This is a genomic window from Uniformispora flossi (assembly GCF_049534875.1).
GTDB lineage: Bacteria > Actinomycetota > Actinomycetes > Streptomycetales > Streptomycetaceae > Yinghuangia > Yinghuangia aomiensis.
The window spans coordinates 336,799-518,327 of record NZ_JBMULZ010000002.1; the positions used below are offsets into that span (position 1 = coordinate 336,799).

Here is a 181,529-nt window from a genome sequence, read left to right on the forward strand (position 1 = left end):
GGGCTCGTCGAGGTGGCCATCCACCTATTGAACCCCAGCCCCGCCGCACGTGAGGAGACCGCTGCCACCGACGGCTACCCGGTCGGCCCCAGGCGCGCCGCCGCGAGCGTGCGCAGCGTGTGCGCTGCGGTGAACGCGTGTCCGCGCCGGTTCCCGTGCAGCCCGTCGCTGCCGTACAGCGACGGGTCGGCGGACGCCGCGTGGTTGGTGAAGTCGACGTGCACGGCGCCGTACCGGCCGGCGATGGCGGCGGTCAGGTCGTTGAGCCGGTGCAGCCGGTCGCGCAGCGGGCCGCGGAGTTCGTCGGGGATGTACGGGCTCCCGGAGCAGTCGTACAGCCCGAACGTCACCACGTCCGCTCCGCCCGCGCGGAGTGCCGCCACCATCGCCTCGATGTCGGCCGCGACCGGTTCCGGTTCGAAGCGGCTGCGCAGCAGGTCGTTGCCGCCCGCGAGCACCGCGGCCAGGTCCGGCCGGAACTCCAGCGCACCGTCGAGCTGCGTTTCGCGGATCGCCGCCGCCCGCAGATCGCGCCTCCCCAGGTTGAGGTATGCGAACGCCTCTTCCCCGGAAGCGCGTTCGAGTGCCTGGGCGACCGAGTCCGCCCACCCCTGATCCGGGAACCCTTCGGTGGCTTCCCCGATGCCCTCGGCGATGCTGTCCCCGATCACCGCGAACCGCCGCCAGGGCGCCCCGGCGAGCAGCGCGGCTTCCTCACCCGCGGCCAAGCGGTACGCGAGCGGCTCGGTTCCCCGGCTCATGTGCGTCGTGGTCATACCGTCATCTCCTTGCGTTCGCCTACCAGCGCTTCCGACCCGGCGTCGCGGCGCGCATCCGCCGGTGCCCCCGCTGCCGCGGCGGACTTCGCCAGCCCGATCCCCGCCGCCGCGGTCAGCACCGCCAGCCCGGCGAAGATGAAGAACAAGTCCCGGAACGCGTCCGTCCCGTGCCCGGCCTCGCGCTGCATCACGGTGGCCAGCGCCGCGATGCCGAGCGCCCCGCCGACCTGACGCGCGGTCAGGTTCAGCCCGGTCGCCCCCGCGAATTTCACCGGCGGCACGGACAACGCCGCCGCGCTGGACACCCCGGTGCTCACCGCGCCGATGCCCAGGCCGAGCAGCACGCCCGTCGGCAGCCACAGCGTGAGGAACGCAGGCTGTTCCGGAACGGCCAGGCCCAGCCACAGCGCGGTGACGGCGAGCACGACCGCCCCGCCGACGACCGCCGTCCGCGGCGTCACCGCCCGCGCGAGTTTCCCGACCGCGAGTCCCGCCGCGGCCGACACGACCGCACCGTGCGTCATCGCGAACCCGGCCCGGAGTTCGGAGTAGTGCCACACCTGGGTCAGGTACAGCACGCCCAGGAGCATCCACGGGTAGAGCAGCATGCCGAACAGGAACGAGACGACGTTGGCGTAGGCGTACGGCCGACTCCGCCACAGCCCCACTTCCAGGCCCGGACGCGGATGGCGTGCCGCGCGGGCCACCGCGGCGACGATCAGCAGCAGGCCGCCCGCGATGCAGGCGAGCGTCCGCGCGTCGTCCCACTGCCAGGTCGATCCTTGCGAGACGCCGACGACCAAGGCGCCGATCCCGCCCGCCAGGAGCGCGGACCCGGCGAGGTCGGGGAGGCGTTCGCCGCTCCGCGAGTCCGCGGCGACGCGGGTGAGCAGCGCCAGGCCGATGCCGATCGGCACGGTGATCAGGAACACCGAGCGCCACCCGAACACGTCGACGAGGATCCCGCCGAGGCTCGGCCCGAGCGCCGCGGCCAGCGACGCGGACGCGGACCACGCGCCGATCGCCGCCGCCCGCCGGGCGGCCGGTATCTGGGCCAGCACGATGGCGAGCGAGGCGGGCACCAGTGCCGCCGCGCCCAGCCCCTGCACCGCGCGGGCGACGAGCAGCGTTGCGAGGTTCGGTGCCGCGGCGCAGGCCGCCGAGGCGAGCGTGAACACCGCGATGCCGGCCCGGTAGAGGCCGCGGCGGCCGACGGTGTCGGCGAGCCGCCCCGCGGGGGCGAGGAGTGCCGCGAAGGCGATGGCGTACAGCGACATGACCCAGGTCAGGTCGGCGACCGAGGCGCTGCCGAAGTCCCGCTGCAGGTCCGGGACGGCGAGGTTGGCGATCGTCACGTCGAGCAAGGAGACGAACGATCCGCCGCAGGCGAGGAGGAGAACGAGCACGGAGCCGGCTTTGCCGTCGGCTTCTCCGCGTTCGGAATCGGGTGCGAAATCGGGTTCTGCATCGGGTTCGGAATCGGGTCCGAGGTTGTGTTCGGGGTCGTGCAGGGGTGGGCGCATCTCCGGCGTCCTTCCTTTTACATACCGACGGTCGGAATGTTAGGAGGCAGCCGGATCCCCCGTCAACGCGGTTTCGGGGCTGCGAGGGAGCACCTTGCCAAGCTGGCAAATCTCGACGAGGAAATTCCCTGCCCTCAGGCAGAACCTTTCAACGCGCGGGTCGTTAGGCCGTCCGTGGAAGGGTTGGACGTAGTGGTGTTCGGACCGGTCGACGCGCTCGCGCGGCTTCGCATCCTCCTGCGCGAGACGGGCGACTTGGTCGAGGCCGACCCGGTAGTACCGGATGACGACGACCCCACGCACGGGTCCTGCTTCATGCGCATGACCCGACCCGGCGGCGGGCCGGATGCGTACCGCGCGAACGGCCGCCGAGGATCGCCGGCAGGCTTCCTCGCACCCCTGGCGGCCTTCCTGCGGCGCCCAGCGGATCAGGCCCGCCGCCGACCGCCCCAGGGACCGGGACGCCACCGGGCGAACAACTCGGTCGGTTAGCCGGTCCCGCGGGACCCTGCGGCCTTGCGGCCGGAGGTGACGCAAGCGGGCCGCCCACTGCCCGGGGCGGCCCGCTTGTCATCTGCCATCTGCCATCTGCCATCTGTCATCTGCCGGCGCTTTTGACTCTTACTGCGCACCAACACGCTTGGCGCGCAACGCTCTTACCGCTCACTTACGCATCCGGGTCGCGGCACCGCAGGACGAGCGCCGACAGCTGATGGACTCCGGTCTCGGGGGCGACGAGGCAGGTCGCGGTGGTGTCGGCTTCTCCCGTGCCGGTGTTGCGGGTGTAGCGCGGGTGTGCGCGGCGACCGGCGGCCGGATCCGGCGGCCGGGCGCGAACCGGTAGGCGGTGACGCTCAGTTCGACGGAGACCGGCACGGGCCCTGCTTCTCCCGGGATGCGCCGGAACAGGCCGTCGCAGACGTTCGCGGAACGGCCGCGCCGGTCGACGTCGCACAGCCGGGCGACGGTTCGGACGCTCGTTGGCGCGGTTGCCGGGGACGTTGGGCCGAGAAGCCTTTACGGAAAGCGACTTGGCGGGCCCGGCCGCACGGCCGGTTGCCTATCGACGGCCTTGCCCGAAAGGCGGCGCCGTCCGCCCTTTAGGCTGGTGCGGTGGCTGATGACCAGGAGCAGATGCGGCCGTCGGGAGTGTGGGCCACGGCGGTGGGAGTGGCCAAGGTGCGCGCCATGGAGACCGAGCGGGAGAACGCGCTGTTCCGCGACCCGCTGGCGCGGGCTTTCGCGGCCGCCGGTGGGCTGTGGCCTGCTGCGCCGCCGCCGCAGGACGACGAGGCCGCGCGACGCCGCCGGTTGGCCGTGTCGTTCTCGATCGTCGTCCGCACGAAATTCCTCGACGACCTGTTGCGGGAGGCGTCCGCGTCCGGAGTCCGGCAGGTCGTCCTGCTCGGCGCCGGCATGGACAGCCGGGCGTTCCGGATGGAATGGCCCGAGGGGACCCGGTTGTTCGAGGTCGACACCGCCGCCCCGCTGGACTTCAAAGCTGAGGTACTCCGCGGGGAACGTGCCGTCGCGCGCTGCGAGCGGATCCCCGTGGCCGTGGATCTGCGGGAGGACTGGCCGCGCGCGCTGTCCGCCGCGGGGCACGACCCGACCGCGCCGACCGTATGGATCGCCGAGGGACTGCTGATCTATCTGCCCGAGGATGCGGTGGAGTTGCTGCTGGCCCGGATCGGCACGCAGTCGGCGGCCGGCAGTCGGCTGGGGCTGACGCTGGGCTCGCGCGGCGTGATCGAGCGGTTCGGTGCGGACGCCGCGCCGGGATCGGCGGCATCCTTGTGGATTTCGGAGATGCCCGACGACCCGGTGCGTTGGCTGGCCGCGCACGGTTGGGAAGGCGAGAGCCACACTCTGCGCGAGCGGGCTGCCGCGTATGGCCGCCCGATGAGCACTCCGGAGCGCCGCGAGGAGCGGCCTGGCGGGCTGATCTCGGCGGTTCGCCGCTGACGCGGAACCCGCCCTACCTCCCGACCTGCTCCCTCAGCTCTTCCCGCGACAAATACGCGTGCGTGTGCTCGTAGTCCGACAGCGACCCCGTCCGGCCCGCCAAGAAACCCAGCCGGATGAAGTCGTCCCCGGCGAACGCGTGCATGCCCCACGCCGCCGCCACCCGGGCCCGCGACCGGAAGCCCGGCAGCGCCATCAGGTGGTACCCCCGCGTCAACGCCTGCGCCGGGAGCCCGCGCAGTTCGCGCCCGAGCGGCCGCGCGACAGCCTCCGTCCCGCCCAGGTCCACCACGAGCCCCAGGTCCTTGTGCCGGAACTCCCGGAATCGGCCGCCCTTGATCCGCGCGATCACGTTGTGCGCCGCGACCCGCGCCTGCCGCATCGCGTACTGCGCCGTCGGCGGGCAGATCGCGCCGTCGCCCTTGTCCACGTCGGGTACCGCCGCCGCGTCCCCCAGCCCGAACACGTCACGCCGCCCCGGCACCGCCAGGTCCGTCCCGACCGCCAGCCGCCCCCGGACCGTCTCCGATCCGAGCGTCCCGATCAGCGGACTCGCCGCCACCCCCGCCGTCCACACCAACGTCCGGCACGGCAGGACCTCACCGCTGGTCAGCGTCACCGAGTCCGCCCCCACCGCCGTCACGCTCGTCTCCAGCCGCACGTCGACTCCGCGCCGCGCCAGAATCTCCAGCGCCGCCCGCCCCAGGTTCTCGCCGAGTTCCGGCATGAGCCGCGGCGCCATGTCCAGGACGGTCCACCGCACCTGCGACGGGTCGAGCCGCGGGAAGTGGTCGAGCGCCGACGACGTGACCATCTCCAGGCATGCCGCCGTCTCCACGCCCGCATAGCCGCCGCCGACCACCACGAACTGGCAGCGCGCCCGCCGCTCGTCCTGGTCCAGACTGCTGTTGGCGAGTTCGAGCTGCGCGATCACGTGGTCGCGCAGGGAGACCGCTTCCGCGAGGTTCTTCATGCCGCGCCCGTACTTGTCGAGCCCGGGGATGTCGAACGAGCGCGTCACACTTCCGGGACACAGCACGATCTGGTCGTACGCGATGTTCACCAGCTCGCCGGTGATCTTCCGGACCACGCACACCTTCGCGTCCAGGTCCACGCCGATCGCCCCGCCCGGCACGATGTGCGTGCGCTTGAGCATGCGGTACAGCGGCACCGCGATCGACCGGCTGGATATCACCCCGGCCGCGACGTGCGGCAGCAACGGCAGGTACAGCATGTAGCCGCCCGGGCTGATCAGCGTGATCTCGGCGTCCTGTGGCCCGAGGTGCTTCTCCAGGTGCCGGACGGTTTCGAAGCCGGCGAAGCCCGCGCCGACCACGAGGACTCGGGATCGCTCCATGGGATGCCCTCCGTCGACAAGCGGCTCGACACAACGGCTAGACCATCCGGGTGAATGCCCGGATTCGTCCAACATAGGGCGATATCCCAGGGGTCACATCTCGACGAGTCGGCACATCACACGGCCACGACCCGTCCGCAATTCACGCGGCCGGCCGCCGCGCCCGCCCCGCCGCATACCCGGCCACCACCGCGAACACCGGCAGCACGATCAACCCCGCCGCCGCGTTGAGACCTCCGTAGCCGGCCACGTCCAGCACCGACCCGGCGACCGCGCCGCCCGCCGCGCCGAACAGGTTCATCAGCAAGTCGGACGCGCCCTGCACCCGCGGCCGCTCGGCCGCCGGCACGGACTCGGCCAGCAGCGACGAGCCGGCCACCATCGAGCACGACCAGCCCAGCCCGAGCAGCAGCAGACCCGTCATCGTGACCGGCACGGTGCTCCCGGACAGGCCCGCCACGAGCACGGCCGCCAACAGCACCACCTGCCCCACGGCGATGACCGGGATCCGCCCGACCGTGTCGGCAGCCCACCCCACCAGCGGCGAGAACGCATACATCCCGACGATGTGCAGGCTGATGGTCAGGCCCACTAGCGTGAGGTTCGCCCCGTGATGCTTCATGTGCACTGGTGTCATGGCCATCACGGACACCATCACGGCGTGCCCGAGCACCACCGATGCCAGCGCCAACATCGCCGGCCGCGACGCGCGCACGACCCGCCACGACGACCGCAGCGAACCCACCTGCTTGGGCCGGGCGTCCGACGCACCGGCCTCCGGACCCGGCCCACCCGCCGACGCCGCGGACGCCGCAGACGCCACCGCTCCCTCCGACTCCACCGACTCCACCGACTCCACCGACTCCACCGACTCCACCGACTCCACCGACTCCACCGACGACGCCATCCGCCGCGCCGTCAGCAGCGGATCCGGCCTCAGCAGAACCCACATGATCGCCCCGCCGCCCGCAAACGCGACGGCGGAGAAGACATACGGCCCCGCCAGCTCCGGCAGCGCCAGCGCCCGCCCGACGGCGGCTCCCGGCGTGTTGAGGTTGGGTCCGACGACGGCCCCGAGAGTCGTGGACCACACCACAACGGCGAGCGATCGGGCCCGGGTCCGGTCGTCGGCGAGATCGGCGGCGGCGTAGCGCGACTGCAGGTTGGCGGCGCTCCCCGCGCCGAAGACCACCAGCGCGGCAAGCAAGAGTGGGAACCACCCCAGCACCGCCGCGAGAATGACCCCCAGCGCGCCGACGGTGGCGGCGCTCCAGCCGAGGGTCAGGGCGATGCGGCGGCCGCGCACGTCGGCAACGCGCGCAAGCGGCAGCGCGAACAACCCCGCCCCGAGCGTGATCGCGGTCACGGCGAAGCCTGACCACGCCTGCGACCCCGACAGGTCTTCGGCGAGCAGTCCGCTGACCGCAAGCGACGAACCGACGCCGACGCCGCCGACCACCTGGGCGAGCACCAGGATCCGCACGGTGCGCCGCTGGATCCGGGCGACCTCGGCATCGGAAAGCACGTCCTCCGGGCCGCCCCCGCCGCGGCGGGATATCTCGGCATCGGTGCGCTCGGGCGCGGTCATCGTGGGTCACCACCGGGCGGACGTGTCGGGACGGACGCAAGGACCCGGCAAGGCACCGGTCACGCCGAACCCGAAGGGGAGCAGACGAAAGACACCAGACAAAACAACCGACAGAACAACGGACAAGAGCAGCAGGCAAAGAGCAGCAGGCAACAGCTTGCAAAGCAACGCAACCCGGCGACTCAGCCGTCAACCAAAGAGCGCAAGTCTAGGCATCGCCCCCCGCGTCACCGCAGCGCAGGCTCGCCCACCACCGCCATCACCCGGTCCACGTACGCCGCCTTCTCCCCCACCGGCGCCGCGTAGTCGATCGCCGCCCGAGCGGCCGCTTCGCCGACCGTGCGCGTCAGCGTCCACGCGGCGAGGTACTGCGAGGCCAGGCACCCGCCCGCGGTGGCGATGCCGCCCTCGGCGTGGAACGGCGCGTCCAGCACGGTCACCCCGCACGCCTCCACCCACGGCCGCGTCGTCGTGTCCGTGCACGCCGGCATCGACCCGAGCAGTCCCAGCTTGGCCAGTACCAGCGCCCCCGAACACTGCGACCCGACGAGCTGACGCGCCGGATCGAGCGGCAGCGCGGCAACCAGTCCCTCGTCGGCGACGACGTCGCGCGTCTTGATCCCGCTCCCGACCAGCACGACATCCGCCTCCGCAGCGAACTCCAGAGGCCGCTGCCCCCGCACTTCCACCCCGTTCATCGACGTGACGACCGGCGCCGGCGTGGCGAGATACGCCGTGATCCCCGGCGCGCGGTTGATCAGCCCCGCCGCGATGAAGCTGTCGAGTTCGTTGAACCCGTCGAACGTGACCACCGCGACCTGAATGTCCGTCACTCCAGAGCCCCCACCCGCATCGTCGCCGAAAGTTCCCGGCTCAGTCTGACGTGCCCAACCATCCGGGGTCAGCAGCCAATCACTCCAAGGTGGCCTGCCGCCGAAGCCGAACGCGAACGCGAAGCCCGACGCAAAGCCGACGGGAAGCCGAACCCGAAACCGAACCGGGACCCGAAACCGAGGCGGTCTCAGCCGTCCCCGTCCCCGACTCCGTTCCGCCACACCATCCCCGCCGCGAACCCCAAGTCGGTGAACCGCGCCCCCGGAAACACCGCCCCGTACCGCTGCTCGAACTGCCTCCGGCTCAGGTACCGGTCGCTGAGCAAATGAGCGAGCCACGACCGGCTCGTGCGGAACCGGTAGAGCCACCAGGCGTCCCGGCGTCCGAGGCGCGCGATGTCCCGCGGGAGTTCGTAGGCGGCCCCGGTGACGTAGGCCCAGCGGGGTGCCGCGGGCGAGTCGGCCACATTGTCGGCGAGGATCACCGTCCCGCCGGGCCGGACCAGGCCGCGCAGGTGCCGCAGGGCCGCGTCGAGGTCCGGCACGTGGTGCAGGGTCGCAAGGCTGAGCACCAGGTCGAAGCCGCGGTCGTCGGCGATGTCGTGCAGGTCGAGGGCTTCGTAGCGGATGCGCGCGTGCGGGCGGCGCAGGCGGGCGGTTTCGACGAGGGCGGGGCTGAGGTCGGCGGCGAAGATGTCGTCGTAGGTGGCGGCGAGGGCGTGGGCGTGGCGGCCGGAGCCGCAGCCGGCGTCGAGGGCGCGGCCGCCCGCGGGGGCGAGTTCGGCGAGGGCTTCGGTGAGCCATTCGCCGAGGGGGTCGTGGAGGTCGGAGTAGCGGGCGTAGTCGCCGGCGAAGGAGTCGAAGGACTGCGGATCGACGTGCCCGCCCCGCATGCCGTGCTGCCTTTCCGCCGGTACGTCCCGAACGTCCGCCCGTCCGGCCATTCGTGCCTCCCCGACGTGCGCACGGGTCGCTCTTGACATCGCAGCTCCGTACCGGTGCGCTGATCATTGACACGATCAAGAACACCGCGACGACCCACAACGCCCGACCCGCTGGGATTCTTCCCCGACCGATCGAGGATGCCGCCCCATGTCGTTCGTGCTCATCGACAAGCCGCGCCCGCACGTCACGCTGATCACCCTGAACCGACCGGAACGGATGAACGCCATGGCGTTCGACGTGATGGTCCCGTTCCGCGAGGCCCTCGAGGAGGTCAGCGCGGACAACGATACGCGGGTGGTCGTGATCACCGGCGCGGGGCGGGGCTTCTGCTCCGGCGCGGACCTGGAGAGCTCCGGGCGGATCCCGGGGGTGAAGGGGCTGACGCGGACGTCGATCGCGCGCCGGTCGATGGAGATCCTCGACGACGTGATCCTCGGGCTGCGCAAGATGCACCAGCCGGTCATCGGCGCGATCAACGGCCCGGCGATCGGCGGCGGGTTCTGCCTGTCGGTGGCGACGGACATCCGGTTGGCGTCGGAGAGCGCCTACTTCCGGGCCGCCGGCATCAACAACGGCCTCACGGCGAGCGAGCTGGGCATCAGTTATCTGCTGCCGCGGGCGATCGGTTCGTCGCGCGCGTTCGAGATCATGCTGTCCGGCCGGGACGTGGACGCCGCCGAGGCCGAACGGATCGGGCTGGTGTCCCGGGTGGTGCCGGAGGAGAAGCTCCTCGACGAGTGCCTCGACCTGGCCGACCGCATCATCGGGTTCAGCCGGGTCGGCGTCGAGGTCACCAAGCGCATGCTGTGGTCGGGCCTGGAGGCGGGCAGCATGCACGCCCACATGGACGCCGAAGGCCACGCGCAGCTGTATGTCCGGTTGACCACGCAGAACTTCGAAGAGGCGATCATCGCCCGGAAGGAGAAGCGGGTTCCGGAGTACAAGGACTGACGTGTGCGGGGGCGACCGGGTCGGCGGAGTCGGCGGCGGCCGGCTTCGCGGGCCGGGTCGCGAGCCACGATCCGGCGAGGATCAGCGCGGTGCCCGCCGCGGTGGCCGGGGTCAGCGCCTCGCCGAGGACCAGCACGCCGAGCAGGACGGCGACGATCGGGTTGAGGTAGGTGATGAGCGCGGCCCGTCCGGCACCGGCTTCCGCGATGAGCGCGTAGAACGCGAGGAACGCGACGGCCGTGCACACCAGTCCCAGGGCCAGCAGCGATCCGATCGCCTTGCCGCTCGGCACCTCCGTGGGCGCGGTGGCGACGGCGAGCGGCAGCAGCGCCGCGGTGCTGATGCTCATCGTCGACGCGACCAGGCCGAGCGGGGCGACGTCGCCGAGGCGGCGCTTGACGATGAGGGTCGCGCACGCGTACCCGAACGTGGCCAGCAGCACCATGCCCGCGCCGAGCAGGCCGAGCCGGTCGCCGGTGAGGTCGAAGCCGACGAGCGTCGCCACGCCGCCGAGGCCGACCGCAAGGCCGACGGCGCGCGGCCCGGACACGCGCTCGGTGGCGTCGAGCTTGAGGGCGAGCAGCGCGATGATGATCGGCTGCGCGGCGATGAGCAGCGCCGTCAGCGACGACGAGATGTGCACTTCGCCGTACGAGATGAGCAGGAACGGCCCGGCGACGTGCGTGAACGCCAGCAGGACGACGGTGGGGACCCGGCCGCGGAGCGCGTCGAAGGCGCGGCGGCGCAGGGCCAGCGGCACGAGGACGAGGGCGGCGATGCCGGTCCGGGACGCCGCCACCATGGGGGCGGAGAGTTCGTCGACGGCGACCTTGATGAACAGGTACGACGTCCCCCACAGGACGGACATGGCGGCGAAGAGGATCCAGGCTTTGCGGGTCATGGGTTCATCGTGCTGTGCTGGGATCGACAGCAGAAGTGGTGATCTGCTTCACGGGCATTAAGGGGATCTGATGATCGATGTGCATCGGCTGCGCATCCTGCGGGAGGTCTCCGAGCGGGGCAGTTTCGCGAAGGCGGCCGCGGTGCTGATGATGACGCCGTCCGCGGTGTCGCAACAGATCGCGGCGTTGGAGCGGTCGTTGGGCCGGCCGGTGGTGGAACGCAGTACGCGCGGTGTGCGGCTGACCGAGCCGGGGCGGGTGCTGGTGGAGGCGGCGGAGTCGGTCGCGGCGGAGCTGGCGGCGGCGCAGGCCCGGATCGACCGGTTGGCGGAGGGCAGTCTGGGGCGGTTGGACGTGGCGACGTTCACGAGCGCCGGGCAGGCGCTGCTGCCGCCCGCGCTCATCGCGTTGACGGCGCGGCAGCCCGAGGTCGAGCCGACGGTGACCGAGGCCGAGCCCGCGGACGCGGCCGCGCTGGTCCGCGACGGCCGTGCGGATGTGGCGCTGGCCTACCACTTCGGCACGGTGCCGGCGTTCCCCGGGCTGGCGTGGACGCCGCTGATGGACGAGCAGATGTGGCTGGTCCTCCCCCGCGGCCACCGTCTGGCGCACCGCCGGTCGCTGCCGATCACCGCGCTGACCGAGGAGCGGTGGATCGAGGGCTGCGGCGCGGCGGGCGAGCCGCTGGCCCGGTCGTCGGCGATGGCCGGGTTCACGCCGCGGGTGGTGTGCACGAGTACGGACTACTTGTTCTCGCAGTCCCTGGTCGACGCCGGCATCGGTGTCGCCCTCATCCCGCGGATCGCGCTCGCGACGCACAAGCCGGGGCTGGCGTTCCTCGCGCTCGACCAGCCGCGCCCGGTCCGGCACATCGGGGTGCTGACGGCGGAGCGTCGTTGGCCGCAGCCGCTGGTGACGGCGCTGCTGACGGCGCTGCGGGAGGCGGTGGCGGCGATCCCGGCGGATCCGCGGGACGAGTCGGCGGGGTAGCGCCGCCGCGGGTTCGCCCGGGAGCGAGCCCGGACGATCGGGCCGGTCAGGCCTGGAGGTACTGCAGCACGGCCATGACGCGCCGGTGGTCGTCGTCCGACGGCGGCAGGTCGAGCTTGGTGAAGATGCTGCCGATGTGTTTCTCCACCGCCCGGTCGGTGACCTTGAGGCTCTTGGCGATGGCCGCGTTCGACCGGCCTTCGGCCATCAGTCCCAGGACTTGGCGTTCCCGCGGGCTGAGGGTCTCCACGGGGGCGACGCGGCTTGCGGCGCCGAGGAGTTGGCCGACGACCTCGGGGTCGAGCGCGGTCCCGCCGGCCGCGACGCGGGTGAGGGCGTCGACGAAGTCGCGGACGTCGACGACGCGTTCCTTCAGCAGATAGCCGACTCCGGCGGCGTTCTCGGCGAGCAGGCGGGACGCGTAGCGGGTCTCCACGTATTGCGAGAACACCAGGACACCGGTGCCGGGATGGGTGCGGCGCAGCTCGATCGCGGCGCGCAGGCCTTCGTCGGTGTGGGTGGGCGGCATCCGGATGTCGACCACGGCGACGTCCGGGCGGTGTTCGGCGACGGCGGCGAGCAGCCCGTCCGCGTCGGCGACCGCCGCCGGGACGTCGTGGCCGCGGTCGGTGAGGAGTTGGACGAGCCCGTCGCGCAGCACGGCGGCGTCCTCGGCGATCACGATGCGCATGGCGGGATCGTCTCAGCTTTCGGGGTCGTCGTGCCGCGCCGGGTGCGGACGTGGTGCCGGGTCATGCCGGGCCGCGGAGCGGCAGGACGACGCGCACTTCGGTCGGGCCGCCTTCGGGACTGCCCACGGTGAGCGTGCCGTCGACGGTGCGGACGCGTTCGACGAGCCCGGCGAGGCCGCCGCCGGTGCGCAGGAACGCGCCGCCGCGCCCGTCGTCGAACACCGTCACGATCAGCCGGTCGTCGCGGCGCACCACGTCGATGGCGATCCGCCGGGCGCCGGAGTAGCGCTGGGCGTTGGTGAGGAGTTCGGCGGTGCAGAAGTAGGCGATGGACTCCAATGCGGCGGGGGGCCGCGGCTCGACGTCCACGTACAGGTCGATCGGGACGCGGCTGCCCGCGGTCAGCGTGGCGAGTGCCGCGTCGAGTCCGTCGTCGAGGACGGGCGGGTGGATGCCGCGGGCGAGGTCGCGCAGTTCCGCAATGGCGAGTTTGGCGCTGCCGAGGGCGGAGTCGACGTGGGTGCGGGCCTTGTCGACGTCGACGGGCTCATCGTCGTCGTCGAGGTTCTCCTGCGCTTGGCTGAGGTGCATGGCGAGGGCGACGATGCGGGCCTGGGCGCCGTCGTGCAGGTCCCGTTCGATGCGGCGCAGCCGGGCGGCGGAGTCGTCCACGGCGATGGCGCGGGACTCCTCGAGGTCCTGCATGCGGGCGGACGTCTTGGTCGGGCCGAGCAGCACGCGCATGAGCCACACGTCGACGAACAGGATGCCGCGCAGCACCCATGGTGAGGCGACGACCATCGCCAGGCCGGCGAACGAGACGAGCACCGACTCGCCCCAGCCGTCGAAGTAGTGGTCGCCGAACGCGAAGGGCGTCTCGTGCGTGACGCCGTGCGAGTCGACCTGGGTGGGCTGGACGATCGGCGCCCAGATCAGGTTGGTCATGAGCATGCCGCCGAGCCCGGTCAGCGTCCACGCGGACGCCAGAGCGGCGAACGACACGGGCAGATGCGCGACGACGAACGCGATGCCGCGCCACGCTTCGGCGTTCCCGAACGCCGACCCGATCCAGCCGAGGAAGCCGGGCTTCGGCCGGAACGGGGCGGGCTTGGGGAGGTCCTTGCCGAGCAGCCCGCGCGCCAAGCCGCGGTGCAGCGCGCTGATCGGCCGCCCGAGCAGGATCACGCCGCACAGGATCGGCACGCCGATGACCGTGATGGAGAGCAGCGTGCTGCCGAACAGCAGGGCCGCGAGGAGGAGCCCGCAGACGAGCGCGATCGGGAAGCCGATGAACCCGAAGAGGAGTTCGCCGAGCGACCGGCCCCGGAACGGCTCGCGCAGGATGCGGAGCGCGGTGCGCAGAGCGGGCCAGGGCGCGGCCGACGAGGTGGTGAGCGGCAGATCGGCCCAGCGCCGGGGCCGGGCGGGCTCACCGGACTCACCGGGCTCACCGGGCTCACCGGGCAGAGCGGGCAGAGCGGGCGGAGCCGGCGGCAGGGTGCTCGGCGAGCCGGGTCGGGCACCGGAACCGGCTTCGGGGCCGGCCGCCGTCGTCTCGGCCGATCCGTCCCCGGGCGGAACCGGCTGCGGCGGGCCCGCGCTGTCGAAGTCTGGTGCGTTGGACATGCGCCTATCGTTCCGGTCTCGGCGCCGGGGCCGACAGTGCGCGGGTACCCGGCGGAGAGGTGGTGCTGGCACTACCCGTGAGGACGGCCCGCCGTCAGCTCAGCCGGCTGGGGGCGAGCAGCGCCGCCGTGCCCATGTCGACCAGGTTCACCACGAGTTCGTCGGCGGTGAAGACCGCGTCCGTGCCTTCGGTGCCCGCGGTCGCCGCCCAGTCCGCGAGTGTCGCGGCGACCATGTCGTTCCACACGGCGAGCCGTTCGATGCGCAGGCGCTCCGGCAGGTGGTCGAGGCGTTCGGCGAGCCGGTCGTAGATCCACGGGAGTTCTTCGGGGACGTCGTGGAAGAACGCGCCGTGGCGGCGGAAGCCGCCGCCGATCGTGCGCATGTGTCCGGCGATGCGCACGCAGTAGCGGCCGGACTCGGTGTGCATCTGGTCGGCGAGCGGCTGGACGAGTGCGGTGAGGAGTTCCGGGACCGTCGGTTCGGTGCCGTCGGCCTGCCGGGCGGTTATGGCGTCGACGTAGCCGCGGCGCACCGGGCTCACCCGGGCGACGTGCCGGGCGAGCACCGCGCGCAGCAGGTCTTCGCGGGAGCCGAAGTGGTAGTGCAGGGCGGATTTGTTGGCCTGCCCGGCGAGCTTGTGGATGTCCACCAGGCTGGCCTGTTCGACGCCTTGTTCGGCGAAGACCCGCTCCGCCGCGGCGATCAGTCGCTCCCTGGTGGTCGATCCGTCCCGTGGCATACCGGAACTCTAGTCGGCGCTATTCCGCAGCCGTGCCGGGCGGCGGCCCGGCCTGCGGGGCGGCCGCCGTTTCGAGGCGCAGCATCGCGGCCTCGTCCGGGGTGCCGGGCGGGGCGTTGTAGACGACGAGGCGGGTCCCGCTCGTGCCCGCGAGTTGCATGACCTCGAAGGACAGCGTCATCGCGCCGACCTTGGGGTGCCGGAACGACTTGGTGCCGCCGCGCCGTTCGTGAACTTCGTAGCGCTCCCAGATGCGGGCGAAGTCGGGTGATTTGAGGAGGAGTTCGCCGACGAGTGCGGTGAGTTCCGGGGAGTCCTGGTCGGCGCCGCCGATGGCGCGCAGGTGGGCGACGGACGCGGCGACGGTCTCTTCCCACGGGTGGTAGAGCACGCGGCCGACCGGGTGCAGGAACAGGTAGCGGGTCATGTTGCGCTGCTCGGGCGGCATGTCCCACAGGCCGGGCAGCAGGCGGCGGCCGGGCGGGTTGGCGGCGAGCATGTAGCTGTACCGGTTGACGACGTACGCCGGAAGCGGCCGCAGCGCCTCGAGGATCCGCAGGATCGAGTCACCGGGCCCGGCACCGCCCGCGGCGGTTCCGGCGGGCTTCTCGGAAGTGCGTCCGGACGCCAGGTCGGCGAGCTCGTTGAGCCGCGACCGGGCGTCGCCGCACAGGCCCAGGGCCCGGGATATCGCGTCGATGACCGCGGGCGACGGGTTCGTCTCGCGGCCGCGTTCGAGGCGCGTGTAGTAGTCGACGCTGACGCCCGCGAGGGTGGCGAGTTCCTCGCGGCGGAGTCCGGGTGTGCGGCGGATGCCCGCACCCGCGGGCAGGCCGACGTCTTCGGGTCGGACGAGGGCCCTCCGGGCCCGCAGGTATTTGCCGAGTTCGGTGCCTGGTGCCATCGGATCAGTGTCGCAGTCCCCGCGCGCCGCCGGGCGGGCCGTGAGGGGCTGTGGCACACCCAGGAACGCGGCACCGGGGCACAACACGGCCTCCCGCGCCCGCGCGTACCGCGGAAAAGTAGGGGCCATCGCGGGCGGCCCGGCCGCCGGATCCCAGGGGGTGCACGGCACCGGGCCGCGGATCCGTCGGACGGAGCCGCCCGCGTACCGGCGGCCACCGCCGGGCCGCCGTCGCTGTCTTCTGTCGCACGCTCGGGAGTCCTGCCATGCCTTCGATGTCCTCTTCGATGTCCTCGTCCATGTCCTCTGTGTCGGCTTCTGCGTCCGCCGTTCCCACCACCGCGGAGTCCCGGACCGGGTCCGGCGGCGCCGTGGCCGGGAACGACGGCCGCGATCGGGTCGCCTATGCCCCGAGCCGGGCGCCAGGATCTCCGCCCGGCTCGGGTTTCGCACTGATCGCCGCGCTGCTCGGGTTCACGGTGATCTCCGTGGACGTATCGGCCGTGAACATCGCCCTGCCGTCGATCCGTTCGTCGCTGCACAGCGGGATGACGGGACTCCAGTGGGTGGTCGACGCGTACACGCTCATGCTGGCCGCGCTGATGCTGTCGGCGGGCGCGCTGGCGGACCGGGCGGGGGCGCGGCGGGCGTACGGCTGGGGTGTCGCCCTGTTCACCGCGGCGTCGCTGGCATGCGCGGCCGCACCGGGCATCGGCACGCTGATCGGGGCCCGGGTGGCGCAGGGCGCCGCGGCGGCGATCGTCGTCCCGGCGTCGCTGGCGCTGATCCGGCAGACGTACGAGGAGCCGCGGCAGCGGGCCCGCGCGATCGCGCTGTGGACGGTCGGCGGTTCGCTGGCGATGGGCGCGGGCCCGGTGCTGGGCGGGCTGCTGTCCGAGGGCCCGGGGTGGCGTGCCGTGTTCCTGATCAATCTACCGATCGGTGCGGTGACCCTGGCGCTGCTGACCCGGGTGCCGCGGTCGCCGCGCCGTCCGGCGCCGCTGGACATGTGGGGTCAGGCGACGGCCGTGGTGGCACTCGCGGGGCTGGCGTTCGCGGTGATCGAGGGCGGGCACGCCGGGTGGACGACGCTGCCGGTGCTGGGTTCGGCTCTCGTGGCGGTGGCCGGCGCGGTGGGGTTCGCGGTGGCGGAGCGGCGGCAGCGGGCGCCGATGGTGCCGCTCGGGATGCTGCGCGACCGGTTCGTCGCGGTGCCGCTGATGCTCGGCTTCGCGATCAACGCGGCGTTCTACGGCGGGATCTTCCTGCTCGGCCTGTACTACCAGGAGCTGCGCGGCATGTCGGGAGTGCAGGCGGGGCTGATGTTCGCGCCGATGGCGGCGGTGATCAGCGGGACGAACCTGCTGTCGCCGCGGCTCGCGGAGCGGTTCGGGCGGCGGCCGGTCATCGTCGTGGGCCAGCTGATCATGGCGGTGGCGATGCTCGCGATGCTGCCGTTGGCCGCGGACACGCCGGTGTGGCTGGTGCTGGTGCTGCTGATCCCGCTCGGGATCGGGGGTGCGCTTTCGGTGCCGGCGTTCACCGCGCAACTGATGGACGCGGTACCCGGCGAGCGGGTCGGAACGGCATCGGGCCTGCTGAACGCCCTGCGGCAGACCGGCGGGGCGCTGGCCGTGGCCGCGTTCGGCGCGCTGGCCACCGGGGACGGCGGGACCGGGTTCTCGTTGTCGGGCATGCACGTGAGCGTCGCGGCGGAGGCCGTGGTGCTGGTGGTGACGGCGGCCGCGGCGTGGGTGCTGCTGCCGAGCGGTCGCCGGGACTAGACAGTCGGACCCGGTCGGCCGGCACTGTCGGTACCGCGGGCTACGGTGCGAGACGACGGGCCGGACGGAGCTCGTGCGGGACTCGCGGCCATGGGGGGTGGGTGTGGAAGGTCCCCGGCGTCCAGCCCGGGACTGGATTGGTATCCGTGTCCCCACCCCCCACCTCGCACACGGGATTCCAGACCGCGTCTCGAACGGCAACGGGCCCGCCGTGGGCGCACGGGACAAGCTTCAGCGCGTGCGGCGGCGGCCCTGGCCGAGGCGGAGCAGCAGGAGCGTGGTGTCGTCCGTGCCGGACGCGTCGCCGATGAGGGTTTCGGCGAGTTCGTCGAGCGGCGGATCGGCCGTGCCGGCCCGGGAGAGGCGGTCGGCGAGGGCGGCGAGGCTGCGGTCGGGGTCGACGCCGGGCCGGTCGGTCAGGCCGTCGGTGTAGAGGCAGATGATGGCGCCGGGCGGGACGGCGAGGGCGGCGCGCGGATAGTCGGCGGCGGCGTCCACGCCCAGCAGGATGCCGCCGGGCACGTCCAGCGCCTCGACGGTGCCGTCGCGGTGCCGGAGCAGCGGGGCGGGGTGTCCGGCCCGGGACACCAGGACGCGCCGCTTGTCGAGGGCGACGTGCAGGTAGGCGGCGCTGGCGAGCAGGTCGGTGTCCAGGTCGGTCAGCAGCCGGTTGGTGCGGGCGAGGACGCGGCGCGGGTCGGCGCCCGCGGTGGCGTGGGCGCGGATGGCGGTGCGGACCTGGCCCATGAGGGCGGCCGCGGTGGCGTCGTGGCCTTGGATGTCGCCGATGACGGCGGCGGCGCGGTGCCGGTCGAGGCGGATGAGGTCGTAGAAGTCGCCGCCGACGGACAGGTGGGCCGCGGCCGGCCGGTAGCGGGCGGCGACTTCGAGGCCGCGCAGGCGGGGCAGGCTGTGCGGGAGCAGGGCGCGCTGCAGGTCGCGGGCGATGCCGTGGGTGGCGTCGTGGTGGCGGGCGCGGAACAGGGCCTGGCTGATGAGGGCGCCGAGGGCGAGGAGCGAGGCGCGTTCCTCGGCGGTGAACCGGTGCGGGCGGTCGAACGACAGCAGGCAGGCGCCGATGCGCTGGCTCGGGACCGCCATCGGCAGGATCGCCCACGCTTCGCCTTGGCTCAGGTGGCGGTAGTCGGGGTAGAGCCGGTCCATTTCCTCGCGGGTGCCGGCGAACAGCGGGATCCCGCTCATGATCGCTTTCGCCCCGGGATGCCCTTGGTCTATGCGGATCCCGTCGAGCAGCCGGAGTGTCCCCGGCGGGTGTCCGTGGGTGCCGACGATCTCCAGCCGCCCCGCTTCGTCGACGGCGAACAGCGCCACCCGCGAGGCGCCGATCATCGGCAGGAGTTCGTGCGCGACGAGCCGGACGACGTCGTGGACGCTGGTCGCGGAGGTGAGCGCCGCGGCGAGGTGCAGCTCGTGGTAAATCCCTTCGAGGCGGGACTGCGAGTCCTCGGCGGGCTCCGGCACGGCGGTCGGCGCGGCGCCGGACTCGGGCTCGGGCGGCGGCGCGGTCTCGGTGATGCGGACGGTGATGCCGGACGCGTCGGGATACAGGTCGAACACCAGCCGGGTGGCGGGCGGGCGCATGGCCTCGAAGGTGCCGGTCTCCTGGCTCATCGCCGCGGCCCGGTAGCGCTCCTGGTAGATCGGGCGGTCGAGCCAGGGGATCACGTCCCACAGGCGCGCGCCGAGGAGCGTGTCGGCGGGGGTCTCCAGGAGCCGGGCGGCGGCCGGGGTGACCAGGGCGATCGAACCGTCGACGGCCAGGGCGCAGAGCCCTTCGGGGAGGCGGGCGGCGGCGGTGTCGCCGCCCGGGGGCGCGCCGGGCCAGGACAGCGCTTCGGGGCCGGGGCGGACCGGGCGTCCCGCGGCGGCGGCGTCGGCGAGCAGGCGGCCGAGCGCGTCGGCGGCCGCCCAGAGCCGGGCGCGCTCGGCACGGGTGAGCTGCGGCGGGTGGAAGCCGGACCAGTTGACGAACATCGCGCCGAGAACCTCGGGCCCGTCGAGCAGCGGCACGGACGCCGAGGCGAAGTGGTACGGCAGGGTGAGCGCGGCGAGCGGGTAGCGGCGGGCCATTTCCTCGGCGCCGTCGATCCATACGAGGTCCTGTTCGCGGACGGCGTCGGTGACCGCGGTCGGCGCATCCACCGGAAGGCTGCGCCACGGCCCGGCGAACTGCGGGGGCAGTCCGGAGAACGCGGTGAGCAGCAGCGACGTGCCGGGCTCGTCGAGCAGGTAGACGCCGCCGCCGTAGGCTCCCAGGCGGCTCAGCACCCCGCCGAGACAGAGGCCGACCCGGCCCAGGTCCGGGTCGAACGCGGCATCGACGGCATCGGCCGGGTCGGCGATGCCGACAGCGTCGGCGCTGTCGACCGGATCGCCGGAGCCTCGCTTCCCGGGGGACACGGGTCGCATGGACACCACCAAATGGGAGATTTGTGGGTAATTCTTCCACTCGTGGGGGTGCCCGGCACAGTGCGCGCGCCCGGCGCGGCAGATTCCCCCCGATAGGACCTGCCCGGCCGCCGTCCGCACGCCGCCTTCACTCACCCGCGCGCCGGGCCGCCCGTGCAGTCGGCCGTGTGCCGAGCGTCACCTGACAGACCGTCAGATTCTGTGTCCTCGATCATTGCCCGCCGCCGCCGTGATCAATACGGTCGCCCTCCGGGAGCCACGCCGGCCCCAGCACCACCTCTTTGCACGACTCCCGGAGCACGCGTGGAAGACCAGCGGACGACCCGACTCGACGCCGCACCCGACCGGAGCGGCGCCGCACCCGGCCCCGCGGGTCCGGCTGCCGACGCCGGCGGGCTGCGCACCCGGCTGATCGTCCCGGTCCTCGCCTTCGGCGGCATCCTCATGGCGGTCATGCAGACCGTGGTCGTGCCGATGCTGCCCGAGCTGCCCGCGCAGACCGGCAGCTCCCGGTCCACGGTCAGCTGGATGCTCACCGCGACGCTGCTGACCGGCGCCGTGCTCAACCCGGTGCTCGGCCGGGCGGGCGACATGTACGGCAAACGCCCCGTGCTGATCGGGTCGCTGGCCGCGATGACCGTCGGGTCGGCGCTGTGCGCGGTCACGTCCGACATCCGCATCCTGATCGCGGCCCGCGCGTTGCAGGGCAGCGCGGCGGCGGTCGTGCCGCTCGCCACCAGCATCCTGCGGGACGTCCTGCCGTCCCGCCGGATCGGTTCCGCGGTCGCGCTGATGAGCAGCACCGTCGGCATCGGCGCCGCGCTGGGCCTGCCGCTGGCCTCCGTGGTCCTGGAGCGCGCCGACTGGCATGTGCTGTTCTGGGTGACCACCGGGCTCGGGCTGCTGGGGGTCGCGGCGTCGTGGTGGGTGGTTCCGGCATCGCCGGTGCGGTCGCCGGGCCGCTTCGACGTCCTCGGCGCGGTGCTGCTCGCGACCGGCCTGGTGGGGATCCTCCTGGCGCTGTCCAAGGGCGCGGACTGGGGCTGGACGTCGCCGCCGGTGCTCGGGCTGTCCGTCGGCGGCCTGCTGGTGCTCGCGGTGTGGGGGTGGCAGCAGCTGCGCTGCCGCGTGCCGCTGGTGGACGTAAGGCTCGCGGCCCGGCGCACCGTCCTGCTGCCGCACATCGCGGCGCTGCTGACCGGGTTCGCGTTCTACGCCAACTGGCTGTCCACGGCGCAGCTCGTGCAGGCTCCCGAGGGCACCGGGTACGGCCTCGGCGCATCCGCCGTCGTGGCAAGTCTCTGCCTGGTGCCGGGCGGCCTGACGATGGTCGTCCTGTCGCCCGTGTCGGCCCGCATCTCGGCGGCCCGCGGGGCGCGCTGGACGCTGCTCCTCGGCACGCTGGTCATCTCCGGCGCCTACGTCGTGCGGATCTTCACCAGCGGCCACCTGCTGACCATCACCCTGGGCGCCACGATGTGCTCGGTCGGCACCGGCCTGGTCTATTCGGCGCTGCCGACGCTCATCCTCGACGCCGTCCCGCTGGAGCAGACCGCGGCGGCGACCGGCCTCAACGTCCTCATGCGGACGATCGGCCAGTCGCTGTGCAGCACCGCCGTCGCCGCGGTGCTCACCCAGGTCACGATGGACTACGACGGCACCGAGATGCCGACCCTGCACGCCTACCAGATCGCGTTCGCCTTGGCCTCCGCCGCGGCACTCGGCGCGGCGCTGGTCACGCTGGGTCTCCCCCGCCCACCGCGCCGGACGCTCGCAGCGCGGTGATCTCGGGCGCGGTGTAGCCGAGTTCCGCGAGTACCGCGTCGGTGTGCGCGCCGAGCGCGGGAATCGGACCCATCGGCGGCTCCCAGCCGTCGACGACGGGCGGCGGGAGCAGCGCGGGGATCGGCCCGCCGGGCGAGTCGACGGTGCGCCACCGATCGCGGGCGGCCAGGTGCGGGTGGGCGACGACGTCGCCGGGGGTGTTGTAGCGGGAGTTGCCGATCCCGACCGCATCGGCGCCGCGCTGCACGTCGGCCATCGCCTGCCCGGCGCACCACGCGGCGATCGCCTCGTCGAGGACGGCGCGGTGCGCGACGCGGCCGGGGTTGTCCCGGTACCGCGGGTCGTCGGCGAGGTCCGGGCGGTCGATCAGCTCGCGGGCGAGGCGCTGCCACTCGCGGTCGTTGGTGGTGCCGAGGACGACGGTGTGTCCGTCGGCGGTGCGGTAGGCGCCGTACGGAGCCACGGCGGGCGAGCCCATGCCGACGGGCTCTTGGTCGATGCCGGAATGCCGGGTGTAGTTGAGCGCGTAGCCCATCATCTCGGTCATGGTGTCGAACATGCTGACCGAGACCGCGGCCCCGGGCCGCCGTCCCCGGCCGGCGCCGACGAGCGACGCCATGATCGACAGCGCCGCGTACAGCCCCGTGCAGGCGTCCGCCATCGGCGGCCCCGGCTTCGCCGGCGCGCCCGCCACTCCGGTGATGGCGCAGGCCCCGGACTCGGCCTGCACGAGCAGGTCGTAGGCCCGCTTGCCGGACAGCGGGCCGCCGCTGCCGTAGCCGTCGATCTCGACGGCGATCAGGCCGGGGTGGCGGGCGGCGAGGTCGTCCCGCGCGATGCCCAGCTTGGCGGTGGCTCCGGGGGCGAGGTTGGACACCAGCACGTCGGCCCGCTCCAGCAGCCGGTGCAGGACGGCCGACCCGCCGGGGTCTTTCACGTCCAGGGCCACGGATTCCTTGCCCCGGTTGAGCCAGACGAAATGCGCGGCTTGGCCGTGCACGACGTCGTCGTAGTACCGGGCGAAGTCGCCGCCGCGAGGGTGCTCGATCTTGACGACGCGGGCGCCGAAATCCCCCAGCGTGCGCGTGCACAAGGGGGCAGAAACGGCTTGCTCCAGGGCAACGACGGTGATGCCCGCGAGGGGGCCGCTGCCGTCGGGGGGTATGTCCACGGGTCACTCCTTGGATGGGAAGAGCCGTTGTCCGCCTACGAACGTTTCCCGGACGACGTCCGCGCAGAGCACGTCGAGTGCGTCACGCAGCGGCACCCGCAGCAGCACGAGATCCGCCGCCGCGCCGACCCGGACTCGGCGCACCCGGCCGGGGAACGCGGGGTCGCCCAAAAACAGGGCGAGCGCGGCCCGCGGGTCGACGCGTTCCCCGTCGGGGCGGTGGACCGCGGCGTGCGCGACCCGCCACGGATCGGAAGTGCCGTACGGGGCGTCCGTGCCCGCGGCCACCGGGATTCCGGCGTCGGCCAGCGACCGGAGCCGGTACAGGTGCGGCCGGTCGTCGGGGTCGACGTCGGTGGCGTACTCGCGGCCGCGTTCCACGGGGAAGTGCGGCTGCGTCACGACGGTCACGCCGAGCCGCGCGAGCCACGGCAGCGTTTCCTCGGGCAGGACGGAGCCGTGCTCGATGCGGTCCCCGGGCACCGGCCCGGCGGCCTCCAAGGCGAGCAGCGTCACGAGGACTTGGGTACGGGTGACGCAGTGCACGGCCACCGGAGCCGGCCGCACGGCCGCGAACCGCGCGGCGAGGTCGTCGGGCCCGGGCAGCGTCGCGTCGTCGAGCAGGAACTTGACCGGCCCGTCGACGCCCATCACGACGACCCGCTGCGGCAACGGCGCGAGCAGCGCGGAGAGGCCCGGCGCGGGCTGCGGGTCGGCGTTGGTGAACCCGGTGACCCCGCGGGCCGCGGCGGCGCGGCCGACGGCGGGGAGGTCGAGCGACGTAGGCGGGGCGAGGTCGCGGAGGCGCGCGTCCTGGCGCCAGAATCGGCCGTCGGCGGGGGCGGGCGGGTGCCACGTGCGGGCGGTCGCCATGGCGAGGCCGGGCACCGGAGGGTCCACACCCCCGGCGGGGCTTGCCGGGTTCGGGGCTTCCGCCGCGTCGAGCGCGTCCGCAACGGCACCTGCCGCGCCCCCGGCGCCCGGACCCGTCGCGGCCGAGTCGCCCTCACCCGGCCCGAGCAGACCCGCTGCCCGCATCGCCGCCGAGTTCCACACCCACAGCGCCCCCGTGCGGTGCTGGACGCGCACCGGCCGGTCCGGCACCAGCGCGTCGAGCCGCCATCGGTCGAGCTCGCCCGCGACGCTCTCGTGGTAGCCCGTGGCCCGCACCCACTCCCCCGGCGCGCCGCGCCGCAGCGCCGCGGCGAACGCGTCGGCGTCGCGCACGTCGCCGCGCCCGACCGGGACCGAGGCCGCTTCGGCGGCCGTCGCCGCGAGGTGGATGTGGTGGTCGTGCAGCCCGGGGATCAAGGCACCGCCGCGGCCGTCGACGTCGACGGGGCCGCCGAGCCGGGTGCCGATCTCGACGATGCGGCCTCCGGCCAGGCGCACGTCGACGATGCGGCCGTCGATTTCCACGTGGGCGATCAGCATGGCGGGAGTAGTACGCCGGAGTTGTGCGGAGCCTCGGCGGTTCTCTCGTCGTCGGCGTCGCGCCGGTCGGCCCGATCGCCGCGGGAGCCGACCCCCGTCGCCCTCCCGGCAACCGCCGCCCCCGCCGAGCACCTCGCCGCCTCGGCCGCGCACCCCGCCATCGCCACCTCGACGAGTTCCCCGCCTCCCGCCGCCACGGAACGCGCCGCGCCGAGGGCCGCATAAATGCCCGTCACCGGATCGGCGATCGCGTCGCCGACGAACACCGGGCCGCCGTCGGCGTCATGTCCCAGCAGCCCGCCCGCGACCGCCGCGTCGTCGCCGAAGGCGATCCGGTCGTCGTCGCGGCCGTAGCCGGTGATGCTCACCCAGACCCGCCCCGGGCGCGCGGCCAGGAACTCCTCGGCGTGGACGCCCAGGCGGCGCAGCGCCCGCGGGCGGGACGCCTCGATGACGAGGTCGGCGCCCGCGACGATGTCCGCGAGTGCGCCGGATCCGAAGTCGACCACGCGGTGGTCGTGGCCGTCGTGCAGCCAGGCGTGGAACTCGGGAGAACCGAGGCGCGCCCCGTCCGGCCGTGTCGTGCTCTCGACCGTGGTCACCCGCGCGCCCGCGAGTCGGAGCAGCCGCGCGCACAGGGGCCCTGCCCACAGCGCGGACAGGTCGACGACGCGCAGGCCTTGCAGCGACGTGGGGCCGGTCGGACCGTGCCGGTCGGCGCGCAGCGGATCCCGGTCGCGTTCGGCGCCGGGGACCGCGGCCGCCATGCCGAGCAGATGGGCGGCGTCGACGACTTCCCGGGCCGGTGCCCGCCGCGCGGCCTCGCGCAGCAGCGGCAGCGGGTCGACGGCGGTCTCCGGCTGCGCGCCGAGCAGGGCCAGCAGCGCCGGGACCGCGGTGACGTCGTCGGTGCGTGCGAGGTTGACCGCGGCCCAGCCGTCGGCGCAGGCCAGCAAGTGGCAGGAACCGTTGGCGGACGTGCGCTCGGGGAGCCGGTAGCCGGCCAGGGCGGCACGCCGGAACAGCGCGTCCTCGACGTCGACGGGTACTCCCGTCAGACCGGTGAACGCCTGCCCGGCCCGGCCGAGCGGCCCGAGAGCGGGCCCGACCGACGCCGCCCAACGCCCGAGTGCGGGACGGTCCATGCGCGGCATGCTATGCCAGGCCGCGCGAGCGTGGGGTCAGAGATCCGCAGGCCAGTCGTACGTGCTCGGCACGTCGACGTGCTGGTCGGTGGGGCCGTACACGATGGTGATGACGTCGTGTGCCTTCAGCTCGTGCGCCGCGGGGTCGCCGGTCTGCTCCTGGCCGTTGACGTACCAGTGCAGGGCGTTGCCGTTGGTCGCGGTGAGGTTGCCGATGTGCTGGGCGTCGAGCGACACATCCCACTCGGTCATGAACTGGCCGAGGGTGAAGGTGGCCGGGACCGGCGATTCGACGTGGATGACGCCGGTGGTGTCGTGCGTGTGCAGCGGGCTCAGGCGCTGCGAGGCCTGGTCGATGCCGATCTCCGCGGGGACCGCGACGGGGTTGCCGTTCACGATCACGTTGAGCTTGGCGTGGATGTGCTCGACGGTGCCCTCCGCGCCGAGCATGGGCAGCCCGGCGGCCGCGACGTGCGCGACGGGGTGGTCGGGCGCGTCCCACGGCGGCGCGGTCTCGCGGCCTACGGCGGTTCGCGCGGGCTGGCTCGGTATCTGCTTGGCCCCCGTGTTCTCGGCCTGCCCGTAGTCCGCGGTCACCACGGCGACCGTCAATCCGACGATGAGCGCGGCGATGCCCAGCACGATCGCGCCGATGCGGATCGTCCGGCGGCGCCGGTCCGCATGCTTGGCCTGCTTCCGCGCGGCGGCGCTCTTCGCCCGCCTGCGTTCGGCCTTGTGGTCGTGCTCGGCCACGACGCCGCCCTTCTGGAGAGTCCGGTGGATACGCTGAACGAGAAGTTCAAAGTTGTACAACCACCGAACTTGCGGCCTTTACTCCGGAATGCCGCCTTTGTAGCGTGGATCACGCCCGCCGGGAAACTCAGTCGACACCGGTCACCGTGGTCAGCAGCACCGCCGCGTCCTCGAGCGCCGCCAGCCCGTGCCGCTCCTGCGGAATCGCGCGCAGTTCCCCGGCGGACAGCTCGTAGCCGCCGTCCGCCGCAACCAGCCGCACCCGCCCGGACAGCACCTGCAGCGTCGCCGCCGCGGGCGGATTGTGCTCGTCCAGCTCTTGCCCCGCGGTCAACGCGATCAGGGTCTGCCGCAGCGGACCTTCGTGCACCAGCAGATGCGCGCTGCGCCCGTGCTCCGACGCCGCGGCCTTGTCCAAGTGCTCCTGCGCCAACGCGCCAAGCCCGACCATCCCGACCTCCCGAACCCGACAGCCTTCACCTGACCTGCCCGGGTACCCCGGATGCAGGGCGTCATGCCGGGCACTCCCGATGTCACAGATCCCGGCGCTGCCTCGTCCCGTTTCCACGACGCGGCGCTTCGCCGCGGATTCCCGGCCGTGGCCTATCGTGTGCCGGCCGGGCGGGCGATGGGCGGGCGAGAGGAACGGGTGTGGATCGGACCGAGGAATTCGAGGAACTGCGGCCGCTGCTGTTCTCGATCGCGTACCGGATTCTCGGGAGCGTGACCGAGGCCGAGGACGCGGTGCAGGAGACGTGGCTGCGGTATGCGACCTCGGAGACGGTGCCCGCGTCGACGAAGGCGTTCCTGTCGGCGGTCGTCACCCGGATCTCGATCGACGTGCTGCGGTCCGCACGCGTGCGGCGGGAGGCCTACGTCGGGCCCTGGTTCCCCGAGCCGCTGCTGGACGACCCGTACGAGAACCCCGAGCGCGCCGCCGAACTCGCCGACTCGCTCTCCACCGCCGCCCTGCTGCTCCTGGAACGCCTGTCGCCCTTGGAACGCGCCGTCTTCGTGCTGCGCGAGGTATTCGCCTTCGGCTTCCCGGACATCGCCAATGCCGTCGGGCGTTCGGAGGCCGCGTGCCGCCAGCTCGCGGTCCGCGCCCGCCGGCACATGGACGAGGGCCGGCCCCGCTTCGAGGCCGATCGGAAGGAGCGCGACGAGCTGGCCGAGCGGTTCTTCGACGCGTTCCGCGAGGGCGACGTCGACGCGCTGCGCAAGCTGCTGGCCGGCGACGTCATGATCCTCGGCGACAGCGGCGGCAAGGCGCCGCAGTGGGGCGGCGGCATCCACGGCCAGGACAACGTCAGCCGGACCCTGGTCGCGCTCGGCGACGCGCTGCGCCGGATCGGCGGAACCCTGGAGCCGCATGCGGTCAACGGCGGCTCCGGCGCGATCTTCCGCGACCGCGACGGCAAGGTGGTCACCACCTGGACGCTGGACATCGCGGACGGCCGGATCCAGGGCATCCGCGCCGTGCTCAACCCCGACAAGCTCCGCCACGTCGGCCCGGTCGCGGACACGTGGGCCCTGGTGCGCGAGGCGAACGAGGCGCGCCGCCGGGCCGAGTGACGCCGAGGAGGCCTGCGGGGGGGGAGCCGTGATCCCCCCGCAGGTCACGCGTCGCGGGCCGGCTCGCCCACGGCCTCCCGAGCACTGTCCGGGTCGGCGTCCTTGTCCGGGTCGGCGTTCTTGTTCTTGTCCGCGTTCTCGTCCGCTCCGCAGTAAGGGCACGGCCTCTCCCCCTGGGCACCCTCGCGGATCTTGCCGCACTCCGGGCACACCAGGGGGAGCCAGCAGACCGGGTCCCCGCCCATGTCCTCCACGTCGCGCATCCGCCGATTGTCCCGCAGCCGGCCGCGGAATCCGGCGCGCGGGAGGGCCTAGACCGCGACTCGCTCCGGCTCGGCGGCCCGCGGCTCCGGAATCGCGATCGGCTCCGCGGTCCGCGCCCCGGCCCGCGTCGCTCCCACACCCGCGAACACCACGCACAGCACCCCGAACACCGCCGCCGGTCCCGGCACCTGGTGCAGCACCAGGAACCCGATGACGACGGCCAGCGCGGGTTCCAGGCTCATCAGCACGCCGAACGACGTCGCGGTCAGCCGGCGCAGCGCCCGGAGTTCCAGGCTGAACGGCAGCACCGGGTGCAGCACGGCCAAGGCCAGGCCGATGCCGAGCAACTGCCACGTCAGGTTGCCGCCTTCGGCCGGCAGCGCAATCGGGGTGGTCACGAGCGCGGCGACCGGCAGCGAGATGGTGAGGCCCTTGAGCCCCGTCACTTTGTCCCCGACGTGCTGGGTCAGCAGGATGTAGCCGGCCCAGCCGAGCGCCGCGCCGAGGGCGTAGGCGATGCCGACCGGGTCGACGCCGCCGTGCCACGGCTCGGTGAGCAGCAGGACGCCGATCGCCGCGGGCAGCGCCCACAGCCGGGCCCGTCCGCGCGCCGCCACCAGGGCGATGCCGAGCGGGCCGAGGAACTCCAGCGCGCTCGCTGTGCCGATGGGCAGCCGGGCGGCGGAGCTGAGGAAGAACATCATCATCGCGGCGGTGACCACGCCGAGCAGCGCGCACGCCAGCAGGTCGCGGCGGGTGAAGTCGGACGGTCGCGGACGCACCACGACGAGCAGGATCGCGCCTGCGCATACGAGGCGCAGCCACGCCATCCCGAGCGGCCCGATCTGGTCGAACATCCGTACGGCGATCGCCAGGCCCAGCTGGACGCCGAGCATCGCCACAACCGCCATCATCGCGCCGCTCTCCGCGGGTCCCCACGGGAGATGGCGGGTGGGCGCCACGTGATCGTTCGAGGTCATGCCTGCCAGTAGAACGCCGGTCCACCGTTCGCGTCCACGTGCCATTTGTTGATGATCCGTTCGATGATCGTGAACAATCGAGGGCATGGAGACACGGCGCCTGGAGATGCTGTCGGAGCTGGCCCGACTGGGGTCGATGCGGGCGGTGGCGGACGTCCTTCACACGACGACGTCGACGGTGTCCCAGCAGCTCGCGGTGCTGTCGCGGGAGATGGGCGCGACGCTGTTCGAACCGGACGGGCGCCGGGTGCGGCTGACGCCGTACGGCCGCCGGCTCGCGGAGCACGCGGTCGTCATCCTCGCCGCGGTGGAGGCCGCCCGCCGCGACCTGGGCCCGGGGGCCGAGCCGAACGGGACCGTGCGGGTGGCGGGCTTCCAGTCCGCGATCAGCACGTACCTGCTCCCGGTGGTCCGCGAACTGGCCGTCGAGCATCCGCGCGTACACGTCCTGATCCGCGAGCACGAGCCGGTGGAGGCGCTCGATCTGCTGGCCACCGACGCCGTGGACCTGGCGTTGACGTACGACTACAACCTCGCCCCCGCCGCCCCCGACCCCGCGGTCGCCACCACCCGCCTGTGGGAGGCCGAATGGAGCCTGGGCGTCCCGGCGTCCGCGGACCCGGGACCCGCGGCGGCGCCGGCCGCGAGCCCCGAGGTGTTCGCCCGCTTCGCAGGCGAGGACTGGATCGTCAATTCCCGCAACACCGCGGACGAGGAAGTCCTCGGCACCATCGCCGCGTTGGCCGACTTCACCCCCCGCATCACGCATCGCGCGGACAGCCTCGACCTGGTCGAGGAGATGATCACCGCGGGTCTCGGCGTGGGCTTGCTCCGCACTCGCCGCCCGACCGGCCCCGGAGTCCGGCTCCTCCCCCTGACCGCGCCGCGCGTCACGATGCGCGCCTACGCGACCACCCTCCTCGGCCGCCGCGACTGGCCGCCGCTGGCGCTGGTCATCAGTCGACTCACCGACGCGATCGCCAGGTTCGGCTGACGTCGAAGACGGCGACGGCCCGCGGCCGCCCGTCGTCGCCGCGCGTCCCTACAGCGCCCCCTCCGGGATCTCCCCCAGCAGATCCACCGCCCCCAACGGAAACTCCACCGGCTCCCCGTCCAACCGCTGCTCCGTCCAGATCGTCTTCCCCGTCCGCCGGTACCGGCTCCCCCACCGCGACGTCAGCTGCGCCACCAGGAAGAGCCCGCGGCCGCCTTCGTCGGTCGCCTGGGCGCGGCGTTGGCGGGGCTGGCTGTTGCTGGGGTCGGAGACCTCGCAGATGAGGACTTCGTCGCGGATGAGGCGGAGGCCGATGGGGGCGCCGCCGTAACGGATGGCGTTGGTGACGAGTTCGCTGACCACGAGTTCGGTGGTGAAGGCGAGGTCGTCCAGGCCCCACGCGTCGAGTTGGTGCAGGGTGAGTTCGCGGGCGCGGGCGACGACGGACGGATCGGCGGGCAGGTCCCATTCGGCGACCGCCGACCTCGGCACCGGGTGCGTCCGGACGAGAAGCAGCGCGACGTCGTCGCCGTGCGGCGGTTCGAGGCGGGCGAGGACCGCGGGGCCGATGGCGTCGAGCGGGGCGTCGCGGTGCTCGTCGAGGACGGCGGCGAGCGCGTCCATGCCGTCGTTCACGTCGGCGCCGTGCCGGGCGACCACGCCGTCGGTGTAGAACGCGAGCAAGGTGCCTGGCGGCACGTCGATTTCGGCTTCCTCGAAGGGCAGGGCGCCGACGCCGAGCGGCGGGCTGGGCGCGAGCACGGCGAACTCGGGCGCGCGTCCGGGGCGCAGGACGACCGGCGGGGGGTGTCCGGCGCTGGCCATGACACAGGTGTGCCGAATGGGGTCGTGGACGGCGTACAGCACCGTGGTGCCGTAGGCGTCGACGTCGATGTCCGGGTCGGCGGGTTCGCCCGCGGTCCACCGGGCCTGCATCAAGTCGTTGAGGTGGGCGAGGAGTTCGCCGGGTTCGGGGTCGAGGTCGGCCATGGTCTGGACGGCGGTGCGCAGGCGTCCCATGGCGACGGTGGCGCCGAGGCCGTGGCCGACGACGTCGCCGACGGCGAAGGCGGTGCGGAGCGAGGACAGCGGGAGGACGTCGTACCAGTCGCCGCCGACGCCCGCTTCGCCTTCCGCGGGGACGTAGGTGCCCGCGGTTTCCAGTACCGACGTGTGGGTGGCGCCGGACGGCAGCAGGCTGCGTTGCAGGGCGACGGCGGTGCGGTGTTCGCGGGCGAAACGGCGGGCGTTGTCGAGGGCGAGGGCGCCGCGCGAGGCGATCTGGGCGAACAGTTCGGCGTCGTCGTCGTCGAATCCACCGGGCGTGCTGAGGCGCCACGCGGCGAGGATGCCGAGGGAGCGACCGCGGCCGAGCATCGGCGCGGACAGGAGCGCGTGGGCGCCCGCGGGTACCAGGCGGGCGATGGCGTCGTCGGGGGCGTCGGTGCTCAGGGCCATCCGCAGTGCGCCGCGGAGTTCCGCCATGTCGGACATCGCGACGACGGGGCGGCCCGCCATCGGGGTGAGCCGCGGGGGTCCCGACAAGTCGGGCAGGGGTTCGCCCGGGCGGGTGAATCCGGGCGGCATGCGGCCGTCGCGGGTGGCGACGGCAATGCGGCGGAGGTTGCGTGCAGCCTGTTCTTGCGGCGGCGGTTCGTCGGCGTTGAGGACGACTTCGGGCACGTCGACGGTGATCAGGTCGGCGAACGCGGGCACCAGGCTGTCGGCCAGGCGTTCGGCGATCTCCTTGAGGTCGAGGGAGGCGCCGATGCTCAGGGCGGCGGCGCGGGCCAGCCGGGAGCGGCGTTCGCTGCGGGCTTCCACGTCCTCCGGGCGGGCCGGCGCGGCGGGCATTTCGTCGGCAACGGGGCCGCCGGACCCGGCGAGCTGCACGAGCCAGAACGTGCCGCCGCCTTCGTGGTCGAGCGGGCGGGCGTGGTACCGGAAACTCCCGGATTCCCCGGACGCGAGCGAGAACACCGCGGTCCCGGAGCGGGGCTCCTTCGGCATCGCGGAGTACTGGGCGAACTCCGCGATGCCGAGGCTCCGCCCGAGCAGCCAGGCGGCGTCGTGGGTGGCGCACAGCACGGTGCCGTACTGGTCGAGCACCACCGCCGTGCCGGCGCGCAGACCGAGGGACCCGTCGCGGGCACGGAAGGGTTCCGCGGCGCCGTCGGGCGCACCGTGCGCCGCCGCGCCGTCCTCGGACGCGGCCGATTCGGCAGTGGGGCCCATTCCACGACCTGCCATCTCCCCGAGATGGTGACGATTGCTGGCAATTATCCCGTGTTGCCGCACGTGAAGCCTGCGAAAGGGGCCGATCGGGGAGGCCGTCGGCGGCAGGCGGTCCGGGTCGCGGACCCGGCTAGGGTCGTCGCGTGGACAACGTACGAGACCCCCGCGAGCCCGACTCCGCCCGGCCCGGTGCGGACGCGGCCCCCGACGGCGCCGCCGCGGGGGCGGGGGCGCCGCCGACCAAGGGCGAGCAGACGCGGGCGCTGATCCTGGAGACGGCGATGCGGCTGTTCCAGGAGCGCGGCTACGACAAGACCACGATGCGCGCGATCGCCGCCGAGGCCGGGATCTCGGTGGGCAACGCCTACTACTACTTCGCGGGCAAGGAACACCTGATCCAGGGCCTGTACGACCAGGTCACGAACGACCACCTGCGGCGCGCCCGCGCGGCGCTGCCGCGGCACCGGGAGTTCGCGGGGCGGCTGCGGGTGGCGTGGGACGCCTGGCTGGACGCGGCGGAGCCGTACCACGGCTTCGCGGTGCAGTTCTTCCGCAATGCCGCCGATCCGGACAGTCCGCTGTCGCCGTTCTCCGCCGAGTCGTATCCGGCGCGGCAGCAGGTGGTGGCGCTGTACCGGGAGGTGGTGACCGGGTCGTCGATGAAGTTCGACGCGGAGATGACGGAGCTGCTGCCGGAATTGCTGTGGCTGCATCAGATGGGGATCGTGCTGTTCTGGGTGTACGACCGCTCGCCGGGCAGCGCCAAGACGCGGGAGCTGGTGCGGCGGACGACGCCGCTGGTGGCGCGGACGATGGCGCTGTCCCGCTACAAGCTGATCCGGCCGTTGGTGCGGGACGCCGAGAAGCTGGTGCGCGATTTCATCGTCCCGGAGGGCCTGGCACCGCAGCCCGGGCCGGCGCCGGCCGGGGACTGACGGCGTCCGAGGGTTGAATCGTCGACCCGGTCCGGATACGGATAGCTGCGGCAGACAGCCCCGTATCCCCTGGGAGGCCCCCGATGCTCTCCGGCGAGAAGATCCTGGTCACCGGCCCGGCCGGACAGATCGCGTTCCCGCTCACCGAGTACCTCGCGCGCGACAACGAGGTGTGGGGCATAGCCCGCTTCGGCAATCCCGAGGAACGGAAGCGGGTGGACGCGCTCGGGGTCACGACGCGGCGGGTGGATCTCGCGGCCGGCGAGTTCGGCGACCTGCCGGACGATTTCACGTACGTGCTCCACTTGGCCGCGTACATCGCCGTCGGCGACGACTACGACGAGGCGTTGCGCGTCAACGCGGAAGGCACCGGCCTGCTGCTGCGGCACTGCCGCAAGGCGAAGGCCGCGCTGGTCATGTCGACCGCGTCGGTGCTCAAGCCGCACGAGGACCCGCACCACGTGTACGGCGAGGACGCCGCGCTCGGCGACGCGCACAACTTCGCCGCCACCTACTCGTTCTCGAAGATCGCCGGGGAGGCCGTCGCGCGGTACTGCGCGCGGGCGTTCGACCTGCCGGTGACGATCGCGCGGATGAACGCCTCGTACGGCAGCTACGGCAACGGCGGCCTGCCCGGCCTGCACCTCGCGGCGCTGCGCGCGGGCGGCCCGGTCGTGACCCGCTGGGACCCGTGCATGTACAGCCCGATCCACCAGGACGACATCAACATGCAGACCGAGGCGCTGCTCGCCGCCGCGTCCACGCCGGCCACGATCGTCAACTGGGGCGGCGACGAGCCGGTCAGCGTGCAGGAGTGGGCCGCCTACATGGGCGAACTGACCGGTCTCGACGCCGTGGTCGACGTCAAACCGCAGCCGGGCACGCTGCGTGGCCAGGTGCTGGACACCACGCGCCGCCGCTCGTTCACCGGCCCGTGCGCGGTGGACTGGCGCACCGGGATCCGGCGCGTGGTGGAGGACACCGCGTGACCGTCGCCGCCGCGGCGGATGCCGTGCCGGTGCGTGCGCGTCCGGCAGATCCGGTACGGGTCGCGTGCGGGTTCAGTGCGGCAGGTGCGGAAGCACGCGTTCCTCGACGGTGCGCAGCATGCGCCAGGCTTCGTCGGGGGCGATGCCGGAGAGCATCGGGTTGAGGTGCAGTTCGCCGTCGGCCCCGAGTCCGGTCGCGAGGGCGATCGCTTCGTCGGGGTCGACGACGGCGTACGCGCCGCCTTGGCTCAGTTGGGCGATGTCGCGGGTGGGGACGAACGGTCCGAAGGGGTCGGTGTAGGCCGATGCGGTCCATTCCCCGTAGGAGTTGATCTGGTGCCGGATGTGCGGCGCCAGGCGTTCCCACACCGCTTCCTTCTTCTCCGTGGTCACCCACAGGAAGATCGGTCCGCGCGGGGCGAGTTCGCCGGGGTCGGGCCTGCCGTGCCGGGCGCATGCGCGGCGGTAGTACTTCCAGAACTGCGGCATCGGCGGGAAGTAGCCGTCGGCGAGGCGCGCCGCGCGGTCGATGCTCGCGCGGACCGAGCCGCCGAGGTAGATCGGCATCGGGTCCTGGGCCGGGCGCGGCGTCACCCGCACGGTCTTGCCCTGCCACACGACCGGTTCGCCGGTCCAGGCCTGGCGGAGGAACGGGACGAGTTCCTCGAGGAACCGGCCGCGGCTGCGGTAGTCGGCGCCGAAGGCGTCGAAGTCGTCTTCGACGTAGCCGACGGCCATGCCGAGGTCGAGGCGGCCGCCGAGGCACAGGTCGGCGACGGCGGCTTCCTCGGCGAGGCGCAGCGGGTGGTACAGGGGTGCGAGCAGCGCGGAGATCCGCACCCGGATGGTGCGGGTGCGTCCGCCGACCGCGGCGGCGACGAGCAGCGGGTTGGAGATGTAGCCGTCGGGCGACTGGTGGTGCTCGCCGAAGGTGACGCGGGCGAAGCCGTGTTCGTCGGCCCAGGCGATCATGTCGAGCGCGGCGGCGTACACCTCTTGGCCGGTACGTCCGAAGGCCGCGGGGTGCCGCAGCTCGAAGTTGATGCACTTGACGGGCACGGGTTCACCTCGGGGGAGACGCGGCTGGGTATCAGTCGACGAGTCGGGCCGGGAATCCGCCGGTCGCGACCGGACCCCAGCGGCGCGGCGTCACCCGGATGAGGGACTTGCCTTGCGTCGCCATCGCGGCGCGGTACTCGTCCCAGTCCGGGTGTTCGCCGGAAATGTTGCGGAAGTACTCGACGAGCGGTTCCACCGATTCGGGCACGTCGAGGACTTCCGCGTCCCCGTCGATCTGCACCCACGGGCCGTTCCATTCGTCGGACAGCACGACCACGCTGACCGCGGAATCCCGGCGCGCGTTGCGGGTCTTGGCGCGTTCCGGATAGGTGGACATGACGAGCCGCCCGGCGTCGTCCACCCCGCACGTGAGCGGCGATGCCTGCGGCGTGCCGTCGGCACGCCGGGTGAGCAGCAGGGCGCGGTGCCGGGGTCGGACGAAGTCCAGGAGTCCGGCCAGGTCGACGGTGGTGTTGGTGGCGATGGGGCGGCTCATGCTCGGTATCGGCCTTCCGTTCCGGATCTGCCGCCGCACGCGGGCGCGTGCGGCTCTTCTCCGGCACCCTAAGTTGCCTCGGTCCCGGGACCCGGCCGCGGCGCGGCCGGGTGCCGGGCCGTCAGCCGCCGTTGCCGGCCTGCTGCCGCTCGACGAACGGCGTGATCATCTTGTGGAGCGTGCCGCCGCCGTCGTGGCCGACGACCGCCATCGCGTCGGTCTCCATGACCTGGTTCCAGTCGCGCAGCAGCGTGGCGGGGGTCATGTCGCGGTCGAACAGGCCTTGGGTGGTGGTCATGACGACGCGGCTGACGTAGCCGGCGCCCGCGGCGAAGCACTCGCCGGTGACGGGGCAGTCCTCGTGCGCGAGCAGGCCGATGAGCGGGGTGAGGAACTCGGGCCGCATCCACGCGTTCAGCTCGTCGGAGGGCGGGATCGGGCCGAAGCCGCTGCCCGGGCGGGTCTTGGCGTACGGCGCGACCACGTTGACCTTGATGCCGAGCGGGGCGCCTTCGGTGGCCATCTGGCGGGTCATGCCGATGACGCCGGCCTTGGCGCCGCCGTACGCCGCGAACTCCGGGACTCCGGACCACGCCGAGCCGGAGCTGATGTTGACGACCCGGCCGTAGCCCTGCGCGGCCATGAGCCGCCACGCCGGGCCGGTGACGTGGAAGATGCTCGCCAGCTGGGTGTCGAGCACCGGCCGGATCAGGTCCGGGGTGAGGTCGGCGAACGGGGCGCTGCGCACCACGCCGGCGTTGTTGACGACGATGTCGACGCGGCCGAACGCCTTGACGGCGGTCTCGACGATCGCGGCGCCGCCCTCGGCGGTGGCGATGCTGTCGGTGTTGGCGACCGCTTCGCCGCCGAGCGCCTCGATCTCCCGGACGACCTCCAGCGCGGGGTTCTCCGCGGGCCGGTCGCCGGAGCCGTCGGTGTCGCTGATCGGCACGCCGAGGTCGTTGACCACGATCTTCGCTCCGGCGGCGGCGAGCGCGAGGGCGTAGGCACGCCCGAGATTGCGTCCGGCTCCGGTGACGACGGCGACCCGGCCGTCGAAGCGCAATGCGTCCACGCGACACCTCACAATTAATAGACTCAATCAAATATATAGCGGTCGGCAGGCGAGACTGCCACCACCCCGCGCACGCCCGCTAGGCCTCGCGACCGCTCCGGCACCGACCGCCGATTCCCGCCGGTCGGCGAATAGGCCCTGGCAGCGGACCCCGCGGCCCGCTATGGTCGTCCGCGATGACGACTTTCTCCTACACCGGATCGGAGGTCTCGACCGCGCGAAGTGAGTGCTGATGCTCACCCGGACCGCGATCGGGAACCCCCGACTTGACCGCTGGCGGCAAGTGCGCGCTTTCGCCGTGCCGCCCACCATGATCGAAACCGCCACCGTGCGACGCCTGGCCGGCGACTGGGCCGGAGCCTGCGCAGGCGCGGGATTCGACGTCGATTTCCGCCTCGCCGCCGTGCGGCGTTCCCGGGGCCGCCCGTTCGAGGACCGCCTGCGCGACGATCTCCGGCACCTGGCACCGGACTTGCTCCGCTGGCACATGCCGAGGACCGCCGACGACGGCTTGCTCCGGCCCGGGCTGACCATCGTCCTGGCCCGGTACGCCGACGACGACGCGCCGGTGTCCCTGGTGGCCCGCACTCCCCCGGCCTGGGCCGGCGCCGGACAGCGCATCAGCCTGGCGCTGTGGGACGGAACCCCCTCCGGGCCACCGCACCCGCACCCGCATCCCCATCCGCGCTTCCGCCTCGACCTGCACCGGCACCTGTGGGATGTCCGGCAGGCCGGGGAACTCCGGTTCCGTTCCGGGGCGGACGCGCTGCTCGGGGACGATCCCCCGGGAATGCCGGACGAGTTGCCCGATGCCCATGCCGCCCGGCGCTGGCCGGACGAAGCACGCATCCTGCGTGCCGCCGCCGGCCTGGACCCCGGCCCGGTCGCGGTGCGCCTCGGCAGCCGCTGCCGGATGATCGTGCACCCCATGGGCGACGGCACTCCGGAGCCGCGGATCGTCGCGGCCCCGCTCGACGGAGCCGCCCTGGCCCTGCCGGTGCTGCCGGACGCCGCCACTTGGGTACCGCCCGATGTCGAACTGCTGCGCGCCGGGCTCGTCGACGCCGACGACCTGCATCCGCTGGTCGCCGCGGCGCTCGTCCCCGACCACGACCCCGCGGACCGCACCGCGTCCGTACCGCAGCCCGGCGCCCCGGTGGTGCTCGACTGCAACGGCGCCCGGCACCGCATCGGGCTGGTCGACGGCATGCTGACCGCACTGGACCACGACCCGGACACCATCCGCCGCGAGGAACTCCTGGCCGCGCTCGGCGGCCCGCCCCTGCCATGCCTGCGGGCGATCGACACGGCGCACCGCCGCCCGGACCGGCTGGCCGAAGTCCGCGCCCGGCTCGACCACGGCGACGTCGCCGGGGCTCTGGTCGTCGTGGAAACCCTGCTCGGGCCCGAAGCGGTGCTGCGCGACGGGCCGTTGCGGGACGCACTGCAGGCGGCGGTGGACGGGCGGGTCGCCTACGGCCTGTACCGGTCGGGGCTCCTGCCGCGCGGCCGACGGAACCCGCACCACATCGCGGGGCACGGCGGCCTACGGCGCATCCGCCGCAACCGGGCCCTGTTGGGCCGCACCTAGTTCCACACCCGGTTCCGCACCCCGTTCCGCACCTAGTTCCGCACCCCGTTCCGCACCTGAGCCGATCCCGCCGACGGCCGACGGCCTCGAAAGCGCCGGGTCCTCCGTCCGGCGCGCCCGCACCGCTCCTGCGACCTCCCAAGGTGATGACTCATGACAACATTCCCCCTGCTCCACGACCCCGCAACCACCGCCGCATCCCCGCTCGACACCGCCGGCGACCTCCTCTCCCTCCTCCGCGCCACGGACACCGAACCCCGCCCCGACCTGCAACTCGAAGCCCTCATGCTCGCGGTCGCCGCCGACCTGCCGGTGCTGCTGTGGGGCGAACCGGGCATCGGCAAGACCGCGGCGCTCACCCAGCTCGCCGAAACCCTGGACCTGCCGCTGACCACGGTGATCGCGAGCGTGCACGAACCGTCGGACTTCTCCGGGCTGCCGATCGTCGGCGACGATCCCGCCCGGAACGGCGTGCCGATGGCACCGCCGGACTGGGCGGTACGCCTCGTCGAGGCCGGCCACGGGCTGCTCTTCCTCGACGAACTGTCCACCGCACCCCCCGCCGTGCAGGCGGCGCTGCTCCGGCTCGTCCTCGAACGCCGCGTCGGATCCGTGCAACTCCCGCCCGGCATCCGGATCGTCGCCGCCGCCAACCCCCAGTCGTCGGCGGCCGACGGCTGGGAGCTGAGCCCGCCGCTCGCGAACCGGTTCGTGCACCTCCCGTGGGTCCACGACCACGACGTCGTCATCCGCGGCCTCGGCGGCACCTGGCCGCGGGCCACGCTGCCCCGGCTCGACCCGGAACGCCTGGTCTCCGCCGTCGACTTCGCCCGCCGGGCGGTGTGCGGTCTGCTCGAAGTGCGCCCGACGCTCGTCCACCGGCTGCCCAACGGCGAAGTCCGCCGCGGCGGCGCCTGGCCGTCGCCGCGCACCTGGGAGATGACCCTGAGCCTGATCGCCTTCGCGACCGCCACCGGCTCCTCACGCGACGTGCTGTCGCTGCTGGTCCGCGGCACCGTCGGCGACGGGCCGGGCCTCGAACTGCTGGCGAGCATGGACCGCATGGACCTGCCCGACCCCGAAGCGCTGCTCGCCGACCCGACCGCGATCCCGCTGCCGGAGCGCGGCGACCGCCGCCAGGCCTGCCTGGACGGGGTCGTGCAGGCCGTCCGCAACAAGCCCGACAAAGCGCGCTGGGAAGCCGCGTGGGCCGTACTCGCCCACGCCGTCGAAACCGGGCCGCCGGATGTAGTGGTCGTGCCCGCGACCACCCTCGCCGCGCTGCGCCGCGACGACTGGGAGGTCCCGGTGACGATCGACAAGCTCGCCGGAGCCGTCGCGCTCTCCCGCGGCGCCGACCGTGCCGCCGCCCGGACCGCGGCAGGTGCGCGATGAGCGAGCGCATTGCCGTCGCGGCGGACACGTCCGCCGCGCTGGACACCGAGAAGCTGTACACGGCGCGGCTGCACGCCGTCCGAGCCCGGCCGTACCTGGCGACCGCGCTGTTCGCGCTGCACGTCGTCGAGTCGCGGACGGTGCCGACCATGGCCGTGGACGCGCACTGGCGCTGCTACGCCTCGCCGGCGTTCGTCGCGCAGACCCCGGTCGAGGACCTGGCCGCGATCTGGGTGCACGAGGTGTCGCATCTGCTGCGCGACCACCACGCCCGAAGCGACCGGGTCGCCCGGGAACGCGGCCTGACCGGCGCCGGGGAACGGCTCCGGATGAACATCGCCGCGGACTTCGAGATCAACGACGACGTGTTCGGCGACGGGCTGGTCACTCCGCACGGCGCCGTCCAGCCGAGCATGCTGGGTCTGGACGACGGGCTGCTGATGGAGGACTACCTGCGGCAGTTCCGCCTCGGGCGCGGGACCGAAGGCATGGTGTGGCTCGACTGCGGCAGCGGCTCCGACGGGTGCGAACGGGAGTGGGACCTCGGCCCGAGCGGCGCACACGGGCTCACCGCACAGGAACGCGACGGAGTGCGGTTCCGGGTCGCCGAGGCCATCCGGGGCCACCCGGGCAGCGGGGCCGGGAAATGGCGGCGGTGGGCCGAGCACGTGTTCCATCCGCCGCAGCCCTGGCGGCGGCTGCTCGGCGCCGCGGTGCGCTCCGCGACGGCGGGGGCCGGAGGCGGCGGGGACTACACGTTCGCGCGCCCGGCCCGGCGGTCCGCGGCGGTGCCCGGCGCGGTGCTGCCGAGCCTGCGGCGCCAACCGCCGCGCGTGTGCGTGATCGTGGACACGTCGGCCTCCGTCACCGACCTCGAACTGGGCAGCGCGCTCCTCGAAGTCGCGGCCATCGCCCAAGCGGTCGGCGGCCGCCGGGACTTGGTGTCCGTGCTGTCGTGCGACGGGGCCGCGAGCCGGGTGACGCCGATCTGCCGCTCCGAGGGGATCGCGCTGATCGGCGGCGGCGGCACCGATTTGCGGGCCGGCTTCGCCCGCGCGCTGCGGTCCCGGCCGAAGCCCGACGTCGTGGTGGTGCTGACCGACGGGCAGACGCCGTGGCCCTCCGCCAAACCGGCTTGCCGCACGGTGATCGGCCTGTTCGGGCGGCTGCGCACGCCATCGTGGAACGAGGACGATGCCGAGTACGTGCCGGACAAACCGCCGGAGTGGGCCCGGGTCGTCGAAATCGGCTGACGCGCACCGGCATATGCCGCGTTTCCTGCGCCGAACGCGTGAAGCCGGTCCCCCGGAAGGGGCAACCGGTCTGGTGGCGCGCCCCGATGCTTGGCCAGGGTGGAGGGCGCGCGGCCGGGAACCCCCGCTCCGCGGCCTGCACCCTGGCCGCGCGGCAGACGACGGTGCGCGCGATACCCCCCACGTCGGGCGCACGGAAAGGGGTGCCCTGCGTTGAGCGACGAGATCTCCTACGTGCGAATCCACCCGGCCATCGGCATCGCCCGGGTCGGCAACAGCACGCTGGCCGACGGCTGGTTCTACGGTCCCGAGACACCCGACCCCGAGCCGACGAAACCCGGCTCGCACAAGGACAAGACCGGGGCGGTCAAACGCCAGGCCGCCCGCTTCCGCCTGTACGGCTACCGCGCCGACGGCACCGTGGTGCGCGAACTCACCACCGCCGACACGTCGGTGCGCATCGAATGGGGTGTGCACGTCGCCAACCGCAAAGCGGCCTGGTACGAGTTCAACCTCGCGTTCGACATCCCCGACATGGCCGGTCACTCCTCGGTACGGCGCAACAAGGGCGTGGACCGCGCCAAGCTGACCATCGACCCGGGCCGCAAGGTCCTGGACGCGGCGTCGCGGTCGAGCGTCGAGTTCTCCGGCGGCAGCTTCATGGGCGTCCCGGTGCCGCTCGGTTCGATGCACACCGACGAGGCGGGACGGCTCGTGGTGCTCGGCGGGCACGGCACGTCGGCGTCGCCCTCGGGTGTGCCGCCGACGTCGTACGGCAACAACGACGGCTGGTACGACGACACGTCGGACGGCCCGGTGACCGCGGCCGTCTCGATCGGCGGCAAAGCCGTCCGCGTCGAGCCCGCGTGGGTGGTCGTCGCCCCGCCGAACTACGCGCCGGACATCAAGACCGTGCGCACGCTGCACGACCTGCTGTACGACGTCTTCCTCGGCACCGGGCAGCTCTCCGCCCCGCCGAAGGTGTCGTTCGCCCGCGACATCGAGCCGATCCTGCGGCGCTTCGTCGACCTCCAGTGGGTGAACGCGGGCTTCGCGGCCCACTTCGGCTTCGGCGGACCGGAGGAGTTCACCGCACCGGAGATGATGCGGCGGCTCGGCAGCACCTCCGTCACGTACCTCGAACTGCGCCGCCAGGTCTACCTGATGATGCGCAACCACGACCGGGACGGCCTGTCGCCGCTGCCGTGGCCGTGGTTCTACGGCGACGCCATGGCGAGCAAGCCCAAGTCGCCGCTGCAGTACATGACGCTGTCCGACACGCAGATCGCCATGCTGCGCAAGTGGGCCGAGGGCGACTTCGACACCGCGCCGTGGCCGGGCTTCCCGCGGCGTCTGGAGGACGCGCCGGTGCCCGACCAACCCGGCCTGCTCGACCGCGCGGCCCTGGACTTCTGCCTCGCGGACGCGTTCCATCCGGGCTGCGAGGTGACCTGGCCGATCCGGCACGCGACCATGTACGCCGCCCCGTTCCGCATCCTGCCGCGCCCGGAAGGGCAGGCGGAGCCGGACTACGGCGAGGAGCTGACGCCGGAGAAGGTCCTGGCCGCCGACGGGCCGCTGCATGCGCAGGGTCCCGGTGACCTGACCCGGTGGATGGCCATCCCGTGGCAGACGGACACCGCGAGCTGCCGGTCCGGATACGAGTCGCAGGCGGGGCTGGCCGCGCCCTACGACCCGTACATGCCGACGTTCTGGCCCGCGCGCGTGCCCAACCATGTGCTGACCGCCGACGACTTCGCGATCGTGAACAAGGGCGGTCCGGTGACCGACGCCGTCCCGGACTCGCGCGAGGCGGCGTTCGCCCGGCGGGCGACGTGGCTGCGCGGCCTGCACGGCACGTACCCCGAGCAGCTCGCGCAGGCCGTGAAGTCGTGGCACAAGTTCGGCATCGTCGAGATCCACGACTACACCGTCGGCGACGGCCGCTTCCCGAAGCACATCCAGGTCGAATCGAAGCCGGGCTTCGACCTGACCGGGGTGTCGCCGCACCGCAACATGCTGACCCTGCACGTGCCGCAGTCCGCGGCCGCGGACGCCGGGGTGATGCAGTCGGTGCTGTCCGCGGCGGCCGACGCCACCGAGTTCGAGGGCGACGAGATCACGGTGGGCTACATCGACAAGCTCGACCCGCTCGGCGAGGAACGTGCCAACGGCAAGCCCCCGGCGGGGGCGGGAGGCGGCGGGTCGGCCTCGTGACGGAACGCGACGCATACGACGTCGTGGTGGCGGGCGGCGGCCCGGCGGGAGCGGCCGCCGCCCTCGCCCTGGCCGCCGCCGGGCGCAGCGTGCTGCTCGCGCACTCCGGCGGCGGCCCGGCAGCCGTGGGCGAGGCGCTGCCCGCGGCCGCCCGGCCGCTGCTGCGCGACCTGGGCGCGGAGAGCGTCCTCCGCGACGAAGGACATGTGCCATGCCAGGCGAACCAATCGGTGTGGGGCTCTCCGGAGCTCGCGTCGGCGGACGCGATCTTCGACCCGCACGGGCACGGCTGGCACATCGACCGCCCCGCGTTCGACCACGCGTTGCGCGCGGTTGCCGCGGAGCGCGGGGGCGACGTGGTCCAGCGGCGGGTGATGCCGTCCGCGGCGCGCCGCACCGGGGACGGCTGGACGGTCCCGGTGTGCGGGATGGACGGCGGCCGGGACGTCCGCTGCCGGTGGATCGTCGACGCGACGGGCCGCCCGGCGGCGTTCGCCGTCGCGGCGGGCGCCCGGCGCCGCGGCTTCGACCGGCTGATCGCCGTCCATCTCACCCTCGACGCGGGCGATCCGGCGGCCGAGGACGCGTCGACGCTCGTCGAGGCGACCCCGGACGGGTGGTGGTACACGGCGCTTCTGCCGCGCGGCCGGCGCCTCCTGGTCCGCTACACGGACACCGACCTGGCCACCGCCTGCGAACTCGCCGCCCCCGACGCGTTCCGCGCCCGCCTCGCCTCGGCACCGCACACGGCGGCTCGGGTGGCCGAACATCCGTTCCCGCCGGACCTGCGCCCGCGGCGTGCCCCGGCGCACACGGCGTTCCTCGACCGGCCGTGCGGCGAGGGGTGGGTCGCGGTGGGAGACGCGGCCGCGGCCTACGACCCGCTGTCGTCGCAGGGGATCCTGACCGCGCTGTACACCGGCCTGCGCGCAGGCCGCGCGGTCGACGCGGCGCTGTCCGGCGACGCGGCGGCGGGCGACCGGTATGCGGAGGACGTGCGGACGGTGACGATGGCGTACTTGCGCAACCGCCTGGCGTACTACCGGGCGGAGACCCGGTGGGCGGACCGGCCGTTCTGGCAGCGGAGGCAGGGTGGCGGGGCGGATGTGGGGCCGGGGCTCGGGTCCGAGGCAGGAGCCGCAGCCGGGTCCGCGGCCGGTGCCGAGGCCAGGTCCGCAGCCACGTCCGAAGCCGGGTCCGACAGCGGCGCCGGCCTCGGTGCCGATGCCGGGGCGGAGGTCCGTCCGGTTACGTCCGCGGAAGCGTGAGCGTCGCGGTGCCGGTGACGTGCGGGCCGAGGTTGTTGTCGGCGCGGAGTTCGACGGCGACGACGTGCTCGTCGCCGGCTTCCTCGACACCGGTGACCGATCCGGTGAACACGAGCGTCGATCCGGGGAACGACGGCACGCCCAGCCGGATCGCGAGGCTCTTGACCGCGGCCTCGGGGCCGGCCCAGTCGGTGAGGTAGCGGCTGCAGTAGGCGGTGTCCGACAGGATGTTCATGAAGATGTCGGGTGAACCGTGCGCCTGGGCGTAGTCGCGGTCGTGGTGCACCGGCATGAAGTCGCGGGTGGCGATGGCCCCGGCGACGACCAGGGTGGCGGTGACGTCGATGCGGAGTTCGGGGAGCGGGGCGCCGACGGCGATCTTGTCACCGGGCGCGGGCGCCGCGGTCGTCGGCTCGGCTTCCGCCTCGGCCGCTACCGGGGCGTCCGCCTCGGCGGCATCCGCCTTGGCGTCCGCGCGGGTTCCCGCCTTCGCCGCGGCCGGGGCGGCGGCCAGGGGGCGGAACTTGAAGATGCGGAACCGCTGGACGGCCACCGGCTCGCCGGTGTCGTCGACGTACGTGGCGATCCACGTGATGAAGCGGCCGACGCCCATCCGGGTGGTCTTCTCCGCCGAGATGGACTCGAAGACCGTGGTGACGGACAGCGTTTCGCCGAGTTCGAGGTAGCGGTGGATCTCGTACTCGGAATTGGAGGCCAGCGTGCCGACGAACCCGGCGCGGTCGAGGACGGCGAGCGGCGATTCCCCGGTGGACTCGGTGGGGGCGCCGCCGCGTTCGGCGATACCGACGAGCTGCGGCGTCGGGAACGTCCAGGTCTGGAGCATCAGCGGGGGCGCGACGATCGCGCCGAAACGGGACTTCGCGGCGTACTCGGGGTCGGTGTAGACCGGGTTCCCGTCCCCGAACGCGGCGGCCCAGTGGCGGATCATCGGCTGGTTCACCGGATCGGGTGCCACCGTCGGGCTGCCCGAGCCGACCGGCTTGCCGACGAACGACGCCAGCACTGCATCGAGTTCCGCGGTGTCCATGCCACTCCCCCATGACGCTTCCAAAACGTGTTTTCGACACGTATGGAAACGGTGCGGCGAAGGGATGTCAATCATCGAGCGCTCACGAGGCGGCCTTCCGCGGTCGACTCACGGGTCGATCGGCCGGTCGATTCGCCGGTCGATTCCACCCGTTTGCCCCTCAGGACCGATCGCGCGAAACAGCCCCTCCCTCGTTCCGGCGCGCCACGGCCGCCGTCGCCAGCACACCGCCCACCACCAAGGGCGAGGCACTCCAACGCAGGACCAGCGGGGCTTCCATGGCCACCAGCAGGCGATCGGCGACGACCATGACGACCAGCGCGGCGATCAACGCCCACCACGGCATCGCCCTACGCGACTGCCGCACCCGCCGCACCACCGTTCGATGCCGCCCTGCCACGCCGCCGCCTTCCCCACCGCACCCGAGCCGGAATCCACATGATCGCATGATCCGCCCGCCACACCAGACCACCCGGCCGCCGAATCGCCAAAGCACTCAATCACCGCCCACGCGGCCGCCGCCAGGCGTCCCGCACACGCTCCCCACGGATACTTGCTCCATGCCCGACATCACCGCCGACCTGGTCCGGACGCTGGTTCGCGGCCAATTCCCCCAGTGGGCCGACCTTCCGGTGCGCCCGGTCGACCGCCAGGGCTGGGACAACCGGACCTTCCGCCTGGGCGACGACCTGTCCGTCCGGCTCCCCAGCGCCGAGGGCTACGTGTCCGGCGTGGCGACGGAAGACCGCTCTTCGGCGTGATCGCGGTGGACCGCACCCCACAGCGCCGCGAGGCCGAGGCGAGCGCCCGCTACCTGGGCGCGGCGGCAAGGCGCAACGCGCTCTCCTGACCAACGCGTTCGCGCCCCCGCCGCACGCCGGTTCCCGGCCGCGCTCCGCTGCTCGGAGTGCGGCCTACCATCGTGGCCATGGAGATCACCGAGCCCACCACGCCCGACGACCACGACGCGCACCAGTGGCGTGTCCAATTCGACGCGGACGTCGCATTCGCCAACGGCGGCGGATTGCAGGCTCAGGAGTTCCGCCTTGACGCGCCCGGTCCGGACCTCGGCACCGACGACATCGCCGCGTTGTTCGTGCGCCATCTCGGCCTGCTCATGGTCGGCAGCGTGCGGATCACCAACGTGCGGATGCTGCGCGAGCCGCACAAGGGCGGCCGCGGTGTCGCCGCACCGAACCGGGCCCCAGGCCGGATCGTCGAGCTGAGCCACCCGATCCGGCACGGCATGGTCACCTATCCGGGCCTGCCCGGCCCCGACATCACCGACCACCTGTCGCGCGAAGCTTCCCGCGACCACTACGGACCCGGCACCGAGTTCCACATCGGGCGGATCTCCATGGTCGCGAACACCGGCACCTACCTCGACAGCCCGTTCCACCGCTTCGACGACGGCGCGGACCTGGCCGCTCTCCCCCTCGACGGACTGGTCGACCTCGACGGCCTGGTGATCCGCACGCTCGGCGCGGACACTCCCGCCGTCGACCGCAACACCCTGCTGCCGTACGACGTCACCGGCCGCGCCGTCCTGATCCACACCGACTGGGCCCGCCACTGGGGCACCGACGCCTACGGCGCGGGCGGCCACCCCTACCTCACCGCCGAAGCCGCCGCCTGGCTCGCCGACCAACGCCCCGCCCTCGTCGGCATCGACTCCGTGAACATCGACGACACCGCGGCCCCGACCCGCCCGGCCCACACCACCCTCCTGGCCGCGGGCATCCCCATCGTCGAACACCTGCGCGGCCTCGAACAGCTGCCGCCGACCGACTTCCGCTTCCACGCCGCCCCACCCGCAGTGGAAGGCATGGGCACCTTCACCGTCCGCACCTACGCGGTACTGCCCGAGCCCGGCACAGCCGACTGACCAACCCGACAGACCGTCGGCCCCTTCCCCTAGGCTCCCCCTCCCGCACGCCCAGCCCGACGGGAGCCCCATGAGCACCTGGTACCATCTCGCCGAATGGGGCGGCCTGCCCGTCCAGGAGTTCCTGACCTACGACGACCTTGACGAACTGGGCGCCGCGGAAGGCCCCGACGGCTTCACCGGTGTCGACCCCGAAGAGGCCGAGTTCGGGCCCTACGCGGATGCCTTGGACACCCCCGCCGAAGCCGTCGCGTGGCGGCTGTCCACGCATGTCGACGCCCCGATCGGTCTCGCCGGGCTGTTCGAGCGCTTCGTCCACACCGTCGACACGGCCAAGGTGCAGGCCCTGGTCATCGGCTACTGGCACACCGACGTGCTGTCCCAAGCACCCGACCCCGTGCGGGAACTGTGCGCGCACGCCACCGCCTTCCCGGCGCTCCGTCACCTGTTCATCGGCGACATCGTGGGCGAAGAGTCCGAGGTCTCGTGGCTGAGCGCGTACGACGTGACGCCCGTCCTGGAAGCCTTCCCACGCCTGGAAAGCCTCGGCTACCGCTTCGGTCTCGAACGCGACCACACCGGACCGCAACTCGGGCTCGGTGCCGCCCTCGATGCGCCGGTTGTGCTGCGTCCGCTCGTCCATGCCGCGCTGCGACGCCTGGAGTTCCAGACCGGGGGCATGCCCGCGGCACTCCCTCGCGCCGTCGCCGCATGCGAGTTCCCCGCGCTGGAGCATCTCGATCTGTGGCTGGGCGTGTCCGCCTACGGCGGCGATGCGGAAGTCGCCGACCTGGCGGGCCTGCTCGACGGCACGCGCTTCCCACACCTGCGCAGGCTGGGCCTGATGAACGCCGAGATCCAGGACGCCATCGCCACCGCGGTCGCCGGCGCCCCCGTCGTCGCGCGTCTCGACGCACTCGACCTGTCCATGGGCGTGCTGTCCGACGCCGGCGCCGAAGCGCTGCTGGCCGGGCAGCCGCTCACCCATCTCCGATACCTGAACCTGCGGCACCACTTGGTGAGCGAAAGCGTGGTGCAGCGCCTCCGCGACGCCCTCGAACCGGCGGGCGTACGCGTCGCTGCCGACGAGGCCCGCACGCCCTTGGCGGGTGCCCGCACCCCTGCCGAAGGCCGCTACACCCAAGTCGCGGAATAGCGGCGGCCCGGGGCTGCCGGGGCGGCGATGCCGAGGACGGGCTCCGGGCAGCGACACGGCTTTGGGCCGGACGGGCGAGGTATCACCGGGCAACCGAGGCACCCGCGACCGGCCGCCGCGGGACTCACAGCAGATTCGCCGGATTCCCCTCCGGTCCCGGGATTCCCGTCGGTGCGCCGGTCGGTGCCGACGCCAGTTGCTGTTCCGCCCAGATCGTCTTGCCGTCTTGGGTGTACCGCGTCCCCCACCGCTGGGTGAACTGCGCGACGAGGAAGAGTCCGCGGCCGCCTTCGTCGGTCGTCCGCGCGTGGCGGAGCCGCGGTGCCGTGCTGGTCGTGTCGGAGACCTCGCAGATCAGCGTGTCGTCGCGGATCAGCCGGATCCGGATCGGGCCGCGGGCGTAGCGGATGGCGTTGGTGACCAGTTCGCTGATGACCAGCTCGGTGGTGAACGCCGCGTCGTCGAGCCCCCACACGGTCAGCTGCCGGTTGGTGTGGTTCCGGGCCTCGGCGACGACGGCCGGGTCGGCGGGCAGTTCCCAGGTCACCACCCGTGACGTGTCCAGCACCCGCGTCCGGGCCACCAGGAGCGCCACGTCGTCTTCCGGCGGATGCACCGGGACCGTGTCGAGGACCGATTTGGTGACGTCGTCCAACGGCCGCCCCGGGTCGGCCAGCGCTACCCGCAGCCGCTCCAGCCCGGACTCGATGTCCCGGTCCCGGTCCGCCACCAGGCCGTCGGTGTACAGCACGATGAGGCTTCCGGCCGGCAGATCGAACTCGGCGGACTCGAAGGGCAGTCCGCCCAATCCCAGCGGCGGCCCGGCGGGCAGGTCCGGGAAGGTCACTTCGCCGTCGGGCAGCACCACCGCGGGCGGCGGATGCCCCGCACGGGCCATGCTGCACTGTCGGCTGACCGGGTCGTAGACGGCGTACAGGCAGCTCGCGCCGAGCGCCGTGGTGTCGACGCCGTCGTACCCGGTGTCCTCCTCGTCCACGAAGCGGATGACCAGGTCGTCCAAGTGCGCGAGGAGTTCGTCGGGTGCCATGTCGAGGTCGGCGAGCGTGTGCACGGACGCCCGCAGGCGGCCCATGGTGGCCGCGGCGTGCGCGCCGTGCCCGGCGACGTCGCCGATGACCAGGGCGACGCGTGCGCCGGACAGCGGGATGACGTCGAACCAGTCGCCGCCCACGCCCGCCCGCGGGTCGGCCGGCATGTAGTGGCTGGTGACGTCGACCGCGGGCTGCTTCGGCAGCGCGTGCGGCAGCAGGCTCCGCTGCAACGCCAGCGCCGCGGCGTGTTCCCGGGTGAAGCGGCGCGCGTTGTCGATCGCCACCGCGGCCCGGGACACGAACTCCTCCGCCAGGATCAGGTCGTCGCCCTCGAACGGGTCGGGGGTGGCGCGCCGAAAGAAGTGCGCCACGCCGAGGGTGATGCCGCGGGCCCGGATCGGGATGACCATGAGCGAGTGCATGCCGAGTTCCCGGGCGCGGGCCGCGGCGGGCGGATCGGCGGCGAGCCAGGAGACGGTCTCCGGGTCGAGGACGGGTTCGAGGACCGCGCGGCCGTCGACGAGGCTGCGTTCGGCGGGCGATCCCGGCGCGATCGGTGCGATCTCGCCGGTGGCGGAGGTGGATTCGGCGAGTCCGCCGTCGGTGGAGCGCTGCCCGGTGCGGCGCAGATCGACGCTGCCGCGGAGCGGGCCGGGAGCCGGTTCGGCACCGCGGAGGATGGTGTCGAGGAGGTCGACGGCGGCGAAGTCGGCGAGGGCGGGGACGGCGGCGTCGGCGAGTTCCTGCGCGGTGGCGGCGACGTCGAGGGTGGTGCCGATGCGGGCGCCGGCGTCGGAGAGCAGGGCGAGGCGGTGGCGGGCGTTCCAGCGATCGGTGACGTCGATGACGAGGTAGCAGACGCCGAGGACCGCGCCGGTTTGGTCTTCGAGGCGGAAGAACGAGGTGGAGTAAGCGTGTTCGTGTTCCGGGTCGGCGGCGGTGCGGCCCCGGTACTCGTGGTCGATGAGGGGCGTTCCGGTGTCGAGCACGTTGCGCATGTACGTCTCGAGCTGGCGGGCGGGCAGGCCGGGCAGCACGTCGCTGAGGCGCTTGCCGAGGCGTTGTTCGCGGGGGATGCCGCCGTTGCGTTCGAGGGTGTCGTTGAGCCAGGCGCAGCGCAGTTCGGTGTCGACGATCGCGATGCCGATGGGGGCTTGGCGGAGCATGTGGCGCAGCCACGCCGGCTCGGACCCGGTGTCGCCGGCGTCGGGGTCCCACGGATACGGGCCGGTCATGGCGTGCCCTCTTTCCGTCCGGGAGGCCGGTCTGCGGGGAGCCCGCCGGGGTGCTTTCCGGGGTTCCAGCGGGCCACGAGCAGCGCGACGTCGTCGGCGCGGCTGGTGAGCCGGCCGGCGTCGTGCAGCAGGCGGTCGGCGATTTCCGTGGGCATGCCGGCGGGTGCGGTGTGCAGGGAACGGCGCAGCATGCCGATGCCGTCGTCGATGTCGGCGCCGGGTTCTTCGACGAGGCCGTCGGTGTAGAGGAGCAGGAGGTCGTGCGGGTCGAGGCGGAAGGGCGTGACGGGGTAGACGGTGTCGCGGTCGACGCCGAGGAGGACGCCGCCGGGGGTTTCGATGACGGTGCTGCTGCCGTCGGGGCCGGCCCGGATCGGCGGGGGGTGTCCGGCGCGGACGATGTCGCCGCGGCCGGTGTGCGGGTCGAGGCGGATGTAGCAGCAGCTGGCGGTGAGGCCGGGGTCGAGGTCGTTGAGGAGCCGGTTGGTGTGCCAGACGACGCCGCCGGGGGTCTGCCCGCCGGTGGTGAAGGCGCGGACGGCGCTGCGGAGTTGGCCCATGGTGGCGGCGGCCGCGACGCTGTGGCCTTCGACGTCGCCGATGACGAGGGCGACGGTGGAGCCGGTTTCGATGACGTCGTACCAGTCGCCGCCGATCTCCATGCCTTGGGTGCCGGGCAGGTAGCGGGCGGCGATGTCGAGGTTGGGCAGGGTGGGCAGGCGGTGCGGCAGCAGGGCGTGCTGGAGGCCGCGGGCGAGGGTGAATTCGGCGTCGTAGAGGCGGGCGCGTTCGAGGGCTTGGGCGATGAGGCCGCTCAGGGCGGTGAGGACGGAGCGTTCCTCGGGGGTGAAGACGTGGGGGTCGCGGAAGCCGAGGATGCAGGTGCCGACGGGCCGGTCGGAGGCGATGAGCGGGAGGAACGCCCAGGAACTCATCTCGTCGACGAGGACGTCGGGGTAGGCGGCGACGAGTTCGGCGAGGGATTCCATGAAGATCGGGGTGCCGCGGGTGAGGGCGTCGACGCCGGGGAGGCGGCTGTCGAGGGAGACGCCTTCGAAGGGGTCGAGGAAGCCGTCCGGATAGCCGGCCTGGCGGGCCAGGTGGAAGCGCTGGTCGCGGACGATGTAGATGGCGAGTTCGTGGCCGCCGAAGGCGGGGAGCATCTGGTCGGTGACGACGTCGCAGACTTCGCTGACGCTGACGGCTTCGGTGAGCGCGGCCGCCATCGCGAGGACGTGGTAGATGGCGCCGAGCCGGGGCGGTGCCGCGGTGGACGGCGGCCGGGGCACGACGGCGGCGTGCGGGCCGGGGGCGTCGGGGTCCGCGGGCGCGACGGTGCCGGTGAGGCCGTACGGGTCGGGGTAGAGCGTGAATTCCAGCCGGTCGCCCTGCGGCGTGGTGGTGAGGAACGAACCGGGTTGCTGGGACAGCATGGCGGCGCGGTAGCGGTCCTCGTAGACGGGGTCGGCGAGCCACGGCAGGGCTTCCCAGGGAGTACGGCCGAGGACGTCGTCGAGGCGGACGCGCAGCATGCCCTGCAGGCGGCGGTTGGCGTAGGTGATGCGGCCGTCGGGGGCGAGGGAGAAGACGCCTTCGCGCAGGCGTTCGACGGCTTCCGCGGCGGCGGCGCTGGTGCCGAGGTCGAGGATGGCGCCGACCAGGTGCCGTCCGGTGGCGCGGGGGTGGTCGTCCGGTACTCGGCCCCACCATTCGAGGATGCGGCGGGCGCCGCCGACGGCGTGGACCTGCATGCGCCAGGCGAGGACGTGGCCGGTGTCGACGGCGCGGCGGGCGGCGTTGCGGAATTCCCGGCCGCCGCCGGTGATGACGCGGTCGGCGAGGGTTTCCGCGCGGTTGTCGAAGTCGCGCGGGTCGATGCCGAAGAGCGCGCAGACTTCGTCGTCGGCGCGGAAGTCGCCGGTGTCGACGTTCCAGTCGAAGAGGCCGACCCGGTTCGGGGCGAGCGCGGCGGGGCCGAGCGGGGTGGGGCTGGGCGGGCCGTCGTAGGCGACGTCGTGGTCGGCGGCGTAGGCCGCGAGGGCGTCGGTGAGGCGGACGGTGGCGGCGCGGAGCCGGCGGCTGCGCGGCACGGACAGGCCCTCGGCGGGGGTCGCGGGCCACAGGACGCACAGGACGCCGAGGATGTCGGGCCCGGAGCGGAGCGGGATGTTGGCGGAGCCGAAGGCGTACGGCATGCCGATGGCGAGCTGCGGGAAGCGCCGCATCGTTTCTCCGCCGTCGGCGAGGAACACGGTGCGGCCGTTGCGGTAGGCCGCGGCGGTGGGCAGCGGACTGGTGACCGAGATGCGCCGCCACGGGTCGAGCAGCGAGACGGCGAGCCCGGCGATTTTGGCGAGGACGAGGGAGCGGCCGTCATGCGACCGCAGGTAGACCACGCCGCCGTAGGCGTCGGACGCGTACACGGCCTCGCTGAGGCCCTCGGACAGGATCGTGTCGAGCTCGTCGACGAGCCCCTCGGGTTCGGCGGCCTCGGGCGTTTCGGGAAGACGCGCGCCCGTGGCGTCCGGCCGGGGCTTGGTCCCGGTCATCGGAGCCTCCCGCACGTCGGCCCGTGCCGCTGCGGAACACGGCACGGGGACGCGGATGCTGCTCGCGCGCACATACTTCGGGAGTACGCCCCGCAGGGGGTGATGTCAACTTGACGAACCCGCCGAAGACGCCGCGGCACGGCCGGTGACCTGCGGAGATCCCTCGGACGGGGTGGGGCGGCGGATCGGCCGGAGCGTGCGGTGCAAGTTGGTGCGCATCGTCGTCGCGGCGTCGAGGACGTAGTTCTGCCGGACCTTCCACGGGCTGCGGTGCCCCTGCCGGGGGAAGGCGTCGATCGAGCGCCGGACGTAGCCGGACATCAGGTCGAGCAGCGGGCGTTCGTCGAGCGGGCCGGTGGGGCGGGGTTCGACGGCGGCGTAGCCGTGCCGGTCCAGGTGGTTGAGGACCTTGCAGACCAAGCGCGACGTCAGGTCGGCGCGGAGCGTCCAGGACGCGTTGGTGTAGCCGATGCACACCGCGAAGTTGGGCAGGCCGGTGAGCATGGCGCCCCGCCACACGAACTGCTTCGCCAGGTCGACCGCGGCTCCGTCGACGGTGGGGGTGATGCCGCCGAACGCGAGGAGGCGCAGCCCGGTCGCGGTCACGACGATGTCCGCGGGCAGGACGCGGCCGTCGGCCAGCTTGATCCCGTCGGGTACGAACGTGTCGATGCCGCCGGTGACGACGTCGGCGTTGCCGTCCCGCACCGCCCGGAAGAAGTCCGCGTCGGGCGCCGCGCACAGGCGCTGCTCCCACGGGTTGTAGGGCGGTGTGAAGTGCTCTTTGACGGCCTGCTCGTCGCGCAGGATGCGGGTGTTGAACTTGGTGAACATCCGGCGCGCGGCCTGCGGGCTGCGGCGGCAGAACTGGTAGACGCCGATCATGAACAGGATGTTCTTGGTCCGCACGACCCGGTGCGCGGCCTGCGGCGGCAGGACGGCGCGGATCCGGTCGGCGATCGCGTCGCGCCCGGGGACGGCGCTGATCCACGTCGGGGTCCGCTGCAGCATCGTCACGCTCGCCGCCTCGCCGGCGAGGGACGGGACGAGAGTCACCGCGGTCGCGCCGCTGCCGATGACGACGACGCGCTTGCCCGCCCAGTCGAGGTCGTCGGGCCAGAACTGCGGGTGGACGACGGTGCCCTGGTAGGCGTCGAGGCCGGGAAACTCGGGGGTGTGGCCGCTCGCATAGTCGTAATAGCCCGCGCACGAGTACAGGAAGTCGCAGGTGAGCGTCTGCCGCTCGACCGTGCCGTCGTCGCCGGCGCAGTCCAGGTCGAGCGTCCAGCACGCGTCGCGGGACGACCAGTCGGCGCCGACGACTTTGGTGCGGTAACGGATGTTCTCGTCGATGCCGTACTCGGCGGCGGTTTCCCGGATGTAGCGCAGGATCGACGGCCCGTCGGCGATCGCCTTGGCATCGGTCCACGGCCGGAACGGATAGCCGAGGGTGAACATGTCCGAGTCGGACCGGACGCCCGGGTAGCGGAACAGGTCCCAGGTGCCGCCCGACGCCTCGCGCGCTTCGAGAATCGCGTAGCTGCGGCCCGGGCACTCGGTCTGCAGCCGGTAGGCGGCCCCGATGCCGGACAGGCCGGCGCCCACGATCACCACGTCCCGGTGCGTCGTCTCGCGCCCGGTCGTCGTGCGCCCCGTCGTCGTACGGCCAGTCGTCATGCGCCCCAGTGTGGAGCCAAACCGGGCCCGATCTCACCCCCCTGTGGCACGGGTCATCCACATTCCGTGGCGCGGGTCATCCACATCACGCCTGTGATATGTACATCAGCACATATTCCACCGTCGCGAGGAGCATCCCGTGGACATTCCCCCTCCCCCGGCGTGCTGCGCGCCCGCGCGCACCGCGGCGGCCCCGCTCGTCATACCCGACCCTCCCGGCACCGCCGCCGTCCCGCTCGCCCTCTCCCCCGCCGCCCGATCGCCGGACACGAAAGCGGACACGAAGCCCGACACGGAGCCCGACACGGAGCCCGACACGATGGTCGACCTGCCCGGCGGCGCGTTCCTCATGGGCTCGGACGACCCCGACGGGTTCCCGGACGACGGCGAAGGGCCGGTGCGCACGGTCACCGTCGACCCGTTCCGGATCGACGCGTACGCCGTCTCCAACGAGCGCTTCGCCGCCTTCGTCGACGCCACCGGCTACCGCACCGAAGCCGAGCGACTCGGCTGGTCCTACGTCTTCGCCGGGTTCCTGCCCGCCGCCCTGCGCCGCGGCGCACCCCGTCCGGAACGCACCCCGTGGTGGTGCGGAGTCGCCGGCGCCGCCTGGCACGCCCCCGAAGGCCCGGGCAGCGGCCTGGACGGACGCGCCGACCACCCGGTCGTCCACATCTCCTGGCACGACGCCGACGCCTTCTGCCGCTGGGCCGGCAAGCGCCTGCCGACCGAGGCCGAGTGGGAGTACGCGGCCCGCGGCGGCCTGGCGCACGCCCGCTACCCGTGGGGTGACGACCTGGACCCGGACGGCACGTACCGCTGCAACATCTGGCGCGGCAGCTTCCCGACCAAGAACACCGCCGCCGACGGCTACCGCGGCACCGCCCCCGTCGACGCTTTCGCCCCGAACGGCTTCGGCCTCCACAACACGTCCGGCAACGTGTGGGAGTGGTGCTCCGACTGGTGGTCGACGGCGCACGAACCCGACGCGGTGAACCCGACGGGCCCGGCCGCCGGCCGCGACAAGGTCATCCGCGGCGGCTCGCACATGTGCCACGACTCGTACTGCACGCGCTACCGCGTCGGCGCGCGCACGGCGAACAGCCCGGACAGTTCGAGCGGGCATGCGGGGTTCCGCTGCGCGGCGGATGCGGTGTGAGTACCTGAGAACATAGTGAGTCGGCCGGTGCCGCGGGCCTGACGGTTGCCTGCCTCGCGCCGCAGTCCCTAGCCTGTCCGGCTGACGGGGGCACGGGGACGAGAGGGGCGGCAATGCGGCGGATCCGGGGCGGCGCTGCGGCGGTGGCGATGACGGCGGCCGCGGTCGTCGTGCTGGCGGGATGCTCGGACGGCGATTCGGGCGGCGGATCGACGGCGTCCGGCGGCAGTGACTTCGCGACGGCGTGCGCCCTGGTGCGGCAGTTGCCCCCGCGCATGCCCGACCTCCCGCCGTCCGGCGGACAGTTCGGCGACTACGACCGCGCGACCAACCGGCTCGGCGCGGCCTCCCTCCTGGCCGCCAACGCCGCGGCGGACAACCCGAAGCACCAGCCGCTCGCGGACACGCTGAAGCATGCGCAGGACGTCATCGCCCGGACGTTCGACATCCACCAGAGCGAACCGGACATCGCGAAGGCCCGCGGAATGTGCTGAGCCCGTGCCGATCGGCTGCCGCGCCCCGGTCGGCGAGGCGCCGCGCTGCGCCGACCGGGTGCCGCCGTCCGGCGGGTTCGCGGGCCCGGAGTCGTAGCCTGGGAAGGCGACGGACTTGGCATCTTCCCCCGCGGTGCGGGGTGGACGGGCAAGGAGGCGTCGCGTGTACAGCAAGGCCAAGATCGCCGGGCATCCCCTTCACCCGATGCTCGTCGCCTATCCCGTCGCCGGCTACACCGGCACTCTCGTGGGACTCGCCGTCTACGCCTCGAACGGGCAGCAGTTCTGGCTGAACTTCGCCATCGCGATGAACATCGCCGGTGTCGGCGGCGCCCTGCTCGCGGCACTGCCGGGAGCCACCGACCTGTGGTTCGGCATCCCGCGCGGCTCGCGCGCCCAGCGCGTCGGCCGTGCGCACGCCGCGATGAACGTCGTCGCGCTCGGCCTGTTCGGCGCAGTACTCGGCACCTATGTGCAGCACTGGGACGGCCCGCCGCCGTCCCGCGGCACCACCCTCGGCTTGGCGCTGTCGTCGGGCGGCCTGCTGGCCACCATGATGGCCGGGTTCCTGGGCTGGATGCTGGTGCAGACCTACCACGTGGGCGTCACGCTGAACACCGCCCAGGAGGCGCAGGAGTGGCAGGCGGACACGTCCGGGGCACGGCACCGTACCGGGCCGGTGATGTGAGGGCTCGGAGGGCAGCCGGCCCTTCGACCCTGTCCTGAGCCCGGGATTTTTCCCGGTTGATACGCAATTGCCCGCGGGTCGGCTCCGGTTGCGGGGCTTTGCGCGCCGGGTTGTGCTGGTCGGAACGACTTCGATCGGCACGATCCCGCGCGGAGGGTGACATGGCCACGGACGGCCCCGACGACGCATCCCCGCGGATCCCTCCGGAACCGCCCGAGAAGCCTTCGCAGGTTCCACCGAAACCGTCGGAACCGCCCCCCTCGCTGGGCAAGACCCCGCAGACTCCTGCGGAAGGGGCGGGACAGCCGCCGCAGACTCCGCCGGAAGGGGCAGGCCCGCAGGTCCCGCCGGACGGGGCGGGCCGACCCCCGCAGGTTCCGCCGACGACTCCGCAGATCCCGTCCGACCAGGACGAGTTGCGCGCCTTGCGGGCGCGCGTCGCCGATTTGGAAGCCCAGCCGCAGAAGCGTCCGAAGCACCGCGTGCGGGCGTTCTTCTCGGCGCTGCTGATCGTGATCGCCGCCGTGCTGGCGCCGTTGTCCGCGGCGGCCGTGTGGGTGGACAGCCAAGTCAGCGACACCGGCCGGTTCGTCGCCACGATGAAGCCGCTGGGGACGAACCCGGACGTGCAGAACGCCGTCACCAACCGGGTCACCGACGCGGTGATGCAGAACATCGACGTCAACGCGATCATCAACGACATCGCCCCCAGCGACCGCCCGCGGCTGGACACCATCCTCGGCGGCGCGAGCGGCGCGATCACCAGCGGCATCAACGGCCTGGTGCACACCGTCGTCCAGAACTTCGTGCAGAGCGACGCGTTCCAGACCCTGTGGGTCAGGCTCATCACCGATGCGCATCAGGCGATGGTGAAGGCGCTCACCGGAAGCGGCGACGCCAGCATCAAGATCAACAACGATACGGTGTCCCTCGACCTCGCGCCGGTGATCGCCCAGGTGAAGACGCAGTTGGTCGACCAGGGCCTGGGCGTCGCGGCGAAGATCCCCGACGTGCACACGAGCTTCACGCTCGTGGAGTCGAAGGACATCGGGAAGCTCAAGACGTACTTCCGGTTGCTCGACATCGCGGGCGTGTGGCTGCCGATCATCACCGTGGTCGTCGCGGGCGCGGGCGTGCTGCTGGCGCGGCGGCGGCGGCGCGCGCTGGTCGCGGCGTCGCTGGCGATCGCGGCGGGCGTGGCGGTGCTCGGGATCGGCCTGGCGGTGTTCCGGCTCATCTACACGGACCGGCTGCCCGCGGACGTGAACCGTCCGGCGGCCGAGGCGGTGTACGACACGCTCGTGCGGTACCTGCGCGCGTCGGTGCGGATGATCATCACGCTCGGCATCATCGTGGCGCTGGGCGCGTGGCTGAGCGGTCCGGGGAAGTGGGCCACCAAGGTGCGGACCGGCTGGCAGTCCGGCATCGGCACGGCACGGTCGGCGGTGGGCCTCAACACCGGCTCGTTCGGCGTGTGGGTGCACCGGTACAAGACGTGGATCGTGTGGGCCTTCCTCGCCTGCGCGGCGATCGCGCTGATCCTGTGGAGCTACCCGACGGGCCTGGTCATCCTGGGGATCACGCTGACCTTCCTGTTCGCGCTGGCCGTGTTGGAATTCCTGGACGGCGGGGAGCCCGGGGGCGGGGCGACCACGTGGCGGGCGTCGGGCAAGGGGGCGGAGGCTCGGACGCCGAACTCGTCGTAGGCGGGGGGCCGGGGGTCTCGGGGCCTCCGGCTGCTTCGGCTGCTTCGGCGGCTCCTGCTGCTTCGGGGTTTTCGGGTTCTTCTCGGGTGGCGGTCACATTCGGCGGGCGGGATCCGTCTGCCGGGTATGAGTGTGGAAATCGATCTCTCGAAGCCCGGCTCCGGCCCGGGCGGCCCGCTGTCCGAATCCGGCGGCGGCGCGTTCCTCGCGTCGCGGCGCGGGAAGCTGACGTTGTTCCTGCTGTGTGCGGTGGCGTTCCTCGATTTCGTGGACGCGTCCATCGTCAACACGGCGTTGCCGTCGATCCAGCGTGATCTGAGCTTGTCGACGCAGAGTCTCCAGTGGGTGCCGTCGGGCTACCTGCTGACGTACGGCGGTCTGATGCTGCTGGGCGGTCGCGCGGCCGACCTGCTCGGGCGGCGGCGGGTGCTGATCGCCGGGACGGTGGTGTTCGGCATCGCGTCGCTGGTGGGCGGCTTGGCGCAGACGTCGGGCGTACTGATCGGCGCGCGGCTGGCGCAAGGGACGGGCGCGGCGATGATGCTGCCGGCGGCGCTGTCCATTCTGACCACGTCGTTCGCGGAGGGTCCGGAGCGGACCAAGGCGCTGGGGGCGTGGGCCGGGACGGGGGCGCTCGCATCCGCGGTCGGGGTGTTCCTGGGCGGGGCACTGACCGAGGGTCCCGGGTGGCGCTGGGTGATGTTCGTGAACCTGCCGGTGTGCGTCCTGGTGCTGCCCGCGATCCCGCGGCTGATCGGCGACGACCGGCGGCGGATGCCGCGCGGCGGATTCGACGCGCTCGGGACGGTGCTGGCGACGTCCGGCCTTTTGCTGCTGGTGTACGGGCTGGTGAAAGCCCCGGATCAGGGCTGGTCGGCGACCTCGACGGTGGTGGAGCTGACGTTGGCGGGGGCATTGCTGACGGCGTTCGTGTGGTGCGAGGCGGTGGCGCGGAATCCCCTGATGCCACTGTCGGTGTTCCGCATCCGGGGGTTGGCGGCGGCGAATGTGACCCAGCTGATCGCGATGTGCGGATTCATTTCGATGTTCTTCTTCCTGACGTTGTACATGCAGGACGTGCTGGGCTACTCGCCGCTGAAGGCCGGGGCGGCGTGGCTGCCCCTGTGCGTGGGCGTCGCGGTAAGCGCGGGCATCGCGTCGCAGCTCCTGCCGAGGATCGGGACCCGTCCGGTGATCGCGGCGGGAGCCGTGGTGGCGGCGGCCGGGATGTACCTGCTGTCCCGGATCCCGGTGGACGGCTCCTACGCGGCGGACCTGCTGCCGGGGATGCTGATCGTGTCGCTGGGACTCGGCGGGGTGTTCGTGGGGATCACGACGGCCGCCAACGCGGGCGTACCGGCGGACAAGGCGGGATTGGCCGCGGCGCTCCTCAACACCTCGCAACAGCTGGGCGGCGCACTGGGGTTGGCAGTGCTGTCGGCGGTCGCGACCGCGCGAACGCATGCGGTGGCCGGGACGGAGTCCGCCGCGGGGGCGGCGACTTCGGGCTTCGGCCGGGCTTTGCTGGTGGGGAGTGTGTTCTTGGCCGTGGCGGGGGCGGTGGCTTTGCGGGCGCCTAATACGAAGGGGGTGGAGGTGGACGGCGAGGGGTGAATTCGGCCTTGGAGACAGCGGGGTTCGGGATACTCGCGAGACTCCAAGGCGGCAGCTGTGGCGGCCTGCGCCCACTACGCCCCGGCAAAAAGCACTACACACCCCGACTCACAACCCCTCGACCCTCCGCAACAACCCCATCCCCGTGCGATCCACCGAGCGGGCCGTGTTGCTCAGGACCACGACGCCCGCCCGTCGCTTCGGGACGAAGCCGACCCAGGACGCGAAGCCGCCGGTCCGGCCGTTGTGCCAGTACAGGCGCTTCGTGTCGGAGCCCTTCGGCTGCATGCTCATCCAGCCGAGGTGGACGTGGTGGTGGGCGGCCAGCTCGAACTGTCGTGAGCGGGCGAGGCGCAGGGCGTCCGCGAAGGCGTGGTCGGTGACGGCCTTGAGGTCGAGGTGGACGCGGACGAAGGCCAGCAGGTCCTCGGCGGTCGCATGCAAGCCTCCCGCACCCGCCAGCGACGCCATGTCCCACGCCGCCGTCGGCTTGCGGCGCTTCGTGTGGCCCGCGGCCAGGCGTGCGGCGTGTGCGGGCGGCACGGCGACCGACGTGTCCGACAACCCCAGCGGCACGGTGATTTCCCGGGCCACGAGTTCGTCGTACGAAAGCCCGGCCCGCCGGGCGAGCGCGATGCCCAGCAGGCCCGCGCCGAGGTTCGAGTAGGCGAAGCGCGTCCCCGGTCGAGCCGCGAGCTTGGTCCGGCCGAGCGTCGCCAGGACGTATTCCTCCGTGCAGTCCGCGTAGGGGTCCTCGCGGTTTCCCCCCGCCAGAACCGCCTTCAACAGCCCTTTCGGCAGGCGCGGCAGCCCCGACGTGTGGGTGGCGAGGTGCCACAGTCGGATCGGTTCGCCGTCGCGCGACCGTATCGACGTTCCGGTCGGCAGCAGGTCGGCGACGGGTTCCTCGACGTCGACGACGCCGGCGATGGCAAGTCGGGCCAGGGTCAGTGCCGTGAACACCTTGGTCACCGAGCCGACTTCGAACAGTGTGTCACCCGAAGGCGGTTGGCCCGCCGAAGCTCCGGTGGTCGCCATGGCGCCGACGCCACGTATCTCCACCCGGTCGCCGGACACCGCCGCGACCACCGCTCCGACGTGTTTGGCCGCCAGCGCGTCGGCGGCCTTCTGCACAACCCTGCCTAGGTCTGTCATGCCGGTCAATCATGGCCGACGCTTCGGCGGCCCGTGGCACCGGCGCCAAATCCGGTGCGGCCCCCGGTCGGGAGCGGTCATCATGACCGTGATACCGAGGGTCGCGCCGTGCCGCCGGACACCATCTGGGTGCGCCGACCCCGCCGATACCACCGACGGCGCCGACACCACCGACCGGAGGGCCCCGGATGCTCACGTCGATTCTCACCTTCGCGGGGGCCGCCTGCCTGATCGCCATGGTGCCCGGCCCGAGTACGGCGGTGATCCTCCGCCGTTCGGTGCTGCACGGCCGGACGTCGGGCATGGTCACCGTGCTCGGCAACGAGGCCGGTGTACTGCTGTGGGGGTTGGCGGCGGCGTTCGGGCTGTCCGCGGTGCTGGTCGCGTCGGAGATCGCGTACCACGTGATGCGGATCGCCGGTGCGGCGTTCCTCATCTGGATGGGCGCTCAGGCGCTGTGGCGTGCGCGCCGCGGGAACACGGCCGACGAGGAAGCCGACGACGGCCGGGTGTCGCATTGGCGGGCGTTCCGCCTCGGGCTGCTGACCAACGCGGCCAACCCCAAGGCCGGCGTGTTCGCGGTGTCGCTGCTCCCCCAGTTCGCGCCGTCGGGCGCGCCCGTGCTGCCGATGCTGCTGGTGTTCTCGGTGATGTGGGCGCTGATCGACCTGATCTGGTACTTCGGGCTGGTCTGGCTGGCCGGGCGGGTCCGGGCGACGTTCCAGCGTCCGGCGGTCCGTCGCCGGATGGAGCAGGTCTCCGGAACGGTGCTGGTGACCCTGGGAGTTCGCCTGGCGGCGCAGCCCTAGCCGCACACCGCAACCGCACCCTGCAACCGCAACCTGCAGCCGCACCCCCTCCCGGAATCAGCTGCCCGCCACCCGCTCGGCCAGGTCCCGGTCCAGTGCCGCCCGCACCAGCGCCGCCGCGAACGGGGCCAGGTCGCCGTCGGCCAGTTCGGCGAGGCGCTCGGGTGCGGTCGGCAGGCCGATTCGGGCCGCGCCTTCCTGGGCCTTTTTGTCGAATACCGGTCGCAGGAATGGCCACACGTCCTGGGCTTCGCGGCAGAAGATCCGGGCGCCCGTCGGGCCGATGCCGGGGAATTCGGTGAGGAGGTCCTCGACTCGGTCGCGTTGTTCGTCGGCTTCGCGAGCGAGGTTGCGCAGGTCGCCGTGGTAGCGGTCGCGGGCGAGGTCGGCGCATTCGCCGAGCCGGGTGGCGGTGCCTTCGTCGTAGCGGACGTAGTGGCCGCGGCCGAGGGCGTCGACGCGTTGCTGCCAGGTGAGTTCGGCCATGCCGTGGGGCGTCCGACCGCCTGCGGCAAAGAGTTTGCGGGCGCCGGCGACGGCGACGGCCGCCTTGATCCGGGTGGAGACGAGGTTGCTCAGCACGAGCAGCTGCCACAGCGGGGCGGGCTTGTCGGCCGGTTTGATACCCGCGTCGGCGGCGTAGGTGTCCCCGGCTTCGGACAGCAGCCGCTGCGCGCGCCGGTGTTGCTCGGTCCGGGCGATGGTGGCGGTCATGGTTTTCCCTTCGGCCGCTCGCGGACGACGTCCGCGGGGCTTTTGTCGTCGCGCAACCCCAGGAACTTCGGGTGCCGCAGCCGCCCGGCCCGGGTCCATTCGCCGAAGCCGACCTGGGCGACGAGGACCGGCCGCACCCACAAGGCGCGCTTCTCGTCGACCGCATCCGCGAACGGTGTTGTCCCGGTGCGGAGTTCGTCGAGGCTGGTACGCAGGGACGTAAGCGTCCGGGCGTCGAAGCCGGTGCCGACTTTGCCCGCGTAGTGCAGGTCGTCGCCCTCGTAATAGCCGACAAGCAAGGCGCCCAGCCCGGTGCGGCTTCCGGCCGGTTCCGTGAATCCTCCGATGACGAACTCCTGGCCGCCGACGCATTTGAGTTTGAGCCACGCGTCGGAGCGGCCGTGGGTGTAGCGGCTGTCGGCGCGCTTGGCGATGAGGCCTTCCCAGCCGCGGGAGCAGGCATCGGCGAGGAGTTCCGGGCCGCCGTGGTTGCGGTGGGTGGTGTAGCGGAGCGGGCCGTGGAAGTCGATGGCTTTGCGGAGCAGGGTTTTGCGGTCGCGCAGCGGGAGGCCGGTGGTGTCGCGGCCGTCGAGGGCGAGCAGGTCGAACAGGTAGTAAGTGACGGCGACGCCGGTGGCCAGGGCGGCGACCGGGTTGGTGAGCCCCATGCGCTGCTGGAGGAGACCGAAGTCGGTGCGGCCGCGGTGCAGGGCGACGACTTCGCCGTCGACGGTGAAGGCGAGTCCGGTCTGCTGTTCGAGCGCGGCGACAAGTTCCGGGTAGGTGCCGTTGAGGGGGCGTCCGCTGCGGGATTCGAGCCGGACACCGCGGTCGGGGTGGTAGTCGGCGAGGACGCGGACGCCGTCGAGCTTGCGTTCGAAGACCCAGGCGTCGCCGAAGTCGCGGCGGCTGCTGAGTACGGCCAGCATCGGCTGCGCGATCATCCTCGACCGCCTCCGGAGCCGCGCCCGCCCCCGTCGCCCCCGCCCGGGCGGCCTCGCCGCCATCCGTGCCGGCCGACGCGGTCCGCGGCGCCGCCGTCCTCGGCGGCGACCTGGCGCAGTGTGCGGCCGGTCCGGACGGAGCGGGCGCGCAGCGGGTCGGGGGTGCCGCGGTCGGAGGCGCGTTCGTCGGCGCGTTTGACGAGCAGCCAGGCTTCGCGGCGGCCGGCGTCGCCGCGCGTGCGGGTGAGCGCGTAGCCGCCGCGGAGTTTGCGGCCGTCCAGCCAGAACGAGGCGTGGCCGTCGGCGAGGGCGTCGGCGAACGGTACTTCGCGGCCGTGGCGGTCGGTGGCAAGGCTGCGGTAAGTGCCTTCGTCCCAGACGATGACGACGCCGGCGCCGTACTCGCCGTCGTCGACGACGCCCTCGAATTCCCGGTACTCGAGCGGGTGGTCTTCGGTGGGCACGGCCAGGCGCTTGTCGCGCGGGTCGCGGGAGGGTCCGCGGGGCACGGCCCAGGATTTGAGGACGCCGCCGACTTCGAGGCGGAAGTCGAAGTGCATGGCGGTGGCGTCGTGGATCTGGACGACGAAGACGGGTTCCCCGTCGGTGGCTGCGCCGGGTTCGCCGCGGGGCTCGGTGGTTCTGCCGAAATCGCGCTTGCGCCGGTATTCCCCGAGGGCGTCGGTCGCGGCCACGGGCCCTCCTCGGATTCGGCGTGCGTCCACGCGCCTGCCGGGCGCGCCGGACAGCCCTGCCGGACGGCCGCTACCCGCCTCGTGCGCGGTCATGCACCGAGGCGGCCGTCCGGGTCAGGCGCGCCCGGGTCGGGTGTCCGGGTCAGGGATCCCGGTCAGGGATCCGAGTCAGGCGTCCGGGCGCAGCTCGTCCAGCTTCCGGCGTGCGGCGGTGAGCCGGTACCCGCGTTTCGGCGCGTCCGCCCACGGGTCGTCGGCGAGCCGGTCGCGGATCGACGCGACCGTCCAGGTCCGGGCGTGGATGCCGGGGTCGGCGGCTTCGTCCCAGGTCAGCGGCGTGGCGACGGGGGCGCCGGGCCGGGCGCGGACGGTGTACGGGGCGACCGCGGTCTGCGCGTAGGCGTTGCGCTGCACGTCCAGGTAGAGGCGGCCGCCGCGGCCGTCCTTGCGGGCCGCGGTGGTGAGGGTGTCGGGGTGCCGGGCGGCGAGGACGTCGGCGGCGTCGCGGGCGAACGCGCGGACGGTGTCGAAGTCGGCGTGCCGGTCGAGCGGCACGATGACGTGCAGGCCGCGGGAGCCGGTGGTCATGACGGAGGAGGCCAGTCCGAGGTCGTCGAGGAGTTCGCGGGTGGCGGCCGCGGCGGCGCGGACCGGGGCGAAGTCGTCGTCGGGCGGATCCAGGTCGAAGATCAGCCGGTCGGGGTGGTGGGGCCGGTCGGCGCGCGCGGGCCAGCGGTGCACGGTCACGCAGGCCTGGTTGGCGAGGTAAGCGAGGGTTTCGGCGTTGTCGCAGACCGCGTAGTCGACGGAGCCTCCGGCTTTGCCGAGTTCGACGCGGTGCACCCAGTCCGGGAAGTAGTCGGGGGTGCTCTTCTGCATGAGGGGCCGTTTCCCGATCCCGTCGGGGTAGCGCTCCATCATGAGCGGACGGCCGCGCAGCTGGGGCAGCATGCGGTCGGCGACGGCCAGGTAGTGGTCGACCAGGTCGGCCTTGGTGAGGCCGTCGTCAGGGAAGAGGACCTTGTCCGGCCGGGAGATCTCGACGGTGTGCCGTCCGGCGCGGACGGTTGCGGGTTTCTCGGCCATGGACGCCGCCCGCCTCCCCGGCCTGCCGGCCACAACGCCACCGACGACAACCACGAACACCGACAGAACACCAACAAAACACCGGCGATGGGACAGACCCGGCCCTGCTCGGGGGTTCAGGACCGGGCCTGCCGACAGCACAGTTGCCCGTTTGTGGAGGCTATTAACTGCTCCGAGCGGGTTTACTTACCAGATCTCGTCCACGTACGTGTCCGTTCCGACCACCGTGCGGAAGAACGGTGCGGCCAAACGGGTGTCCGCCAGCCCGGCCGCGGCGACCGCGTCGGAGTAGGCGCGCAGCGCGGGCAGGGCGTCGCGGACGTCGCCGTGCAGGAAGAACAGCTGCACCAGTCGGCCCGCACCGCCGGGAAGGCTGCCGAGCGGCATCGGCTGCTTGAGCCGCACCTCCTCCTCGCCCGGGGACGGCGCCCAGGCCGAGGCGATCTCGATGGACGAGCCCTTGAGCAGCGCCGGAAGGTGGTCGCGGTTCAGATCCGCCAGCAGGTCGGCCGCGGTCCGGTCGCCGCGGGCGTCGAGCCACAGCGCGACGATGCCGTCGTAGCCGTGGTCGAGGGCCAGGTCGACCGGCACCGGGTCGTCGTCCCGGTACGAGGCGCCGAGGTGGTCGAACAGCACGGTGTGGACGTGGGTGCGCTCGGCGAACCCGCGGCCGTCCCCGTACAGCGCGGCCACCTGCGGGCGCGCCCAGTCGTCGAAGTGCTCCTTGTGCTTGCCCTTCTCGACCCAGTAGATGCCGACGTAGCTGCCCGCGTCGCCCGGCTCGGCGACCGCGGGGCCCGCCCCGTCCTCGGCGGCCCAGCGCAGGTCCTTCAGCTCGCGCGTGGCGACCCAGCGGCTGCCCGCGAACAGGTGCGGGCCGACCATGCAGCCGCCGTAGTAGTGGTCGCGCTCGTACCAGCGGTTGTACGCGCGCTCGAACCCGCGGTGCGGGTCGACGAGGGTCAGCAGCATACTGCCGACCTTCACCGGGTAGTCGTCGACCCCGCCGACCTCGAGCGGCTGGTATGCCATGGCGCGCCTCCTGCTTGCGTGCGTCTTGCCTGCGTCCTGCATGCGTGCGTCCCCGTCTCGGGGACGCCTGGCATGCCAAACGCCGTGCTGACGCGCCCCGGCTTTGGCGAACCTAAACTGATGGGCCGTCAGTTTCAAGACGCACGGGAGGCTCCTCCGGCAACTCCTCGTCCGAAAGCTCCTCGTCGCGCGGCGGTGGCACGGCTCCTCCGGCGGTCGCGGGCGCCAGCGCCCGGCGGCGGTGGCGCTGCTCCAGCCAGACCGCGAGGCCGGCGAGGACGACGGCGAGCGCCCAGGCTCCGTAGGGCCCGGCGTCCTTGATGATCCAGAAGACGAGCGCGCCGGTCGCCGCGGTGTCCGCGAGGTCCTTCTCGGACGCCTTGGTGGTGGACAGTGCGGCGTTCGCCACCGGGAACACGTCGGCGCCCTGGACGGTCGCCACGACGCCCTTCTTGGAGTCGAGGGCGATGGTCACCCCGGTCTCGGAGTCGACGTAGCCGGTCATGTCGGTGGACGAGGTGTAGGCGAGCGGCACCGGGTCCGGCTGCGCGGTGAGGTCGGCACCGGGCGCGAGCGCCTGCAGAGCGGCCTTGGGCAGCGCCGGGGGCAGGGCGGACTTCATCGCCGGGTCGGCGAGCGGGCCGGACGTGCGGATGCGGTAGACGTACACCGTGCGGCCTTGGCGATGCTCGGTGCCGGAGTAGACCGCCGGGACGGTGGTCTGCGTCTCGGCGTCCCAGAAGGGATAGTCGCGCTTCGCCGGATCGAGCGGGAAGCCCGCGCTCAGGCCGACGTGCGGTTCGGCTTGGGCGCCGCCGGGCGTGGGGCGTTCGAGCAGGTTGACGCGGTCGACCGCGTACTGGTGCTCGCTCGTCGACACGACCTGTCTCGTCGGGCCGAACACGTCGGTGTGGTCGTTGAGCACGATCGTGCCGCCGGACGTCTTGACGGCTTTGACCTTGCGGTCGGCGGTGACGGGCAGGTCGCGGATGATCGCGTGTGCGAGGTCGCCTTTCTGCATGGCAGCGGGGTCGAGGGCGGTCACGGTGCCCTGGAAGTGCATGGTGCCTTCGGCATCGTCGGGCATTTTGTGCAGTTCGTCGTAAACCGCGAACTTGCTCACCGCTCCGGTGGCGACGAGAAGTAAGGAAACGGATCCGAGGATCCAGGACGCGCGGCGCATGAGGGGCCTCCCATCGTGCTCGTGGGGAAGACCCAATCAGCCGCGCATCGGATCCCGGCCGGAATCGCGCATTCCGGCCCGCACAGTGATCGCATGTGCTAATCGGCCGTGCGGCGGGGCGGAGCGGTGTACGGTGCGCGGCGGGTATGCCGAGCGTCCTGCCGTTTCAGGCCTGGCCGGTCTCGAAGCGGGCGACCTTGCCGCCGTCAATGGTGAACTCCCAGCGCGTCCGCATGCTCCCCCACGTGTCGTTGCGGTAGTCGACGACGAGGGAGCGCCCGGAGTCGGCTTCTTGGACGACGTCCATGTGCCCGCGGGTCGTGAAGATCTCGCGGTCGGTCCACTCGGCGAGGTCGCGGTCCGAGCCGTCGTCGGACATCGTGGCGCCGGGGGCGAGGAGCGCGTCGAACGCGTTCCTGTCGTGCTTGTTGACCGCGGCGACGAAGGCGCGGACGGTGGGGTCGGTCAGCTCGGCAGTGGCGATCATGGCGGTGCGCTCCCGGGATTCGACGAAAACCCCGGCCTGGGTCGTGGTGCGGCCGGGGCCTTCCAGTCGAGCACGGGAGAGGTGACGCGTCATCAGGGCGTGGGCCCAATGGGTGAGGCGGGGGCGCGAACGGCGGAACTGTCGCCGCAGGGCGAACGCGGGCCGCTAGGAGAGGCCGAGTTCGTCGGCGGCCTTCTGCAAGACCGTTTCGATCTGGTCGGTCGGCACGACGTCGCCGGGGTCCGGGGCGGTCACCGAGCAGGGCGTGTCGGCGTGCGACAGCCTGAAGACGGTGTTCTCCGTGGTGCTGTCCACGCGCTCGGTCACCCGGAAGGGGAACGGTTCGCCGTCGACGGGGACGTAGAACGTCGTGGTCGTGTCCGTGTCCGGGTGAACGACGAGCGGGACGACCGCACGGCCGTCGACGGTGGTGGTCTCGCCCTTCGTGGCGTCCGTCGCGTTGTCGCGCAGGAGTTCGGCAAGGTTCGTCAGGTCCGTGACGCTCGTCGTGCCGTCGGAGTCGTCGTCGTCTTCCAGGTCCATGTACTTGCCGCCCATGGCCCGTTCGATGACGGCGCGCTGGCCGTCGTTCAGCGGGCCCGAGTCGGACATCGCCTCGTACACCGCAAGGTCGGCCTTCACGTAGCCGTGGCCGTCGACCATCACCAACTCGACGTGCCCGCCGGACATCGTCCCGACGAGGCGCGCGTCGGTGCCGCCGCGCATGCAGCCCGTGACGTCCAAACTGCTGCCGTCCTCGATCACGCCGCCGATCACGACGTTCAGCGAATCGTCGCCGACTGCCTCGGCGGCGCGGCGCGCGAGTTCCGACGCGCTGTAGGCGGCGTTGCCCGAGGCGGCGGCCGAGGCGGAAGGCGACCCGGACGCCGAGGGCGCGGCGGCGTCGCGGGCCTTCGCGGCGCTGCCGGCACCGCCGGAGCCGCAGGCGGACAGAGCGGTGACGGCGGCGAAGGCCAGGCCGGCGACGGCGGCGGCACGGGTGCGTCGGGTGATGTGGTGCATGGAGTTCTCGCCGGGAGACGTGCGCCGGGTGGTGCGCGAGCGGTACGGGGGCTGCGCGACGCTAGCGGGTCCCGAGAGGCTTTGGCAACATTTTGGTTTGTGGTGGGCGTGGCGGACGCCGGGGATCGCCGTGGGGGCTGGTAGTAGCGATCCGGGCGGGTCAGAGCATCCGGTACATCACCAGCAGTCCGACGTAGCCCAGTTCCGGATGCCGGAAGCCCTCGCGGAGGTTCGCGGCGATCGCGAAGCCGAGGGATTCGTAGAGCTTCACCGCGCGGGTGTTCGTCTCGACGACGGCGTTGAACTGGATCGCACGGTAGCCCTCGGCGCGTGCCCAGTCGATCACGTATTCGGACAACGCCCGGCCCACGCCGCGGCCTTGCGCAGCCGGGTCGACCATGAAGCTGGCACTGGCGACGTGTGCGCCGCCGCCCATGTGGTTGCGGTTCATCTTGGCGGTGCCGAGGACCCGGCCGTCGTCGTCCAGTGCGACGACGGTGCGGCTTGGCGGCGCGAGCATCCACATGTCGCGTGCGGTGGCTTCGTCGGTGTCCGGCCAGTAGGTGTAGGTGTCGCCGGCTCGGACGATGTCCCGCCAGAACGGCCAGATGAGGGGCCAGTGGGCGGGCTCGGCGGTGGTGATGCGCATGTGAGGGGTCAGTCGCCCGTCGCGCCGTCGATGCGTTCGCGGAGGAAGTCGGCGTGGCCGTTGTGGCGGGCGTATTCCTCGATCATGTGGACGTAGATCCAGCGCAGGCTCATGTCGGTCTTTCGGTAGGGGTCGTGGTAGACCTCGTCGAGGGAGCGGCCGCGGGCGGTGTCGCGGGCACGCTCGACCTCGCGGAGGAAGGTGGCGTAGTCGGCTTCCGCGTCGGCGGTGTCGACGTCGTCGAAGTCGCCGTCGAGGTTGTCGTCGTCGTAGTAGAGCCCTTCGGGTTTCTCGCTGCCGTCGAAGCGGATGCGGAACCAACTGCGTTCCACCTCGGTCAGGTGCCGGAGGAGGCCGAGGAGCGACATGCCGGAGGGTTCGACGCTGCGGATCTTGAGTTGTTCGGCGGTCAAGCCCGCGCACTTGGCGAGCAGGGTCGCGCGGTGGAAGTCGAGCCAGCCGTCGAGCATCGCGCGCTCGTCGGAGATCAGGGGGGCATCGTGGCGGGTGGCTTCAGGCGCGGTCCAGGTCATGAGGTCATCATGCCCGGGTGCCCCCCGTTTCCTCCCCTGCTTTCCCGCCGAGGTCGATTCCGCGCAGTTTCTCCGGGTCGGCGATGACGTCGATGCGGACGATCAGGCCGTCCACGATGGTGAAGCCCGCGACGCCGCCCGGCCGGTCGAGGCGGCCCGCGAGGGTGCCGGCGCTGCCGTTGACGATGACCGGGGTGATCTGCGCGAGGAACTGCGGGCCCACCTCGATCATCTGCTTGGCGACCACGTCCGCGCCGACCAGCGTGGTCTCCGGCGCCGTGCGGTGCGCCGCCGCGGCGTGCGCGCCGAGGCGGTGGGCGCCGATGTCGAGTTGGAAGCGGACGTCGGGGGCGAGCGCGCCGACGAGGGCGTCGAAGTCGCCGTCCCGGGCGGCGGCCAGGAACGCGTCGACGATGCGGCGCTGCCGGACGAGGTCGGTGTCCGGCCGCGGCGCGGACCGCACCCGGCGGCGGGCCCGGCTGGCCAACTGCCGCGCGGCGGCGGGGGTGCGGGACACGATCGGGGCGATCTCGTCGAACGCCATGCCGAACACGTCGTGCAGCACGAAGGCCAGGCGCTCCGCGGGGTTGAGCGTGTCGAGGACGATCAGCAGCGCGAGCCCGATCGAGTCGGCCGCCACCGCGGCTTCCTCGGGCCCCGGCTCGTCGTGCATGCGGACGATCGGTTCGGGCAGCGACGTCCCGGGATAGTCCTCGCGGCGGCTGCGGCGGGTGCGCAGCATGTCGAGGCTGATGCGGCCGACGACGGTGGTGAGCCAGGCCCGCAGGTTGACCACGTCGGCCCGGTCCGCGCGGGTGACGCGCAGCCACGCCTCCTGCACGGCGTCGTCGGCGTCGCTGCGCGAGCCGAGCATGCTGTAGGCGACCGTTCTCAGGTGGACGCGGTGCGTCTCGAACTGCTCGGCAAGCCAGATGTCGCCGGGGTGCGGGCGGTCGGCGTCGGGGGCGGGGGCGGCGATGGCGTCCATACACGGTTGACGGAGCTGGTGGTGTGGATGTGACACACGCCAGGTCAGCCGGGTTGTCCACAGGGTTGCGGGGGGTGGGATGACAGGCGGGGGGGTGGAGGGGAGACTCGGATGGTCGACGTTCGCTGAGGAGTAGATCCGGCGAGGTCGATGGCGGAGGAGGCGGGGGAGGGCCCTTCGACGCGAGCCGAGTCCCAGAGAAAGTGGGAGGAGGTCGGCCGACGGGGTAACGACGAAGTCGAGGTCGCCGGGCACGCGGGCCCGGTCGCCGACCCACGCGGGCATCGCCGCGCTGCCGCGCAGCACCAGGACATCGCGCCACGGCGAGGCCGCGATGCCGGCCAGGACGTGGTCGAAGGCCACGCGGCCGAGGTCTGCGGTCATCGGCCCCGCACCGCCGGGAGGATCGTCGCGACCAGGACTTCCGGGGCCTGCTCTGCCGTCAGCCGGCCGACGTTGACGTCCTCGGCGGCCGCGTGCATGAGGCTGTAGATGGCGCTGAGCAGCCACGTGGTGGCCAGGTCGGTGCGGAAGTCGCCTTCGTCGCGGCCGCGTTCGATGAGCTGCTCGACGTGGGCGAGGGCGCGTTCGTGGTGGCGGCGCATGTCGGCGGCCGGGAGTTCGGCGTGCGCGACGGCGAACAGGCGGCGGTGCCGGTCGAGTACGCGCCAGCTGGTGCGGACGAGCCGGTCGAGCGCCTCCGTCGCGGTGCCCTCTCGGGGCGCGGCGGCTTCGATGGCCGCGGAGGCTTCGTCGACCGCGCGTTCGAGCACCGCCCCGAGCACGGCTTCGCGGGACGCGAAGTGCGTGTAGAGGGTGACGCGCCCGACGCCCGCGGCGCGGGCGAGTTCGGCCATGGTCAATTGCGGGTGGTCGGCAAGGCCGGCTTGCGCGGCGTCGAGGATCGCTTCGATGCTGCGCTCGGCGTCGGCCCGGCGCCGGGGTCCGCCCCCGGCACCGCCCGCGCGGGATTCGGTTCGTGCCACAGCCGGTCAGCCTAGGGCGTCGCGCCGACGCCGACCGGGAGGGGGCGCGGACGGTTTGCGGACTTGAACTTCACACCAATGTGAGGTCCTAGGTTGCGAAGACGCCGCGCAAGCGGACGCTCCGCACCCGAAAGGTGATCCCCCATGCGTGCCCTCGCCCCCTCCCCCGTCGTCCATCTCGACGGCCGTCCGGCGACTGCGGACGAGCTGGCTCCGCTGGCCTTCGCCGGTCACGCGCACTTCACGGCGATGCAGGTGCGCGGCGGCCGGGTGCGCGGTCTGGATCTGCATCTCGCCCGCCTTCGCAACGCTTCGCTCGAACTGTACGGCCGAGCCTTGCCGGACGACCTGATGCGCGCCCACCTGCGCACCGCCCTCGCCGAAGCCCCACCGGACGTCTCGCTGACCGCCACCGTCCACGAGCCCGTCGGCGAGTTCACCGCCGCGGACGACGGCGGCGCGCTGCGTGTCCTGGTCCGGACGGGACCGCCGTCCGACGGCCCGGCGGGCCCGCTCGCGCTCGCGGTGGTCGGGTACGAGCGGGTCCTGCCGCATCTCAAGCACGTCGGCGAGGTCGCCAAGACGTACTACCTGCGCCGCGCCGTCGCGGACGGGTTCGACGACGCGGCGTTCGTCGACCGGCACGGCCGGTTCGGCGAGGCGTCCATCTGGAACCTGGCGTTCTGGGACGGCACGTCGGTGGTGTGGCCGCAGGCACCGGTGCTCGGCGGGACGACGATGGGGATCGTGCGCCGCCGCCTCGCCGAGCGGGGGGTACCGCAGGAGGACCGGGTACTGACGGCGGCCGAGTTGCCCGGGCTGTCGGGCGCGGCGGTGCTGAACTCCTGGACGCCGGGTGTGCCGGTGCGCCGCATCGGAGACACGGCCTTCCGCGACGCACCGGAGTTCCTCGAGACCCTGCACCGCGCGTTCGCCTCCGAGCCGGCCGAATCTCCGTAGTTCCCGTCCGCGTGGCGTGACCGACCGTCGACGCGTCGTCCGTTCTAGTGCGCGAACATCGGCCGGTCCGTCTCCGGCGGTGGTCCGCCCGGCAGCAGCAGTCCGGCGAGTACCGCCATCGTGCCCGCGGCGGCGGCCGCCGCGACGAAGGCGGTGCCGATTCCGCCGGTCGGCATCGGTATCGCCCGGGCGTCGAGGCTGGACGCCGCCGCGGTCGACATGAGGGCGATGCCGAGGGTCGCGCCGAGTTCGTGGCCGGTGTTGACCAGGCCGGACGCGACCCCGGCATCGTCCGGGGCGACATAGGCGAGCGCCGTGGTCGTCGCCGCCACGAACGTCGCACCCAGGCCGAGGCTTGCGACGAGGAAGCCGGGCAGGACGTGCGCCCACGCACTGCCGTCGTCGGGGACGCGGGCGAGGAGCAGCGCGCCGAGGCCCGCGAGGATGAAGCCGGCGATCGCGGCGGGGCGGCCGCCGTGCCTGGTGACGACGTGCATGGCGAGGTGGGAGCCGAGGCCGATGGCCACCGCGACGGGCAGGAAGACGAGGCCGGTGTCGAAGGCGCCGAGGCCGAGCGTGCGTTGCATGTACTGCGAGGACAGGAAGAAGAAGGACAGCAGGAGGCCGGTGGCGGCGAGCATCACGACGTTGCCGGACAGCACCGCGCGGCGGCCGTGTGCGGGGAGCCGCACGAGCGGTTCCGCGACGCTCCGTTCGATCGCCACGAACGCGGCGGCCAAGGCGATGCCCGCCGCGAACGCCGCCCATGTGCCCGGGTCTCCCCAGCCTTGGTCGCCCGCGCGGACGAGTCCGTAGATGAGTGCGGCGACCGCGGCGGTCGCCGCGAGCGCGCCCGGCACGTCGATGCGGCCGCCGCTGCGCCCGATGCCGGCGTCGACGAGGAGTGGGACGGCGACGGCGAGCGCAATTCCGACCGGCACGTTGACGTAGAACGCCCACTCCCAGCCCGGTCCGTCGGTGAACGCTCCGCCGACGAGCACGCCGACGGCGGCGCCCGCGCCGCCGAGCCCGGCCCACACGCCGAGCGCCTTGTTGCGTTCCGGGCCGTGGAAGGTGGTGGTGAGGATCGACAGCGCGGCGGGCGACAGCATCGCCGCGCCGACTCCTTGTGCTGCGCGGGCGGTGATCAGGGCGGTCTCGCTGCCGGCGAGGCCGGAGCCGAGGGATCCGGCGGTGAAGACGGCCAGGCCGGTGAGGAAGACCGCGCGGCGGCCACGGGTGTCGGCGAGGCGGCCGCCGAGCAGCATCAGGCCGCCGAAGCAGAGCGTGTAGGCGGTCACCACCCACGTGGACGCGGCGCGGCCGAGGCCGAGTTCGTCGCCCATGACGGGCAGGGCGACGTTCACGACGGTGACGTCGAGGATGACCATGAACTGCGCGAGGCAGAGCACGGCGAGTACCCACCAGCGGCGGGGCGACGGAGCGGGGTGGTGCGGGTCGTCCGCCGGGTGCGGATGCCCCGCGTGGTGCCGGTGTGCGGTGTGTGCGGCAGGCGTGTCCATGCCGGAACCCCCAATAAGTCGAACAGTAGTGTTCGATTTGAGGGTATGCCGTCGACGGGCTCGATGTCGAACACTAATGTTCGGGTTATCGAGCCGCCGGCTCACCTACCCGCGACTTGCTCCCGGCTTACCGGCCCTCCGTGGCCTGCGCCGCACGCAGCATCCGTTCGCCCAACGTCCGCATGTGCTCCGCAAGTTCGGGGGCGTTCTCGATGGTGAAGTCGGCGCCGAGGAGTCCGAGCCAGGCCACCAGCGACGCCGGGTCGCTCGAACCCGTCGTGAACACGCACGTCTCGGCGTCCAGCGGCTCCACCGATCCGGCGAACCACGGCACCCGGGCGGCGATGTCCTCCGCGGAGGCCTGGACGACGACGCGCACTTTGGTCTGCCACGGCGCCGCCGACACGCGCTTGGACACATAGTCGGCGACGTCTTCCGACGGCAGGTCGCGCGGCGTGAACCGGGCGCCGGTCGGGGTCCGCGGGACGACCCGGTCGACACGGAAGATCCGCCAGTCGTCGCGTTCCACGTCCCACGCGAGGAGGTACCAGCGGCGCCCCCAGTTGACCATCCGGTACGGCTCGACATTGCGGACCGTCTCGTTGCCCGCATAGTCCTGGTAACCGAACCGCAAGCGCTCGTGGTCGCGGCACGCGGCGGCGATCGTGGTGAGCACTTCGGTGTCGACGCGAGGCCCCTCCTGTCCGGGCACCGGCACGGTGTACGCGTGCAGCGCGTTGACCCGGCGGCGCAGCCGGGTCGGCAGCACCTGTTCGAGCTTGGCAAGGGCGCGCAGCGACGTTTCCTCGATGCCGGAGACGGTGCCGCCGGCCGCGGTGCGGAGGCCGACCGCGACCGCGACGGCCTCCTCGTCGTCCAGCAGCAGCGGGGGCAGGGAAGCGCCGGCGCCGAGGCGGTAGCCGCCGGCGGCGCCCCGGGTGGCGTGCACCGGATAGCCGAGGGTGCGGAGGCGTTCGACATCGTTGCGGACGGTGCGCGGGGTGACGTCGAGGCGGTCGGCGAGTTCGGTGCCGGTCCAGTCGCGGTGGGTCTGCAGCAGGGAGAGCAGACGCAGCAGTCGTGCGGAGGTTTCCAACATGGATGCGAGCCTGCCTTTCCTTTAGGAACGAAGCTTGCCTATTGGACTCCTAGAGTTCAAGCAGTGGAGATGAGCGGTTGCCACCGACCCCCTCCGTCTCCCTCGTCACCTCCCTGATTCCCTTGCTTGAAGGAGCACGCCTGTGAGCGCAGTCCTGGACTCCGCGGCCGTTCGGCCGGAGACGGAAACCGGTGCGCCGGCGCCCGGATCCGGTGCCGCCGAGGGCCGCCGCAAGTGGCTCGGCCTGTTCGCGATCCTGGCGGCCACGCTGATGAACCTGCTGGACGCGACGGTGGTCAACGTCGCGGCGCCGGCGATCCGGGACGACTTGGGCGCCTCGTACACCGGGCTGCAGTGGGTGGCCGCGTCGTACACGCTCACCATGGCGGTGGGGCTGCTGACCGGCGGCCGGCTGGGCGACATGTTCGGCCGCAAGCGGATGCTGCAGATCGGCGCGACGGGCTTCGTGCTGGCGTCGCTGGCGTGTGCGCTGGCGTGGAACCCGGAGGCGCTGATCGCGGCGCGCGTGGTGCAGGGGCTGTGCGGGGCGGTGATGATCCCGCAGACGTTCGGCCTGATCCGGGACCTGTTCTCGCCGCAGGAGATGGGCAAGGCATTCGCCGCGTTCGGTCCGTGCATCGGGATCGCGACGATCCTCGGCCCGATCGTGGCGGGCACGCTGGTGGACGCGGACGTGTTCGGCACCGGATGGCGCATGATCTTCCTGATCAACCTGCCGCTCGGCCTGTTCGCGCTGCTTGTCGGTCAGCGGGTGCTTCCGTCGGCGCGGCCGATCGCGGCGGGTTCGCGGTCGCTGGACTGGACGGGTGCGCTGATCGGCGGCGTCGGGATGTTCCTGCTGGTCTACCCGCTGGTGCAGGGCCGCGAAAAGGGCTGGCCGCTGTGGATGTTCGGCATGCTGGCGGCGTCGGTGGCGGTGCTCGGCGGGTTCGCCTACCAGCAGCTGCGGCGGGCGGCTTCGGGGCGCGCGCCGCTGGTGCGGCTGAGCGTGTTCCGCAAGCGGTCGTACGCGTCGGGCGTCCTCTTCGTCATCGCGTTCTTCGGTGCGATCACCGGCTTCTCCCTGGCGGTGGGCCTGTTCCTGCAGCTCGGCATGGGCTTCAGCGCGATGCGGGCGAGCCTGACGATGGGCTCGTGGGCGATCGGCGCGTTCATCGGCTCGGCGGCGAGCGGCATGCTGATGGGCAAGCTGGGCCGGAAGATCCTGCACATCGGTCTGGCGATCATGGCCGGCGGGACCGCGCTGCTCTACCTCGTCTTCGCGAACGCGTCGACGACGATGGGGAGTTGGCCGCTGGTGGCGCCGTTCCTCGTGTACGGCCTGGGCATGGGCCTGATCTTCGTCCCGCTGTTCGACATCATCATGGGCGAGGTCGCGGACGAGGAGGTCGGCTCGGCGTCGGGGGCGCTGGAGTCGATGCAGCAGCTCGCGTCGGCGCTGGGGGTCGCGATCTTCGGCACCGTGTTCTTCGGCCAGGGCGGCGCGCGGATGCACAGCCAGGCGGCGCTGGACGCGGTGTCGCTGACGGCGCTGATCGCGCTGGGACTTACCGCGCTTGCCTTCGCCGTCGGCTTCCTGCTGCCGAAGCACGCGCGGCAGGGCGGCGGGCACTGACGGGGACGTGAGAAGCGCCGGGCGGTCGACCTTTGCGGGTCGTCCGTCCGGCGCTTCGGCGTCTGTGGGTCTATGCGTCTTTTTTTGGGGGGCGAGTAAGTCGTCGTCACTTGGGGGGTGGCGGCGTTGTACGGTCTTGGGAACTGCGGGGAAGGTACGGATCTCGCGTGTGTCGAGGGCGTACGGAACACGCGGAACCTACGGAACCTGCGGGTCCGGCACAGGCTGTGGCTCAGCCGCCCTGGCCGGCGCTGCCGATCGGGCCGACCTTGACCAGGTCGCCGCCGCTCTTGACGGGGAACCGGCCGGCGCCGGGCCAGTCGATGGTCACGGACTTGGTCTCGTCGGGCGGGGTCACGACCAGGCCGGTGATGCGGAGGCCGGAGGCTTCGCCCATCGTCTCGACCGGGTAGCTGATGGTGAAGGACACCGACTTGCCGGCCTTGAGGACGATCGAGACGGGCTCCTGGCTGGTGCGCTGGGCGGATATGTCGCCCGCGTCGGTCTTGAGGTTGACGCCTGCGAAGCCGGCCATCGAGCAGTCCGGGCCGTTGTTCTTGAACGTGACCGCGACGCTGCCGTCCCGGTCGCCGTCAATGGTGTTGTCGAGCGCGGTGACCTTCAGTTCGTCGGTGCGGCACTTGGACGCCTTGCCGCTGCCGCCGCCCGAGGTGGTGCCGTTGCCGGCGCTCGTGCCCTGACCGCCGCCGCTGCTCTTGCCGGTGGAGTTGGTCCCTCCGCCCTGGGTCCCGCCTTGGCTGCCCTGGCTGTTGCCGCCCTGGCTGCCGCCCGAGTTCGACGTGTTCGGCGAGGCGGGCGGCTGACCGTTCGACGCGTTGGACGAAGCCCCTTGCGCGGCGCCGGAGTCCGAGTCCTGGCAGGCGGTCATCAGCAGGGCGCCGGCGACGAGGGCTGCGGAGGCGAGGACGGTCTGGCGGCGGTTGGCGGACATCAAAAACCCCTTGGTATCGCGTAGTTGAAGCCCTTGTGGAGCCGGGCTTCTCGGTGCGTGCATGATCACTATGTCCGGGCCCGGAACCCCTGGGGAACCGACGTCGACGATCCACGACAGCGCTGTCACCAACCAGTGACACGGTCACAGAACGCAACAGCCCGCGCGCCGAGGCGTTCGCCCTCACCCACGACAAGCCCCTGACCAGCAACAATGCCTTCGTGGCAAACCCATCGAACTGGCCTGCGAACACGCTCTCGGTGCTACGCGTACGTAACCGCGCCGTCACGGAGGTCCGCCCGTGATCGGTGGTTAGGGTCGAACACATGACGACACCCATGACCGGCAGCGCCTTCGACTCGCTTCTCCTCGACGCTGTGACCGACGCCGAGGCACTGCGGGAGACCTACGCCCTCCCCAGTGACGCGGCCGTGCGCAAGCAGATGACCGAACTCACCGATCAGACACGGGCATTGATTGGCTGCGCGTCGCTGGTCCTGGTCGCCAGCGCCGACGCCGAAGGCAATTGCGACGTCTCCCCGCGCGGCGGTCCGGCCGGGTTCGTCGCCGTGCTGGACTCGCGGACGCTGGCGATACCGGACGCGACCGGCAACAAGCGTCTGGACACGTTGCAGAACGTCGTCACCACCGGGCGGGCTGGACTCCTGTTCGTCATCCCGGGCCGCACCACGACGCTCCGGGTCAACGGCCGCGCCTGCGTCTCCACCCGCCCGGAGCTGCTGTCGCAGCTGACCGCCGTCGGCAAGCCGCCGGCCGGCGCGCTGGTGGTGGGGATCGAGGAGGTCTACCCCCACTGCCCCAAGTCGCTCATGCGCAGCGGCGCCTGGAAGCCGGAGGAGTGGCTCCCGACGGACGCCCAGCCGACCTCGGCCGAGGTGACGCTGGCACAGCTGCGCATGCCGGAGCTGACGATCGCCGACGTCCAGCAGGCGGAAGCGGATTCGCTGAAGTACCGGTACGAGTAGCATCTGGCGCCTCGTCAGTCGGCGTGGAGCTGCACGTGGGGGGGCGCATGCTCAGGAGGGCAGCCGCGGCTGTGGCCGCGATGATTGCCGTGGTGGCGTCGGCGGGGCCGTCGGCTGCCACCGGGGCGACGGACAATCCACCCGACAGGCCGGGGCCGTACGGCATCGCGTTGAAGTTCGACGGCCTGCCGTCGATCATTCCCCGCGAGGGACTCTCGGTCGAGTTCTCCTTGACCGCGACCAACCCCGACGGCCGGCCGCACCTCCTGCGTGCGGCCATGCACCCGGATCGCGCGGTGCCGAGTGTCGCCACGGAAACCGCCCTGGAGGTCAAGCGGAACGGCGCCTGGGAAGCCCTGGAACGGAAAGGCGCCGGCTCCGAAGCCCCCACCGCCGCGGGCGACCTCGGAGAACCGGTGCAGGTACCGCCCTACGAGACGGTCGCGGTTGCCGAACTGCGACTGACCGTGGCGAGTACTCCCGACGACTGGTCGCATGACGTCGCGGTGAATCTCGTGGCCAGGGCCATGGTGGTGGACGCCGACCCCGGTGACACGTCCTTCAGCGGAAAGCCATGGGCCGTGACGTACGGGAACGCCCATTCCGAGGTGGCCGCCTCCCTGGAGGGATTCCCCGTCGACTGGGTCCTCGGCGGGCCCGCTCGGGAATTCACCGTGCATATCGCCGCCGGAGTGCCTCTGAACCGGCAGTACCTGAACTGGCGGCTCGCCTGGCCGGGCCAGACACCCACCTGGGACTACTTCTGCGCCGCCCGGCTGGAGGCACTGAACCCGACCACGCTGCGGTGGGAGCACCAGAAGACGTCCGGCATCTCGCTGCCCACGTTCGCCGCAGGGCCACCCACCGACCGGACGGTGCGCCTGCGCCTTGCGCTCGCAGGGTCTTTCCCGCCGTCGGACGCCACGCTGCTGTACGGCGTCGGCGAGTCGTACCGGGTGCGGATCGACACGTCACCGGCCGTCACCGCGGACACGGCCCGCGCCGAGGATCCCTCGTGGTGCCTCTTCCCGAAGGACGCGAAAACCGCCCCCGCTCCCCACCCCGGCGCGAGCCCGGACACGCCGAAGCCGAACGGGGAAGCGGCGGCCGGTCCCGGGAGTTCCCTCGGCAGGAAGCTCCGCTACGGCGCCGCGGGCACCGTCCTCGCGCTGCTCGCCGGTGCGGCGTTCGTGCGGGCCCGGCGGAAGCGGACGCGGCCCTGACCAGCGCGTCGGATGCCCCGTTCGCCGCGTCCGCCGGTTTGTGTCGACACCTTGACGCGGTGTCGTTGGTAGGCTCCCCGGGCCTGGACGACCGTCTGCGGGAGTGTTGTGAGTAATCAGCCGAAATGGGCCTGGTGGGTCGTGGGGATCGTGATCCCGGTCATCGGGATCATCGTGTCCATCCAGTTGGCTTCCAAGTCGGACTCCGACGGCAAGTCGGATGCCGGGAGCCAGTCGCAGTCGGCGAGTTCCGGTGCGTCCGCGTCCGGCGGGTCCGGAACCGGGTCCGCGTCCGGCGGCTCCGGGTCCAAGGCGGCGACGCCGCCCGCGGCGAACCAGCCCGCGAAGGTCATGGCCGGGCCGGTGAAGATCACCCTCAAGCCCAGTGCGTACTACCTCGATCTGGACACCACCTCCCCGACCCCCGGGCCGTCCGACAAGGGCGCCGACCTGTTCGTCGGCTTCAACCTGCCGGACCTGGGCATCTCCCCGCCGCGTTCCGGCGACGTGCTCGCCATCGCCCCGTCCGACGGCCCGGAACCCACCGCGGCCGACTGCCGAGGCCTCGTCGCCAAGAACGGCGGCTACTCCAGCGGCGAACTCTCCGCCGGCACCCGCCTGTGCCTCCAAACGGACGAGGGGCACATCGCCTACCTCCGCATCACTGCGGCCCCGACCCGCCAAGCCGTCATGTTCGACGTGACGGTGTGGGAGTAGACCGGACCGGGCCCGGCAACTCCTGGCCGGCGAACGGGGCAGCGGCTCAGGCACGCAGCGACGCCTGGGCCGCCACCGTCGCGGCACTCCCACCCGGCACCCTCGTGACCGGCGCGGTCGTCGCCCGGCAGCCCTTCGGCGTGTTCATCCGCATCGACTCCGTTTCGGACGGCGTCCGAGGACCCCGGCCCGGGCTACCGCGACGTGTAGTAGACGTATGCGGCCAAACCCGCCAGCGGGATCAGCTGGAACAGCAGCACCTTGACCTTCCCGCCCAGCGTCAGCGGGCGGCGCGGACCCGTATAGCCCGGCTGCGGCGGCGTGTAGTAGCCGTCCGAGCCGCCCGTGCCGTGGCACCCCGGGCACGGCTGCATCGACTGGCCCTGGCCTGAGCCGCCGCAGCCCGAGCAGGCATAGCTGTTGTCGGAGCCCATGCCGAATTGGCCCGCTCCGCCGCAGGCTTGGCATGCGCCGTAGATCGGCACAAGGCGCGCGCCGCCGCATACACCGCAGTTCCCCACCGTGACTCCCCACCCCGCGCAACGAGCCGAACGAGTGTGCCCCACCGGTCTCTTTGTACCCGGTGCGCGGGGCTGCCGCGTGCGGCAGGGGGGTGCCCGGTGCCTCCATGGCAAAATCGGCGGGTGTTCATCGGGATGCTGGGGCCCTTCGAGGTGCGGATCGACGGCGGCGGTTCGGCCGACGTGCCGGGGGCGCGGTTGCGCGGGTTGTTGGTCGCGCTCGCGCTGCGGCCCGGGCGGACGGTGTCGAAAGCCGCGCTCGTGGACTGGGTCTGGGGGGACGAGCCTCCGGCCGAGGCGACGAACGCGTTGCAGCGGCTGGTGTCCCGGCTGCGGAAGGTGCTGCCGGAAGGCGCCATCGAGGGCGGGACGGACGGCTACCGGCTGACCGTCGCACCGGACGACGTCGACGCGGTGCGGTTCGAGCGGCTGGTACAGGCGAGCCGGACCCACGCCGACGGCAATCCCCGGCCCCGGACGGAATCCCGCCTGCGCATGCTGCGCGAGGCGTTGGAACTGTGGCGCGGCCCCGCCCTGCAAGACGTCGGCCCGCAGCACAGTGCCGCCTTCGATGCCGCGGTGGTGCGGCTGGAGAACTTGCGGCTGGTCGCGACCGAGGAACGGGTCGACGCCGAGGTCGAGCTCGGGCGCGGCGCGGACGTCGTCACCGAGCTGACCGACCTGGTGGCCGCGCATCCGATGCGGGAGCGGCTGGTGGCGGCCTTGATGCGGGCACTGGTCGCGGCGGGGCGCGGCAGCGAGGCGTTGCTGGTGTACCAGCGTGCCCGCGAGGCGCTTGCCGACGCGCTCGGGGTGGACCCCTCCCCCGAACTGGCGGCATTGCATGTGGCTTTGCTGCGGGGCGAGTTGGGGGCGAGGCCGGAGAGCCGGAAGACGAACTTGCGGGCCGAGCTGACGTCGTTCGTCGGCCGGGAGGCCGATGTCGACGCGCTGCGCGGGCTGGTCTCCGGGCATCGGCTCACGACGGTGATCGGGCCCGGCGGCGCCGGGAAGACCCGCCTGGCGACAGAGGCCGCACGCACGATGCTCGGCGATCTGCCGGACGGGGTGTGGCTGGTCGAGCTGGCCGCGATCGGTGCGGACGGGGACGCGACGCACACGCCCCGGGCGGAAGCCGCTCCGCCGACCGCGCACGTCGCGCAAGCGACGCTGTCCGCGCTCGGCCTGCGCGACGCCCTCCTCGGCGGCAGCGCCAACACCGAGCTGACGGACCGTCTGATCGCGGCGATCCGTGACCGTGAGGCGCTGCTGATCCTGGACAACTGCGAGCACGTCATCGAGTCGGCGGCCGTGTTCGCGCACCGCCTGCTCGGCGAATGCCGCCGTCTGCGCGTGCTGGCGACGAGCCGGGAGCCGTTGGGCATCACCGGAGAGGCGCTGTGGCGCGTCGAGCCCCTTCCCCTGCCGACGGCGCGAGCGGCTGCGGGAGCGAATGCCGGCGCGGCCGGCTCGGGTACGGGGACGGCGGCGGACATCGCCGACTCCCCCGCGGTCCGGCTGCTCCTCGACCGGGCCAGGGCGGTCCGCGGAGACCTCGCCTTCGGTGCGGGCACCCCCGCGGGTTCGGCCGGGTCCGACAGGTCGGGCATCTCGGGTGCTTCGGTTGCTTCGGGTGCTTCGGGCACCTCGGGCGACCCGCTCGCCGTCTCTCCCTCCCCCACGACGCTCGCCACCCTGGCCCAGATCTGCCGTGCCCTCGACGGCATGCCCCTAGCCATCGAACTCGCCGCCGCCCGGCTCCGCACCATGTCGCCCGAGCAGCTCGCGGGACGGCTCGACGACCGGTTCGCCCTCCTCACCGCGGGCAGCCGTACCGCGCTCCCCCGGCACAAGACCCTGCGCGCGGTGGTCGACTGGAGTTGGGAACTCCTCACCGACGCCGAGCGCAGCGTGCTGCGCAGGCTGTCGGTGTTCTCCGGCGGCGCGACGCTCGAGGCGGCCGAGTCCGTATGCGCGGGCAACGGCGTCGAGGAGTGGCAGGTCCTGGAGCTGCTCACCGCGCTCACCGAGAAGTCGCTGGTAAGGACCGACAACGACGCGGCTCCGCGCTACCGCATGCTCGGCACCATCAAGGAGTACGCCGCCGGGCAGCTCGGCCGTGCGGGTGAAGCGGAAGCCGCCCGGCACGCCCACCGCGACTTCTTCATCGCGCTCACCGAGACCGCCGAGCCCGAGCTGCGCCGGGCCGCGCAAGTGACGTGGTTGCGGGCGTTGGAAGCCGAGTACGACAACATCGGCGCGGCCATGCGCGGCGCGCTCGCGGCCAGCGAGGCGCAGGCGGCGATGCGGCTGGCGGGCGGCGCGGGCTGGTACTGGTGGCTGGCCGGGCACAAGACCGAGGCCACGGAGCTGATTTCCGCGGCGACGCGGCTGCCGGGCGACGTGACCGACGACGTCCGGGCGACCGTGTACGCGCTGATGGTCATGTTCCTGACCTCGGGCCGCGGCGACGAGCACCAGGCCGCGGAGTGGATCCGCAAAGCGCACGAGGCCAGGTCGCGGATCGCCGACGGCGGGCATCCGCTGCTGGGTTTCATCATCCCGCTGGAGCGTCTGCTGAACGCGCCGGAGACGGTGGTGGAGGCGTTCGAGGCGCTCCTGGACGATCCGGATCCGTGGGCGCGCGCGCTGGCCCGGCTGCAAGCGGGCAAGACCCGGGTCATTCTCGGCCGCGGCGGCCGGGAGGCGGACGCGTGTCTGGAGACGGCGCTGGCCGAGTTCCGCATGCTCGGGGAGCGGTACGGGACGTCGTTCGCCCTCACCGAGCTCGCCGAGCGGATCGCGGTGCGCGGCGAAGTCACCGCCGCCTGTGCATACTTCGAGGAAGCCATCGCCCTGGTGACGGAACTCGGGGTGGCCGACGACGTGATCCGGATGCGCGCCCGGCAGGCACAGCTCTACTGGCAGGCCGGCGACGACGAGGCCGCCACGAAGGCCATCGCGGACGCGGAACGCTACGCGGAAGGCGTCACCTGGCCCGACGCGTTGTCCGAACTCGCTTTCGCCAAGTCCGGGCTCGCCCGCTGGCGCGGCGACACCGCGGAAGCGTCCGCGCAACTCCGCGCCGCCATGGCGCTGGTCGACGACCAGGACGAGCCGAACGTCCGCGCACTGACCCACCACCTGCTCGGCTACCTCGCCCCCGACGCCGCGACGGCCCGCGCCGAGCACACCGTCGCTTACCGGGCAGCCACCGCGGCCGGCCACCCCACCTTCATCGCGCAGATCCTCGTCGGCATCGCCGACGTGGCCCTGCGGGACGACGACCCCGCGCAGGCCGCCCGGCTGCTCGCCGCCGCCACGGGCCTCCGCGGGCTGCCGGACAGTTCGCACCCGGATGTGCGGCGTATCGAGCGGGAAGCCCGAAGCCGCCTCGGCGACGCGGAGTTCGCCGAGGCGGCCCGGGAGGGAGCGGACGCCGACTGGTCGCAATTGGCCGAGGTCACCCTCGCGCGGTGACGGCCGGGGTCACGCCCGCTTCTTGAACGTGGAGACCGCCCACGCATAGCCGACGACCGCGAAGCCGACGGACCAGGCGAAGGCCGCGACCGTGTCCCCGGTCGACGCGTGCTGCCCATTGAGCAGTCCGCGCAGGGTTTCGATGATCGGGGTGAACGGCTGGTACTCGACGAACTGGCGGACGCCCGTCCCCATCGTGTCGGCCGGAACGAACGCGCTGCTCACGAACGGCAGCATGATCAGCGGCACCGTCGCCAGCCCCGCGGACTCCGGCGTCTTCGCGGCCAGCCCCAGCGCCACGGTCAGCCACGCCGCGCCGAAGCTCACCAGCAGCACGAGCCCGAACACGCCGAGCCAGTCCGGCGCGCTCGCGTGCGGGTCGAACCCGAGCGTGAAGGCGACCGCGATGATCGCCGCGCACGCCACCATGCAGCGCACCGCCGTGACGACGACGTGCCCGTTCAGGACGGCGGCGCGGGACACGTCCATCGTTCGGAAGCGGTTGATGATGCCCTTGCGCATGTCGTCGTTGACGGCGGCGGAGGTCGCGCCGAGGCCGTAGCTGATGGCCATCACGAGGAGGCCGGGCGTCGCGTAGTCGATGTACGCGGCCTCGCCGGTGTCGAAGGCGCCGCCGAAGACCTTGACGAACATCAGCATCATGACGATCGGGAACAGGACCGACTGGAACACCGTGATGGGGTTCCGCATGCTGTGCTTGAGGTTGCGGCGCAGCATGATCATCGAGTCGCCCCACGACGACGACAGACGGTTCGGCGGGAGAGTGCTGCTCATTTTGCGACCGCCTCCAGGTGGGTCGTGCGCTCGGTCAGGGCGAGGAAGACGTCGTCGAGGTCCGGCGTGTGCACGGAGAGTTCCTCGGCGTTGAGGGCGTACTCGTCGAGCCGGTCCAGCAGGGACCGGAGGGACGCGGTACCGGCGTCGCCGGGCACGCGCAGCGCGAGTTCCTGGTCGTCGCGGGTGGATCCGGGCAGGATCCGGGCCGCCGCGTCGAGCGTCTCGGGGTCCGCGAAGCGCAGCCGGACGTGGGTGCCGGGCACCTGCCGCTTCAGCTCGTCCGCGGTGCCTTCCGCGATGAGCCGGCCCTGGTCGAGGACGGCGATCCGGTCGGAGAGGTGGTCGGCCTCGTCGAGGTACTGGGTGGTGAGGAAGATCGTGGTGCCGGCGGCGACCAGCTCACGGACGATCCCCCACATGGTGCGGCGGCTGCGCGGGTCGAGCCCGGTGGTCGGCTCGTCGAGGAAGATGATGCGCGGGCTGCCGACCAGCGTCATCGCCAGGTCGAGCTTGCGGCGCATGCCGCCCGAGTACGTCGACACGAGCTTCTGCGCGGACTCGACCAGGTCGAACCGTTCGAGCAGGTCGCCGACGAGCCGGTCGCCGGAGCGCACCCGCCGCAGGTCGGCCATCATCTGGAGGTTCTCGCGGCCGGTGAGCAGGTCGTCGACGGCGGCGAACTGGCCGGTGACGCCGATGGCCGAGCGGACGGCCTTGGTCGCGGTGGCGACGTCGTGGCCGTCGACGTACACGGTCCCGGCGTCCGCCGTGATCAACGTGGTGAGGATGTTGACGGTCGTCGTCTTGCCCGCGCCGTTGGGGCCGAGCATCGAGAAGACCGTTCCCGCGGCGACCTCGAAGTCGATGCCGTCGAGCACCGCTTTGCCGCCGTACGCCTTGCGCAGCCCGGTCACTGCGATCGCGGATCGTGTTGTCATGACGACGACGTTCCTCGCCGGCCCTGACGCTGTTCTGACACCGCCCTGACACGGTGGCGGCGGCCCGTGTCCGCGGCCTGTCCGGCGCGCCGGCCTGCGACGAAGCAGACGACGCAGGCGATGCAGACGATGCAGACGACGCACCGGACAGGGGCATTCCCTACGGCTGGTTCGGGTCCAGCAGGCAGAGGGTGTAGAGCGGGTCACTGCCCCGCTTCATCGTGTACGCAATGTTGGCCATCGTCGGGCACCCGGCGTCGTCGGCGGTGTCTTCGAGGCGGCCCATGACCTTCATCGGCTGCGGGTCGGTCGACGTGCACGGGACGACCTTCAGCTTCGGCTTGTCCCGGGTCCCGGTGTCGGAGACGCACTGGCCGACCTGCGGGCCGCTACCGGTGGCGGAAGCACCGTCGTCGTCATCGGGCAGGAACGCGAGCGTGAAGAAGCCGGCGATCAGGATCGGCATCAACAGCCAAAGGATCACCGGCCTGCGGGTCAGCGGCTTGCCCTCGTGCATGGGCAGGACGGGGCTGCCCGGGACCGGGGGCGCGAGCCGCCGGATGCGGGCGTACGGGATGAGGTTCCAGAGCAGCGTCAGAGGCGCGAGGAGCAGAGAACCGATGCTCCACCAGCCCAATTTCAGCGTGCTTGCGGTCATGTTGCGAAACGTCGCGAGTCCGCAGGAACGGCAGAACGGGCCGTTCAGGTGCTCCATGGACATGACGATGATGAAGCCGCGGTGCCCGCGCACGGTGGTTTCGGCTGCGGGAAAGGAACCGCAGAAGCGGCAGAAGACGACTTCGCCGACACCGTAGGGCGGTGTCGGCGGAGCGTTCGGGTCGGAGGGGGCCGGAGTGGCGTCGGGTCTTGCCGCAAAGGGATTCGCACCGTGCGCGGGCATGCTCAAGGAAGCCTCATCGGGGAAGGTCAGGCCGTGTGGTGGGAGCCCCCGCACGTTAATGCATGTCGCGCGCCTTGCAACAGGGAAGTCGGAACGATTCATCAGCCGGTAACGCACGGCATCGGGCGGTCGCGTGGCGAAGACGTGAAGAAGTCGGGCAGACCTGACGGTTCGTCAAATCTGCCTGGGTGGTTGTCGGCGGTTCCTTGTGCCGTCACGCCACCAACCAGTTCGAGCGAGGACGCGTTGGACCCGTGGGTGGCCGAACGGACCGGCCAGGTCATCGGGTTGGACTATGGACGGCGGTCTACGGACGCGAGTCATGCGGTTCGTATGGGGTGTGCTGGGGGCCCGCGGTGCCGAAAAGCCGGGTTTGGGTCTCGGTCCAGGGTGCGGCGGAGGTGGCGCGGGGTTGGGCGTGGGCGATGGACATGCGTCCCGTGGCGGCAAGTCCTTCGCGACCGTGGACGTCGAAGGTGTAGTGGAGAGAAGTAGTGCCGACTTTGGCGACGCGGAGTTCGACGGTCACGTTCTCGCCGAACCAGAGGCGGCCGCGGTAGTCGGCTTCGTAGTGGACACGCGGAATGGCCCCGTAGAGGTCTTCGAGGCCGAGCTGCCGCAGGAGTTCGGTTTCGGCGGCTTCGGCCCAGCGGAGGATCGCGGCGTGGTGGTGGTGTCCGGCCGCGTCGGTGTCGGACCATTCGACGCGGCGGACGATGGTGACGCTTGCGGGCGATCCGGGGGCGGTGGCAGCCGGCTGGTCGTCCGGGGTGCGGTGCACGAAGTTGTCTCCAAGGGTGCGGGCTGGGCGGGCATGGGCGGGCTTGTCAGGCTCGCCGGCTGGTCGTGTCCCGGGTGCCCGCATGGGCGGCGGCCCACGCACGGAGTTCGGTGCGGCGGAGTTTGCCGGTCCCGGTGCGCGGGAGAGCGTCGACGAATTCGACGGCGCGGGGGTACTTGTAGGGGGCGATGGCGGCTTTGGCGAAGGCCTGGAGCGCTTTGGCGGTGTCGTCGCCGGACGGGACGCCGGGGCGGAGGACGACGTAGGCCTTGACGATGGTGCCGCGCGCTTCGTCGGGGGCGCCGACGACGCCGCATTCGAGGACGTCGGGGTGGGCGAGGAGGGCGTCTTCGACTTCGGGACCGGCGATGTTGTAGCCGGAGGAGACGATCATGTCGTCGCTGCGGGCCTGGTACCAGAAGTAGCCGTCGGCATCGCGGATATAGGTGTCCCCGGTGTGGTTCCAGCCGTCGCGGACGTACGCGGCCTGGCGTTCGTCGTCGAGGTAGCGGCATCCGGTGGGGCCTTTGACGACGAGCGGGCCCGGCTCACCGTCGGGGGCGGGGGTGCCGTCGGCGCCGAGGACTTCGGCCCGGTAGCCGGGTACCGGCAGGCCGGTGGCGCCGGGGCGGATCGCGTCGTCGGCGGCCGAGATGAACACGTGCAGCATTTCGGTGGCGCCGATGCCGTCGATGATCCGCAGACCGGTGGCGTCGCGGAACCGGTGCCACACGTCGGCGGGCAGCGCCTCCCCCGCCGACACGCAGCGCCGCAGTCCGGCGAGGCGTTCGGCGGCGCCGGTGGCGATCACCGCGCGGTAGAACGTGGGCGCGGTGAACAGCACCTGGACGCCGAACCGGTCGATCAGGTCGACGAGTTCCTCGGGAGTGGCGCGTTCGACGAGCAGCGTGGACGCGCCGGCGCGGAGCGGGAAGACGACGAGTCCACCCAGGCCGAACGTGAAGCCGAGGGGCGGTGTGCCGGTGAAGACGTCGTCGGGGCGGGGGGCGAGCACGTGCCGGGAGAACGTGTCGGCGTTGGCGAGGACGTCGCGGTGGAAGTGCAGGGTGGCTTTGGGCCGCCCGGTGGTGCCGGAGGTGAACGCGACGAGGGCGACGTCGTCGGCGGCGGTGTCCACCGGCGGGAAGTCGGCGTTGCCGACGGCGGCGCAGCGGGCGGTCAGGTCGGCGTCGCCGGGGCCGCCGTAGGCGATCGTGGCGAGGCCGGGGACTGCGGCGGTGTCGAGTTCGCCGAGGAACCGGTGGTCGCAGATGGCGACGACGGGCGTACTGATCGCGCACAGGGTGGTGAGTTCGTGGGCGCGCAACAGCGGCATGGTGGTGACGACGACGCCGCCCGCCCGCAGGACGCCGAACCAACTGGCGACCAGCCAGGGGTTGTTCGGGCCGCGGAGCAGCACGCGGTTGCCGGGGACCAGGCCGTGGTCGTCGACGAGGACGCGGGCGACCTGCCGGGCGGCGCGTTGCAGGTCGGCGTAGGTCCAGGTCTCGTCGGGGGTGTGCAGGCACGCGCGGTCGGCGCCGTGCCGGGCCGCGGTGTCGTCGAGCAGGGCGACCGCGCAGTTCAGCCGGTCGGGGTACACCAGCTCGGGCAGCTCGAACAGGAGTTCCGGCCACTGCTCGAAGGGGGGCAGGCGGTCGCGGCAGAACGTATCGACATGAGCGGACGGGGACAGCTCCATGAGCGGGCACCTCGCCGGGACGTCATCGGGGTCCGGAAGCCAAGTATCTCGTGTTGATGACGACAGTCAATGCGGCGCGATGAAATGATGAAGGGGCGGCCGCACAGCGGTCGGGGCCGCCGGAGTGGTCCCGGCGGCCCCGACGCGGTGTGGGTGGGGTGTGCGTGGCCGGGGTCAGCCTCCGACCTTCGCGGGCAGGTCGGAGTCCCGGATGGCATCCGCCCACGGGTAGTGCAGGGGGTCGATGAGGCGGAACGGCGCGTCGGCGAGGATCTCCGTGTCGGGATGGTGCGGTTCGGCGGCGCGGAGGGCGCGGGCGGCTTCGGCGGGGTCGCCTTCGACGTACGCGATGTCGAGTTCGAGGTCGGGGCGGGTTCCCGAGGTCAGCGTCCATATCGCGTGGACGCCTTCCACGCCGGTCAGGCGGGCGGCGCGGGCGCGGGCCGCGTCGGAGGCGCCGCGGCGCTGGAGGACGACGATGCCGGTGTGGCCGACGAATGGGACTTCCTCGGCGGGGAGTTTGATGGCGGGGTCGCCGCTCGCGGCGGCGCCGGTGAACACGTCGCCGTCGCGGACGGTCTTCTTGTCGGCGGGGAACTCCATGCGGCCGGCGGCGACGAGGCGGTCGCGCAGGCCGGTCATGCCCGCGAAGGCGGCGCCGGGGTCGCCGGCGAGGGTGTAGATCGTGAGGAAGGTCGAGCGGCCGCCGGCGAACGGGGAGTCGGCCGCGGTCACGCGGGCGGCGTGCAGGTCGGGGGTGGCGACGTAGCGGCGGCTCTGCAGGACGCCGTCGAGGAGCAGGTTCGGCGGAGTGTGCTCCAGGTCGTACCAGCGGTTCCAGGCTTCGATGACGTCCGCGTCGCAGTCGAGCGCGGCGAAGATGATGCCGGTGGGGCGCATGCGGGTGGCTCCTTTCGCGTCGTACGCGGTGCGCACGGCCGCCCCGAGGGTGCGGCCGTGCGGCGTGCGGATCACACGGTGGACCAGGGACGCGGCGAAAGCCAGGGTGACGCGGGTCAGTCCACGGCCCGCCAGCGGCTGCCGCGCCCGGGGCGCCGCTCCCCCGCGACGAGGCCGCGGGCTTCCAGGGCGGCCAGGTAGGCCAGCATGTCGACGAGGGCGGCGTGCAAGGCGAAGCCGCGCAGCCGGGCCGGGGGGCGGCGCGGGGTCACCGCGGCGGCGACGTCCCAGGCGGTGGCCGGGCCCAGTTCGCGCAGTGCGGCGCGTACGGCGGTCAGCCTGTCGGTGTGGTGGCCGCGGAGGGCGTCGAGCCGGTGGTGGAGGCCGTGGAAGCGGTGCTCGTGGGCGGGGAGGACTTCGTCCGGCTGGTAACGGGCGAGGCGGTCGAGGGCGTCGAGGTAGTCGGCGAGCGGATCGGGGCCGGCGTCGCCGACTTCGCCCATGACGACGACGGTGGCGGGCAGGACGTGGTCGCCGGTCAGCAGGAGCCGTTCGCGGTCTTCCCAGAAGCACAGGTGGCCGGGCGAGTGTCCGGGTGTCCAGACGGCGGTCAGGTCCCAGCCGGGGACGTGCGGTTTGTCGCCGTCCTCCATCAGCACGTCCGGGCGCGGCATCCGGACCGCCGCGCGGACGATGTCGCGGGCGGCGGCCTCGACCACGTCGTCGGGCGCCCCGGCGGCCTGGAGGACGACCACGCGCCGCTCGTGCGGGGCGCGTTCGTAGTGGTCGAGGGCGGCGGCGTCGAGCGGGTGCAGCGACACCCAGGCGCCGGAGCGTTCCCGGATCCGGCCGGCGAGGCCGTAGTGGTCGAAGTGCGCGTGGGTGACCAGGACGCCCCGCACGTCGTCGACGGACGTGCCGATGCCGGCGAGTCCCGCGGTCAGCGCGTCGAACGCCTCGTCGGTGTCCCAGCCGGTGTCGACCAGGTAGGGCCCGGCGTCGGTCTCGAACACGTACACGAGGACGTAGCGCGGGATGGCCGGCAGCGGCACGGGGACGCTCCACAGTCCCGGCCGGACTTGCTCGACGGGCGGCAGCGGGCGCCGGGGCCCGTCGGGGCGCGGGGTGGGTGCGGTGGCCGACATGAAAGCCACTGTAGGCCGAGGGCGGGGTAGGGCCGGAGCGGGCCTTGGGGGTGTGCGACCCCGGGGGGTGCGGCGCACGGCCGGCGTATGGCGTCGGGGCGGAAACGGCGGGCGGCCCGGGAAAGTCCCCCGGGCCGCCCGCTCCCCTGCTGCCGGCGCGTCAGGACGCCGTGTAGACGGCTTCACCTTCCACGTACGTCGCCAGGACGCGGGTGTCCGCGATCTCCTCGGCGGGATGCGTGTACGGGTCGCGGTCCAGGAGCACCAGGTCGGCGAGCTTGCCGGCCTCGATCGTGCCCGTCGTGTCCTCGGCGTGGTTCACGTACGCCGTGCCGACCGTGTACGCCGCCAGCGCGGCGGTCAGGTCGATCCGCTGCTCGGGCAGGAACACCGGCTCGTTCTCGCCCGGCAGCACGCGGTTGACCGCGACGTGAATACCGGCCAGCGGGTCGGCGCTGCTGACCGGCCAGTCGCTGCCCGCGGCGAGGACCGCGCCGGCGCGCAGCAGGTCCCCGAACGGGTACTGCCAGGCGGCGCGTTCGGTGCCGAGGAACGGGATGGTCAGCTCGTCCATCTGCGGCTCGTGCGCGGCCCACAGCGGCTGGGTGTTCGCGGTCACGCCGAGCGCGGCGAAACGCGGCACGTCGTCCGGGTGGACGACCTGCAGGTGCGCGATGTGGTGGCGGTGGTCGTTCATGCCGTTGGCGGCCCGGGCCTGCGCGATCGCGTCGAGCGCTTCGCGGGCGGCGCGGTCGCCGACGGCGTGGAAATGGACCTGGAAGCCGTGCGCGTCGAGGACCTCGACGTAACCGCGGAGCGCCTCGGGGTCGACGAAGCTCAGACCACTGTTGCCGGTGCGGCAGCCACAGCCGTCGAAGTAGGCGTCGCCCATCGCGGCGGTGAAGTTCTCCGCGACACCGTCCTGCATGATCTTGACGGTGCGGGTGCGGAACCGGCCGACAGTGTTCCGCTCGCGCCGCGCCAGCAGCTGCGGCACCTGCTCGGCACCGGAGTTGCGGTCCCACCACAGGGCCCCGTTCACGCGACCGGTGAGGGTCCCGTCGGCGGCCGCGGTCAGGTAGGCGGGAAGCGGGTCGAACGCGCCGTGGTCGGAGCCGACCATGGCGTCCTGCCACGCGGTGACGCCGAGTGAGTGCAGGTGCGCCTGGCCGGCGAGGAGAGCGCGCAGGCCATCGGCGGCGGACGCCTTCGGCAGGTGACGGCCGACCAGCGAGGCGGCGCCCTCGTGCAGGGTGCCCTGCGGAAAGCCGTCGGCTTCGCGTTCGATGCGGCCGTCGGACGGGTCGGGCGTCCCGGCGTCGACGCCGCCGATTTCGAGGGCGCGGGAGTTGACCCACACGCCATGGCCGTCCGCGTTGACGAGATAGACCGGGCGGTCGGGCACAGCCGCGTCGAGGAGGGTCCGCGACGGCGTGCCGCCGGGGAACCAGTCCATCAGCCAGCCGCCGCCCTGGATCCACTCCTCATCGGGGTGGCCGTCCGCGTAGGCGCGGACCTTCGCGACCGCGTCCTCGGCACCGGACGCCTCGGACAAGTCGCAGCGGATCAGGGTCATGCCCGCGAACGCGGGGTGCACGTGCGCGTCCTGGAAACCGGGGAGGAGGGCCCGGCCGGCCAAGTCGACGACCTCGGTACCGGAGCCGACGAGGTCACGCACGTCGGCGTCATGGCCGACCGCCACGATGCGGCCGCCGCGGACCGCGACCGCCGTGGCCCGGCGGCGCGCCGCGTCCAGAGTGTGCACGGATCCGCCGCGGAAGACGAGATCGGCGGGGGTTGGCATGGTGGTGCTCCAGAGAAAGAAGCCGGGCTGTGGACGAACACGGGGGAATTCACCCCGAGGGGTGGTTGTCCACAGGCCGGACGGTTATGGATGTGACAGCACGCAAACGCGCCAGGCAGAGTCGACACGTCGGAACGGCAGGCCGCACACGGCACCAACCGGACCGACGGCGGAGGAGGCGGGGGAGGGCCCTTCGACGTCAACCGAAACCAAACGGTGGGGGGAGAGGGAGGGCCCGGTGAAGGCGGGCAGGGTTCGAGTCGGAGTCCGCAACCGAACCCGGCTCAGTCCCCCACCTCCAAAGCCGCCAACGCCCTCCGGCTCTCCGCAATCCGGTCCGGATCCCAGCCCGGCCCCGGTACCGAATCGATCAGCAGCCGCGTGTACGGGTGCTGCGGCCGGCTCAGCACGTCCGTCGTGCGGCCTTCCTCCACGACCCGCCCGTTGCGCAGCACGACCACGTCGTCCGTGATGTGCCGCACGACGGCGAGGTCGTGGCTGACGAACAGGTAGCCGATGCCCTGTTCCCGCCGGATCCGGCCGAGCAGGTCGAGGATCTGCGCCTGGATCGACACGTCCAGTGCCGCGACGGCCTCGTCGAGGATCAGCACCCGCGGCCCCGCCGCGAGCGCCCGCGCGATCGCCACACGCTGCCGCTGTCCACCGGACAGCCGCTTGGGCAGCGCCCCGGCTTCCCGCTCGCCGAGCCCGACCTGGTCGAGGAGTTCCTCGACCCGCGCGTCCCGGCCGGCCTTGTCCGCGTGGTCGCCGTGCAGCCGCAGCACCTCGTCGATGCAGTCCCGCACGGTGATCCGCGGGTCGAGCGACAGGTACGGGTCCTGGAAGACCATCTGGATCTCCCGGGCCCGCGCCAGCCGTTCGGCGCGCCCACGGGGCTTCTTCCCGCGTTCCCGGCCGCCCAGCGCGATGCTGCCCGCGTCCGGGGTGTCCAGCCCCACGACCATGCGGATCGTGGTCGTCTTACCCGACCCCGATTCGCCGACGATCCCCAGCGACCCACCCGGCGGCAGCGTGAAGCTCACGTCGTCCACCGCTTTGTGGTCGCCGAACGACCGGCACAGGCCGCGGACTTCCAGCGTCTCCCCGGCAACCGCGGCGGGTTCGGTCCCGATCGCCGCGGCTTCCGTCTTCGATTCGGCCTTCACGCCAAAATCCCTTCGTCGGCCCGCAGGCACGCCACTGCCCCGCCGTCGTCGGCCTTCAGCACCGGCGTCTCGACAAGGCACCGGTCCTCGGCGAACGCGCACCGGGCCGCGAACGCGCACCCGGGCGGGTTCTCCGCCAGCGACACCGGCCGGCCCGGGATCGGACGCGGCGGTTCCGCGTCCTCCTCCAGGCTGGGCGTGGACGCCAGCAGGCCGGCCGTGTAGGGGTGCCGCGGCGCCGCGAACAGCTGCTCCGCCGTGCGGGTTTCCACGATCCGCCCGGCATACATGACATAGACCCGGTGGCAGATGGCCGCGGCCAGTTCCAGGTCGTGCGTGACGAACAGCATGCCCGTCCCGTGTTCGGCCTGGAGACGCCGCAGGATGCCGATGACCTCGGCCTGCGTGGTCACGTCGAGCGCGGTGGTCGGCTCGTCGGCGAGCAGCAGCGACGGGTCGCCCGTCAGCGCCGCCGCGATGACCACGCGCTGCAGCATGCCGCCGGAGAACTGGTGCGGGAAGCGCTTCAGCGCGCCCTTGGGGTCGCGGATGCCGACCTCGGTGAGGAGTTCCTCGGCGCGCGCGTAGGCCTTCTCCTTGGAGACGCCGGCGGCGCGCATGCCTTCGGTGAGGAAGTCCCCGACCCGGCGCATCGGGTTCACCGATGCGCGCGGGTCCTGGAACACCATGGCGACCTGCTTGGCCCGGAGCTGCTTGAGGGCGGCCCGGTCCATGCCCAGGACGTCGTTGTCGCCGACGCGGACCTCGCCGCCGGTTTTGGCGTTCTCGGGCGTGAGCCCGAGGACGGTCCGGCAGGCGACGGACTTGCCGGAGCCGGACTCCCCCACGAGGCCCACGACTTCGCCGGCTTCGACGGTCAGGCTGATCTCGTCGAGGATCGGCCGGGCCGCGCCTTTGGCCAGCGCGATGGAGAGGTTGTCGATTTCGAGGAGGGCCATGGTCTACTTCTCCCGCTTCGCGACCCGGTCGGAGATGCCTTCGCCGACGATTCCGAACGCGACGACCGCGATGATGATGCAGAAACACGGGGCCAGTGCCGGCATGTACGCGTCCTTGAGGAGGGCGCCTTGCCCCTCGTTGACCATGGTTCCCCAGTCGGCCGTCGGCGGTCGGACGCCGAAGCCGAGGAAGGAGAGGCCCGCGAGTTCCATGAGCGCGTACCCGAAGTTGATCGTGGACTGCGCCAGGACGCTCGGCACGATGTTCGGCAGGAGGTGCTTGGTGCAGATCACCCAGCCGGACCAGCCTTGGACCCGGTACGACTCGATGTACGGCCGGGCCTTCTCCTGCACCGCGACGCTGCGCACGTAGCGGCCGACGTACGGCGAGTACGCCACCGTCATCGCGATGACCGGCGCGGTCAGGCCCGCGTCGAACACCGCGACGCACAGGATCGCGAGGAGCATCGCCGGGAAGGCGAACATCGCGTCCATGGTGCGCGACAGGAAGCTGTCGACCCATCCGCCGCGCCACGCGGCCACGATGCCGAGGACGATGCCGATGATCGTGGACACGGCGACGACGAGCAGCGGCCCGAGAAGGCCGGTGCGCGCGCCGTAGATGAGGCGGGTGAGGACGTCGCGGCCGGATTGGTCGGTGCCGAGCAGGTGGTCGGCGGACGAACCGGCGAGCGAGTTCCCGAGGTTGATCGCTTCCGGGTCGTACGGGGCGATCAGCGGCGCGAAGATCGCCATCAGCGTCAGCAGGACGAGGATGACGACGCCGATGGTGAACAGCGGTCCCTGCGCGGCGATGACGCGCAGTCGGGCGGTGGCGCCGCGCCGGGTGGGCGCGGCGGCCGCGGCGGTGGCAGCGGTCATGACGCACCTCGCCGTTTCGTGGACTGGGTCAGGCTCAGTCGCGGGTCGATCAGGGGCTGCAGAAGGTCGACGATGAGGTTCACGATCACGAACACCGCGACGATGAGCAGGGTGAGTGCCTGCACGACGGGGAAGTCCTTGTTCGTGACCGACCGGATGAGCAGAGAGCCCACGCCGTCGGTGCTGAACACGGTTTCCACGATCGAGGTGGACACCATGAGGCTGGCGACCATCGTGCCGACGACGGTGACGATCGGGCCGAGGGCGTTGCGGAGGACGTGCTTGCGCACGACCTCGCCGCCGGGGACGCCACGGGAGCGGGCGACCTCGACGTGTTCGCGGCCGAGTTCGTCGAGCATGGCGGCGCGGGTGACGCGGGCGAGGAGACCGGTGAAGGTCAGGGCCAGCGCGATCGCGGGCAGCGTCAGGTGCTGCACGCGGCCGGTGAAGCCGGCGTCGTCGCCCGAGCCGAAGGTCGGGAACCAGCCGAGCATCCGGCCGAACACCGCGATGAGGACGGTGCCGGAGGCGAACGCCGGGGTCGCGGTGGAGATGCCGGTGCCGACGAGGACCGTCCGGTCGACGATGCCGGGCTTGAGCGCGCTGAGGATGCCCAGGCCGATCCCGAAGATGCAGATGAGGATCATCGAGTAGGCGATGAGGAACAGGGTGGTCGGCAGCTTGTCGTTGATCAGCGTGCCGACGTCCTGACGGAACTGCACCGAGCGGCCGAAGTCACCGGTGACGACGTCGCCGAGCCACTTGAAGTACTGCGTGAAGAACGGGTCGTCCAGGTGGTACTGCTCGGTGATGGCGGCGCGGGCCTGCGGCGTGATCGGCCGGCCGCGCATGAGGAAGGTGACGGGGTCGCCCGGGGCCAGGTGCACGGCGCTGAAGACCACGAAGGAGGTCACCAGCAGCACGAGCACCAGGCCCAGGACGCGTCCGGAGATGTAGCGGACCATTAGCTCGCGGACCCCAGCTGTGCCGCCCACGGGTAGGACATCATCGCCATCGTCGGCGTGGCGCCGGTGATCTTCTTGCTCATGTAGATCGAGTACGGGGACTCGAACAGCGGAATGCCGGGCATTTCGCGGAGCAGGATGTCCTGGAGCTTGAGCGCGATGTCGGCGCGGGCGTTGTCGTCGGTGGTGGCGAGGGCCTGGTCGACGAGGGCGTCGTACTCCGGGTTCGACCACTTGCCGTAGTTGCCGAAGTCGCCGGTGCGCAGCGTCTGCAGCATTTCCATCGGGTCCGGCGTCATGTCGTACGAGTTGGTGACGATGATGTCGATGCCGTCACGCGTGGACGGGTCGGTGAACAACGCGGTGTACGCGTCCGGGGCGATCGTCTTGAGTTCGACGTTCAGGCCGATGTCCTTGCCCGCCTGCTGGATGGCGTTGGCGGAGACGCTCAGCTCGGGGCCGAGGTTGGTCGTCGCGATGACGATCTTCTTGCCGGCCGCACCGGTGTCCGCCATGAGCTTCTTGGCGCCGGCGACGTCCTGGGTCAGCTCCGGGAGCGCGGCCGCGGCGGTCTTGCCCTTCTCCGGGGCGATGCCGAACGCGTCGGGGATGAGCATCGACTTGGCGGGCTTGCCGTAGCCGTTGAGCGCGGCGTTGACGATGCCCTTGCGGTCGATCGCCATGGACAGCGCCTTGCGGACGCGGACGTCGCCGAGCGGGCCCTGCAGATTGGTGACCGCGGCGTTGTAGCCGCCGGAGTTGGCACCGAAGTAGAGCTTGCCGTTGCCGGAGCTGCCCATCTTCTCGTACGAGTTGGTCGGCAGCATGTAGCCGCCGTCGACCTCGCCGGACATCAAGGCGTTGACACGTGCCGACGGGTCCTGGATGAAGACCAGCTTGACGTTGTCGATCTTCGGGGTGAGCGACTTGTCCCAGTAGTCCGGGAACTTCTTGAGATTCATCGAGTCGCCGGTGTTCCAGCTGTCCAGCGAGTACGGGCCGGTGCAGTTGACCTTGCCGCTGGGGTTGCCGTAGTTCTTGCCGGCCTTCTCGAGGTACGCGGCGCTCTCGACGGTGCCCGGGGAAGCGGCGAGCTGCTCGTTGATGAGGACGTCCGGCTTGCTGGTCTTGATGGTGACCTGCATCGGGCCGGTCTTCTCGACCGAGGTGACGTCGCGGAAGACGGTGCTCCACGCGGAACCGTTGGCCGGGTCCATGTGGCGCTTGATGCTCGCGACGGCGTCGTCGGCGGTCATCGTGGTGCCGTCGTGGAACTTGACGCCCTGGCGCATGGTGTAGACCCAGGTCAGCGGGTCCGGGTGGTCGTACTTCTCGGCGAGACCCGGGGCGACCTTGAAGTCCGGGGTGATGCGGAGAAGCTGCTCGCAGACGTTCGCGAGGACCGTGTTCGGCGGGTAGTCGTAGGCGTAGAGGTAGTCGAGGGACTGCGGCTCGGCGTACAGCGACCAGGTGGCCGAAGCGAGGTTGCCCTTGCCGGGCGGGGTGAGCGCCACGGTCTGGTACGGGGTGGGGCTGTTGCCGGAGCCCCCGGACGGCCCGGAATTGCCGTTGTTGTCGGAAGCGCCGCCGCATGCGGCGGCGGACAAGGCGATGGCACCGACGAGTGCGGCTGTTCTGAGCATGCGCATGGGAACCACCCGTTTCGTGAGGTATTTCGTGGAAGGCCGAAAACGGTCGAGCGGAATGCCGAGGAATGCCTGGCGAAATGCGGAAAACAGACAGGTCGAACAAGGGATGACACGGCGGGTGGCCGCCGCGAGGCACCGGAAAGCCGGGTTACGGAGAACCGGACAGGTGGCGAGTATTGATGCGGGAACGGTCCCGCACAAGACTTTGCGGGAACGATTCTCAGCAGGTCATCCCAGGTGGCCGAGTGTTGGGCTCCGCACCTGTCAGCATGTAAGGATCCGGCTCATGAACGAACGTGACCGTCGGGTACGCCGCGCCGCGCCGCCCCGGGTTCGCCTGGTGGACGTGGCCCGCGAGGCGGGCCTGTCCAAAACCACCGTGTCGGCCGCCCTCAACGGCACCGGCCGGCTGTCCGCCGAGGTCCGCGCCCATGCGCGGGAAACCGCACGGCGCATGGGCTACCGGCCGAACGCCACCGCACGCCTCCTGCGCGCGGGACACGCGCGCCTGATCGGCTTCACGGCGCGCGAGTACGTGGAAGCACCGTGGTCGTACCTGGAATCCCCGTACCTGTCCGAACTCACCCACACCACCGCACAACTGGCCCTGGAACACGGCTACGCGATGGTGCTCCTGCCGAACTGCTCGCCCCGCGACGAGTGGACGGACCTGCCCGTGGACGCGGTGATCCTCGCCGATCCGGAGGCCGACGACCCGCTGGTCGACGACTTCCTTGCCGCGGGCATCCCGGTGTTCACCGACCAGCGGGTGGAAGGCCGTCAAGGCGGCTACTGGGTCGACATCGACTACGACGCCGCGATGCGGTCCGTCCTCGACCACCTGGCCGCCCAGGGCGCCCGCGACATCGTGCTGCTCACCCCGCAGAACGACTCCCAGTGGGCGCAGCGTTCGCTCGACTCCTACCTGACCTGGTGCGGCGAACGCGACCTCACCCCGCGCGCCGTCGCGACCGAACGCCCCGGCAACGCCGCGGTGTTGAAGGCCGCCGACCAGATCCTCAGCGAAGGCCCGGCGCCGGACGCGCTGTTCGCCCTTGCCGAGGTCAGCCCGCCTTTGATGATCGACGTGGCCCGCAAGCACGGGCTGTCGGTCCCCGACGACATCCTTCTTGTCTGCTGCAGCGAAGACCCCGTTGCCGCCCACTGCGCCCCGCCCGTCACCACCTTGAGCATGCAGCCGTCCGTCATCGCCGCGGCGGGCATGGAACTTCTCCTCGACGCGCTGGAATCCGGCAACGTCGAACCGGCCGGCCGCATCGTCCCCACCAGACTCGACGTCCGGCCGTCGTCGCTCCGGAAACCACGCGAGTAACCCGGTCGGCTCACCCCCTGCCCGCGCCACGCCGACGGCGGCGGCGCGGGCCGAGCAACGACAGCACGGGCCGACACCGACACCACACCGACACCGACACCGACACCGACACCGACACCGACACCGACACCGACACCGACACCGACACCGACACCGACAAATCGGCTATATCACCCAAACCCGCGCCTCGACTGCCGGAATCAGCCCCCTCCAATCATGTGATCTACCTCACACCATGGGCCGGCAGGGTGCATGTCCGGGGGGTGCCACGTGGCGCAAAACACACGCGGCCCCATCGGTCCGCACAGCCGAACGTGACCAAACCGCAACGTTCATGACGGTCAGTCAGCGGGGCGCGACGCCGTCCGGGGGCACTCCGCCCGCCACCGCCGCAAGACGCCCTCGCCGACCTCGACCTAGGGTGGAATCCGGGGGTCCGAGTCTCCGGGGGCCGGTGGGCCGGAGGTGGTGCGTGTGGACCTGACCGGGTGGCCGTTCCTGGTGCTGGTTGTCGGGCTCTCGTGTGCCGTGCTCGTGGGCACGATGGTGCTGTGGAACCGGTGGCCGCACCGGGCCGCGTGGCCGCTGCGGTTCCTGTCCCTGGTTCTGGTCATGGTGTGTGGTGCGGCGGTGATGGCCGACGTCGTCAACCGGGACTACGGCTTCTACACCTCTTTCGGCGATCTCCTGGGCAGCAGTCCGCTTCCGCACGATCGCCCGGTTCCCGCGCAGGACCGCGGCACCGTCGAGCGGGTCCGGCTGGACGGTGGGAATTCCGGAATCCACCGCGATGGACTCGTATATCTGCCCGCCGCCTATTCCCGCCCGGATGCCGCCGACCGGCATTTCCCGGTCGTCGAACTGTTCCACGGCTTTCCCGGTCAACCGGACAATTGGACGCGGCACCTGGGCATCGCGCACGTCCTCGACCTGGAGATCTCGTCCGGCCGGATGCCGCCGGTGATCGCGGTGATGCCGACGATCGGCGACCACGGCCGGGACAGCGAATGCGTCGACGCGGTCCACGGACGGGCGAACGAGACGTATCTCGCGGTCGACGTCCCGACCGCCGTCGCCGCCCGCTTCCGGGTGGCCGACGGGCCGCGCGACTGGGCGACGATGGGCTACTCCACCGGCGGCTTCTGCGCCGTCGACCTCGCCTTGCACCACCCCGACCGCTACGCCGCCGCGGTCTCCCTCGACGGCTACTTCACCCCGCAGGTCGACAGCAACACCGGCGACCTCTACCGCGGCCGCCAGGACATCCGCGACAACAACTCACCGCAATGGCTCCTCGCGCACGGCGCGCCCCGCGTTCCCCTCTATCTGATGGCGAGCCGCGGCGACCCCGAAGGCCTGCGGGCCATCGGCCACCTGCGCCGCGCCGCCCCGCCGGACTACCCGTTCACGCTCCGCACCGACCTCAACGGCGGCCACAACTTCAACCCCTGGCATCGCGCCGGTCCGGCGGCCTTGGACTGGATCGGCAGCCACCTCGGCACGGCCCCACCAACGCCGCGGCCCACGGGCTGAGCGCAGGGCATCGCCCCGGAGTTGCGGCAGGCGGTGCCGACCGAGCCGGGCAAGCCGCACACGAACCTCGAACCGGCGTGGCGCTACTTGCCGTCGGGGACGGCGTCGGCGGTCGGCGGCGACTGGTACGAGACGAACTCGTCCCCGACGACACGGCCGAGGACGACATCGCCTTGCCCGCCGCCTGGGCGAGAACCCGCTGACGCCCCCGGCCCGCGCACAGACCGGCCACGACACCTGTTCTCACTCCTGGGCCGCGCTTTCTCAGCTTTGCTGCTTCGCCTCGGCCAAGGTGTGGGCGACGAGGGCGTTGGCGTGGCCGTGGCCGAGGTGGTGCTCGGTCTTGAGCCAGGTGACGAGTTCCCCGTGCTTGGTCAGCGGGGACGAGCGGACGAGGTCGAACCACTCGGAGACGGGGCGGCCGTACTTCTTCTCGATGGACGGGAAGTAGCTCGCGGGGCCCTTCACCTGGTCGGCCATGGGGTTCTCCTCTGCAGGGTCGTCGTGCGGCGTGTTCTGCAGGGATAGACGGCGGGTGGCACGCTTACTCATCGCCACGCCGAAGTGACCTGGGCCACACATCGAAGGGCAGCCGACAGCGAAGCCAACCATCCGGATTGGCGTGGTAGTCGGCGGCGGGAAACCGGGTTTCGCTACTAGGATCGGGGTCGGTTGGTTACCGAAGGTAAGCGGACGGGGGTCGGCGATGGACGCGGGCGACGAGTCGGGATGGCAGCCCGAACTGCGGGCGAGCGACGAAGAGTGGGAACGGGTGACCCTGGACACGTCAAAGCCGACGCCGGCGCGGATGTACGACTACTTCCTCGGCGGCAAGGACCATTTCGCGGTGGACCGCGTCGCAGCCGCGAAGGTGGAGGAGGCAACTCCCGACACGTTCGACATCGTGTGGGAGAACCGGCACTTCCTGCAGCGGGCGGTGCGCTACCTCGCCGGGCAGGGCGTCGACCAGTTCCTCGATCTCGGCACCGGGCTGCCGACGCAGGGCAACGTGCACGAGATCGCGCAGGAAGTGAACCCGGACGCGCGGGTCGTCTATGTCGACATCGATCCGATCGTGCTCGCGCACGGCCGGGCGCTGCTGGCGACGAACCCGCACACGACGGTCGTCACCGCGGACATGCGGGACCCGAAGGGGGTTCTCGGGCACCCGGACGTGGCGGGGCTGCTGGACTTCGACCGGCCGGTGGCGGTGCTGTTCGTGGCGGTGTTCCACTTCATCCGGGACACCGAGGATCCCGCGGGCATCGTGCGGGCGTTCCGCGACGCGCTGGCGCCGGGCAGCTATCTGGCGCTGTCGCACCTGACGACGGAGGGGCCGCCCGCGGAGGCGGTGGCGCGGACCGAGGACGCGTACGCGAACGCGACCTCGCCGATGATCTTCCGGCCGCGGACCGCGGTGGAGCGGTTGTTCGACGGCTTCGACCTCGTCGAGCCGGGGCTCGTGCGGCCGTGGCAGTGGCGGCCGGACGATGCCGCGAAGGAGCGGACGGAGTGGCTGTACGCGGGCGTCGGCAAGCTGCGGAGCTGACCGGCCCGTCGGGGCCGGCTGCTCGCCGCGCAGGCCGCGCTACCGCAGTCTCCCCGCCCCTGCCAGTTCCACTCTCCCCCACATCCCGCGCACCGCGACCGACGACCGGTGGGGTCTGAGGCGTGCCCGCATGGTGCGGGCGGCGGCGTCGAGGCGGCCGGATTGCAGGTGCGGGTAGTCGTCCAGGAAGTCCCGCCACGCGGCGCAGGCTTGGTCGAGGCTGCCTTGGCCGAGGAGCAGTTCGGCGAGGCGTGCGGTGGTGACGGCGCGGGCGCGGCGTTCGGATGCGGGGCGGACGCGGAGTGCGGTGCGCAGGGCACTGACGGCGCCGCGGTGGTCGCCGAGGGCGGTGCGGACTTCGGCTTCCTGGTGGGCTTCCGCGGCGGCGTGGTAGGTGGCGACGACGTCGGTGTCGCGGCCCGCGCGTTCGAGGTGGGTGCCGGCAGTGCGCAGCGCGGCGAAGGCGGCGGTGCGGTCGCCGCGGCCCGCGTGGGCGACGGCGAGTTGGCCGTGCACGAACGCGGCTTGGGCGGGGGCGAGTGCGGGGCTGTGGCGGGCGGCGGCTTCGGCGAGGTCGTGCGCGAGGGCGCGATGGCCGAGGTGGTAGGCCTGGACGCTGAGTCCGCGGAGGGCGGCGGCGTAGCCGGCGGGGTCGGCGGCTTCGCGCGCGAGGGCCGCGGCGGTGCGGTAGTAGTCCTGGGCGAGTCCGTGGTGGCAGCCGTCGAAGCACATGAATCCGGCGAGGTAGGCGAGCCGTGATGCGCTCACGAGAAGGTCGTGGCGTATCTGGGGGGCGGCGGGGGCGCGGAGCCAGTCGGCGACGACGGTGCCGAGGAATCCGGCGAGGGCGTGGCGGCCGTGGCCGCCGCCGAAGGCGTCGTCGGCGAGGGAGAGGCTGCGCAGGAGGGCCTCGGCGGCGGCGATGTGGTCGCGGCCGACGTGCCGGGTGCCGGACGCGGCAAGGGCCGCCGAAGCAGGGGTGGGGCCTGCGCCGGTGGCGGGGAGGCGGCGGCTTTCGGTGACGACGTACACCGAGGTGCGGGCGGGGTCGGCGAGGGCGGCGAGGGCGGCGGCGGGGTCCGGCGGAGGTTCCGCGGTGGGGTCGGCGCAGGAACGGGTGAGGCCGGTTTCGTCGGGGGATATACGGCGGCCGAGGCGGCGGGACAGGGCTTCGGCGGCGAGGGCGGTGACGGTGCGGGACGGGCGTGAGCCGGCGAGCCAGTGGGCGACGGCGGTGCGGTCGTAGCGGAGGGCTACGCCGGTTTCCGCGCCGGTGGTGTTGACGGCGCGGGCGAAGTCCTGGCCGGTCCACGCGGCTTCCTTGAGGAGCGTGCGGAGGCGTGCGTTGGGGATGCGTTCCCCCATGGGGCGGTTTCTCCCTTGGTCGAGGTGCCGGGTCCCGGGGCCGGGTGATGGTCGACGGCCGGTGGTTCGGCCGGTTTCCGACAGGTTCATAGAGGTTCAGGAAGGTTCAGGAAGGTTCAGGAAGGTCCAGGCAGGGCCAGGCAGGGCCAGGCAGGTTCAGCCGGGTTCGGAATGGTCGGCGGGGTACGGCCCGGCGGTGGGTTTTCAACGCGGCCGGGCGTTCAACAGGCCGGTTAGTCGGAGGCTCTGTCGCCGCGGGGGTGCGGCGTTCTTTTCTAGGCATGCACGCGGTTGGCGGCGTCGATGCGCCGGCCGAAGGGGCGCAGAGACGCATACGCCGGTGGTGTTTCGCCATGCGCCGGTGTGCGCGTGCGTGCGCGCCGGAGCGCGCGGTGGCGAACCGTCGCGTGGTGTGCGATTCCGACCAGTCCTGGCGCAATGCGAGGGGATTTCGACCATGACGATCGACGAGACCGGCACTGCCGCGCCGTCCGCGAGTCCGAACGGGCAGGTGGCGGAGGACCGGCTCAGCCTGAGCACGCAGGCGGCCCGCAATCTGACGACGACGACCAAGACGCAGCCGCAGATGCAGGGCATCACGTCGCGGTGGCTGCTGAAGATGCTGCCGTGGGTGAACGTGTCCGGCGGCACGTACCGGGTGAACCGCCGGTTGTCGCTGGCGGTGGGCCGGGGCCGGGTGCGGTTCGTGCAGAACGGTGCGGACGACGTCCGGATCGTGCCGCGGACGCTCTCCGAGATCCCGCCGCTGCGCGGGTACGACGACGAGGACGTGCTGGCCGAGTTGGCGGCGCGGTGTACGCCGCGCGAGTTCCGTCCGGGCGAGGTGGTCGTCGAGGCGGGGACGCCGGTGACGGAGACGTACCTCATCGCGCACGGCAAGCTGAACCGGCTGGGGATCGGCAAGTACGGCACGACGGAAGTCCTGGGCGTGCTGGCGGACGGCGACCCGCTGGGCGAGGAGGCGCTCGGGCAGGCGGACCCCCATTGGGGGTTCACCGTGAAGGCGGCGACGACGAGCACGATCATGGTGCTGCCGTGGTCGGGCTTTCGGGAGGTGTTCGAGCGGTCGGCGTCGCTGCAGAACCACATCCACGCGTATTTGGCGCACCGGCGGCGGCCGACGAACAGCCGCGGCGAGGCGGACGTGGCCGTGACGGCGGGCCACGAGGGCGAGCCGACCATCGGCGGCACGTTCGTGGACTACGAACTGGAGCCGCGCGAGTACGAGTTGTCCGTCGCCCAGACGGTGCTGCGCGTGCACACCCGCGTGGCGGACCTGTTCAACGACCCGATGAACCAGGTCGAGGAGCAGTTGCGGCTGACCATCGAGGAGTTGCGTGAGCGGCAGGAGTGGGAGCTGCTGAACAACCGCGACTTCGGGCTGCTGCACAACGCGGACTATGCGCAGCGGATCAACACGTGGTCGGGGCCGCCGACGCCGGACGACATGGACGACTTGCTGAGCATGCGCCGTAAGACGCGCATGTTCCTGGCGCACCCGAAGGCGATCGCGGCGTTCTTCCGCGAGTGCAACAAGCGGGGCCTGGTGCCGGGGAGTGTGGACGTGAACGGGAACGCGGTGCCGGCGTGGCGCGGGGTGCCGATCTTCCCGTGCGGCAAGATCCCCGTGGTCGACGGGCACACGAGTTCGATTCTGGCGCTGCGTGTGGGCGAGGAGGACCAGGGCGTGGTGGGGCTGCGGCAGATCGGCATCCCGGACGAGGTGGAGCCGGGGCTGAACGCCCGGTTCATGGGGATCGACCAGCAGGCGGTGATCTCGTACCTGGTGAGCGGCTACCACTCGGTGGCGATCCTGGTGCCGGATGCGATCGGGGTGCTGGAGAACGTCGAGATCGCGGCGCCGCGGTCGTGACCGCGGCCGGCACCCTGGCGGGCCCGACGGGGCTGGGCACGTCGGCCGCCCGGCTGCGCTTGCGCAACGGCCACGACGGCAGCGGCAGCGGCAGCGGCGATGGCAAGGACGGCTCCGGTGCGTCGGGCGGCGGCCTGCGGGTTCCCCCGCTGTACTGCCCGGACGCGGTGCGGGACGATCCCGCGCTGGGCGAGGCGGTGAACGAGCGCCTGGTCGACTGGGCGGCCGGGATCGGCATCTTCGAAGGCCGTCTCGATCGTCTGCGGTCGCACGACTTCGGGCGGCTGTTCATGCTCGCCCACCCGGACTGCGACGACCCCGATCGGTTGCTGGTGGCGGCGCAGTGCGGGTTGTCGGAGTGGGCGGTCGACGACCACTGGGTCGACGAAGGCGAGGACACGACTCCGGAACTGCTCGGGCCGCGGTTGGCGATGGCGCACGCGGTGGTCGACCCGGTGCGGCTGCCGGCCGGGTACGGGCACGAGTTCGAGCGTCTGGTGCAGCGCGAGCCGGTGCTGCGGGCGTTCCGTTCGGCGCTGGACAACCTGTCGGCGATCGCGACGCCGACGCAGGTCGCGCGGTTGCGGCACGAGCTGGCGGTGATGTTCGTCGGCTACAACCAGGAAGCCGAGTGGCGGAGTTCCGGGCGCCGTCCGGCGGTGTGGGAGTACATGCTGCACCGCTGGGAGAACGCGTTCTATCCGTGCATGGTGCTGATCGACCCGATCGGTGGCTACGAGCTGCCCGCCTACGAGGCGGCGGACGCGCGGGTGCGGCGCACCTATCTGTGCGCGGGGACCGCGAACGTCCTCCTCAACGACCTGTACTCGATGGCGAAGGAGGACCCCACCGACACGAACCTGCCGAACCTGCTGGCCGCCGAGGAGGGTTTGACGCTTCAGGAGGCGGTGGACAAGGCGGCGGGGATCCACGACGACCTGATGCACCAGATCGAGGCCGAGTCGGTGGCGCTGAGCGCGCTGGGCTCGCCGATGTTGAAGCGGTACCTGGCCGGGCTGTGGGCATGGATGGGCGGCAGCAAGCAGTGGCACGCCACCAGCCCGCGGTACCAGGCCGTGCACGGAAGCTGATCACGCAGGCGCCCGGACCGGGCGGCCACCCCCGAAAGGAACGACGGTGACCATCCAAGACGCTCCACGCGCGGTCTTCACCAGCCCGTACCAGAACTCCGTCGCGGACTACTGGAACCGGGAGAAGAACCCGGTGAACCTGCGGCTGGGCGAGGTCGACGGCATCTACCACCACCATTACGGCGTCGGCGACGCCGACTGGTCGGTGCTCGAAGGGCCGGAGGACAGCCGCGAGGAACGCCTCATCCGCGAACTGCACCGCCTCGAGTGCGCGCAGGCCGACGTGCTGCTCGACCACCTCGGCCCGATCCGCCCCGACCAGCGGCTCCTCGACTCCGGCAGCGGGCGCGGCGGCGGCAGCCTCGTCGCGAACGCGCGCTTCGGCTGCAGCGTCGACGGCATCTCGATCTCGCAGAAACAGGTCGACTTCGCCACCGAGCAGGCCGCCAAGCGCGGCCTCTCCGACAAGGTGCAGTTCCACCTCAAGAACATGCTGGACACCGGGTTCGAGACCGGCTCCTTCGACGGGATCTGGAACAACGAGAGCACGATGTACGTGGAACTCGGCGTGCTGTTCGCCGAGTACGCGCGGCTGCTGCGCCGCGGCGGCCGGTACGTGTGCATCACCGGCTGCTACAACGACACGTACGGGCTGCCCTCGAAGGCGGTCAGCGAGATCAACGCGCACTACATCTGCGACATCCACCCGCGCAGCACGTACTTCCGCGAGCTGGCCGCGAACCGGCTGGTGCCCACGGCGGTGGTCGACCTGACCGAGGCGACGCTGCCGTACTGGGAGCTGCGGGCGAAGTCGCCGCTGGTGACGGGGATCGAGGACGCGTTCCTGACGGCGTACAAGAACGGCAGCTTCCAGTACCTGCTGATCGCGGCCGACCGGGTGTAACCCGGCCGACAGCGCCCGGGGCGGGGGCCACGTGGAGGCCCCCGCCCCGGGTCAGGCCGGCCGGAGGCGCGGCGACCGCAGCGACACCGCCACCATGACCGCGCCCGCCGCGGCGGCCAGGGCGCAGGCGAGGACGAAGCCGCCGCTGGTGGGATTGTCGCCGGAGGCCCCGGCGAGAACGGTGGCGGCTTGCTGGGCGCCGATCGTCATGCCGACGTTGCGGGCCACCATGTTGGCGCCCGCGGCGGCCGCGGTGTGGGCCGCGGGCACGGCGCGCACGACCTGGTCGGCCAGGCCGGTCTGGAGCAGGCCGGTGCCGAGGCCTATGACGGCGCTGACCACGTAGGCCTGCCACAGTTCGCCGTGCAGCAGCGCGAGGGCGACCAGCCCGACGGTGCTGACCAGCGCGCCGGCCACCAGCACGCTGCGGGATCCGCGCGTGGCGCAGGCGCGTCCGGCGACGACGCCGGCCAGCAGGATGGTGAACGACTGCGGCAGGATCAGCAGTCCGGCGGCGCTCACGTCCTGCCCGAAGCCGAAGCCGGTGTCCGTGGGTTGGGCGGCGAGCTGGGGCAGCAGGAACATCGACGTGGACGCGGTGATGCCGGCGAGGACCGCGGCGGCGTTGGCCGTCCACACGGGGCGCAGCCGCAGCATGGTGAGGTCGATCAGCGGGTCGCGGATGCGGGCGGCGAGCCACACCCAGGCGGCGCCGAGCAGCACCGACGCGGCGAGGAGCGCCGCGACGACGGCCGGGGGCCAGGTCTGGACTTTGGTCAGGGCGAGCAGCAGGCTCACGAGCGTGCCGGCCAGCAGCAGGGCGCCCCACCAGTCGACACGTGCCGACCTGCCGGGTGGATCTGACCGCGGCACGCACCCAACCACCGCGGCGAGCGTGGCCCCGACGAGGATCAGCGGCAGCCAGAACAGCCAGTGGTACGACAGGTGTTCGACGATGGGCCCGGTGGCGACGATGCCGATGCCGCCGCCGACCCCGACGACCGCGGACAGCAGGCCGATGGCCGGGCCGACGCGGTCGGCGGGCAGGCATTCGCGGACGATCGCGAACGACAGCGGGAAGACGGCGCCGCCGAGTCCGGCGACGACGCGCCCGGCGACCATGACCCACAGCGAGGTGGCGAGCGCGCACACCGCGGTGCCCGCGGCGAGCAGCACGAGCACGACGACGAGGACCCGTTTCCGGCCGAAGACGTCGCCCAGCCGTCCGGCGATGGGGGTGGCGACGGCGGACGACAGGATGAAACCGTTCATGATCCACGCGAGTTCGCCGGTGGGCGCGCCGAACTCGCGCTGGAAGGTCGGCACCGCCGGTCCGACGGTGGCTTGCAGCAGCGAGTAGGCCGACGCGGCGAGCACGAGCGCGCCGAGGAGTGCGCGCGGACGCACGGCGGGCGGCGTGCCCGGGGCGGCCGGGCGCGTCGGATCGCCGCCGTCGGTGCGGCCGAAAAGCGTGGCACGGGAGATCACACGCGCACGCTCCCACAGGGACGCGGAGGATGACAGGGGCAGAAGACATCGCGTGATGACAAACCGTTCGGTGCGGCCCCGGGGCGGCGTTGCGTGGCTCCTTTTGTTCCGCCAACGATCGAGCGGCGGAAACGTCACGCACCGGTTCTCGACCGAGGGACGCGGCGTTCGAAGCAGCAGCCCTGCCCTCCGAACAGCTCGCGGAGCGGCGCGCCGGCAAGCATCCACGCTACCCGGGGATACCAGCCCCAGGAGCCGACACGCCAACACGCCGCCCCGATAGTCCGAATAGCGGCGATTCATCCCTTATGACATGAATAATGGGAGAGCCGTGCGGCCGGACCGCCCGCCTTCGGGCGGGCGGTCTCGCACTGTTCCGGAGCCGGGCCGTGCACCGCACCGCCCGCGGACCCGACGAGGAGCCCATGAGCCGACCCGCGGACTCTGCCCCGGCCCCGGGAGCGCCGGATCCGACGGACCCGGCGGACCGGACCGGCCCGGCGCCCGATCCCCCGCCGGCGCCCGGGACCGACGGCGACACCGGGGATCCGGTATCCCGACTCCTGCGCGACCGCGGCTACCAGGGGCTCATGGCACTGTGCGTGCTGCTCGGCGTGCCGATCGCGCTCGCGTCGTTCTTCTTCGTCAGCCTGCAGCACTGGCTCCAGCGCCAGGTCTGGGAGGACCTGCCGAACGCGGTCGGCTACGACCGGGCGCCTTGGTGGTGGCCGCTCCCCGCCCTTTTCCTCGCCGGACTGATCCTGGTGCCAATCGTGACCCGGATGCCGGGGCGCGGCGGGCACGTTCCCGTCCACGGGCTCGGCGGCAAGCCGATCGGCCCGGTCGAGCTGCCGAGCGTCGTCATCGCCGCGGTCGCGACGCTGCCGCTCGGTGTGGTGCTCGGCCCGGAGGCGCCGCTGATGGCGCTCGGCAGCGGCCTCGCGCTGTTGGCGATGCGGCCGCTGAAGAAGGCGGCGAGCCCCAAGGGCGTGGCGCTGCTCGCCACCGCCGGGTCCACCGCGGCGATTTCCACGATCCTCGGCGGTCCGGTCGTCTCCGCGGTGCTGATCCTCGAAGCCGCCGCTCTCGCCGGGCCGCAGATGGTGGCGCTGCTGCTGCCGTGCCTGATCGCGAGCGCGACCGGCGCATTGGTGTTCACCGGGTTCGGGAACTGGACCGGCCTCTCGACCGGCGGCCTGAAACTCCCCCAGGTGCCGCCGGACGTGAATCCGGACGCGGGCGACTTCCTGTGGGGGATCCCGATCGTCCTGCTGATCGTGGTCGTGGTCGGCGGGGCGCATCGGCTGGCGCAGCCGACCGAGCGCTGGGTGCAGCGCAACCTCGGGTGGCGGACGCTGGTGTGTGCGAGCGCGGTCGGCGTACCGCTGGCCGCATATTCGCTGATCACGGACCGCTCCCCCGACGAAGCCGCGTTGTCCGGGCAGGCGATGCTCGGGCAGCTCGCGGCCGGTCCGCACGAGCTGTCGGTCGGTGCTCTCATCGCGCTGGTGGTGTGCAAGGCGTTGGCGTGGACGGTCTGTCTCGGGGCGCTGCGCGGCGGTCCGATCTTCCCGGCGGTGCTGCTGGGTGCGGCGACCGCGATGGCGTGCTCCGGTCTGCCGGGGCTGCATCCGACGCCCGCGTTGGCGCTCGGGATGGCAGCGGGCGTGGCGGTGGTGACGGGGCTGCCGCTGACCAGTTCGGTGCTGGCGGTGCTGCTGATGGGGCCGGACGCGTTCGACCAGATGCCGCTCATCGTGGTGGCGTCCGTCGTGGGCTTCGGGGCGAACCGGCTGATGCCGGCGCCGAAGCAGACCCCGGCGGCGCCCGCGGCGGATGTCGGGACCGCGGGCGCCGGGGCGGCGGCCCGCCCTTGACGGTTTAATACACGCGTTTTAAGGTCGCTCGGGTGAGCACCCGTGACGACATGGTCCTGGCCGCGGAGCGGCTGTTCGCGCGGTTCGGAGTCGACGGCGTCTCGCTGCGCCAGATCGGTGCCGCCGCCGGACAGCGCAACGTGGCCGCCGCGCAGTACCACTTCGGCGACAAGCAGACGCTGCTGCAGGCCATCTACGACTTCCGGCTGGCCGCGATCGACGCGCGGCGCCGCGAACTCCTCGACGCGGTGCGCGCGTCCGGTACCGCGGGGGACGTGCGCGCGCTCGTCGAGGTGCTCGTCGTCCCGCTCGCCGAGCAGGCCGCGACGCCCGGGAGCCACTACGTGCGGTTCCTCAACCGCATGTGCGACCACCAGGGCCGGGCGCTGCTGCCGCTGTCCGAGGTCGGTCCGGTGAACAGCGCCCTGGAGGTCGGGCATCTGATCCTGGACGCGCTCGGCGGCACGGCCGCCGGGAGTCTCAGCGGTCACGGTCCCCGGGCCCGGCAGCGCGGCGAGCTGGCGGGACGGCTCATCATCGCCGGGCTCGCCGACCTCGAACACCGGCTCGGGCCCGACCCGGACGCCACCGTGGACGTCACAGCCGACACCGTCTCCGGGCCGGATGCCGAGCCCGATCTCGACCCGGCGGAGTACGCCGACGGCGTCGTCGACGCCGTGGTCGCGGTCCTCACCGCCCCGGTGTCGGCCCGCCGCCGAACCCGCTGACCCCCGCCCCCGCGCCGGATTCTGCCCGCCGCCGCCCCTTGCTCCTCGTTCTCCCGTCCTGTCGAAACCGGCGAATCCGCCGGACGTGTCGAAAGGTGCCGCCATGCCCGCCACCCCCGCCGACCGGCCGCCCCGTACGCTGACCGCGTCCGCGGCCGACCGGTGCTACCCGGAGGACCCGAAGCCCCGCGACGGCGCCCCGGACGTCGTGGTGATCGTGCTGGACGACCTCGGGTTCGCGCAGATAGGCGCGTTCGGGTCGGACATCGCCACCCCCCACATGGATCGGCTCGCCGCGGGCGGCCTGCGCTACAACCGCTTCCACGTGACCGCGCTGTGCTCCCCCACCCGGGCGAGCCTGCTGACCGGGCGGAACCACCACGCCGTCGGCATGGGCTTCCTCGTGGACATGCCGATCGCCTACCAGGGCTACAACGCGCGCGTCCCGAAGTCGGCAGCGACGCTGCCGCGGATTCTCCGGGATGCGGGCTATTCGACGCTGGCCGTCGGCAAGTGGCATCTGACGCCGCGCTGGGAGCGTTCCGCGGCCGGCCCGTTCGACCGGTGGCCGCTGGGCTACGGCTTCGAACGCTTCTACGGATTCCTGCAGGGCGACGCCAACCACTGGGCGCCTGAACTGGTGTGCGACAACCACTACGTCGAGCCGCCGGCCGGGCCGGAAGACGGCTACCACTTGTCCGAGGACATCGTCGACACCGCGACGCGGATGATCCTCGACCAGAAGCAGGCCGCGCCGGGCAAGCCGTACTTCATGTACCTGCCGTTCGGGGCGATGCACTCGCCGCACCACGTCGCGCCGGAATGGGTCGAGCCGTACCGCGGCAAGTTCGACGGCGGGTGGGAGCGCTGGCGCGAGGACACCTTCGCGCGGCAGAAGGCCGCCGGGATCGTCCCGGAGGACACCGAGCTCCCGGTGCGGCCGCCGTGGATCCAGGAGTGGGACGCCCTCGACGAGGACGACCGCAAGATGTTCGCGCGCATGCAGGAGGTCTACGCGGGCTTCCTCACCCACACCGACGCGCAGATCGGCCGCCTGCTGGACTTCCTGGAGAGCACCGGCCGCCTCGACAACACGCTCGTGATGCTGATGTCGGACAACGGCGCCAGCGCCGAGGGAGGCCAGCTCGGCACGGTCAACGAGCACCGGTTCTCGTCCAAGATGGGCGACTCCACCGAGCGCAACATCGCCGACCTCGACAACTGGGGCGGCCCCGACACCTACCCGCACTACGCGTGGGGCTGGGCCTGGGCGGGCAACACACCGCTGCGCCTGTGGAAGCGGTACACGTGGCTGGGCGGCACGCGCGCCCCGCTGATCGTGCACTGGCCGGACGGCATCGCGGCGCGCGGCGAGATCCGCAGCCAGATCACCCACGCGGTGGACCTGATGCCGACGATCCTGGACGTGTGCGGCGTCGCGCAGCCCGACGTCGTCGACGGTGTGGCCCAGCAGGACGTCGACGGGCGTTCCCTGGTCGGCACGTTCACCGACCCGGACGCCGAATCTCCGCGCACCACGCAGTACTTCGAGATGCTCGGGTCACGGTCGATCATCCACGGCCGCTGGAAGGCCACGACCGACCACGTGTCGCGCGGGGTGCTGGACGAGGAGCGGCTGCTGCTCGGCAGCCGGGACTTCGCCACCGACCGGTGGTCGCTGTTCGACCTGTCCGACGACTTCGCCGAAGCCCGCGACGTCGCCGAGCAGCACCCGGAGGTGGTGGCCGAGTTGGAGGACCGCTGGTTCGACGAGGCGGAGCGCAACCACGTGCTGCCGCTCGACGACACGATGCAGGAGCGCCTCGCCGCGCTCATCTTCCCGCAGTACGGGCTCCAGCCGCGCGGCACGTACCTGCCGGCCGGCAGCCCGGTGCACGAGGAGTCGCTGCCGCCGCTGTTCGGCGGGTTCACGCTCACCGCGGACGTCGAGGTCCCGGCGGACGGCGCCGAAGGCGTGGTGTGCTCGTTCGGCGACCTGACCGGCGGGTTCGTGCTGTACGCGCGGGACGGCAGGCTGACGTTCACCTGCTCGCGGGCCGGCGAGGTCGACCGGGTCGCGGCGGACGCGGCGCTGGCGCCCGGCCGGCGCAGCGTCGGCGTGCGGTTCCGCCCCGAGGGCGGTGAGCACGGGACGCTGAGCCTGGTCGAGGACGGCAAGGAGACCGCGACCGTGCCGCTGGGCGGGGCGTGGCCCGTCGCGTTCCAGCACGGCGGTGCGGGGTTGACACTGGGGCGCGACCGCGGGCTTCCGGTGGACCGCAACTACCAGGTGCCGTTCACCTGGAACGGGGTGCTGCACGAGGTCGTCATCGACACGGCCGCGGTGCCGGAGCTGGATCTGGACACCGAGCTGCGGCAGGCGCTGCACAGCGACTGACCCGGCGGCCCGGCGGGCCAAGGCCCGCCGGGCGGCTCCGTGGCACGGCGGCGGACCTCCCGCGGGGCGTCAGCGGGCCGCGGCCGGGGCGGGTGCCCCGTTCGCGGCCCGTTCGTGCACCACGACGTCGCCGTGTTCGCCGGCGAAGGCGACGAGGCGGCCGCCGGGGGCGAGGAGGGACAGCCATTCCGCGGGCGGCTTGGGGACCGGGAAGGTGGCGATGATGCGGTCGAACTCGGGCCGCGCGTCGCCGTGTTCGTCGGCGCGCGGCATTCCCGAGCAGTGGTCGGGGACGGCGCCGAGGCGGGTGGCGAGGTCGGGGGCGAGCGCGTCGGCGACGTGGATCTCGACGCGGTAGCGGTGCCGGTCGAGGCGGGTCGTGGTGGACGCGGCGAGGTGCGGGTCGATCTCCACGGCGACGACGGCGGGCGCGGACGGGACCGGTCCGTTGAGGTAGGCGGCGATCATCCCGGCGCCGATGCCCGCGCCCAGGCCGAGTTCCAGCACCCGCTGCCCGGGGGCGAGTTCGAGGGCGTGGAGGGCGGCGAGGTAGCGGGTGACGGAGACGGTGGCGATCTCGACGTCGCCGGTGACGGTCTCGGCGCCGTGCGGCGCGGCGGCGGCCAGGCGGACGACGAGCGGGGTCCCGGAGTAGACCTCGTGGAGCCACGCGGCGCGGTGCGCCGGGTCCGTGCCGTCGAGGTACGTCCACACGCGCGGCCCATCCGCGGCAGTGTCCGCGGCGATATCTGCGGCGATGTCCGCGGTGCTGCCCCCGGTTGTCAGGTCCGCGGCCTGCGGCGGTGCGGCGCCCGGCGGCGGGGACGCGTACGGGACCCACACGCCCGGCACGAACTCCTCGCGCGGGAACACCTCGGCCACGCGCTGCCAGCGCGGGTCCGGGAGGTGTCCGGCGGCGGCCAGACGGGCGGCCGCGCCCCTACGCAGGGGTTCGGGATCGGGTTGCGTCTGTTCCATGGCGATCATCATGGCGTGCGCCGGTGCCCGGGTGAAAGCCGCGCGTCCGGGACCGGCCGTCTGTCGCGAATGTGCCTTCCGGGTACGGCTGTCCGGGGTGGCCCGCCCGGACGGTCCGGGGCCGTCCGGGCGGGGTCCGGCGGCCCCGGCGGTCCGGTCGCGGCCGGTCCGCCGGGGGTCGTCGGGTGAGCACCGGCGCCGAGCCGGCGGTCAGGTGGTCAGGTGGTCAGGTGGTCAGGTGGTCACCGGGTGGCGGACCGCTGGTCAGCGGTGCAGGTTGCCCGGGTCGCTCGTGCTCGGGCGGCCGGTCTCGACGTGGCCGGCGAAGCGGCGCAGGTAGGCCGGGTCGCCGGGGGCGGTGACGGCCAGGTCGTACCAGCCGTTGCTGTCGCCGAGGTGCGCGTTGTGCACGGCCTGCTGACCGGGGCGGAGCCGGAAGGACGCGCTCTGCCGGGCGTTGTAGGCGTCCTTGACCTCGAGCTGCAGGGTCTCGGTGCCTTCGTTGGTGAGGACGAGCTGGATCTTCTCGCTCTTGCCGTTGCGGCGGGCCCGGATTTCCGCGCCCGCCGTGCCGGTGCGGCCGTGGAAGGCGCGGAAGAAGCCGTTGGGGCCGTGCACGGTGAAGTCGTAGACGCCGTTGGTGTCGGCGGTGACGTCCCAGCTTCCGGCGAGGCTGCGGCCGGCTTCGACCGTGTAGGACCACGGCGCGCCGGGGTGGCTGGTGGAGGTGACGTGGAAGCTCGCACCGGCGGTGCCGTCGTTGGCGAAGGTGATGCCGAGCTGCTTGCCGGCGCCGGCGCGGGCGTCGACGGACAGGTCGTAGGGCAGTGCGCGGGCGGGGCGGACGCCGGCTTCCTGCACGGGAACAGCGGGGTCGGCAGGCGGGACGGGCACGAAGTCGGGGTGCCGCTTGCGGTCGGCGGGGACGTAGCGGGCGGTGCTGGGCAGGCCGGGGACCCGGGTCTCGGTCTTGCCGAAGTCGAACGCGCTGGTGAGGTCGCCGCAGACGGCGCGCCGCCACGGCGAGATGTTGGGCTCGTGGATGCCGAAGCGCTGTTCGATGAAGCGGATGATCGAGGTGTGGTCGAACGTCTCGGAGTTGACCCAGCCGCCGGTGCTCCACGGGGAGACGGCGATCATCGGGACGCGCTGGCCGAGGCCGTACTGGCCGGGGGTGCTGCGGTCGCCGCCGACCGGGGTGAAGTACTCGCCGGCGGTGGCGACGGTGGACTTGCCCTGGGCGGCGCCGTTGGCCGCGAACGGCGGGACGACGTGGTCGAAGAAGCCGTCGTTCTCGTCGTAAGTGACCAGGAAGACGGTCTTGCTCCACACGTCGGGGTTGGAGGTGAGCGCGTCGAGGACCTGGGAGACGTACCAGGCACCGAAGTTGACCGGCCAGTTCGGGTGCTCGCTGAACGCTTCGGGGGCGGCGATCCAGGAGACCTGGGGCAGCTTGCCGGCCTGCACGTCGGCGCGCAGGAGGTCGAAGTAGCCGCCGCCCGACTTGGCGCGGGTGCCGGTGCGGGCCTTGTCGAAGAGCGGGTCGCCGGGGCGGGCGTTGCGGTACTGGTTGAAGTACAGCAGCGAGTTGTCGCCGTAGTTGCCGATGAACGCGTCGTCGGTCCAGCCCCACGAGCCGGCCGCGTCGAGGCCGTCGCCTTCGTCCTGGTAGATCTTCCAGGAGACGCCGGCCCTCTCCAGTCGCTCGGGGTAGGTGGTCCAGCCGTAGCCGAGTTCGGCGTTGCTGATGACGGGGCCGCCGCCGGCGCCGTCGTTGCCCGTGTAGCCGCTCCACATGTAGTAGCGGTTGGGGTCCGTGGGGCCCATCAGCGAGCAGTGGTAGGCGTCGCAGATGGTGAAGGCTTCGGCGAGGGCGAAGTGGAACGGGATGTCCTCGCGGGTGAGGTGCGCCATCGTGGTGGTGCCCTTGGCCGGGATCCAGCCGTCGTAGCGGCCGTTGTTCCAGGCTTGGTGGCCGTCGTTCCAGCCGTGCGGGGTGCCCTGGAGGAACGCCATGCCCAGGTCGTTGTTCGCCGGGCGGAACGGCAGGGTCTCCTTGCCGTTCTTGGCCTGGTGCCAAACGGGCTTACCGGTGCCGGGCAGGGTGACCGGGCGCGGGTCGCCGAAGCCGCGGACGCCGCGCAGGGTGCCGAAGTAGTGGTCGAACGAGCGGTTTTCCTGCATGAGGACGACGATGTGCTCGACGTCCTGCAGGGTGCCGGTGCGGCGGTTCGCGGGGATGGCGGCGGCGCGGGCGATGGGCGCGGACAGCGCCGACAGGGCGGCGGTGCCGCCCGCGAGCTGGAGGAATCTCCGGCGGTTGACAGCATTCACGGCAGGGGGTCTCCGGTTTTCGTCCGTCGGGGGTGCGGGTGCGCCGGTCGGCGGTGCGCCGCTCAATGTCCGGCAGGGCGCCGAATCGCGCGCGGCCGGCGGGAGAACCCCCGGCGAACCCTGCGGCAAATTTCGCGGGGCGCCGCGGCGCCGGGGGACAGACTCCGGCGCCGCGGCGGTTCGGGGTGTTTCAGGGGTTTCAGGATGCTTCAGGGTTTTTCGCGGAGTTTCCGGGCGTTGCAGCTGGTCCAGGGGTGGTGCGGGGTGCTACAGCTTGCGGCAGAGCAGGGCGTCGGGGGTCTTGCCCTTGGCGTACGCGCCGGTGAAGGCGATGCCGGCGGCGTACTCGTCGGTGCCGCACTGGCCCTTGTAGTTGCCGGAGGCGAACTCGCCGCCGGGGTTCCCGGCCGGGCGGTTGTCGCCGCGGTCGAACCACACGGTGCGTCCGGACGTCGGGAGCGCGCGGGACGCGGGTCCGCACAGCGCGCCCGAGACCGCTTGGCCGCGGACGCTGTAGCCGACGAGGTACTGGTTCGGCGGGCACTGGAACTTGGTGTAGCCGCCCGCCCAGTCGCCCTGCTGGACGAAGCGCTCGTCCTTGACGACGGTGAACGGCCCGACCGGCGCGGTCAGGTCGCGTGCGCCCGCGTCGGTGCACAGCCCGCGGCCGTCCTTGTGGGACAGACCGACGAGGCGCTGGCCGTCAGGGCACACGCCCTTGCGGGCGCCGGAGTCCCAGTCGCCGGTGGAGCGCACGCGGAGCGACTGCACGGCGTCCGCGTGGTCGAGGTTGAGCATGTCCCAGGTGTCCGTAGCCGGGATCGGTCCGGTCGTGGACGGCGCGTTCACCAGGCGGTTCCAGGCGGCCGCGCGCCAGTCGCCGCCGTCGAGGATGCCGGAGCGCTTCCCGGCGGTGTCGTAGTCGAGCAGGTTCCAGGCGTTGTGCCCGGCGAAGCCGACGAGCGGCCAGTAGGCGAAGTCGGTGTCGTTGGCGATCAGGTAGTCGACGAAGTTGCCGAACCAGGCGGTGGCCTGCGGGTTGGTCTCGTCGGCGCTGATCCCGAATTCGCTGATCCACACGGGCGCCGTGTAGTGCTGTCCGGTGTCCGCGGAGACGAAGAACGCCTGCTTCTGCAAGGTGGCGTACAGGTCGGTCTTGGAGAGTTCCTGGTAGCGCCAGTCGTGGGTTTCGCCGGTCCCGGTCGCGCCGGTGTGGTTGGGGCCGGTGTAGCCGTAGAAGTGCGCCGAGTAGACGAGCTTGTTCGACGCGACGAGGGTGTGCGACAGGGTTCGGGTCGGTTCCAGCGTGGGCCGCCAGTGGGAGAACCCGTCGGCGGGAATGCCCTGCCAGTTGATGCCTTCGACGACGATCAGCAGGTCGGGGTTGGCCTCGGTGAGGAGCCGGTCGCCGAGGCGCTGGGAAGCGGCCCACCAGTCGTGGTCGTCGCCCCAGCCCCAGTTGGCGTCGTCGGTGATCGTGCGGCGGACCTCGTTGTACAGGTCGGCGCCGACGACGCGCTTGTTGTCCTTGTAGCGCTTGGCCAGCATGAGCCAGTCGGCTTCCCACTGGGCGGTGGACTGGCTGGTGTTCCAGCGTTCGTTGCCGTCCAGGCCGCAGCAGAACCGGGACGTGTTGGTGTGGTTGTTGAGGACGACGGCGAAGCCTTCGGCGGTGGTCGCGGCGATGACCGCGTCGAACACCTGGAGCGGGGTCTTGCCGCGCAGCTGCGGGTTGGCCGCGACGGACGCGTCGCTGACGGGCCGCTGGTCGTGCAGCATCTCGTTGGAGAACGGCAGCCGGACGCTGTTGATGCCGAGGGTGTGGAAGTCGGACAGGATCGTCGCGACGGGTGCGCGGTCGAGGCCGAGCGGCATTTCGTCGGACTTCTCGCCGGCGTTGTGGTTCGCGGGGTCGTTGATGTCCCCGGACCCGGTCCACGAGCCTTGCGCGCCGTGCCAGTTCGCCGACTTGAGTTTGAACCGGTCGCCGTCGGCGTCGACGATGTAGCGGCCGCGGGTGCTGAGCGGCGCCTTCCAGGTGTCCGCGAGCGGCGCGCTCGCCGCGGCGGGTGCGGCGGGTGCCGGGGCGGCCGCTCCGGAGCCGGGGACGGCGAGTGCCGCGGCCGTCAGGCCCCCGGCCAGCACGGCCCCGATGAGGGTTCTCTTCACGGTGTCCTTCGCAGGTCCGGGGCCGCCGCGCCGGAGGACGACAACGACGTGGGCGACCCGGTGGCTGTGTTCGCTGGAGCGATGTGCGTGAAGCGGTAGTGCGTGGTGGAGCGGTGGATCTGCCTCGGCAGCAGCACCGCCGAGGGGTAGTCGGGCCGGTTCGGCGTGTCCGGGAAACGCTGGGTTTCCAGGCACACGGCGGCGTGCCGGCCGAAGGGGGCGCCGAGGCCGTTGGCGGTGTAGATCTGGAGCCCGGGTTCGGTGGTCCAGGTCTCCAGGCGGCGGCCGGAGGCGGGGTCGTCGAGGACGGCGGCGCGGCGCGGCCGGGCGGTGGTGCCGCCGGGGAGCGCGTAGCAGTGGTCGAGGCCGCCGGCGGCGGCGAGCTGCGGGTCGGTGGCGGCGGCGCGGAACACGTCGGCGAGGGGCTGTCCGGTAAGCGCGAACGGGGTTCCGGCGACGGGTGCGGGGGCGCCGCCGTGGGGGATGCCGGTCGGCCCGACGGGCAGGTAGGCGTCGGCGTCGACGGTGAGCCGGTGTCCGGCGACGTCTCCCCCGCCGGCCAGGTTCCAGTACGCGTGCTGGGTGAGGTTGACCACGGTGGGGCGGTCGCCGACGGCCCGGTAGTCGACCTCGAGGGTCCCGGCCCGGTCGACGGTGTAGGCGACTTCGACGTCCAGGCGGCCGGGGAAGCCCATGTCGCCGTCGGGGCTGCGCAGCCGCAGGCGAACGCCGACCCGGTCGTCGGCGGTGACCGGCTCGGCGGTCCAGATCCGCCGGTGGAAGCCGTCGGGGCCGCCGTGGAGGGTGTTGCCGCGGTCGTTGTCGGGGAGGCGGTGGGTGGTGCCGTCGAGGGTGAAGGCCGCGCCGGCGACGCGGTTGGCGTAGCGGCCGACGAGTGCGCCGAGGTAGGCGTCGTCGGCCGCATAGGCGGCGGTGGTGGGGAGTGCGAGGACGACGTCGGCAGTGTGGCCGTCGCGGTCGGGGACGCGGCAGGACTGGAGGATGCCGCCGTAGGTCAGGACGGCGGCGGTGACGCCGCCCGCCGCGCCGAAGGTCCAGCGTTCGACCGGTCCGCCGTCCAGGGCGGTGCCGAACGGCTCTCGGTGCAGACGGAGTTCGGGGTGCGGGCGGGCGGCGGGGGTCATCGGGCGGCCGCCATGCCGGTGGTGCCGAGGACGGCGACGCCGCGCGGTTCCAGCGTGAGGCCGGCGACGAGGGGGCGGTCGGCGGCGAGGAGGTCGCGGCGTTCCGCCGGGAGGGTGACGGTGACCGGTTCCTCGGTGTGGTTGAGCACGATGAGCACGTCGTAGCCGTCGCCGCGGCGGACGACCGCCTGGACGCCGCGCGGCAGTCCGGGGAGGACGGGGTCGACGCCGGCGTCGGCGAGGGCCCGGCGGGTGAGGTCGCGCATGGCCGCCGGGTCGGGGCGGGTGGCGACGTAGCGGGCGGTGCCGCTGCCGTGGGTGTGCACGGTGGCGGCGGGGCGGCCGTCCCAGTCGGGGCCGGTGAACAGGAGTTCGGGGACGGCGCCGGCCAGGCCGACGTCCTCGCGCCACAGCGACGCGGGCTCGGCGGGCTCGGGTCCGCCGAGGGCGGCGCGCAGCGGGACGGGTTCGCCGTCCGCGGCGGGCCAGAACTCCTCGACGCGGATGCCGAGGACGTCGCGCAGCGGCCCGGGGTAGCCGCCGAGGTGGACGCGGTCGTGCTCGTCGACGATGCCGGTGAAGAAGGAGGCGAGGAGGGTGCCGCCCGCGGCGACGAAGTCGGCGATCCGGGCGGCGTGGTCTTCGGACAGCAGGTACAGGCTCGGCAGCACGACGAGCCGGTAGCCGGTCAGGTCGGCCGACGGGTGCACGACGTCGACGCCGGCGCCGAGGTCGAACAGCGGGGCGTAGTGGTCGAAGAGTCGTTCGAGAGCGCGGACCGCGTCGGACGGGTGGGAGTCGAGTTCGAGGGCCCACCACGCGTTCCAGTCGAACAGCACGGCGACCTCGTTGCTCGACTCGGTGCCGGCGAGTTCCGGGACCAGGGCGAGTTCGCGGCCGAGGGCGCGCACTTCGCGGTACACGCGGCTGTCGGCGCCGGCGTGCGGCACCATGCCGGAGTGGAACTTCTCGGCGCCGCCGCGGGATTGGCGCCACTGGAAGTACATGACGGCGTCGGCGCCCTGCGCGACGGCCTGCCAGCTCCACAGCCGCATGCGCCCGGGGGCTTTCCCAGCGTTGCGGGCGCGCCAGTTGACGGCGGAGGGGGCTTGTTCGGTGAGGAGCCAGGGGGCGCCGCCGGTGGCGCCGCGGAGGGCGTCGTAGGCGATGGCGGCGGCGATGTGCTCGTGGGGGCCGTGCGGGTCGGGGTAGCTGTCGAGGGCGGCGACGTCCATTTCCGGGGCCCACGCGTACCAGTCGACGGTTTTGTGGCCGGCCAGGAAGTTCGTGGTGACCGGCACGTCGGGGGTGATGCGGCGCAGCGCGTCGCGTTCCAGGCGGAAGCAGGTCAGCAGGGCGTCGTTGCTGAAGCGTTTGAAGTCGAGCTGCTGGGCGGGATTGGGGTAGGTCGGGGCGACGCGCGGCGGCAGGATCTGTGCGAAGCCGGTGTAGCGCTGGGACCAGAAGTCGGTGGACCAGGCGTCGTTGAGCTTGTCGACGGAGCCGTAGCGGTCGGCGAGCCAACGGCGGAAGTCGGCGGCGGAGACGTCGCAGAAGCACTCGGCGACGTGGATGCCGTATTCGTTGCCGACGTGCCACATCGCGAGTGCCGGGTGGTCGGCGTAATGCGCGGCGAGGGCTTCGGCGAGTTTGACGGCGCGGTCGCGGTAGACCGGGCTGGACGGGCAGAAGTGCTGTCGGCCGCCGGGCGAGAGGACGGTGCCGTCGGCGGTGACGGGCAGGATCTCGGGGTGTTCGGTGGCGAGCCAGGCGGGCGGTGACGCGGTCATGGTGGCCAGGTCGGCGGCGATGCCGTGTGCGGCGAGGTCGTCCATGACGGTGTCGAAGTAGCGGAAGTCGTAGGCGTCGCGGGCGGGTTCGACGCGGCCCCAGCCGAAGACGGCGAGGTTGACGAGGGTGACGCCGGCGTCGCGCATGAGGCGGAGGTCTTCCGCGCGTGTGGCGTCGTCCCATTGTTCGGGGTTGTAGTCGCCGCCGAAGCCGAGTCCGCCGAGGCGGTCGCGGAGCCGGTGGACGCGCTGCGCCGGGGACACTTCCGATGTGCTCAAGGGTCTTCCCTCGGGAGAGAGTTCCGAACGTGACAAGAGGCGTGGCAGAGGCGTGGCAGGGGCTGTGTCAGGAGGCGCGGCACGGGATGTTAGCGCTCACACGGTGGGCGCGGAAGAGTCCGCGGAAGGGGGCCGCGCCGCCGGACGGAGCCGGATGTGTCGTCCGGCGGCGCGGGGTCTGCGGGGTCAGGCGGCGAGGGCGGGCGGTGCGGTGCTGTCGCGCACGACGAGCCGCGGCGCGACCGAGGTGACCGCGGCCTCGGGCGGCCGCCCGGTGTGGATCTGGTCGAGGAGCAGGGCGACGGCTTGCCGGCCGATCTCCTCGAAGTCCTGGTGGACGGTGGTGAGCGGGGGCAGGAAGTAGCCCGATTCGGCGACGTTGTCGAAGCCGACGACGCTGACGTCGCCGGGGACTTCGCGGCCGGCGTCGTGGAGGGCGCGGATCAGGCCGAGGGCCATCTGGTCGTTGCCCGCGAAGACCGCGCCGACGTCGGGGCGGGCGGCCAATTCGCGGCCGGCCCGGTAGCCGCTCTCCGCCGTCCAGTCGCCGTACACGACGGGCGGGACCGGGCAGCCGGCGTCCTTGAGGGTGCGGTGCCAGGCCTCGGCGCGGCCGCGCGCGGGGTGCGAGTCCTGGGGTCCGGCCAGATGGTGCACGGTGCGGTGGCCGAGGTCGAGGAGGTGGCGGACCGCGAGGCGGGCTCCTTCGGCCTGGTCGGTGTGCACGGCGGCGTGCCGGTGGGTGCCGTCGCCGTCGTTGACCACCACGGGAAGTCCGCTGGGCAGGCGCAGCGCGGGGGTGTCGAGGATCTGCGCCTCGTTGAGGATGATGCCGTCGACCGCCTGGGTGGTGAGGCGTTCGAAGGCTTCGCGGACGGCCTGTTCGGTCTGGTCTTTGATGGTGACGATGTTGACCGAGTAGTCGGTGTCCTGCACGGCGGACACGATCGATTCCAGGGTGCGGGCGTTGCCGTAGGCCTGGAGGTCGAAGCTGATGACGCCGATGGTGCGGAAACGTCCGGTGGCGAGGGCGCGGGCGGCCGTGTTGGGGCGGTAGCCGAGCATCCGCATGGCGTTGACCACGCGTTCGCGGGTGGCTTCGTCGACGTTGGTGCGGTGGTTGGCGACACGTGACACGGTCTGCGCGGAAACGCCGGCGAGGGCGGCGACGTCGGCCATGGACGGGGCGCGCGTGCGCCCCGCCGCGGCGGGCTTCCGCCGTCCGTTCTGTGCCATGGAGCGCATCCTCTCACCTGCGGCACCCGTGCCGGGCACCGAACGGCAACATGTTTGCGCAAACATGCCGACCGGGTCAACAGGTCCACCTGCCGCCGGAAAGCCGCCGCGCTGCGGGACCTTTCCTTCATGAACTTCCGCCCTTATAGGGCGTTTTCCCGCATCACAACGGCGGGAGTTCCGGGTCTTGACACTCCGGTAGCCGGTAGACACACTTCCGAATCGCGCCACCGATGTTGGCGCTAACATGACAACCGGAGGACTTCCCGTGAGAGTCGACCCGGTTTCGGGGCCCCGCCGGGCTCCGGGACTTCACCGGGGGCCGCGGTGAGGCGCGGCGCCGTCCGGCGCAACGCCACCGCCCACGCGTTCTTTCTGCCGTTCCTCGCCGTCTTCGTGATCGGGATCGTCGCGCCGCTGGCCTACGCGATCAATCTGAGCCTGTACCAGGAGAAGATGATCGGCGGCACGACGTTCACCGGCCTGGACAACTACCGCAAGGCCATCCAGGACAGCCTGTTCCACGCCGGCCTGGAACGCGTCGCGGTGTTCTTCGCGATCCAGGTGCCGCTGATGCTCGGGCTCGCGCTGCTGGCCGCGCTCGCCATCGACAGCGGGCGGCTGCGCGCACCCGGGGTGTTCCGCATCGGCATCTTCGTGCCGTACGCGGTGCCCGGCGTCGTCGCCGCCCTCATGTGGGGCTACATCTACGGCGACCGGTTCGGCCTGGCCGGCGAGATCGAGGACCTCCTCGGCGTCGACCTGCCCGACTTCCTGTCGTCCGGCTGGATGCTCGCGTCCATCGGCAACGTCGTCACCTGGTCGTACGTCGGCTACAACATGCTCATCTTCTACGCAGCCCTGCGGGCCATCCCCGACGAGCTGTACGAGGCCGCGGAGATGGACGGCGCGGGCCGCATCCGGCAGGCCTGGAGCATCAAACTCCCCGCACTGCGCCCGGCCCTGCTGCTGGCCACGATCTTCTCGGTGATCGGCACCTTCCAGCTCTTCAACGAGCCGAGCGTGCTGCAGTTCATGGCGCCCGGCGTGGTGACGACGAACTACACGCCGAACATGTACGCCTTCAACCTGGCGTTCGACGGACGGCAGTTCAACTACTCGGCGGCGATCGCGGTGCTGCTCGGTCTGACGACGGTCGTCGTCGCGTACACGGTCCAGCTGGTGACCAGCCGAAGGGAGCGCCTGCTGTGAGCGCCGAAATCGCCGAGGCCCCGCCGACCGCCCCCGCGGTCCGGGACCGGCCGGCCCGTCCGGTCCGGCCCCGCCGCCGCAAGCGGCGGACCGGCAAGAGCCCGGCGCTGACGATCGTGATGGGCCTGATGCTGGCCTACGCGCTGCTTCCGCTCGTGTGGCTGTTCGTCAGCGCGACGAAATCGAACCGGACCCTGTACGACTCCCCCGGCATGTGGTTCGGCGACGGGTTCCACCTGTTCACGAACATCCACGACGTGCTCACCTACGACGACGGCATCTACCTGCGCTGGTTCGGCAACACCCTGCTGTACTCCGTCTTGGGCGCCGGCGGCGCAGCGCTGATCGCCACCATGGGCGGCTACGCCCTCGCCAAATTCGACTTCGTCGGCCGCCGTTTCCTGTCCGCGCTCGTTCTCGGTGCGATCTCCATCCCCGCGACGGCGATTGCGGTGCCGACCTACCTTCTGTTCAGCGACATGGGCATCGTGAACACGCCGTGGGCGGTCCTGCTGCCGAGCCTGGCCAGCCCGTTCGGCCTGTACCTCATGCAGGTCTACGCACGCGATGCCGTCCCCGACGCCATGCTCGAAGCCGCCCGCATCGACGGCGCCGGAGAACTGCGGATCTTCTTCACGATCGCGCTGCGGCTCCTCGCGCCGGGGTTCGTCACGGTGCTGCTGTTCACGCTGGTGGCGACCTGGAACAACTACTTCCTGCCGCTCATCGTGCTCAACGATCCGGACTTGTTCCCGCTCACGGTCGGCCTGCACCAGTGGAACGACCTGGCGCAGGGCGGCAACAGCGTCGGCAACGTGCCGCTGATGCCGCTGGTGCTGACCGGCAGCCTGCTGGCGATCCTGCCGCTGATCGCCGCGTTCCTCGTCCTTCAGCGGTTCTGGCAGTCGGGCCTGAGCGCGGGCGGCGTCAAGCAGTAGCCCCGCCCGCCGCTCCGTCCCGACCGGCGCACCCTCGACGCCTCCCCGACGCACGTCCCTGCACGTCCCTGTCCCCACCCCGGCTCGACCCTGCCTTGGGAGCATCCGAAATGCGTAGTTCGCTCAAGCCTGCCCTGACGGCCACGACGGCCGCCGTGCTCGCGCTGGCCCTGGCCGCGTGCGGCGGCGGTTCCGGCGGCAAGTCCGACAACGCGGGCGGCAAGGCCGACCCGGCCGCCGTGCAGGCGGCCCTCGACAAGCCCGCCGAGATCACGTTCTGGACGTGGGTCCCGAACATCGAGAAGACCGTCGCGCTGTTCGAGAAGAAGTACCCGAAGGTCAAGGTCCACGTGGTCAACGTCGGCCAGTCGAAGGACCAGTACACGAAGCTCACGGCCGCGTTGAAGTCCGGCAAGGGCGGCCCCGACGTCGCGCAGATCGAGTACTTCGCGCTGCCGCAGTACGCGCTCACCAAGGGCCTGGTCAACCTGGCCGACTACGGGGCCGGCAGCCTCCAGGACAAGTTCGCCCCGTCCGCGTGGTCGCAGGTCAACGTCGCGGGCGGCGTCTACGGCGTGCCGCAGGACACCGGGCCGATGGCGATGTTCTACCGCAAGGACGTCCTCGACAAGGTCGGTGCGACGCCGCCCAAGACCTGGGAGGAGTTCGCCGCGGTCGCGAAGAAGCTGCACGATGCCGACCCGAGCACGTATGCCACGTTCGTGGACCCGGGCGACGCGGGCGCGTCGACCAGCTTCATGTGGCAGCTCGGCGGCAAGCCGTTCGCCGTCGAAGGCACCTTCAACGTGAAGGCCGATTTCGCGAACGACCCCGGCGCCAAGACCTACGCGTCCACCGTCACCGGCCTGGTCAAGGACAAGCTCCTCGACGTGACGCCGAGCTGGAACGACGAGTGGTGGAAGTCGATGGCGGCCGGGAAATACGCGTTCTGGCTCGCGGGCGCCTGGGCGCCGGCGGTGCTGGAGAAGAACATCCCGCAGGCCAAGGGCACGTGGTCGGCGGCGCCGATGCCGGGCGGCGCGAGCGCGGAGAACGGCGGCTCGTCCGTCGCGGTCACCACGCAGGCCAAGAACAAGGAGGCGTCGGTCGCGTTCGCCGAGTGGCTCAACTCCGACCCGGAGGCCGTCAAGTCGCTCAACGGCGAGGTCGGGCTGTTCCCCGCCACCAAGGCGCTGCTCGACGACCCGGCGTTCCGCGGCGCGGACGTGCCGTACTTCCCCGGCCAGAAGCCCAACGAGGTCTTCGCCGACATGTCGAAGGCGGTCCGGCCGGAGTGGCAGTACCTGCCGTTCCAGGTGTACGCGAACAGCGTCTTCAAGGACACCGTCGGCCAGTCGCTGCAGAACGACGGCGACGTGGCCCGCGGCCTCGCGGAGTGGCAGAACCGCGTCACGACGTACGGCAAGGAGCAGGGCTTCACGATGAAGTAGGCCGCCGCTGCCCCCTCCTCCCGCAGTTCCGTAATCCGGTAGTTCCCTTGGTTCCCTTGGTTCCGTTCCCGTAGGAGTCCCCCGATGACCGCCGTCCTCGCCGCCGATCCCGGTATGCCGCTGGTCCTTCCGCTGCTGCCCGGTGAACGGTGGTGGGGCGGCGCGTCCGCGGAAGGCCGGTCCATGCCGTATGCCGCCGGCTACTCCTTCGACCTGCGGGACCTGCTCGGCAACCAGGGCATGCCGCTGCTGCTGTCGAACCGGGGCCGCTGGGTGCACAGCACGGGCACGTTCACGTTCGCCGTGGGCGAGGACACGCTGACGGTCACCCCGCACCGGCCGGGTGCGGTGGTGGAGTACGGCAGCGGCTTCGGCGACCTGCGGGGCGCGTACCGCGACGTGCTGGCGCGGTACTACCCGGCGTCGGGCACCCTGCCGGCCCCGCTGCTGTTCACCGCGCCGCAGTACAACCTGTGGATCGAGACGGTCTTCGAGCCCACCCAGCAGAAGGTCCTGGACTACGCCGAACGCCTGCTCGCCGAGGGCTTCCCACCCGGCGTGCTGATGATCGACGACCAGTGGAGCAACGACTACGGCAACTGGACCTTCCATCCCGGCAGGTTCCCGGACCCGGCCGGGATGGTCGCCGAGCTGCACCGGCTCGGGTTCGCGGTGATGCTGTGGCTGGTCCCCTACGTCACCCCGGACTCCCCCACCGCGCGGACGCTGCACGACGCCGGGCTGCTGCTGTGCGACCCGGCGGACCGCGACCGTGCGGCGGTGGGGCATTGGTGGAACGGCTGGAGTTCGGCGCTCGACCTGGGCAACCCGAAGACGGTCGCCTGGCTGCAGGGCGTGCTGGGCACGCTGCGCACCGAGTTCGGCATCGACGGCTTCAAGTTCGACGGCGGCGACGCGGAGTGGTGGCGGCGTCTCGGGGTGGCCGACCCGGAGGCGTACACGCTCGCCTGGAACCGCATCGGGCTCGCGTGGCCGCTCAACGAGTACCGCGAGGCCTGGCGCACCGCGGGCCTGCCGCTCGCGCAGCGGCAGCAGGACAAGTACCACCTGTGGGAAGGCCGGTTCGGTATCGAGAGCCTGATCCCGAACGCGCTCGCGCAGGCCGTCACCGGGCACGCGTTCACCTGCCCGGACATGATCGGCGGCGGCGAGTTCCGCTTCGTCCCGGCCGAGGACGGCGAGGGCTTCGACCCGGAACTGTTCGTCCGCTACGCGCAGATCGCCGCGCTGTTCCCGATGATGCAGTTCTCCGCCGCCCCGTGGCGCGTCCTGGACGCCGAGCACCTGGCGATCGTGCGCGACGCGGCCCGGCTGCACGCCGCCTTCGGCGCCGAGATCCTCGCCGCCGCGAACGCGTCGGCAAAGACCGGCGACCCCGTCCAGCGCCCCCTCGCCTGGGCCTACCCGGAGCACGGCTACGAGGACGTCACCGACCAGTTCCTCATCGGCGACGACCTGCTGGTCGCCCCCGTCACGCTCCGCGGCGCGAGGACGCGCGAGGTCCACCTCCCCCCGGGCACCTGGCGCGCCGACGACGGCACCGAGCACACCGGCCCCGCACTCGTCACGGTCGCGGCACCGCTGGCCCGGCTCCCGCACTTCCGCCGGATCACGTCGGACTGACGTCGTTCGGACGCCGCCGGGCGCGTCAGCGCACTTTCTCCAGGCCCTTCGCCACCGATGGATGCACCGTCGTGGCGGTGGGTCTGCCCGTCGGCGCGGCGATCCGGGTGTTGGGGGAAATGCCGAGGACCGCATCGCTCTTCACCGCGTCGAGCCCGTGGGCGGCGGCGGCCAGAGGCGCCACCAGACCGGGCACGGCGGTTCCGCGGACCACCCCGGGTCGGCTCGCCGGGGCGATCCCGGCCGCCACGGCGGCGGGCACGCCGCGGCCCGTGGCGTACTCCCGGATCGAGGTGTTGAGTGCCTCGGTCGCCCAGGGCAACTGCGCGTAGTAAGCGTCTTCGCCGAGCGTGGTCGGGTGGAAGTGGACGTTGACGATCGGGAGCGGTGTGCCGTGGCCGTCCTCGACGACGCCCCGAGTGACCTGCATGTCCACGGCGGGTGCGTTCCCGGTGAGGCGGGTGTTCCCGGCGATCTCGGTCATGGCCCGGGTCACCTTGTCGGCGTCCCATTCGGTGCCGGCGACGAGCCGGAAGAACCGCACTTTGCTGGGTTTGGCGCGGTCGTCGTTTTCGTGCCCCGCGCAGCTGGCGACAGTCGCCCCGACATGCCGGTTCAGCAGGTCGACGGTGGTCCGGATCGGCGCATCCACGGCGGCGAGATAACTCGTGGGCTTGCCGCCGTCGATGCGGATCGTGTCGCCTGGCACCAGGTCGGCCGACACCCACGGGTTGGTGCCGCTTTCGGTGACGCCGCCTGTTCCGGCATGCCTGGCCCCCCTGTGCACCACCGGTTTCGGCGTGCCGTTCGCCCAGGCGAGCCAACGGGTGTAGAACGCGTCGAAGCCCGGCATGGTGAAGTTCCGGGTCATCGGCCGCTCCAGGTCCGACCAGCGTTCGGTCCGGGGGGAGTTCGCCACTCGGGTCACCTTCCGTAGCCGGGCAAGCGACGCCCAGGCTACGTCAGTTCGGTGCCGGCGTGATCACGAGTTCGTGGAGATGACCGTCCGGGTCGCGGAAATAGGCCCGGCCCGGGCCGCCGAGGGGGTCGTCGGTGCGGCCGTTGGCGGGGTCCTCGGGGTCGTTGCCGAAGGCGATGCCGCGGTCGGCCAGCCGCGCGACGGCCGCGTCGAAGACCGCGGGCGTGACCCGGAACGCCAGGTGCACCGGAGCGGGGTCCGCCTCGCGCACGAAGGCGAGCGACCAGCCGTCGAGCACGAGCGAGAACATGTCGCCGGGCTCTTCGTCGGGCGGGCCGTCCGGGACGACGGCTCCCTCGCCCAGCACCCAGGCCAGGAAGGTTCCGGCGGCTTCGGGGTCCCGGGCGGGAATGCCCACATGATCAATGGTGACAGCCATGCCGGGATCCTAAGCGCACCGATTAGTCCCCGGCCTCCGCTTCGCGCTCGGCGCGCCACTCCGCCACGAAAGCGTCGACGTCGACGGGCTTGCGGTCGAGCATCGGGCCCGGCGGCGGGCGCCGCAGCATCGCCTCGATGCGCTCGTTGATGCCGTCGAGGAGTTCCCGGACGGCGCGCTCGGTGGGCGCGGTGCGGGCCTCGATCAGCGCGTTCTCGGTGTCCTTCCGCAACTGCAGGGCCGGCGGCAGGATCGATACGCCTTCGCGGTGCAGCTTGTCCTTGACCCACCACAGGTCGTCGTAGGGGGCGTCGAGCGCGGCGAGCGGCTTGCCGAAGCCGGGCAGCGACGAGAAGGCGCCGTTCTCCTCCGCCTCGCGGATCTTCCGGTCGACCCACGATTCGAAGGGCACGCCGGGCGGCTTGCGTTCGGTCACGGGGAAGGCCTCCCTACCGCTGGGGTTCCCTTCCATGATGCCGCGTTCGCGCGGCGGACCGGCCGCGGGGACGCCCGGCGGCCGGCTCAGGCGCCGCCGCGCAGCTCCGCCAGCTTCACCACGCGGGCGGTCGGCGCCTCCGGCTCGTGCTTGGGCAGCAGCCAGCGGCAGAAGACGACGCCGGTGTGCAGTCCGGTGGTCGGCAGCCAGTCGGGCTCGCCCGGTCCGGGGTCCTCGTGGGCGACGACGACGCGGAACCGGTTGTCGGGCGTCAGCCGGGCGGTGCGGGTGTTGCGGGAGACCGGGCCGGTGGGTGCGTCCATGGACTGCATGAACGAGTTCCACAGCTGGATGCCCCAGTAGGTGCACTCCCCCGCGTCGCCTTCGATGACCAGGGCTTCGTCCGGTGCGAGTTCGTAGCGGGCCCGGCAGTAGACGTTGTCCGGTGTGCCCCAGCCGGGCATGGTGCGGCCGAAGCGGAAGGGTTCCGCCATCGCGTTGGGGGCGACGGGGCGCTGCGGCTGGGTGAGGACCGTCTCGGCGAGGAAGGCCGTCGTGGCGCGGAGCCCGGCGGCCACGCGTTCGGCGTCGAAGACGAGCGGTCCGGCGGCGGGTTCAGCGGGTTCGGCGGGTGCGATGGTGTATTCGGGCCGGCGTGCGGTGTCTTTGGCGAAGTAGTACTCGCGGGAGATGACGATCACCGCGTCGTCGGGCAGTTCGATCCAGTCGCCTTCGGCGGGGCGGTTCCGGGAGAGGGTGATGCGGAAGGTGCCGTCGTCGGCGATCCGCATGGCTTCGTGGTTGAGGTCGCCGACGGTGTGCTGCCGCAGGTGGGCGGCCGCGTCGGGGCCGCCGTGCACGGTGAAGGAGAGGTAGCACTCGTCGCCGCGGCGTCCGGTGATGACGTAGTCGCGGCGGCCGTCGACGAGGGCGATCGTGTAGTGGGTGTCGGTGTTGTCGCCGAGGATCCGGGCGGTGGGTCCGGCGAGCGGGAGGAACCGGGGGGCGGCGGGGTCGCCTTCGAGGTAGATCTCGAGGCCGTAGCGCAGGACGTGGGTGAGGCTGCGGTAGCCCTCGGCGACGGTCCGCTGGTCGAACACGCCGCGGGCGGGGTCGAGGAAGCTGTTCTCGGCGTCGCGGAGCCCGTCGAGCAGGGCGTGCCAGACGTCGGCGAGCGGGCCGGGGTCGTTGCGGGGCGTGCTCATGCGTGTCCTCCGGTCGAAGGTGTCTCGGCGGCGATTCCGAAGCGTTTGCGGTAGCCCTCGAACCGCTCCGCGACGGCGCCGCCTTCCAGGCCGAATTCCTCGAGGGCGTACGTGTGGCGGCCGTACTTGTGCTGCCGGTTTCGGCCGGTGTGGGCGCGCATCGCGTCTTCGGTGGCGGGGTCGAGGTCGCGTCCGAGCCACGTGTAGACGGCGCGGACGGTGCCGACCGGGTCGGCGACCAGGTCCGGGTAGGCGATGTCGAGGAACCGTTCGTCGCCGTTGCGGTCCCGGAAGTCGACGACGCGGTCCGCCATCGCGGCGAGGTTCGCGGACCAGGTGCGGCCGGTCGTGTAGCGGTGGTCGGTTTCGGTGAACGTGCCGGACAGCGATGCGACCAGGCTGCACGTGGAGGCGACGGTGACCGTGGGGTCCCGGTGGGTGACCACGAACCGGGCGTCGGGGTAGCGCGCGGCGACCGCGTCGATCGCGTGGCAGTGCACGGGCGCTTTGAGGAACCAACGGCCGGGACATCGGGATTGCAGCAGCCGGAGCATGCGGTGGTGGTGGTCGTACGCGGCGGTCATGTCACTGTCGAGCAGCCAGGCGTCGTAGTCCGGCACGTTGTACATCGTCGAAAGCATCAGGCTGGCGAAGTGCTGGGCGAGCAGCACCGTGCACTCGACGGGTGCCTCGGGCGGGTCGTGGTGGATGGCTTTGAAGCCCGGGTTGAGCCGGTCGACGACGCTCGGCGCGGTGCGGGCGGCGTGGAGCCGCGGGTCGTCACGGTAGGTCGCGGTCTCCGGCGGCGGGGTGGAGTCCTGGGCTTCCCAGCCGAGGAGCGACCGGTTGGCCGGGTCGGCGGCGAGCAGGTGGCTGAGCGCGGTGGTGCCGCTGCGCGGCAGGCCGATGACGAACACCGGGGCGGTGACCCGCTCGTCGGCGAGTCCGGGATGGGCGCGCTCCCAGGCGGCGGTTTTGGCGCGGTTGGCGAGCGCGGCTTTGGTCTGGCCTTCGAAGACCGCGCGGCCGATCGGGGTGAGGTCGGCCGTGGCCGCGACGGCGTCGTGGACGCGTTCGAGGCCGTCGCGGAACGACGGGTCGCCGAAGTCGTCGAGGCCGGTTTCCGCGGCCACCAGGTCGAGCAGGTCGTCGATGCGCTGCGCCACGTGCGCCTCCGCGGGATCCGGCCGGACTGACGCGATTACTTGTACGCTATACGGAAATTGAAGGGAAGAGCCGCCGGGGATTTCCGCGGCGGAAGGGGAGGCACCGTGACCGCGAGCGACCGCATTCCGGAAGCCCCCGAAGGCCCGGCCGTGGGAAAGCGGGGCCGCGGCCGGCCGCGGCGCCGCACCGAGGCCGAAGTCCTCGACGCCGCCGCGGCGGTGCTGGCCGAGTCGGGGGCCGCCGCGGTGTCGATCCGCAAAGTCGCCGACCGGCTCGGTACCGCGCCGATGACGATCTACACCTCGTTCCCCGGCCGCGACGCCCTGGTCGACGCCCTCGCCACGCACCTGATGAGCCGTCACGACACGGCTCCGGACGCCGCGTTGCCGCTCGACGAACGGGTGCGGGACTGGATGGCCCGCTACCGGGACGCGCTGGTCACGACCCGGCTGCACGAGTTGCTCGCCGCCGGGGCGTCGGTGGCGCCGCTCCTCGACGTCGCCGCCCGGTGGACCGCGCAGCTCGCGACGCTCGGCCTGTCCCCCGCCGACGCGGCTGCCACGACCCGGCAGTTGGTGTGGGCGGTGCACGGATTCTGCGCCGCCGAGGCGGGCAACCTCGCGGCGCAGACCGGCCGGACGGCCGACGCGCTGCTGCGGGTTCCGGAGGAGCACCGCGCGGCGGCCGCGGCGTATCTCGCGGACTTGCGCGCCGCACCGGACTTCGCGGCCGAGTTCGCGCGCACCGCGGATGCGCATGCCCGAGCGATCGCGGCCTTCGCGGCGCGGCATAGGATCGGCGGGTGACCCACCGCACCGCCGAACACGCGTTCCAGATCCGCCCGTACCGCCCGGAGGACGCGGACGGCGCGGTCGAAGTCTGGGCGCGGGCCTCGGAGACCGCCCACGCGTTCCTGGGCGACCCGGCCGGGCCGGAGCGCGAGCGCAAGATACGCGAGATCTACCTCGTGCACGCGGACAACTGGGTCGCGGAGACCGCCGACGGCCGCGTGGTCGGGCTGCTCGGCATGCTCGGGTCGGAGATCGGCGGCCTGTTCGTGCACCCCGACGCGCAGGGCATGGGCATCGGCCGCGCCCTGGTGGCGTTCGCCGCGGCCCGGCACCGGAGCGTGACGCTCGACGTGTACGAGGAGAACGCCAAAGCCCGCGCGTTCTATGCGCACCTCGGCTTCACCGAGAAGAGCCGCGGCCACGAAGACGACGAGGACAGCGGCCACTTGGTCATCACGCTGCGGCTGACCGGCGCGCCCCGCGCGGCCGGCTCGGCGCCGGTCGACGCCGAGGTCTGAGCACCCCCTCCCCCGCTCCCCCCGCTCTCCCCTCTCTTCATCCCCGGACGACCGGCACGGATCGACGCCGGCCGGGACTCGGGCATGCCCGCACACCGCGCCCCGCGGCCGCCCGGCCGGTGGAGCGGTGCCTTTCGCGCGCCCGTCACGTTCCCTTCGCGGGCCGGCACGAGGCTCCCACAAGACGCGCGTCATAGCTACCCATGCATATACACGTTGTTCGCTTTGCCGTCGCTATTGACAGCAAGATCCCGCCAATCCAACCTAAGGCGTAGATTCACGCGTACTTACCAACGCTGATGCCTGCCGTACTCGGAGGCGACGCGGATCGTTCGCCTCGGACACCCCGGTGGGGGCGTGGCGTCCGGCGGCAGGCGTCGCCCCCATCGCCGAATATCACCTCTTTTCCTTGGGAGACCCATGCCTTCCGCCTGCCAGGGTTCGCACCGTTCTTGCGAGGCCCCCCGGTGACCGCCCCGGAAAGCACGGCCTCCGGCACCGCACCGCCGGGCGCGTCCGGCCCCGCACCCGCCGCGTTGACCGCGACGCTCATCGACGCCGAGGCGGAACGCGCCGAGCGGGCCGCCGCCGAGCGGGACGTGCTCTTCGCGGACGAGCTGCTCCCCGGTGTCGGCGGGCAGCAGATGACGCTGCGCGAGGGCTTGGCGGCGGGCGGGTCGGCCACGTTCTTCACGCTGATGCTGCTGTCCTCGTTCGACGAGCTGGAGCAGGCCACGCTCGGCGTGCTCGCGCCGGACATCCGCGACTCGTTCGGGATGAGCGACGGCGCGATCGTGTTCCTGTCCGCGGCGTCGGGCGCGTTCCTGGTGCTCGGTGCGCTGCCGTTGGGCTGGCTGGCGGACCGTCACCGGCGCGGCCGGGTGGCCGGGTGGGCGGGACTGGCGTTCTCGGCGTTCATGGTCGCGTCGGGTGCCGCCGCGAACGTGTTCCTGATGTTCCTGGCCCGGCTCGGGGTCGGTGTGGCCAAGTCGAGCACCCTGCCGGTGCACGGGTCGTTGAACGCCGACACGTACCCGATCGGGGTGCGCGGCCGGGTCGCGGCGACCAACGGCATCGCGGGCCGGCTGGCCGCGGTGCTGAGTCCGCTGGCGGTGGGCGGGATCGCCGCGCTGGCGGGCGGCGGCGACGGGTGGCGGTGGGCGTTCTTCGTGCTCGCCGTCCCGACCGCGGTTGCCGCGCTGTTCGCGTTCCGGCTGCCGGAGCCGCCGCGCGGGCAGCACGAGATGAAGGCGGTGCTCGGCGAAGTCCTGGTGCAGGAAAAGCCGATGCCGATCTCGATCGAGGCGGCGTTCGCGCGGCTGCTGCGGATCCGCACCACGAAGACCGTCGTCATGGCGTTCGCCGCGATGGGCTTCGGGCTGTTCACGGGGCCGGTGCTGACCAACCTGTGGATGGAGGACCACTTCGGGTTGGGCACGTTCGAACGCGGCGTGTACGGCACGCTCGGCGGTCTCGGGGTGCTGGCCGTACTGCCGTTCGTCGGCCCGCGGTACGACCGGCTGTACCGCACCGACCCGGCGCGGGCGTTGAAGCTGGTCGGGCTGCTGATCCTGCCGGTGACGGTGCTGACGCCGCTGCAGTGGGCGATGCCGACGGCGCCGTTGTTCGTGGTGGCGCAGATGCTGCCGGTGATCCTGCTGTCGTCGGCGTTCGCGATGGTCGGCCCGGTGATGCAGTCGGTGGCACCGTACCGGCTGCGCGGCCTGGGTTCGGCGCTGGCCGCGATCTACATCTTCTTCATCGGCGCGACGGGCGGGTCGCTGCTGTCGGCGCTGATCCTGGACTCGTACGACCCGCGCACCGCCGCGCTTGTCCTCGGCGTCCCGTCCACGCTGGTCGGCAGTCTGATGCTGATCCGCAGTTCGTCGTTCATCAAGAACGACCTGTCGCGGGTCGTCGCCGAGCTGCGCGAGGAGCTGGCCGAACGCGACCGGCAGGCGGCGGACCCGGAGCACGTCCCCGTGCTCCAGGTGCACGGCATCGACTTTGAATACGGCAACGTGCAGGTGTTGTTCGGGGTCGGGTTCGAGGTGCGGCGCGGTGAGACGCTGGCACTGCTGGGTACCAACGGGGCGGGTAAGTCGACGATCCTGAAGGCGATCTGCGGACTGGGCACGCCGTCGCGCGGCGTGGTGCGGCTCAACGGCAAGACCATCACCTATGTGGCCCCCGAGCAGCGCGGCCGCCACGGTATCCGCCTCCTGCCGGGCGGCAAGGGCGTGTTCCCGGGCATGACCGTGCGCGAGAACCTCGAAATGGCCGCGTTCCAGCTGCGCGATACGACCCGCGGGCACCGCGACGGCCGACTGGCCTACGTCCTGGACGTATTCCCCGACTTGGCGGCCCGTCTCGGGCAGCGCGCCGGGTCGATGTCCGGCGGCCAGCAGCAGCAGCTCGCGCTGGCCATGGTCCTCATGCACGACCCGGAAGTGCTGCTCATCGACGAACTGTCCCTCGGCCTCGCGCCGGTGGTCGTGCAGGACCTCCTGGCGATCGTCGAGCGCCTCAAGGCGGACGGCTTGACGATGGTCGTCGTCGAGCAGTCCCTGAACGTCGCGCTGTCGATCGCCGACCGCGCGGTGTTCCTGGAGAAGGGCCAGGTCCGGTTCACCGGCGACGCCCGCGAACTCGCCGAACGCGACGACCTCGCCCGCGCGGTGTTTCTCGGAAATCGCAGTCTCGGCAAGGAAGGCGGCTGACATGCCCGAACTGACCCGCCAACTCGCCTTCGACGGCGTCGTCAACGGCCTGGTCGTCGGCCTGCTCGCGATGGGCATCGTGCTGGTGCACCGCTCGACGCGGATCGTCAACTTCGCGGTGGCGAACATGGGCCTGGTCGGGTCCGCGCTGTTCGCGCTGCTCGCGGTCCGCTACGGCGTGCCGTACTGGATCGCCCTGGCCATCGCGCTGGTCGCCGGGACCGCGTTCGGCGCGGCGGTCGACCTGGTCGTGGTGCGGCGGCTCTTCGGCGCGCCGCGCGTCATCCTGCTGGTCGCCTCCATCGGCGTGGCGCAGCTCGCGCTCGTCATCGTGTCGTCGTACCCGGAGCTGGACGGTGCGGAGAGCTATCCGGTGTGGTCGAGTGCCCAGTGGCATCCGGCCGGGCTGGAGATCACCGCGACGCAGGCCGGCGTGCTGGTCGTGGTGCCGCTGGCGGCCGTCGGCCTCGGCTGGTTCCTGGGCCGGACCACGCTCGGCAAGGCCGTCACGGCGTCCGCGGACAACCCGGAGCTGGCCCGGCTGAACGGCATCAGCCCGAAGGCGGTGTCGACCGCGGTGTGGGCGATCGCCGGGCTCGTGGCGACGGTGTGCCTGATCCTCGTCTCGGCGCGGACCGGCACGGTCACCTCCCCGGCCGTGCTCGGCATGACCACGCTGATGCGGGCGCTCGCCGCCGCGGTGATCGCCCGCATGCACTCCTTCCGGATCGCGCTGCTCGCCGGGGTCGGCCTCGGGCTGCTCGAATCGGTCATCCAGTTCACCTGGCTGGACCAGCCGGGCCTCACCGACATCGTGGTGTTCGGGCTCGTGCTGGCCGCGGTGTTCGTCGCCGGGCGCGGCGGCGCGGCCGAGTCGGGCACATTCTCGTTCGCGCCGAAGGTGCGGCCGGTCCCCGAGCGACTGCGGAACCTGTGGTGGGTGCGGAACCTGGAGCGGTTCGGGCTCGTCGCCCTCGGCCTGGTCGCGGTGGTGGTGCCGCTGCTGGTCACGCAGCCGTCGCGGCATCTGCTGTACACGGTGATCGTCGCCTACGCGATCTGTGCCGCGTCGGTCACCATGCTGACCGGCTGGGCGGGCCAACTGTCGCTCGGGCAGATGGCGTTCGCAGGCATCGGCGCGCTGACCGCGGCGGCGTTGAGCCGCGGCCTGCGCCTCGACATCGGCAACGGCAAGGTCCTGGTGGTGGACCGGCTCACCTTCCCGACCGCGGTGGCCGCCGCGTCGCTGGTGACCGCGGCGCTCGCGGCGCTGATCGGCGTGGGGGCGCTGCGGGTGCGCGGGCTGCTGCTGGCCGTCAGCACGGCGGCGTTCGCGGTGGCGTGCTCGCAGTGGGCGTATACGCAGGACGTGTTCCACGACAGTCCGACGCGGCCGACGGCGACGTTCACGCGCACCGACGTGTTCGGCATCGACGTGTCCTCGCAGCGCTCCTATTACTACGTGGTCCTCGTCGTCCTGGTGGCCGTGCTGGTCGTCACCGGACGGCTGCGCCGCACCGGCGTGGGGCGGACGACCATCGGGGTGCGGGACAACCCGGCGACGGCGGCCGCGTACACGGTCGGGGCGACGCGCGTGAAGCTGCGGGCGTTCGCGCTCGGCGGCGGGGTCGCGGGCCTGGGCGGGGCGTTGCTGGCGGGTGCGCTGCAGACCGTGCCGTACGGCGACTCCTACTTCCGGCCGGAGGACTCGCTGATGCTGGTCTCGGTCGTGGTGATCGGCGGTCTCGGGTCGACGTCGGGCCCGGTACTGGGCTCGCTGTGGGTGATCGGCCTGCCCGCGCTGTTCCCGGGCAACTCCATCGTGCCGCTGCTGGCGTCGAGTCTGGGGCTGCTGCTCCTGCTGCTGTACTTCCCCGGCGGGCTCGTGCAGATCGGCTACAGCGCCCGCGACGCGCTGCTGGCGTGGGCGGAGACCCGGGTCGGCGCGGAGCCCGCGAAGGCCGCGGACGCCCGGCCGGCGATTCCCGCCCGCCCGGCCCGGGCGCCGCTCCCGGACGACGCGCCGGTCCTCGCGGTGTCCGGCGTACGGGTGCGGTTCCGCGGCATCACCGCGGTCGACGGGGTGTCGCTGGACGTCCGGCCGAACGAGATCGTCGGCCTGATCGGCACCAACGGCGCGGGCAAGTCGACGCTGATGAACGCGGTCGGCGGGTTCGCGCCCGCGACCGGCCGGGTCGAGCTGCTCGGCCGCGACGTGTCGGGCTTCGCCCCGGCCCGCCGGGCCGCGCTCGGACTGGGCCGGACGTTCCAGGCGGCGACGCTGTTCCCGGAGCTGACGGTACGGGAGACCGTGCAGATCGCCTTGGAAGCCCGCGGCCGCACCGGACTGCTGTCGTCGGCATTGTGGCTGCCCAAGTCCGTGAAGACCGAACGGGCCAAGCGGGCGGAGGCCGACGACCTGATCGACTTCCTCGGCCTCGGCCGCTACGCGGACGCGTTCATCGGCGACCTGTCGACCGGCACCCGCCGCATCGTCGAGCTTGCCGGGCTGCTCGCGCTCGACGCGCGCGTGCTGTGCCTGGACGAGCCGACGGCGGGCGTCGCCCAGCGGGAAACCGAGGCGTTCGGTCCGCTGCTGCACGAGATCCGCCGCGAACTCGGCGCGTCGCTGCTGGTCATCGAGCACGACATGCCGCTGATCATGGGCATCAGCGACCGCGTGTACTGCCTGGAGACCGGCCGGGTCATCGCCGAAGGCCTGCCGGGCGACGTCCGCAACGACCCCAAGGTCGTCGCGAGTTACCTCGGCACCGACGAACGGGCGATCGCCCGCAGCGGCGCCGCGGGCGACGGGGCCGCTCCCCCGGGTTCCCCCGCCGACGGCCGCCTGGCCGCCCCCTCGGGGGCCTGAGCACGGGGGTTTGCCGCAGCCCGTCCCGGACCATCCGCCACACTGGTCCGGGACGGGCCGTTCCCACGAAGAGCACAAGGACGGGCATGCAACTCGACTTCGTCATCCTCGGGATGCTGGCGCTGCGCCGGTTCTCGGGCTACGACCTGCGCAAGTGGATGGACGGGCCGCTCCGATTCCTCGGCTACAGCGTGCAGCTCCCGCAGATCTACCGGCGGCTCGCCAAACTGGTCGAACGGGGTTGGGTGGAGTTCGATGTGGACGCTCGCCAAGGCGGCCCGGACGCCAAGGTGTACCGGATGACCGAGGCCGGGCGGGAAGCGCTGTGGGAGTGGGCGCAGTCCGAGTTCGTGCCGTCGGTGCGTCCGGCCGACCCGGAGTTTTCGATCCGCTACGTCTTCGCCGGACAGCTCGACCCGGAGATCGCGATCCGCGTCGTGCGCACCGAGCTGGAATACCGCGAGAAGCAGATCGATCCGACCGCGAATCCGCCGTGGATCGCGGAGGCCCAGTACGAGGACACCATGGCCGGTCTGGACAAGGCATGGGCGCGCGAAGTGCACATCTCCGGGCACGAGTACGGGTACAGCAGCCACGCGATGTACATCACGTGGCTCAAGCTGACCTTGAACCGGCTGGAACGTGTCGCGGCCGCGCGGTCGGAGTCCCCGGGTCCGGAGCAGCGCTAGGGCGCAGGAACGATCGGGCACGCTGAACCGGCCGCGGCCGGTCGGGAGGGGTTCCTCCGGCCGGCCGCGGCTGTTTCGGTTGCGCCGGCGGCTAGCGCGCCGGGCCGATCGGGTAGCCGGCCTTCGCGGCGAGCGACAGCATGCGTTCGAAATCGAAGACCTTGCTGTCCGGCGCGTAGGTGCCGTCGATGCGGAACAGCAGGTACCGCGCCGCGTTGCCGCAGTACTCGCTCGGTTCGTCGGCGGCCGCCGCGACCACGTCGCGGTAGGGAGCGACCGCGTCGGGGCCGAGCGCGGTCAGCGCGCCGAAGGCTTCGAGTCGGACGCTCGACGGGTGCGCGGGTCCGGCGAAGTCGGCGAGGACCGCAAGAGCGTCCTCGTCGGCTGCGAACCTCGCGAGAGCCTCGGCGCAGGGGATGCGCACGAAGGGATCCGGGTCGGCGTCGACGGTGTCCTTGAGGAGCTTCGCCGCGCCGCCGGTGAGCCCGTCGCGGCCGAGGACGAGGAACCCGACCGCGCCCCACCGCCGCACCGTCGGGTCGGGATCGGCCAAGGCCCCGGTGAACCGCGGGATTTCCGCGGGGTCGCGGCGCCCGACCGCGTCGGCGACGTCGAGGATCCGGCCGAGCGGGTAGGCGCCGTCGGCGCGGGACGCGTCGTAGCCCTCGGCCGCGGCGCCCTCGGGCAGGAAGCCGTTGTCGTTGACGGCGAGGATGTGGTCGCGCAGGGCCTCGCCGAGGCGCTGTTCGACGTCCGCGTAGGCGGGGTCGCCGGCGAGGTTGCGGATCTGGTCGGGGTCGGCGTCGCAGTCGTACAGCTCCACGCCGGGTTTCTCGTGCCAGAACGCGTCCTGGACGGGGTCGAGGCGCCCGGCCAGGTGCTCGGCTTCCCACGACTGGTAGCCGGCCGCGAGCCACGCGAACGCCTGGTGGGCGCCGTAAGGGCGGTGCGGGTCGTAATTGCGGATGTAGCGGTAGCGGGCGTCGCGGACGGTCCGGATCATGTCGAGGCGCGCGTCCATGCGGTTGCGCATCCCGAAGGCGAGTGCGGTGTCCTCGTCGAACGCGGTGCGGGCGAGGCTTTCGCCCTGCATCTGCGCGGGCACGTCGCCGCCGGCGAGTTCCACCAGCGTCGGCGGGATGCGGAGGGTGCAGACGGCCGCGGGCACGCGGGTGCCGGGAGCGGGGAACAGGTGCGCCCAACGTTCCGGCGCGGCGATGACGAGGGGCACGTGCAAGCCCTCGTCGTAGCACCAGCGTTTGGTGCGCGGCTGCACGCCGCCGTGGTCGGAGGTGTGGATGACGATCGTGTTGTCCAGCTCGCCGTCTTCCGCCAGCTGCGCCAGCAGATTCCCCACGAACGCGTCCATGTTCGCGATGTGCCGGTAGTAGTGCGCGAAGTCGCCGCGGATCCCGGGGGTGTCCGGCAGGTAGGCGGGCAGCCGGATCGCGTCGGGGTTGACGGTGAACTCCTCGCGGGAGAACACCGCGCTCTCGTGCGTCGGGTCGTAGTTGAACACGGCGAGGAACGGCGTGCCGTCGGGGCGGGTGCGCCAGTGTGCGGTGTTCGAGCAGTCGTCCCAGATCGCCTGCGGGTCGACGGCGCAGTTGTAGTCGGTCTTGGCGTTGTTGGTGCAGTAGTAGCCCAGGCCGCGCAGGATTTCCGGGTAGGTGGTCAGCCAGTCCGGCACGGGCGCGTTGGCGCGCATCTGGTGCGCGGGGCCGTGGCTTTCCGGGGCGATGCCGGTGAGCAGCGCGAACCGGGACGGGGCGCAGACGGGGGCGGCGCTGTAGGCGTGTTCGAACAGGGTGCCGCGGGCGGCGAGGGCGTCGAGGTGCGGGGTGACCGCACGGGGGTCGCCGTAGCAGCCGAAGCGGGGCGGGCAGTCTTCGCTGACAGTCCAGAGGATGTTGGGGCGGTCCGCGGTCATCGGGCGGCCTCCACGGCGGCGGGGGCGGGGTCGGCGGGGCCGAGCGCTTGGAGTGCGTCGGAGACGGCACGGACGATGTCGGGGCCGAGGAGCCCGGCGGCCAAGCCGGAGAGCTGGATGAGCGAGGCGTCGCCGATCATGCGGGTGAGGCCCCCGTCGATCAGGCGGCCGAGGCCGAGGCCGCGCAGGACGGCGACGGCGGCTTCGTCGGCGAACAGGTCGCGCAGCGGGGCGTTGACGCTGCGCGGCCCGGTCGGGAAGTCGGCCGGGTCGAGCGGCTTGGCGTCGGCGGCGGCTTCGGCTTGCGCCCGGTGGACGCGGGCGAGGAGGTGTTCGGTGCCGGCGGGCCCGTGCTGGGGCAGGCCGAGGCGGGTGTACTGCTCGGCGGGCGCATCGGCGGCGCGCATGGCGTCGAGGAGCAGGCCGATCAGGCGCAGTTCCAGGGCGTCGTCGACCAGCGGCGTCTCCTGGCCGGGGTCGGTGTCCAGGTCGAACATCAAGGTGCCGTGCGGGGCCGGGGAGATGGCGAAGCCGGGCACCTTGAGGACGGGTGCGCCCTTGGTGAACGCGTGCGTGCCGCCGGGGACGAGTTCGGCGCCGGCGAGTTCGGCCGGGGTGAAGCGGGCGGCCATGCGCGTGGGCATCAGGGTGAGTTCGGTCAGCGGCGTGTTGGACGGGTCTAGGCACGCGCGCATGTAGACGTAGCGGCCGTCGGTGACGGACACGTGGCCGCCGAACGCGCCGAAGATGCCGGCCTCGCGGACGGGGGTGTCGTCGGCGACGGTCTGCCGCAGCGGCACGCCCATCATGTCGGGGGTTCGGTCGACGCCGAAGTACTCCAGCAGGGTGGGCGCGAAGTCGATGGTCTGCACCAGTGCCGCGCGGCGTTCGCCGGCCTTGCGGCTGCGCGGGTCCCAGACGAACAGCGGGGTGTGAATCGTCTCGTCGTACCAGGGCTGGACGTTCTTGCCCCACCAGCCGTGTTCGCCGAGCAGGAAGCCGTGGTCGGTGCACACGATCAGGAGCGTGTCGTCCCATAGGCCGTGCGTGTCGAAGGCGTCGAGGACCCGGCCGAGGTTGCGGTCGCACATGGACAGCAGTGCCGCGTATTCGAAGCGGACGTGTTCGACCTGTTCGGGGGTTTCGCGGACCATGCGGTAGTCGGGCCAGTCGTAATGGGGGCCGTCGTAGCCGTGCTCGTAGAGGTCCTTGTAGTGCTGCTGCGAGAAGAACGGTTCGTGCGGGTCGAACGTCTCGATCTGCAGGAACCAGTTGTCCTCGGCGTGGTTCGTGTCGATGAACTCCAGTCCTGCGTCGAAGGTCTTGCTCTGCGGCTGGTCTTCTTCGCGGGTCATGTAGGAGCGGTTCACCCAGTCTTGGCGCACCTTGTGGCCGCCCATGGTCTTGAGTGTCTCGGCGGGCATGTCGGGGTCGGCGACGTGCCCCTTCCAGGCGTCGCCTTCCTGGCCGCGGAAGAACTCGTAGCTGCGGAACCGGTTGTGGTACGTCGCGCCGCCGTCCTCCCAGTAGTGCTGGTGGTCGGTCACCAGGTGCGTGTAGACGCCGGCGTCGCCGAGCATCTCCGGGCACGAGTCGTCGAACGGCTCCAGCGGACCCCACGAGCGGTGCAGGAAGTTGTGCCGCCCGGTGTGCAGTTCACGGCGCGCGGGCATGCACGGCATGCTCCCCGCGTAGCAGTTGTCGAACGTGACGGTGCGCTCCGCCAGCCGCGCGAAGTTCGGCGCATGCACCCACTCCGGCGCGCCGTAGGGCGGCAGGTACTTCCGGATGAGGGTGTCGAACATGACGACGACGGCTTTCATCGGTACTCCCGGCATTGGACGAGTCGGCGGTCGCGCCGGGCCGCCACGGGAGCGGCGCAGCCGCCAGGGCCTATGTACGTTAGAACATGACACAAACATGAGAACAGCCCATTGACACGTGATTAACACGCCAGGATGCTGAGCCGACCTAGATTCCTGGGTTAGTAGCTTCCCCATCCGGAAGGCTCCGTTCCATGACGCCCACGATCAGACGCCCGCTCCGCCGCGCGGGCGCCGCCGCCGCGGCCCTCGCCCTGTCGCTGGCCGCGGCCGCGTGCACCATCGAGGACAAGGACAAAGCCGCCGCCCCCGGAGCCGCTCCCGGCGCGGCACGCACCGACACCCCCGGGGTCACCGCGGACAGCATCAAACTGGGGATCTCCTACCCCGACTTCGCCGCGGTGAAGGCGTTCGTGAACATCGACCAGGGCGACTTCGAGGCCACCTACAAGGCCCTCATCGACAAGGTCAACGCGGCGGGCGGCATCCACGGCCGCAAGATCGTGCCGGTCTTCGCCAAGACCAGCCTGGTCTCCCCCGCGGCCGCGCAGGAGGCCTGCGTCAAGCTGACCCAGGACGAGAAGGTCTTCGCCGTCGTCAACCTCATGCCGGGCAACGCGCAGGTGCCCTGCTACACGCAGACCAACCGCACCGCGGTGATCGGGAGTCCGCTGGAGCCCGAGATGAACGCCGCGGCGCAGGCCCCCTGGTTCTCCTTCGACACCGGCCTGATCCCCCGCAAGTCCGTCGAGGCGTTCGCGGCACGCGGCGACCTGGCCGGGCGCAAGGTCGCGATCGCCACGGTCTCCGGCGACGAGGCGCAGACCAGTGCCCAGGTGCTGCCCGCGCTCCAGGCCGCCGGGATCACCCCGGTCGCCAACGGCACCATCACGATGGGCGGCGCGGACCCGGCCGTGCTCGGCCAGCAGGCGGGCGTGCTGTTCCAGAAGGCGCAGGCCTCGGGCGCGGACACGCTGCTCCTGGTCGGCGGGGCCGCGCAGATCATCCCGCAGGTCCTGGAGAAGACGACCTGGCGCCCGCGGCTGCTGTTCACCGTCATCCCGTCCGGCTACACGACCGGCAAGGGCCAGCACGACTTCGGCACGCTCAAGGACTCCGTGGCCGGCAGCCAGATCGTCGACTGGTCCGATCCGGCCCTCACCGCCTGCGCGGACACCGTGGCCCAGGCCGACCCGAGCCTGGCCGGCAAGCTCGTCGACCCGGCGACCGTCGGCGGCGGCCAGCCCACGCCCGGCGCGTCGATGGCCTCGGCGTGCCGGAACCTCGCCCTGTTCAAGGCAATCGCCGACAAGGCCGGCCCGACGCTCGACTACACGACGTTCCGCCAAGCCGGAAACAGCCTCGGCCGGTTCCACATCCCCGGGTTCCGCGAGGACGCCGACTACGGCCCGGACACGCCCGACGGCGCGATCCCGGTCCGCGCGACCGTCTACGACCCGGCCGGGAACCGGTTCGTCCCGGCCCCCAACTGACCCGCCTCCCCGCCCGCGCGGGCCGCACCCGGCCCGCGTCCGCACGACTCTGGAGCACATACCGATGCCCGACTCCGCCGCGCCGCCGACCGACACCGAACTCCGTGCCCTGGCCGCCCGATTGTCCACCGACGACAAGCTGCGCCTGATCACCGGCGAAGACGTGTGGTCGCTGCCCGCGCTGCCGCACATCGGACTCCGCAAGATCACCATGTCCGACGGCCCGGTCGGCGTGCGCGGCGTCACCTTCGACGAAGGCGACCCGTCGGTGCTGGTGCCGAACCCGTCCGCACAGGCCGCGGCCTGGGACCCCGAGGTCCCCCGCCGGGCCGGCGAACTCCTCGGCGCGCAGGCCCGCGCGAAGAACGTCGACGTGCTGCTCGCGCCCACCGTCAACCTGCACCGCACCCCGCTCGGCGGCCGGCACTTCGAGTGCTACTCGGAAGACCCGCTGCTGACCGCCCGCTCCGGCGCCGCGTTCGTCGCGGGCGTGCAGGCGCAGGGCGTCGCCGCCACGGTCAAGCACTTCGTCGCCAACGACAGCGAAGACGGCCGCATGGAGTACGACGTCCGCGCCGACGAGCGGACGCTGCGCGAGGCCTACCTCGTGCCGTTCCTCGCCGCGGTCCGCGACGCGCGGGCGTGGTTGGTGATGTCCGCGTACAACGGCGTCAACGGCCACACCATGACGGAGAACGCCCCGCTGCAGACCACCGTCCTCAAGGACGAGTGGGGCTTCGACGGCGTCGTCGTGTCCGACTGGATGGCGGTCCGCTCCACCGAAGCCGCCTACCTCGGCGGCACGGACATCGCCATGCCAGGCCCTGCCGAACTGTGGGGCGAGCCGCTGCGCGCGGCGCTGCGCGACGGCCGCGTCGACGAAGCCGTGCTCGACGACAAGGTCGTCCGCATCCTGCGGCTCGCCGCCCGCGTCGGCGCGCTCGGCGACACCGCCCCGGCCACCCCGTCCGACGTCCTCGCGGACGCGGGCGAGCGGATCCGCGACATCGCCCGGCGCGGCCTGGTACTCCTCGCCAACCGCGGCGCGCTCCCCCTCGACACCGGCAAACTGCGCCGCGTCGCCCTCATCGGCCCGAACGCGGTGCGGCTGTCCGCACAGGGCGGCGGCAGCGCGCACGCCAGCCCGCAGTATGTCGTCGACGTCGCCCAAGGACTGCGCGACGCCCTCGGCCCGGACATCGAACTCACCGTGCGGGACGGCATTTACACCCACCGCCGGCTCCCCGGGCTCACCCGCGGCAACTCGGTCAACCCGGTCACCGACGGCCCAGGCCTCCGCCTGGAATTCTTCGACGCGGACGGCACCGTGCTCGGCACCGAGGACCGGGTCGGCTCGCACGTCATCCTGTGGCCGGGCATGTTCCCGCCCGGCACCGCCAAGGCCGTGCTGCACACCCGCATCCTCCCCGCGGTCGACGGCGACAGCCTCCTGGAGATCCTCGGCTCGGGCGACCTCCGCTTGACCGTCGACGGCACCGGACTTCCGCTGGAAGCCGTCCCCGGCAACGACAACCCCATGGAAGCGCTGCTGCGCCCGCCGCTCCAGCGCCTTCCGCTGGCCGCCCGCGCGGGCGTGCCGGTGGACGTCGAACTCGCCTTCGTCGCCGACGGCGAGCTGGTCCTGGCGAGTTTCGGCATCGGCTTGGGCGACCCGCGCCCCGACGACGAGACCGAACTGGGCGAGGCCATCGCCGACGCGGCGGCCGCGGACGTCGCCATCGTCGTCGTCGGTACCACCGACGACATCGAATCCGAGGGCTACGACCGCAAGGACTTGGCGCTGCCCGGGCGTTCCGACGAACTCGTGGCGCGTGTCCTGGCGGCGAACCCGAACACCGTGGTCGTGGTCAACGCCGGATCGCCGGTCCGCATGCCGTGGCGCGACGCCGCCGCCGCGGTGCTGTGGGCGTGGCTGCCCGGGCAGGAAGGCGGCAACGCCATCGCCGACGTCCTCACCGGCGCGGCCGAGCCGGGCGGCCGGCTGCCCACCACGTTCCCGGCGGACGAAGCCGACGTGCCGATCCTGGCGACGACCCCGGTCGACGGACGCCACACCTACGACGAAGGCCCCACGATCGGCTACCGCCTGTGGGCCGCCCGCGGCGCCAAACCCGCCTACCCGTTCGGCCACGGCCTCGGCTACACCACCTGGGAGTACCGCGACCTGCGCATCGAAGGCGACGCGACGGCCGGGCTGACGGTGACCGCCGACGTCGCCAACACCGGATCCCGGCCGGGCCGCGAGATCGTGCAGGTCTACCTCGAACCGGCCTCCGGCGAACTCCTCGGCCGCACCGAACCGCTGCGCCTGGTCGGCTACGCACCGGCGACCGCGGCACCGGGCGAGGCCGCCACGGTGCGCATCCCCGTCGACGCGGACACCCTCGCGCGCTGGGACGCCGACGCGTCCGGGTGGCGCGTGGTGCCCGGCACCTACCGGATCGCCGTGGCGCACAGCGCGGGCGACGTGCGGCTGACGGGAACCGTCGAGCTGTAGCCGGCCCGAGCCGAGGGGCCGGTCTTGTGCGTGTGCCGGGGACGCGTACAAGACCGGCGTCCCGTTTGCCGCAGCCACCGTCGGTCCCTCTTCCGGTCGTCTCCACCACCCTCAAACGGTTGCTATATTGCGCAACTCGATGACTATTCGGTCGGGGAGGCGCGTGCCCAGGACATCCGGGGCCGGCCGGGCATGCGGGCCCGGGCGGCAGGCCGCACGGGAAGCCGCCCAGCGCGACCGCCGCCGGTCGCGGCGCCGCCGGCGGCTGCGGATCGTGCTGTTCACCGCACTGGCGTTCGTGGTCCTGCTGGCGTCCGGCGCCGCCTGGCTGTACTTCCGGCTGAACGGCGACATCCGGACGTTCTCCGGGGACGGCGTGCAGCAGGACCGCCCGCCGGACACGTCGCCCGGCCGGAACGTGCTGATCATGGGCTCGGATTCGCGGTCCGGCGACAACGCGAAGTTCGGCGGCGGCAAAGGCGACGTCGGCCGCTCGGACACCACACTCCTCCTCCACGTCTACGCCGACGGCAAGCACGCCGTCGGCGTGTCCATCCCACGCGACACCATCGTCGACATGCCGTCCTGCCGGAAACCGGACGGCACCTGGACGCGGCCGCAGTCCAACGTCATGTTCAACGACGCGTTCTCGGTCGGGAACACGGCTTCGGGCAATCCGGCTTGCACGCAGAACACCGTGGAGAAGCTCACCGGGCTCCGCATCGACCACACGATCGTGGTGGACTTCGCCGGTTTCGCCGCGATGACCTCGGCCGTCGGCGGCGTCGAAGTGTGCCTGCCGAAGGAGGTCTTCGAGGGCGACCTCAACCCCAACAAGGGCAGCCGCGGGCAGCTCGTCTTCCCCAAGGGCAAGCAGTCCGTGTCCGGACAGAGGGCGCTCGACTACGTCCGGCTGCGGCACGGCATCGGCGACGGCTCCGATATCGGCCGCATCAAACGGCAGCAGGCCTTCGTCTCGTCGCTCGTCAAGAAGATCAAGGGGCAGGGCCTCGACCCGACCACCCTGCTGCCGCTCGCCGAAGCCGCGGCCAAGTCGATGACCGTCGACCCCGGGCTCGGCTCGGTGCAGAAACTGCTGTCGTTCACGCTGGCCCTCAAAGGCATCGACCTGCACAACACCAAGTTCGTCACCCTGCCGTGGCGTTACCAGGGCGAACACGTGGCCGTCGTGCATCCCGCGGCCGACGCCCTGTGGACGGCCCTGCACGACGACCGCACGCTCGACAACCAGGACGCCGGGAACGGATCCGCGAAACCGGCTGCCCTGACACCTCCGCCTCCGGCCACGCCGACACCGGGCCCGTCACCCGTCGACGGCACGGGCATTCACGTGTCCGTCTACAACGGCACCGCCACACCCGGCCTCGCCGGCCGCGCCGCCGACCTGCTGCGCGCCGACGGCTTCACCGTGGCGACGATCGGAACGGCGCCCGCGCCCGACCAGATCGCGACGGTCGTCGAGTACCCGCCGACGCATGCCGATCAGGCACGGATCGTGGCCGCTGCCTTCCCGGGAGCCGAACTGCGGCCCTCCGCCCGCGCCCCCGGGATCCGGGTGACCGTCGGCAGCGTCTTCGCCGACACACCGGCCGCACCCGCGCCCGGGGCGTCCGGCTCGGACGCCGCCTCGCCGGAGCCCGCCCCGACGGCCGTGCCGCCGTCGGTGGCGCAGGACGCCCGGTCGGCCGACGACGACGCGTGCAGCAACCTGTCGTACGGCTGACCGTCAGCCGCCGGCAGCCCTCGCTTGAGAGGTTGCGCAACCTCTAAAGTGCTGGGGCAAGGCCGAGCCCGGGACCGCCGGAGCGGGGCGGAGGAACCGAGCATCGGCATGGGGGCGGCAGTGCGGCTTTGCTTTCTCGTGGAAGACCAGTACCGCGACGACGTCATGCCCCTCCACGTCGCCCGGCATCTCCTGGCCACCGGCCACGAGGTCGACATCGTCGAACCCGGCCGCGGCGTCGTGCGGATCGACGAGCTGCTCGCCCGCGGCCACGACGCGTGGGTGCTGAAAACCGTGTCCGGCGGCCCCGGCCTGTCCCTGTTCGACGCCGCCGCGGCAGCCGGGATACCCACGGTCAACGACGCCCGCGCCGTGCACACCGTCCGCGACAAGACGGTCGCCGCGGCCATCGCCCGACGGCACGGACTACCGTTCCCGCCCACGCGGTTCGTCGCCGCCGCCGACCTGCTGCACCGCTTCGACGGCGGGCCGCTGGTGGTCAAGCCGGTCGCGGGCGACTCCGGGCGCGGCGTGCACATCGTGCGGTCCGCCCGCGACCTGCGCGAAGCCCGCGGCGCACTGCACCGCGAAGGGTTCCTGCTCGTGCAGCCGTACGTCCCCAACCCGGGCGTCGACGTCAAGGTCTACAGCGTCGCGGGCGACCTCCACGCCACCGTGCGCACCTCGCCCCTGCACCCCGACCGGCCGGTCGAGACCCGGGAGATCCCGCTCCCGGACGACCTCGCCGCGCTCGTCACCCGGATCGGCGAGGTGTACGACCTCGACCTGTTCGGCATCGACGCCGTCGAAGGCCCGGACGGCTGGACGATCGTCGACGTCAACGACTTCCCGAGCTTCCGCGGCGTCCCCGACGCCGTCCCGCGCGTCGCCGCCGCGGTGCTGCGGCTCGCCGACGCCCGGCACGGGAGGCTCGGCACGCGCGCCGTGACGGCGCGCCGGTAACCCGGGCCGCGGAAACGGCGAAGGCGGCTCCCCCGCCCGGGAGAGCCGCCTTCGGGTGCCGGATGCGGCTAGCCGCGTCCGCCGTACTGCCGTTCGAACGCGGTGAACGCGCCTTCCTGCTGCCACTGGAGCGCGGCCTTCGGGTTCGCCTCCAGGAACTGCGCGCAGCGCTGGTGCGGCGCCGGGTCACCCGGCCGGTCGGAGCGGCACGCGGTCACGACGGCGGACTTGCCCGGGCCGGAGAACAGGCTCACGCCCGGGACGAAGGCGTACGCGAGGGAGGCCCGTGCCAGGTCCTTGAGTTCGGGGTAGCTCAGACCGTAGGTCTGTGCGGCGTACTGGTATTCGTGGGTGATGTCGACGCGGGAGATGCCCGGGTCGTCGGTGGCCAGCACGATCGGCACACCGTACTGCCGGTACGACGAGAACGGGTGGTCGGCGCCCTTCACGCCGAGGATCTGCGCGTTGCTGGTGAACGGCACCTCCACGGCGACCTTCTCGGCGGCCATCGTGCGGGCGAGGTCCTGCCAGTTCGTCTCGTTGCGGAGGTCGACGCCGTGCCCGATGCGTTCCGCCTCACCGGTGCGGACGGCCTGGTCGACGTGGAAGGTCAGGTCTTCCGGCTTGACCAGTCCGGGCACCAGCTCGCCGGCGTGCAGGGTGATGTGCGCCTTCGGGTAGACGGTGTGCAGGTAGTTCAGCATGCGCATCTGCAGCCGGTAGTTCTGCAGCGAGCTGTCCCAGTCCTCGGGCTGGACCAGGTTGATCGCGACGAACCGCGCGTCCTGCTCGGCAAGGCGCATGCCCACGACCATCTGGGTGAACACCCGTGCGGGGGTGCTGCCGCGCGACACCTGGGAGATCCACCGCACGGACACCTTGCAGCCCGGGTCGGGCGCGGCGGTGCCGCAGTGCGCGGTCTTGGCGTAGACCGCGTCGGCGTCGTCGGATTCCTTGCGGGCCGCGGCGACGACCGCGTCCATCTGCCCGTCGGCGAGCAGCTTCGCGTGCATCTTCGCGAAGTCGTCGTCCCAGCCGACCTTGTTCGCCAGCGCCTTGGCCTCTTCGGAGGCCGGGCTGACCATCGTCTCCAGGTACGACTGGTTCTGCGCGGCGAGCGTGTTCGTGACGTCGGCCAGGAGTTCGCCGCGGTGCCGCCAGGTGACGTCGCCGAACTTGTTGAACGCGTCGAAGAAGTGGTCGTGGCCGGACTCGCCGGGCGGGAAGTCCTGCATGGACCACGCGGCGATCACCGTCCGCCGGTAGTCCGCGTCGGTCGTGGTGTCCGCCGCCGGGCGGTCGCCGGGCTTGCAGGGCGGCATGTAGGCCGTCGTCGTGGGGTCGAGGCACATGCCGTCCTGGGCGGCCAGGCCGAGGATGTACTCGGTGGACGCCGCACCGGACAGGTGGTTGTGCAGGTCGCCGCCCTTGGGCAGCGCGGCGAAGAAGGCGCGCTGCGCGGCCGGGTCGTCCTTGATGCTGTCGAGATAGGCCGACACCCGGCGTTCGGCGGCGGTGCCGGGCCGCGCCGGACCGGTTTGCGCCGGACCGGTCTGCGCCGGACCGGTCTGCGCGGTGGCGGTCTGCGCGGTGGCGGGGAGTAAGGACAGCAGGCTGAGGGCGCACGCACCGAGCGGAAGCAGAATCCGGCGGCGCGCGGCCGTTCGCATGGTCGTTTTCACCGGGGAATCATGGCCGACCGCCCCGTTGGTCGTCCCGCGAAGTCGCCGCCCGGAACGCCGGATTCATTCCTTCGAGTGAAACCGCTATACGGCGCCTTGGCCCAACGCCTGCGCCAAGGACAGCTTCCCCGTGGCGATGTGCATGCCGCGCGCGGCGATCTGCGCCTGGGTCGTGTCGAGTTCGCCGAGCCGGGTGAGCGGCGCGGGCCCGTCGTCGTGCAGCGCGCAGCACAGCAGCAGCAGGGTGCGCAGCGGCCCCTCCGGATAGGCCGAGTCCTCCGCGGTCACGATGTCGCGGAGCACGTCCCACCGCACGGCGGCGTAACGGCCGTCGTCGGACCAGTCGAGGCAGACCGCGTACAAGTCGGGGCGACGGACGAACGAGCCCTCCTCGGTGAGGATGTACGCCGTGGCTTGCGCCGCCGGTTCGCCCTCGGCGGCACGGTAGAGCGCCGCTTCGATCACCTCGGACGACAGTGCGGGCACCGCCGCGCCAAGCCGCTGGTTTTCCACGTTCCCCACGACCATCGGTATCGGCCCTTCCCGTCCCCGTGTCACACGCCGAAGGCGCAGCACCCCTCATCGAAGATGATTTCGACCTCGGACAAGAGTAAGACCACGAGCGGTGTGCAATGCGCCGGAAACGCCGGATCGGGTCAGGGTTTCCTGTCGGGATCCGCGGCGGTGCGGTTGCGTTCCTGGGTGAGGTCGCCGATCGCGATCGCGAGGGCGAGCACCACGAACGAGATCGACACGACGAGGCCGAGGCGCAGCGCGCCGGACCAGTCGGGGTGCGTCCGGGACGCGAGCCGGGAGAAGAAGGTGGAGCCGACGACGGCGATGCCGAGGGCGGAGCCGATGCGCTGCCCGGTCTGCAGGACGCCGCCGGCGCTGCCCGCTTCGCGGGGCGGGACGGAGGCGAGGGTGAGGGCCTGGTTGGGGGCGATGACGAGTCCGCTGCCGAGTCCGGCGACGAGGAGCGGGCCGAGGATGGCCCATTCGGTGACGGCGGGGTCGACGGTGCCGACGAGCACGACGACGACGCCGAGTCCGCAGATGACGGTGAGGAGTCCGGCGGCGACGAGGGCGTGCCCGTAGCGCGCGACGAGGTGTCCGCCGACGGCGGCGGACGCGGCCGAGCCGAGCGCGAACGGGGTGACGGCGAGTCCGGCGACGAGGGCGGAGTCGCCGAGCCCGGACTGCAGGTAGAGGGTGAGGACGAAGAAGATCGAGGTGAAGCCGGCGAAGTAGCAGAGCATGACGAGGGAGCCGCACGCGTAGGAGCGTTCGCGGAACAGGTCGAGGTCGACGAGCGGCGTGTGGCGCTTGCGGTAGCGGTACTCCCAGGCGACGAACAGCGCCAGCAGGACCGCGGACGCGGGCACGAACAGCCACTTGGCGGCGGTATGCCACTGCCGTTCCTCGACGAGCGGCAGCATCAGCAGGACGACGGCGGCGCCGAGCAGCAGGACGCCGACCGGGTCGAGGTCGCGCAGGCAGGGCCGGTGTTCGTGTGCGGGGCCGGGCAGCAGCCGCGCGGCGAGGACGAACGCCGCGATGCCGATGGGCAGGTTGACGAAGAAGATCCAGCGCCAGCCGTGTTCGGCGCCGAACACGTTGATGATGAGCCCGCCGAGGACCGGCCCGACGGCCGTGGAGATGCCGATCACGGAGCCGAAGACGCCGAACGCGCGGGCGCGTTCGCGCCCGCGGAACAGCTGCTGGATGAGCGCGGAGACCTGCGGCGTGAGCAGCCCTCCCGCGACGCCCTGGATCAGCCGGGCGAGGACGAGCCACACCGCGCTCTGCGCGGCCCCGCACAGGGCGCTGGCCGCGGTGAAGAGCGCGACGCCGAGCATGAACATCATGCGGCGGCCGCGGGCGTCGCCGACCCGTCCCGCCGGGACGAGCACGAGGCCGAACGTGAGCGCGTAGCCGGAGAGCACCCACTGGATGTCGCCGTCGGACGCGTCGAGCGCGGTGCGGATCGACGGCAGCGCGACGTTGACGATGGACACGTCGAGGAGGGTGATGAAGCCGGCGAGCATGCAGACCGCGAGCGCGCGCCAGCGGCGCGGGTCGGGCGCATAATCGCCGTCGCCCTCGCCGCCGAGCTGGACCACGGTCCGCGGGGTGTTCACCCGGTCATGCTGGTCGCGGCGGACGACCGGCCGGGTCCGCGACACGCGGGCCGCCCGACCGCGTACCCGGACGGCGCAGCGTCGGGGGATGCCGGGCGGGGTGTGCCGGGGGCGTGGGTCCGTGGAGGGTGTCGGGGGTGTCGGGGGTGCCGGGTGTGCCGGGCCGCGGGGTCAGCTTCCGGCGCCGGAGCCGCTGCGCCGGACGAGCCGGGACAGCACGACGGCGCTTTTGGTGCGCACGACGAACGGTTCGGCGCCGATGCGTTCGAGGACTTTCTCGAACTGCTGGACGTCGGCGGCGAGCAGGTGGATGACGGCGTCGGCGTCGCCGGTGACCGTGCTGGCGGAGACGACCTCGGGGTATTTGGCGAGGGCGCGGGCGATGTCCTCGGGCGAGGTGCGGCCGCGGCAGTACAGCTCGACGAACGCCTCGGTGCGCCAGCCGAGCGCGGACGGTTCGACGGACGCGGAGAAGCCGGTGATCACGCCGGTTTCCAACAGTCGGTCGACGCGGCGTTTCACGGCCGGTGCGGACAGGCCGACGCGTGCGCCGATTTCGGCGTAGGTCGCCCGCGCGTCCTCGATGAGCGCGGCGATGATGCCGCTGTCCAGCGCGTCGATGGCCATCGGTTGGTTCCTTGCTCCGGATCGTGCTCGGGGGCGGGTCTTGGTCGGGGTCTGCCGGTGGAGGTGTGCAGGTATGCAGGTATGCAGGTGTGCAGGTGGAGCGTGCGTCGAGGGGATGCGCGGAGGAACGTATCGCAGTGATCGCCGCCGATCCCAGGATGCGCGCAACGGATCGGGCGGGCATGCGGGAAGGACGCAATGGATCGGTGGTCGCCCGCAAGATCGGCTGGTTGGCCGCAGGTCGGGCGGTCTTTAGTGTTCTGGGGAGCCGGTGTCGATGCCCGGCAGCTTGCCTGCTCGCCCCTGCTCGTCCTTGCCCGATCCTGCTCGCCCCTGCTCGCCCCTGCTCGCCCCTGCTCGACCTTTTGTTTCCCTGTGTTTCCTTTCGTTTCCCTTCGCGAGAACGCCGAGAGCCGCCCCATGCCCGAGACGCGCCCCACCCGCCTGCCGATGCACACGTACGACGAGAACCTGGCCGACATGGTGTTCGCGTACATGCGCGAGCGCCTGCAGCTGGATCCGGTGCCGTTGGACCACCCGGGCGTGAAGGACAAGCTGGACCGCACGCTCGACGGGCTGCTGGGCGCCGACGGGAACGACCCGGCGGACGTGCTGGCGCTGTACGCGGACCACTTGGCGCCCGCGGTGATCTCGTGCGACAGCCCGCGGTTCCTCTCGTTCATTCCGGCGGCGCCGACGAAGGCCGCGCTGCTGTTCGACATGGTCGTCTCGTCCGCGTCGCTGCAAGGCATATCGTGGCTGGAGGCCGCGGGCGCGGTGGCCGCGGAGAACCAGGTGCTGCGGCTGATCGCGGACCTGGCTGGGCTGCCGGAGGGCGCCGGGGGCTGCTTCGTGAGCGGCGGTTCGGCGGGCAACCTGTCGGCGCTGGTGGTGGCCCGCGACACGGGCGCTCGGCGCCGGCTGGCCGAGGGCTACGTGCCGTCGGGCCCGTGGCGTGTCGCGGTGAGCGACCAGGCGCATTCGTCGATCGGCAACACGCTGCGGATCATGGGCGTGGACGCGCTGGTGGTGCCGACGGCGGACCACCGGCTGACCGGTGCGGCGGTGCGTGCCGCGCTGGCCGCGGACCCGGATCCGCGGTCGGTGGTGGGCGTGGTCGCGACGGCGGGGACGACCAACGCGGGCATCGTGGACGACCTGGCGGGCGTGGGCGCGGTGGCGGACGCATACGACCTGTGGTTCCACGTGGACGGGGCGTACGGCGGCGCGGGCCTGTTCGCGCCGAGCGTGCGGGCCAAGTACGACGGGATCGAACGGGCCGACTCGTTCGTGGTCGACCCGCACAAGTGGCTGTTCGCCCCGTTCGACTGCGCGGCGCTGGTGTACCGGCAGCCGGCGCTGGCGCGCGGCGTGCACACCCAGGACGCGTCGTACCTGGACGTGCTGCACACCGACGCGGCGGAGGAGTGGAACCCGACCGACTACGCGTACCACCTGACCCGCCGGGCGCGCGGCCTGCCGCTGTGGTTCTCGCTGGCGGTGCACGGCACGGACGCCTATCGGGACGCGATCGAGGCGGCACTGACGCTGGCCCGGGACACGGCGCGGCTGATCCGCGAGACGCCGCACCTGGAGCTGATCCGGGAGCCGGAGCTGTCCGCGGTGCTGTTCCGGCGCCGGGGCTGGTCGGCGGAGGACTACCACGCGTGGTCGCAGCGGCTGCTGGCCGGGCAGATCGGCTTCGTGACGCCGACGGGCTGGGAGGGCGAGACGGTGGCGCGGTTCGCGTTCCTGCACCCGGGGACGACGCCGGAGATGGTGCGGGAGATGCTCGACACGATGGCGTGAGGGCGGGCGGGTCCGCCGGCTTTTGACGACGTCGACGGCGCCGGGGTGCTGCGTGCTTTGTCCACGCGGCGCCCCGGCGCCGTCGTGTTTCGTCGCCCGCGGGCGTCTCGTCGTCTCGTCGTGCCGTCGTGTCGTCGTGTTCTTGTCGTTGTTTCAGTCGGTGGCGGGGACCACGATCAGTTCGCCGACGTGGTCCGCGAGGACGTCGCGGGCGGCGGTGGGGATGCCGTCGTCGGTGACGAAGACGTCGACGGTGTCGAGGGCGGCGAAGCCGGCGAGTCCGGCGACGCCCCACTTGGTGTGGTCGGCGACCACGGCGACGCGGCGGGCGGCGGCGATGAGGGCGCGGTTGGTCTGGCCTTCGGCGAGGTTGGGGGTGCTGAGCCCGGCGCGTTCGGAGACGCCGTGGGTGCCGAGGATCAGCAGGTCGACGTGCAGGTTCGCGAGGACCTGGTCGGCGATCGGGCCGACGAGTGCCGCGGAGCGGGTGGGGGTGCCGCCGGTGAGCAGCAGCGTCGGGGCGTCGCCGGCCCGGTCCCGGTCGGCGGCGCGTAGCAGGTCGGCGATGGGCAGCGAGTTGGTCACCACGGTCAGGCGCGGCACGCCGAGGAGCTGCGTGGCGACCGCGTACGTGGTGCTGCCGGCGGACAGCGCAACGACGCTGCCGGGTTCGACGAGGGCCGCGGCGGCGGCCGCGATGGCGGTTTTCGCGGCGGCGGCGAGGGTGGCTTTGGCTTCGAACCACGGCTCGTCGGTGGTGGCGGCGCCGGTGCGGGCGACCGCGCCGCCGTGCACCTTGTCGAGCACGCCGTCGGCGGCGAGCGCGTCGAGGTCGCGGCGGATCGTCATGTCGGAGACGCCGAGCCGGTCGACGAGGTCGGCGACCCGGACCTCGCCGTGCGTGCGGACGGTGTCCATGATCAGCGCGCGGCGGCGGCCCGCGAGCATGCCGCGTTCGACCACGCGTGCCTCCGTGTGTTCAAGCGCTCGTGCGTTCTTGCGTTCTTGCGTTGTTGCGTTCTGGCGGTTGTGAGGTCGTGCGCCCCAGGGGTCGTGCGTTCAAGCGTCCGTGCGGTGTTCCCGTCGCCCGGGGGCGGTCCGCCGGTCCGCCGGTCCGGGGACTGTATCCCGGATCCCCTTCCCCCAACAACCACACACCAACAACAACCACCATCGATTGTGGTTGACCTCGTGTGGTTGTGTTTGATTGTGTGTGGTTCCCGTCGATCCCGGGTGAGGATCGACCGACGGAGTGGGAGCCGTGAAGAAGACCACGACCAAGCTGGCCGACGGCCGTGAACTGCTCTATTTCGACGCGGACGAGACCGCGGTGCGCGACGCACCCGACCTGCGGCCGCTGGAGCCGGTGACCGCGCTGTCCGAGATCCGCCGCGATCCGGTGACCGGCGACCACGTCACGGTGGCCGCGCACCGGCAGGGCCGCACGTACCGGCCGCCGGCGGACGAGTGCCCGTTGTGCCCGTCGCGGGACGGGCGGCTCAGTGAGATTCCCGCCGCGGACTACGAAGTGGCGGTGTTCGAGAACCGCTTCCCGTCGTTGGCGCGCGACGCGGCGGCACACGTCCCGGGCCGATCGGGGCCGCTGTTCGACCTGGCGCCGGGCGCGGGGCGGTGCGAGGTCGTGTGCTTCACCGCCGACCACGACGCGTCGTTCGCGGACCTGAGCGAGGAGCGTGCCCGGGTGGTGCTGGACGCCTGGACCGATCGGACGGCCGCGTTGTCGGCCTTGCCGGGGATCGAGCAGGTGTACTGCTTCGAGAACCGCGGTGCGGAAATCGGGGTGACACTCCCCCACCCGCACGGGCAGATCTACGCGTTCCCGTTCGTGCCCCCGCGTACTTCCCGGGTCGCGGCCCGGGCCGCGGAACACCGCGAGGCGTTCGGACGGAACCTGTTCGACGACGTGGTCGCGGCGGAACTCGCCGATCCGGTGCGGGTCGTGACCGCGGGACGGTACTGGACGGCATTTGTGCCGTTCGCCGCACGGTGGCCGTACGAAGTGCACCTGTACCCGAACCGGCGGGCTCCCGACCTGACCGGGCTGAGCGAGGACGAGCGCGCGGAGTTCCCCGGGCTGTACCTGGACCTGCTGCGCCGCTTCGACCGGCTGTTCGACGGCGCGGGGCCTACGCCGTACATTGCCGCATGGCACCAAGCCCCCGCCGCACACCGCGAGGAGTTGGCGCTGCACCTGGAGCTGTTCACCATCCGCCGTGCCGCGGGCAAGCTCAAGTACCTCGCGGGAGTGGAATCGGGGATGGACGCCTTCGTGAACGACGTATCGCCGGAGGGCGCGGCGGAGCGGCTGCGGGCGGTGGGCCGGTGAGCGGCGTGTCTGCCGTCCGGGCCGGCTTTGCCGAGGTCTTCGGCGGCGACCCCGCGGGCGTGTGGGCGGCGCCGGGCCGGGTCAACCTCATCGGCGAGCACACGGACTACAACGACGGCTTCGTCCTGCCGATCGCCCTGTCGCAGCGCATCCTGGCCGCGGCACGGCCGCGCTCCGACGGACGGCTGCGGCTGCACAGCGCGCAGGGCGACGGCCAGACGACGGACCTCGCGGTCGCGAACCTGCGCGCGGGCGCGGTGGCCACGTGGGCGGCGTACCCGGCCGGCGTGGTGTGGGCGCTGCGCGAGGCGGGGCACGAGGTCGGCGGCGCGGATGTGTATCTGGCCGGCGATGTGCCGACGGGGGCCGGTCTGTCGTCGTCGGCGGCGCTGGAGTGCGCGGTCGCCTTCGCCTACGACGGGATGTACGGGTTGGGCCTGACCGCTCCCCACCTGGCATTGCTCGCCCAGCGCGCCGAAAACGACTTCGTGGGCGTGCCGTGCGGAGTGATGGACCAGATGGCGTCGGCGTGCTGCGAGGCGGGGTCGGCACTGTTCCTGGACACACGCGACCTCTCGGTGCGACACGTCCCCTTCGACGCCGCAGCACACGGACTCCGATTGCTGGTGGTCGACACCCGGGTGAAACACGACTTGGGGGACGGCGCCTACGCGGCACTCCGCGCGGGCTGCGAGCACGCAGCGGAGCTGGCCGGACGCCCGGCGCTGCGGGATGTGGAGCTGTCCGAACTCGACACGGTTTTGGGTGGGTTGCCGCCGGAGCTGCACGGCCTGGTGCGCCACGTGGTGACCGAGCAGGCACGGGTGACGGAGACGTTGGCGCTGCTCGACGCCGGCCGGGTCGCGGAGATGGGCCCAGTGCTGACCGCAGGACACGCCTCGCTGCGCGATGACTTCGGAGTCTCCTGCCCCGAAACCGACCTGGTGGTGGAGACCGCGGTAGCGGCGGGGGCGTTGGGGGCGCGGATGACCGGGGGCGGGTTCGGGGGTTCGGTGATCGTGCTGACGAGGACCGAGACCGCGCACGGCGTCACGGCAGCCGTGGAAACCGCGTTCGCGGAGGCGGGATACACCCGGCCGCGGATCTTCGCGGCGGAGGCGGGGGGAGGGGCGGGGCGGGCGGAATAGCGGCCTTCCTCTCTCGTCCGAGCACGCGGGTCTGGAATGTGCGGTCGGGAGTGAAACCTGCCGGCCGCCTCCAGACGCCGGCCATGGCCGGCGGCATCCCGCCTGTGCGTCGCAGGCGTCCCCACCTGGGTCGTCCACGGCGAATCCGGCGACGGTGCCGTCAGCGCCTCCGAACGCCGCGTCCTCGCATCCTGCGGCGGCATCACCATGGTGACCATCCCCGGCGCAAGTTTCCTCACCCCCAACGAAGACCCCGCCCTGGTCACGCACCTGATCGGCGATGCCCGGACGTCCCAACGCAATTCGCGCGCCGACTGACCCGACTTTCCAGCGTCGGCCAGCGCAACTACCGCCCCCGGCGCACCCGGTCCGCGCAACCCAACTCCAACATTCCCTCGACAGGCCCTACGCTGGTGCGCCGTGACTCAGCCTGCAGAACTCGACACCGCACCGCCCTTCGACCCGGAGGCGGCTCGCACGGCACGCTCCGTCATGGCTTTCACGCCGGAGCGGGTGGCGGCCACGCTCGCCTCCTACGGCGTCAACGCGTTCCCCCGGGACGTCCGCGCGTGGGAAGACGGTTCCGTCGCCCCCACCGAGGACCAGCTCATCGGTCTCGCCAAGGCCCTTGCCGTGCCGGTCGGCCGGCTCATGGGCGAGTCCGGCAATGCGTCGCTGCATGCGCTGCGGCTGCGGGCCGGGCTCACCGCGGCCGCGGCCGGCAAGCAGGTCGGCATGTCGGAAGCGACCTGGTTGCGGATGGAACGCGGCAATGCCTGGCGCGCCGACGAACGCCGTACGCAAGCCCTCATACGGATGTTCAGCGGTCTGACGCACCGCCAACTCGTCGAGGTGTCCGGAGCCCGCGAAGAACTGTCCGAATGCCTCGCCAAGTGCCTCGGCCAAGGACGCGCGCCCGCCTACGTCAGCCCGGTCACCGAAGTCCTCGGCCTCCGCCGCCGCAAGGTCGCCGAGGCGATGGAGGCGCTGATCGCGGACTTCCCGCCGCCCGGTGGCGTCGACGCCAAGCCCAAGCGGACGTCCGGCGAGCAAGCCGTCGAGGAGCCGCCCGCGCCGCCGCTGCCCGCGGGGGCGATGGACCGGTTCTGGGACCTCATGGGCAACCCGCCCGCGGACCCGTACGCGCCCGGCGCCTGGCGCCGCCCGCCGCGCCGCTGACCGCCCGTCGGCCGGGGAAGGAGCACCGACCTCCCCCGGCCGACACGTTCCACCCGCGTCCGCTCCGACTACCCGAAGACCGAAAGAACGTCTCTCGGGCGCACGGAACGACGTGGCGGTCACCCGCCGCAGCGGCAAGCCCCTCCGACCGCCCCTGGCCCCGTCGCCGACCGGATCCTCGCCTGCCGGCCCCCTGCGGTTCGGCACGGACTCCCTCGGTGCGACGACCGCACGGCTGCTGGTCGTTCCCGACGGCATCACCTCTGCGCGGATCGTCGGCGTGCCCTTCGGAACGCGTGATACGCCGCGCCCGACGCAGCGGAATTTCCCCTCACCACGCCCGACCGTGCCCTGCCTCAGCTGCAGGTCGTATCCGTCGCCGCACCGGTCAGCAAGTAGCTTGAAGTCGCGCGATCCACGCACGGGTTGTGGCGGTAGAACGCCACGTGGCCGTCGCCGTTGTACGTCACCAGCGCGGCGTTGGGCAGCTGCCGCTTGAGCCGGGCCGCCGCGACGTTCGGGGTGGCGGGGTCGCGCGTGGTGCTGACGAGCAGCAGGTTCGGGAGTTTCACCGCGTCGAGCGGGTACGCGCGGTCCGGCCCGGGCGCGGCGCAGTCCGCCGCCCAACTCCACACCACGGACGGTCCGAGGACGGGCGCGTCGGCCGCGACCTCGTGGGCGAGGCGGTCCGCTTCGGCGGCGGTGAGGGAGCGCCCGTCGGCGCAGTTGATCTCGTAGTAGCCGGCCAACGTCGCACCCTGGTAGGTGCCGTCGTCCGCACGACGGGCGTAGGAGTCGAAGGCGCGGAGCATGGGCCGCGCGTCGCCCCCGTACAGCGTGCCGAGGAGGTCGCGCAGCGCGGACCACGACGCCGGGCTGTAGAGGTACGCGGAGACGACGGTGCTCGCCATGCCCTCGTCCAGGGCCCGCTTGCCGACCGGGCGCGGCCGGTCGCCGAGTTGGCCGAGCATCGTGCGCATGCTCGCCGCGGCCGCGTCGGCGCCGCCGGAGAACGGGCAGCCGCGCCGCTGCACGCAGTCCGCGGCGAAGGCCCGGAACGCCGTGTCGAAGCCCACGGCTTGCTCGCGCGCCACGGTGAACCGGTCCGAGGCCGGGTCGACGAGCCCGTCGAGGACGAAGCGGCCGACGCGGTCGGGGTGGGCGGCGGCATAGCGGGCGCCGAGGTACGTGCCGTAGGACGTGCCCACGAAGTTGACCTTGTCGTCGCCGAGGACGCTCCGCAGGACGTCCATGTCCTCGACTGCCTCGGCCGTCCCCAGATGCGGCAGCAGGTCGCCCGTCCGCGCCGCGCAGCCCTGTCCGAACTCCTTGAGCACGGCCGCGTTCGCGTCGACCTGGGCGGCGTCCGCGGTCGTCGGGTCGAGGGACTGGATCCGGTCCATCAGCGGCCCGTCCCCGCAGACGACCGGCCGGCTGGCGCCGGTGCCGCGCGGGTCGAAGCCGACGATGTCGTACCGCTTGGCCACGTCGGGTTTCGCGGCCGCCAACCCGACGACCGTCGACCGCACGCCGCTGCCGGGTCCGCCCGGGTTCGTCGCCAGACTGCCGAGCCGCTGCCCGGCGGGTCCTGCCGCGGGGAGCCGGTAGACGGCTATCTGCACCGACTTCCCGCCGGGCGCGGCGTAGTCGAGCGGCACCCGCAGCTTCGCGCACTCGAGCCGCCGCGCGGCGGACCGGTACGCCGGATCGCTGCTCTGCGCCGTCCCGTCGTCGGTGCAGGTGCGCCAGGCCGGCTTCTGCGCCCGGAAGTCGCCCGCCGGCGAGGGCGAAGCCCCGGACGGGCTGCCTGCCTTGGCGGGGCCGCTGCCGGGCGGGCCGGCCGTCCTGCCGGCCGAGGAGGTGCAACCGGTCGCGACCACGGCGACGGCCGCGGCGGCGGCGAGCGCGGAGGAGCGGAGTCGGGCGGCGCGGAAAGGGTGACGGGTCACCGCAAAGACGTATCACCTGCGGCAATCCGCCGCCGGGATCCGCTCCTGCCGGACCCGCCGCCCGAACCGCGCGGGGCGGCAGCCGTGCTCAGCGCACCATCGCGTGCACCGGGTAGACCTTCGGCTCCGCGTTCGGGACGCCGAGCCGGGTCAGAATCGGCACGATGATCTCGCCGAACTGCCGGAACGCCTCCTCGGACTCCCACACGTCCACGACGAACCAGCCGTTCGGGGTGGGACCGGAGGTGTGCGAGATCAGCCCGGGGACGGGCCAGTCGGAGGTGCTGGTGACGGCCCCGCGGCCACCGGTCACCGCGTCGGCGCTCTGGTCGTACTGGGCCTGAGTCATGCCCGGGATGTCGAAAACGACGGCAACTGCCACGGCGAAGTCCATTCCGAGTAGCGACAAATCGGACTTCCAGTCTCGGCACGCCCCCAGGGTCGGCGCGCGCGGACGTGGGCTGAACGGGAGAGGCGGACGGCCGGGTGGGTGAAGGAAGTCGACCGGCGCACGGAGACCGAGGCCCCGGGCATCGGGACAGCACGAAACCCGGCTACCCCCGGGCCGCGTCCTGGTCCTCGCCGAACGCGATCCGGCGCACCCGGTCGGCCGCCGGACGGTCCAGGACGACGACCGACGTCCAACCCCGCGGCGGCTTCCCCGACGCCGCGAGGCGCCGCAGCACCCGCGCCGCGAGGGTGCGGTGCCGGGCGAACCGGCGGGGTGGCACGCAACGGCCGCGCGCCACCTGGCTCTGCCACGCGGTGGCGGCGTCCACGTCGAGGAACAGCACGTGCGCGTTCCGCCCTTGGCGCCGTGCCTCCCACCCCACCCAGGCACGGACCAGCGGCACCGCGCCGAAGTCCTGCACGGCCAGCGGCCCGTCACCGCGCAACCCGGCCCGCATCCGGCGCAGGTGCGCCACCCGCACCACGGGCCGGAACAGCCGGTACGGAATCCACCGCGGCAGCCGCGCCTGGTAGTGCAGCCGGGTATGCCGCGAGTCGACCAGCGGCGCCACCGCACACCGCGCCATCAGCGTCGACTTGCCCGCCCCGGGCAGCCCGGCGACGACGAGCACGTCGCGCGCACCGTAACGGAGCACGCCGACGGGATGCGGATGCCCGGCCGCGGCTTCGGGTTCGGGTTCGGGTTCGGCTTGGGCTTCGGGTTCGGCTCCGGCTCCGGCTCCGGCTCCGGCTCCGGGCGCAGCTTCGGCCTCGGCGTCGGTTTTGGCATCGGCCTCGGCTCCGGCGGCGGCTCCGGCTTCGGCTTCGGCCTCGCCGAGGAACGCCGAGTCGGCCTCCGCATCCGCCCCCGCCGTCCCTACCCGCAGGTCGTACAGCCCCCGCGGCCGCAGTTCACGCCATGGGCCCGAAGACCCGCCGTCACCGGCAAACGCGGTACCCGCCCGCCCGTCCTCCCCCGGCAAGTCCCCGACATCCGCCGCCCCACCCCGGCCACCCCGGCCACCCCGGCCGCCAAGACGGCCATCGCCGCCATCACGACCACCCGGGTCCTCCCCCCGCCCCTCACCACCACCACGGCGCTCCCCGCGCTGCTCCCCCACCCGCATCCGCTCGCCCGCCCCGTGTTCCATGCCGTACCGATCCGTAGCTCTGTCCGCGTAGCGCAGCAGCCTGTCGCGCCCACCCGTCGGCGGACAACCCGGGCGCGTCACGTCACCTGCCGCACCCCCTTGCCCACCTGCGGCAACGGCCCCGCCACGGTTGTCGCCGTTCCCGGATCGGTTTGGATGTCGGCTTCGGTGAGTACTGTGCAACGACCAAGGCGCGCGGCCGCGCCTGAGCCGGCCCGCCCTCCGCTCCGCTCCGCAGGAGGCCCGGCATGTCCCTCGTCCGCGTTCACAACTTCTCGGTGTCGCTCGACGGCTTCGGCACCGGTGACGGCCAGACTCTCGAGGAGCCGTTCGGCCACGCCGGCACGCGGCTGCACGAGTGGTTCTTCCGGACGCGGGCGTTCCGTGCCATGACCGGCCAGGAGGGCGGTCCGTTCAGTGTCGACGGCGCGCTCGCCGACACGTGGGACGGCGGCATCGGTGCGGAGATCATGGGCCGCAACAAGTTCAGCCCGCACCGCGGCCCGTGGGAGGACGAGGCGTGGCAGGGCTGGTGGGGTGAGAACCCGCCGTTCCACACGCCGGTGTTCGTGCTGACCCACCACCCGCGGCCGACGCTGGAGATGGAGGGCGGGACGACGTTCCACTTCATCGACGCGACGCCCGAGGAAGCCCTCAAGCAGGCCCGCGAGGCGGCCGGCGGCAAGGACGTCCGGATCGGCGGCGGCGTGACGGTGGTGCGCGACTTCCTGGCCGCCGACCTCGTCGACTTCATGCACATCGCGGTGGTCCCGATCTTCCTCGGTCGCGGCGAGCGCCTGTGGGACGGCTTGGAAGGCCTCGACGAGCGGTTCGCCATCGAGTCGACGACCACGCCGAGCGGGGTCACCCACCTGATGTTCAACAAGCGCTGAAGCCTCGGCGGGCGGCCACCCGGCGAGCGGGTCAGTCCTTCCGTCCGGTGGCCGCCACCGTCACCCCCAGCCCGATCATCGCCATTCCGCCGACTCCGCCGACCATCGCCAGCCGCCGCGGCGACCGTGCGAACCACGTGCGCGCACCCGACGCGGCGAGCCCCCACACGCTGTCCGACAGCACCGCGATGATGTTGAAGACGAGCCCGAGCAGCAGCATTTGCGCGGCCACGTGGCCTTGGTCGCGGTCGACGAACTGCGGGAGCACGGCGCCGAAGAACACGATGGTCTTCGGGTTCGCGACCCCGACGGCGTAGCCCTCGCCGAGGGTGCGCAGCGCACCGTGCGTGCCGCCGTCGTTGCCGGTGAAGGCGGCCTGGAGCGCGGTGCGCTGCCGTATCGCCTTGATGCCGAGGTAGACGAGGTAGGCGGCGCCGGCGAGTTTGAGCACGGTGAAGGCCAGGACCGAGCGTTCCACGACGGACCCGATGCCGAGCGCGACGGCCACGACGAGGGTGTACGCGCCGAGGGTGTTTCCGACGACGGAGGTGAGCGCGGCGCGGCGCCCGTGCGAGAGGGCCCGGCCGACCACGAAGAGCACGCTCGGGCCGGGCACCACGATGAGGAGGAACGACACCGCCGCGAAGGCGAGAAGACGATCAGCGGACATCATGCGCTCATCGAAGCACGCCGATCCCGCGCTCCGGCAGCGGTTTTCGCGGCCTGGGGAAAGACCGCGGGGCGCGGGCGGCGCGATGCACCGCCCGCGGATCCGTCAGGGTGCCGGGTGCCCGGCGTCGGCCGTCCGCGGCGGGCGTACGACGTCCGCCACGTCCCGGCGCGGTGTTGCCGGGACGTCGACGCCCATGCCCATCCGCAGCACCATCTGCGCGGTGCCGTAGTGCTTGGCTTCGGACGCCGTTTCGATGCGCAGGTCGGGGTCTTCGAGCGGCTGGTTGGCGAACGAGGCGGCCATGCCGTAGCGGGCGCCGGTGACCAGGACGCGCATGAGCGCCTGCCCGGCGGTCAGCCAGTCGAGCGCGGTGTCCGCGGGCGTTTCGAGGACGGCCAGGGTGGGCCGGCGTTCGAACGTCGCGGTGCCGCGGGACGGGATGTCGCGTCCGGCGGCCAGGTCCCGCACGGCCCCGGTGGGGGCGGCTGCGGACGGGCCGAGGCTCGCCGCGGGGACGCCGTCGCGCCGGTGGATTTCGTCCGCGGCGGCGACCCAGCGGGCACGTTCGTCGCGCAAGTGTTCCTCTTCGAGGCCGGTGGCTTCGCGGATGAGGGTCAAGAGGTGTTCGTAGGCCGGTTCCCGGTCCACCATCCGCAGCCAGGTGCCTTCGTCGCGGGCGGCGTCGCGGAGCTGTTCGAGGAGCATGCCGGGTACCGGTGTGTCGCGGAACGGGGCGCGGTTGGTCCGGCGGCTGGGCAACGTCCAGTACAGCGTTTCGAAGCGCGCGTCGGGTGCGCCGTCGACGGCGTGGACACGGGCGACGAAGCCGGGTTCGGCGCCGTCCGGCATGAGGACCGGCTCGGCGGCGATGCCGGCTGCGGCGTAGCCGAGCCGGGCGGCGAACACCGCGGCGCCGCACGCGATGTGTGCTTCACGGCCGGTCGGGTCGGCGAGCGGCAGGACCCGCTCGGGGTCGACGTGCACGTCGAGATCCGCGCCGTCCCACCGGAACCACCAAGGCTGGGTGTTGTGTTTGGACGGCGCGGACGTCGCCGCCCGCAGGATCTTGTCGCGCTGCTCGGGAGTCAGAGTCGAGGCCACCATGGCGCACCTCCGGGTCCGTGGGGGATTCCATATGCCGGGGGACGGCCCCGAATCCCAGGGTCGTCCCGCGGGACCGTTCCGCAGCAGTGACGAAGGTCCCTACGCACGGGCCGAACGGCCCGTCCGCACCGTGTGGAAAGGCCGGCGCCGCGACCGCCCGGAAGCCGGTCAGTGCGGGCCGTGCGGCGGGGCCTGCTGCACTTCGGTGGCGAACACGGCGGCCTGCACGCGGCGTTCCAGGCCGAGCTTGCCGAGCAGGGCCGAGACGTAGTTCTTGACGGTCTTCTCGGCGAGCTGCATCTTCTGCGCGATCTGCCGGTTGGTGAGGCCCTGGGTGACGAACCCGAGGACTTCGCGTTCGCGCGGCGACAGGTCGGCGAGCCGCGGGTCGACGGTGGTGCCGGTGCGGACCCGGTCGAGGACCTTCGCGGTGATGCCCGGGTCGAGGAGTGACTGCCCGGCGGCGACGCGACGGATGCCGTCGACGAGGTCGGTGCCGCGGATCTGCTTGAGGACGTAGCCGGCCGCGCCCGCCATGATCGCCGCGAAGAGCGCGTCCTCGTCGTCGTACGAGGTCAGGATCAGCGCCTGGATGTGCGGGAACCGGGACCGTACTTCCCGGCACACGTCGATGCCGCTGCCGTCCGGGAGCCGCCCGTCGAGGACCGCGACGTCGGGGTCGAGCGCGGGGATCCGCCGGATCGCCTCCTGCGCCGACGCGGACTCCCCCACCACCTCGATGTCCGGTTCCGCGGACAGCAGATCGGCCAGGCCGCGGCGCACGATCTCGTGGTCGTCGAGCAGGAACACCCGGATCGGTGACGTCATCGCGCACTCATCTCTTCCCACCTCGACCGCGCCCGGCGGGCATGCCGGAGCGGGAGACGGCGAGTGCGCCGCCCCCGGCGGCCAGCTTGGCGCATGCCGGCGGCACGGCCCAGGGTCTTTCGGCCCTGCTGCGGGAGGTGGGGATCGAGGAGTGGGGAGCGGGGTCAGGCCTCGGGTGTTGCCCGGCTTTCGGCGGGCGGGGCGACGAGCCGGTATGCGGTGACTTCGACCGGGCGCACCCGGATGGCGTGGTCGCGGCGGCCGCCGACCCACGGGCGCAGCAGGACGCGGTAGCGGTCGAGTTCGGCGGGGTCGGTGACGGCGGTGGCGTAGCCGGTGGCGATGACGCTCCAGCCTGTGCGGGTGGCGGGGTCGATCTCGTCGGCCTCGTAGGCGACGACGACGCCTTGGTCGCCGGCGCCGCGCACGAGGGCGTTGAGGGCGGCGCCTTCGTGGGTGCGGACGACGATGCTGCCGCCGTCGAGGATGTGGTTGACCGGCCGGATCGCGGGCAGCGCGTGGTGGCTGAAGACGATGCGGCCGAAGCCGGCGCGGGCGAGCAGGCCCAGGGCCTCGTCGCGGGTGAGCGGCTCCATGGTGTGCGGGGGCAGTGCGGATTCCGGGGCGGATTCCGGGGCGGATTCCGGGGCCGGTTCGAGGGTTGCGCGCGCGGCGCCGGGGGTGCGGCCGAGCCGGACGCCGGTGGTGGCGGGGCCGGTCATGCGGTGCCTCGGGCGGCGGCGATCACCGCATAGTCGCCGTCGAGGCGGCGGTAGAGGACGCGGCCGCTGCCGGTGTCCGGGTCCGCGTAGAACAGGTGCGGGAGTTCGGCGCGGGTGACCCGGTCGAGGGCGGCGTCGTCGGTGAGGCGCGGCGCGCAGCCGGGGTTGAGGGTCCACGGGATGCCGCGGTTGGGGGTGGGCGGTCCGGCGGAGACGGTGCGGGCGAGCCGGTAGCCGGTCGGTCCGACGCGGTAGACGGCGGCTTCGGTTTCGGTGGCGGGATCGACGAACAGGTGGATGTCGTAGTCCATCGCGTCCATCGTGCGGGCTGCCGCCTCGGGGGAACACCACACCAGGGCGGGGGCTTTCACCCGGCTGATGGTGCCGCTGCCGAGGCGCGCGGCGCGGAGGATGCCGAGGCCGCGGGGGCCTTCCGGCCAGGGGCGGGGCCGCCAGGGGCCGCTGACTTCGGCGATGCGGGCGCGCAGGGCGTCCGCGGCGCGTTCGACGGCGCCGCCGACCCCGGCCGCGGAACGCTGCACGCGGACGCGGCGCCCGTCGACCTCGGCGACGACTTGGGCGATGACCGCGCGGGCGGGTTCGCCGAGCGCCGTCAGGCGTACGCGGACGTTCTCGACCAGGGCGTCGGCGCCCAGGACGACGGGTGCGATCCGGCGGCGGGCCCCGGCGGCGAACCCCTGTGCCACTCCGGTGGCGGCGACGGTGATGTCTTTGACCGACACAGCGCTTCCCTCGACTTTCCCGCGGGCTCGCTCCCCCGCCTACCGGAGAGTGTGCGACAGGACGCCCCGCCACGACAGGGCCTTTCGGCCCGGGACCGCGCGGGATGGCCGAAAGTACACGCCCCGGGCGTCGGCGGAGGGTCGCGGAACGGCCGATCCCGACCGGCAATGGGGGAGATTTCGACCGGAAATGCCTCCCGACGTCGGAAGATTCCGCCCGGCCGGGCCCGAAGCGGAGCCGCCACGCCGCCGTGAACACCCGTCAGGGCGTGATCCGGCCAGACCCGAACACGGGAGAAGCCGCCGGCAGAGCGGGGCGAGATGGGTGACCGTATGCCGAACTCCCGCCCGCGAACAGGCCTGCCGCGGCCTCGGGCGGGAGTTCGGCCGGCGCTGGGCACCAACACGTCGGATGAGCCGACACGTTGGGGCCACTGCCCCGCACGCCCGTAGTCCGGCCGGAGCCCGCCCTGCCGCCGGAGTCTCACCGAGCCGCGCTCCGCGGCCCCTCCCCTACGCCGACACGCGGCGCTCCGTTCCCTGCAGCCCCGTGTCACGCCTCCCCCAGCGCGCCCGGCAACAGGCCGGTCGGGCCGGCGACTCGCCGGTGTGTCGTGCCGCCTCGGCCGTGCGGCCCCTCCTCGACACACCCTCACGCGGCGCCGGTTTCCCCGCCGATCCGTTTCACCCGCCGCAGCGGTCCGCGGCGAAGGCCCGCAGGAACGTGTCCACTCCCGCCGCCAGGATCGCGTCCAGTTCGGCGGCTTCGGTCGGACGGGCGCCGTTGAGGGAGCGGGTGAGGACTTCGCCGGTGGTGAGGGCGAAGAAGTGCGCGGCGGCGCGGACCGGGTCGGGCATGTCGAGCCGGCCCGCCGCGCCGAGCAGCGCGATGCGGCCGGCGAGGGCCTCGGTGATGCGGGACAAGCCGTCGCCGACGACTTCCTTCAGCAGGTCGGGGAAGTGCGCGGACTCGGTGACGAGGACGCGTTGCAGGACCCAGGCGCGCGGGTCGCGGAAGCACACGGCCAGGCGGTGGGCGAGGCCGAGGAGTTCGGCGGTGAGGTCGGCGGGGGCGACGGGCAGGGCGTCGATCGCCGCGAGGCTCGATTCGCGCGAGCGGATCGCGGACGACAGGACCATCTCGCGGAAGAGCGTCTCCTTGCCGCCGAAGTGGTTGTAGACGGTCGGCTTCGCGACGCCCGCCTCGGCGGCGATGACGTCCACGCCGGCCCGGTCGTAGCCCTCGCGTGCGAACACCACGAGCGCGGCGTCCAGGATCGCCTGCCGTTTCTCGACCCGGCCGCGGGCGACCGGGCGCGGCGCCTTGGCGTCCGGGCCGGACGCGGTCGGCGCGGCCGCGGGGCGGCTTGGTCGGTCGGTGGTCGGGGCGTCGCGTCGGCTCATGCGGACATGTTACCGTCAGTCCGCAAACTTGAACTCTTGAGTTCAAGTTCCCAGACTTCTTCGTTCACTGGAGTTGGCCGATGCCGTCTTCCGCTCCTCCTCCCGACCTCGCCGCGACCGGCCTGCCCCCGGCGGGCACCGACGCGGCGCCCGCCCCGCCCGACCGGCTCGACGCGCCGCTGATCCGCCTGATCCTCGTGCTCGTCCTCGGCGGCCTGATGGCGCTGTTCGACGCGACGATCGTCAACGTCGGCATGCGCACACTCGGCGAGCACTTCGACGCCCCCCTGCACACCGTCGAGTGGGCGGCCACCGGCTACCTGCTGGCCTGCGCCGTCTCCGGCCCCGCGGCGCTGTGGGCGGTCGACCGGTTCGGCGGCCGCCGCGTGTGGCTGCTCGGCCTGGTCGTGTTCACCACGACGTCGGTACTGGCCGCGCTGTCGTGGTCGGTCGGCGCGCTGATCGTCTTCCGGATCCTCCAAGGCCTCGGCGGCGGCATGCTCGAACCGGTGATGCTCACCCTGGTCGCACGCGCCGCCGGTCCGGCCCGCGCCGGGCGCGCGATGGCCGCGATCAGCCTTCCCATCACGCTCGGCCCGGCGCTCGGCCCGATCCTCGGCGCGGTGATCCTGGACGCGCTGCCGTGGCAGTGGATGTTTCTGGTGAACCTGCCGCTCGGCATCGTGGCGACCGTCCTCGCGCTGCGCTTCGTCCCGGCGGACGGCGACCGGTTCGCGGACGGCGGACGCGCCCGCTTCGACGCGCGCGGGCTGGCGCTGCTCGCCCCGGGCTTCGGCCTCCTGCTGTTCGGCCTCTCGCACGCGGCCGGGGGCGGCGGCTTCGGCTCGTCCCCGGTCGTCGCGGCACTGGCCGGCGGCGTGTTCCTGGTCGGCTGCTACGTCGCGCACGCCCTGCGCATGGGCGACGGCGCGATCATCGACGTGCGGCTGTTCGCGAGCCGCGGCTACGCCGCCAGCGTGGTCGTGATGAGCACCGTCGGCGCGATGGTCTTCCCGCTGCTCTACCTGGTGCCGCTCTACTACCAGCAGGCGCGCGGCGAAAGCGTACTGAGCGCGGGCCTGCTCCTCGCGCCGCTCGGGCTGGGCGCGATGATCGGCATGCCGATCGGCGGACGGCTGAGCGACCGGGTCGGCGCCCGGCCGCTGGTCCCGGCCGGTGCCACGGTGGTGGGTCTGGTGATGGTGGTGTTCGCGACCGCGGACGCGGACACCCCAACGTGGCTGCTCGCCGCCGCGACGCTGGTGGTCGGCGCGGGGCTCGGCTTCGTCGGAGCGCCCACGATGTCGTCGATCTACCGCACCGTGCCGCCCGCGTCGGTGTCGAGCGCGAGCGGCGCCGTGATGGTGCTCAACCAGATCGGCGGATCGTTCGGGATCGCGATCGTGACGGTGCTGGTGCAGCAGGGGATCGACGACGGCAAGACATCGGCCGCGTACACGGGTGCGTTCTGGTGGGTCGTTGCCGCGGCCGCCGTCGTCACGGTGGCCGCGGCCACGTCCCTGCCGGGGCGCCCGGACCGCGCCCCGGCACGTTGACGGCCGCTCAGCCCGCGGCGTACACCTCGACGCCCTCGACGTAGGTCCGGACCACCGTCGTGTTGCCGATCTCCTCCTTCGGCCCCGCGAACGGGTCGCGGTCCAGGACGGCCAAGTCGGCGTACTTGCCCGGCTCGATGGTGCCGGTCACCTCGTCGAGGTGGTTCACCCACGCCGTGCCGGACGTGTAGGCGCCGAACGCCTGCGCCAGCGTGAGCGACTGCTCCGGGTAGAACGGCTTCCGCGGCGGCGCGTCGGCGCTGCGCACGTTCGGCGCGCCGTCGGGGGTCATGCGGTTGACCGCGACGTGGATGCCCCACAGCGGGTTCGGGCTGCTGACCGGCCAGTCGCTGCCCGCGACGAGCCGGGCGCCGGCCCGGTCGAGGTCGCCGAACGGGTACTGCAGCGCGGCGCGGTCCGGGCCGAGGAACGGGATGGTGAGGTCGTCCATCTGCGCCTCGTGCACCGCCCAGAACGCCTGGATGTTGGCGGCGGCGCCGAGTTCGGCGAAGCGCTCCAGGTCGGCCGGGTCGACGACCTGGAGGTGCGCGAGGTGGTGGCGGTTGTCGTTCATCCCGTTCGCGGTGCGGGCCTCGGCGATCGCGTCGAGGGCCTCGCGGACGGCGCGGTCGCCGAGCGCGTGGAAGTGCACCTGGAAGCCGAGCCGGTCGAGTTCGGTGACCGCGCGGCCGAGCAGGGCCGGGTCGACGAAGCTGAGCCCGGAGTTGGCCGTCGCGCAGCCGCACTTGTCGAGGTACGGGGCGAGCATCGCGGCGGTGAAGTTCTCCGCGATGCCGTCCTGCATGATCTTGACGGACGTGGCGGCGAACCGGCCGAGGTTGCCGCGGCTGCGGCGCTCTTCAAGCTCGGCGATCTGCTCCAGACCGCGCTCGCGGTCCCACCACAGAGCGCCGACGACGCGGGCGGTGAGGGTCTCTTCGCGGGCGGCGCGCAGGTAGACCTCGAGGTTGTCGCCGCTCCCGGCGAAGGCGCCGATGATGGCGTCCTGCCAGCCGGTGATGCCGAACGCGTGCAGCTGCTCCTGGGCGCGCAGGAGTCCGTGGTACGGCTCGTCGGGTCCGGCGGTCGGCATGTACTTGCCGACCAGGTGGGCGGCGCCCTCCTGGAGCATGCCGGACGGGGTGCCGTCGGCTTCGCGCTCGATCCGGCCGTCGACCGGGTCGGGGGTGTCGCGGTCGATCCCGGAGATCTCCAGGGCCTTGGTGTTGACCCAGGCGCCGTGGCCGTCGCGGTTGGTCAGGATCGCGGGTCGGTCGGACACCAGCACGTCGAGCATCTGCCGGGTGGGGGTGCCGCCGGGGAAGACGTCCATCGACCAGCCGCCGCCGGTGATCCACTCGGCGTCGGGGTGGGTGCGCACGTACTCGGCGATCCGGGCCAGGTAGGAGTCCAGGTTGCGCTCGCCGGACAGGTCGCAGCGCAGCAGCTGGTTGCCGGCCGCGACCGGGTGGATGTGCGAGTCCTGGAAGCCGGGGCTCAGGAGCCCGCCGGCGAGGTCGACGATCTCCGTGCCGGAGCCCGCGAGTCCGCGGATCTCGGCGGTGTCGCCGACGGCGAGGATTCGGCCGCCGGCGACCGCGACGGCGGCGTCCACCGGCTCGGTGCCGGTACCGGTGAAGACCTTGCCGCCCAGGAAGACGGTGTCGGCGGTGTTGCCCACGGAAGTTGCCCCCAACGTCGGCGGACGGCTGAGTCCGCACGGTGTGCCTGACACTCGGAGTCAACCGTTGCGCAACGTTGATGTCAACAGTGATGCGCTCACGGTTTCGCGGCCTCGATACACTGGCCCCACCATGTCGAAGCCCACGTCGGCGCCCCTGCGCGCCAAGCGCGCCGGAAGCCGCCTCTCCCCCGAGCGGATCATCGAGGCGAGCCTTGCCATCGCCGCGCGCGGCAGCGCCGACGCGTTCACCATCCGCCGCCTCGGCGAAGAGCTGGGCACGGACCCCACCGCGATCTACCGGCACTTCCGCGACAAGGACGAGCTCCTGCTGTCGGTGGCCGACCGGATGCTCGGCGAGGTGCTGGCGAGCATCCCCGAGGGGCTCGGATGGCAGGACCGGCTGCGGGCGCTGGCCGACGGATCGCTGGCGGCGGCGGTCAAGTACCCGGTGGTGGCGTCGACGATGGCCAGCCGGACGACGCGGCGGGTGAACGAATTCCGGATCGTGGAGCTAATCCTGGGGGCGGTCACCGAAGCCGGGCTCGAAGGAGCCGACGCGGCGCTGTACTACCGGGTGGTCGGGGATTCGCTGCTGGCGTTTGTCGGGCAGCGGGCTTCGTATCTGCTGTTCGACGCCGATGTGCGGGCGTCGGACGAGTCGGCGTGGACGGTCGAGTACCGGCACGTGGACACGGCGGCGTTCCCGCAGATCGGCCGGCTGGGCGCGGAACTGGCGTCGGTGACGCAGGACGCGATCTTCCGGGCACGGGTCGAGGGGCTTATCACGGCGATCGAGCGGCAGGCGAGCGGGAATCACGCTTCGGAGTGACCCGGGACGGCTGTCCACACAGCAATGACGCGTGTTCCCGGCGGAGCGGGCAGAGTGACCACGTCGGAGCGATCCGACGGCGGCGGGGGTGGGGGAGGGACACTCGCAACTCCGGTCCTTGGCGGCGGGAGAGGGAGGGCCCTTTAAAGGGCGAATCACACTCGGCAGCTCTGCGGAACCAGTCTTTCTCCCCCGCATAGCGCATCACCGTTGACAACGCCGATGCGCCCGCGCTTCACTCACTCAGCCGCCACGCCCACAAGGGCACCGGTGCCCCCGGCGCACTCCGCGCCGGGGGCTCCACTGCATCAGAACCGCGGTAACACCGCCGGGTGTTCGCCAACCACCCGGACGCAGCCGCCTGATCCCGGAAGAGGGATTCGATGCTCCCCAAGCCCCTTGCCCCGCAGTCCCCCAACGCCATGCGCGTCACCACCCGCCTCGGCACCCCCAGCCGCCTCCGCGCCGCCGTCTCGCTCCGCATGGAAGCCCGCCGCCGCGGCATCCCGGCCGCCGAACTCGCCGGCGCGATGGCCGAAGAGCGCGAAGCGGCCGCCGAAAGAAGCGGCAACTCCCTCAACCGCCGCCAACTCCTCACCACCGCAGGCGCGTTGGCCGCCGCCTCGACCATCCCCGGCGGACTCCTCTCCCCCTCGCGCGCCAACGCCGCCACCGCCCCGCGGGTCGTCGTCGTCGGCGCCGGCCTGGCCGGGCTCCGCGCCGCACACCAGCTCTGGACCGGGCCCAACCCGGTCGCCGCCACCGTCTACGAAGCCGACACGTCGCACATCGGCGGCCGCTGCTGGTCGCTCCGCGGCTTCTTCAACAACGGCCAAGTCCACGAGCACGGCGGCGCGTTCATCAGTTCCTCGGACACGTCGATCCTGAACCTGGCCAAGCGGTTCCACGTCAACACCGAACTCGCCAACGCGGGCGCCCTCAAAACCGGCAACTTCCTCGCCTGGGTCAACAACGCCCCCTACCCGTCCTTCGACGCCGACATCGGTGCCTTCATGGACGCGATCACCGCGTCCTACAACGCGATGGGCGTCCCCCGCTACAACAACTTCACCGCCGAAGCCCAGCGCCTCGACAACATGTCGTGCATCGACTACATGAACGAAATCGGCATGGACCCGAACTCGCCCGTCGGCCAGATGGTGCAGACGTTCCAGCTCCAAGGCGCCGGCGAGCCCCGCGAGTCGTCCGCCTGCGGCCTGGTCGGGTTCTGGGGCGCCGGCGCGTTCGGCAGCAGCAACTTCGACGAGCTCTACCACTTCAAGGGCGGCAACGACCAGATCATCAGCGGCATGCTCGGCGAACTCCCCCCGGGCACCGTCAAGCAGGGCTACGAACTGGTCGCCGTCAAGCGCAACACCAGCGGCAGCTACACCGCCACGTTCAACCGCTCCGGCACCCTGGTCGACGTCGTCGCCGACCACCTGGTGCTGGCCCTGCCGTTCCGCATGCTGCGCCTCGTCGACCTGAGCTGCGCGGGCCTGTCGGCGCGCAAGACGGCCGCGATCACCCAGCAAGGCATGGGCCACAATGCCAAGCTGGTCCTCCAGCTCACCAAGAAGACCTGGCCCGCCGCGGGCAGCAACGGCGTCACCAACACCGGCCCGAGCGGCTTCCAAAGCTCCTGGGACGGCTCCGTCGAGATCGGCGCCAACGGCTCCCCCGCGCTGCTCGTCAACTTCCCCGGCGGCGACATGGCGCGCTACGGCTACACCGGTGCCGCGCACGGCCCGGCGCCGTCCGCCGACATCAAGTCCTTCCTCGACCAGATCGAGAAGCTGCTGCCCGGCACCTGGGCCGCGTTCAACGGGAAGGCCTACGAGGACCACTGGTCCAACGACCGCTGGCACTACGGCTCTTACCACTACTACGGCATCGGCCAGTACACCGCGTTCGCCGGCTACGAAGGCGCCCAGGAAGGCCGCATCCACTTCGCCGGCGAACACACCGACGTCGACAACGCCACCCTGAACTCGGCCGTCGCGTCCGGCGAACGCGCCGCCACCGAGGTCGCCGCGCAAATCTGACGGCACGTCCCACCGCACATCCGACGGCACCCGCTCGGCCCCCGGGCCGACCCCCGGCCGCCGGCGTCGCAGGCCTGAGCGAGAAACACGTCGGCGCGCCCACGCGACCCTGAGCCAGGGGGTGTGACCGGGGGGGCGCGCCG

The 181,529-nt window shown here is 72.3% G+C and carries 151 protein-coding genes (1 of these 151 running past the window's edge); 60 read left to right on the forward strand and 91 right to left on the reverse strand.

Going from position 1 to position 181,529, the window contains the following annotated elements; all coding sequences use genetic code 11:
* The 3 genes in view from ACPA54_RS05830 to ACPA54_RS05840 are tightly spaced (at most 54 nt apart) and all read right to left on the reverse strand, a layout consistent with a single transcriptional unit that may run on beyond the window.
* Positions 1-20, reverse strand: partial view of a TetR/AcrR family transcriptional regulator gene (locus ACPA54_RS05830; protein WP_423527453.1) — the beginning only. It extends 601 nt beyond the left edge of the window; 20 of the gene's 621 nt are visible here — the first part of the coding sequence; the start codon lies at positions 18-20; its stop codon lies off the left edge, out of view.
* Positions 21-74: 54 nt separating this feature from the next.
* Entirely contained in the window at positions 75-776 is a 702-nt protein-coding gene (locus ACPA54_RS05835) for an SGNH/GDSL hydrolase family protein (RefSeq protein ID WP_423527455.1), read from the reverse strand.
* Positions 773-2,302 (reverse strand): MFS transporter, encoded by a 1,530-nt coding sequence (locus ACPA54_RS05840; protein WP_423527457.1) that lies wholly within the window; start codon positions 2,300-2,302, stop codon positions 773-775. Before ACPA54_RS05840 ends, ACPA54_RS05835 begins: the two co-directional genes overlap by 4 nt.
* 1,149 nt (positions 2,303-3,451) lie before the next feature.
* On the opposite strand from ACPA54_RS05840, the gene ACPA54_RS05845 reads away from it, so the two are divergent.
* A complete protein-coding gene (locus tag ACPA54_RS05845) occupies positions 3,452-4,267 on the forward strand; it encodes a class I SAM-dependent methyltransferase (protein ID WP_423527831.1) in 816 nt (271 codons plus the stop codon).
* A 13-nt stretch (positions 4,268-4,280) separates the two neighbouring features.
* Here the strand turns inward: ACPA54_RS05845 and ACPA54_RS05850 are convergent, their stop codons facing one another.
* The 4 genes from ACPA54_RS05850 to ACPA54_RS05865 all read right to left on the reverse strand — a co-directional run bounded on the left by ACPA54_RS05850 (position 4,281) and on the right by ACPA54_RS05865 (position 8,989).
* The gene (locus ACPA54_RS05850; RefSeq protein WP_423527459.1) at positions 4,281-5,624 is read right to left on the reverse strand and encodes an NAD(P)/FAD-dependent oxidoreductase; all 1,344 of its coding nucleotides are present in this window, start codon (positions 5,622-5,624) and stop codon (positions 4,281-4,283) included.
* A gap of 142 nt (positions 5,625-5,766) precedes the next feature.
* Complete coding sequence (locus ACPA54_RS05855; RefSeq protein ID WP_423527461.1) at positions 5,767-7,212, reverse strand: MFS transporter; 1,446 nt, start codon at positions 7,210-7,212, stop codon at positions 5,767-5,769.
* Positions 7,213-7,439: 227 nt separating this feature from the next.
* A complete protein-coding gene (locus ACPA54_RS05860; RefSeq protein WP_423527832.1) occupies positions 7,440-8,036 on the reverse strand; it encodes a DJ-1/PfpI family protein in 597 nt (198 codons plus the stop codon).
* Between the two features lie 197 nt (positions 8,037-8,233).
* Entirely contained in the window at positions 8,234-8,989 is a 756-nt protein-coding gene (locus ACPA54_RS05865) for a class I SAM-dependent methyltransferase (RefSeq protein WP_423527463.1), read from the reverse strand.
* Between the two features lie 148 nt (positions 8,990-9,137).
* Here ACPA54_RS05865 and ACPA54_RS05870 point away from each other — a divergent pair, with 148 nt between their 5' ends.
* Positions 9,138-9,941 carry an enoyl-CoA hydratase gene (locus tag ACPA54_RS05870; RefSeq protein ID WP_345676634.1) on the forward strand — a complete coding sequence of 268 codons (804 nt, stop codon included), beginning with the start codon at positions 9,138-9,140 and terminating at the stop codon, positions 9,939-9,941.
* On the opposite strand, the gene ACPA54_RS05875 is transcribed toward ACPA54_RS05870, so the two are convergent.
* On the reverse strand, positions 9,898-10,842 hold the full coding sequence (locus ACPA54_RS05875; protein WP_423527464.1) for a DMT family transporter: 945 nt from the start codon (positions 10,840-10,842) through the stop codon (positions 9,898-9,900). The two genes, ACPA54_RS05870 and ACPA54_RS05875, sit on opposite strands and share 44 nt — an antisense overlap.
* 70 nt (positions 10,843-10,912) lie before the next feature.
* Between ACPA54_RS05875 and ACPA54_RS05880 the strand changes: the two genes are divergently transcribed.
* Positions 10,913-11,833: a LysR family transcriptional regulator gene (locus tag ACPA54_RS05880; protein ID WP_423527466.1), complete on the forward strand. Its 921-nt coding sequence runs from the start codon at positions 10,913-10,915 to the stop codon at positions 11,831-11,833.
* Positions 11,834-11,879: 46 nt separating this feature from the next.
* Here ACPA54_RS05880 and ACPA54_RS05885 read toward each other — a convergent pair whose 3' ends face one another.
* The 4 genes from ACPA54_RS05885 to ACPA54_RS05900 all read right to left on the reverse strand — a co-directional run bounded on the left by ACPA54_RS05885 (position 11,880) and on the right by ACPA54_RS05900 (position 15,797).
* On the reverse strand, positions 11,880-12,524 hold the full coding sequence (locus ACPA54_RS05885) for a response regulator (protein WP_423527468.1): 645 nt from the start codon (positions 12,522-12,524) through the stop codon (positions 11,880-11,882).
* A gap of 61 nt (positions 12,525-12,585) precedes the next feature.
* Complete coding sequence (locus ACPA54_RS05890; protein WP_423527470.1) at positions 12,586-14,151, reverse strand: sensor histidine kinase; 1,566 nt, start codon at positions 14,149-14,151, stop codon at positions 12,586-12,588.
* A 94-nt stretch (positions 14,152-14,245) separates the two neighbouring features.
* Positions 14,246-14,893: a TetR/AcrR family transcriptional regulator gene (locus ACPA54_RS05895; RefSeq protein WP_423527472.1), complete on the reverse strand. Its 648-nt coding sequence runs from the start codon at positions 14,891-14,893 to the stop codon at positions 14,246-14,248.
* Between the two features lie 19 nt (positions 14,894-14,912).
* Complete coding sequence (locus ACPA54_RS05900; RefSeq protein ID WP_423527474.1) at positions 14,913-15,797, reverse strand: helix-turn-helix domain-containing protein; 885 nt, start codon at positions 15,795-15,797, stop codon at positions 14,913-14,915.
* 266 nt (positions 15,798-16,063) lie between these two features.
* On the opposite strand from ACPA54_RS05900, the gene ACPA54_RS05905 reads away from it, so the two are divergent.
* Positions 16,064-17,581: an MFS transporter gene (locus tag ACPA54_RS05905; protein ID WP_423527476.1), complete on the forward strand. Its 1,518-nt coding sequence runs from the start codon at positions 16,064-16,066 to the stop codon at positions 17,579-17,581.
* Positions 17,582-17,812: 231 nt separating this feature from the next.
* On the opposite strand, the gene ACPA54_RS05910 is transcribed toward ACPA54_RS05905, so the two are convergent.
* On the reverse strand, positions 17,813-20,011 hold the full coding sequence (locus ACPA54_RS05910; protein ID WP_423527478.1) for a SpoIIE family protein phosphatase: 2,199 nt from the start codon (positions 20,009-20,011) through the stop codon (positions 17,813-17,815).
* A 303-nt stretch (positions 20,012-20,314) separates the two neighbouring features.
* Between ACPA54_RS05910 and ACPA54_RS05915 the strand changes: the two genes are divergently transcribed.
* Positions 20,315-21,796, forward strand: coding sequence for an MFS transporter (locus ACPA54_RS05915; RefSeq protein WP_423527480.1), 1,482 nt, complete (start codon positions 20,315-20,317; stop codon positions 21,794-21,796).
* Here ACPA54_RS05915 and ACPA54_RS05920 read toward each other — a convergent pair.
* From ACPA54_RS05920 to ACPA54_RS05940, 5 genes are all read right to left on the reverse strand, one after another.
* Positions 21,747-22,967, reverse strand: a complete 1,221-nt coding sequence (locus ACPA54_RS05920) for a CaiB/BaiF CoA transferase family protein (protein ID WP_423527482.1) — start codon at positions 22,965-22,967, stop codon at positions 21,747-21,749. The two genes, ACPA54_RS05915 and ACPA54_RS05920, sit on opposite strands and share 50 nt — an antisense overlap.
* Positions 22,968-22,970: 3 nt before the next feature.
* Positions 22,971-24,401, reverse strand: coding sequence for an amidohydrolase family protein (locus ACPA54_RS05925; RefSeq protein ID WP_423527484.1), 1,431 nt, complete (start codon positions 24,399-24,401; stop codon positions 22,971-22,973).
* Complete coding sequence (locus ACPA54_RS05930; RefSeq protein ID WP_423527486.1) at positions 24,395-25,546, reverse strand: CoA transferase; 1,152 nt, start codon at positions 25,544-25,546, stop codon at positions 24,395-24,397. The genes ACPA54_RS05925 and ACPA54_RS05930 overlap by 7 nt, the downstream gene beginning before the upstream one ends.
* A gap of 36 nt (positions 25,547-25,582) precedes the next feature.
* A complete protein-coding gene (locus ACPA54_RS05935; protein WP_423527488.1) occupies positions 25,583-26,299 on the reverse strand; it encodes a hypothetical protein in 717 nt (238 codons plus the stop codon).
* Positions 26,300-26,426: 127 nt separating this feature from the next.
* A complete protein-coding gene (locus ACPA54_RS05940) occupies positions 26,427-26,750 on the reverse strand; it encodes a cupin domain-containing protein (protein ID WP_423527489.1) in 324 nt (107 codons plus the stop codon).
* A 200-nt stretch (positions 26,751-26,950) separates the two neighbouring features.
* On the opposite strand from ACPA54_RS05940, the gene ACPA54_RS05945 reads away from it, so the two are divergent.
* Positions 26,951-27,874 (forward strand): RNA polymerase sigma-70 factor, encoded by a 924-nt coding sequence (locus ACPA54_RS05945; protein ID WP_423527491.1) that lies wholly within the window; start codon positions 26,951-26,953, stop codon positions 27,872-27,874.
* A gap of 44 nt (positions 27,875-27,918) precedes the next feature.
* Here ACPA54_RS05945 and ACPA54_RS05950 read toward each other — a convergent pair whose 3' ends face one another.
* Both ACPA54_RS05950 and ACPA54_RS05955 read right to left on the reverse strand, forming a co-directional pair.
* Positions 27,919-28,137 carry a hypothetical protein gene (locus ACPA54_RS05950; protein WP_423527493.1) on the reverse strand — a complete coding sequence of 73 codons (219 nt, stop codon included), beginning with the start codon at positions 28,135-28,137 and terminating at the stop codon, positions 27,919-27,921.
* Positions 28,138-28,185: 48 nt separating this feature from the next.
* Positions 28,186-29,118, reverse strand: coding sequence for an EamA family transporter (locus ACPA54_RS05955; RefSeq protein WP_423527495.1), 933 nt, complete (start codon positions 29,116-29,118; stop codon positions 28,186-28,188).
* An 85-nt stretch (positions 29,119-29,203) separates the two neighbouring features.
* Here ACPA54_RS05955 and ACPA54_RS05960 point away from each other — a divergent pair, with 85 nt between their 5' ends.
* Positions 29,204-30,112: a LysR family transcriptional regulator gene (locus tag ACPA54_RS05960; protein WP_423527497.1), complete on the forward strand. Its 909-nt coding sequence runs from the start codon at positions 29,204-29,206 to the stop codon at positions 30,110-30,112.
* 48 nt (positions 30,113-30,160) lie between these two features.
* Here ACPA54_RS05960 and ACPA54_RS05965 read toward each other — a convergent pair whose 3' ends face one another.
* On the reverse strand, positions 30,161-32,362 hold the full coding sequence (locus ACPA54_RS05965; protein WP_423527499.1) for an ATP-binding SpoIIE family protein phosphatase: 2,202 nt from the start codon (positions 32,360-32,362) through the stop codon (positions 30,161-30,163).
* Positions 32,363-32,490: 128 nt separating this feature from the next.
* Between ACPA54_RS05965 and ACPA54_RS05970 the strand changes: the two genes are divergently transcribed.
* Both ACPA54_RS05970 and ACPA54_RS05975 read left to right on the forward strand, forming a co-directional pair.
* Entirely contained in the window at positions 32,491-33,282 is a 792-nt protein-coding gene (locus tag ACPA54_RS05970) for a TetR/AcrR family transcriptional regulator (protein ID WP_423527501.1), read from the forward strand.
* 83 nt (positions 33,283-33,365) lie between these two features.
* Positions 33,366-34,271, forward strand: a complete 906-nt coding sequence (locus tag ACPA54_RS05975) for an NAD-dependent epimerase/dehydratase family protein (protein ID WP_423527502.1) — start codon at positions 33,366-33,368, stop codon at positions 34,269-34,271.
* Between the two features lie 72 nt (positions 34,272-34,343).
* On the opposite strand, the gene ACPA54_RS05980 is transcribed toward ACPA54_RS05975, so the two are convergent.
* The 3 genes from ACPA54_RS05980 to ACPA54_RS05990 form a co-directional block, all read right to left on the reverse strand.
* Complete coding sequence (locus ACPA54_RS05980) at positions 34,344-35,330, reverse strand: LLM class flavin-dependent oxidoreductase (RefSeq protein ID WP_423527505.1); 987 nt, start codon at positions 35,328-35,330, stop codon at positions 34,344-34,346.
* A 31-nt stretch (positions 35,331-35,361) separates the two neighbouring features.
* On the reverse strand, positions 35,362-35,826 hold the full coding sequence (locus ACPA54_RS05985) for a PPOX class F420-dependent oxidoreductase (protein ID WP_345676655.1): 465 nt from the start codon (positions 35,824-35,826) through the stop codon (positions 35,362-35,364).
* Positions 35,827-35,947: 121 nt separating this feature from the next.
* Complete coding sequence (locus ACPA54_RS05990) at positions 35,948-36,901, reverse strand: SDR family NAD(P)-dependent oxidoreductase (protein ID WP_423527507.1); 954 nt, start codon at positions 36,899-36,901, stop codon at positions 35,948-35,950.
* A 232-nt stretch (positions 36,902-37,133) separates the two neighbouring features.
* On the opposite strand from ACPA54_RS05990, the gene ACPA54_RS05995 reads away from it, so the two are divergent.
* The 5 genes from ACPA54_RS05995 (at position 37,134) to ACPA54_RS06015 (ending at position 44,625) form a co-directional block, all read left to right on the forward strand.
* The gene (locus ACPA54_RS05995; protein ID WP_423527509.1) at positions 37,134-38,492 is read left to right on the forward strand and encodes a hypothetical protein; all 1,359 of its coding nucleotides are present in this window, start codon (positions 37,134-37,136) and stop codon (positions 38,490-38,492) included.
* A 153-nt stretch (positions 38,493-38,645) separates the two neighbouring features.
* Entirely contained in the window at positions 38,646-39,887 is a 1,242-nt protein-coding gene (locus ACPA54_RS06000; protein ID WP_423527511.1) for an AAA family ATPase, read from the forward strand.
* On the forward strand, positions 39,884-41,140 hold the full coding sequence (locus ACPA54_RS06005) for a vWA domain-containing protein (protein ID WP_423527513.1): 1,257 nt from the start codon (positions 39,884-39,886) through the stop codon (positions 41,138-41,140). Before ACPA54_RS06000 ends, ACPA54_RS06005 begins: the two co-directional genes overlap by 4 nt.
* Before the next feature lie 213 nt (positions 41,141-41,353).
* Positions 41,354-43,357, forward strand: coding sequence for a LodA/GoxA family CTQ-dependent oxidase (locus tag ACPA54_RS06010; RefSeq protein ID WP_423527515.1), 2,004 nt, complete (start codon positions 41,354-41,356; stop codon positions 43,355-43,357).
* Complete coding sequence (locus ACPA54_RS06015; protein ID WP_423527516.1) at positions 43,354-44,625, forward strand: NAD(P)/FAD-dependent oxidoreductase; 1,272 nt, start codon at positions 43,354-43,356, stop codon at positions 44,623-44,625. Before ACPA54_RS06010 ends, ACPA54_RS06015 begins: the two co-directional genes overlap by 4 nt.
* Here the strand turns inward: ACPA54_RS06015 and ACPA54_RS06020 are convergent.
* Together ACPA54_RS06020 and ACPA54_RS06025 are read right to left on the reverse strand one after the other, a co-directional pair.
* A complete protein-coding gene (locus tag ACPA54_RS06020; RefSeq protein WP_423527518.1) occupies positions 44,606-45,673 on the reverse strand; it encodes an FAS1-like dehydratase domain-containing protein in 1,068 nt (355 codons plus the stop codon). The genes ACPA54_RS06015 and ACPA54_RS06020 overlap by 20 nt on opposite strands.
* Positions 45,674-45,833: 160 nt before the next feature.
* Positions 45,834-46,073: a hypothetical protein gene (locus ACPA54_RS06025; protein ID WP_423527520.1), complete on the reverse strand. Its 240-nt coding sequence runs from the start codon at positions 46,071-46,073 to the stop codon at positions 45,834-45,836.
* Positions 46,074-46,233: 160 nt separating this feature from the next.
* On the opposite strand from ACPA54_RS06025, the gene ACPA54_RS06030 reads away from it, so the two are divergent.
* The 3 genes from ACPA54_RS06030 (at position 46,234) to ACPA54_RS06040 (ending at position 48,714) form a co-directional block, all read left to right on the forward strand.
* Complete coding sequence (locus ACPA54_RS06030) at positions 46,234-46,434, forward strand: hypothetical protein (RefSeq protein ID WP_423527522.1); 201 nt, start codon at positions 46,234-46,236, stop codon at positions 46,432-46,434.
* Between the two features lie 167 nt (positions 46,435-46,601).
* Positions 46,602-47,558, forward strand: a complete 957-nt coding sequence (locus tag ACPA54_RS06035; protein WP_423527524.1) for a cyclase family protein — start codon at positions 46,602-46,604, stop codon at positions 47,556-47,558.
* Between the two features lie 70 nt (positions 47,559-47,628).
* The gene (locus tag ACPA54_RS06040) at positions 47,629-48,714 is read left to right on the forward strand and encodes an STM4015 family protein (protein ID WP_423527526.1); all 1,086 of its coding nucleotides are present in this window, start codon (positions 47,629-47,631) and stop codon (positions 48,712-48,714) included.
* 124 nt (positions 48,715-48,838) lie between these two features.
* Here ACPA54_RS06040 and ACPA54_RS06045 read toward each other — a convergent pair whose 3' ends face one another.
* The 3 genes from ACPA54_RS06045 to ACPA54_RS06055 form a co-directional block, all read right to left on the reverse strand.
* Positions 48,839-51,001, reverse strand: a complete 2,163-nt coding sequence (locus ACPA54_RS06045; protein ID WP_423527528.1) for a SpoIIE family protein phosphatase — start codon at positions 50,999-51,001, stop codon at positions 48,839-48,841.
* The gene (locus ACPA54_RS06050) at positions 50,998-53,550 is read right to left on the reverse strand and encodes a SpoIIE family protein phosphatase (protein ID WP_423527530.1); all 2,553 of its coding nucleotides are present in this window, start codon (positions 53,548-53,550) and stop codon (positions 50,998-51,000) included. Before ACPA54_RS06050 ends, ACPA54_RS06045 begins: the two co-directional genes overlap by 4 nt.
* 105 nt (positions 53,551-53,655) lie before the next feature.
* Complete coding sequence (locus tag ACPA54_RS06055; protein ID WP_423527532.1) at positions 53,656-55,227, reverse strand: flavin-containing monooxygenase; 1,572 nt, start codon at positions 55,225-55,227, stop codon at positions 53,656-53,658.
* Positions 55,228-55,546: 319 nt separating this feature from the next.
* On the opposite strand from ACPA54_RS06055, the gene ACPA54_RS06060 reads away from it, so the two are divergent.
* From ACPA54_RS06060 to ACPA54_RS06080, 5 genes are all read left to right on the forward strand, one after another.
* Entirely contained in the window at positions 55,547-56,386 is an 840-nt protein-coding gene (locus tag ACPA54_RS06060; RefSeq protein WP_423527833.1) for a formylglycine-generating enzyme family protein, read from the forward strand.
* Between the two features lie 113 nt (positions 56,387-56,499).
* A complete protein-coding gene (locus tag ACPA54_RS06065) occupies positions 56,500-56,880 on the forward strand; it encodes a hypothetical protein (RefSeq protein WP_423527534.1) in 381 nt (126 codons plus the stop codon).
* A gap of 163 nt (positions 56,881-57,043) precedes the next feature.
* Complete coding sequence (locus ACPA54_RS06070; RefSeq protein WP_423527536.1) at positions 57,044-57,568, forward strand: DUF2231 domain-containing protein; 525 nt, start codon at positions 57,044-57,046, stop codon at positions 57,566-57,568.
* 161 nt (positions 57,569-57,729) lie between these two features.
* On the forward strand, positions 57,730-59,274 hold the full coding sequence (locus tag ACPA54_RS06075) for a proline-rich domain-containing protein (protein WP_423527538.1): 1,545 nt from the start codon (positions 57,730-57,732) through the stop codon (positions 59,272-59,274).
* Positions 59,275-59,400: 126 nt separating this feature from the next.
* Positions 59,401-60,888, forward strand: a complete 1,488-nt coding sequence (locus ACPA54_RS06080) for an MFS transporter (protein WP_423527540.1) — start codon at positions 59,401-59,403, stop codon at positions 60,886-60,888.
* 108 nt (positions 60,889-60,996) lie between these two features.
* Here the strand turns inward: ACPA54_RS06080 and ACPA54_RS06085 are convergent, their stop codons facing one another.
* The gene (locus ACPA54_RS06085) at positions 60,997-62,043 is read right to left on the reverse strand and encodes a serine hydrolase domain-containing protein (protein ID WP_423527542.1); all 1,047 of its coding nucleotides are present in this window, start codon (positions 62,041-62,043) and stop codon (positions 60,997-60,999) included.
* A gap of 188 nt (positions 62,044-62,231) precedes the next feature.
* Here ACPA54_RS06085 and ACPA54_RS06090 point away from each other — a divergent pair, with 188 nt between their 5' ends.
* Positions 62,232-62,852: a LysE family translocator gene (locus tag ACPA54_RS06090; RefSeq protein ID WP_423527544.1), complete on the forward strand. Its 621-nt coding sequence runs from the start codon at positions 62,232-62,234 to the stop codon at positions 62,850-62,852.
* A 57-nt stretch (positions 62,853-62,909) separates the two neighbouring features.
* Here the strand turns inward: ACPA54_RS06090 and ACPA54_RS06095 are convergent, their stop codons facing one another.
* From ACPA54_RS06095 to ACPA54_RS06150, 12 genes are all read right to left on the reverse strand, one after another.
* Positions 62,910-63,566, reverse strand: coding sequence for an HhH-GDP family DNA glycosylase (locus ACPA54_RS06095; RefSeq protein ID WP_423527546.1), 657 nt, complete (start codon positions 63,564-63,566; stop codon positions 62,910-62,912).
* Positions 63,563-64,510, reverse strand: coding sequence for a non-homologous end-joining DNA ligase (ligD, locus tag ACPA54_RS06100; RefSeq protein ID WP_423527548.1), 948 nt, complete (start codon positions 64,508-64,510; stop codon positions 63,563-63,565). The genes ACPA54_RS06095 and ligD (ACPA54_RS06100) overlap by 4 nt, the downstream gene beginning before the upstream one ends.
* Positions 64,507-65,205, reverse strand: a complete 699-nt coding sequence (locus ACPA54_RS06105) for a DNA polymerase ligase N-terminal domain-containing protein (protein ID WP_423527550.1) — start codon at positions 65,203-65,205, stop codon at positions 64,507-64,509. The genes ligD (ACPA54_RS06100) and ACPA54_RS06105 overlap by 4 nt, the downstream gene beginning before the upstream one ends.
* 168 nt (positions 65,206-65,373) lie before the next feature.
* A complete protein-coding gene (gene ligD / locus ACPA54_RS06110) occupies positions 65,374-66,291 on the reverse strand; it encodes a non-homologous end-joining DNA ligase (protein WP_423527552.1) in 918 nt (305 codons plus the stop codon).
* A 186-nt stretch (positions 66,292-66,477) separates the two neighbouring features.
* Positions 66,478-67,323 (reverse strand): hypothetical protein, encoded by an 846-nt coding sequence (locus ACPA54_RS06115; RefSeq protein WP_423527554.1) that lies wholly within the window; start codon positions 67,321-67,323, stop codon positions 66,478-66,480.
* Positions 67,324-67,435: 112 nt separating this feature from the next.
* Positions 67,436-68,506, reverse strand: a complete 1,071-nt coding sequence (locus ACPA54_RS06120; RefSeq protein ID WP_423527556.1) for a porin PorA family protein — start codon at positions 68,504-68,506, stop codon at positions 67,436-67,438.
* A 166-nt stretch (positions 68,507-68,672) separates the two neighbouring features.
* The gene (locus ACPA54_RS06125; protein ID WP_423527834.1) at positions 68,673-68,993 is read right to left on the reverse strand and encodes a nuclear transport factor 2 family protein; all 321 of its coding nucleotides are present in this window, start codon (positions 68,991-68,993) and stop codon (positions 68,673-68,675) included.
* A 165-nt stretch (positions 68,994-69,158) separates the two neighbouring features.
* Positions 69,159-70,016: a hypothetical protein gene (locus ACPA54_RS06130; protein WP_423527557.1), complete on the reverse strand. Its 858-nt coding sequence runs from the start codon at positions 70,014-70,016 to the stop codon at positions 69,159-69,161.
* A gap of 160 nt (positions 70,017-70,176) precedes the next feature.
* Positions 70,177-70,665, reverse strand: a complete 489-nt coding sequence (locus ACPA54_RS06135; protein ID WP_423527559.1) for a GNAT family N-acetyltransferase — start codon at positions 70,663-70,665, stop codon at positions 70,177-70,179.
* 8 nt (positions 70,666-70,673) lie between these two features.
* On the reverse strand, positions 70,674-71,198 hold the full coding sequence (locus ACPA54_RS06140) for a DinB family protein (RefSeq protein WP_423527560.1): 525 nt from the start codon (positions 71,196-71,198) through the stop codon (positions 70,674-70,676).
* A gap of 7 nt (positions 71,199-71,205) precedes the next feature.
* On the reverse strand, positions 71,206-72,186 hold the full coding sequence (locus tag ACPA54_RS06145) for a sigma-70 family RNA polymerase sigma factor (protein WP_423527562.1): 981 nt from the start codon (positions 72,184-72,186) through the stop codon (positions 71,206-71,208).
* A 380-nt stretch (positions 72,187-72,566) separates the two neighbouring features.
* On the reverse strand, positions 72,567-73,172 hold the full coding sequence (locus ACPA54_RS06150) for a TetR/AcrR family transcriptional regulator (protein ID WP_423527564.1): 606 nt from the start codon (positions 73,170-73,172) through the stop codon (positions 72,567-72,569).
* Positions 73,173-73,316: 144 nt separating this feature from the next.
* Here ACPA54_RS06150 and ACPA54_RS06155 point away from each other — a divergent pair, with 144 nt between their 5' ends.
* Positions 73,317-74,132 (forward strand): aminotransferase class IV family protein, encoded by an 816-nt coding sequence (locus ACPA54_RS06155; protein ID WP_423527566.1) that lies wholly within the window; start codon positions 73,317-73,319, stop codon positions 74,130-74,132.
* Positions 74,133-74,176: 44 nt separating this feature from the next.
* Here ACPA54_RS06155 and ACPA54_RS06160 read toward each other — a convergent pair whose 3' ends face one another.
* Positions 74,177-75,655 (reverse strand): MFS transporter, encoded by a 1,479-nt coding sequence (locus ACPA54_RS06160; RefSeq protein ID WP_423527567.1) that lies wholly within the window; start codon positions 75,653-75,655, stop codon positions 74,177-74,179.
* A gap of 127 nt (positions 75,656-75,782) precedes the next feature.
* Positions 75,783-76,754 (reverse strand): helix-turn-helix transcriptional regulator, encoded by a 972-nt coding sequence (locus ACPA54_RS06165; protein WP_423527569.1) that lies wholly within the window; start codon positions 76,752-76,754, stop codon positions 75,783-75,785.
* Positions 76,755-76,896: 142 nt separating this feature from the next.
* Here ACPA54_RS06165 and ACPA54_RS06170 point away from each other — a divergent pair, with 142 nt between their 5' ends.
* Positions 76,897-78,390: an MFS transporter gene (locus tag ACPA54_RS06170; RefSeq protein WP_423527571.1), complete on the forward strand. Its 1,494-nt coding sequence runs from the start codon at positions 76,897-76,899 to the stop codon at positions 78,388-78,390.
* 232 nt (positions 78,391-78,622) lie between these two features.
* Here the strand turns inward: ACPA54_RS06170 and ACPA54_RS06175 are convergent, their stop codons facing one another.
* Positions 78,623-79,342, reverse strand: coding sequence for a DUF4232 domain-containing protein (locus ACPA54_RS06175; protein ID WP_423527572.1), 720 nt, complete (start codon positions 79,340-79,342; stop codon positions 78,623-78,625).
* A gap of 326 nt (positions 79,343-79,668) precedes the next feature.
* Between ACPA54_RS06175 and ACPA54_RS06180 the strand changes: the two genes are divergently transcribed.
* Both ACPA54_RS06180 and ACPA54_RS06185 read left to right on the forward strand, forming a co-directional pair.
* Positions 79,669-80,328: an MSMEG_1061 family FMN-dependent PPOX-type flavoprotein gene (locus ACPA54_RS06180; protein WP_423527574.1), complete on the forward strand. Its 660-nt coding sequence runs from the start codon at positions 79,669-79,671 to the stop codon at positions 80,326-80,328.
* Positions 80,329-80,399: 71 nt separating this feature from the next.
* Positions 80,400-81,551 (forward strand): hypothetical protein, encoded by a 1,152-nt coding sequence (locus ACPA54_RS06185; protein ID WP_423527575.1) that lies wholly within the window; start codon positions 80,400-80,402, stop codon positions 81,549-81,551.
* Between the two features lie 116 nt (positions 81,552-81,667).
* On the opposite strand, the gene ACPA54_RS06190 is transcribed toward ACPA54_RS06185, so the two are convergent.
* Positions 81,668-81,931, reverse strand: a complete 264-nt coding sequence (locus ACPA54_RS06190) for a hypothetical protein (protein WP_423527577.1) — start codon at positions 81,929-81,931, stop codon at positions 81,668-81,670.
* On the opposite strand from ACPA54_RS06190, the gene ACPA54_RS06195 reads away from it, so the two are divergent.
* The gene (locus ACPA54_RS06195; RefSeq protein ID WP_423527579.1) at positions 81,915-82,268 is read left to right on the forward strand and encodes a hypothetical protein; all 354 of its coding nucleotides are present in this window, start codon (positions 81,915-81,917) and stop codon (positions 82,266-82,268) included. The genes ACPA54_RS06190 and ACPA54_RS06195 overlap by 17 nt on opposite strands.
* A gap of 194 nt (positions 82,269-82,462) precedes the next feature.
* Here the strand turns inward: ACPA54_RS06195 and ACPA54_RS06200 are convergent, their stop codons facing one another.
* A complete protein-coding gene (locus ACPA54_RS06200) occupies positions 82,463-82,702 on the reverse strand; it encodes a hypothetical protein (RefSeq protein ID WP_423527581.1) in 240 nt (79 codons plus the stop codon).
* A gap of 210 nt (positions 82,703-82,912) precedes the next feature.
* Here ACPA54_RS06200 and ACPA54_RS06205 point away from each other — a divergent pair, with 210 nt between their 5' ends.
* Positions 82,913-86,269 carry an AfsR/SARP family transcriptional regulator gene (locus ACPA54_RS06205; protein WP_423527582.1) on the forward strand — a complete coding sequence of 1,119 codons (3,357 nt, stop codon included), beginning with the start codon at positions 82,913-82,915 and terminating at the stop codon, positions 86,267-86,269.
* A gap of 9 nt (positions 86,270-86,278) precedes the next feature.
* On the opposite strand, the gene ACPA54_RS06210 is transcribed toward ACPA54_RS06205, so the two are convergent.
* From ACPA54_RS06210 to ACPA54_RS06270, 13 genes are all read right to left on the reverse strand, one after another.
* The gene (locus tag ACPA54_RS06210) at positions 86,279-87,064 is read right to left on the reverse strand and encodes an ABC transporter permease (RefSeq protein WP_423527584.1); all 786 of its coding nucleotides are present in this window, start codon (positions 87,062-87,064) and stop codon (positions 86,279-86,281) included.
* Positions 87,061-88,005 (reverse strand): ATP-binding cassette domain-containing protein, encoded by a 945-nt coding sequence (locus ACPA54_RS06215; RefSeq protein ID WP_423527586.1) that lies wholly within the window; start codon positions 88,003-88,005, stop codon positions 87,061-87,063. Before ACPA54_RS06215 ends, ACPA54_RS06210 begins: the two co-directional genes overlap by 4 nt.
* A 160-nt stretch (positions 88,006-88,165) precedes the next feature.
* A complete protein-coding gene (locus ACPA54_RS06220) occupies positions 88,166-89,023 on the reverse strand; it encodes an LppU/SCO3897 family protein (RefSeq protein WP_423527588.1) in 858 nt (285 codons plus the stop codon).
* 190 nt (positions 89,024-89,213) lie between these two features.
* A complete protein-coding gene (locus ACPA54_RS06225; RefSeq protein WP_423527590.1) occupies positions 89,214-89,687 on the reverse strand; it encodes an acyl-CoA thioesterase in 474 nt (157 codons plus the stop codon).
* 46 nt (positions 89,688-89,733) lie between these two features.
* A complete protein-coding gene (locus ACPA54_RS06230; RefSeq protein ID WP_423527592.1) occupies positions 89,734-91,389 on the reverse strand; it encodes an AMP-binding protein in 1,656 nt (551 codons plus the stop codon).
* 174 nt (positions 91,390-91,563) lie between these two features.
* Positions 91,564-92,289 (reverse strand): hypothetical protein, encoded by a 726-nt coding sequence (locus ACPA54_RS06235; RefSeq protein WP_423527594.1) that lies wholly within the window; start codon positions 92,287-92,289, stop codon positions 91,564-91,566.
* 116 nt (positions 92,290-92,405) lie between these two features.
* Positions 92,406-93,434: an MBL fold metallo-hydrolase gene (locus ACPA54_RS06240; protein ID WP_423527596.1), complete on the reverse strand. Its 1,029-nt coding sequence runs from the start codon at positions 93,432-93,434 to the stop codon at positions 92,406-92,408.
* Positions 93,435-93,594: 160 nt separating this feature from the next.
* A complete protein-coding gene (locus ACPA54_RS06245) occupies positions 93,595-95,238 on the reverse strand; it encodes an amidohydrolase (RefSeq protein WP_423527598.1) in 1,644 nt (547 codons plus the stop codon).
* 284 nt (positions 95,239-95,522) lie between these two features.
* Entirely contained in the window at positions 95,523-96,371 is an 849-nt protein-coding gene (locus ACPA54_RS06250) for an ABC transporter ATP-binding protein (protein ID WP_423527835.1), read from the reverse strand.
* 29 nt (positions 96,372-96,400) lie between these two features.
* A complete protein-coding gene (locus ACPA54_RS06255; protein ID WP_423527600.1) occupies positions 96,401-97,363 on the reverse strand; it encodes an ABC transporter ATP-binding protein in 963 nt (320 codons plus the stop codon).
* A 3-nt stretch (positions 97,364-97,366) separates the two neighbouring features.
* Positions 97,367-98,245, reverse strand: a complete 879-nt coding sequence (locus tag ACPA54_RS06260; protein ID WP_423527602.1) for an ABC transporter permease — start codon at positions 98,243-98,245, stop codon at positions 97,367-97,369.
* Positions 98,242-99,210: an ABC transporter permease gene (locus ACPA54_RS06265; RefSeq protein ID WP_423527604.1), complete on the reverse strand. Its 969-nt coding sequence runs from the start codon at positions 99,208-99,210 to the stop codon at positions 98,242-98,244. The genes ACPA54_RS06260 and ACPA54_RS06265 overlap by 4 nt, the downstream gene beginning before the upstream one ends.
* Positions 99,210-100,859, reverse strand: coding sequence for an ABC transporter substrate-binding protein (locus ACPA54_RS06270; protein WP_423527606.1), 1,650 nt, complete (start codon positions 100,857-100,859; stop codon positions 99,210-99,212). The genes ACPA54_RS06265 and ACPA54_RS06270 overlap by 1 nt, the downstream gene beginning before the upstream one ends.
* Positions 100,860-101,145: 286 nt before the next feature.
* Here ACPA54_RS06270 and ACPA54_RS06275 point away from each other — a divergent pair, with 286 nt between their 5' ends.
* The 3 genes from ACPA54_RS06275 to ACPA54_RS06285 all read left to right on the forward strand — a co-directional run bounded on the left by ACPA54_RS06275 (position 101,146) and on the right by ACPA54_RS06285 (position 103,928).
* Positions 101,146-102,192, forward strand: coding sequence for a LacI family DNA-binding transcriptional regulator (locus ACPA54_RS06275; RefSeq protein ID WP_423527608.1), 1,047 nt, complete (start codon positions 101,146-101,148; stop codon positions 102,190-102,192).
* A 474-nt stretch (positions 102,193-102,666) separates the two neighbouring features.
* Positions 102,667-103,725, forward strand: coding sequence for an alpha/beta hydrolase (locus ACPA54_RS06280; protein WP_423527609.1), 1,059 nt, complete (start codon positions 102,667-102,669; stop codon positions 103,723-103,725).
* A gap of 77 nt (positions 103,726-103,802) precedes the next feature.
* Entirely contained in the window at positions 103,803-103,928 is a 126-nt protein-coding gene (locus ACPA54_RS06285; RefSeq protein WP_423527611.1) for a hypothetical protein, read from the forward strand.
* 61 nt (positions 103,929-103,989) lie between these two features.
* Here ACPA54_RS06285 and ACPA54_RS06290 read toward each other — a convergent pair whose 3' ends face one another.
* Entirely contained in the window at positions 103,990-104,205 is a 216-nt protein-coding gene (locus ACPA54_RS06290) for a DUF4287 domain-containing protein (RefSeq protein ID WP_423527613.1), read from the reverse strand.
* A gap of 226 nt (positions 104,206-104,431) precedes the next feature.
* On the opposite strand from ACPA54_RS06290, the gene ACPA54_RS06295 reads away from it, so the two are divergent.
* Positions 104,432-105,274, forward strand: a complete 843-nt coding sequence (locus ACPA54_RS06295) for an SAM-dependent methyltransferase (RefSeq protein ID WP_423527615.1) — start codon at positions 104,432-104,434, stop codon at positions 105,272-105,274.
* A gap of 39 nt (positions 105,275-105,313) precedes the next feature.
* Here the strand turns inward: ACPA54_RS06295 and ACPA54_RS06300 are convergent, their stop codons facing one another.
* Positions 105,314-106,639, reverse strand: a complete 1,326-nt coding sequence (locus tag ACPA54_RS06300; RefSeq protein ID WP_423527617.1) for a tetratricopeptide repeat protein — start codon at positions 106,637-106,639, stop codon at positions 105,314-105,316.
* A gap of 457 nt (positions 106,640-107,096) precedes the next feature.
* On the opposite strand from ACPA54_RS06300, the gene ACPA54_RS06305 reads away from it, so the two are divergent.
* The 3 genes from ACPA54_RS06305 to ACPA54_RS06315 are packed head-to-tail and all read left to right on the forward strand — an operon-like array spanning position 107,097 to position 110,528.
* Positions 107,097-108,533: a family 2B encapsulin nanocompartment shell protein gene (locus ACPA54_RS06305; RefSeq protein ID WP_423527619.1), complete on the forward strand. Its 1,437-nt coding sequence runs from the start codon at positions 107,097-107,099 to the stop codon at positions 108,531-108,533.
* Complete coding sequence (locus tag ACPA54_RS06310) at positions 108,530-109,624, forward strand: family 2 encapsulin nanocompartment cargo protein terpene cyclase (RefSeq protein WP_423527621.1); 1,095 nt, start codon at positions 108,530-108,532, stop codon at positions 109,622-109,624. Before ACPA54_RS06305 ends, ACPA54_RS06310 begins: the two co-directional genes overlap by 4 nt.
* Positions 109,625-109,670: 46 nt before the next feature.
* The gene (locus tag ACPA54_RS06315; RefSeq protein ID WP_423527622.1) at positions 109,671-110,528 is read left to right on the forward strand and encodes a geranyl diphosphate 2-C-methyltransferase; all 858 of its coding nucleotides are present in this window, start codon (positions 109,671-109,673) and stop codon (positions 110,526-110,528) included.
* Between the two features lie 51 nt (positions 110,529-110,579).
* Here the strand turns inward: ACPA54_RS06315 and ACPA54_RS06320 are convergent, their stop codons facing one another.
* Entirely contained in the window at positions 110,580-112,016 is a 1,437-nt protein-coding gene (locus tag ACPA54_RS06320; protein WP_423527624.1) for an MFS transporter, read from the reverse strand.
* A 425-nt stretch (positions 112,017-112,441) separates the two neighbouring features.
* Here ACPA54_RS06320 and ACPA54_RS06325 point away from each other — a divergent pair, with 425 nt between their 5' ends.
* The 3 genes from ACPA54_RS06325 to ACPA54_RS06335 all read left to right on the forward strand — a co-directional run bounded on the left by ACPA54_RS06325 (position 112,442) and on the right by ACPA54_RS06335 (position 117,019).
* The gene (locus ACPA54_RS06325) at positions 112,442-113,893 is read left to right on the forward strand and encodes a chloride channel protein (protein ID WP_423527626.1); all 1,452 of its coding nucleotides are present in this window, start codon (positions 112,442-112,444) and stop codon (positions 113,891-113,893) included.
* A 32-nt stretch (positions 113,894-113,925) separates the two neighbouring features.
* On the forward strand, positions 113,926-114,621 hold the full coding sequence (locus tag ACPA54_RS06330) for a TetR/AcrR family transcriptional regulator (protein ID WP_423527628.1): 696 nt from the start codon (positions 113,926-113,928) through the stop codon (positions 114,619-114,621).
* Between the two features lie 103 nt (positions 114,622-114,724).
* The gene (locus tag ACPA54_RS06335; RefSeq protein WP_423527630.1) at positions 114,725-117,019 is read left to right on the forward strand and encodes an arylsulfatase; all 2,295 of its coding nucleotides are present in this window, start codon (positions 114,725-114,727) and stop codon (positions 117,017-117,019) included.
* Between the two features lie 69 nt (positions 117,020-117,088).
* Here ACPA54_RS06335 and ACPA54_RS06340 read toward each other — a convergent pair whose 3' ends face one another.
* From ACPA54_RS06340 to ACPA54_RS06365, 6 genes are all read right to left on the reverse strand, one after another.
* Positions 117,089-117,997 (reverse strand): hypothetical protein, encoded by a 909-nt coding sequence (locus tag ACPA54_RS06340; RefSeq protein ID WP_423527632.1) that lies wholly within the window; start codon positions 117,995-117,997, stop codon positions 117,089-117,091.
* A gap of 264 nt (positions 117,998-118,261) precedes the next feature.
* Complete coding sequence (locus ACPA54_RS06345; RefSeq protein ID WP_423527634.1) at positions 118,262-120,331, reverse strand: phosphocholine-specific phospholipase C; 2,070 nt, start codon at positions 120,329-120,331, stop codon at positions 118,262-118,264.
* A gap of 267 nt (positions 120,332-120,598) precedes the next feature.
* Complete coding sequence (locus ACPA54_RS06350) at positions 120,599-122,500, reverse strand: glycoside hydrolase family 5 protein (RefSeq protein WP_423527636.1); 1,902 nt, start codon at positions 122,498-122,500, stop codon at positions 120,599-120,601.
* Positions 122,497-123,645 (reverse strand): aldose epimerase family protein, encoded by a 1,149-nt coding sequence (locus ACPA54_RS06355; protein WP_423527638.1) that lies wholly within the window; start codon positions 123,643-123,645, stop codon positions 122,497-122,499. Before ACPA54_RS06355 ends, ACPA54_RS06350 begins: the two co-directional genes overlap by 4 nt.
* Positions 123,642-125,714: a beta-galactosidase gene (locus ACPA54_RS06360; RefSeq protein ID WP_423527640.1), complete on the reverse strand. Its 2,073-nt coding sequence runs from the start codon at positions 125,712-125,714 to the stop codon at positions 123,642-123,644. Before ACPA54_RS06360 ends, ACPA54_RS06355 begins: the two co-directional genes overlap by 4 nt.
* A gap of 186 nt (positions 125,715-125,900) precedes the next feature.
* Entirely contained in the window at positions 125,901-126,950 is a 1,050-nt protein-coding gene (locus ACPA54_RS06365; RefSeq protein WP_423527642.1) for a LacI family DNA-binding transcriptional regulator, read from the reverse strand.
* Between the two features lie 327 nt (positions 126,951-127,277).
* Here ACPA54_RS06365 and ACPA54_RS06370 point away from each other — a divergent pair, with 327 nt between their 5' ends.
* The 4 genes from ACPA54_RS06370 to ACPA54_RS06385 all read left to right on the forward strand — a co-directional run bounded on the left by ACPA54_RS06370 (position 127,278) and on the right by ACPA54_RS06385 (position 132,195).
* Positions 127,278-128,162, forward strand: coding sequence for a carbohydrate ABC transporter permease (locus ACPA54_RS06370; RefSeq protein ID WP_423527644.1), 885 nt, complete (start codon positions 127,278-127,280; stop codon positions 128,160-128,162).
* A complete protein-coding gene (locus ACPA54_RS06375) occupies positions 128,159-129,100 on the forward strand; it encodes a carbohydrate ABC transporter permease (RefSeq protein WP_423527646.1) in 942 nt (313 codons plus the stop codon). The genes ACPA54_RS06370 and ACPA54_RS06375 overlap by 4 nt, the downstream gene beginning before the upstream one ends.
* Before the next feature lie 110 nt (positions 129,101-129,210).
* Complete coding sequence (locus ACPA54_RS06380; protein WP_423527648.1) at positions 129,211-130,551, forward strand: ABC transporter substrate-binding protein; 1,341 nt, start codon at positions 129,211-129,213, stop codon at positions 130,549-130,551.
* Positions 130,552-130,635: 84 nt separating this feature from the next.
* Entirely contained in the window at positions 130,636-132,195 is a 1,560-nt protein-coding gene (locus tag ACPA54_RS06385) for a glycoside hydrolase family 31 protein (protein ID WP_423527650.1), read from the forward strand.
* A gap of 25 nt (positions 132,196-132,220) precedes the next feature.
* On the opposite strand, the gene ACPA54_RS06390 is transcribed toward ACPA54_RS06385, so the two are convergent.
* From ACPA54_RS06390 to ACPA54_RS06410, 5 genes are all read right to left on the reverse strand, one after another.
* On the reverse strand, positions 132,221-133,114 hold the full coding sequence (locus tag ACPA54_RS06390; RefSeq protein WP_423527652.1) for a hypothetical protein: 894 nt from the start codon (positions 133,112-133,114) through the stop codon (positions 132,221-132,223).
* A gap of 43 nt (positions 133,115-133,157) precedes the next feature.
* Positions 133,158-133,553 (reverse strand): VOC family protein, encoded by a 396-nt coding sequence (locus ACPA54_RS06395; protein ID WP_423527654.1) that lies wholly within the window; start codon positions 133,551-133,553, stop codon positions 133,158-133,160.
* 22 nt (positions 133,554-133,575) lie between these two features.
* Positions 133,576-133,989 (reverse strand): DnaJ family domain-containing protein, encoded by a 414-nt coding sequence (locus ACPA54_RS06400; protein ID WP_423527655.1) that lies wholly within the window; start codon positions 133,987-133,989, stop codon positions 133,576-133,578.
* An 86-nt stretch (positions 133,990-134,075) separates the two neighbouring features.
* A complete protein-coding gene (locus tag ACPA54_RS06405; protein ID WP_423527657.1) occupies positions 134,076-135,194 on the reverse strand; it encodes a DUF1214 domain-containing protein in 1,119 nt (372 codons plus the stop codon).
* On the reverse strand, positions 135,191-136,360 hold the full coding sequence (locus tag ACPA54_RS06410) for a sulfotransferase family protein (protein WP_423527659.1): 1,170 nt from the start codon (positions 136,358-136,360) through the stop codon (positions 135,191-135,193). Before ACPA54_RS06410 ends, ACPA54_RS06405 begins: the two co-directional genes overlap by 4 nt.
* 105 nt (positions 136,361-136,465) lie before the next feature.
* Between ACPA54_RS06410 and ACPA54_RS06415 the strand changes: the two genes are divergently transcribed.
* The 5 genes from ACPA54_RS06415 to ACPA54_RS06435 all read left to right on the forward strand — a co-directional run bounded on the left by ACPA54_RS06415 (position 136,466) and on the right by ACPA54_RS06435 (position 143,951).
* Positions 136,466-137,167: a TetR/AcrR family transcriptional regulator gene (locus ACPA54_RS06415; RefSeq protein WP_423527661.1), complete on the forward strand. Its 702-nt coding sequence runs from the start codon at positions 136,466-136,468 to the stop codon at positions 137,165-137,167.
* Positions 137,164-137,670, forward strand: a complete 507-nt coding sequence (locus ACPA54_RS06420) for a GNAT family N-acetyltransferase (protein ID WP_423527663.1) — start codon at positions 137,164-137,166, stop codon at positions 137,668-137,670. The genes ACPA54_RS06415 and ACPA54_RS06420 overlap by 4 nt, the downstream gene beginning before the upstream one ends.
* A 467-nt stretch (positions 137,671-138,137) precedes the next feature.
* A complete protein-coding gene (locus ACPA54_RS06425; RefSeq protein ID WP_423527665.1) occupies positions 138,138-140,390 on the forward strand; it encodes an MFS transporter in 2,253 nt (750 codons plus the stop codon).
* A gap of 1 nt (position 140,391) precedes the next feature.
* Positions 140,392-143,262, forward strand: a complete 2,871-nt coding sequence (locus ACPA54_RS06430; RefSeq protein ID WP_423527666.1) for an ABC transporter permease subunit — start codon at positions 140,392-140,394, stop codon at positions 143,260-143,262.
* An 86-nt stretch (positions 143,263-143,348) separates the two neighbouring features.
* A complete protein-coding gene (locus tag ACPA54_RS06435) occupies positions 143,349-143,951 on the forward strand; it encodes a PadR family transcriptional regulator (RefSeq protein WP_423527668.1) in 603 nt (200 codons plus the stop codon).
* Between the two features lie 91 nt (positions 143,952-144,042).
* On the opposite strand, the gene ACPA54_RS06440 is transcribed toward ACPA54_RS06435, so the two are convergent.
* Both ACPA54_RS06440 and ACPA54_RS06445 read right to left on the reverse strand, forming a co-directional pair.
* Positions 144,043-145,881 (reverse strand): sulfatase-like hydrolase/transferase, encoded by a 1,839-nt coding sequence (locus ACPA54_RS06440; protein ID WP_423527670.1) that lies wholly within the window; start codon positions 145,879-145,881, stop codon positions 144,043-144,045.
* The gene (locus tag ACPA54_RS06445) at positions 145,878-147,704 is read right to left on the reverse strand and encodes a sulfatase (protein ID WP_423527672.1); all 1,827 of its coding nucleotides are present in this window, start codon (positions 147,702-147,704) and stop codon (positions 145,878-145,880) included. The genes ACPA54_RS06440 and ACPA54_RS06445 overlap by 4 nt, the downstream gene beginning before the upstream one ends.
* A 194-nt stretch (positions 147,705-147,898) precedes the next feature.
* Between ACPA54_RS06445 and ACPA54_RS06450 the strand changes: the two genes are divergently transcribed.
* The 4 genes from ACPA54_RS06450 (at position 147,899) to ACPA54_RS06465 (ending at position 154,422) form a co-directional block, all read left to right on the forward strand.
* A complete protein-coding gene (locus ACPA54_RS06450) occupies positions 147,899-149,197 on the forward strand; it encodes an ABC transporter substrate-binding protein (RefSeq protein WP_423527674.1) in 1,299 nt (432 codons plus the stop codon).
* A 64-nt stretch (positions 149,198-149,261) separates the two neighbouring features.
* Positions 149,262-151,715: a beta-glucosidase family protein gene (locus ACPA54_RS06455; protein WP_423527676.1), complete on the forward strand. Its 2,454-nt coding sequence runs from the start codon at positions 149,262-149,264 to the stop codon at positions 151,713-151,715.
* Between the two features lie 139 nt (positions 151,716-151,854).
* Complete coding sequence (locus tag ACPA54_RS06460; RefSeq protein WP_423527678.1) at positions 151,855-153,459, forward strand: LCP family protein; 1,605 nt, start codon at positions 151,855-151,857, stop codon at positions 153,457-153,459.
* 138 nt (positions 153,460-153,597) lie between these two features.
* Entirely contained in the window at positions 153,598-154,422 is an 825-nt protein-coding gene (locus ACPA54_RS06465; protein WP_423527680.1) for an ATP-grasp domain-containing protein, read from the forward strand.
* Between the two features lie 68 nt (positions 154,423-154,490).
* Here ACPA54_RS06465 and ACPA54_RS06470 read toward each other — a convergent pair whose 3' ends face one another.
* The 4 genes from ACPA54_RS06470 to ACPA54_RS06485 form a co-directional block, all read right to left on the reverse strand.
* Positions 154,491-156,092 carry an adenosine deaminase family protein gene (locus ACPA54_RS06470; protein ID WP_423527836.1) on the reverse strand — a complete coding sequence of 534 codons (1,602 nt, stop codon included), beginning with the start codon at positions 156,090-156,092 and terminating at the stop codon, positions 154,491-154,493.
* Positions 156,093-156,188: 96 nt separating this feature from the next.
* Entirely contained in the window at positions 156,189-156,626 is a 438-nt protein-coding gene (locus ACPA54_RS06475) for a hypothetical protein (RefSeq protein WP_423527682.1), read from the reverse strand.
* A gap of 134 nt (positions 156,627-156,760) precedes the next feature.
* Positions 156,761-158,152: an MFS transporter gene (locus ACPA54_RS06480; protein ID WP_423527837.1), complete on the reverse strand. Its 1,392-nt coding sequence runs from the start codon at positions 158,150-158,152 to the stop codon at positions 156,761-156,763.
* A 264-nt stretch (positions 158,153-158,416) separates the two neighbouring features.
* Positions 158,417-158,872, reverse strand: a complete 456-nt coding sequence (locus tag ACPA54_RS06485; protein ID WP_345676748.1) for an Lrp/AsnC family transcriptional regulator — start codon at positions 158,870-158,872, stop codon at positions 158,417-158,419.
* Between the two features lie 420 nt (positions 158,873-159,292).
* On the opposite strand from ACPA54_RS06485, the gene ACPA54_RS06490 reads away from it, so the two are divergent.
* A complete protein-coding gene (locus ACPA54_RS06490; RefSeq protein ID WP_423527684.1) occupies positions 159,293-160,681 on the forward strand; it encodes a pyridoxal phosphate-dependent decarboxylase family protein in 1,389 nt (462 codons plus the stop codon).
* Between the two features lie 153 nt (positions 160,682-160,834).
* Here the strand turns inward: ACPA54_RS06490 and ACPA54_RS06495 are convergent, their stop codons facing one another.
* The gene (locus ACPA54_RS06495; protein WP_423527686.1) at positions 160,835-161,644 is read right to left on the reverse strand and encodes a DeoR/GlpR family DNA-binding transcription regulator; all 810 of its coding nucleotides are present in this window, start codon (positions 161,642-161,644) and stop codon (positions 160,835-160,837) included.
* A gap of 298 nt (positions 161,645-161,942) precedes the next feature.
* Here ACPA54_RS06495 and galT point away from each other — a divergent pair, with 298 nt between their 5' ends.
* From galT to ACPA54_RS06510, 3 genes are all read left to right on the forward strand, one after another.
* Positions 161,943-163,028: a galactose-1-phosphate uridylyltransferase gene (galT, locus tag ACPA54_RS06500; RefSeq protein WP_423527688.1), complete on the forward strand. Its 1,086-nt coding sequence runs from the start codon at positions 161,943-161,945 to the stop codon at positions 163,026-163,028.
* Positions 163,025-164,176: a galactokinase gene (galK, locus tag ACPA54_RS06505; protein ID WP_423527690.1), complete on the forward strand. Its 1,152-nt coding sequence runs from the start codon at positions 163,025-163,027 to the stop codon at positions 164,174-164,176. The genes galT and galK overlap by 4 nt, the downstream gene beginning before the upstream one ends.
* Positions 164,177-164,596: 420 nt before the next feature.
* The gene (locus tag ACPA54_RS06510) at positions 164,597-165,355 is read left to right on the forward strand and encodes a helix-turn-helix domain-containing protein (protein WP_345676753.1); all 759 of its coding nucleotides are present in this window, start codon (positions 164,597-164,599) and stop codon (positions 165,353-165,355) included.
* A 356-nt stretch (positions 165,356-165,711) separates the two neighbouring features.
* Here the strand turns inward: ACPA54_RS06510 and ACPA54_RS06515 are convergent, their stop codons facing one another.
* The 3 genes from ACPA54_RS06515 to ACPA54_RS06525 all read right to left on the reverse strand — a co-directional run bounded on the left by ACPA54_RS06515 (position 165,712) and on the right by ACPA54_RS06525 (position 168,737).
* Positions 165,712-167,304: an alpha/beta hydrolase gene (locus ACPA54_RS06515; protein WP_423527692.1), complete on the reverse strand. Its 1,593-nt coding sequence runs from the start codon at positions 167,302-167,304 to the stop codon at positions 165,712-165,714.
* Between the two features lie 88 nt (positions 167,305-167,392).
* Complete coding sequence (locus tag ACPA54_RS06520; RefSeq protein ID WP_345676755.1) at positions 167,393-167,686, reverse strand: antibiotic biosynthesis monooxygenase family protein; 294 nt, start codon at positions 167,684-167,686, stop codon at positions 167,393-167,395.
* 172 nt (positions 167,687-167,858) lie between these two features.
* Positions 167,859-168,737 (reverse strand): ATP-binding protein, encoded by an 879-nt coding sequence (locus ACPA54_RS06525; RefSeq protein WP_423527694.1) that lies wholly within the window; start codon positions 168,735-168,737, stop codon positions 167,859-167,861.
* Between the two features lie 416 nt (positions 168,738-169,153).
* On the opposite strand from ACPA54_RS06525, the gene ACPA54_RS06530 reads away from it, so the two are divergent.
* Positions 169,154-169,798, forward strand: coding sequence for a dihydrofolate reductase family protein (locus ACPA54_RS06530; protein ID WP_423527696.1), 645 nt, complete (start codon positions 169,154-169,156; stop codon positions 169,796-169,798).
* A gap of 31 nt (positions 169,799-169,829) precedes the next feature.
* On the opposite strand, the gene ACPA54_RS06535 is transcribed toward ACPA54_RS06530, so the two are convergent.
* The 6 genes from ACPA54_RS06535 to ACPA54_RS06560 form a co-directional block, all read right to left on the reverse strand.
* Complete coding sequence (locus ACPA54_RS06535; RefSeq protein ID WP_423527698.1) at positions 169,830-170,471, reverse strand: LysE family translocator; 642 nt, start codon at positions 170,469-170,471, stop codon at positions 169,830-169,832.
* Between the two features lie 102 nt (positions 170,472-170,573).
* Complete coding sequence (locus ACPA54_RS06540) at positions 170,574-171,575, reverse strand: Acg family FMN-binding oxidoreductase (protein WP_423527700.1); 1,002 nt, start codon at positions 171,573-171,575, stop codon at positions 170,574-170,576.
* 168 nt (positions 171,576-171,743) lie between these two features.
* Positions 171,744-172,403, reverse strand: coding sequence for a response regulator (locus ACPA54_RS06545; RefSeq protein WP_345676760.1), 660 nt, complete (start codon positions 172,401-172,403; stop codon positions 171,744-171,746).
* 164 nt (positions 172,404-172,567) lie between these two features.
* Complete coding sequence (locus ACPA54_RS06550; protein WP_423527838.1) at positions 172,568-172,999, reverse strand: pyridoxamine 5'-phosphate oxidase family protein; 432 nt, start codon at positions 172,997-172,999, stop codon at positions 172,568-172,570.
* Between the two features lie 122 nt (positions 173,000-173,121).
* Entirely contained in the window at positions 173,122-173,868 is a 747-nt protein-coding gene (locus tag ACPA54_RS06555; RefSeq protein WP_423527702.1) for a sigma 54 modulation/S30EA ribosomal C-terminal domain-containing protein, read from the reverse strand.
* A 684-nt stretch (positions 173,869-174,552) separates the two neighbouring features.
* On the reverse strand, positions 174,553-175,272 hold the full coding sequence (locus ACPA54_RS06560; protein WP_423527703.1) for a TetR/AcrR family transcriptional regulator: 720 nt from the start codon (positions 175,270-175,272) through the stop codon (positions 174,553-174,555).
* A gap of 80 nt (positions 175,273-175,352) precedes the next feature.
* Between ACPA54_RS06560 and ACPA54_RS06565 the strand changes: the two genes are divergently transcribed.
* A complete protein-coding gene (locus ACPA54_RS06565) occupies positions 175,353-176,828 on the forward strand; it encodes a DHA2 family efflux MFS transporter permease subunit (protein WP_423527705.1) in 1,476 nt (491 codons plus the stop codon).
* A gap of 7 nt (positions 176,829-176,835) precedes the next feature.
* Here ACPA54_RS06565 and ACPA54_RS06570 read toward each other — a convergent pair whose 3' ends face one another.
* Positions 176,836-178,509: an amidohydrolase gene (locus tag ACPA54_RS06570; RefSeq protein ID WP_423527707.1), complete on the reverse strand. Its 1,674-nt coding sequence runs from the start codon at positions 178,507-178,509 to the stop codon at positions 176,836-176,838.
* 133 nt (positions 178,510-178,642) lie between these two features.
* Here ACPA54_RS06570 and ACPA54_RS06575 point away from each other — a divergent pair, with 133 nt between their 5' ends.
* The gene (locus tag ACPA54_RS06575; RefSeq protein ID WP_423527709.1) at positions 178,643-179,341 is read left to right on the forward strand and encodes a TetR/AcrR family transcriptional regulator; all 699 of its coding nucleotides are present in this window, start codon (positions 178,643-178,645) and stop codon (positions 179,339-179,341) included.
* Positions 179,342-179,724: 383 nt separating this feature from the next.
* The gene (locus tag ACPA54_RS06580) at positions 179,725-181,386 is read left to right on the forward strand and encodes a flavin monoamine oxidase family protein (RefSeq protein ID WP_423527711.1); all 1,662 of its coding nucleotides are present in this window, start codon (positions 179,725-179,727) and stop codon (positions 181,384-181,386) included.
* Positions 181,387-181,529: the final 143 nt, after the last annotated feature.

Excerpts from the sequence above, each read along its gene's own strand:
- ACPA54_RS05975 (WP_423527502.1), top strand. The coding sequence starts at position 33,366 with ATGCTCTCCGGCGAGAAGATCCTGGTCACCGGCCCGGCCGGACAGATC.
- ACPA54_RS06295 (WP_423527615.1), top strand. The coding sequence starts at position 104,432 with ATGGACGCGGGCGACGAGTCGGGATGGCAGCCCGAACTGCGGGCGAGC.
- ACPA54_RS06270 (WP_423527606.1), bottom strand. The coding sequence starts at position 100,859 with ATGCGCATGCTCAGAACAGCCGCACTCGTCGGTGCCATCGCCTTGTCC.
- ACPA54_RS06245 (WP_423527598.1), bottom strand. The coding sequence starts at position 95,238 with ATGCCAACCCCCGCCGATCTCGTCTTCCGCGGCGGATCCGTGCACACT.
- ACPA54_RS05890 (WP_423527470.1), bottom strand. The coding sequence starts at position 14,151 with ATGTCCAACGCACCAGACTTCGACAGCGCGGGCCCGCCGCAGCCGGTT.
- ACPA54_RS06480 (WP_423527837.1), bottom strand. The coding sequence starts at position 158,152 with ATGCTCGCCGGCTTCATCACCCTCCTCGACGTGTCCATCGTCAACGTC.
- ACPA54_RS06180 (WP_423527574.1), top strand. The coding sequence starts at position 79,669 with ATGACGACACCCATGACCGGCAGCGCCTTCGACTCGCTTCTCCTCGAC.
- ACPA54_RS06580 (WP_423527711.1), top strand. The coding sequence starts at position 179,725 with ATGCTCCCCAAGCCCCTTGCCCCGCAGTCCCCCAACGCCATGCGCGTC.
- ACPA54_RS06090 (WP_423527544.1), top strand. The coding sequence starts at position 62,232 with ATGCTCACGTCGATTCTCACCTTCGCGGGGGCCGCCTGCCTGATCGCC.
- ACPA54_RS05910 (WP_423527478.1), bottom strand. The coding sequence starts at position 20,011 with ATGCGACCCGTGTCCCCCGGGAAGCGAGGCTCCGGCGATCCGGTCGAC.
- ACPA54_RS06560 (WP_423527703.1), bottom strand. The coding sequence starts at position 175,272 with ATGAGCCGACGCGACGCCCCGACCACCGACCGACCAAGCCGCCCCGCG.
- ACPA54_RS05835 (WP_423527455.1), bottom strand. The coding sequence starts at position 776 with ATGACCACGACGCACATGAGCCGGGGAACCGAGCCGCTCGCGTACCGC.
- ACPA54_RS06095 (WP_423527546.1), bottom strand. The coding sequence starts at position 63,566 with ATGACCGCCACCATCGCCCGGACCGAGCAACACCGGCGCGCGCAGCGG.
- ACPA54_RS05885 (WP_423527468.1), bottom strand. The coding sequence starts at position 12,524 with ATGCGCATCGTGATCGCCGAGGACGCCGCCGTGCTGCGCGACGGGCTC.
- ACPA54_RS06045 (WP_423527528.1), bottom strand. The coding sequence starts at position 51,001 with ATGACCGGCCCGTATCCGTGGGACCCCGACGCCGGCGACACCGGGTCC.
- ACPA54_RS06215 (WP_423527586.1), bottom strand. The coding sequence starts at position 88,005 with ATGACAACACGATCCGCGATCGCAGTGACCGGGCTGCGCAAGGCGTAC.
- ACPA54_RS06160 (WP_423527567.1), bottom strand. The coding sequence starts at position 75,655 with ATGGACACGCCTGCCGCACACACCGCACACCGGCACCACGCGGGGCAT.
- ACPA54_RS06395 (WP_423527654.1), bottom strand. The coding sequence starts at position 133,553 with ATGGCTGTCACCATTGATCATGTGGGCATTCCCGCCCGGGACCCCGAA.
- ACPA54_RS06255 (WP_423527600.1), bottom strand. The coding sequence starts at position 97,363 with ATGGCCCTCCTCGAAATCGACAACCTCTCCATCGCGCTGGCCAAAGGC.
- ACPA54_RS06130 (WP_423527557.1), bottom strand. The coding sequence starts at position 70,016 with ATGCACCACATCACCCGACGCACCCGTGCCGCCGCCGTCGCCGGCCTG.
- ACPA54_RS06380 (WP_423527648.1), top strand. The coding sequence starts at position 129,211 with ATGCGTAGTTCGCTCAAGCCTGCCCTGACGGCCACGACGGCCGCCGTG.
- ACPA54_RS05940 (WP_423527489.1), bottom strand. The coding sequence starts at position 26,750 with ATGGTCGGGCTTGGCGCGTTGGCGCAGGAGCACTTGGACAAGGCCGCG.
- ACPA54_RS05870 (WP_345676634.1), top strand. The coding sequence starts at position 9,138 with ATGTCGTTCGTGCTCATCGACAAGCCGCGCCCGCACGTCACGCTGATC.
- ACPA54_RS05925 (WP_423527484.1), bottom strand. The coding sequence starts at position 24,401 with ATGCTGATCGCCCACGTGGAAATCGACGGCCGCATCGTCGACGTGCGC.
- ACPA54_RS06540 (WP_423527700.1), bottom strand. The coding sequence starts at position 171,575 with ATGGTGGCCTCGACTCTGACTCCCGAGCAGCGCGACAAGATCCTGCGG.
- ACPA54_RS06575 (WP_423527709.1), top strand. The coding sequence starts at position 178,643 with ATGTCGAAGCCCACGTCGGCGCCCCTGCGCGCCAAGCGCGCCGGAAGC.
- ACPA54_RS05930 (WP_423527486.1), bottom strand. The coding sequence starts at position 25,546 with ATGGACCGTCCCGCACTCGGGCGTTGGGCGGCGTCGGTCGGGCCCGCT.
- ACPA54_RS06075 (WP_423527538.1), top strand. The coding sequence starts at position 57,730 with ATGGCCACGGACGGCCCCGACGACGCATCCCCGCGGATCCCTCCGGAA.
- ACPA54_RS06435 (WP_423527668.1), top strand. The coding sequence starts at position 143,349 with ATGCAACTCGACTTCGTCATCCTCGGGATGCTGGCGCTGCGCCGGTTC.
- ACPA54_RS06355 (WP_423527638.1), bottom strand. The coding sequence starts at position 123,645 with ATGACCCCCGCCGCCCGCCCGCACCCCGAACTCCGTCTGCACCGAGAG.
- ACPA54_RS06260 (WP_423527602.1), bottom strand. The coding sequence starts at position 98,245 with ATGACCGCTGCCACCGCCGCGGCCGCCGCGCCCACCCGGCGCGGCGCC.
- ACPA54_RS05960 (WP_423527497.1), top strand. The coding sequence starts at position 29,204 with ATGGAGACACGGCGCCTGGAGATGCTGTCGGAGCTGGCCCGACTGGGG.
- ACPA54_RS06550 (WP_423527838.1), bottom strand. The coding sequence starts at position 172,999 with ATGGAGCCGCTCACCCGCGACGAGGCCCTGGGCCTGCTCGCCCGCGCC.
- ACPA54_RS06300 (WP_423527617.1), bottom strand. The coding sequence starts at position 106,639 with ATGGGGGAACGCATCCCCAACGCACGCCTCCGCACGCTCCTCAAGGAA.
- ACPA54_RS06545 (WP_345676760.1), bottom strand. The coding sequence starts at position 172,403 with ATGACGTCACCGATCCGGGTGTTCCTGCTCGACGACCACGAGATCGTG.
- ACPA54_RS05950 (WP_423527493.1), bottom strand. The coding sequence starts at position 28,137 with ATGCGCGACGTGGAGGACATGGGCGGGGACCCGGTCTGCTGGCTCCCC.
- ACPA54_RS06365 (WP_423527642.1), bottom strand. The coding sequence starts at position 126,950 with ATGGCACAGAACGGACGGCGGAAGCCCGCCGCGGCGGGGCGCACGCGC.
- ACPA54_RS06200 (WP_423527581.1), bottom strand. The coding sequence starts at position 82,702 with ATGGGCTCCGACAACAGCTATGCCTGCTCGGGCTGCGGCGGCTCAGGC.
- ACPA54_RS05900 (WP_423527474.1), bottom strand. The coding sequence starts at position 15,797 with ATGGCACCAGGCACCGAACTCGGCAAATACCTGCGGGCCCGGAGGGCC.
- ACPA54_RS06275 (WP_423527608.1), top strand. The coding sequence starts at position 101,146 with ATGAACGAACGTGACCGTCGGGTACGCCGCGCCGCGCCGCCCCGGGTT.
- ACPA54_RS05995 (WP_423527509.1), top strand. The coding sequence starts at position 37,134 with ATGCTCACCCGGACCGCGATCGGGAACCCCCGACTTGACCGCTGGCGG.
- ACPA54_RS06210 (WP_423527584.1), bottom strand. The coding sequence starts at position 87,064 with ATGAGCAGCACTCTCCCGCCGAACCGTCTGTCGTCGTCGTGGGGCGAC.
- ACPA54_RS06155 (WP_423527566.1), top strand. The coding sequence starts at position 73,317 with ATGCGTGCCCTCGCCCCCTCCCCCGTCGTCCATCTCGACGGCCGTCCG.
- ACPA54_RS06080 (WP_423527540.1), top strand. The coding sequence starts at position 59,401 with ATGAGTGTGGAAATCGATCTCTCGAAGCCCGGCTCCGGCCCGGGCGGC.
- ACPA54_RS06000 (WP_423527511.1), top strand. The coding sequence starts at position 38,646 with ATGACAACATTCCCCCTGCTCCACGACCCCGCAACCACCGCCGCATCC.
- ACPA54_RS06535 (WP_423527698.1), bottom strand. The coding sequence starts at position 170,471 with ATGATGTCCGCTGATCGTCTTCTCGCCTTCGCGGCGGTGTCGTTCCTC.
- ACPA54_RS05865 (WP_423527463.1), bottom strand. The coding sequence starts at position 8,989 with ATGGCCGGACGGGCGGACGTTCGGGACGTACCGGCGGAAAGGCAGCAC.
- ACPA54_RS06115 (WP_423527554.1), bottom strand. The coding sequence starts at position 67,323 with ATGGCATACCAGCCGCTCGAGGTCGGCGGGGTCGACGACTACCCGGTG.
- ACPA54_RS05905 (WP_423527476.1), top strand. The coding sequence starts at position 16,064 with ATGCCTTCGATGTCCTCTTCGATGTCCTCGTCCATGTCCTCTGTGTCG.
- ligD (WP_423527548.1), bottom strand. The coding sequence starts at position 64,510 with ATGATCGCGCAGCCGATGCTGGCCGTACTCAGCAGCCGCCGCGACTTC.
- ACPA54_RS06055 (WP_423527532.1), bottom strand. The coding sequence starts at position 55,227 with ATGACGACTGGCCGTACGACGACGGGGCGCACGACGACCGGGCGCGAG.
- ACPA54_RS06530 (WP_423527696.1), top strand. The coding sequence starts at position 169,154 with ATGTCCCTCGTCCGCGTTCACAACTTCTCGGTGTCGCTCGACGGCTTC.
- ACPA54_RS06165 (WP_423527569.1), bottom strand. The coding sequence starts at position 76,754 with ATGTTGGAAACCTCCGCACGACTGCTGCGTCTGCTCTCCCTGCTGCAG.
- ACPA54_RS06340 (WP_423527632.1), bottom strand. The coding sequence starts at position 117,997 with ATGGAACAGACGCAACCCGATCCCGAACCCCTGCGTAGGGGCGCGGCC.
- ACPA54_RS06445 (WP_423527672.1), bottom strand. The coding sequence starts at position 147,704 with ATGAAAGCCGTCGTCGTCATGTTCGACACCCTCATCCGGAAGTACCTG.
- ACPA54_RS05965 (WP_423527499.1), bottom strand. The coding sequence starts at position 32,362 with ATGGCAGGTCGTGGAATGGGCCCCACTGCCGAATCGGCCGCGTCCGAG.
- ACPA54_RS06135 (WP_423527559.1), bottom strand. The coding sequence starts at position 70,665 with ATGCGCATCACCACCGCCGAGCCCGCCCACTGGCCCCTCATCTGGCCG.
- ACPA54_RS06565 (WP_423527705.1), top strand. The coding sequence starts at position 175,353 with ATGCCGTCTTCCGCTCCTCCTCCCGACCTCGCCGCGACCGGCCTGCCC.
- ACPA54_RS06005 (WP_423527513.1), top strand. The coding sequence starts at position 39,884 with ATGAGCGAGCGCATTGCCGTCGCGGCGGACACGTCCGCCGCGCTGGAC.
- ACPA54_RS05840 (WP_423527457.1), bottom strand. The coding sequence starts at position 2,302 with ATGCGCCCACCCCTGCACGACCCCGAACACAACCTCGGACCCGATTCC.
- ACPA54_RS06325 (WP_423527626.1), top strand. The coding sequence starts at position 112,442 with ATGAGCCGACCCGCGGACTCTGCCCCGGCCCCGGGAGCGCCGGATCCG.
- ACPA54_RS06050 (WP_423527530.1), bottom strand. The coding sequence starts at position 53,550 with ATGACCGGGACCAAGCCCCGGCCGGACGCCACGGGCGCGCGTCTTCCC.
- ACPA54_RS06240 (WP_423527596.1), bottom strand. The coding sequence starts at position 93,434 with ATGTCGGCCACCGCACCCACCCCGCGCCCCGACGGGCCCCGGCGCCCG.
- ACPA54_RS06145 (WP_423527562.1), bottom strand. The coding sequence starts at position 72,186 with ATGGACGCCATCGCCGCCCCCGCCCCCGACGCCGACCGCCCGCACCCC.
- ACPA54_RS05855 (WP_423527461.1), bottom strand. The coding sequence starts at position 7,212 with ATGACCGCGCCCGAGCGCACCGATGCCGAGATATCCCGCCGCGGCGGG.
- ACPA54_RS06235 (WP_423527594.1), bottom strand. The coding sequence starts at position 92,289 with ATGCGCCCCACCGGCATCATCTTCGCCGCGCTCGACTGCGACGCGGAC.
- ACPA54_RS06060 (WP_423527833.1), top strand. The coding sequence starts at position 55,547 with ATGGTCGACCTGCCCGGCGGCGCGTTCCTCATGGGCTCGGACGACCCC.
- ACPA54_RS06305 (WP_423527619.1), top strand. The coding sequence starts at position 107,097 with ATGACGATCGACGAGACCGGCACTGCCGCGCCGTCCGCGAGTCCGAAC.
- ACPA54_RS06450 (WP_423527674.1), top strand. The coding sequence starts at position 147,899 with ATGACGCCCACGATCAGACGCCCGCTCCGCCGCGCGGGCGCCGCCGCC.
- ACPA54_RS06020 (WP_423527518.1), bottom strand. The coding sequence starts at position 45,673 with ATGGACACCGCGGAACTCGATGCAGTGCTGGCGTCGTTCGTCGGCAAG.
- ACPA54_RS06335 (WP_423527630.1), top strand. The coding sequence starts at position 114,725 with ATGCCCGCCACCCCCGCCGACCGGCCGCCCCGTACGCTGACCGCGTCC.
- ACPA54_RS06140 (WP_423527560.1), bottom strand. The coding sequence starts at position 71,198 with ATGACCTGGACCGCGCCTGAAGCCACCCGCCACGATGCCCCCCTGATC.
- ACPA54_RS06460 (WP_423527678.1), top strand. The coding sequence starts at position 151,855 with ATGACTATTCGGTCGGGGAGGCGCGTGCCCAGGACATCCGGGGCCGGC.
- ACPA54_RS06125 (WP_423527834.1), bottom strand. The coding sequence starts at position 68,993 with ATGATCGCCACTGCCGAGCTGACCGACCCCACCGTCCGCGCCTTCGTC.
- ACPA54_RS06175 (WP_423527572.1), bottom strand. The coding sequence starts at position 79,342 with ATGTCCGCCAACCGCCGCCAGACCGTCCTCGCCTCCGCAGCCCTCGTC.
- ACPA54_RS06385 (WP_423527650.1), top strand. The coding sequence starts at position 130,636 with ATGACCGCCGTCCTCGCCGCCGATCCCGGTATGCCGCTGGTCCTTCCG.
- ACPA54_RS05880 (WP_423527466.1), top strand. The coding sequence starts at position 10,913 with ATGATCGATGTGCATCGGCTGCGCATCCTGCGGGAGGTCTCCGAGCGG.
- ACPA54_RS06265 (WP_423527604.1), bottom strand. The coding sequence starts at position 99,210 with ATGGTCCGCTACATCTCCGGACGCGTCCTGGGCCTGGTGCTCGTGCTG.
- ACPA54_RS05955 (WP_423527495.1), bottom strand. The coding sequence starts at position 29,118 with ATGACCTCGAACGATCACGTGGCGCCCACCCGCCATCTCCCGTGGGGA.
- ACPA54_RS06440 (WP_423527670.1), bottom strand. The coding sequence starts at position 145,881 with ATGACCGCGGACCGCCCCAACATCCTCTGGACTGTCAGCGAAGACTGC.
- ACPA54_RS06405 (WP_423527657.1), bottom strand. The coding sequence starts at position 135,194 with ATGAGCACGCCCCGCAACGACCCCGGCCCGCTCGCCGACGTCTGGCAC.
- ligD (WP_423527552.1), bottom strand. The coding sequence starts at position 66,291 with ATGGCCGAGAAACCCGCAACCGTCCGCGCCGGACGGCACACCGTCGAG.
- ACPA54_RS06040 (WP_423527526.1), top strand. The coding sequence starts at position 47,629 with ATGAGCACCTGGTACCATCTCGCCGAATGGGGCGGCCTGCCCGTCCAG.
- ACPA54_RS05985 (WP_345676655.1), bottom strand. The coding sequence starts at position 35,826 with ATGAGCCGCCCCATCGCCACCAACACCACCGTCGACCTGGCCGGACTC.
- ACPA54_RS06485 (WP_345676748.1), bottom strand. The coding sequence starts at position 158,872 with ATGGCCATCGACGCGCTGGACAGCGGCATCATCGCCGCGCTCATCGAG.
- ACPA54_RS06430 (WP_423527666.1), top strand. The coding sequence starts at position 140,392 with ATGCCCGAACTGACCCGCCAACTCGCCTTCGACGGCGTCGTCAACGGC.
- ACPA54_RS06035 (WP_423527524.1), top strand. The coding sequence starts at position 46,602 with ATGGAGATCACCGAGCCCACCACGCCCGACGACCACGACGCGCACCAG.
- ACPA54_RS06490 (WP_423527684.1), top strand. The coding sequence starts at position 159,293 with ATGCCCGAGACGCGCCCCACCCGCCTGCCGATGCACACGTACGACGAG.
- ACPA54_RS06230 (WP_423527592.1), bottom strand. The coding sequence starts at position 91,389 with ATGGAGCTGTCCCCGTCCGCTCATGTCGATACGTTCTGCCGCGACCGC.
- ACPA54_RS05875 (WP_423527464.1), bottom strand. The coding sequence starts at position 10,842 with ATGACCCGCAAAGCCTGGATCCTCTTCGCCGCCATGTCCGTCCTGTGG.
- ACPA54_RS06470 (WP_423527836.1), bottom strand. The coding sequence starts at position 156,092 with ATGCGAACGGCCGCGCGCCGCCGGATTCTGCTTCCGCTCGGTGCGTGC.
- ACPA54_RS05895 (WP_423527472.1), bottom strand. The coding sequence starts at position 14,893 with ATGCCACGGGACGGATCGACCACCAGGGAGCGACTGATCGCCGCGGCG.
- ACPA54_RS06085 (WP_423527542.1), bottom strand. The coding sequence starts at position 62,043 with ATGACAGACCTAGGCAGGGTTGTGCAGAAGGCCGCCGACGCGCTGGCG.
- ACPA54_RS06455 (WP_423527676.1), top strand. The coding sequence starts at position 149,262 with ATGCCCGACTCCGCCGCGCCGCCGACCGACACCGAACTCCGTGCCCTG.
- ACPA54_RS06290 (WP_423527613.1), bottom strand. The coding sequence starts at position 104,205 with ATGGCCGACCAGGTGAAGGGCCCCGCGAGCTACTTCCCGTCCATCGAG.
- ACPA54_RS06065 (WP_423527534.1), top strand. The coding sequence starts at position 56,500 with ATGCGGCGGATCCGGGGCGGCGCTGCGGCGGTGGCGATGACGGCGGCC.
- ACPA54_RS06030 (WP_423527522.1), top strand. The coding sequence starts at position 46,234 with ATGCCCGACATCACCGCCGACCTGGTCCGGACGCTGGTTCGCGGCCAA.
- ACPA54_RS06120 (WP_423527556.1), bottom strand. The coding sequence starts at position 68,506 with ATGCGCCGCGCGTCCTGGATCCTCGGATCCGTTTCCTTACTTCTCGTC.
- ACPA54_RS05850 (WP_423527459.1), bottom strand. The coding sequence starts at position 5,624 with ATGGAGCGATCCCGAGTCCTCGTGGTCGGCGCGGGCTTCGCCGGCTTC.